General features: G+C 46.4%; 166 protein-coding genes, 3 rRNA genes, 4 pseudogenes and 3 riboswitches (1 of these 176 cut by a window edge). Of the genes and pseudogenes, 121 read left to right on the top strand and 52 right to left on the bottom strand.

The window, feature by feature from the left end:
• The 8 genes and pseudogenes from BDD39_RS15795 to rrf all read left to right on the top strand — a co-directional run.
• Window positions 1-421, top strand: a pseudogene (locus BDD39_RS15795) (DUF58 domain-containing protein); the annotation flags it as partial.
• Window positions 421-2,595, top strand: coding sequence for a transglutaminase TgpA family protein (locus BDD39_RS15790; RefSeq protein WP_208404425.1), 2,175 nt, complete (start codon window positions 421-423; stop codon window positions 2,593-2,595). The pseudogene BDD39_RS15795 and the gene BDD39_RS15790, both read left to right, overlap by 1 nt.
• A gap of 43 nt (window positions 2,596-2,638) precedes the next feature.
• Window positions 2,639-2,740: riboswitch (purine riboswitch) on the top strand.
• Between the two features lie 63 nt (window positions 2,741-2,803).
• Window positions 2,804-4,336: a glutamine-hydrolyzing GMP synthase gene (gene guaA, locus BDD39_RS15785; RefSeq protein ID WP_166912173.1), complete on the top strand. Its 1,533-nt coding sequence runs from the start codon at window positions 2,804-2,806 to the stop codon at window positions 4,334-4,336.
• 95 nt (window positions 4,337-4,431) lie between these two features.
• A riboswitch (purine riboswitch) is annotated at window positions 4,432-4,533 on the top strand.
• A gap of 105 nt (window positions 4,534-4,638) precedes the next feature.
• A complete protein-coding gene (locus tag BDD39_RS15780) occupies window positions 4,639-5,964 on the top strand; it encodes a solute carrier family 23 protein (RefSeq protein ID WP_166912170.1) in 1,326 nt (441 codons plus the stop codon).
• An 86-nt stretch (window positions 5,965-6,050) separates the two neighbouring features.
• Window positions 6,051-6,593, top strand: coding sequence for a GNAT family N-acetyltransferase (locus tag BDD39_RS15775; RefSeq protein ID WP_166912168.1), 543 nt, complete (start codon window positions 6,051-6,053; stop codon window positions 6,591-6,593).
• 644 nt (window positions 6,594-7,237) lie between these two features.
• Window positions 7,238-8,794: ribosomal RNA gene (locus tag BDD39_RS15770) — 16S ribosomal RNA — on the top strand.
• Between the two features lie 268 nt (window positions 8,795-9,062).
• Window positions 9,063-11,993: ribosomal RNA gene (locus BDD39_RS15765) — 23S ribosomal RNA — on the top strand.
• Between the two features lie 387 nt (window positions 11,994-12,380).
• Window positions 12,381-12,497: ribosomal RNA gene (gene rrf, locus BDD39_RS15760) — 5S ribosomal RNA — on the top strand.
• Together the 16S, 23S and 5S rRNA genes form the textbook arrangement of a ribosomal RNA operon.
• 205 nt (window positions 12,498-12,702) lie before the next feature.
• Here the strand turns inward: rrf and BDD39_RS15755 are convergent.
• Window positions 12,703-13,146, bottom strand: coding sequence for an Hsp20 family protein (locus BDD39_RS15755; RefSeq protein ID WP_166912455.1), 444 nt, complete (start codon window positions 13,144-13,146; stop codon window positions 12,703-12,705).
• Between the two features lie 140 nt (window positions 13,147-13,286).
• Window positions 13,287-13,388, top strand: a riboswitch (purine riboswitch).
• Window positions 13,389-13,500: 112 nt separating this feature from the next.
• Here BDD39_RS15755 and purE point away from each other — a divergent pair.
• From purE to purD, 12 genes are all read left to right on the top strand, one after another.
• Window positions 13,501-13,989: a 5-(carboxyamino)imidazole ribonucleotide mutase gene (gene purE / locus BDD39_RS15750; RefSeq protein ID WP_166912166.1), complete on the top strand. Its 489-nt coding sequence runs from the start codon at window positions 13,501-13,503 to the stop codon at window positions 13,987-13,989.
• Window positions 13,973-15,127, top strand: a complete 1,155-nt coding sequence (gene purK, locus BDD39_RS15745; RefSeq protein ID WP_166912164.1) for a 5-(carboxyamino)imidazole ribonucleotide synthase — start codon at window positions 13,973-13,975, stop codon at window positions 15,125-15,127. The genes purE and purK overlap by 17 nt, the downstream gene beginning before the upstream one ends.
• A complete protein-coding gene (purB, locus tag BDD39_RS15740; RefSeq protein WP_166912162.1) occupies window positions 15,124-16,419 on the top strand; it encodes an adenylosuccinate lyase in 1,296 nt (431 codons plus the stop codon). Before purK ends, purB begins: the two co-directional genes overlap by 4 nt.
• Before the next feature lie 79 nt (window positions 16,420-16,498).
• A complete protein-coding gene (purC, locus tag BDD39_RS15735; RefSeq protein ID WP_341801500.1) occupies window positions 16,499-17,224 on the top strand; it encodes a phosphoribosylaminoimidazolesuccinocarboxamide synthase in 726 nt (241 codons plus the stop codon).
• The gene (purS, locus tag BDD39_RS15730; protein ID WP_166912158.1) at window positions 17,212-17,466 is read left to right on the top strand and encodes a phosphoribosylformylglycinamidine synthase subunit PurS; all 255 of its coding nucleotides are present in this window, start codon (window positions 17,212-17,214) and stop codon (window positions 17,464-17,466) included. Before purC ends, purS begins: the two co-directional genes overlap by 13 nt.
• The gene (purQ, locus tag BDD39_RS15725; RefSeq protein WP_166912156.1) at window positions 17,463-18,149 is read left to right on the top strand and encodes a phosphoribosylformylglycinamidine synthase subunit PurQ; all 687 of its coding nucleotides are present in this window, start codon (window positions 17,463-17,465) and stop codon (window positions 18,147-18,149) included. Before purS ends, purQ begins: the two co-directional genes overlap by 4 nt.
• The gene (gene purL, locus BDD39_RS15720; protein ID WP_166912154.1) at window positions 18,133-20,361 is read left to right on the top strand and encodes a phosphoribosylformylglycinamidine synthase subunit PurL; all 2,229 of its coding nucleotides are present in this window, start codon (window positions 18,133-18,135) and stop codon (window positions 20,359-20,361) included. The genes purQ and purL overlap by 17 nt, the downstream gene beginning before the upstream one ends.
• Window positions 20,337-21,749, top strand: a complete 1,413-nt coding sequence (purF, locus tag BDD39_RS15715; RefSeq protein WP_166912152.1) for an amidophosphoribosyltransferase — start codon at window positions 20,337-20,339, stop codon at window positions 21,747-21,749. The genes purL and purF overlap by 25 nt, the downstream gene beginning before the upstream one ends.
• 15 nt (window positions 21,750-21,764) lie before the next feature.
• Entirely contained in the window at window positions 21,765-22,805 is a 1,041-nt protein-coding gene (gene purM / locus BDD39_RS15710) for a phosphoribosylformylglycinamidine cyclo-ligase (RefSeq protein WP_166912150.1), read from the top strand.
• Window positions 22,802-23,371, top strand: coding sequence for a phosphoribosylglycinamide formyltransferase (gene purN / locus BDD39_RS15705; protein ID WP_166912148.1), 570 nt, complete (start codon window positions 22,802-22,804; stop codon window positions 23,369-23,371). Before purM ends, purN begins: the two co-directional genes overlap by 4 nt.
• Before the next feature lie 15 nt (window positions 23,372-23,386).
• Entirely contained in the window at window positions 23,387-24,925 is a 1,539-nt protein-coding gene (gene purH, locus BDD39_RS15700) for a bifunctional phosphoribosylaminoimidazolecarboxamide formyltransferase/IMP cyclohydrolase (protein ID WP_166912146.1), read from the top strand.
• A gap of 15 nt (window positions 24,926-24,940) precedes the next feature.
• Window positions 24,941-26,233 (top strand): phosphoribosylamine--glycine ligase, encoded by a 1,293-nt coding sequence (gene purD, locus BDD39_RS15695; RefSeq protein ID WP_166912144.1) that lies wholly within the window; start codon window positions 24,941-24,943, stop codon window positions 26,231-26,233.
• Here purD and BDD39_RS16700 read toward each other — a convergent pair.
• Both BDD39_RS16700 and BDD39_RS15690 read right to left on the bottom strand, forming a co-directional pair.
• The gene (locus BDD39_RS16700) at window positions 26,187-26,291 is read right to left on the bottom strand and encodes an EYxxD motif small membrane protein (RefSeq protein WP_323755019.1); all 105 of its coding nucleotides are present in this window, start codon (window positions 26,289-26,291) and stop codon (window positions 26,187-26,189) included. The two genes, purD and BDD39_RS16700, sit on opposite strands and share 47 nt — an antisense overlap.
• A 52-nt stretch (window positions 26,292-26,343) precedes the next feature.
• Window positions 26,344-26,589 carry a YgaP family membrane protein gene (locus tag BDD39_RS15690; RefSeq protein WP_166912142.1) on the bottom strand — a complete coding sequence of 82 codons (246 nt, stop codon included), beginning with the start codon at window positions 26,587-26,589 and terminating at the stop codon, window positions 26,344-26,346.
• 94 nt (window positions 26,590-26,683) lie between these two features.
• On the opposite strand from BDD39_RS15690, the gene BDD39_RS15685 reads away from it, so the two are divergent.
• The 16 genes from BDD39_RS15685 to BDD39_RS16695 all read left to right on the top strand — a co-directional run bounded on the left by BDD39_RS15685 (window position 26,684) and on the right by BDD39_RS16695 (window position 46,832).
• Window positions 26,684-28,429 carry an adenine deaminase C-terminal domain-containing protein gene (locus BDD39_RS15685; RefSeq protein WP_166912140.1) on the top strand — a complete coding sequence of 582 codons (1,746 nt, stop codon included), beginning with the start codon at window positions 26,684-26,686 and terminating at the stop codon, window positions 28,427-28,429.
• Between the two features lie 72 nt (window positions 28,430-28,501).
• A complete protein-coding gene (locus BDD39_RS15680; protein WP_166912453.1) occupies window positions 28,502-29,467 on the top strand; it encodes a DUF3048 domain-containing protein in 966 nt (321 codons plus the stop codon).
• Between the two features lie 16 nt (window positions 29,468-29,483).
• On the top strand, window positions 29,484-29,810 hold the full coding sequence (locus BDD39_RS15675; protein ID WP_166912138.1) for a YerC/YecD family TrpR-related protein: 327 nt from the start codon (window positions 29,484-29,486) through the stop codon (window positions 29,808-29,810).
• Window positions 29,811-29,909: 99 nt separating this feature from the next.
• Complete coding sequence (gene pcrB, locus BDD39_RS15670) at window positions 29,910-30,596, top strand: heptaprenylglyceryl phosphate synthase (RefSeq protein WP_166912136.1); 687 nt, start codon at window positions 29,910-29,912, stop codon at window positions 30,594-30,596.
• Window positions 30,597-30,656: 60 nt separating this feature from the next.
• Window positions 30,657-32,855, top strand: coding sequence for a DNA helicase PcrA (pcrA, locus tag BDD39_RS15665; RefSeq protein WP_166912134.1), 2,199 nt, complete (start codon window positions 30,657-30,659; stop codon window positions 32,853-32,855).
• 16 nt (window positions 32,856-32,871) lie between these two features.
• Window positions 32,872-34,884 (top strand): NAD-dependent DNA ligase LigA, encoded by a 2,013-nt coding sequence (ligA, locus tag BDD39_RS15660; protein WP_166912132.1) that lies wholly within the window; start codon window positions 32,872-32,874, stop codon window positions 34,882-34,884.
• 9 nt (window positions 34,885-34,893) lie between these two features.
• On the top strand, window positions 34,894-36,057 hold the full coding sequence (locus BDD39_RS15655) for a CamS family sex pheromone protein (RefSeq protein ID WP_166912130.1): 1,164 nt from the start codon (window positions 34,894-34,896) through the stop codon (window positions 36,055-36,057).
• 158 nt (window positions 36,058-36,215) lie between these two features.
• Window positions 36,216-37,874: an IS1634 family transposase gene (locus BDD39_RS15650; RefSeq protein WP_015863777.1), complete on the top strand. Its 1,659-nt coding sequence runs from the start codon at window positions 36,216-36,218 to the stop codon at window positions 37,872-37,874.
• Between the two features lie 183 nt (window positions 37,875-38,057).
• A complete protein-coding gene (gene pruA, locus BDD39_RS15645; protein ID WP_166912128.1) occupies window positions 38,058-39,605 on the top strand; it encodes an L-glutamate gamma-semialdehyde dehydrogenase in 1,548 nt (515 codons plus the stop codon).
• Window positions 39,606-39,869: 264 nt separating this feature from the next.
• Complete coding sequence (locus BDD39_RS15640; protein WP_166912126.1) at window positions 39,870-40,784, top strand: polyprenyl synthetase family protein; 915 nt, start codon at window positions 39,870-39,872, stop codon at window positions 40,782-40,784.
• Between the two features lie 19 nt (window positions 40,785-40,803).
• The gene (gene comX / locus BDD39_RS15635) at window positions 40,804-40,959 is read left to right on the top strand and encodes a competence pheromone ComX (RefSeq protein WP_166912124.1); all 156 of its coding nucleotides are present in this window, start codon (window positions 40,804-40,806) and stop codon (window positions 40,957-40,959) included.
• 6 nt (window positions 40,960-40,965) lie between these two features.
• Window positions 40,966-43,494, top strand: coding sequence for a CPBP family intramembrane glutamic endopeptidase (locus tag BDD39_RS15630; protein ID WP_166912122.1), 2,529 nt, complete (start codon window positions 40,966-40,968; stop codon window positions 43,492-43,494).
• A 9-nt stretch (window positions 43,495-43,503) separates the two neighbouring features.
• A complete protein-coding gene (locus BDD39_RS15625) occupies window positions 43,504-44,229 on the top strand; it encodes an ABC transporter ATP-binding protein (RefSeq protein WP_166912120.1) in 726 nt (241 codons plus the stop codon).
• Window positions 44,222-45,109 carry a hypothetical protein gene (locus BDD39_RS15620; RefSeq protein WP_166912118.1) on the top strand — a complete coding sequence of 296 codons (888 nt, stop codon included), beginning with the start codon at window positions 44,222-44,224 and terminating at the stop codon, window positions 45,107-45,109. The genes BDD39_RS15625 and BDD39_RS15620 overlap by 8 nt, the downstream gene beginning before the upstream one ends.
• 26 nt (window positions 45,110-45,135) lie before the next feature.
• Complete coding sequence (locus BDD39_RS15615) at window positions 45,136-46,260, top strand: hypothetical protein (RefSeq protein ID WP_166912116.1); 1,125 nt, start codon at window positions 45,136-45,138, stop codon at window positions 46,258-46,260.
• Between the two features lie 164 nt (window positions 46,261-46,424).
• On the top strand, window positions 46,425-46,832 hold the full coding sequence (locus BDD39_RS16695) for a HEAT repeat domain-containing protein (RefSeq protein WP_341801499.1): 408 nt from the start codon (window positions 46,425-46,427) through the stop codon (window positions 46,830-46,832).
• A 30-nt stretch (window positions 46,833-46,862) separates the two neighbouring features.
• On the opposite strand, the gene BDD39_RS15605 is transcribed toward BDD39_RS16695, so the two are convergent.
• The 5 genes from BDD39_RS15605 to BDD39_RS15590 all read right to left on the bottom strand — a co-directional run bounded on the left by BDD39_RS15605 (window position 46,863) and on the right by BDD39_RS15590 (window position 50,709).
• Window positions 46,863-47,741, bottom strand: a complete 879-nt coding sequence (locus BDD39_RS15605) for an IS982-like element ISGth1 family transposase (RefSeq protein WP_166912113.1) — start codon at window positions 47,739-47,741, stop codon at window positions 46,863-46,865.
• Window positions 47,742-48,498: 757 nt separating this feature from the next.
• Window positions 48,499-48,681, bottom strand: a complete 183-nt coding sequence (locus BDD39_RS16805; RefSeq protein ID WP_425057547.1) for a zinc ribbon domain-containing protein — start codon at window positions 48,679-48,681, stop codon at window positions 48,499-48,501.
• 308 nt (window positions 48,682-48,989) lie between these two features.
• Entirely contained in the window at window positions 48,990-49,199 is a 210-nt protein-coding gene (locus BDD39_RS16510; RefSeq protein WP_243846045.1) for a hypothetical protein, read from the bottom strand.
• Between the two features lie 71 nt (window positions 49,200-49,270).
• Complete coding sequence (locus BDD39_RS15595; RefSeq protein ID WP_166912111.1) at window positions 49,271-50,068, bottom strand: VOC family protein; 798 nt, start codon at window positions 50,066-50,068, stop codon at window positions 49,271-49,273.
• A gap of 59 nt (window positions 50,069-50,127) precedes the next feature.
• On the bottom strand, window positions 50,128-50,709 hold the full coding sequence (locus BDD39_RS15590) for a hypothetical protein (protein ID WP_166912110.1): 582 nt from the start codon (window positions 50,707-50,709) through the stop codon (window positions 50,128-50,130).
• A gap of 194 nt (window positions 50,710-50,903) precedes the next feature.
• Between BDD39_RS15590 and gatC the strand changes: the two genes are divergently transcribed.
• Genes gatC through gatB form a run of 3 tightly spaced genes read left to right on the top strand, consistent with a single transcriptional unit; the run spans window position 50,904 to window position 54,111 of the window.
• Window positions 50,904-51,194 carry an Asp-tRNA(Asn)/Glu-tRNA(Gln) amidotransferase subunit GatC gene (gene gatC / locus BDD39_RS15585; protein ID WP_166912108.1) on the top strand — a complete coding sequence of 97 codons (291 nt, stop codon included), beginning with the start codon at window positions 50,904-50,906 and terminating at the stop codon, window positions 51,192-51,194.
• Between the two features lie 13 nt (window positions 51,195-51,207).
• Entirely contained in the window at window positions 51,208-52,668 is a 1,461-nt protein-coding gene (gene gatA / locus BDD39_RS15580) for an Asp-tRNA(Asn)/Glu-tRNA(Gln) amidotransferase subunit GatA (protein WP_166912106.1), read from the top strand.
• Between the two features lie 12 nt (window positions 52,669-52,680).
• Window positions 52,681-54,111 carry an Asp-tRNA(Asn)/Glu-tRNA(Gln) amidotransferase subunit GatB gene (gatB, locus tag BDD39_RS15575; RefSeq protein ID WP_166912104.1) on the top strand — a complete coding sequence of 477 codons (1,431 nt, stop codon included), beginning with the start codon at window positions 52,681-52,683 and terminating at the stop codon, window positions 54,109-54,111.
• 266 nt (window positions 54,112-54,377) lie between these two features.
• Here the strand turns inward: gatB and BDD39_RS16505 are convergent, their stop codons facing one another.
• On the bottom strand, window positions 54,378-54,698 hold the full coding sequence (locus BDD39_RS16505) for a hypothetical protein (RefSeq protein ID WP_243846044.1): 321 nt from the start codon (window positions 54,696-54,698) through the stop codon (window positions 54,378-54,380).
• A 142-nt stretch (window positions 54,699-54,840) separates the two neighbouring features.
• Here BDD39_RS16505 and BDD39_RS15565 point away from each other — a divergent pair, with 142 nt between their 5' ends.
• The 9 genes from BDD39_RS15565 to BDD39_RS15525 all read left to right on the top strand — a co-directional run bounded on the left by BDD39_RS15565 (window position 54,841) and on the right by BDD39_RS15525 (window position 67,709).
• Window positions 54,841-56,358, top strand: a complete 1,518-nt coding sequence (locus BDD39_RS15565; protein WP_166912102.1) for a TIGR02677 family protein — start codon at window positions 54,841-54,843, stop codon at window positions 56,356-56,358.
• On the top strand, window positions 56,342-57,508 hold the full coding sequence (locus tag BDD39_RS15560) for a TIGR02678 family protein (RefSeq protein ID WP_166912100.1): 1,167 nt from the start codon (window positions 56,342-56,344) through the stop codon (window positions 57,506-57,508). Before BDD39_RS15565 ends, BDD39_RS15560 begins: the two co-directional genes overlap by 17 nt.
• Window positions 57,498-61,628, top strand: a complete 4,131-nt coding sequence (locus BDD39_RS15555) for a TIGR02680 family protein (protein ID WP_166912098.1) — start codon at window positions 57,498-57,500, stop codon at window positions 61,626-61,628. Before BDD39_RS15560 ends, BDD39_RS15555 begins: the two co-directional genes overlap by 11 nt.
• Window positions 61,625-62,902 carry a TIGR02679 family protein gene (locus BDD39_RS15550; RefSeq protein ID WP_166912097.1) on the top strand — a complete coding sequence of 426 codons (1,278 nt, stop codon included), beginning with the start codon at window positions 61,625-61,627 and terminating at the stop codon, window positions 62,900-62,902. The genes BDD39_RS15555 and BDD39_RS15550 overlap by 4 nt, the downstream gene beginning before the upstream one ends.
• An 811-nt stretch (window positions 62,903-63,713) precedes the next feature.
• Window positions 63,714-64,787 carry an ABC transporter ATP-binding protein gene (locus tag BDD39_RS15545; RefSeq protein ID WP_166912095.1) on the top strand — a complete coding sequence of 358 codons (1,074 nt, stop codon included), beginning with the start codon at window positions 63,714-63,716 and terminating at the stop codon, window positions 64,785-64,787.
• Window positions 64,777-65,574 carry an ABC transporter permease gene (locus BDD39_RS15540; protein WP_166912093.1) on the top strand — a complete coding sequence of 266 codons (798 nt, stop codon included), beginning with the start codon at window positions 64,777-64,779 and terminating at the stop codon, window positions 65,572-65,574. Before BDD39_RS15545 ends, BDD39_RS15540 begins: the two co-directional genes overlap by 11 nt.
• Before the next feature lie 4 nt (window positions 65,575-65,578).
• The gene (locus BDD39_RS15535; protein WP_166912091.1) at window positions 65,579-66,382 is read left to right on the top strand and encodes an ABC transporter permease; all 804 of its coding nucleotides are present in this window, start codon (window positions 65,579-65,581) and stop codon (window positions 66,380-66,382) included.
• Window positions 66,379-67,452 carry an ABC transporter substrate-binding protein gene (locus tag BDD39_RS15530; protein WP_166912089.1) on the top strand — a complete coding sequence of 358 codons (1,074 nt, stop codon included), beginning with the start codon at window positions 66,379-66,381 and terminating at the stop codon, window positions 67,450-67,452. Before BDD39_RS15535 ends, BDD39_RS15530 begins: the two co-directional genes overlap by 4 nt.
• A 20-nt stretch (window positions 67,453-67,472) precedes the next feature.
• On the top strand, window positions 67,473-67,709 hold the full coding sequence (locus tag BDD39_RS15525; protein ID WP_166907063.1) for a hypothetical protein: 237 nt from the start codon (window positions 67,473-67,475) through the stop codon (window positions 67,707-67,709).
• Window positions 67,710-67,767: 58 nt separating this feature from the next.
• Here the strand turns inward: BDD39_RS15525 and BDD39_RS15520 are convergent, their stop codons facing one another.
• The 4 genes from BDD39_RS15520 to BDD39_RS15505 all read right to left on the bottom strand — a co-directional run bounded on the left by BDD39_RS15520 (window position 67,768) and on the right by BDD39_RS15505 (window position 71,205).
• Window positions 67,768-68,424 (bottom strand): PspA/IM30 family protein, encoded by a 657-nt coding sequence (locus BDD39_RS15520; protein WP_166912088.1) that lies wholly within the window; start codon window positions 68,422-68,424, stop codon window positions 67,768-67,770.
• 1 nt (window position 68,425) lies between these two features.
• Entirely contained in the window at window positions 68,426-68,950 is a 525-nt protein-coding gene (locus tag BDD39_RS15515) for a hypothetical protein (RefSeq protein WP_166912086.1), read from the bottom strand.
• 226 nt (window positions 68,951-69,176) lie between these two features.
• A complete protein-coding gene (locus tag BDD39_RS15510; RefSeq protein ID WP_166912084.1) occupies window positions 69,177-70,553 on the bottom strand; it encodes a sensor histidine kinase in 1,377 nt (458 codons plus the stop codon).
• Window positions 70,543-71,205, bottom strand: coding sequence for a response regulator transcription factor (locus tag BDD39_RS15505; protein WP_166912082.1), 663 nt, complete (start codon window positions 71,203-71,205; stop codon window positions 70,543-70,545). The genes BDD39_RS15510 and BDD39_RS15505 overlap by 11 nt, the downstream gene beginning before the upstream one ends.
• 293 nt (window positions 71,206-71,498) lie before the next feature.
• Between BDD39_RS15505 and BDD39_RS15500 the strand changes: the two genes are divergently transcribed.
• From BDD39_RS15500 to mutT, 6 genes are all read left to right on the top strand, one after another.
• Entirely contained in the window at window positions 71,499-72,710 is a 1,212-nt protein-coding gene (locus tag BDD39_RS15500; protein ID WP_166912451.1) for a S1C family serine protease, read from the top strand.
• A 595-nt stretch (window positions 72,711-73,305) separates the two neighbouring features.
• Window positions 73,306-73,866 (top strand): NfeD family membrane protein, encoded by a 561-nt coding sequence (locus tag BDD39_RS15495; protein WP_166912080.1) that lies wholly within the window; start codon window positions 73,306-73,308, stop codon window positions 73,864-73,866.
• Complete coding sequence (locus tag BDD39_RS15490) at window positions 73,863-75,386, top strand: flotillin family protein (RefSeq protein ID WP_166912078.1); 1,524 nt, start codon at window positions 73,863-73,865, stop codon at window positions 75,384-75,386. Before BDD39_RS15495 ends, BDD39_RS15490 begins: the two co-directional genes overlap by 4 nt.
• 123 nt (window positions 75,387-75,509) lie before the next feature.
• Window positions 75,510-76,430: a diacylglycerol kinase gene (locus BDD39_RS15485; RefSeq protein WP_166912076.1), complete on the top strand. Its 921-nt coding sequence runs from the start codon at window positions 75,510-75,512 to the stop codon at window positions 76,428-76,430.
• Window positions 76,431-76,619: 189 nt separating this feature from the next.
• Window positions 76,620-78,011, top strand: coding sequence for a 23S rRNA (uracil(1939)-C(5))-methyltransferase RlmD (gene rlmD / locus BDD39_RS15480; RefSeq protein ID WP_166912074.1), 1,392 nt, complete (start codon window positions 76,620-76,622; stop codon window positions 78,009-78,011).
• Between the two features lie 332 nt (window positions 78,012-78,343).
• Window positions 78,344-78,754, top strand: coding sequence for an 8-oxo-dGTP diphosphatase MutT (gene mutT, locus BDD39_RS15475; RefSeq protein WP_166912071.1), 411 nt, complete (start codon window positions 78,344-78,346; stop codon window positions 78,752-78,754).
• Window positions 78,755-78,786: 32 nt separating this feature from the next.
• On the opposite strand, the gene BDD39_RS15470 is transcribed toward mutT, so the two are convergent.
• Window positions 78,787-79,533 (bottom strand): DUF3427 domain-containing protein, encoded by a 747-nt coding sequence (locus BDD39_RS15470; protein ID WP_380630402.1) that lies wholly within the window; start codon window positions 79,531-79,533, stop codon window positions 78,787-78,789.
• Between the two features lie 112 nt (window positions 79,534-79,645).
• On the opposite strand from BDD39_RS15470, the gene BDD39_RS15465 reads away from it, so the two are divergent.
• The 6 genes from BDD39_RS15465 (at window position 79,646) to BDD39_RS15440 (ending at window position 88,063) form a co-directional block, all read left to right on the top strand.
• Window positions 79,646-80,524 carry an IS982 family transposase gene (locus tag BDD39_RS15465; protein ID WP_166907142.1) on the top strand — a complete coding sequence of 293 codons (879 nt, stop codon included), beginning with the start codon at window positions 79,646-79,648 and terminating at the stop codon, window positions 80,522-80,524.
• Window positions 80,525-80,736: 212 nt separating this feature from the next.
• Window positions 80,737-82,194: an NAD-dependent succinate-semialdehyde dehydrogenase gene (locus tag BDD39_RS15460; RefSeq protein ID WP_166912069.1), complete on the top strand. Its 1,458-nt coding sequence runs from the start codon at window positions 80,737-80,739 to the stop codon at window positions 82,192-82,194.
• Window positions 82,195-82,488: 294 nt separating this feature from the next.
• The gene (locus tag BDD39_RS15455; RefSeq protein ID WP_166912067.1) at window positions 82,489-83,658 is read left to right on the top strand and encodes an aminotransferase class I/II-fold pyridoxal phosphate-dependent enzyme; all 1,170 of its coding nucleotides are present in this window, start codon (window positions 82,489-82,491) and stop codon (window positions 83,656-83,658) included.
• Window positions 83,659-83,663: 5 nt separating this feature from the next.
• Window positions 83,664-85,322, top strand: a complete 1,659-nt coding sequence (locus BDD39_RS15450; protein ID WP_166912065.1) for a thiamine pyrophosphate-dependent enzyme — start codon at window positions 83,664-83,666, stop codon at window positions 85,320-85,322.
• Between the two features lie 75 nt (window positions 85,323-85,397).
• Window positions 85,398-86,879, top strand: coding sequence for an aldehyde dehydrogenase family protein (locus BDD39_RS15445; protein WP_166912062.1), 1,482 nt, complete (start codon window positions 85,398-85,400; stop codon window positions 86,877-86,879).
• A 26-nt stretch (window positions 86,880-86,905) separates the two neighbouring features.
• On the top strand, window positions 86,906-88,063 hold the full coding sequence (locus BDD39_RS15440) for a saccharopine dehydrogenase family protein (RefSeq protein WP_166912060.1): 1,158 nt from the start codon (window positions 86,906-86,908) through the stop codon (window positions 88,061-88,063).
• Between the two features lie 45 nt (window positions 88,064-88,108).
• Here the strand turns inward: BDD39_RS15440 and BDD39_RS15435 are convergent, their stop codons facing one another.
• The 8 genes from BDD39_RS15435 to BDD39_RS15400 all read right to left on the bottom strand — a co-directional run bounded on the left by BDD39_RS15435 (window position 88,109) and on the right by BDD39_RS15400 (window position 96,396).
• Entirely contained in the window at window positions 88,109-89,266 is a 1,158-nt protein-coding gene (locus BDD39_RS15435; RefSeq protein ID WP_166912058.1) for an MFS transporter, read from the bottom strand.
• The gene (locus BDD39_RS15430; RefSeq protein WP_166912056.1) at window positions 89,266-89,697 is read right to left on the bottom strand and encodes a MerR family transcriptional regulator; all 432 of its coding nucleotides are present in this window, start codon (window positions 89,695-89,697) and stop codon (window positions 89,266-89,268) included. Before BDD39_RS15430 ends, BDD39_RS15435 begins: the two co-directional genes overlap by 1 nt.
• A gap of 213 nt (window positions 89,698-89,910) precedes the next feature.
• The gene (locus BDD39_RS15425) at window positions 89,911-90,387 is read right to left on the bottom strand and encodes a (2Fe-2S)-binding protein (protein WP_166912053.1); all 477 of its coding nucleotides are present in this window, start codon (window positions 90,385-90,387) and stop codon (window positions 89,911-89,913) included.
• A gap of 3 nt (window positions 90,388-90,390) precedes the next feature.
• Complete coding sequence (locus BDD39_RS15420) at window positions 90,391-91,224, bottom strand: FAD binding domain-containing protein (RefSeq protein WP_166912051.1); 834 nt, start codon at window positions 91,222-91,224, stop codon at window positions 90,391-90,393.
• Entirely contained in the window at window positions 91,211-93,538 is a 2,328-nt protein-coding gene (locus BDD39_RS15415) for a xanthine dehydrogenase family protein molybdopterin-binding subunit (protein ID WP_166912049.1), read from the bottom strand. Before BDD39_RS15415 ends, BDD39_RS15420 begins: the two co-directional genes overlap by 14 nt.
• Before the next feature lie 272 nt (window positions 93,539-93,810).
• Entirely contained in the window at window positions 93,811-93,999 is a 189-nt protein-coding gene (locus BDD39_RS15410) for a type II toxin-antitoxin system antitoxin (protein WP_166912047.1), read from the bottom strand.
• 15 nt (window positions 94,000-94,014) lie between these two features.
• A complete protein-coding gene (locus tag BDD39_RS15405; protein ID WP_166912045.1) occupies window positions 94,015-94,860 on the bottom strand; it encodes an SPFH domain-containing protein in 846 nt (281 codons plus the stop codon).
• A gap of 360 nt (window positions 94,861-95,220) precedes the next feature.
• Window positions 95,221-96,396, bottom strand: coding sequence for an RNA-guided endonuclease InsQ/TnpB family protein (locus BDD39_RS15400; RefSeq protein ID WP_166912043.1), 1,176 nt, complete (start codon window positions 96,394-96,396; stop codon window positions 95,221-95,223).
• Window positions 96,397-96,554: 158 nt separating this feature from the next.
• On the opposite strand from BDD39_RS15400, the gene hutP reads away from it, so the two are divergent.
• The 4 genes from hutP to BDD39_RS15380 all read left to right on the top strand — a co-directional run bounded on the left by hutP (window position 96,555) and on the right by BDD39_RS15380 (window position 100,490).
• A complete protein-coding gene (gene hutP / locus BDD39_RS15395; RefSeq protein ID WP_166912041.1) occupies window positions 96,555-97,004 on the top strand; it encodes a hut operon transcriptional regulator HutP in 450 nt (149 codons plus the stop codon).
• 102 nt (window positions 97,005-97,106) lie between these two features.
• Window positions 97,107-98,633 carry a histidine ammonia-lyase gene (gene hutH / locus BDD39_RS15390; RefSeq protein WP_166912039.1) on the top strand — a complete coding sequence of 509 codons (1,527 nt, stop codon included), beginning with the start codon at window positions 97,107-97,109 and terminating at the stop codon, window positions 98,631-98,633.
• A gap of 184 nt (window positions 98,634-98,817) precedes the next feature.
• Complete coding sequence (locus BDD39_RS15385) at window positions 98,818-99,504, top strand: TerC family protein (protein ID WP_166912037.1); 687 nt, start codon at window positions 98,818-98,820, stop codon at window positions 99,502-99,504.
• Between the two features lie 53 nt (window positions 99,505-99,557).
• On the top strand, window positions 99,558-100,490 hold the full coding sequence (locus BDD39_RS15380; RefSeq protein ID WP_166912035.1) for a D-2-hydroxyacid dehydrogenase: 933 nt from the start codon (window positions 99,558-99,560) through the stop codon (window positions 100,488-100,490).
• Window positions 100,491-100,542: 52 nt separating this feature from the next.
• On the opposite strand, the gene BDD39_RS15375 is transcribed toward BDD39_RS15380, so the two are convergent.
• From BDD39_RS15375 to BDD39_RS15360, 4 genes are all read right to left on the bottom strand, one after another.
• Complete coding sequence (locus tag BDD39_RS15375; RefSeq protein WP_166912033.1) at window positions 100,543-101,265, bottom strand: LutC/YkgG family protein; 723 nt, start codon at window positions 101,263-101,265, stop codon at window positions 100,543-100,545.
• A complete protein-coding gene (locus BDD39_RS15370) occupies window positions 101,243-102,691 on the bottom strand; it encodes a LutB/LldF family L-lactate oxidation iron-sulfur protein (RefSeq protein ID WP_166912031.1) in 1,449 nt (482 codons plus the stop codon). Before BDD39_RS15370 ends, BDD39_RS15375 begins: the two co-directional genes overlap by 23 nt.
• 17 nt (window positions 102,692-102,708) lie before the next feature.
• The gene (locus BDD39_RS15365; protein ID WP_166912029.1) at window positions 102,709-103,425 is read right to left on the bottom strand and encodes a (Fe-S)-binding protein; all 717 of its coding nucleotides are present in this window, start codon (window positions 103,423-103,425) and stop codon (window positions 102,709-102,711) included.
• A gap of 131 nt (window positions 103,426-103,556) precedes the next feature.
• A complete protein-coding gene (locus tag BDD39_RS15360) occupies window positions 103,557-104,291 on the bottom strand; it encodes a FadR/GntR family transcriptional regulator (RefSeq protein WP_166912027.1) in 735 nt (244 codons plus the stop codon).
• Window positions 104,292-104,617: 326 nt separating this feature from the next.
• On the opposite strand from BDD39_RS15360, the gene BDD39_RS15355 reads away from it, so the two are divergent.
• Complete coding sequence (locus tag BDD39_RS15355; protein ID WP_166912025.1) at window positions 104,618-106,294, top strand: L-lactate permease; 1,677 nt, start codon at window positions 104,618-104,620, stop codon at window positions 106,292-106,294.
• A 125-nt stretch (window positions 106,295-106,419) separates the two neighbouring features.
• On the opposite strand, the gene mreBH is transcribed toward BDD39_RS15355, so the two are convergent.
• Window positions 106,420-107,427, bottom strand: coding sequence for a rod-share determining protein MreBH (gene mreBH / locus BDD39_RS15350; RefSeq protein ID WP_166912023.1), 1,008 nt, complete (start codon window positions 107,425-107,427; stop codon window positions 106,420-106,422).
• Between the two features lie 407 nt (window positions 107,428-107,834).
• Complete coding sequence (locus BDD39_RS15345) at window positions 107,835-108,287, bottom strand: C40 family peptidase (protein ID WP_166912021.1); 453 nt, start codon at window positions 108,285-108,287, stop codon at window positions 107,835-107,837.
• Window positions 108,288-108,643: 356 nt separating this feature from the next.
• Here BDD39_RS15345 and BDD39_RS15340 point away from each other — a divergent pair, with 356 nt between their 5' ends.
• The 6 genes from BDD39_RS15340 to BDD39_RS15315 all read left to right on the top strand — a co-directional run bounded on the left by BDD39_RS15340 (window position 108,644) and on the right by BDD39_RS15315 (window position 112,507).
• Window positions 108,644-110,431 carry a putative bifunctional diguanylate cyclase/phosphodiesterase gene (locus BDD39_RS15340; protein WP_166912019.1) on the top strand — a complete coding sequence of 596 codons (1,788 nt, stop codon included), beginning with the start codon at window positions 108,644-108,646 and terminating at the stop codon, window positions 110,429-110,431.
• Entirely contained in the window at window positions 110,431-110,802 is a 372-nt protein-coding gene (locus BDD39_RS15335) for a DnaJ family domain-containing protein (protein WP_166912016.1), read from the top strand. The genes BDD39_RS15340 and BDD39_RS15335 overlap by 1 nt, the downstream gene beginning before the upstream one ends.
• Before the next feature lie 69 nt (window positions 110,803-110,871).
• Window positions 110,872-111,039, top strand: a complete 168-nt coding sequence (locus tag BDD39_RS15330; protein WP_166912014.1) for a hypothetical protein — start codon at window positions 110,872-110,874, stop codon at window positions 111,037-111,039.
• Window positions 111,040-111,044: 5 nt separating this feature from the next.
• Window positions 111,045-111,647: a hypothetical protein gene (locus BDD39_RS15325; protein WP_166912012.1), complete on the top strand. Its 603-nt coding sequence runs from the start codon at window positions 111,045-111,047 to the stop codon at window positions 111,645-111,647.
• A gap of 61 nt (window positions 111,648-111,708) precedes the next feature.
• On the top strand, window positions 111,709-112,326 hold the full coding sequence (locus BDD39_RS15320) for an NAD(P)-binding protein (RefSeq protein ID WP_208404421.1): 618 nt from the start codon (window positions 111,709-111,711) through the stop codon (window positions 112,324-112,326).
• A 22-nt stretch (window positions 112,327-112,348) separates the two neighbouring features.
• A complete protein-coding gene (locus BDD39_RS15315; RefSeq protein ID WP_166912008.1) occupies window positions 112,349-112,507 on the top strand; it encodes a PhzF family phenazine biosynthesis protein in 159 nt (52 codons plus the stop codon).
• Between the two features lie 130 nt (window positions 112,508-112,637).
• Here BDD39_RS15315 and bshB2 read toward each other — a convergent pair.
• A pseudogene (gene bshB2, locus BDD39_RS15310) lies at window positions 112,638-113,078 on the bottom strand (bacillithiol biosynthesis deacetylase BshB2); the annotation flags it as partial.
• A 107-nt stretch (window positions 113,079-113,185) separates the two neighbouring features.
• On the opposite strand from bshB2, the gene BDD39_RS15305 reads away from it, so the two are divergent.
• The 7 genes from BDD39_RS15305 (at window position 113,186) to BDD39_RS15275 (ending at window position 118,925) form a co-directional block, all read left to right on the top strand.
• Window positions 113,186-114,844, top strand: coding sequence for an IS1634 family transposase (locus BDD39_RS15305; RefSeq protein ID WP_015863777.1), 1,659 nt, complete (start codon window positions 113,186-113,188; stop codon window positions 114,842-114,844).
• 123 nt (window positions 114,845-114,967) lie between these two features.
• A complete protein-coding gene (locus BDD39_RS15300; protein WP_166912006.1) occupies window positions 114,968-115,666 on the top strand; it encodes a hypothetical protein in 699 nt (232 codons plus the stop codon).
• A gap of 153 nt (window positions 115,667-115,819) precedes the next feature.
• Window positions 115,820-116,185, top strand: a complete 366-nt coding sequence (gene flaG / locus BDD39_RS15295) for a flagellar protein FlaG (RefSeq protein WP_166912004.1) — start codon at window positions 115,820-115,822, stop codon at window positions 116,183-116,185.
• Between the two features lie 15 nt (window positions 116,186-116,200).
• The gene (locus BDD39_RS15290; RefSeq protein WP_166912002.1) at window positions 116,201-117,751 is read left to right on the top strand and encodes a flagellar hook-associated protein 2; all 1,551 of its coding nucleotides are present in this window, start codon (window positions 116,201-116,203) and stop codon (window positions 117,749-117,751) included.
• A gap of 20 nt (window positions 117,752-117,771) precedes the next feature.
• The gene (fliS, locus tag BDD39_RS15285) at window positions 117,772-118,173 is read left to right on the top strand and encodes a flagellar export chaperone FliS (protein WP_166912000.1); all 402 of its coding nucleotides are present in this window, start codon (window positions 117,772-117,774) and stop codon (window positions 118,171-118,173) included.
• Window positions 118,173-118,526, top strand: coding sequence for a flagellar protein FliT (gene fliT, locus BDD39_RS15280; protein ID WP_166911998.1), 354 nt, complete (start codon window positions 118,173-118,175; stop codon window positions 118,524-118,526). The genes fliS and fliT overlap by 1 nt, the downstream gene beginning before the upstream one ends.
• Before the next feature lie 12 nt (window positions 118,527-118,538).
• Entirely contained in the window at window positions 118,539-118,925 is a 387-nt protein-coding gene (locus BDD39_RS15275) for a DUF8042 domain-containing protein (RefSeq protein WP_166911996.1), read from the top strand.
• Window positions 118,926-118,961: 36 nt separating this feature from the next.
• On the opposite strand, the pseudogene BDD39_RS15270 reads toward BDD39_RS15275, so the two are convergent.
• Together BDD39_RS15270 and BDD39_RS15265 are read right to left on the bottom strand one after the other, a co-directional pair.
• A pseudogene (locus BDD39_RS15270) lies at window positions 118,962-119,755 on the bottom strand (HD-GYP domain-containing protein).
• Between the two features lie 221 nt (window positions 119,756-119,976).
• Window positions 119,977-121,143: an IS256 family transposase gene (locus BDD39_RS15265; RefSeq protein WP_166907797.1), complete on the bottom strand. Its 1,167-nt coding sequence runs from the start codon at window positions 121,141-121,143 to the stop codon at window positions 119,977-119,979.
• Window positions 121,144-121,381: 238 nt separating this feature from the next.
• On the opposite strand from BDD39_RS15265, the gene hpf reads away from it, so the two are divergent.
• The 11 genes from hpf to BDD39_RS15210 all read left to right on the top strand — a co-directional run bounded on the left by hpf (window position 121,382) and on the right by BDD39_RS15210 (window position 133,353).
• A complete protein-coding gene (gene hpf / locus BDD39_RS15260) occupies window positions 121,382-121,942 on the top strand; it encodes a ribosome hibernation-promoting factor, HPF/YfiA family (RefSeq protein WP_166911994.1) in 561 nt (186 codons plus the stop codon).
• Between the two features lie 223 nt (window positions 121,943-122,165).
• A complete protein-coding gene (gene secA, locus BDD39_RS15255) occupies window positions 122,166-124,679 on the top strand; it encodes a preprotein translocase subunit SecA (RefSeq protein ID WP_166911991.1) in 2,514 nt (837 codons plus the stop codon).
• 119 nt (window positions 124,680-124,798) lie between these two features.
• A protein-coding gene (gene prfB, locus BDD39_RS15250) for a peptide chain release factor 2 (protein ID WP_166912449.1) occupies window positions 124,799-125,900 on the top strand; the annotation gives its coding sequence in 2 pieces (ribosomal slippage) (window positions 124,799-124,870 and window positions 124,872-125,900; 1,101 coding nt in all).
• A 139-nt stretch (window positions 125,901-126,039) separates the two neighbouring features.
• Entirely contained in the window at window positions 126,040-126,900 is an 861-nt protein-coding gene (locus BDD39_RS15245) for a YitT family protein (protein ID WP_166911989.1), read from the top strand.
• A 59-nt stretch (window positions 126,901-126,959) separates the two neighbouring features.
• A complete protein-coding gene (gene cccB, locus BDD39_RS15240; protein ID WP_166911987.1) occupies window positions 126,960-127,289 on the top strand; it encodes a cytochrome c551 in 330 nt (109 codons plus the stop codon).
• Window positions 127,290-127,489: 200 nt separating this feature from the next.
• Window positions 127,490-128,176 carry a cell division ATP-binding protein FtsE gene (gene ftsE, locus BDD39_RS15235; RefSeq protein WP_166911985.1) on the top strand — a complete coding sequence of 229 codons (687 nt, stop codon included), beginning with the start codon at window positions 127,490-127,492 and terminating at the stop codon, window positions 128,174-128,176.
• On the top strand, window positions 128,166-129,059 hold the full coding sequence (gene ftsX, locus BDD39_RS15230; RefSeq protein ID WP_166911983.1) for a permease-like cell division protein FtsX: 894 nt from the start codon (window positions 128,166-128,168) through the stop codon (window positions 129,057-129,059). The genes ftsE and ftsX overlap by 11 nt, the downstream gene beginning before the upstream one ends.
• Before the next feature lie 29 nt (window positions 129,060-129,088).
• The gene (locus BDD39_RS15225) at window positions 129,089-130,423 is read left to right on the top strand and encodes a murein hydrolase activator EnvC family protein (RefSeq protein ID WP_166911981.1); all 1,335 of its coding nucleotides are present in this window, start codon (window positions 129,089-129,091) and stop codon (window positions 130,421-130,423) included.
• 135 nt (window positions 130,424-130,558) lie between these two features.
• Complete coding sequence (locus BDD39_RS15220; protein ID WP_166912446.1) at window positions 130,559-130,960, top strand: DoxX family protein; 402 nt, start codon at window positions 130,559-130,561, stop codon at window positions 130,958-130,960.
• A 28-nt stretch (window positions 130,961-130,988) separates the two neighbouring features.
• A complete protein-coding gene (locus BDD39_RS15215) occupies window positions 130,989-131,693 on the top strand; it encodes a pirin family protein (protein WP_166911979.1) in 705 nt (234 codons plus the stop codon).
• Window positions 131,694-131,910: 217 nt separating this feature from the next.
• A complete protein-coding gene (locus tag BDD39_RS15210; protein WP_166911977.1) occupies window positions 131,911-133,353 on the top strand; it encodes a S41 family peptidase in 1,443 nt (480 codons plus the stop codon).
• A gap of 89 nt (window positions 133,354-133,442) precedes the next feature.
• Here the strand turns inward: BDD39_RS15210 and BDD39_RS15205 are convergent, their stop codons facing one another.
• The 3 genes from BDD39_RS15205 to BDD39_RS15195 form a co-directional block, all read right to left on the bottom strand.
• Window positions 133,443-134,435: a glycosyltransferase family 2 protein gene (locus tag BDD39_RS15205; protein WP_166911975.1), complete on the bottom strand. Its 993-nt coding sequence runs from the start codon at window positions 134,433-134,435 to the stop codon at window positions 133,443-133,445.
• A gap of 14 nt (window positions 134,436-134,449) precedes the next feature.
• Window positions 134,450-136,120, bottom strand: a complete 1,671-nt coding sequence (locus BDD39_RS15200) for a DUF6044 family protein (protein WP_166911973.1) — start codon at window positions 136,118-136,120, stop codon at window positions 134,450-134,452.
• A gap of 319 nt (window positions 136,121-136,439) precedes the next feature.
• Window positions 136,440-136,958: a MerR family transcriptional regulator gene (locus tag BDD39_RS15195; protein WP_166911970.1), complete on the bottom strand. Its 519-nt coding sequence runs from the start codon at window positions 136,956-136,958 to the stop codon at window positions 136,440-136,442.
• A 234-nt stretch (window positions 136,959-137,192) separates the two neighbouring features.
• Between BDD39_RS15195 and BDD39_RS15190 the strand changes: the two genes are divergently transcribed.
• The 12 genes from BDD39_RS15190 (at window position 137,193) to BDD39_RS15135 (ending at window position 149,534) form a co-directional block, all read left to right on the top strand.
• Window positions 137,193-138,368 (top strand): PDZ domain-containing protein, encoded by a 1,176-nt coding sequence (locus BDD39_RS15190; protein WP_166911968.1) that lies wholly within the window; start codon window positions 137,193-137,195, stop codon window positions 138,366-138,368.
• Window positions 138,369-138,384: 16 nt separating this feature from the next.
• Window positions 138,385-138,606, top strand: a complete 222-nt coding sequence (locus tag BDD39_RS15185; protein WP_166911965.1) for a CsbA family protein — start codon at window positions 138,385-138,387, stop codon at window positions 138,604-138,606.
• A gap of 158 nt (window positions 138,607-138,764) precedes the next feature.
• Complete coding sequence (gene uvrB / locus BDD39_RS15180; RefSeq protein ID WP_166911963.1) at window positions 138,765-140,744, top strand: excinuclease ABC subunit UvrB; 1,980 nt, start codon at window positions 138,765-138,767, stop codon at window positions 140,742-140,744.
• A gap of 10 nt (window positions 140,745-140,754) precedes the next feature.
• The gene (uvrA, locus tag BDD39_RS15175; RefSeq protein ID WP_166911961.1) at window positions 140,755-143,619 is read left to right on the top strand and encodes an excinuclease ABC subunit UvrA; all 2,865 of its coding nucleotides are present in this window, start codon (window positions 140,755-140,757) and stop codon (window positions 143,617-143,619) included.
• Window positions 143,620-143,716: 97 nt separating this feature from the next.
• Complete coding sequence (locus BDD39_RS15170) at window positions 143,717-144,043, top strand: magnetosome magnetite crystal formation protein family (protein WP_166911959.1); 327 nt, start codon at window positions 143,717-143,719, stop codon at window positions 144,041-144,043.
• A gap of 21 nt (window positions 144,044-144,064) precedes the next feature.
• Window positions 144,065-145,144: a DUF4097 family beta strand repeat-containing protein gene (locus BDD39_RS15165; protein WP_166911956.1), complete on the top strand. Its 1,080-nt coding sequence runs from the start codon at window positions 144,065-144,067 to the stop codon at window positions 145,142-145,144.
• 33 nt (window positions 145,145-145,177) lie between these two features.
• Window positions 145,178-145,537 carry a phage holin family protein gene (locus BDD39_RS15160; RefSeq protein ID WP_166911954.1) on the top strand — a complete coding sequence of 120 codons (360 nt, stop codon included), beginning with the start codon at window positions 145,178-145,180 and terminating at the stop codon, window positions 145,535-145,537.
• 118 nt (window positions 145,538-145,655) lie between these two features.
• Window positions 145,656-146,591, top strand: coding sequence for an HPr(Ser) kinase/phosphatase (hprK, locus tag BDD39_RS15155; protein WP_166911952.1), 936 nt, complete (start codon window positions 145,656-145,658; stop codon window positions 146,589-146,591).
• A gap of 18 nt (window positions 146,592-146,609) precedes the next feature.
• Window positions 146,610-147,419 (top strand): prolipoprotein diacylglyceryl transferase, encoded by an 810-nt coding sequence (gene lgt / locus BDD39_RS15150; protein WP_166911950.1) that lies wholly within the window; start codon window positions 146,610-146,612, stop codon window positions 147,417-147,419.
• 16 nt (window positions 147,420-147,435) lie between these two features.
• Window positions 147,436-148,371: a nucleoside recognition domain-containing protein gene (locus BDD39_RS15145; protein ID WP_166911948.1), complete on the top strand. Its 936-nt coding sequence runs from the start codon at window positions 147,436-147,438 to the stop codon at window positions 148,369-148,371.
• Window positions 148,371-149,012, top strand: coding sequence for a pyrophosphatase PpaX (gene ppaX / locus BDD39_RS15140; protein WP_166911945.1), 642 nt, complete (start codon window positions 148,371-148,373; stop codon window positions 149,010-149,012). The genes BDD39_RS15145 and ppaX overlap by 1 nt, the downstream gene beginning before the upstream one ends.
• A gap of 3 nt (window positions 149,013-149,015) precedes the next feature.
• Window positions 149,016-149,534, top strand: a complete 519-nt coding sequence (locus BDD39_RS15135; protein WP_166911943.1) for a DapH/DapD/GlmU-related protein — start codon at window positions 149,016-149,018, stop codon at window positions 149,532-149,534.
• 200 nt (window positions 149,535-149,734) lie between these two features.
• Here the strand turns inward: BDD39_RS15135 and BDD39_RS15130 are convergent, their stop codons facing one another.
• Window positions 149,735-150,190, bottom strand: coding sequence for a MarR family winged helix-turn-helix transcriptional regulator (locus BDD39_RS15130; protein WP_166911941.1), 456 nt, complete (start codon window positions 150,188-150,190; stop codon window positions 149,735-149,737).
• A 289-nt stretch (window positions 150,191-150,479) separates the two neighbouring features.
• Between BDD39_RS15130 and BDD39_RS15125 the strand changes: the two genes are divergently transcribed.
• On the top strand, window positions 150,480-151,649 hold the full coding sequence (locus tag BDD39_RS15125; protein WP_166907073.1) for an IS256 family transposase: 1,170 nt from the start codon (window positions 150,480-150,482) through the stop codon (window positions 151,647-151,649).
• Window positions 151,650-152,317: 668 nt separating this feature from the next.
• Here BDD39_RS15125 and BDD39_RS15120 read toward each other — a convergent pair.
• Window positions 152,318-153,508 (bottom strand): ISL3 family transposase, encoded by a 1,191-nt coding sequence (locus tag BDD39_RS15120; protein ID WP_166907890.1) that lies wholly within the window; start codon window positions 153,506-153,508, stop codon window positions 152,318-152,320.
• A 16-nt stretch (window positions 153,509-153,524) separates the two neighbouring features.
• On the opposite strand from BDD39_RS15120, the gene BDD39_RS15115 reads away from it, so the two are divergent.
• The 3 genes from BDD39_RS15115 to BDD39_RS15105 all read left to right on the top strand — a co-directional run bounded on the left by BDD39_RS15115 (window position 153,525) and on the right by BDD39_RS15105 (window position 155,377).
• A complete protein-coding gene (locus tag BDD39_RS15115; protein WP_243846043.1) occupies window positions 153,525-154,082 on the top strand; it encodes an energy-coupling factor transporter transmembrane component T family protein in 558 nt (185 codons plus the stop codon).
• Window positions 154,083-154,841 carry an energy-coupling factor ABC transporter ATP-binding protein gene (locus BDD39_RS15110; protein WP_166911939.1) on the top strand — a complete coding sequence of 253 codons (759 nt, stop codon included), beginning with the start codon at window positions 154,083-154,085 and terminating at the stop codon, window positions 154,839-154,841.
• 347 nt (window positions 154,842-155,188) lie between these two features.
• Window positions 155,189-155,377 carry a hypothetical protein gene (locus tag BDD39_RS15105; protein WP_166911937.1) on the top strand — a complete coding sequence of 63 codons (189 nt, stop codon included), beginning with the start codon at window positions 155,189-155,191 and terminating at the stop codon, window positions 155,375-155,377.
• Between the two features lie 379 nt (window positions 155,378-155,756).
• On the opposite strand, the gene BDD39_RS15100 is transcribed toward BDD39_RS15105, so the two are convergent.
• Complete coding sequence (locus BDD39_RS15100; RefSeq protein ID WP_166911934.1) at window positions 155,757-157,277, bottom strand: acetyl-CoA hydrolase/transferase family protein; 1,521 nt, start codon at window positions 157,275-157,277, stop codon at window positions 155,757-155,759.
• A 341-nt stretch (window positions 157,278-157,618) separates the two neighbouring features.
• A complete protein-coding gene (locus tag BDD39_RS15095; protein WP_166911932.1) occupies window positions 157,619-158,266 on the bottom strand; it encodes a LytTR family DNA-binding domain-containing protein in 648 nt (215 codons plus the stop codon).
• A 302-nt stretch (window positions 158,267-158,568) separates the two neighbouring features.
• Between BDD39_RS15095 and BDD39_RS15090 the strand changes: the two genes are divergently transcribed.
• Window positions 158,569-158,886, top strand: a complete 318-nt coding sequence (locus tag BDD39_RS15090) for a DUF3870 domain-containing protein (protein ID WP_166911930.1) — start codon at window positions 158,569-158,571, stop codon at window positions 158,884-158,886.
• 33 nt (window positions 158,887-158,919) lie between these two features.
• On the opposite strand, the gene BDD39_RS15085 is transcribed toward BDD39_RS15090, so the two are convergent.
• From BDD39_RS15085 to BDD39_RS15075, 3 genes are all read right to left on the bottom strand, one after another.
• Complete coding sequence (locus BDD39_RS15085; protein WP_166911928.1) at window positions 158,920-160,119, bottom strand: acyl-CoA dehydrogenase family protein; 1,200 nt, start codon at window positions 160,117-160,119, stop codon at window positions 158,920-158,922.
• A complete protein-coding gene (locus BDD39_RS15080) occupies window positions 160,116-161,282 on the bottom strand; it encodes a CaiB/BaiF CoA transferase family protein (protein WP_166911926.1) in 1,167 nt (388 codons plus the stop codon). Before BDD39_RS15080 ends, BDD39_RS15085 begins: the two co-directional genes overlap by 4 nt.
• A 304-nt stretch (window positions 161,283-161,586) precedes the next feature.
• Window positions 161,587-163,614, bottom strand: a complete 2,028-nt coding sequence (locus tag BDD39_RS15075; RefSeq protein ID WP_166911924.1) for a penicillin-binding transpeptidase domain-containing protein — start codon at window positions 163,612-163,614, stop codon at window positions 161,587-161,589.
• A gap of 502 nt (window positions 163,615-164,116) precedes the next feature.
• On the opposite strand from BDD39_RS15075, the gene BDD39_RS15070 reads away from it, so the two are divergent.
• The 3 genes from BDD39_RS15070 (at window position 164,117) to BDD39_RS15060 (ending at window position 167,009) form a co-directional block, all read left to right on the top strand.
• A complete protein-coding gene (locus BDD39_RS15070) occupies window positions 164,117-165,553 on the top strand; it encodes an NADP-dependent isocitrate dehydrogenase (RefSeq protein WP_166911922.1) in 1,437 nt (478 codons plus the stop codon).
• Window positions 165,554-165,652: 99 nt separating this feature from the next.
• Window positions 165,653-165,910: a hypothetical protein gene (locus BDD39_RS15065; RefSeq protein ID WP_166911920.1), complete on the top strand. Its 258-nt coding sequence runs from the start codon at window positions 165,653-165,655 to the stop codon at window positions 165,908-165,910.
• Between the two features lie 271 nt (window positions 165,911-166,181).
• Entirely contained in the window at window positions 166,182-167,009 is an 828-nt protein-coding gene (locus BDD39_RS15060) for a glycosyltransferase family 8 protein (protein WP_166911918.1), read from the top strand.
• Window positions 167,010-167,043: 34 nt separating this feature from the next.
• On the opposite strand, the gene BDD39_RS15055 is transcribed toward BDD39_RS15060, so the two are convergent.
• From BDD39_RS15055 to BDD39_RS15040, 4 genes are all read right to left on the bottom strand, one after another.
• Window positions 167,044-167,232 (bottom strand): YfhD family protein, encoded by a 189-nt coding sequence (locus tag BDD39_RS15055; RefSeq protein WP_166911916.1) that lies wholly within the window; start codon window positions 167,230-167,232, stop codon window positions 167,044-167,046.
• Window positions 167,233-167,320: 88 nt separating this feature from the next.
• The gene (locus BDD39_RS15050) at window positions 167,321-167,449 is read right to left on the bottom strand and encodes a YfhE family protein (protein WP_166911914.1); all 129 of its coding nucleotides are present in this window, start codon (window positions 167,447-167,449) and stop codon (window positions 167,321-167,323) included.
• A 75-nt stretch (window positions 167,450-167,524) separates the two neighbouring features.
• The gene (locus tag BDD39_RS15045) at window positions 167,525-168,076 is read right to left on the bottom strand and encodes a GNAT family N-acetyltransferase (protein WP_166911912.1); all 552 of its coding nucleotides are present in this window, start codon (window positions 168,074-168,076) and stop codon (window positions 167,525-167,527) included.
• Between the two features lie 284 nt (window positions 168,077-168,360).
• Window positions 168,361-169,263, bottom strand: a complete 903-nt coding sequence (locus tag BDD39_RS15040; protein WP_166911910.1) for a TIGR01777 family oxidoreductase — start codon at window positions 169,261-169,263, stop codon at window positions 168,361-168,363.
• A gap of 97 nt (window positions 169,264-169,360) precedes the next feature.
• On the opposite strand from BDD39_RS15040, the gene recX reads away from it, so the two are divergent.
• Complete coding sequence (gene recX / locus BDD39_RS15035; RefSeq protein WP_166911908.1) at window positions 169,361-170,176, top strand: recombination regulator RecX; 816 nt, start codon at window positions 169,361-169,363, stop codon at window positions 170,174-170,176.
• Here the strand turns inward: recX and BDD39_RS15030 are convergent.
• Entirely contained in the window at window positions 170,173-170,841 is a 669-nt protein-coding gene (locus tag BDD39_RS15030; RefSeq protein ID WP_166911906.1) for an SDR family NAD(P)-dependent oxidoreductase, read from the bottom strand. The two genes, recX and BDD39_RS15030, sit on opposite strands and share 4 nt — an antisense overlap.
• Window positions 170,842-170,909: 68 nt before the next feature.
• On the opposite strand from BDD39_RS15030, the gene BDD39_RS15025 reads away from it, so the two are divergent.
• Window positions 170,910-171,245 carry a YfhH family protein gene (locus tag BDD39_RS15025; protein ID WP_166911904.1) on the top strand — a complete coding sequence of 112 codons (336 nt, stop codon included), beginning with the start codon at window positions 170,910-170,912 and terminating at the stop codon, window positions 171,243-171,245.
• 41 nt (window positions 171,246-171,286) lie between these two features.
• Here BDD39_RS15025 and BDD39_RS15020 read toward each other — a convergent pair whose 3' ends face one another.
• Both BDD39_RS15020 and BDD39_RS15015 read right to left on the bottom strand, forming a co-directional pair.
• Entirely contained in the window at window positions 171,287-171,448 is a 162-nt protein-coding gene (locus BDD39_RS15020) for a YpzG family protein (protein WP_166911902.1), read from the bottom strand.
• Window positions 171,449-171,480: 32 nt separating this feature from the next.
• Window positions 171,481-171,642 (bottom strand): small, acid-soluble spore protein K, encoded by a 162-nt coding sequence (locus BDD39_RS15015; protein WP_166911900.1) that lies wholly within the window; start codon window positions 171,640-171,642, stop codon window positions 171,481-171,483.
• A 111-nt stretch (window positions 171,643-171,753) separates the two neighbouring features.
• Here BDD39_RS15015 and BDD39_RS15010 point away from each other — a divergent pair, with 111 nt between their 5' ends.
• Entirely contained in the window at window positions 171,754-172,029 is a 276-nt protein-coding gene (locus tag BDD39_RS15010) for a YfhJ family protein (RefSeq protein ID WP_243846042.1), read from the top strand.
• Between the two features lie 331 nt (window positions 172,030-172,360).
• On the opposite strand, the gene BDD39_RS15005 is transcribed toward BDD39_RS15010, so the two are convergent.
• The 3 genes from BDD39_RS15005 to fdhF form a co-directional block, all read right to left on the bottom strand.
• A complete protein-coding gene (locus BDD39_RS15005) occupies window positions 172,361-173,341 on the bottom strand; it encodes a metal-dependent hydrolase (RefSeq protein WP_166911898.1) in 981 nt (326 codons plus the stop codon).
• Window positions 173,342-173,532: 191 nt separating this feature from the next.
• Complete coding sequence (locus tag BDD39_RS15000; protein ID WP_166911896.1) at window positions 173,533-174,024, bottom strand: DUF1641 domain-containing protein; 492 nt, start codon at window positions 174,022-174,024, stop codon at window positions 173,533-173,535.
• Window positions 174,017-176,980, bottom strand: coding sequence for a formate dehydrogenase subunit alpha (fdhF, locus tag BDD39_RS14995; RefSeq protein WP_166911894.1), 2,964 nt, complete (start codon window positions 176,978-176,980; stop codon window positions 174,017-174,019). Before fdhF ends, BDD39_RS15000 begins: the two co-directional genes overlap by 8 nt.
• Window positions 176,981-177,246: 266 nt before the next feature.
• Between fdhF and BDD39_RS14990 the strand changes: the two are divergent.
• The 4 genes and pseudogenes from BDD39_RS14990 to mutY all read left to right on the top strand — a co-directional run bounded on the left by BDD39_RS14990 (window position 177,247) and on the right by mutY (window position 180,748).
• Window positions 177,247-177,594 (top strand): annotated as a pseudogene (locus tag BDD39_RS14990) (Na-translocating system protein MpsC family protein).
• A gap of 277 nt (window positions 177,595-177,871) precedes the next feature.
• Complete coding sequence (gene fdhD, locus BDD39_RS14985) at window positions 177,872-178,690, top strand: formate dehydrogenase accessory sulfurtransferase FdhD (protein ID WP_166911892.1); 819 nt, start codon at window positions 177,872-177,874, stop codon at window positions 178,688-178,690.
• Window positions 178,691-178,717: 27 nt separating this feature from the next.
• Window positions 178,718-179,536, top strand: coding sequence for a formate/nitrite transporter family protein (locus BDD39_RS14980; RefSeq protein ID WP_166911890.1), 819 nt, complete (start codon window positions 178,718-178,720; stop codon window positions 179,534-179,536).
• A gap of 99 nt (window positions 179,537-179,635) precedes the next feature.
• Window positions 179,636-180,748, top strand: coding sequence for an A/G-specific adenine glycosylase (mutY, locus tag BDD39_RS14975; RefSeq protein ID WP_166911888.1), 1,113 nt, complete (start codon window positions 179,636-179,638; stop codon window positions 180,746-180,748).
• Here mutY and BDD39_RS14970 read toward each other — a convergent pair.
• Window positions 180,745-180,969 (bottom strand): cytosolic protein, encoded by a 225-nt coding sequence (locus BDD39_RS14970; protein WP_166911886.1) that lies wholly within the window; start codon window positions 180,967-180,969, stop codon window positions 180,745-180,747. The genes mutY and BDD39_RS14970 overlap by 4 nt on opposite strands.
• A gap of 69 nt (window positions 180,970-181,038) precedes the next feature.
• Between BDD39_RS14970 and fabL the strand changes: the two genes are divergently transcribed.
• From fabL to BDD39_RS14945, 5 genes are all read left to right on the top strand, one after another.
• On the top strand, window positions 181,039-181,788 hold the full coding sequence (fabL, locus tag BDD39_RS14965; RefSeq protein ID WP_166911884.1) for an enoyl-[acyl-carrier-protein] reductase FabL: 750 nt from the start codon (window positions 181,039-181,041) through the stop codon (window positions 181,786-181,788).
• 59 nt (window positions 181,789-181,847) lie between these two features.
• Entirely contained in the window at window positions 181,848-182,030 is a 183-nt protein-coding gene (locus tag BDD39_RS14960; RefSeq protein ID WP_166911882.1) for a gamma-type small acid-soluble spore protein, read from the top strand.
• A 481-nt stretch (window positions 182,031-182,511) separates the two neighbouring features.
• Window positions 182,512-182,784 (top strand): YgaB family protein, encoded by a 273-nt coding sequence (locus tag BDD39_RS14955; RefSeq protein WP_166911880.1) that lies wholly within the window; start codon window positions 182,512-182,514, stop codon window positions 182,782-182,784.
• An 82-nt stretch (window positions 182,785-182,866) separates the two neighbouring features.
• The gene (ntdP, locus tag BDD39_RS14950) at window positions 182,867-183,400 is read left to right on the top strand and encodes a nucleoside tri-diphosphate phosphatase (RefSeq protein ID WP_166911878.1); all 534 of its coding nucleotides are present in this window, start codon (window positions 182,867-182,869) and stop codon (window positions 183,398-183,400) included.
• 72 nt (window positions 183,401-183,472) lie between these two features.
• On the top strand, window positions 183,473-185,180 hold the 5' portion of the coding sequence (locus tag BDD39_RS14945; RefSeq protein WP_166911876.1) for an ABC transporter transmembrane domain-containing protein. 41 nt of this gene lie beyond the right edge of the window; the window shows 1,708 of its 1,749 coding nt (coding positions 1-1,708); its start codon is at window positions 183,473-183,475; its stop codon lies off the right edge, out of view.

The following is a 185,180-nucleotide window of genomic DNA, read 5'->3' as shown; positions in this document are numbered from 1 at the left end:
TACCGCTTCGCTATTGCGGGCGGCGATTCACGCAGGAGTGCGGACGGGGCTTGTCTCTGTCGGTCATGACCGCTATGTTTTTCCTCCTCGCAATAGTGAGGAGCACTTGCAGCAGTTATTTTCGCATTTAGCACGGGTGAACTGCGACAGCCGCGAGCCGTTTGCCCGCGTCATTGCCAATGAAAAAAGGAGCTGGACGGCCTCGGCCACCCTTTGTTACGTCACGTCGTCTTTGCAGGAGGAAAACGTTTTTCTGCTTCGGGAGATGGCGATGCGGCGTCGAGGGATGTTGTTTTTACTTAAAGAGGAGATGAAAAAAGAAGACCACCGTTTCGTGGATATGCTGCGTCAAAGCGGTATCAGCGTGTCGATCCTATCCCCGCACACGATGCGGGCGACTTTGCAAGGCAGGGGTGAGTGATGAAGAAAATAGAACAGATCGCCATAAAGGTGCTTATATACGGACTAGCCTGCTGGCTGCTGATCGAATGGCTACTGCCGCTCGAAACGATATCCGATACCTCGAATGTGGAAGTGTTTGTCTGGTTTGTTGCGCTCTGCTTTCTGCTTTATTTTTTGCGTCTTCCTTTTTGGCTATCCGCTTTTGTGAAAAGTGCCTACATGTTATGGTCGCTGAACGATTGGTTCTATCATGCTTCCATTTTTTCCGCGCCAACGCGGATATGGCAAGAGATTGTCGACCATGCCGCTATCTTATTTACGTCCCGTCTGATAGAGCTTAGTGATTCTTTGCGCAGTTTCCTGTTTTTTGGTTTATTGTGGTTGGTTGCTTATGTTTGGCACCATTGGATCGTTGTGCGAAAACGGTTGTTTTTCTTTTACGTGCTGACGGTGATATATGTTACCGTGCTCGATACATTTACGATGTTCCGCGGAAACGGCGCCATCGTTCGCTTAGTCGCTTTTGGCTTTTTCTTTTTAAGCCTGCTTCATATCGAGCGGCTTCGCGAACAGTCGCCAATGACAGCGGGAATGAGAAGATGGTGGGGAGCTTGTCTATCTTTTATCGCACTGGCTGTATTAGTGGGCTATTTTAGTCCGAAGCTTCCGCCGCAATGGCCGGACCCGGTCGCGTTTGTGAAAAGCTACGCCGCCGCGCCGGAAAAAAAACGGGTAGATCCTGCCGCTGCCAAGGTCAAAAAAGTCGGCTATGGGCAAAATGACTCCCGTCTTGGCGGTCCGTTTATCGCTGATGATACCGTTGTGTTTACGGCAGAAGATGAGAGCCGCCATTATTGGCGGGTCGAAACGAAAGACATTTATACAGGAAAAGGATGGGAAAATTTCCAAAGCGAACAGCTATTATCATTTGGAAATGATATGGATATTCGTTATTCCTGGTGGTCCCCGTCGGTGAAAAAACGGCAAGTGGCAGCTAGTGTTTATATGAGGGAGTCATCTTTTCACCTTGTTTACCCGCTTGGATTAAAAAAAGTGAAGGCGAAGGAAAATGTCGTGTATCGTATGGAGGCGGCGACGGAAAAAATTTATACGACAGACCGTTCCGCCTATACGCTGCCGTTAACGTCCTATCATTTCGTTTATGAATATCCAACCTTTTCGATTGAGGCGTTAAAAGCAGCTCCGCCTGTCAAGGATGAAAAATTGCTCGAACGTTATACGCAGCTTCCGGAAAGTTTGCCAAAACGAGTGCGCGACTTGGCCAAGAAGATTGCAAGCGGGAAGCAAACACAATATGAACAGGTAAAAGCAATAGAACAATATTTCCATACGAGCGACTATATGTATGAAACGAAGGACGTAGCCGTTCCTGGCAAAAATGAGGATTATGTCGACCAATTTTTATTTGAAACAAAAAAAGGGTATTGTGACAACTTTTCTACTTCCATGGTTGTTATGCTTCGTTCGCTCGGCATACCGGCGCGCTGGGTAAAAGGTTATACATCAGGACGGCTGATTGAAGAAAAGGATGGAAAAAACATCTATGAAATTACGAACAATGATGCTCACTCATGGGTAGAAGTATACTTTTCCGGAATCGGCTGGGTTCCATTTGAACCGACGCAAGGATTCGCGAATCCTTACGTATTTACTGCTTCTTCGCCGGATTCAGAGACAGCGCCGCTTTCAGAGCATCGTACGCCGGAACAAAACCGCGTTCCTTTAGACAGGATAAGGGAACAGCCGTATTCTTCGCCAGCGCAAGGGCATGGTGAGCAAAACCGCTTTTTACCGTCATGGTCATGGAAACGTATCGCTATCGCTCTAGCTGTATTTCTCGTCTTTATATGGACGGCATATAAGGTAAGAAGAAAATGGTGGCCGTATGTGACGATTTTGCGCTTTCAATATAAGCGGAAAAAAGGAGATAACCCGTTTGCGGCAGCGTACTTGTCCCTGCTTCGCCATTTAGACGATTATGGCTTAAAACGGAAACCGCATCAAACGCTGCGGCAATATGCGGCATATGTCGACGACTGGTTTGAAACAAAGGAAATGACGAAGCTGACGGTGTTATATGAAAAGTCTGTTTATCTATCAAAAAATAACCCCATTGATTGGGATGAAGTGAGAGAATTATGGGAAAATTTAATTAAAAAGACAGTGTCTTGACCGCTTGGCGGTGAAGTTGATAGAATGGACTAAAATTTGCATAGTATTAATTAGTTATTCCCTTCATATATGCTTGGAAATATGGTCCAAGTGTCTCTACCGGGTCGCCGTAAACGACCTGACTATGAAGGCAGAATAAGCTAGAATTCTGCCTTTATAGTCGTTTTTAAGGCGATTCTAGTTTTTTATTTTTTAATGAGGTGATGACATGAAGCAGGAAATGATTGTCGTACTGGACTTTGGCAGCCAATATAATCAATTAATTACCCGCCGCATTCGCGAGTTTGGCGTATACAGCGAACTGCATCCACACACGATTACGGCGGAACAAATTCGCGAAATGAACGTCAAAGGCATCATTTTTTCTGGCGGTCCAAACAGTGTTTATGACGACAATGCGTTTACATGCGACCCACAAATTTTTGAACTCGGTTTGCCGATTTTGGGAATTTGCTATGGCATGCAGCTGATGACCCATCACTTAGGCGGCAAAGTGGAAAAAGCGACCCACCGCGAGTACGGAAAAGCGATGATTCAAGTAAAAAACGCTTCGCCGCTTTTCAAGCAGCTTTCGGATGAACAAGTCGTTTGGATGAGCCATGGCGATTTAGTGACCGCTCCTCCAGTAGGATTTACGGTCGACGCGACGAGCGTCTCCTGTCCGATTGCGGCAATGAGTGATGAAGTGCGGAAGTTTTATGCGGTTCAGTTTCACCCGGAAGTGCGTCATTCCGTTTACGGAAATGATATCTTAAAACGTTTCGTCTTTGATGTGTGCGGATGCAAAGGCGATTGGACGATGGAAAACTTTATTGACAATGAAGTGCGCAAAATTCGCGAGTTAGTTGGAAACAAAAAAGTACTTTGCGCGTTAAGCGGCGGCGTTGATTCTTCGGTCGCGGCCGTGCTTGTCCACCGTGCAATCGGCGATCAGCTCACCTGCATTTTTGTTGATCACGGCCTCCTGCGCAAAGGTGAGGCAGAAAGCGTCATGAAAACGTTCCGCGAAGGATTCCATATGAATGTGATTAAAGTCGATGCGCAAGAACGTTTTCTGTCGAAATTAAAAGGGGTCACGGACCCAGAGCAAAAGCGGAAAATCATCGGCAACGAATTTATTTATGTGTTTGATGATGAAGCGGCCAAATTAGAAGGAATCGAATTTTTAGTGCAAGGTACGCTGTATACCGATATTATCGAAAGCGGCACAGCAACCGCACAGACGATTAAATCCCACCATAACGTCGGCGGCCTGCCGGAAGATATGAAATTTAAATTGATTGAACCGCTCAATACGTTATTTAAAGATGAAGTGCGTGCGCTCGGTACAGAATTGGGTCTCCCGGATGAAATCGTTTGGCGTCAGCCGTTCCCAGGCCCAGGTTTAGGCATCCGCGTACTAGGTGAAGTGACAAGGGAAAAACTGGAAATTGTTCGTGAGTCGGATGCGATTTTACGCGAAGAAATCAAAAACGCGGGATTAGACCGTGAAATCTGGCAATACTTTACCGTACTTCCAGACATCCGCAGCGTCGGTGTCATGGGGGATGCCCGCACCTATGACTATACGGTTGCCATTCGCGCTGTAACATCTGTCGATGGCATGACCGCCGATTGGGCCCGCATTCCATGGGAAGTACTCGAGAAAATTTCCACACGCATCGTTAACGAGGTGCCGCATGTGAACCGGGTCGTTTATGACATTACGAGCAAACCGCCGGCAACAATTGAATGGGAATAATTTTTATAAAACGAACAAAAGACGGACATTTAACTCAAAATGTTCGTCTTTTTTATTGACATAAAGCTATGGTGCTGATACAATGTACCTAGATCACGAATATTGTCAAAATACGTCGTATAATCCCGGGAATATGGCTCGGGAGTTTCTACCAAGCTACCGTAAATAGCTTGACTACGAGGTATAATGGGATAGAGAGCGTGTTTTGGTTTGCGCGTCCTCTCTATGTTCATTATTCCTTCTTAGTCAACGCTTCTGGTAGCTTACTAGAAGCGTTTTTATTTTAATAGGGGGGACAAGAAGTGAAGAAATATTTTCAATTTGAAGAGCTCGGTACGAATTACCGTACAGAGATCATCGCCGGGCTGACGACCTTTTTGTCGATGGCGTACATTTTATTCGTCAACCCGTTCACCCTTTCTTTAGGAGCGGTAAAAGATTTTCCAAACGAACTGCGGATTGACCAAGGCGCAGTGTTTGTGGCGACGGCGCTCGCTGCCGCGTATGGCTGTATTTTAATGGGAGTGTTGGCCCGTTACCCGATTGCGCTCGCTCCGGGAATGGGGCTAAACGCGTTTTTTGCGTTTACCGTTGTGCTGCACATGCATATTCCATGGCAAACGGCTTTAGCGGGGGTATTTGTATCCGGAGTGATTTTTACGATTTTGTCGTTAACAGGCGTCCGCGAAAAAATCATTGACGCGATCCCAGTTGAATTGAAATATGCGGTCGGTTCAGGGATCGGGCTGTTTATTACATTTATCGGCCTGCAAAACGCGAAAATTATTGTCGATAACCCGGCGACATTAGTAGGATTAAGCGATTTGAAAGATGGCAACACGCTATTGGCGATTTTCGGTTTGTTCGTGACCGTCTTTTTAATGGTAAGAAGAGTCAGTGGAGCCGTGTTTTACGGCATGGTCATCACGGCCATCGCCGGCATGATTTTTGGCTTAATCGACGTGCCGCATAAAATCGTCGGCGCTATTCCTGACATTTCGCCAACGTTTGGCGTTGCGATTAAACATTTGCCAGACATTCTCTCGCTAAAAATGCTCGGTGTTGTCTTAACTTTCTTCATTGTCGACTTTTTTGACGCCACCGGTACGCTGCTTGCGGTGGCCAACCAGGCGGGGTTGTTAAAAGATAACAAACTGCCGCGCGCGGGAAAAGCGTTGCTTGTCGATGCGACAGCGGTCATGGTCGGCGCTGTGCTTGGAACATCGACGACGACTTCGTATATCGAATCATCAGCAGGTGTCGCAGCTGGTGGACGTTCCGGCTTCTCTGCGGTCGTGACAGGAATTTTGTTTTTGCTGTCGTTATTTTTCTCGCCGCTGTTAAGTGTGATTACTGCGCCTGTCACCGCGCCAGCGCTCATTATCGTCGGCGTGCTGATGGTGTCGTCGATCGGTGAAATCGATTGGAAAAAATTCGAGGTGGCGGTTCCAGCGTTTTTCACGCTGATTACGATGCCGCTTTCCTACAGCATCGCCACAGGCATCGCGGTTGGATTCATCTTTTACCCAATTACGATGGTTTTAAAAGGACGAGGCAAAGAAGTTCATCCGATTTTATATGCGTTATTTATCATCTTTATCTTATACTTTGCCTTTTTAAGAGAATAGAAAAAGTCCGCCGAAAACGGCGGGCTTTTTTTGTTGGAATTTGCTATAATAGTAGGAAAAATTTACAGAGCAGGGAGAGGATTGCTATGTTTATCCATCACTTGGATGACGAATCATGGCTAAAGCTGCTCACAGGTGAAGATGCGGAACAGTTATTTATGTTAGTCGATTCGTGCCGTCCGCATTTGCGCAAATGGCTTCCGTGGGTGGACTCGACAAAAACAGTAGAGGATTCGAAAGCGTTCATCGCCGGAGGATTGCAGAAATTTGCCGCCGGAAACGGCTTTGAAGCAGGAATTTGGCATAAAGGACAGCTGGCCGGTGTAATCGGGATTCATTATATCGATCGAGCCAATAGAAAAACGAGCATCGGCTACTGGCTCGGAGAGCAGTTTCAAGGGTTGGGGTTGATGACGAAGGCGTGTAAAGCGTGTATCGATTATTTGTTCCATGAACAGCATTTGCATCGAGTCGAAATCCGCTGCGCGGTGGAAAATAAACGAAGCAGGGCGATTCCTGAACGATTAGGATTTACAAACGAAGGGACAATCCGTGAGGCGGAATGGCTTTACGATCATTTCGTTGACCATGTTGTTTACGGTATGCTGGCGAGAGAATGGAAACGTTAAAGTAAACTAGAGGGTGCCGCACGAATGATCTTTTGTGGCATCTTTCTTTTTGTTTATACCAGGATTTGACGGCTAAATATATTGCAAACACAAAGCAAAAGTTATTTACCTATATAGTGTTAGGTTGAAGTTGTAAATGAAGGTATCGCCGCTAATATTGTACTTGACGGTATATATAAAGATAAAACGTATGGGAGGCTTTGTTTGGCTGTATGTGTGAATGGTGGTGAATGTAGGGGGAAGAAAGAGGTGTTTGGATGGATAAAAATACCTATGATAAATGGTTGACATTTAATAAGCGATGATGTTATATTAGTAAAGCCGCTTTGATGCGGTGAAAAAAGTTTAAAAAACATATTGACATGTTAAATTGAAAGTGATATATTGTAAGAGTCGCTTTTAGAGAGCGAAACAAATGTTCCTTGAAAACTGAACAAAACGAAGCGTCCACATAGAAAAGCTGAAGCGCCGCGATCAGCTCTCGAAGCCAAATGTTCTTCACCCGCAGAAGTGCTTGCACTTCGAGGGGGGAAGGTTATTTGGCACAAGAGAGCTAGGCGCTGAAGCTAGACAGTATGAAACCGAAGGCGCAGGGCACCTTACGGTGCAGACGCTGAAGCTTATGAAAATAAGCCAATCAACTTTCTATGGAGAGTTTGATCCTGGCTCAGGACGAACGCTGGCGGCGTGCCTAATACATGCAAGTCGAGCGGACCGAATAGGAGCTTGCTCTTGTTCGGTTAGCGGCGGACGGGTGAGTAACACGTGGGCAACCTACCCGTAAGACCGGGATAACTCCGGGAAACCGGAGCTAATACCGGATAACACCGAAGACCGCATGGTCTTCGGTTGAAAGGCGGCTTCGGCTGTCACTTACGGATGGGCCCGCGGCGCATTAGCTAGTTGGTGAGGTAACGGCTCACCAAGGCGACGATGCGTAGCCGGCCTGAGAGGGTGACCGGCCACACTGGGACTGAGACACGGCCCAGACTCCTACGGGAGGCAGCAGTAGGGAATCTTCCGCAATGGACGAAAGTCTGACGGAGCGACGCCGCGTGAGCGAAGAAGGTCTTCGGATCGTAAAGCTCTGTTGTTAGGGAAGAAGAAGTACCGTTCGAATAGGGCGGTACGGTGACGGTACCTAACGAGAAAGCCCCGGCTAACTACGTGCCAGCAGCCGCGGTAATACGTAGGGGGCGAGCGTTGTCCGGAATTATTGGGCGTAAAGCGCGCGCAGGCGGTCCCTTAAGTCTGATGTGAAAGCCCACGGCTCAACCGTGGAGGGTCATTGGAAACTGGGGGACTTGAGTGCAGAAGAGGAGAGCGGAATTCCACGTGTAGCGGTGAAATGCGTAGAGATGTGGAGGAACACCAGTGGCGAAGGCGGCTCTCTGGTCTGCAACTGACGCTGAGGCGCGAAAGCGTGGGGAGCAAACAGGATTAGATACCCTGGTAGTCCACGCCGTAAACGATGAGTGCTAAGTGTTAGAGGGGTCAAACCCTTTAGTGCTGCAGCTAACGCGTTAAGCACTCCGCCTGGGGAGTACGGCCGCAAGGCTGAAACTCAAAGGAATTGACGGGGGCCCGCACAAGCGGTGGAGCATGTGGTTTAATTCGAAGCAACGCGAAGAACCTTACCAGGTCTTGACATCCCCTGACAACCCTAGAGATAGGGCGTTCCCCCTTCGGGGGGACAGGGTGACAGGTGGTGCATGGTTGTCGTCAGCTCGTGTCGTGAGATGTTGGGTTAAGTCCCGCAACGAGCGCAACCCTCGACCTTAGTTGCCAGCATTCAGTTGGGCACTCTAAGGTGACTGCCGGTGACAAACCGGAGGAAGGTGGGGATGACGTCAAATCATCATGCCCCTTATGACCTGGGCTACACACGTGCTACAATGGGCGGTACAAAGGGCTGCGAACCCGCGAGGGGGAGCCAATCCCAAAAAGCCGCTCTCAGTTCGGATTGCAGGCTGCAACTCGCCTGCATGAAGCCGGAATCGCTAGTAATCGCGGATCAGCATGCCGCGGTGAATACGTTCCCGGGCCTTGTACACACCGCCCGTCACACCACGAGAGCTTGCAACACCCGAAGTCGGTGAGGTAACCCTTTTGGGAGCCAGCCGCCGAAGGTGGGGCAAGTGATTGGGGTGAAGTCGTAACAAGGTAGCCGTACCGGAAGGTGCGGCTGGATCACCTCCTTTCTAAGGATGATATGTGTGTGAAATAAGAGGGACGCTTACGTTTTGTTCGGTTTTGAGGGAACATATTTATGTTCTCTTCAATTAATCCGTTTTGCGTCTGCGTCTTCTAGTGAATTCAGAGAAGCTGGATTCCTCGACGCAAAGCTGCAAAGAAGCGAATGCAATGAAGCAGCTTCGTTCCTTGAAAACTAGATAACCGAAAAGAAAAGCGGAGGCGCCGCGGTTAGGCGCCGAAGTTAGACAAAGGAAGAAGCCGAGAAGCGCTAATGGTTAAGTTAGAAAGGGCGCACGGTGGATGCCTTGGCACTAGGAGCCGATGAAGGACGGGGCAAACGCCGAAACGCTTCGGGGAGCTGTAAGCAAGCGTTGATCCGGAGATGTCCGAATGGGGGAACCCACTGTCCGTAATGGGACAGTATCCATACCTGAATCCATAGGGTATGGAGGGCACACCCGGGGAACTGAAACATCTTAGTACCCGGAGGAGAAGAAAGCAATAGCGATTCCCTGAGTAGCGGCGAGCGAAACGGGAACAGCCCAAACCAAGAGGCTTGCCTCTTGGGGTTGTAGGACCACTCATATGGGAGTGACAAAGGAACGGGGTAGACGAAGCGGTCTGGAAAGGCCCGCCAGAGAAGGTGACAGCCCTGTAGTCGAAACTTCGTTCCCTCCCGAGTGGCTCCTGAGTACGGCGGGACACGGGGAATCCCGTCGGAAGCAGGGAGGACCATCTCCCAAGGCTAAATACTCCCTAGTGACCGATAGTGAACCAGTACCGTGAGGGAAAGGTGAAAAGCACCCCGGAAGGGGAGTGAAAGAGAACCTGAAACCGTGTGCCTACAAGTAGTCAGAGCCCGTTGATGGGTGATGGCGTGCCTTTTGTAGAATGAACCGGCGAGTTACGATGACGTGCGAGGTTAAGTCGAAGAGACGGAGCCGCAGCGAAAGCGAGTCTGAATAGGGCGTTCAGTACGTCGTCGTAGACCCGAAACCAGGTGATCTACCCATGTCCAGGGTGAAGGTAGGGTAACACCTACTGGAGGCCCGAACCCACGCACGTTGAAAAGTGCGGGGATGAGGTGTGGGTAGGGGTGAAATGCCAATCGAACTTGGAGATAGCTGGTTCTCCCCGAAATAGCTTTAGGGCTAGCCTCAAGGGAAGAGTCTTGGAGGTAGAGCACTGATTGAGCTAGGGGCCCTCATCGGGTTACCGAACTCAGTCAAACTCCGAATGCCAATGACTTATCCTTGGGAGTCAGACTACGAGTGATAAGATCCGTGGTCGAGAGGGAAACAGCCCAGATCACCAGCTAAGGTCCCTAAGTGCACGTTAAGTGGAAAAGGATGTGGAGTTGCCCAGACAACCAGGATGTTGGCTTAGAAGCAGCCATCATTTAAAGAGTGCGTAATAGCTCACTGGTCGAGTGACTCTGCGCCGAAAATGTACCGGGGCTAAACGTGCCACCGAAGCTGTGGGATGACCGTTGGTCATCGGTAGGGGAGCGTTCTAAGGGCGTCGAAGCGAGACCGGAAGGACTCGTGGAGCGCTTAGAAGTGAGAATGCCGGTATGAGTAGCGAAAACAGAGGTGAGAATCCTCTGCACCGAAAGCCTAAGGGTTCCTGAGGAAGGTTCGTCCGCTCAGGGTTAGTCGGGACCTAAGCCGAGGCCGAAAGGCGTAGGTGATGGGCAACAGGTAGAGATTCCTGTACCACCTCCTCACCGTTTGAGCGATGGGGGGACGCAGGAAGGTAGGGCGAGCAGGCTGCTGGAATAGCCTGTCCAAGCGGTTAGGCTGCCAGATAGGCAAATCCGTCTGGCGCAAAGGCGGAGCCGTGATGGCGAAGGGACCATCGGTCCCGAAGTCCCCGATCCTACACTGCCAAGAAAAGCCTCTAGCGAGGTGAGAGGTGCCCGTACCGCAAACCGACACAGGTAGGCGAGGAGAGAATCCTAAGGTGCGCGGGAGAACTCTCGTTAAGGAACTCGGCAAAATGACCCCGTAACTTCGGGAGAAGGGGTGCTCTCTTGGGTGAATAGCCCGAGGGAGCCGCAGTGAAAAGGCCCAAGCGACTGTTTATCAAAAACACAGGTCTCTGCGAAGCCGAAAGGCGAAGTATAGGGGCTGACACCTGCCCGGTGCTGGAAGGTTAAGGGGAGCGCTTAGCGCAAGCGAAGGTGCGAACCGAAGCCCCAGTAAACGGCGGCCGTAACTATAACGGTCCTAAGGTAGCGAAATTCCTTGTCGGGTAAGTTCCGACCCGCACGAAAGGTGTAACGACTTGGGCACTGTCTCAACGAGAGACCCGGTGAAATTATACTACCTGTGAAGATGCAGGTTACCCGCGACAGGACGGAAAGACCCCGTGGAGCTTTACTGCAGCCTGATATGGAATTTTGGTATCGCTTGTACAGGATAGGTGGGAGCCTGGGAAGCCGGAGCGCCAGCTTCGGTGGAGGCGCCGGTGGGATACCACCCTGGCGGTATTGAAATTCTAACCCGCACCCCTGATCGGGGTGGGAGACAGTGTCAGGTGGGCAGTTTGACTGGGGCGGTCGCCTCCCAAAAGGTAACGGAGGCGCCCAAAGGTTCCCTCAGAATGGTTGGAAATCATTCGTAGAGTGCAAAGGCACAAGGGAGCTTGACTGCGAGACGGACAGGTCGAGCAGGGACGAAAGTCGGGCTTAGTGATCCGGTGGTTCCGTATGGAAGGGCCATCGCTCAACGGATAAAAGCTACCCCGGGGATAACAGGCTGATCTCCCCCAAGAGTCCACATCGACGGGGAGGTTTGGCACCTCGATGTCGGCTCATCGCATCCTGGGGCTGTAGTCGGTCCCAAGGGTTGGGCTGTTCGCCCATTAAAGCGGTACGCGAGCTGGGTTCAGAACGTCGTGAGACAGTTCGGTCCCTATCCGTCGCGGGCGCAGGAAATTTGAGAGGAGCTGTCCTTAGTACGAGAGGACCGGGATGGACGCACCGCTGGTGTACCAGTTGTCCCGCCAGGGGCACCGCTGGGTAGCTATGTGCGGAAGGGATAAGCGCTGAAAGCATCTAAGCGTGAAGCCCCCCTCAAGATGAGATTTCCCATCGCGTCAAGCGAGTAAGATCCCTCGAAGATGACGAGGTCGATAGGTCCGAGGTGGAAGCGTGGCGACACGTGCAGCTGACGGATACTAATCGATCGAGGACTTAACCACACGAAAAGCGGAGGTGCCGCGCTTAGCTCTCGAAGCCAAATGTTCTTCGCCCGCTGAGGTGCTTGCACCTCAAGGGAGAAGGTTATTTGGCGCAAGAGAGCTAGGCACCGGAGCTAGACATCATGAAAAGCGTAGGTACCTCCGGAGCTAGACACCACGAAAAGCGGAGGACGCCCGCCTATCGGCGACACGCGCTGGAGGGCCCGTGAGGAGGCTGTTGCCGCCGCAACGGGACCGAAGCGTCGCGAGCCGATGGCGTCCGGAGCTAGACAGCAAAGGCTCCCGGCTTCTTCCAAACAGACGGTTATCTAGTTTTGAAGGAATGAACTCCTTCTTGACAACATCGATTAGATGGATATAATAATACATGTCCAATTGAAATACTTGCCTAGTGACTATAGCGGAGAGGAAACACCCGTTCCCATCCCGAACACGGAAGTTAAGCTCTCCAGCGCCGATGGTAGTTGGGGCCAGCGCCCCTGCAAGAGTAGGTCGTCGCTAGGCAGGCAAAAATTAGAGAGCTGAATGAGTTCTCTAATTTTTTTGCCTATCTCTGTTTAGGTCATTGAAGTTTTAATGACGCCATTTAAATCCTCTCCCCCAAAACTAGAAGCGTTATCATCGTTTCCTAGACCCCCTTTTTGATTTAGTATAGGAAACGGAACATTGGAACAGGGTGTCCCATTGGGACACCCTCTTTTTTCATCGCTTATTCCCCTTTTTTAATTTCGATTTTCTTTTTTGGCTCATCCGGAATCAGACGGTGCAGATGAATGAATAGTAAACCGTTATGGTACGTTGCTTCAATGCGATCTTCCTTTATTGCAAATGGAAGGGGAATCGTTTTTTCCCATGTACCTTGAAAGATCCCTTCCTCCACTAATTCGAATCCTTTAAAGTTTAAGTTAATATTAGCCTTGATTTCTAACGTTTTATAGTATATATAAAGTTCAGCGTCTTCCACTTTTTCTAATCCGGGCAAACTGACAACGATCAGTAATTCGTTGTCTTTTTTATATATATTAATGCCAGATTGTTGTTTATTTGTCGCTGGCAAAAATGATTGGAAATTCCCCCAAAAGTCTCCTTGGAAAAATTGCTGCCAATGTTTTGTCCAATCGGAAAACGGATCAAATGGGTTCCCTTTCACAATGTCTCCCTCCTCCGCTATTTCATCATATGTTTACTCCATCGTTTGGTGAGGAAGAAAACACGAACATTTAGATTATATATAAATTAAATGTTCGATTTTTATTGACAGCTCATGAAAAAGATTGATAAGATAATAGTAGCTTCATAGCGTGGATGATCCCTCATATAATTTTGGGAATATGGCCCAAAAGTCTCTACCCAATAACCGTAAATTATTGGACTATGAGGGAAAGGATCGGTTTGGCTTTTTTACGACAAGGTGGTCGGAGTATGCCCAGAGCGATACTTTCCCTTATAAACAATAGGGAACGTACGTTCTGGGTTTTGTTATAAATGATGAAGGAGTGAATATCATATGCCGCCGCTTGTTGGAGTAATTATGGGCAGCCATTCAGACTGGGAAACGATGAAGCATGCATGCGATATATTAGAGGAACTGCAAATTCCATATGAGAAAAAGGTCGTTTCGGCCCATCGAACGCCTGATTACATGTTTGAATATGCCGAAACAGCGGAGGAAAGAGGTATTAAGGTGATTATAGCTGGGGCGGGAGGAGCGGCTCATTTGCCGGGAATGATAGCGGCGAAAACGACCATCCCTGTTATTGGCGTACCAGTGCAGTCAAAAGCGTTGAACGGGTTAGATTCCCTCTTATCGATTGTGCAAATGCCTGGCGGAGTGCCAGTCGCCACCGTTGCCATCGGAAAGGCGGGAGCGACAAACGCGGGGCTTTTAGCGGCCGCCATACTAGGTATTCATGAGCCGCAGTATATGGACGCATTAAAGAATCGGAGAGAACAAGTGCGAAAACAAGTGATGGAAAGTAGTGATCAACTTGGATAAGCGGCAAATCCTTCCCGGACAGACGATCGGAATTATCGGCGGCGGACAGCTTGGACGAATGATAGCGCTTGCCGCAAGAGAAATGGGATTTCGCGTCGCCGTGCTCGACCCAACACCTGATTCCCCTTGTGGTCAGGTGGCTGATATCGAAATTACTGCCGAATATAGCGACCGCGAAGCGATTGCAGAACTGGCGAAAGTCAGTGATGTGATTACGTATGAATTTGAAAATATTGATGCCGATGCTTTACATTGGCTCGTTGAACACGCCTATGTGCCGCAAGGAAGCGAGTTGCTCGCCGTCACGCAAGATCGCGCGACCGAGAAACAGGCGATCGTCGCTGCAGGTCTTCCAGTCGCTCCATATGTGGAAGTACAGACGAAAGAAGAGCTTGCTTTTGCAGTTGAAAAAATCGGCATTCCGTGTGTGCTAAAAACGCGCCGCGGCGGCTACGACGGGAAGGGGCAACACGTGATTCGCTGCCAAGAAGATGTGGAAGCGGCGCTTCCTTTGTTAGAAGTTGGTCCTTGCGTATTAGAAAGCTGGATTGCATTTGACAAAGAAATTTCCGTGATCGTCGCAAGAAACGGATCCGGTGAGATGGCGGCATTTCCGGTTGCAGAAAACATTCATATCGATAATATTTTGCATCAGACCATCGCCCCGGCGCGCATTGCTGCGGATGTCGCCCAAAAGGCGATGCGCTATGCGGAAACGCTCGCCGATTACTTTTCTTTAGTCGGAACGCTGGCCGTCGAAATGTTTTTGACAAAAGAAGGGGATATTTATATTAATGAGCTTGCCCCTAGACCGCACAACTCAGGTCATTATACAATTAATGCTTGTGCGACGTCCCAATTCGAGCAGCATGTCCGCGCCATCTGCAATTGGCCGTTAGGCAGCACCGCCTTGCTAAAGCCGGCGGTCATGGTCAATATTTTAGGGGAGCATGTCGAGCCGATACGGCAAAACATTGGAAAACTTGGTGCGGCTCATTTGCACCTGTATGGCAAAAAAGAGGCAAAGCCGAAGCGAAAAATGGGGCACGTCACGGTGCTTGCAGAGCGTGTGGATGATGCGCTGGAAATGGTGGATTCGTGGCAAATTTGGAAGGATCGGAGGCAAGAATACGTATGATCGAACGTTACACGAGACCGGAAATGGGAGCGATTTGGACGGAAGAAAACCGCTTTAAAGCATGGCTGGAAGTGGAAATTTTAGCTTGCGAGGCGTGGGCCGAGCTTGGCGTTATTCCGAAAGAAGATGTCGCGCGCATCCGCCAAAACGCTTCATTTGATATCGCGCGCATTAAAGAAATTGAAGAAGAAACGCGCCATGACGTCGTGGCGTTTACGCGCGCTGTTTCAGAAACGTTAGGCGAAGAACGAAAGTGGGTGCATTACGGGCTAACCTCGACCGACGTCGTGGACACCGCCTTGGCTTATTTACTAAAACAAGCGAACGAAATTTTATTAAGAGATTTAGAAAATTTCATTCAAGTATTGAAAGAGAAAGCGTTGGAGCATAAATATACGGTCATGATGGGACGCACGCACGGCGTTCATGCGGAACCGACAACATTTGGCCTGAAAATGGCGTTATGGTATGCGGAAATGCAACGCAATTTAGAACGGTTTAAACAAGCGGCGGAAACGGTGCGCGTCGGCAAAATTTCCGGCGCGGTCGGGACGTATGCGAACATTGATCCGTTTGTGGAGCAATACGTCTGCGAAAAATTAGGATTGAAACCAGCGCCGATTTCCACACAAACGCTTCAGCGCGACCGCCATGCTTATTATATGGCGACGTTGGCACTAATTGCGACATCGATTGAAAAATTTGCCGTTGAAATTCGTGGATTGCAAAAAAGCGAAGTACGGGAAGTGGAAGAGTTTTTTGCGAAAGGACAAAAAGGTTCGTCGGCGATGCCGCACAAACGCAATCCGATTGGTTCGGAAAACATGACGGGAATGGCGCGTGTCATTCGCGGGTATATGCTGACGGCGTATGAAAATGTTCCGCTTTGGCATGAACGCGATATTTCCCATTCTTCTGCCGAACGCATTATTTTGCCGGATGCAACGATCGCCCTGAACTATATGCTCAACCGCTTTGCCAACATTGTTAAGAACTTGAAAGTCTACCCGGAAAACATGAAGAAAAACATGGACCGTACGTTAGGGCTGATTTATTCACAACGCGTTCTGCTCTCTTTGATTGACACAGGAATGACACGGGAAGAAGCGTACGATTTAGTGCAGCCGAAAGCGATGGAAGCATGGGAAAAACAAGTGCCGTTCCGTTCCTTGATTGAAGCGGACGAGCGGATTACAAGCCGTTTGACAAAAGAACAAATCGACGATTGCTTCGATTATCGCTACCACTTAAAGCATGTCGATACGATTTTTGCACGGTTAGGGTTAGCGTAACGGCAGATCGGCAAGTAGCTTCTTGCCGATCTGCACTCAAGAAAATTGCTAATATTCTGTATCGGGGGCTTTGGAAATGGTGAAAAAATTAGGATTGCTGTATGAAGGAAAGGCAAAAAAAGTGTATGCGACGGATGAGGCGAATACGTTATGGGTGGAATATAAAGACAGCGCGACGGCGTTCAACGGAGAGAAAAAAGCGACGATTGCCGGCAAAGGACGTTTAAATAACGAAATTACTAGTTTGCTATTTTCTAAGCTTAGCGAGGCAGGAATTCCGAATCATTTTCTGCAAAAGATATCCGCTACCGAGCAGCTTGTCAAAAAGGTAACGATCATTCCGCTTGAAGTGGTTGTCCGCAACGTTGTCGCCGGGAGCCTGGCAAAACGGCTTGGCATCGATGAAGGCACTCCTTTGGAAACGCCTCTTATCGAATTTTATTACAAAAATGATGACCTTGGTGACCCTCTCTTGTTAGAAGACCACATCGCTATATTAAAGCTCGCCACTTCCGAGCAAATTGCCGTTTTGAAGGAACTGGCTTTCAAGGTCAATGACGTATTAACGCAGCACTTTGCCATGCGAGGGGTTCGATTGGTTGACTTTAAACTGGAATTTGGCATCGATGCAAAAGGAGAAATATTGCTTGCCGATGAGATTTCGCCGGATACGTGTCGTCTGTGGGATATGGAAACGAACGAAAAGCTGGATAAAGACGTGTTCCGCCGCGATTTAGGAAGCTTAACGGATGCATACGAAGCGATTTTACAACGATTAGGGGGAGAATCAGCATGTATAAAGTAAAAGTATATGTAACATTGCGTGAAAGTGTGCTTGACCCGCAAGGAACGGCGGTCAAAGGCGCGCTTCACAGCTTATCGTATACGGAAGTGCAGGATGTGCGGATCGGAAAATTTATGGAGCTTGTCATCGAGAAAAGCGACCGCGATATCAACGAACTGGTGCGGGAGATGTGTGAAAAGCTGTTGGCCAATACGGTTATTGAAGACTACCGTTATGAAATTGAGGAGGTAGTCGTCCAGTGAAATTTGCTGTGATCGTGTTTCCAGGGTCCAATTGTGACGTTGATATGTATCATGCGATTGCCGACGAGTTGCAAGAAGAAGTCGAATACGTATGGCATGATGAGGAAAACCTTGACCGTTTTGACGCGATTTTGCTACCGGGAGGATTTTCATATGGCGATTACCTTCGCTCCGGAGCGATCGCCCGCTTCTCCAACGTCATGAAAGCGGTCCAAAAAGCGGCGGAAGAAGGAAAGCCGATATTAGGCGTATGCAACGGGTTTCAAATTTTGCTAGAGGCAGGGCTGCTTCCGGGGGCAATGCGCCGCAATAACAGTTTGAAATTTATTTGCCGCCCGGTGTCGTTAAAAGTAGAAAACAACGAAACGATGTTTACGTCTTCGTACGAACAAGGTGAAATCATTACGATTCCGATCGCCCATGGCGAAGGCAATTATTATTGTGACGAGCCAACGCTAAAGCGGCTGATCGAAAATCGGCAAATCGTTTTTCGCTATCACGGAGAAAATCCAAATGGTAGCTTAGCCGATATTGCCGGAATTGTCAATGAAAAAGGCAATGTGCTTGGCATGATGCCGCATCCGGAGCGGGCGGTGGATGTGCTGCTTGGCAGCGCTGACGGGTTAAAGCTGTTCCAATCGATCGTGAAATACTGGAGGGAAACACATGTCATTACTGCTTGAGCCAAGTCCAACAGTGATTAAAGACGAAAAATTATATCGGGAAATGGGACTGACGGACGAAGAATTTGCGATGATTGAAAAGATTTTGGGCCGCTTGCCGAACTACACGGAAACAGGAATTTTTTCTGTCATGTGGTCCGAGCATTGCAGCTACAAAAACTCGAAGCCGGTGTTAAAAAAGTTTCCGACGGAAGGAAAGCATGTGCTCCAAGGCCCGGGCGAAGGAGCGGGTATTGTGGATATCGGCGACGGCTTGGCGGTGGCATTTAAAATCGAAAGCCATAACCACCCGTCGGCCATTGAGCCGTATCAAGGGGCGGCGACCGGTGTCGGCGGTATCATCCGCGACGTCTTTTCGATGGGGGCGCGCCCGATTGCGCTATTAAATTCGCTTCGCTTCGGGGAGTTAACGTCCCCGCGTGTCAAGTATCTATTTGAAAATGTAGTGGCCGGGATCGCTGGTTACGGCAATTGCGTCGGCATACCGACTGTCGGCGGCGAGGTGCAGTTTGATCCTGCTTATGAAGGCAATCCGCTTGTCAATGCGATGTGTGTCGGTATTATTCGCCATGAAGACATTCAACGCGGCGTGGCAACCGGGGTAGGAAACACCGTCATGTATGTAGGGGCGAAAACAGGACGTGACGGCATCCATGGCGCGACGTTTGCTTCGGAGGAGTTGACGGAGCAATCGGAGGCGAAACGTCCAGCCGTTCAAGTTGGCGATCCGTTTATGGAAAAATTATTGCTCGAAGCCTGCTTGGAAGTAGTAAAATCCGATGCGCTTGTCGGCATTCAAGATATGGGTGCGGCCGGGTTAACGAGCTCTTCGGCAGAGATGGCAAGCAAAGGCGGGTTTGGCATTGAAATGAATTTGGATCTGGTGCCGCAGCGTGAGGCGGGCATGACGCCGTATGAAATGATGCTCTCGGAATCACAGGAGCGGATGCTGCTTGTCGTCAAACAAGGACGAGAGCAAGAAATTTATGATTTATTCGCCAAATATGGCTTGGAAGCAAAAGCGATCGGCAAAGTGACAGATGATAAAATGCTTCGTCTCTACTTCCGCGGCGAGGTCGTCGCGGAAATTCCGGTAGACGCTTTGGCAAAGGATGCGCCGGTCTATCATAAACCAGCCAAAGAACCAGCTTATTATCGCGAGTTCCAAGCGATGGAGCCATACGTTCCTGTCGTCACCGACTATGAAAAAACGTTGCTGGCGTTACTGGCGCAGCCGACGATCGCCAGCAAAGAATGGGTATATGATCAATACGATTATATGGTGCGAACCAACACGGTAGTTGCGCCAGGATCGGATGCGGCAGTCGTGCGCATTCGCGGCACGAATAAGGCGCTGGCGATGACAACGGACTGCAACTCGCGCTACCTTTATTTAGATCCGGAAACCGGCGGGAAAATTGCTGTAGCCGAGGCGGCGAGAAATTTGGTTTGTTCCGGTGCCAAACCGTTGGCACTGACGGACTGCTTAAATTTCGGGAATCCAGAAAAACCGGAAATCTTCTGGCAGCTCGAAAAAGCGGTTGATGGAATGAGCGCCGCTTGCCGTGCGTTGGAAACTCCAGTCATCAGCGGGAACGTTTCCTTATATAACGAAACGAACGGAGAAGCGATTTATCCAACTCCGGTTGTCGGAATGGTCGGCCTTATTGAAGACATTCGTTATATCACCACGCAATCATTTAAACGTGCGGGCGATCTCATTTATGTCATCGGCGAAGCGCAGCCGGAGTTTGGCGGAAGCGAGCTGCAAAAATGGCTCGAAGGCCGCATTTTTGGCCAAGCGCCAGCCATTGATTTAACGGTGGAAGCGAAGCGGCAAAAACAACTGTTAACGGCGATCCAAGCAGGGGTGATCGCATCGGCGCATGATATCGCGGAAGGCGGCTTTGCCGTTGCCTTGGCTGAATGTTTAATGGGCGCGGATGGACTTGGCGCGAAAGTCACGATCGCTGGGGATACGATTAGCGAGCTATTTAGCGAAACGCAATCACGGTTTATTGTTTCCGTGAAAAAAGAACATCGCGAAACGTTTGAGCAATTGGTGGAAGCAAAGCAAATCGGTGAGGTAACCGACGACAATACGCTTCTTATTGAGGGCGAAAACGGAGAAACGATTATCCAACTTTCTGTCGCAGAAATGAGAAGCGTGTGGAAAGGGGCTATTCCATGCTTGCTGAAATCAAAGGATTAAATGAAGAGTGCGGCATTTTCGGTATTTGGGGACATGAAAACGCGGCGCAGCTCACGTATTACGGCTTACATAGCCTTCAGCACCGCGGCCAGGAAGGAGCGGGAATCGTCGTTGCCCATCAAGGAACGCTGCAAGGCCATAAAGGGTTAGGGCTTGTCACCGAAGTGTTTCATAACGAGACGCTTCAAGCGTTAAACGGTGCGGCAGCGATCGGCCACGTCCGCTACTCAACGGCAGGGGGAGGCGGCTATGAAAACGTCCAGCCGCTTCTGTTCCGCTCGCAAACGGGAAGCATTGCCCTTGCTCATAACGGCAATCTCACGAATGCGATTGATTTAAAACTGCAGCTTGAGGCGCAGGGAAGCATTTTCCAAACGACTTCCGATACGGAAGTGCTGGCCCATCTTATTCGCCGCAGCCAGGCGCCAACGTTCAAAGAGCAGGTAAAAGAGGCGCTCACCTATGTGGAAGGAGCGTTTGCGTTCCTGCTATTGACGGAAAAGGAGCTATACATCGCCCTTGATCCACACGGATTTCGTCCGCTTTCGATCGGAAGGCTTGGCGACGCCTATGTCGTTGCTTCCGAGACGTGTGCCTTTGATGTGATCGGCGCCACGTACAAAAGGGAAGTCGAGCCGGGAGAATTAATTATCATTAGCGGCGAAGGAATGCGTTCGGAACGGTTCGCCCCGATGCGGCCACGTTCGATTTGCAGCATGGAATATATTTATTTCGCCCGTCCAGACAGCAATGTGGATGGCATTAACATTCATACGGCAAGAAAAAATTTAGGAAAACGACTGGCGCTAGAGGCGCCGGCGGAAGCGGATATTGTCACCGGCGTGCCCGATTCCAGCATTTCTGTTGCGATCGGCTATGCGGAGGAGACCGGCATTCCATATGAGCTTGGGCTGATTAAAAACCGCTATGTCGGACGTACGTTTATTCAGCCGTCCCAGTCCTTGCGGGAGCAAGGAGTGAAAATGAAACTATCGCCGGTGCGCGGCGTGGTCGCCGGAAAACGCGTCGTGATGGTCGATGATTCGATTGTGCGCGGCACGACAAGCAGACGGATTGTGGCGATGCTTCGTGAAGCGGGTGCGACGGAAGTGCACGTCCGAATTAGCGCGCCGCCGATTACGCATCCATGTTTTTACGGAATTGATACATCGACGCGCGAAGAGTTGATTGCATCCAAGTATACGGTTGAGGAAATCCGCCAAATCATTGGCGCCGATTCGTTAGCATTTTTAAGTCAAGAAGGGCTGTTAGAGGCGATTGGTCGGCCGGATCATCTGCCATTACGCGGGCAATGCCTGGCCTGTTTTACCGGAAACTACCCGACCAATATCAGCCGAGCGCGTTTGCCGTTTACGGCGGTGAAATAAAAAGGGGGACTTGACGTGGCAAAAGCATATAAACAAGCGGGCGTGGACATTGAAGCAGGATATCGTGCTGTCTCTTTGATGAAGCCCCACGTGCAAAGAACGATGCGTCCGGAAGTGCTTGGCGGGTTAGGTGGATTTGGCGGCATGTTTGATTTATCGAAGCTTGGATATAAGGAGCCGGTGCTTGTTTCCGGGACGGATGGCGTGGGGACAAAGCTTAAGATTGCGTTTATGATGGACCGGCATGATACAATTGGAATAGATTGTGTGGCGATGTGCGTCAATGATATTGTCGTCCAAGGAGCAGAACCGCTCTTTTTTCTTGACTATATCGCATGCGGCAAAGCGGTGCCGGAAAAAATCGCGCACATTGTCAAAGGAATTGCCGATGGCTGCGCTGAAGCAGGATGCGCGCTGATCGGCGGAGAAACAGCGGAAATGCCGGGAATGTATGAAGAAGAGGAATATGATGTCGCTGGGTTTGCCGTTGGGATTGCGGAAAAGTCAAAGCTTGTGACGGGGAGCCATATTCAAGAAGGGGACGTGCTGATCGGACTTGCTTCCAACGGCCTTCACAGCAACGGCTATTCTCTCGTGCGCCGCATCGTGTTCGAGCAGGCGAAACTGGAGCTGGACCGCATCTATGAGCCTCTGGATGTTTCGCTCGGTGAAGAGCTATTAAAGCCGACGCGCATTTACGTCAAGCCGCTTCTTCAAGTGATGAAACAATTGGACATTAAAGGGATGGCGCATATTACGGGCGGCGGTTTTATTGAAAACATCCCGCGCATGCTTCCGGAAGGGCTGGGCGCGGAAATTGACGACGGTTCGTGGCCGGTGCCTCCGATTTTTGATCTGCTCCAGGAAAAAGGGAAACTAGAGCGCGGTGAAATGTTTTCTATTTTCAATATGGGAATTGGCATGGTGCTGGCAGTAGACCGCGGAGTGGTAGATCGTGTATCCGCTCTTTTCAAAGAGCTGGGAGAAAAAGCGTATGTCATTGGCCGCGTGAAACGAGGAGAAGGCGTTTCTTTTGTTGGAGGGATGATGGCATGAAACAACTTGCTGTTTTTGCCTCCGGCAGCGGCACGAATTTTCAGGCGATTGTCGATGCGGCCAAAAAAGGGATGTTGCCGGCGCACGTGGCCTTGTTAGTATGCGATAAGCCGGGAGCGAAAGTCATTGAGCGGGCGGAGCGCGAGCATATTCCCGCGTTCATTTTTTCGCCGAAAGACTATGCTGCTAAAGCAGAATTTGAACAGGCGATTTTAGCCCAACTGCGAAAATATCATATTGATTTCATCGCGCTTGCCGGCTATATGCGTCTCGTTGGTCCAACGCTGCTTGATGCCTATGAAGGAAAAATCGTCAATATCCATCCATCGCTGTTGCCGGCGTTTCCAGGCAAAGACGCGATTGGGCAGGCGTACCGGGCGGGAGTAAAAGTAACCGGCGTAACGATTCATTATGTCGATGAAGGAATGGATACCGGACCGATCATCGCACAGCGTGCTGTACCGATTCACGACGGAGAGCCGCTAGAACAGCTCGAGACGCGGATTCACGAAGTGGAACATGAGCTATATCCTGCTGTATTAAAAACATTACTCGAACATCAATAGAAAGGATCGAGAATCATGGCAGTGAAACGGGCATTGCTAAGTGTATCGAACAAGGAAGGAATTGTATCGCTGGCGAAACAATTGGTGAAACTAGGTGTGGAAATTATCTCCACAGGCGGAACGAAAAAAACATTGGAAGAAGCGGGAGTTCCCGTCATTGGCATTTCCAAAGTGACAGGGTTTCCGGAAATTTTAGACGGGCGCGTCAAAACATTGCATCCGATGATTCATGGCGGGTTGCTCGCGATCCGCGACAATGAGCGCCATCAAGCTGAACTTCATGAGCATCACATTACTCCGATTGATTTAGTGGTCGTCAATTTATATCCGTTTCAACAAACGATTGCCAAAAGCGATGTGACGTTTGCCGAGGCGATCGAAAATATTGATATCGGTGGACCGACGATGCTTAGAGCGGCGGCGAAAAATCATGCCTATGTAACGGTCGTCGTGGATCCGGCCGACTATGACACGGTCATACAGGAGCTAAAAGAACATGGCGATGTATCCGCAGAAACGAAACGGAAACTAGCGGCGAAAGTATTCCGCCATACGGCCGCATACGACGCGCTGATTGCCGAATATTTAACCAACAAGACAGGAGAAGAATATCCGGAAACATTAACGGTCACTTTCGTGAAAAAACAAGCATTGCGCTATGGGGAAAATCCGCATCAAACAGCGGCGTTTTATAAAAAACCGCTCGGTGTCTCTTTCTCGATTGCGCAAGCAACGCAGCTGCACGGAAAGGAATTATCGTACAACAATATTAATGATGCGAACGCCGCACTACAATTAGTAAAAGAGTTTACCGAGCCGGTGGCAGTGGCGGTGAAGCATATGAATCCGTGCGGCGTCGGCACGGGCGCGACGATTTATGAAGCGTTCTTAAAAGCGTACGAGGCCGATCCGACTTCGATTTTTGGCGGTATTATCGCTTTAAACCGCGAAGTGGATAAAGCGACGGCCGAAAAAATGCACGAAATCTTTCTAGAAATTGTCATCGCTCCATCGTTTAGCGATGAGGCGCTCGCGATTTTGACGCAAAAGAAAAACATTCGCCTCTTGACCGTGGATTTCACCGCACCAAAGACGAAAGAAAAAATGCTTGTTTCCGTGCAAGGCGGTCTGCTTATACAAGAAGCGGACACTCACACGCTTGATGATGCCGAGCTGAAAGTCGTGACGAAGCGTGAACCGACAGAAGAAGAATGGAAACAATTGCAATTCGCGTGGAAGGTGGTCAAACACGTCAAATCGAACGCAATCGTGCTGGCGAGAGACGGAATGACGATCGGCGTCGGCGCCGGTCAAATGAATCGTGTCGGTGCGGCGAAAATCGCCATTGAACAGGCGGGAGAGAAAGCAAACGGGGCGGTGCTTGCCTCCGATGCGTTTTTCCCGATGGACGATACCGTCGAAGCGGCGGCCAAAGCTGGTATTACCGCCATCATCCAGCCGGGCGGTTCGATTCGTGACGCCGATTCGATTCGCAAAGCAGATGAATACGGAATTGCCATGGTCTTTACTGGAATCCGCCATTTTAAACATTAGGTTGGGGGGAGCGTCATGAAAGTATTGATTGTCGGCCGCGGCGGCAGGGAGCATGCGATTGCTTGGAAGGCCGCGCAAAGCCCGCTTGTTACTAAGCTATACGCCGCCCCGGGCAATCCGGGCATCGCACAAGTCGCGGAGCTTGTTCCGATTGAGGAACACGACATCGACGCGCTTGTTCGCTTTGCCAAAAAGGAAGGCATCGATCTTACGATTGTCGGTCCGGAAGCGCCGTTGCTTGCCGGTATTGTCGACCGTTTTGAAGAGGAAGGATTGCGCATTTTCGGTCCGCGTAAAAATGCGGCGTTAATTGAAGGAAGCAAAGCGTTTGCCAAAGAGCTGATGAAAAAATATGGCATTCCAACGGCCGAACATGCGACGTTTACTTCGTATGAGGAAGCAAAAGCGTATGTCGAGAAAAAAGGCGCGCCGATTGTCATAAAAGCGGACGGATTGGCAGCAGGAAAAGGAGTGATTGTCGCTGCGACGCTTTCTGAGGCTATCCAGGCGCTAGATGCGATGATGATCGAAAATCAGTTTGGCGATGCAAGCAAAAAAGTGGTCGTGGAAGAATACTTAGAAGGCGAAGAGTTTTCGTTCATGGCATTTGTCCATGGCGAACAGGTTTATCCACTCGCGATTGCCCAGGACCATAAGCGGGCATATGACAATGATAAAGGACCAAATACGGGCGGAATGGGGGCATATTCTCCAGTGCCGCAAATTTTCGATCAAACGGTGGAGACTGCGCTGTCCACGATCCTTCAGCCGATGGCAAAAGCATTGGCGGCGGAAGGACGACCGTTTACCGGAGTATTGTACGCGGGATTAATGGAAACAAGCCAAGGCCCAAAAGTGATCGAGTTTAACGCCCGCTTTGGCGATCCGGAGGCGCAGGTGGTGCTGCCGCGGTTAGAAAACGACCTTATTGAAGTGATCACCGCCGTAATGGAAGGGCAAAACATCGAACTGCGTTGGTCGGATGAGACGGTCATCGGCGTGGTGCTAGCAACGAAAGGCTATCCAGGGGCATATGAACGTGGAGCGGTGATTAGCGGCTGGGATCAGCTAGGGGAAAAAACCCTAGTATTTCACGCAGGAACGAAGATGGAAAATAATACTTTATATACAAACGGTGGCCGCGTGCTGCTTGTGGCGGAGAAAGGCGAGACGCTCGAGCAGGCAAGGAAGACGGTATATGCGCAAATTGCCCATATCGATTGTGATCAGCTATTTTACCGCCGTGACATCGGCAAAAGGGCTATCGAACGCGCTTCCGGCGCACATACACAAACGCAAGGGCGATAATGCCGCCAATAAGAGAAGCGAGTACAAACGACATATCTGTCATGTATTCGAGTAGCATGTTTATTCACTCCTTTTGAACGGACTGGCGTTATGCAAACGCCAGTCTTTGTTTACGTAGGATTGATTGTGGCGTCCTCTTTTATGCGAATTGCCTGCTCGCGGCGGCAATTTTCCAATAAAGCAGTCATTGGACAAAAACGGGTGATTCCTTCCCCTACTTTCATGGCAGCGAGCAAGGCGATAATGAGATAAGAGGCGCACCAGGGCCGTCTTGTCATTTTTGCCGTTGCCCATGCAAGCATGGTCAAGCCAAAAGTAATACGAATGAGCGCATTGACGATACCAATATTAGACATAATAATCTTTTTCCTCCTTTTTTCATTGTGAAAATGACTTTAATGCGTTAAAATGATTATATGGCATGATTAGGAAAAAAGGGACGGGGTGTATATGAGCGAACAACGTTATCATTGGAAAAGTCACGAATTACGTGAACATGTTGCGATTATTGATGGAAAAAAATCACCGGCAAAAGTATTAACGAATGCGACTTATTTACATTCGTATTTTCGTGAATGGCTAAAAGGGAATATTTGGATATACAATGATCGAATTGTGTACGTCGGGGAACGGTTTCCCGATCGTGTCGATGATTCATGCGAAATCGTTGATTGCAGCGGTTATGTGTTAGTTCCTGGCTATATTGAACCGCATGCGCATCCATTTCAATTATATAATCCCCATACGTTTGCGCACTATGCATCGAAATATGGAACGACAACAATGATTAACGATAATTTATTCTTTATTTTGCAATTGTCAGATGATAAGGCGTTTTCTTTATTAGAGAAAATGAATGCGCTTCCATCGTCAATGTACTGGTGGTGCCGATTTGATGGGCAGACGGAGCTGGAGAGAGAAGAAGAACTGTTATCCAACGCCAGAGTAAAGAGGTGGCTGGAACAAGAAACGGTATTGCAAGGCGGGGAGTTGACGGGATGGCCGAAGCTTCTTGCTGGAGACGATCTTATGCTTCATTGGATTCAAGAGGCAAAGCGGATGAAACGAAAAATTGAAGGCCATTTTCCTGGCGCTTCAGAGAAAACGCTTACAAAAATGATGCTTCTTGGGGCTGATTGCGATCATGAGGCGATGACGGGTAAAGAAGTATATACGCGGCTTTTGCATGGATATACCGTGTCATTGCGTCATTCGTCCATTCGTCCGGATTTGCCGAAGCTTCTTCGAGAAATAAAGGAACTTGGCATTCATCAGTATGATAAGTTGATTCTCACGACGGACGGTTCGCCGCCATCGTTTTATGAAGAAGGTGTTACCGACCGCTTGATTCTCATTGCGTTGGAGCATGACGTTCCTGTTATTGACGCCTACAATATGGCGACGGTGAACGTCGCGCGCCATTACGGAATCGAGCACCTTCACGGCAGCATTGCGACAGGAAGAATAGCAAACATTAACTTTTTACGTTCGAGAGAAGACCCGACTCCTGTACAAGTGCTTGCAAAAGGCCAATGGGTCAAACGGGAGGGAGATGACTCGATTACATGGCCATCGATGACGTGGAGCGACTATGGAATGGAGCCGCTTCGCTTATCTTGGCATTTAACAATGGATGATTTACAGTTTTCGATGCCAATGGGAATATATATGGAAAACACGGTGATTATGAAGCCATATTCTATTTTGATCGATACTTCTCGTGACGAACTGTCCACCGATCATGATGAAAGCTTTTTAGCACTGATGGATCGCCATGGAAAATGGCGTGTCAATACGATATTGAAAGGATTTGCTACGAATGTCCGCGGGCTTGCTAGCTCCTATTCGACCACAGGAGATATTATTTTGATCGGAAAAAGCAAGCGAGATATGTTTCTTGCTTTCCAACGAATGCGTGAAATCGGCGGCGGAATTGTGTTAGTGGAAAATGGTGAAATCATTCATGAAATTCCGCTATCTCTCCATGGCATGATGTCGACACAAAGCGTAGAAGAGTTGATCGATGAGGAGAAAAAGTTCGTTGAATTATTAAAACAGCGCGGATATCGTTTTGTGGATCCAATTTATTCAATATTCTTTTTACAATCGACACATTTGCCGTATGTACGTATTACACAGCGAGGAATTTATGACGTAATGAATAAAACAGTACTCTTTCCGGCGATAATGCGTTAAAATAGAAAAGAAAAGGTTGTGTGACTGTTGAGAAAACGTTGGCTTGCTTTGTTTAGTGTGCTGTACCTTTTCATGGGCGGCTGTGTGCATGAAGAAAAACAACAAGCCTCTCAGCCGAAGCCGGCACCCGTCGAAACACCAAAACAACAGGATAGTTCCAAACAGCAGGTGTTTCCGCTAACCGGGCTGCCAGCAGAAGGGTCGGTGAATCATCGCGTTATTGCGGTAATGGTAAATAATCATCCAAAAGCGCGGCCGCAGTCAGGACTGCAAAAAGCGGATATCGTTTATGAAGTGCTGGCAGAAGGGGATGTTACACGGCTTTTAGCGTTGTATCAAAGCGAATTTCCAGAAAAAGTCGGTCCAGTACGCAGCGCCCGCGACTATTATATTAAGTTGAGCAATGGTTATCATGCGCTTTATGTTTGCCATGGCTGGAGTCCGGAGGCAAAAGCGATGCTGGAAGCAGGGGCGGCCGATTATTTAAATGGTTTGTTTTATGACGGAACGTTGTTTCGGCGCGCTTCGTTCCGCAAAGCGCCGCATAATTCCTATATTACATTTGCCAATATTGAAAAAGGGGCAATCCAAAACGGCTATGCGCTGCAAGACGATGTCAAGCCGCTTCCATTTCGCCAGGATGCCGCAACAGGGGAAAAGGCGGGAACCATTACTATTACGTATTCACGTCACAGCTATGCGCAAGTGCAGTACAAGTATGTCCCAAATCAAAAAAGCTATTATCGCTATAGCGCGGGAGAACAGACGGTCGATTATGATACACATGACCCGATCGTCATGCAAAATATCATGGTCATTGCCGCCAAACACCAGGTGATTGATGCGGCGGGGCGGCGCAGCATTGACCTCGATTCTGGGGGAGACGGATATTTATTCCAAAACGGCGTGGTACAAAAAATACAATGGAAAAATATCGACGGCCGCATTTTGCCGTTTCGCAATGGGAACCCGATTGGCTTTGTACCGGGAAAAACATGGATCAATGTCGTTCCTGATTTAAATATAGTAAAGTGGTAAAGGAGGATCGCCGTTTATGCAAATCGATAAATTGCGTGGCAGAGAAGTGGATCAGCTGTTTAAAGCGATTCTTTCTTTGCGCGATTTAGAGGAGTGCTACCGCTTTTTTGACGACTTATGCACGGTCAACGAAATTCAGTCGTTAGCGCAGCGTCTCGAAGTAGCACGCATGCTTCGCGAAGGCTATACGTACCATAAAATCGAAACGGAAACAGGAGCGAGCACCGCGACGATTTCACGTGTGAAACGTTGTTTAAACTATGGAAACGACGCTTATGCGATGGCGTTAGACCGTATTAAAGAAGAATCAAAGCAACCTTCCGAAGAAGCCCATAACGCATAATCGAAGCAAGGAGATTCCTTCCCATGAAAAGGAACTCCTTTTCTTTTTGCCGATTTGTTATAATGAAGAAATGGATAAATTAATGGAGGGTTTTATCATATGTATGATATTCGCGAGTGGCGCCATGTATTTAAGCTAGACCCGAACAAAGAAATTAGCGATGAACATCTCGAACGCGTTTGTGAATCAGGGACCGACGCCATTATTGTCGGCGGAACGGATGGCGTTACATTAGAAAATGTATTAGAGCTGTTAGGGCGCATCCGCCGCTTTTCCGTTCCATGTGTTTTGGAAATCTCCAATCTAGAGTCTATCACCCCTGGTTTTGATTTTTATTTTATCCCAATGGTACTGAACAGCCGCGAAACAAAATGGATCATCGATCTGCATCATGACGCGGTGAAACAGTTTGGCGACGTCATGAATTGGGATGAAATAAGGATGGAAGGGTATTGCATTTTACATAAACATTGTAAAGCGGCTACGCTTACCGCGGCGAACACGGAGCTTGGGGAAGAAGATGTGGTCGCGTATGCGCTTATAGCTGAGCATATGTACCGCCTGCCGATTTTTTATTTGGAATATAGCGGTGCTTACGGAGATCCTCAGCTTGTGCGGCGCGTCAAACAAGTATTAACGAAAACACAGCTGTTTTACGGCGGCGGGATTAAAACGGCAAAACAAGCGAAAGAAATGGCGCAATACGCTGATACGGTCGTCGTGGGCAACATCGTTTACGAAGACATTGACCAGGCGCTGGCCACGGTCAAAGCGGTGAAGCAGTAAGCTGGTCAAGGCGCGAAAAGTGGTGTAAAATAGAACATATGTTTCTTGGTGGTGATAAAAGTGAATTTTTTGTCGGAAAAATTACTGGCTAATTTAAATAAGGAGCAGCAAGCCGCTGTGAAAACGACGGAAGGGCCGCTTCTCATTATGGCAGGGGCGGGAAGCGGCAAAACGCGTGTATTAACACACCGCATTGCCTATTTAATGGCAGAAAAGCATGTGGCTCCATGGAATATTTTAGCGATTACGTTTACGAATAAAGCGGCGCGGGAGATGAAAGAACGCGTGCAGGCGCTGTTAGGCGGCGCGGCGGAAGAGGTGTGGATTTCCACGTTCCATTCGATGTGCGTTCGCATTTTACGCCGCGATATTGACCGCATCGGCATCAACCGCAATTTTTCCATTCTCGATACGACCGATCAACTCTCGGTGATTAAAAATATTTTAAAAGAAAAAAATATCGATCCAAAAAAGTTTGAGCCGCGCGCGATACTCGGCACGATCAGCAGCGCGAAAAACGAGCTGCTGACTCCAGAGAAATTTGCCAAACGGGCAAGCAGCTATTATGAAAAAATCGTCAGTGATGTGTATGACGAATATCAACAGCGCCTTTTGCGCAACCATTCGCTCGATTTTGACGACTTAATTATGACGACGATTCAGCTGTTTGAACGTGTGCCGGAAGTATTGGAGTACTATCAATATAAATTTCAATATATCCACATTGATGAGTACCAAGACACTAACCGTGCGCAGTATACGCTTGTCAAAATGCTGGCGGCGCGCTTTCAAAATATATGTGTTGTCGGCGATGCGGATCAATCGATTTACCGCTGGCGCGGCGCGGACATTCAAAACATCTTATCGTTTGAACGAGATTATCCGAACGCAAAAGTGATTTTGCTCGAGCAAAACTATCGCTCCACAAAACGGATTTTGCAAGCGGCAAACGAAGTCATCGAAAACAATATCAACCGGAAACCGAAAAGGCTGTGGACGGAAAATCCGGAAGGTCAAAAAATCGTATATTACGAAGCGATGAACGAAGCGGATGAAGCGCAGTTTGTCGCCGGTAAAATAAAAGAATATGTTGACAGCGGAAAACGCCGTTATTCTGATTTTGCCATTTTATATCGCACAAACGCCCAGTCACGGATCATAGAAGAAGTATTCCTCAAGTCCAATATTCCGTATCAAATTGTCGGCGGTTTGAAGTTCTACGACCGCAAAGAAATTAAAGATATTTTGGCTTATTTGCGCGTGATTGCCAATCCGAATGACGACATTAGCCTGCTTCGCATCATTAATGTGCCAAAGCGCGGCATTGGTGCTTCTTCGCTTGATAAAATCGTAAGCTATGCTTCCGAAAACGGATTATCGGTATTTGAAGCGCTCGGCGAACTGGAGCATATTGGGCTCTCTGCCCGGATTGCCGCTTCCTTGCTGGAATTTCGCCGCCAGCTCGAACAATGGGCACAGCTGCAGGAATACGTTTCCGTTACCGAGCTGGTCGAAGAAGTGCTGGACAAGTCCGGCTACCGCGAGATGCTGAAGGCGGAAAATACGCTGGAAGCGCAAAGCCGCTTGGAAAACATCGACGAGTTTTTATCGGTCACCAAGCATTTTGAAAATGTGAGTGAAGACAAATCGCTTATTGCGTTTTTAACGGATTTGGCGTTAATTTCTGACATTGATCAGCTGAATGAGACGAATGGCAATAGCGAAGATTCGGTCGTGCTAATGACGCTTCATTCCGCAAAAGGCTTGGAGTTCCCGGTTGTCTTTCTGATCGGAATGGAAGAAGGAATTTTTCCGCATAACCGTTCGCTTGACGATGAGGACGAGATGGAAGAGGAACGCCGTCTCGCGTATGTCGGCATTACCCGCGCGGAAGAAGAGTTGTTTTTAACAAGCGCGCAAATGCGCACATTGTTTGGAAATATCCATATGAATCCGGTATCGCGTTTTATTGGTGAAATTCCGGAAGAATTAATCGAATCGGTCAATCGCCGGACATTGTATGCCGCTGCTTCTTCGGCCAAACAAACCGGCTTCCGTACGGCGACGGCGTCAGGATCGGCTGGCGGCGGGGCGACGGTGTGGAAGGTTGGCGATAAAGCAGACCATAAAAAATGGGGAATCGGCACCGTGGTCAGCGTGCGCGGGGAAGGGGAAGACCAAGAATTGGACATTGCTTTCCCAAGCCCGATTGGCATTAAACGGCTGCTTGCCAAATTCGCTCCGATTACAAAAGTGTAAAGAAAGGAGAACGGATATGGACCGACAAGCTGCGCAAACGCGCATAGAAGAGCTGCGCGAACTATTAAATAAATACAATTATGAGTACTATGTCCTTGACCGTCCGTCCGTGCCTGACGCGGAATATGACCGGCTTATGCAAGAGCTGATCGCGCTCGAAGAACAATATCCGGAATTCAAAACGAAAGATTCTCCTTCGCAGCGGGTCGGCGGCCAACCGCTAGATGCGTTTCAAAAAGTGGAGCACCGCATTCCGATGCTAAGTCTCGCCAATGCGTTTAACGAAGGCGATTTACGCGACTTCGATCGCCGCGTGCGCCAGGAAGTCGGCGATGATGTCACCTATGTGTGCGAGTTGAAAATCGACGGGCTCGCCGTTTCTGTCCGCTACGAAGACGGCTATTTCGTCCAAGGGGCGACGCGCGGCGACGGGGTGACCGGCGAGGATATTACGGAAAACTTAAAAACGATCCGCTCTTTGCCGCTTCGCCTGAAGGAAGCCGTGACGCTTGAAGCGCGCGGCGAAGCGTATATGCCGAAAGCGTCGTTTGAGCGGCTGAATGAACAGCGAAAGCAGCGCGGCGAGGAGCTGTTTGCCAATCCGCGCAATGCCGCGGCCGGATCACTGCGTCAGTTGGATCCAAAAATCGCAGCGTCCCGTCATCTCGATTTATTCGTCTATGGTCTTGCCAATGCCGAGGAACTAGGGATCGATTCGCACAGCGCCGCCCTTGATTATTTACAAGCGATCGGATTTAAAGTAAATCCAGAACGGCGGAGATGCGCCAATATCGATGAAGTCATTCGCTTTGTCAACGAATGGCATGAAAAACGCCCGCAACTCCCGTACGAAATCGATGGCATTGTCATTAAAGTCGATTCATTTGAACAGCAGGAACAGCTGGGCGCAACCGCAAAAAGCCCGCGCTGGGCGATCGCGTATAAATTTCCGGCTGAGGAAGTTGTCACGAAACTGATTGGCATTGAATTAAATGTCGGGCGCACGGGGGTTGTAACGCCGACCGCGATTTTAGAGCCGGTCCGTGTCGCAGGAACGACGGTGCAGCGCGCCACTCTTCATAACGAAGATTTCATTCGTGAAAAAGACATCCGCATCGGCGATTCGGTCGTGATTAAAAAAGCGGGCGATATTATTCCGGAAGTGGTCAACGTCGTGTTTGACCGGCGGACGGGAGAAGAGGTGCCGTTTGTCATGCCGACGCATTGCCCGGAGTGCGGCAGTGAATTAGTCCGGCTCGAAGGTGAAGTAGCGCTCCGCTGCATTAATCCGAAATGTCCGGCGCAAATCCGCGAGGGACTCATTCATTTTGTTTCGCGTCAGGCGATGAACATTGAAGGGCTTGGCGAAAAGGTCATCTCCCAGCTGTTCCGTGAAGGACTCATCCATGATGTTGCCGATATTTATCGTTTGACAAAAGAACAGTTAATTAACTTGGAACGGATGGGGGAAAAGTCGGCAACTAATTTGCTTAACGCCATTGAAGCGTCGAAACAAAATTCGTTAGAGCGCCTTCTGTTCGGCTTAGGCATTCGCCATGTCGGCGCCAAAGCGGCAAAAGTGCTGGCGGAACATTTTGAAACGATGGACCGCCTGCAAAGCGCAACAAAAGAAGAGTTGATGGCGATTCACGAAATCGGCGAGAAAATGGCTGATTCGATTGTTACGTATTTTGCAAAACCGGAAGTAAAAGAGTTGTTAAATGAACTGCGTGCTTATGGCGTCAACATGGAATACAAAGGTCCAAAAACGCCAAAGGCTGGTGATGTTGATTCTTACTTTGCCGGCAAAACGGTGGTGTTAACCGGGAAGCTTGAATCGTTGTCGCGCAACGAAGCAAAAGAAAAAATCGAGCAGCTTGGCGGCAAAGTCACCGGCAGCGTCAGCAAAAATACTGATTTGGTCATTGCTGGAGCGGATGCCGGTTCGAAACTGGCAAAAGCCGAGCAGCTAAATATCGAAATTTGGGATGAAACAAGATTTCTACAAGAAATTGAGCGAAATAAGTAGGGGTGAACCATGAAAAAACAGTTCATAATATGGGTGGCTATGCTTTTGCTTCTTTCTGCCTGCGCGCCAAAATTCGGCCAAGAAGAAGTAGTGCAGAACAAAAATAATAAAGAGCAAAAAGCTGTCATTCCAAAGTATAATATATCCGATTCTTATTATCGCGTCGTGCTGCCGTTTAAAGTATCGGGAGCGCGCGGCGAAACGGTGGAAGATTTAAATACTCGTTTAGATGTCGATGAATTTGAAACCGGACTGATGCGCATCGCGCAAGAACGCTTTTCTCCGGACGATTACTTATTTCAAGAAGGACAATATTTAGATAAAGATACGGTGAAGCGGTGGCTGCAAAGAAAGCTCACGCCCGAACAGCTGAAAGAGAACAAGATGAAGCCATCAGAAAACGTTGGCTTAAACCCGCCGATTAGCGACAAAGGAACGAATGAAGAGAAAAACAAAAAAAGCCCGATTTATTTGGCGAGCATTTTAGAACATGATTATTTAACGAAAGTAAGCGATAATAAAGTGAAGCTAGGGGGAGTTGTCATCGGGCTGGCGTTGAACTCGGTTCATTACTATTCAACGGAACAAGGCTACCCACGGGAAGTAGATATCAAAGACAATGTCATCGAACGGGAAGGAAAACGCATTGCTGCGGAAGTGCTCTCCCGTCTTCGCCATATGAAAGGGCTGAAGGAAGTTCCAATTACGATTGCTTTATATAAACAGGCACCAAAATCTTCAGTCGTTCCAGGTCACTTTTTTGCCGTAACCAATGTCGATGCGGGAAGCAGCACGATCGATGATTGGAAAGCCATCCATGAGGAATATTATTTATTTCCGTCAGATGAAGCCGAAAACAATCACCGCGATGACTCGTTAAAATTTAACGACTTTAAATCGGATATTGAAGCATTTTTCCCGAATTATACTGGTGTCGTTGGAAAAGGGCTATACATCAATGATCAGCTGCAGCAATTAACGATCAACATTACGTTGCCTTTTTATGGGAAGGCGGAAGTGATCGGATTTACACAATATGTCACCGGGCTAGTGATGGAAAAGTTTCCAGATTATATTAATGTAAATGTTTATATTTCGTCCACAGGCGGTCCGGAAAGTATTATCGTCCGCCAAGCGAAGGCGGATCAGCCGTTTGTTCATATTTATCAATAGTTTTTTCGTTTTTTTGAAAAAATTGAATCATATTGATTTATCCGTTAGAATGGTAGGTCTCACATTTCGCACCCTCTCGACGAAAATCGGGAGGATTTTTTCGTTCCGATGTCGAATGAATCCTTGACACACAAGGAACGTAAAGGAGTTTTTCACTTATGAACGTTCAAGTCAAAAAGGTCTATCGCAATTCTTATTTGAATATAATAAGTGCCCTATTCAAGAAACTGGGTCTGCCTCAATTGATTGACCATCTCGTGCCCGTCGATCCGCAGTGCCAAACGCGAGTCAGCGATGCCGTTCAGGCCATCCTCTACAATGTGTTTGACGGCCGGCAAGCCCTTGTTCACTTGGAACATTGGGCTCAGGAGGTCGATTGTGAGAAACTCATCCGTCCCGATCTCCATCCTTCCTGGTTGAACGACGATGCGTTGGCCCGTCATCTCGATCGCCTGTATGAGGCTGGCATTCACAACGTCATCAGCACTTGCTTGATTCATATTTATCGAAAAGAAGGCCTTTCCCTCCGAGCCTTCCACGCCGATACGACGGACAAGACCGTTTACGGCGCGTATGAATCGGCCTCGTTAGAGGCCTTACAAATCACACATGGCTACAACCGCCATCATCGTTGGCAAAAACAGATCGGTTTCGGACTGGTCGGCAACGAGGACGGCATCCCGTTTTACGGCGATGTGCACGATGGCAACCTGCCCGATAAAACATGGAATCCCGAGGTGCTGTCTCGTGTCCATGAACAGCTGAAGCAGGCCAAAATCGAAGACGAATGGATTTACGTGGCCGATTCCGCCGCGATGACGAAAGAGACCCTGGCGCAAACCAAAGCGGCCAACGCCTTTTTGATCACCAGAGGCCCTTCGTCGCTCCGGATCGTGAAAACCGCGCTGGCCGAAGCGGATGCTGAGGACACGACGTGGAGCGATCCCTTTACGTTGGCGGAGAGAAACGGCGCCACGTACCGGGTATGGGAAACGGCCTCGACGTATGAAGGCCACCCCGTTCGGCTGATCGTTGTTGAATCGAGCGCGCTCGACCAGCGAAAAGGAAAGACGCTTGAAAAAGAACGAACCAAAGAAGCGGAGCTTCTTCGCGAGGAACAAGCCCGTTGGGAGCGTCACCCCTTCTCCTGCCGGGAAGATGCCGAACAAGCCTTGGCGTCCCTCAAGGCGTCCCTTCGCCCCCGGTTTCATCGGGTTGAGGCCGCGGTCGAAGAGATCGTACGCCTGAAAAAACGGCGCGGACGGCCGAAAAAAGGGGCGGAACCCGAGGTGGAGACGCTGTATTTCTTGCACCTTGACGTCGAATTCGACCAAGACGCGTGGGAACAGGCGAGACGGAAAGCGTCCCGGTTTGTCCTTGTCACGACCGTTCCGAAGGAATGGAAGGGCCAACCCATGGATGCCCAAGAGATCTTGAAGCTGTATAAAGGGCAGATCTCGGTGGAAATGAACTTCGCTTTTTTGAAAGATCCGTTTTTCACGGATGAGATTTACGTCAAAAAACCAGAACGGGTCGCAGTATTAGGCTATTTGTTTCTGTTGGCCTTGGCTATTTACCGCGTTTTTCAGCGCCGAGTGCGTCAGTTTATTACTCCAGAACACCCGTTGAAGGGTCCTGGAGGCCGCAAGCTGACCCGGCCGACGGGACAGGCGATTTTTCAGCTGTTTCAATATGTGAACGTCGTCCTGTTCAAGCTGCCGGATGGGCGCATCCAACGCTCACTGGATCGCTCCCTTACCCCTGATCAGCGAAGGATTCTGCAGGGATTGGGCATGGATGAGAGCATCTACGTGTAACGTGATACGGAACGACCAGCGATGGTAAAAAAAGGATTGCCATCGCTCGTTGTGTTGGTCAAAAAGTTATTCTGAAAAACTAAATAAAAAATCCTTTGTTTTGACCTTGTTAGGGTGCGAAATGTGAGGTAGGTGGAGGTTGTAAACGCTTTTTTGCAAATTTCGTAAAGGGGGAAATCAAGGATGGTACAACCTTATAAACATGAACCGCTCACAGATTTTACGGTTGAAGCGAATCGAAAAGCGTTTGAAGAGGCGCTGAAAAAAGTCGAAGCGGAGCTTGGCCAAGACTATCCTCTCATTATTGGCGGTGAACGGGTTACAACCGACGAGAAAATCGTTTCGATTAACCCTGCGAATAAGACGGAAGTAATCGGCCGCGTGTCGAAAGCGAATAAAGAACTTGCCGAAAAAGCAATGAAAGTTGCCGATGAAGCGTTTAAATGGTGGAGCAAAACAAAACCAGAAGCGCGTGCTGACATTCTGTTCCGCGCCGCTGCGATTGTGCGCCGCCGCAAACATGAGTTTTCGGCATTGCTGGTAAAAGAGGCAGGAAAACCGTGGAAAGAAGCGGATGCGGATACGGCAGAAGCGATTGACTTTATGGAATATTACGCGCGGCAAATGCTGAAATTAAAAGACGGCATTCCAGTTGAAAGCCGCCCTGGTGAAACGAACCGGTTCTTCTACATTCCGCTTGGCGTCGGCGTCGTTATTTCGCCATGGAACTTCCCGTTTGCGATTATGGCAGGAACAACGGTTGCGGCGCTTGTGACAGGCAACACGGTTCTATTGAAGCCAGCGAGCGCAACACCTGTAGTTGCTTACAAATTCGCGGAAGTGTTAGAAGAAGCTGGCCTTCCGGCGGGAGTATTAAACTACATTCCGGGAAGCGGTGCGGAAGTAGGGGACTACCTCGTTGACCACCCACGCACCCGTTTTATCAGCTTCACTGGTTCGCGCGATGTCGGCATCCGCATTTATGAACGCGCGGCGAAAGTGCATCCAGGCCAAATCTGGCTCAAGCGCGTTATTGCCGAGATGGGCGGGAAAGACGCCATTGTTGTCGACAAAGAAGCGGACTTAGAATTAGCAGCACAATCGATCGTCGCATCGGCGTTCGGTTTCTCTGGGCAAAAATGCTCGGCATGCTCGCGCGCGATTGTCGTCGAAGATGTGTATGATCAAGTATTAAACCGCGTTGTTGAGCTGACAAAACAATTAAAAGTTGGCGATCCGGCAGAACAAAGCACATTTATGGGCCCGGTCATTGACCAATCGGCATACAACAAAATTATGGAATATATCGAAATCGGCAAACAAGAAGGCCGTCTCATGACCGGAGGCGAAGGAGACGACTCCAAAGGCTTCTTCATTCAGCCGACCGTATTTGCTGATCTTGACCCGAACGCTCGCATCATGCAAGAAGAAATCTTCGGACCGGTTGTGGCGTTTGCGAAAGCAAAAGATTTCGATCATGCGCTCGAAATCGCCAACAACACGGAATATGGCTTAACCGGCGCCGTCATCTCCCGCAACCGCGCCAACCTCGAAAAAGCGCGGGAAGAATTCCATGTTGGCAATCTTTACTTCAACCGCGGCTGCACGGGCGCGATCGTCGGCTATCAGCCATTCGGCGGCTTCAACATGTCCGGCACCGACTCGAAAGCGGGCGGCCCTGACTACTTAATTCTTCATATGCAAGCAAAAACGGTATCGGAAATGTTCTAATGAAAAACCCTCTCTGCGCAGGCAGGGAGGGTTTTAGCTTTATGAAAACAGATATAAATTCATTTTTAACCTCTGGCACATCTAAAACTATTACTGTTCTCTTTGAAATACTGCTCCTAATAGTTAAATCTTGAATTTGAAAGGCCTCTTTGCAAATGGCAAAGAGGTTTTGTTTTAGAATTTTTTTATCGATATGGAGAAGGAATTTTACAAATTTTGTCGTAATTTATCTATTTAGGAAATATTATATAAGATGTTGGTGAAATGATGGAAAAAGAGACAGTTAAGATTAAAATGAGAGAGATCGTCGAAGCATCTTTTTCTGCGCCATCTTTAAAAGAAGCGGTATTGACATTGATAGAAGAGCAAGCAAAACGAAGCGACTTTTTGTTTGGTCGCTTAGCTAGTGTGCATTATCAGATGTTTTCCGAAAACATCAAGGAAGCCGAACAAATCGCAACGGCTGTAGAACTGATGATGTTAGCGGGGGATCTACTCGATGACCTCGTTGATCAGGACGGCTTGGAAACTTCGTGGAGCAATGCACCTCTTGCCATCTTCCTTCATATCGTTATCGGGTTATTGCTCCTAGGACAAAAAGCAATTGCAGATTTACCCATCGATGATCATAAAAAAGTAAAGGCACAGTCATATATTTTATCTCGATTGTTTCAAAGTTTAAATGGGCAACATATGAATCTCACACATGATATACAAACAGAAGCTGAGTATTTAGAAGTGATGAAGAAAAAATCGGGTTCTCTAGTAGCAATGGCTTGTTTAGTCGGAACTGCATTAGCAGGTGCTGAAAGGAACACTGTCATCATTGAAAAGTATGCCAATGATATAGGAATCGCTGCGCAAATCGACAATGATATCGATGCGTTGTATCGTTGGGATGAGAAGAACGACATCAAAGCAAAGAAGAAGTCGCTTCCGGTATTGTACATGCTGGCAAGTAAACGGGATAACTTATTGAAACAGTATTTTAGCAATCATATTGATTACAATGAGCTTTATGCCCAAAAAGAAAAAGTGATTCAGCAAATGGAACAGGAAGGAGCGTTTTATTATGCTAAAGTGATGAGCCAGATTTACAAGGAAAAGGCTTTGCAAGAAATCGAGAAACTGGATGTAGACGATAGGTACAAATCCGCACTGAAAACAATTATTTTGTAATGTTGGAGGGGGATCTGCGATGCAAGAAATCATTCGCTTTTTAGTAGAACATCCAGAAGTCATCGAAAAATTACAAAATGGTACGGTGAGCTTGATAGGTTTAAGTGAGTTAGAGGTAAAAGCGATTGTAGAGGTATTTGGTGAATCAATTAAGCCACTCGAATATTGGGTGTAGAGAAAAATGAATCGAACAACTATAATAGCCTTTATTGTTGCGTCTGTTCTTGTTTTATACCTCACCATTTTAAATTTGCAATACCCATTAATCGGAATCAATGTAGTTGAAAAGAATGGGGAAACCTTTGTAAAAGAAATTTATGAGTTTGGTTGGGCAAAAAATCATAATATTCAAGTACATGATCGAGTGCTTAAAGTGGATGGAAAGCCCCCTTTGTCCCATTTTACTGTTCGGGAATACGGTGCAATTGAGCAAGCAAAAACCGTTACCATTCAGAGAGGAAATCAAATCCAAGTATTCACAATATCGTATGAACCAAATTTAATCAGTCAATTCATGTACTACCTCATTTTGCCGATAAGTTTTTTTATTTTCGTTGCTAGTTTAAGTGTCTTTTTACTTCGCTTGCGGACACATGATAAACCATCTACAGTGCTTATTTATTTTTTATTATTGGCGGGTCTTTGCTATATAAGTGCTAGCTTATCAGCGAAATATGAAACGATTGGAAGACAAATATTTATTGGCACATTTTTGTTTCTACCTGTTATATTTTTGCATTTTCTTTATGATTATTTTGAAAAAGAGAAGAAAGTGTGGTTTACGAAAAAAATTGTTTTTCTTCTTTATAGAGTTAATTTAATCGAGTTTGTTGGTTTAAAACTTCATTGGATAAGTGAGAAAAAATTTCTATTAGGTGCATTGCTGCTTAACGTTGCTACGATCTTGGCCTTGTTAGGAAAAGGATTAGTTTATCTTAAAAAAGATGAACAGCAACATACGGTCAGAGGTTTGCTTTTAGCCATTGGACTATCTGCCGCACCATTTGTTTTATTTTATAGTCTCCCGGTTCTAATCATTGGAAAATGGGTACTACCAGCCGAATTAACCGTTACTTCGCTTTTTGTGTTGCCATCCGTCTTTCTTTATTTAATTGGTATGGATCGGCTGTTTCGATTACAGTTTTCCATCAATCACTTTGTGTACTATGCTTTTTTATCATTACTTCCGTCTTTTCTTGTTACATTGCTTTATGCCAAATTTGTCAATAAAGCGGGGAGACTTGCTGAACTCGTTTTGTTGTTTTTACTGATTTATGTAATAAATATCCTTGCTCTCTATTTAAAAGGATATTTCGATCGAACATTAAGAGCGAAGTTATATGTACAAAAAAACTTTTATCAAGAAAGTATATATCGAATCAGTGAAACATTAAAAAAACAGAAAAACATGCGAGAAGTGATACAATTCCTAGAAAAAGAGGTGAGAGAAGTATTAGATATAGAGAATCTGGCTTTTGTACAATTAGCGATCAGAGATATGCAAGCACCTTTTCATTGCGATGAAAAAGAGTGGACGAAGTTAACCAAAAAGATGGATAGACAACCACTTTCGATTGGAAAAATTATTGAAAATAAGCGTTTGTTTGCGGTTTTTGTAGGCTCGTTCCGGCAAAGTCCTTTACTATTAATAGGAAAAAAGAAACATCCTATTCCATTTCGGTCAGAACAAAAAGATTGGTTATCAACCATTGTCTATTATGCCAGCGTCACGATTGAAAATATGTTAAAAGTAGAGGATGTCATAAAAGAGTTAGGTAGCTTAAAGGAGGGTATTGTCTGGCAAGTTCATATGGAGCCAGAGATTTTTGCTCCCACTCTCAGCCAGGTGGTGCAACGTGAGTTTTTGGATAAAGTGCTGAACCTTTCGGGTGTGCTGGGATCTTTTATTGCAGCTGTGATCGGACTTCTGATTATCACCATAGAAGGCGGTAAATTGAATTGGAATTTTGGTGGAGTGTTGGCCGCAATCATCTTATTCGCTGTTGTACTTGTAACCAACGATGGATTTGAATTTTCTATGATTAACTCGTATGATGTGCGGGTCAATCAACGCGCTATTCGTATGCTAACACTTGTAATGTCACTGTTTCAAGCGATCGCAACGATGTGCGTGGTGTTAATCAGTACGTCGGTCGGCCTATTTTTGACAGAGCAGATCGGCATCTCCGCGTTTGAACATCCGGTCAATCAGATAATTGTTGGAGTAACAGCCGGTATTGCTTGTCTTGGTGGAATGACATGGCTCAATGCTATGTTGCAATCGACAGGAAAAGTTCGCATTGCGCCAGAGCTGTCTGACTATACGATGTTTGTTTCAGGATACAACTGGAAAGGTGCCCTAAGCATGAGCTTGCAAAGTTCGATCGGAGAAGAAGCGATCTATCGGTTAATGGGAATTCCTGTTATAGTGTGGTTGACCCATCAGCCTTGGTTAGCTGTGTTGGTTACGTCATTGCTTTGGGCTATTATTCATACAGGGACTGGTACGCATCCACGCATCATCCGATGGAGCGAGATCGTTGCATTGGGTTTCGTCATGGGAGAGTTGTACCTACAGTATGGCTTTATTGCTGCATTGGTTGCACATTTCATTCACAATTTCATTTTGATGTTTGCACCGATTGCTCTAACCAAATCGAAGATAAATCGTAAAGCTTTGCCAATCAACAACGCAGTGACTAAAGGATAGGTGGGAAGAATGAATAATATTCTGACTGTTAAGAATATAACCAAACGATACCGCAATGGTTCAGGAATTCATAATGTTCATTTTACCGTGAATCAAGGAGAAATTGTGGGACTACTAGGAGCGAATGGAGCAGGAAAAACCACTACCATTCGCTGTTGTCTTGGTCTGTTAGGTCCGAATACGGGCAGCGTGACAGTTGGTGAATTACCAGCTGGGTCACCTGAAGCTTTGAAATCCATTGCCTTTATTCCCGATAATCCGAATCTGTATCCGCTCTTGACAGTCGAAGAGCACCTCTATTTCCGAGCAAAGGCATTTGATCTTAAAGGAGATATTAAGATGCTTGTAGAAGCGGCTTTGCAAGAAGTAGGGCTTTTTGAATTTGCAACTCGTATGGGTGGCGAGTTGTCTCGTGGGCAGCGTCAACGGGTAATTTTGGCAGGAGCGGTTTTACAAAATGCCTCTCTTTATGTTTTGGATGAACCGACAGCTGGCCTAGATCCCGTCTCGATCCAATGGCTAATCGATTGGCTGAAAGTCAAAGCTCAACAGGGAGCGGGTGTGCTGGTTTCTACGCATAACCTTGATTTTCTCTGTAAAGTCGCAACGCGTGTTGTCGTGCTCTCTCAGGGGCAAGTGATTAGAGAAGATATGGTTCCGACGGAGGAAGAGAAATTTCAACACTGGCAAGAGCAGATTGTCAATCTGCTTAAGGGGGAGAAAAAGGATGATTAGGATCCTACACCTTTTGGCGCTTAACAGCATCCGTCAACTTCGCACCGGGATGGGAGTCCGTGGAATGCTGTTGGTTTCGAGTGTTTTTTTCGCTCTTTCGTTTGCCGCTCAATACTTGGTTTTGTCCCATTTGAATGATATGCAATCAAGTGCCACTACCATTGGATGGGGTCTTATTGGAATGCTTTTGTTTTTTTCATTGATAGGGCCTACTTCCACTCAATTGCCAAGTAAAATGGAAGATGTATTTTGGATATATACGACCCCTTATTCAATTCGAAAGGTTGCTCTTGCCGTTGCCGTCTGGAGAGGATTGCTTCGATTTGGTATTTGGCTGTTGTCAGCTCTGATGGCAAACTTGGCAAATCTATTGTTGAAGGGCATTTCAAATTTCGATTTTCTTAGTGTGCTGTACGGTTTACCCGTCCTTTTTGCCCTTTCCTTGTGGCAGGTAGGAGCTTCCTGCACCCGTGGACATAAACTCCTTTCTAAATTGCTCTTTTGGTTTTCGTTGATTGGTGGTTTGCTTATCCTAAGTTTGGTCGTGATGCTGTTAAAGGACGGAAAAATTGTTCATGGTTTGTTGGCTGGCTCATTGTTCGTACTTGCCCAAGGTATGGGAGGAGTTATGATTGGATTGACTAATTCTTTGGGATTTTTGGAGATTGGTCTTATCATCCTGGTTGGGTTGATCTTTTTGTTCGTTCCCTCGCAGAGCAAAATCAAAGAGAATGCTGTGATGGACGCCATTTATTGGGCAGACATAGCAAGCCGGAACAACATGCCGATGTCAACAACTAAGTATAAGAAAGGCGCCACTTCTTGGCGGGGGGGGGCGCAAAGTATCGCAAAGAGTGGGCTTTTCTATGGATGGAGTTAGCAGTGTTACGCAGAAGGCGGCTACGAATGACTTTTCAATTTCTGTTGTCGGTTGCGGTTGTAGCTTTGGTGGCTCGCAAGTACTCCTTGCTGCTCTATTTTTTGCCGATACTAGTTGCCTTTTCTACTCTGTTCAGCGGCTATTACTCGGGTACGATGCGTCATCTGCAGACGGGAGACTTGATGCTTTTGCCTGGTAAACTAAGCAAGAAAGTGATCGGTTCTGAGATACCCTATCTGTTATTTGCGCTGTTTAACCTGTTGATGTATTTGGTCGTGGGTGGTTTCGCTGCCCAGTGGAAGATCGATCGAATTATTGATCTTTTTGCCATTTGTATCGGAGTGGTGGTAATTACATATAGTATTCGCATTATGAGCATTGCTCGGGCCAATTTCCAAGACGGTCGAGTGACTCCTGTCTCGTATTTTTATAATGTCTTTCGTTTATTTTTCGTGGCTATTCTGCTTAACTTTCTTCTGATGGAAGTGACTGTTCGGTTAGACGGCAATCCTGCACCAGTGTTGTTGGTGAGTGATCTTCTGGCTGGATGGTTGACTTGGATAGCGGCCCTACGGTTTCTCAAAAGCAGCACGCTAAAGGGAGGACAGGCGGGGATGGCCAAAAAATGGGATTACACGTCCTCCATTTTGGCAATCTCTATTTGTGCAGTTCTTGCCTTTACAGGATATCTTATTTATAACCGAACTCATCTTGAACCACAACCGGCTATCGCTGGCATCAAATGCGATATGATGGAGCAAGACCGCTATCACATCCATGTGCATCTCGATATTTATGTCGATGGAAAGCACCAAACACTACCAAAATTTATCGGAATCTCGGAAAAGGGTGGTTGTATGTATTGGCTACATACTCATGATGATTCCGGTATTATTCATGTAGAGTCGCCAGTGAAAAAGGATTATACGCTAGGCGAATTTTTTCTAATCTGGCACAAACCATTGTCGAAAAAGCAGGTTGCTGATTGGGTGGCACCAAGTGGTACGGAAGTGAAAGCCTATGTCAATGGCAAGGAATATACAGGCGACCCGTCGAATATAATCTTAGATGCTCATGAGGAAATTGTCTTGCAAATTGGCCCTTCCTGGGTAACACCTCCTAGTTCTTATAAGTTTCCACCAAACTTATAAGAAGCTAGATGAAAATGATTAAAAAGAAAGGAATGTGAAAATAATATGGATCCAAAAGATTTGATGAAGAAAGAAACAAACGCTCTCACCTCTTACGTGCAAGCGTTGGGAAAAAGGGAGTCGATGTGGGAGGCCGCTAAAACGCTAATCAAACAGGGAGATGCATCAGTGCCTGCATTAGTCGAAGGGTTAAGGGATCCTCTGATCACAATGTACGGTCAATTTCTGCTGTTGTGCTCGGGGAGCTTGGACCTGTTGCGTCGCAAGCGGTCCCTGAACTTATTCAGTTCTTGAAAGATGGCAATCAGGAGGCACGCATGTCTGCTGCCTTGTCCCTGATGAGAATCGGTCCCGCTGCAGAGGAAGCGCTTGAACAGTGTCTAAAAAATGAGGATAAGGAGGTACAGTTTTGGGCAGCTTGGGCGTTAGTCATGAACAATCCGACCAAGCTACATGCTCTCCCGATCTTGCAAGAAGGATGGAACAACAGCAACGACAAATATAAACATCTGGCGGCGGCGGAAGCTTTGTTCAAAGCGATGAATCGCAAGATCGACGAACTGAAAGAATAAGTTTAGTATACCCGTGGTGCTAGTTGAGTTTTAACACTCAACTAGCCCAAGAACAACAAGGGAGTAAGCCAGTAAAATACCATCCAGTGCCGTTTCAAATCCAGAAACCGAGTTCGCTCGAATCTCGGTGATCCGATACGAATCGACTAAAATCGAAAACACGGTTTCAATCACTTTGCGTTTTCGTTTCATCCACTGTTTCCATGCGTCGGATTGGAGAATTCGCTGATTTTTTCGAACGGGCGTCCAAAAAGCGACTCGATGCTCTTCGTACAGCTTCTTTTGTAGTTTTTGGCTGATGTACCCTTTGTCACCTGGGTTATATGGATGTGGAATTTGCGTCATGACGGTTTCAGCGGCCACCCGATCGTGACAAGACGCTTCAGTGACGACATATCCCATCGGAAGCCCTTGGTCGGTGACCTGCAGATGAAGTTTCAACCCATAGAAAGCGATCTTTTTCGAAGCACAATAGCCAATATCCGCAATTCCACGAAACCGTTTGGCACGATACATTCGGGATGAATGACACAGCTCGATCGGCAAACTGTCCACGACCGCATACGCATGGTGTTGTCCACGCTTGGCCAGCTGGTGCCGCATCCACTTGATCGCAAAGCCAAGCGCTCGGCAGCGACGGTTGTATCGAGAACGTTCAGGGAACAAGTCCTTGGAAAACAAATTCCCGATCACAAACCGGTGCCAAGCCCGTTCGGAAGTGAAGCCTAACAACTTTCCAAGGATATGGACGGCGATGATGACCTCGTCCTTCTGTTTCAACAAATGAAGATTTCGACGTTGAAGATGAATCTGGATACTCGATAGTTGAGCTGATACAAAACACAAAATCGATACATATTGTTTTTGAAGTTTGGCTCGATCTGTTGTAAAATGAAAGTGCTCTTGCATGTGAATTCTCCTTTTAAATGTTTGGTCGCACTTTCATTTTAAGGAGATCCTCATGCAAGGGCTATTTTTATGCTTGTCTGATTTTATCTAGCACCACGGGTGTTTAGTATAAAAAGTGGAATTTACTATATAACCTGAATCCGTGATAGACAAATTCAAGTTTTTTAAAAGGAGATCAATCACAAAAATATATTTATGGCTCTTCACCACAAAATGTACTTGACGATCAAGTCTTTTGGTACGTAAGGATACAAAAAAGCGAAATTTCCTGTATGGTAAAGGTGAGCAAATCATCAACCATGGAGGAATTTCCGCTTACCATCTTCGTTTATCAAAGATAAGAAAAAGAAGAAGACGATAAGCGTATGCTTTACCGAAAAATAATATTTCTTCTCAAATCGATTGGCTAAAAGATCATACACACAGTATATAATTGCATGAATTAGATGATCATTCCGATGTGCGAAAATATCTCCTCCAAAGTACATCAATCTAAAATGAACCTCTCCCACCTTCATTCCATAAAGAGGTGGGAGTTTCTTACTATCTCCGTCGAAGAAGCTTCTGCGCAGAAGAACGCGGTCTCCTTCTACTCGATGAATTCATCGGAAGCCTTCCCGATGGATTCCGTAAGCAACATCGGCACCACACCGATGGGGCGGTCCAACCCTTCTACTACTTCTTGCTTGTGCAATCCGTAGATACGTTATCTTCGTTTGTATGCTCCAGTGTTTGAAGGTGCCGAGCGGTGCTTTGCTTAAGATATTTCTCGTTCCATGAACGTCACGATGTTCCTCATACCCACACCGGCACACAAACAGGCAGGAAGACACTTTTTTCTCTTTTGACAGACAGGACATGTTTGTCTGGTATATGACTCTTCGATTGCATGCAAGTGAATGCCATGCTGAGTCAGCTTATAAGGGAAATACTTCTTCACTTTCCCAAATGACCAATTCGGGAGTTTTGCGCTTGTTTGCGGCTTGCCCGCTTTTTCTTTCTCGTGTTCCGCTGCACTACTTCGACGTTTCCGATATACACATCAGAGGCGGCCTGCTTTATTTAAACACCAGTCGACAAACTGTTTCGTTATTTTATGTAGCGCATCTCGCAACTGTCTTTCAGATTTTGATAACAAATATTGTTTTGCCCGTTCATACTTTTTCCATTGACGCGATCCTTTTTGACATTTAGATTGGCACAACTGAATTTCCGTCAGTTTTTTATTCCCCAACTGGTGAAGGGAGCTTATTTTTCTTCCAGTGATGAGAAGGGCTTGACCGTTTTCGCAAAACGCTCCAATGGTATACACTTTCCCAAGATCGACTCGACGGATGAACCGAGTTCATACGCTTTGACCTCTTGCCCATCTTCATACGTCACGGTCAAATAAAGACCGTGATCAAAGCAGCATTCGATTTCTTTGATCGCTCCCTTTGGCAGACGCGACGCATACACGACGATCGGCTTTTCCCGTGATGAATGCCCATCGACAGTTCAATTTTTCCGTTTTCATACGCTTTGAAACGTTACGTGGAAAAATGATAAATCCCATTTTTTATATGGACAACTTTATTTTCCAGCATTCCGGTGATTCCACATAAAAACGGACGGTTGATGAGAGCGCTGTCGATGGTGATAGTGAGGCTTTTTGTCTCATACAAGCGTATCGCTATGTTTCCAATCGGAAGTTCGGAATAGGTGCCAAATTCATCGCTGCTTTCCGTTACGGACTGGCGAGGTACATCAAATAAGCGGCAATATTTTTGCAACGACTTGTCAAGATGGCTTACATTCACTCCGATATACGAAAGGGATGGGGTTCCGATGCTGTGCTGCATGAGAGAGGCCATTTCGTTAGCGCGGACCTCTTCGGGTTCGCCCCATTGGATAAAAAACGGATAGCGGCATGTGTCATCTTGTTCGTCGTTAATGAATAGCATCGACCAGCTTAATACTTTGCCATCCTCACGTTTTCGGCTTCCGGAAAAGGGGCCTATCGGCTTTAGTCCTTTTGCCTGGATATGGGCGATGGCAGCATCGATATCGTCCGTGCGGAATGCCAATTGCGAAAAGCCTTCTCCTTTGGAGGAGTCCGCGACGATTTGCTGGATCAATACGTTGTCGGAAGTTTTCGCTTTATCAAAGTCCATAAAGCCAATCCATTCAATGTACCGCAGTCCTGTAAAGTAGTTCAGGCAGTTATACGTTCCCCAAGAAGGGTGATTTCCTCCGTTTATAGCATGAAATCCGATAAGCTGAAACGCGGTTTTCGCTTCTTTGGGATTTTTTGTAAAATGGACGAGATGGTCAAACGTGATATCCATGCTGGCTGCTCTCCTTTTTGTAAAAGTAAGAGGGGCGAGAACTGTTTGGTAATAAATGCCTAAAAGAGCCTGCTTTTCATTTTATATATCTCTCGCTCGTTCTCTGTCGTTTTATGGACGGCAAAATCGACATCAAGCTGAATATTGTCTAGCCGTTCGTTCAGTTGCTCGTAATGGGAATCTGCTTTTTCCTCGAGTTCGTGAAGGCCTTGTTTGAGAGAAGTGATTTCACCGTGGATGTTGTGTACGTCCGTTGCGAGGGCTTCGAGTTTGGCATCTGTTTCATCTTGCCGGTGAAGAAGTGCCGTCATTAGTTCGTTCAGTTCCTTTAGTCCGGATTTCAAATAAGTTTGTTCTTCTTCTAATCGCTTTTGACCTTGGAGCAGTATTTGTTGTTCTTGTCGGATCGTTTGCTGCTCCTGCCGGATGGATTCCTGCTCTTTTCGGATGGCTTCTTGTTCTTTTCGAATAACTTCTTGTTCTTTTCGAATGGCCTCTTGCTCTTTTCGAATAGTTTCTTGCTCTTTTCGGATAGCCAGCTGTTCTTCCTCTAACCGTTTTTGCCCTTCGACAAGATCGTGCAATGTGCCTTCGATATTGCCAAGCCTGTCAAGCACTTGCAGGAGAACCGCTTCATTCATAAAAAATCCCCCATTTCACGCCTGCCTTGGCTATTTGAAGCTATTATAGCACATATGTTCGTTTCTATCAAGAATATAGTTGAAAGCCGCTTTTGTATTCTTGTACAGAACGCGCGGCAAATGTTGCTTCATTCGTTGAAAGTTTGGTATCATCATAGTATTGTGATAGGTCGAACTCATTGGAGGTGAAAAAGATGTCGAGAATTTCCATCGAACAAGTCAAACACGTGGCACATTTGGCGCGTTTGGCGATTACCGATGAAGAAGCGGAAATGTTTGCGAAGCAGTTGGACGCGATTATTACGTTTGCTGAGCAATTAAATGAACTCGATACAGAGAACGTTCCGCCAACCTCGCACGTGCTTGATATGAAAAACGTGATGCGCGAAGATGTGCCGACACCGGGGCTTCCGCTTGAAGAAGTGTTGAAAAACGCGCCGGACCATCAAGACGGCCAGTTTCGCGTACCGGCGATTTTAGAGTAAGGAGGGGGAAGCAATGTCATTATTTGACCATAAAATTTCCGAATTACATAGCCTTTTACAAAAAAAAGAAATTTCGGTATCTGATTTAGTCGATGAGTCGTTCCGCCGCATTGGCGAAGTGGAAGAACAAGTGCAAGCGTTTTTAACACTAAATGAAGAAAACGCGCGCGCGAAAGCGAAAGAGTTAGATGACAAGCTAGCGAAAGAAGGAAACGATTTTGGCGTGCTTTTTGGCATGCCGATTGGCATTAAAGATAATATTGTAACAAAAGGATTGCGTACAACATGTGCCAGCAAAATTTTATATAACTTTGACCCAATTTATGACGCAACGGTTATGGAGCGCTTAAACGAAGCCGGTGCGATTACGATTGGAAAATTAAACATGGACGAGTTTGCCATGGGGTCTTCTACGGAAAACTCCGGTTTTCAGCTCACGCGCAACCCGTGGGATTTAGAGCGCGTACCAGGCGGCTCCAGCGGCGGTTCCGCTGCGGCAGTAGCGGCAGGCGAAGTACCGTTTGCTTTAGGTTCGGATACGGGCGGTTCGATTCGCCAGCCGGCGGCATTTTGTGGAGTTGTCGGGCTGAAACCTACATACGGCCGTGTATCGCGCTTCGGGCTTGTCGCGTTTGCCTCTTCGCTTGACCAAATCGGCCCGATTACACGAACGGTCGAGGATAACGCCTACTTATTGCAAGTCATCGCTGGTTTAGATCCAATGGATTCGACATCGGCAAATGTGGAAGTGCCAAACTATGTAGAGGCGCTTACCGGCGACATTAAAGGCTTAAAAATCGCCGTGCCAAAAGAATATTTAGGCGAAGGCGTTGCGGAAGAAGTGCGTCAGTCGGTGCTCGATGCGCTGAAAGTGCTCGAGAAATTAGGAGCGACATGGGAAGAAGTATCGCTGCCGCACTCCAAATACGCGCTAGCGACGTACTACCTGCTTGCGTCTTCGGAAGCATCGGCGAACTTGGCCCGCTTTGACGGCGTCCGTTACGGCTATCGCACGGATAATGCGAAAAACTTAATTGATATGTATAAACAAACGCGCAGCGAAGGCTTCGGCAACGAAGTAAAACGCCGCATCATGCTCGGTACGTTCGCGTTAAGTTCCGGCTATTATGACGCGTATTACAAAAAAGCGCAAAAAGTGCGTACATTAATCAAACAAGATTTCGAAAAGGTATTTGAAAAATACGACGTCATTATCGGACCAACGACGCCGACACCAGCGTTTAAAATCGGCGAAAAAACGAACGACCCGTTAACAATGTACGCGAACGACATTTTAACGATTCCAGTAAACCTTGCCGGTGTTCCTGGCATTTCTGTACCGTGCGGCTTTGTGAACGGCTTGCCGGTCGGATTGCAAATCATTGGCAAACATTTTGATGAAAGCACGATTTATCGTGTCGCTCATGCGTTCGAGCAAGCGACTGACTATCATAAACAAAAACCAGTGTTATAAGGGGGGAACATGATGAACTTTGAAACGGTCATTGGTCTTGAAGTTCACGTCGAGCTAAAGACAAAATCGAAAATTTTCTCGAGCAGCCCAAACGCGTTCGGAGCGCCCCCAAACACGCAAACGAACGTGATCGATTTAGGCTATCCAGGGGTTCTTCCGGTCTTGAATAGACAAGCGGTAGAATTTGCGATGAAAGCGGCGATGGCGCTCAACTGCGAAATCGCGACGGAAACGAAATTTGACCGCAAAAACTACTTTTATCCGGACAACCCGAAAGCATACCAAATTTCGCAATATGACCAGCCGCTTGGCAAAAACGGCTGGATTGAAATCGAAGTGAACGGCAAAAAGAAAAAAATCGGCATCACGCGCATTCATTTGGAAGAAGACGCTGGAAAACTAACGCACACCGGCGATGGCTATTCACTGGTCGATTTTAACCGCCAGGGTACGCCGCTCATTGAAATCGTGTCAGAACCGGACATCCGCTCGCCAGAAGAAGCGTATGCCTACTTGGAAAAATTAAAGTCGATTATCCAATATACAGGCGTATCCGATTGCAAAATGGAAGAAGGTTCGCTTCGCTGCGACGCCAATATTTCATTGCGTCCGATCGGCTCGGACAAGTTCGGCACGAAGACGGAGCTGAAAAACTTAAACTCGTTTAACTTCGTGCGCATGGGGCTCGAGTACGAAGCAAAACGCCAGGAGAAAATTTTGCTTTCCGGCGGCGTCATCCAGCAGGAAACGCGGCGCTTTGACGAAGCGACAAAAACAACGGTGCTCATGCGCGTGAAAGAAGGTTCGGAAGACTACCGCTACTTCCCAGAGCCGGACCTTGTCATGCTGTATATTGACGATGAATGGAAAGAACGCGTTCGTGCGTCGATTCCAGAGCTTCCGGATGCCCGTAAAAAACGCTACATCGAAGAACTTGGGCTGCCGGAATACGACGCGAAAGTGCTGACGCTAACGAAAGAAATGGCCGATTTCTTCGAAGCGACGGTCGCAAACGGAGCCGATCCGAAATTGGCATCCAACTGGCTCATGGTCGAAGTGTCCGGCTATTTAAACGCCGAACAAAAAGAGCTGCATGATATTGCTTTAACACCAGAAAGCTTAGCGGGTTTGATTAAGCTGATTCAAAACGGCACAATTTCTTCGAAAATCGCGAAAAAAGTATTTAAAGAGCTCGTTGAAAAAGGCGGGGACCCAGAAAAAATCGTCAAAGAAAAAGGACTTGTGCAAATTTCTGATGAGGCGACATTGCGCAAAATCGTTCTCGAAGTGCTGGATGCCAATCCACAGTCGATCGAAGACTATAAAAACGGTAAAGACCGCGCGCTTGGCTTCTTAGTCGGACAAGTGATGAAAGCGACAAAAGGACAAGCCAACCCGCCGCTTGTCAACAAACTATTGATCGAAGAAATGCAAAAACGATAAATGGAGAAAGCTGGCTGCATATGCAGCCGGCTTTTGCTTTGTTTACGGATTGACTAATCGTTGCAACGTACTCTCCACTTTAAAAACACGGTTGTTAAGAACTTGCATGCCGGATTCATGGTCATGGAGGAGAGGGAGAACTTTGTCTTCGAGCACGTTGGTGAGGTGGATGGCTTTTCTTTTCAGCTCGTGGACATCAAGAGAGAGTGCGTCATACTTTGCGGTGAGGACTTCTTGACCATGACGGACAGCTTCGCTGATTGCTTTTATTTCGTTGATTTTTTGTCGAGAACAACGATGGAGTTTTCTACGTTTGTTAAGCGTTCCTTCACGCTGGTCATGTCTTCTTCCAAGGCGGACAATCGTTCTTCAACGGTAGATACCCGCCCTTCAACTGCGGTCAATCGTTCTTCAACAGCAGACACTCGCTCTTCAACAGCAGTCAACCGTTCTTCAACGGCGGTCAGCCTTTCTTCGACATGACTCATCCGCTTTTCCAATTTGTCGACACGATTGCTTAACGTTTGGATGTCGTTGCGCGTGAGTTTTACCTCTTGGAGAATTTCTTGCAACAGCGCCTCTACCATGTACTCACCTCTTTTATCCCCCATTATCCATCAAGCATTCCGACAAATGTCATGTCGAATGGAATAGATTTTTAGTAGAGTAATTGTTCGATATTTACTACAATGGAGATAGATGATCTGAAGAACGATAAGGAGAATGGACATGGATGCTTCCTGGCTAAAGCCGATTTCGGAGGTAAAGTATTTAGCGGTGGATAATGCGTATCGCTATCGCGCGATTTTGCGCTATTTTTACACACAGCACGAACGGATGCGGCAATATTTGTTTCCAGAAGAAGTGTATGCGTTTTTAAAACAGCACGACGAATTTCGGGATTATACGGAAGACGATCTGCAGCAAGACTTGGATCAACTCGTCAAATGGAAAAACTTGATTGCGAGACAAGAAACAACGCACATTCGTACGATTGAAGAGTTTAAAAAGAAACGGTTTCGCTATCAATGCAGCCCGTACACGGTCGAAATCGAGCGCATGATCCGCGCGCTCGAGCAGCTTGGCGATTCGTTTGGCGGGTCATTGGAAAAAACACGATTTGACCGCCTGTATACCTCGCTTGTCCGCATTGAAACAATTATCAAAAATGGATTTACGGAAAAACGAGATGAGATGAACCAAGTATGGGAAGAAACATTTGACTATTTCAAAAAAATCATCCAAAATTCCGCCGACTATATCGCTTATTTAAACAGCGAAAACATGGAAGAGCAAATGATGTCAGATGCGTTTCTCGTATACAAGGAAAAGTTCACGACGTATTTACGAGATTTTATCGTGGCGTTGCAAAAAACATCGATGCAGATCGAAAAGTTGTTGGAAGACTTGCAAGAAGAAGAAGTACGCCAGTTTGTTCATCATGTCGTCGACTACCAAATGACGATTCCGCGCTGGAAAGATCTTTCGCTTACAAGAGAGCAGATGGTGGAAGAACGGATGGAAACGTGGCGCAGCTTAAAAGAATGGTTTTTAGGCCGGAACGGTCATGAAAGCGAACTGGCGTTTTTGCAGAAACAAACGAACGAGGCGATCCGCCGCATTACAAGGGTCGTGCAGCGGCTTGGCGAGCGGCACCATCATTTTCGCAGCCGAAAAAAAGATTATTTATATTTGGCACAATGGTTTTCTAAACTCGATTCGCTAGAAGATGCGCATAAATTGTCAGCGGTTGTGTTTGGCTGTTTTCACACAAAACATGTGGTGACAGACAATGATGCGACGGAAGACATGTATCGCGACATTTGGGACGAAGCACCGAGTGAATGGACGGTGAAGCCGCGCGTCCGCCATTACCAGGAAAAGAAAAAGCCGCAGGCAATCGTAGACAATGAAAATAAAAAGAAACAAACAATGGTGGAGTTTTTGCAGCAAAAACAGCGTGAAGAAGAAGAGCTCAAACAGTTGGTTCAAGACGGCAAAATTATTTTACGCGAGTTGCCGGTTGTCGCTCCCCATGTTCGCAAAACGTTATTAAGCTGGATTGCCAAGGCGATGTCGCGCGAAGACCGCATTGTCAAAACGGAAATGGGCTGGAAGGTGAAAATTGTGCAAAAGGATGAGGAATTCATTGAATTACATTCGGAGGATGGAATGATGATCATGCCAAATTATGAAATTCATTTTTTAGAAAACAGGGAGGTGCCAGCCGGTGGAGCGCGGCTTTGATGAAAAAGCGAAAGCGGCGCTAATTTCGTTATTCGAGCGCTTTTGGATTACCCGCGAACATGATCCAGAATTGTTTCAGCTCATTCGTGAACGGGAAAACGTAATTAAGCGTTATGTGCAAGATAAATTCGGCTATCGTCTCATCGTTCACCGGTATTTCGCCAAATTAGAAAAAATACCGGCCGAGCCAGAAGTGTGGATGGGTATTGAGTCGTTTCAAGAACCGCTTGATTACGCGTTGTTTTGTTGTTTGATGGCATATTTAGAAGGAAAGGAAGTGGAAGAAAAATTTTTGCTGTCGGATGTCTGTGAGGAAATAAAAGCGATGTATCCAGGGGACGTTCCGCTTGATTGGACGAACTACCAGCAGCGGCGCGCGCTGATCCGTGTGTTAAAAACCGCTGAAGAACTTGGTGTCGTGAAGCGAGTGGACGGCGAAATCGAAGGATTTGCCCAGCGGGAAGACCATGAAGCGCTATATGAAGTTCCCGTGCTTTCCCGCTATTTTATGCGCTCCTATCCGAAAGATTTGACGCAGTACAAAACGGTGGAAGAATTGTTAGAAGAAGAGTGGAAAACCGCCCCACAAGATTATCGGCGCCACCGCATTTATCGGCAGCTGTTTTTATCCCCAGTTGTTTACCGGAAACAAAAAGACGATCCTGACTTTTATTACTTGCGCAATTTTCGCCATCGATTGCGCGAAGATATTGAAGCACATAGCGATTTTCGCTACGAACTGTATAAAAACGCCGCTTTGCTCACCCTTCTGGAACGGGAAAACGTATATACACTGTTTCCGGACCAAAAAGGAACGTCGGATATTATTCTTCATTTCGCTTCTATTGTCCGTGAACATCTTCTAGATTATCCACCAGATGAATACGGGAACATCAGAATGACACAAGCCGATTTTCAGCGGCTGCTTACGGTATGCAAGGAGCGCTATGGAGAAGGATGGGGAAAAACGTATCGCGACATGACACCAGCGCAGCTAACATCGGTGCTGTTAGAGGAATTAAAACAGTGGAAAATGGCGGATGTGGAAAAAGAAACGGGAATGATCATGCTATATCCACTACTCGGACGGATAGTTGGCCATTACCCTCCCGATTTTATGAAGAAAGGAACGGATGATGATGACGAATAAATGGGTGCTCCATCGTGCAGGACTATTAAATTTTTGGTATTACGATGAAGAGTATTTCCATTTCGCTGACGGCAGGCTGTTTCTCCGCGGCAGCAACGGCTCAGGAAAATCGGTAACGATGCAAAGCTTGATTCCCGTTTTGCTGGACGGAAAGAAAACCCCTGATCGACTTGATCCTTTTGGATCACGAGCGCGCCGTATGGAAGATTATTTGCTTGGGGAAAAGGAATTAGTCGAGCGTGATGAACGGACAGGCTATTTATTTTTAGAATATAAACGAAAGCATAGCGATCATTATATCACAACCGGAATCGGTTTAAGGGCGAAACGGCAGAAAGGAATGGATTTTTGGGGATTTGTCATTTTTGATAACCGCCGCATCGGCAAAGATATTGCGTTGTACAAAAAGGAAAAAACGGGGGAAAAAATCCCGTTAACAAAACGAGAATTAATCACGGTGCTTGGCGACGGCGGAACGGTCGTTGATACGCAAAAAGAGTACATGGAGCTTGTCAATAAATATATTTTCCGTTTCGAGTCGCTCGAAGCGTTTCAAGAACTGATCGAATTGCTTATTCAGCTTCGCAGTCCGAAATTGTCGAAAGATTTCAAGCCGACGGTCATCTACGAAATTCTCGAAAGCTCGCTTCCGGCGTTAACCGATGACGAATTGCGCCATTTATCGGAAACGATTGAAAACATGGACCAAGCAAAGCAGCAGCTGGAACAGCTAGAAAGAGACGAAAAATCATTGCGGCGTCTTTGCCAGCAATATCAACAATACAATGAATATATGATATTCGAAAAAGCGAACGAATGGCTCAAAGCAGTAAAACAAGAGGAAAAATTAACGGAAGAGCGCGAACAGTGTCTCCGCGATGAGGAGCGGTATGCAGCACGAAAAGAAGAGCTGGCAACGGAAATTCAAGACTTACAAAATGAGCAAGCGGCGCTTCGCAAACGGGAGTTAGATTTAGCGAGCCACGAAGTGGTTCAGGCAGAAGAAAAATATCGGGAAAAGAAACAGCGTCTTTCGAACGTGCAAGATCAAATAGTAAAAAGAGAACGTTATCTTGATGATAAACAACAACAAGAACGAAAGCTGAAGCAAGAAATCGATGACAACTTAGATCAACTTCATCAATCAGGACAGAAAATCGACGAACAACTGGAAGAATTGCGCTATGCCGCGCTTGAAAGTGCATTTGCGGCACACGAACTAAATGAAGAAGACTTTCAGCGACATCGAAACGAGCCGTTTGACTTTACGCTTTGGCGGAAAGAAACGGAAGCGCATGAGAAACGGTTAGAGGAAATATTGTCGCTTTGGACGAGCCATGATGACCTCAAGCGCCGATATGAAGACGCATACCATGAGCTTGGAGAACACCAACGTTTACTAGATGATCTTCATAATGACGCGAAAAAATGGCACGAGCTATTGGAAATGGAAAAATCGCGTCTGCAAGAAGCAGTGTTTGCTTGGAAAGAAGCACACCCTGATATTCCTGTCGATGAAGAAACAATCCAATCATTTTTGCGTTATTTAAACGAGCTATATGAACGCTATCATTTTGAAGATGTAAAAAAACCGTTTGCCGACCGATATTATGAAGCGTTGGATCAGAAAAAAGCGGAAAAAGTGAAATGGGAGCACGAAATCGAGCTAGTCAAACGAGAAATTGCGGAAACAGAAGAAGAACTGCGCCGCTGGAAAGAACAAAAAGACCCTGAATTAGAGCATGACGAACAAACCGCACAAGCGCGCGCGGCTTTGCAAGCACAAGGGGTTGCTTACGTGCCGTTTTATGCAAGCGTCGAGTTTTACGACCACGTGCCAGAAGCGTTGCGCGAACGAATCGAGTCATCGTTATACCATGCAGGGTTATTGGACGCATTAGTGACCGAAACAGACGTTTCCATCGTCCATGACCGTATTCTCAAGCCAAATCCTGTGGAAATGGCGCATACGCTTGCCGAATATTTGCGTCCTGATGTGGATGAAGATCTCGGTGTTTCCGCCGATCGCATTGAATCTGTTCTTCGCAGCATTCTAATTTCCGATGAAACACAAGAAGGATACTTTACCATTAACGAATCGGGCCGATATTCGTTCGGTCTCCTTGAAGGCCATGCGCCGAAACGAGAACAAGCGATCTTTATTGGCCGCAACGCCCGAAAGCGTTGGCGCCTTGCCCAAATCACGCAAATCGAGGAAAAGCTTCAACAACTAGATGAACTTCTTCAGCAAAAAAAGGAACAACTTGCGCATGTGGAAGCAACAATCGCCTCCATCCACGAAGCGTTTCAAGCATTCCCGTCCGACCACGATGTTCGCGCGGCCTTTGATGAATGGGACCGCACAAAACGCGCCATCACAAGCAAACAACAAGAAGTGGAGCGAAAAAGCGAAAAATTAAATAACATCGCCCGCGACTGGCAACAAGTAAAACAAACGCTTCGCGAGAAAACGGAAGGGCTTGATCTTGAATTTACAAAAGAGCGGTATGAAGAGGCGCGGCAATGGATGAAATCGTATGCGCGCCATTTAACGGAACTGGTGTTGGAACACCGTTCGTTTCTCCATCAATTGCAAGTCGGCCGCTATCATCAAGACCAGCTTGAAACCGTCCAAGCGGAAATCGATGAAACAAAAGGCGAAATCAATACATTAGCCAGCGAGCAACAACGCCTCCTCTTAGAAATACAACATATGGAACAAACGTTAAAACAGATGGGAGCCGATGACATTCACGCGGAAATCTCCCGCGTGCGCGACCGCCTGGAATGGGTAAACAAAGCGTTGCCGGAAAAGATAAACGAACAAGCTTACATCGAGCAAACGATCAAATCCACTCGTCGTCAACTAGAAGAGTTAGAGCGAAAACTTCAATTTGCCAGCACGCTTTCGGCAGTATGGAAGCGATCGTTTATCGCAGAAGTGGAACGCGGTCTTGTCGAAGTAGCGGAGAATGTAGATTTGCATGAACAAGCAAAAGACGTTGTTCGCCGATACGGATCAATCGGTAAAGAACAAACCCGCTCATCCGTGATTGCTAAATTGAATAACGCATTCTTCCAAGAAAGCGCAAATTTAGTGGAATACCGCCTATCTCAAGAACCTGTCGTATTAGAAGAGGAAAATCCGTTCACTCATATCGATATAGATGAACAAATGGAAGTAAAAGTGAACGACTGGAAAGAAAAACGGGATCGTGTGTTGCTTTTACTTGATTATAAAGGGCAGCGCGTCACTCCATTTTATTTATTAAAGGAAATGGAAAAAGACATTCTCCTTCAGCGGGAATACATTAATGAACAAGACCGTGAGTTGTACGAAGATATTATTTTAAAAACGATCGGCCGCATTTTGCGCAGCCGCATTCAGCGTGCCGAACGCTGGGTGAAAGACATGAACGCGCTCATGCAACGGCGCGATGCTTCTTCCGGATTATTGCTGTCCATTCAATGGAAACCGAAAACAGCAGAAACAGAAGAAGAAATGGATACGAAAGAGCTTGTTGAATTGCTGCGGATGAATTCGCGATTGTTAAAAGAAGAAGATTTGCAGCGGGTCACGATGCACTTCCGGTCCAAAATTAACCGCGCCCGTGAAATGTTAGAGGAGAAAGGACAAGGGAACACGCTCCATCAAGTCATTAAAGAAGTGCTCGATTATCGGAAATGGTTCACGTTTACGCTCTATTATCAAAAAACAAATGAGCCAAAACGGGAATTAACGAACCAGCGATTTTATCAGTTTAGCGGCGGGGAAAAAGCAATGGCGATGTACATTCCGCTCTTTGCGGCCGCGTACGCTCGCTATCAAGAAGCAAGTGAGGAGGCACCGTACATCATTTCTCTTGATGAAGCGTTCGCCGGTGTGGATGAAAATAATATTCGCGATATGTTCGATCTTGTTGAATCGCTCGGGTTCAACTATATTATGAACTCACAGGCGCTTTGGGGAGATTACGACACGGTGCCGGCTCTTTCGATTTGCGAGCTTGTGCGCCCGAAAAACGCTTCGCACGTCACCGTGATCCGCTATTATTGGAACGGAACGACGAAGCGGCTTGTGACGGATTGGAACGAGCAAGAAATGGTGGTGAAACAATGAAAACATTGCCGGAAATGGCGGCAGAAGCGGCGCAATTTTTCCGCGGTGAAGCTGGATTTCACCGCCTTTTTTGCGAAATGAAAAAGAAGTACGAATCACTCGGCCGCATTGGCGGCACCATTTCCCTTACGAATTTTACGAAAGAAGAAAAAGAAGCAATCGCGGCGTTTTTTGGGAAGGAAATGACGCGCGTTTCACTGCAGGCGTTTGCTAAACAACTTGATAAGACGCGATTTGCGGGTGTTTCACTGGAAGAGCTGTTAGTCCATTATTTTGGAGAACCACTCGTGGCAAACAAAGAAAGGCGTGAAGCGGAACAGCAGGAAAAAGCGGAGTTTTTTCATCGGTTTATCGCCGCTTACCCTAGCGGAGCGGAATGGCTTACAGCAGCGCTGGAGCACCCGAGCGAATACCGTCTTCTTCACCAAGCGTACGCCCAGCAACGTGATGAACTGTATGCGTCCCTTTGCGTGGTTTGCGAAGCGCTTCGCCAGCTTCCGAAGCAAGGAACGTACGAACGCCTGCCGCTATTCGCGCAAAAAGTAACCGGAGACCCGCACGCGTTTGATTTACACACATTTCAAGGAAAACTGTTTCTATCCGCGTTGGAATTTTACTCCCGGAAAAAATATCAGCTTTCGTCCGTAGAAGAAGTCAATGAACTGCTGCAATCGTTCGGCATCTTGCGCGAAGACATCCTCAATTTCGTGACGTGCGCGGGAATTTTGGCAGAAACAGAAGATGGCATTCATCCCGTATTTTCCGCCGCGTGTGAAACGAATACGGCGCTGAACGTGCCGCTGAGAGAGATTGTCGGGTTGAAACGAGCATATCCTTCCAAAGGCACCATCGTCTTTGTCGTAGAAAACGCCGGTGTTTTTTCTGAACTACTAAGCGAAGCGATGCCGCTTGTCAGCACAAACGGCCAGCTAAATCTAGCGACGATGTTACTCCTTGATTTACTTGTCGAGTCGGGCGCTCGTCTTTATTATTCGGGCGACTTTGACCCAGAAGGGTTGAAAATGGCGGATCGGCTTGTCGGGCGATATGGCGAGAATCTTTCACTCTGGCATTTCACGCGTGAAGACTACTTTGCCTCGATGCCGAACGTGTCGCTTTCTGAGGAACGGCTGGCAAAACTGCAGTCCGTATTATCTGAAGTGCTACAACCTGTCAAGCTTGAGATGGAGCAATTAAAAAAAGCGGGATATCAGGAGGCAATTTTGCCGATGCTTCGGAAAGATATCGAGAGAGAAAAGACGGAGTTAAGTTAATCACTCCGTCTTCCTTTGCAAAGAAAGTTTACGGGCATTAAAAATAGGAACAAGAAATCAAGAATTTCTCATATAGCTTTTAGGATGCTTAGTAACCTATAATAGAGATACAGACGGATAACCATATGCGATCGTATATAAACTATCATTCATGGTTAAAAATGTCGTCGACCTCCAATCGTGCAAAAAGTGCGGGGGATCGACGACACTTTCTTATTTAGCTCTCTTCTTACGGCTATCAGTATTCTCGTTTATTGGCGTAATTTTCGAAATGAATTATACTGATCGTAGGTCATTTTTAAAAATGTTGATTTATCAATGATTTTTTGGGTTTTTATCTTAACTATGAGGAATTGAAACTACAGTTCTTGAGCATATTGTCCTGTACCGTTTGTTGGTTTGTATCTTAACTATAAGGAATTGAAATCAAAAAGTGATTACTTTTCCTTTATGTGGACCCTCAGTGGTTTGCATCTTAACTATTAAGGAATTAAACCATCGTCTGGTGTGGTAACTATTTGTTTTTACCGTGCCTACGAGACACAATAGAAATGCCATTTGCTCTCATATCATGTTTGTGTTCCGGCAGTCTTCCCTGTACAATGTCCATATCACGTTTTGGCCTATATGCGCATTCTCGTTTCTCTCTAGCGTGATGCTAGGAGAGAAACGAGTTTTTTATTTGGAAAAATTTCATTGCACTTTTCCCGTACGCGTGTTCTAATTAATGATAGATAGAAAATTACGAATAGTTCGGTTCCTGGAAATAATGGAAAAGGAAATTTTTATTTTGCGATGGGGGAGTGCGCGGATGGCAAAAGATACGATCATCCGCTTTGAGCGGGTGACGAAAATATATGACGGCCAAGTAGTGTTAGATGACATCAGCTTTGATATTGAACGAGGCAAATTTTATACGCTGCTTGGGCCGTCGGGATGCGGAAAAACGACGATTTTGCGCTTAATCGCAGGGTTTGCCGAACCAACAGAGGGGGCGATTTATTTTCATGGGAAACCGGTGAATCATGTGCCGGCGAATAAACGGCAAGTGAACACGGTGTTTCAAGATTATGCGCTGTTTCCGCATTTGAACGTGTTTGAAAATGTGGCGTTTGGATTGCGGATCAAAAAGAAAAAACAAGCGGAGATCCGAGAAAAAGTGATAGAAGCGCTTCGCTTTGTCAATTTGGAAGGATATGAGAATCGCCGCATTCAAGAAATGTCTGGCGGACAGCGGCAGCGGGTGGCGATTGCGCGCGCGATTGTCAACGAGCCGGAGGTGCTTTTGCTCGATGAGCCGCTGTCGGCGCTTGATTTGAAGCTGCGCACGGAAATGCAGTATGAACTGCGCGAGCTGCAGCGCCGCTTAGGAATTACGTTTATTTTTGTCACTCATGACCAAGAAGAGGCGCTGGCGATGTCTGATCAAATTTTTGTCCTGAACAAAGGGAAGATTCAGCAGAGCGGCACGCCGAAAGAAATTTATGATGAACCAGTCAATCGCTTTGTCGCTGATTTTATCGGGGAGTCCAACATTTTGCGCGGAGTTATGCTGGAAGACTATCTCGTCGAATTTGCCGGTAAGCGGTTTATGTGCGTGGATAAAGGATTTCGGCCGAATGAGCCGGTCGATGTCGTCATCCGTCCGGAAGATTTGCAAATAACGACGCGCGGCCAAGGAAAGCTGCAAGTGCGCGTTGATTCGCAACTGTTCCGCGGCGTGCATTACGAGCTGTGCTGCTATGACGAGGATGGCAATGAGTGGCTTGTCCATTCGACGAAAAAAGCGGAAGTCGGCGAAGAAATCGGCCTCTATTTTGATCCGGAGGCGATTCACGTCATGCGCATCAGTGAGGATGATGGGGAGAAATCTGATGAAAACTAACGTACGCAACGTCTATTTATTGCCGTATGTCGTTTGGATGGGGATGTTTGTCGTCGCGCCGATTCTATTGATTATCTATTATTCTTTTTTTGATATTGAAGGAAAGTGGACGCTTTCCAATTATCAAACGTTTTTTACACCGATTTATTTAAAAATGGCGGCGAACTCCATTTGGTATGCGTTTTTAGTGACGCTGTTTTCCTTGCTTATTGCCTATCCGGCCGCGTATGCGCTGACGAAAACAAAACATAAACAGCTTTGGCTGCTTCTTCTGATTTTGCCGACATGGGTGAATTTATTGTTAAAAGTGTATGCATTTCTCGGCATTTTCGGGACGTACGGACTGGCGAACGCGGTGCTTGCGGCGGTTGGCATCGGCACCAAGCAAATTTTGTTTACCGATTTTAGCTTTGTATTTGTATCGGTGTATATTTTTATTCCATTTATGCTTTTGCCCATTTTTAATGCGCTTGAGGAATTGAACCCGTCTTTGATCGATGCGGCGCGCGATCTTGGTGCTTCGGCATGGATGACGTTTCGCCGCGTTGTGTTTCCGTTGACGCTGGATGGCGTAAAAGCGGGATGCCAAGCGGTGTTTATTCCGGCGTTGTCTTTGTTTATGATCACAAGGCTTATTGCCGGAAATCGCGTAATTACGCTTGGCACGGCGATTGAAGAACATTTTCTCGTCACGCAAAACTGGGGAATGGGATCGACGATTGCGGTATTTTTAATTATCACCATGGCGGTCGTGGTAGCCGTGACGGGAAATCGAAAGCGAGGATGAAGCGATGCAAAGCAGCCATAAATGGGGAAAAGCCTATTTGGCAGTCGTGTTCGTCATTTTGTACTTGCCGATTGGCTATTTAATTTACTATTCGTTTAACAAGGGCGGCACGATGCATGATTTTTCGGGAGTGACGCTCGACTGGTATAAAGAAGTCTTGCATGATACACGGCTATGGATTATTGTATTGAATACCATTACCATCGCCCTGTTGTCGGCGGCCATTTCCACCATTCTTGGAGTGATTGGGGCACTGGCGATTTACTATGTGAAAAGCCAGCAAGTGAAGCAAATATTGTTGACGCTAAACAACGTATTGATCGTCAGCCCTGATGTCATCATCGGAGCCTCGTTTTTAATCTTGTTTACGATGATCGGCATTCAGCTTGGTTTTACTTCCGTCTTATTATCCCACATCGCATTTAGTGTGCCGATTGTCGTGCTGATGGTGCTTCCGAAGCTGCAGGAAATGAGCCCGACGTTGATCGATGCGGCGCGCGATTTAGGAGCGAATCAATGGGATGTGCTGACGAAAGTCATATTGCCGTATATTACCCCAGGGATTTTCGCAGGGTTTTTTATGGCGTTGACGTATTCGCTCGATGATTTTGCCGTCACCTTTTTCGTAACGGGTAACGATTTTTCCACGTTATCGGTGGAAATTTACTCGCGGGCGCGCCAAGGCATTTCGCTGTCGATTAACGCGCTGTCGGCACTATTATTTATCTTGACATTGGCGCTTGTGACCGGCTATTACTTCATCAGCCGAAGAAGCGGCATGTTAGGAGTGGGGGGACGGCGTCGATGAAAAAACTCGCGATCTTTTTTATTGCCGTATTTTGCGCCGCTCTTGTTTTTTATTATACCGCTTTTGCGCTCAATCGGACGGAAGGCTATGCGGGGAAAAATACGTTAACCGTTTATAACTGGGGCGATTATATTGATCCCGCGCTTATTAAAAAATTTGAAAAACAAACAGGCATAAAAGTGATTTACCAAACGTTTGACTCGAACGAGGCGATGATGGCGAAAATCGCTCAGGGAGGGACAACGTTTGATGTCGCGGTGCCATCGGAATATGCGGTTAGCAAAATGAAAGAAGACGGACTGCTTATTCCGCTCGATCATGCGAAACTGCCAAACTTAAAATATATCAATCCCCGTTTTTTAAATTTGTCGTTTGACCCTGGTAACCGTTATTCCGTTCCGTATTTTTGGGGAACGGTCGGCATTGTCTATAATCCGAGCATGCTTGGCGGCAAAAAGATCACCAGTTGGAATGACTTGTGGGATCCGGATTTGCGCAATCAAATTTTATTGGTAGATGGCGCGCGCGAAGTAATTGGCATGGGACTGAACAGCTTGCATTATTCGCTGAATGACACGAACAAGCAGCATTTGCGGCAAGCAAAGGAAAAATTGGACCGTCTCGTGCCGAATGTCAAAGCGATTGTCGGTGATGAAATCAAGATGCTTTTGGCGAATGAAGAGGCAGCCATTGGTGTCGTCTGGTCGGGGGACGCGGCGGAAATCATCTCGGAAAATGATAAGCTGGATTACGTTGTGCCGAAAGAAGGATCGAACTTATGGTTCGATAATATGGTGATTCCGAAAACGGCGAAAAACATTGAAGGGGCGCACAAATTTATTAATTTTATGCTTGATCCGAAAAATGCGGCGCAAAACGCCGAATATGTCGGCTATTCGACGCCAAATGAAAAAGCGCTTGATTATATGCCAAAGGAGATTACCGAAGATAAACGGTTTTATCCTGATTTTGACTCCATCGGGAATTTGGAAGTGTACAAGAATTTAGGAAAACGGATGCTCGCATATTATAACGAGCTGTTTTTGGAGTTTAAAATGCATCGGAAATAAAGAAAAAGGGGATTAGGGTTTTGAAACAAGTAAAAAAGGCTTGGCTGGCGTTTCTTTCGGCGTTGTTGTTTCTGGCGGGAAAACTGAAGTGGGTATTAGCGTTGTTGAAGTTTCTCAAACTTAGTTCGCTTTTGTCCTTATTCCTTTCCATCGGCGCCTATGCGCTTGTATACGGCTGGAAATTTGCCGTTGTGCTTGCATTGTTAACGGCGTATGGGCAGGCGATAATGGGGGTATATCGCTCAGTGCTCTCCTAAATATATTCATCCCCCTTGCCGAAAACGGCAAGGGGGTAATCTATATTAAAAGGGGGGGTTACACGTTTTGCTTATGCGCTTCTTTCCATTTGGCAAGTTCGTTTTCTACCTCTTCTTCCAAAGAGGAAGGAATCGAGTGTTTAGACGCCAAACATTGGCGAGCAGCCGTTGCTTCCGCTTCTAAAGCAAGGATGCGTTCTTCCATGCGCGCGAATCCGCGAAGCGCGTGATCGGGTTGGAAGGAGGCGAGGGTGGCATCCATCTGTTTCAGCGCTTTGGCGGCGTTGGCGCGCGCGATTAATTCTAATTGTTTTGCCGAAAGCTCTTCATATTTTTCTTGTAGCTGTTTTAATTGTTCTTTCACGTGTGCGGTTTTTTCTTTCACCGTCTCGTATTGTTGCTCATAGGCGGATAATTTTTTCTCGTACAATAGTTTTTCCCGCAACGCGAGCTTCGCTATCGCTTCTTCGTTCCGTTCGAGCGCCAATTTTGCTTGACGAGCCCGTTTTTCGATGATCGCTTTCGTTTGCGCGATCAACGTTTCATAGCGCTGTTCGGCGAGTATTTGCTGGGTGAGGGCTTGATGGCCTTGATGAATATGTTCCTCGATTTCACGCAAGTATTGCTTCGACATGGCGATCGGGTCTTCCCATTGATCGATCAGCTTATGCAAATCGGCAAGTATCATCGTTTTGACACGACGAAATAATCCCATGTTACGAATCCTCCTTTTTTATGCTTTTTTCCCATTCATCTAAAATATGCGCCGCTTGACTGGACGGCGTTGACCATGATTCAATGGAGATTGTCTGGTGCTGTTGGCGTTTTTCTAAAAGATAAGCAGCGGCAAACACCAACAGAATCAACGCCCATTTCGGCAGCAAGCCGATGAGTCCCCATACCATCAGCGCCAATCCTAGCCATTTAAAAGGCCTTGCCGTTTTCCACCATATCCAACCGATGGCAAGCAACAATAGGTGAAAAAGAAAAGCAAGGACTCCAAGCATCATCCAGACATGGGGAACCATCATCATACCCATTGGCTCTTGGTAGAAGACAAAATGGTGATGCTCGACAAACGGCTCGCCGCCCTGGTAGAAGGCAAAATGATGATGCTCGGCAAACGGTTCGTCGTAATGAGGCTTGTCCAAGTGGCTTCCAAACCAAAACGGCATCATATGCATCACCCCGTATCCCACGAGAAATAAAACGGCAAGCAGAACGGCCGCTCTTTTTTTCATGCACGCTGTCACCTCCTTTTTCCATATTGTGTGGGCAGTGTTGCGGTGCTCGGCTTGTCCGCGAATAAAATCAGCGTATTGAAAAGATCGCGGACATGGACGCCGAGGGGAATGTTTTTCTCCCTTGTACAGTTTGCATTGTAAAAAAGAAAAGAGAAAATTAGGTGAAAAAAACGAGGATAAAAAATTTTTCATAAAAAAAGCGTCTTCCATGATCGGAAGACGCTTAACACGGAATTTTGACGATAAACTCGCTTCCTTTGTCGACTTCGCTTTGCACGTCAATCGTGCCGCCATGCGCCTCAACAATCCATTTGGCGATCGACAGGCCGAGTCCGTGGCCGCCTTGCTGGCGCGAGCGCGCTTTGTCGACGCGGTAGAAGCGGTCAAAAATACGGCCGATTGCTTCTGGAGGAATGCCGATTCCCGTATCTTTTACGGAAATCGTCAGCCGTTTCTGCTGTTTCCAAGGTTCCAGGCGAAGAGATAAAGCGACTTCGCCGTGATCGGGAGTATATTTGATTGCGTTGTCAAGCAATATATATAAAAGTTGTGTTAGTTTGTCCGCATCGGCGGTAATGACGATCGATTCGGGAGCGTGAAGGTGCATTTGAATTTGTTTTTTCGCCGCTAATTCGGATAATAGCTGGAGCGTGCGTTCGGCGTACGGACGGAAATCAAACGTTTCTTTGACTAACTGCAAGGAGGCGTGTTTGGCATCCGCGCGCGCTAACGTCAATAAGTCATTGATGAGCTTTGTCATCCGTTTGAGTTCTTCACGAAGCCGGATTAACAGCTTTTGCGCAAATTCGTGTTTCGTGACTTCTTCTTCCATTGCAAGCGCTTCGACAGAGGAAAAAATGACGCTAAGCGGCGTCCGCAGCTCGTGCGACGCGTCGGCGACAAACTGCCGCTGGCGGTCGTACGCCTCTTGAATCGGAATGAGCGCCCGTTTGGACATAAAATAACTTAATACAATGGCGACGCCGATAAATAAAATAGCTAGACTGATCAATACGACTAATAGCCAACGAAAGATGTGGAAAAAGGATGTGACATCCACGCCGACATACAAGGTGCCAATGACATCTCCATGCAGAACAACGGGACGTGCGGCAGTCAACAGCCGCAATTCATGGGAATGAAGGCGGGTAAATGCGGCCAACTGTTCCGGAATATTCACGGTTACATAGGTTGGTACATGTTCATTCAACCTTGATTCTTGCAACGCTTTTAATAAAAACGGCCTCATATATTTGTTGACCTCATCTCCCGCGATCAGCTGCCCATCCGTGCCTACGACATAAAAAAAGAATTGATCCTCGTTTAACAATACGACGCTTTCCTCGTCAAAGAAATCAAAATCGCTTTGTTTCAGCAGAAACTGTTCGATCGCTTTTTGTTCTTGATTGACCAGGCTGGTGATGCGCCGTTCTTGGTCATTGGTGGCAACCAAATAAAAAAGAAAAGCAGCAATCGCAATGAATAAAGTGAGAAACACCATCAAAATACCGCTGTATAATGCGGTCAGGCGCCATTGTGTACGGCGAAACAGGTCGCTGTTTTCGATTTTCCGAAGCCAATCCTTCCATTTATTTATCAATTTTATATCCCACCCCGCGCACCGTTTGAATGACCTCGCCTTTTAGTTTTTTCCGTAATAGTTTAATGGTGGCGTCAATCGTTTTCATCGACACATCGGCATCTAGCCCCCATACGCGGTCCAAGATCGTTTCGCGCGGCACAACATGCCCCCTGTTTTGTAAAAGGAGATCCAATACTTGAAATTCGCGTGGGGTTAATAATATTTCTTCCTTGCCGTAGTGAAGGGTATGGCTTGTTCGATTTAACACGAAGCCATGGAAATGCACGATATCTTCTTGGAGAGGAACGAATGTGCGACGCGCCAGCGCCTTGAGGCGGGCCATTAATTCATCAACCTCAAACGGTTTGACCAAATAATCATCGGCGCCTGCCTCTAAGCCTTCCACGCGGTCTTGTACCGCATCTTTTGCCGTTAGTATCAGAATAGCGCCAGTGTAGCCGTTTTTCCGTAGCCGTCTGCAAATTTCCACGCCGTCTCCGTTTGGCAGCATCCAGTCAAGCACCAATACGTCATAAAACGTACTGGTCGCGTAATCATATGCCTCTTCCCCTTCTTGCACCCAGTCGATGTGCTCGACTCCCTTTTTCTTTAACAGATGAACGATTAATTCTCCTAAATATAAGTCATCTTCGGCGAGAAGAATTTTCATCCCGTTTCCTTCCTTCCCTAGTCTGATTCCCGTTTTTTTCTATAAATAATCATAACAAATGTTAGTGAAAAATCGATGAAAACGTGAAACGGCGTGACAAAAATCAATTTTTCACCATATTTTCACTTTTTTTGCTTACACTGTTTTTCGACGAGGCTAAAGGAGGGGTCGTGTAGTGAAACGAATGAGCACAGCGCCATTGCGAAAGAAAATGGCCATTGCCTGTCGCGACGGAATAAAACAGATATAGCATGGAATAAAACAGATATAGAAAGGAGAAAGGAACGATGGATATGAATATGATGCCATATGAACCACAAACCGTTCGACCACCAAAAAGGGGCCGTTTCTTTTCTTGGCTCGCCGCTTCGGTTGCAGGGGCGGTGCTTGGCAGTGCGATTACGTTATACGCTGCGCCGAAGGTGGGCATCTCTTCCCCTTCGACATCTGCAGGAGAAACGAAACAGGCCAACACTTCTACATCTACAGAGACGCTCCCGCTGCAACCGACAAGAAGCGTGTCCACTAACATGGTGACCGCGATTCAAAACGTCACGGATGCCGTTGTCGGTGTCGTGAACATTCAAAAACAGGAAGATTTCTTTTCTGATAGTACAGTAGATCAGGAAGCGGGAACTGGTTCGGGAGTCATTTTCAAAAAGGATGGAAATACCGCGTATATTGTCACGAATAACCACGTGATTGAAGGTGCGAACAAAGTGGAAGTATCGCTGGCCGATGGCAAAAAGGTGAAAGCGGAGATTGTAGGCGCCGATCCGCTAACGGATTTAGCCGTATTAAAAATTGACGGCAGCCACGTCACCAAAGTAGCAAGCTTCGGCGACTCGTCCAAATTGCGGATCGGGGAACCAGTTGCGGCGATCGGCAATCCGCTTGGCCTCGATTTATCGCGGACGGTGACGGAAGGGATTGTGAGCGGAAAACGCACCATTCCTGTTTCCACTTCTGCTGGCGAATGGGAGTTAAACGTGATTCAAACAGACGCTGCGATTAATCCGGGTAACAGCGGAGGCGCGCTCATTAATAGCGCGGGGCAAGTGATTGGAATTAACAGTTTAAAAATTTCCGAAACGGGAGTGGAAGGATTAGGATTTGCCATTCCAAGCGAAGATGTCAAGCCGATTGTGGAACAGCTGATGCAATACGGGAAAATCAAACGCCCGTATCTTGGCGTGCAGCTGGTAGATGTCGCCGATCTTTCTGATGAGGTACGAAAAGGACAGCTGCAATTGCCAGACAGTGTAACGGCAGGAGCGGCGGTGACAGCGGTAGAACCGTTCTCTCCAGCTGCGGATGCGGGGCTTCAATCGAAAGATGTCATCGTCGAAATAAATGGGCAAAAGGTAGACAGCGTCAACGCGTTGCGAAAATATTTATATACGAAAACGAAAATTGGTGAGAAAGTGACGGTTGTCTTTTATCGCAACGGTGAAAAGAAAACGGCTTCTATTACATTGCGGGCGAGAGGGGACAGCGAATCATAATCATATCTACTTATGCCTGTTCGCATTGGGCGGACAGGCTCTTTTTTTAGAAACAACCGTACATCATATTACATTGGCTTGCAGGAATCGCATACATATATATTCTGCTGCGCGAATATTATGTAAATATAGAACAAATAGCTTAATTTTCCGTCTTTTGAGTGATTAAAATAAAAAAGTTTTGACATAGGAATGGAAATGAAAAAGCGCTGGCGGATTACTTCTTTGTCATCGCTGTGTGGGAAGAAATACATCGCCTCTAGGGAAGCGTGGCCATGGGGAACGCTTGTATTTTTTGCTTCCATCGCCTTTATTGGATTGCTTTCATTGCCGCACGCAAAAAGATGTAATCGCTGCTGATATTAGTCGAGCATGCATCCCGGGTAAAGAAACGTCTGATGTTCATATAGCTAAGGGAGGCGAAAATGAAAAGAGCAGGTACCGTTTTATTTGCAGCGAACGGTGCTTTTCTTTTTGTAAAAAAAGAGGAAATATGAGGAAAGTTGTCGAAAAAATGTTATGTATGAAAAACAATGAAACTAAAGCAAGGTGCCTTTCGTATGATAAGGTAATGATAAGGAAGGAGGAAGCGCGGGTGTTCGGCTATCCGTTAGAAACGGTGTATCTCGCTATCCTGATTGTAAGCGGGAGCTTGACGCTCTTATATATTTTCTTCAGCGATGTGATTGATGGCGTTTTCGAGCTGCCCGATCATCCGCTATTTAGCCCGCAACTCGTGTTATCATTTTTCACCGTTGGCAGCGCATCCGGTTTTTTGCTAGAAAGATATACGGAGCTGCCTGCCTGGCTGATTGCGGCGATGAGCGGGGGAATTGCACTCATTATTGTATTGCTTTTGCATTTTTTCGTCTTTATTCCGCTTCGGTCGGCAGAAACATCGTTAAACTATTCCGATGCGGATTTGGAAGGGGCGCTTGCTAAAGTGATCGTCACCGTTCCGCGCGATGGATTTGGCGAAATTTTATTGCAGCGCAAAAGCGGCGCGATTTCGAAAGCGGCCAAAAGCATGAACAACGAAGAAATTGCTTTCGGCACGGAAGTGATCATTGTGAAAATGGAAAACGGCGTCGCCGTGGTGGCGAAGCACGATCCATATGATATTTCATCATTACATAAAGGGGGATATATGGAATGACGCCATTGTTAGTGGTCATTGGAGTGGTTGTGCTGCTCCTTGTCGGATTAATCGCTATTTTTGTCACCCGTTACCGTACGGTTGGACCGGATGAAGCGCTCATTGTGACAGGCAGTTATTTAGGAAACAAAAATGTGCATGTCGATGAATCCGGCAATAAAATTAAAATTGTCCGCGGCGGCGGCACGTTTGTCCTGCCAATTTTCCAGCAGGCCGAACCGCTTAGCTTGCTTTCTATTAAACTAGACGTGCAAACGCCGGAAGTGTATACGGAACAAGGTGTTCCTGTCATGGCGGACGGCGTCGCCATCATTAAAGTCGGCAGTTCGATTAGCGAGATTGCCACAGCAGCAGAGCAATTTTTAGGGAAAACACGCCAGGATATGGAAAATGAAGCGAAAGAAGTGCTGGAAGGTCATCTTCGCTCCATTCTCGGTTCGATGACGGTCGAAGAAATTTACAAAAACCGTGATAAATTTTCGCAAGAAGTGCAGCGCGTCGCCTCGCACGACTTGGCGAAAATGGGGCTGGTCATCGTTTCGTTTACGATTAAAGATGTGCGTGATAAAAACGGTTATTTAGACGCGCTCGGAAAACCGCGCATCGCCCAAGTGAAGCGCGATGCCGATATCGCGACGGCGGAAGCGGAGAAAGAAACGCGCATTAAACGCGCCGAAGCCGATAAAGAAGCGCGCAAGGCGGAGCTCGAGCGCCTGACGGAAATCGCGGAGGCGGAAAAAATCAATCAGTTGAAGCTCGCCGAATTCCGTCGCGAACAAGATATCGCCAAAGCCCGCGCCGACCAGGCGTACCATTTGGAAGAAGCAAAAGCGAAACAAGAAGTGACCGAGCAGCAAATGCAAATTAAAATTATCGAGCGGCAAAAGCAAATCGAGCTCGAAGAAAAAGAAATTTTGCGCCGCGAACGGCAATATGATTCGGAAGTGAAGAAAAAAGCGGACGCCGAACGCTACGCGATCGAACAGGCGGCAGCGGCGGAAAAAGCGAAGTTAATGGCGGAAGCGGACGCGCAAAAATACCGGATCGAAGCGATGGCGAAAGCGGAAGCGGAGCGCATCCGCCTCGATGGGTTGGCAAAAGCGGAAGCAGAAAAAGCAAAAGGGGAAGCCGAAGCAGAAATTATCCGCCTGAAAGGTTTGGCGGAAGCGGAAGCAAAACAAAAAATCGCCGAAGCGTTCGAACGTTATGGTCAAGCGGCGATTCTCGACATGATCATCAAAATGCTTCCAGAATACGCGAAACAAGTGGCGAGCCCGCTTGCCAATATCGATAAAATTACGATTGTTGATACGGGCTCTAACAGCACAAACGGCGGCGCGAACCGCATTACTGGCTATGCGACCAACTTAATGGCCAGCCTGCAGGAGACATTGAAAGCTTCCACGGGGATCGATGTGAAACAATTGCTAGAAAACTTCGCGGTGAAAGGAAATGTGGAACCGCCAAGCGCCCAAGCGAGTGAAGAAGTGGCGGAGCAACGGAAAACAGCAGGGCAGTAATCGAAAAGGGCTGAGATGAGCAGCCCTTTCTTGATGGAAAGATGTCATCATTGCAACTGCTGGGCAATTCGGCTATTATGTTAAATAGTCAAATTGACATTAATAAAGTAGGATGATGAAACGATGAAGCGTGCAAGGATCATTTACAATCCAACATCAGGCCGGGAAATATTTAAACGGCATTTGCCGGAAGTATTAGTGCAATTGGAAAAAGCGGGATATGAAACATCCTGCCATGCGACGACAGGGGCAGGGGATGCGACCGAAGCGGCCCGCAAAGCGGTCGAGCGTGAATTTGACTTAGTGGTGGCTGCCGGCGGAGACGGAACGATTAACGAAGTCGTCAACGGGATTGCCGATCAAGATTATCGTCCAAAGCTTGGTATTATTCCGGTCGGGACGACGAACGATTTTGCCCGCGCGATCGGAGTGCCGCGTTCGATTGAAGGGGCGTGCGAGGTTATTGCCAATGGGGAAGCCGTTCCGATCGATATCGGCTGCGCCATGAATGAAGGAAAAACCCGCTATTTTATTAATATTGCCGGCGGCGGCCGTTTAACCGAACTGACCTATGAAGTGCCAAGCAAATTGAAAACAATGCTCGGCCAGCTTGCCTACTATTTAAAAGGAATCGAGATGCTACCGTCCATTAACGCGACAGAAGCGCGCATTGAATATGACGGCAAAGTGTTTGAAGGCGAAATTATGCTATTTTTAGTGTCGCTGACGAACTCGGTCGGCGGCTTTGAAAAGCTGGTGCCGGATTCTTCTTTAAATGACGGCATGTTTGATTTAATTATTTTAAAGAAAACGAATTTGGCCGAGTTTATCCGGCTTGTCACACTCGCGGCGCGCGGCGAACATATTAATGATCCAAATCTCATTTACACGAAAGCAAACCGCATTAAAGTGATGTCGCCGATGCAGTTAAATTTAGACGGAGAATTTGGCGGCATGCTTCCAGGGGAATTCGTCAATTTGTACCGGCACTTGGAAGTATTTGTATCTAAAGAAAAGGCAGAGCAAATGAGGACAGGGTACTAACCTGTTCTTTTTTTGTGTTGCACAGAATTGTGTGCTACAATCGTGGCAGCACTGTGTGGACGACGGATACTGATTACACTTAATATTTAATATGTCTATATAAGACTTCTGATGGATAAAAAGCTCAAAAGACGAAATATCAAGTTATATTTTTTATAGCAGAGTTAGTTCCTCGAAAGGTGAAGAACAATGGCAAACATCGAAGCACCAGTAATGAAAAACGAATATTATGATGTGACATTTGAAGATTTGACGCATGATGGATTAGGTGTTGCGAAAATCAATGGATTTCCGGTTTTTGTCAAAAACGGATTGCCGGGCGAAAAGGCGAAAATCAAAGTCATCAAAGTGAAAAAAGGCTATGGCTACGGACGCCTTATGGAGTTGTACGAGCAAAGCCCAGACCGCGTCGCATCCCTTTGCCCGATTTACAAGCAGTGCGGCGGCTGCCAGCTGCAGCACTTAAGCTACGAAGGTCAACTGCGTGCCAAACAGAAACATGTCAAAGAAGTAATGGCGCGCATCGGCAAATTGGAAAATGTCATCGTGCATCCTGTCATCGGCATGAAAGACCCGTGGCGCTACCGCAACAAGGCGCAAGTGCCTGTCGGCGAGCGAGAAGGAGGGCTGGTCGCGGGTTTTTACCAAGAGCGCAGCCACGAAATTATCGATATGGATGCCTGTCTCATCCAGCAGGAAATGAACGATGTCGTCGTACAGACCGTGAAAAAGATTTGTGAAAAATATAAGGTGCCTGCCTATAACGAAGTGACGCATAAAGGAGTTCTCCGCCATATTATGGCGCGTTACGGGGCAGTGACAAAAGAAGTGATGGTCGTCCTCATTACGCGCACGGAAGATTTGCCGCATAAAAGGAAAATTGTGCAAGAAATTATTGACTCCGTGCCAAATGTAAAATCGATTATCCAAAACATTAACCCAAAAAAGACGAATGTGATTATGGGTGACGAGACGAAAGTGTTGTGGGGAGCCGAATGCATTTACGATTACATCGGTGACATTAAATTCGCGATCTCGGCTCGCTCTTTCTATCAAGTCAACCCGGAACAAACAAAAGTGCTATATGAAAAAGCGCTTGAGTATGCGGAATTAACGGGAGAGGAAACAGTCATTGACGCTTACTGCGGCATCGGCACGATTTCTTTGTTTTTAGCGAAAAAAGCGAAAAAAGTATACGGGGTGGAAGTAGTGCCGGAAGCGATTAAAGACGCCAAGCGCAACGCTGAATTAAACGGCATCACCAACGCCGAATTTGCCGTCGGCGAGGCGGAAGCGGTCATTCCTCAATGGTACGAACAAGGCATCCGAGCGGATTGCATCGTCGTCGACCCGCCGCGCAAAGGCTGCGATGAAACGCTTTTGCAAACCATCATCGCCATGAAGCCGAAGCGTGTGGTGTATGTGTCCTGCAATCCGGCGACATTGGCAAGAGATTTACGAATCCTCGAAGACGGCGGATATAAAACATTAGAAGTGCAGCCGGTGGATATGTTCCCGCATACCGCGCATGTGGAGTGTGTGGCGAAGCTTGTTTTGAAGGAAGATGCAGCCTCTGGATAAAAGGCTATGTCTTGATTTTGTTTGAATTCATAGTAGTACATGATCAACTTCTTCTTAAAATTCAGTTTGAATTTCGGACATGGTTTCACCAATATTCTCTTGTGTATAGTGCTCCTAAACAAGTAACATATGTCGATAGATCAAATGAATTTTATCTCATTAGCTCTCTAATAAACTTGGGCAGGAGAGAAGATGTGTCATTGATGCTTCTGTCACTACCCGGTTTTTGTAAAAAAACATCCGGGTGTTGACAGGCTTTTTTTTCATTTTGCATCATCCAATTGTTTGCTAAAATAAACTAGAAAGTGCCAATGGAAAAGGAGCGGGTTGTCGTGAAGAAAACAGTTCGTGTGGTTGGTGCGGTCATTTATAATGAACAAAATGAAATTTTGTGCGCGCTGCGCTCTCCGGAAATGTCGCTTCCGAATCTGTGGGAGTTTCCAGGCGGAAAAATGGAAGAGGGGGAAAATCCCAAAGAAACGTTAGTGAGAGAAATTCAAGAAGAATTAGGATGCACGATTGAAGTGTATGAAAAAGTTGAAGAAGTGCATCATGAATATCCGAGTGTGATTGTTAATTTGCTTACATACAAAGCGAAAATCGTTGAAGGGGAGCCGAAAGCAAAAGAGCATGCGGAATTAAAATGGATGCCGCTTCGAGAATTGCGCTCTCTTGAATGGGCGCCTGCCGATATTCCAACTGTAGAGGCGTTATTAAAAGAAATCTGTCCCCCATCGCTTTAATGTTTTAGCGCAACGGGGGACAGACCCTATGTTTAGCGGATCAGGTCGATGTATAAGTCTTCTGGTACGGGGTGGTGCAGCCGCCATTTAATGTTCATTGGTTTATCGCCATAACTGGATACATAGTCCACCTCGCCAAGATACATAAATGGCAAGGTCATCCCGTGCATTTGATCAAACTTGCGCACAAACAAATGAATATGGATGCCTCTTTCTTTGTGATAAATATAATTTTGTCCGACAGAAGACTCGTGGGATGTTTGATTTTGACTTTGCCAGTGGAAATGGCGTTGATCGATAAAGTAATCTTTATATTGCAAGTGCTCTTCTACTTTTTCTGATTTGTTCAAGTTGACGAACAAGAAATAATGATTGCCTGCTCGGCTTACCCCTTCTCTCCAAGAGCCTTCTTTTACCCCTGCTTCAAATAAGAAAATTAGGTCATTTCTCGTGTAATTTTGATAAAGAACAAGCTTTTCTCCTTTTGCGAGAAATCTTTCTGGATGATACGTTCGTCTAAACTCAATAATTCCATAATCAATGCGATCTTTTAAATATTGATAAAACTCGGTATTTTGCGTTATTTCAAGAATGTCATCATTCAACACAAATTGATCGCCAACGACTTTGCCAAATGACCATTTTTGTTTTTTATATGGGTTTGCTAGGCGGGACATTGACTGTCCAATGAGCGTTTTATGTTTTTCTAAGTCAATTTTTGTCGCAAATCTCTTTTCTAACTGTTTGGCGACATCTGTATACGAAACATTTTTTTGCAAAAAGGCCAATTACCCGTGGTGCTAGATAAAATCAGACAAGCATAAAAATAGCCCTTGCATGAGGATCTCCTTAAAATGAAAGTGCAACCAAACATCAAAAGGAGAAGTTCCCATGCAAGAGCACTTTCATTTTACAACAGATCGTGTCAAACTTCAAAAACAATATGCATCGATTTTGCTTTTTGTATCGGCTCAACTATCGAGTATCCAGATTCATCTTCAACGTCGAAATCGTCATTTGTTGAAACAGAAAGACGAAGTCATCATCACCATCCATGTCCTTGGAAAGTTGTTGGGCTTCACTTCCGAACGGGCTTGGCACCGGTTTGTGATTGGGAATTTGTTTCCCAAGGCCTTGTTCCCTGAGCGTTCTCGGTACAACCGTCGCTGCCGAGCGCTTAGCTTTGCGATCAAGTGGATTCGACACCAGTTGGCCAAGCGCGGGCAACACCATGCGTATGCGGTCGTGGACAGCTTGCCGATCGAGCTGTGTCATTCAGCTCGAATGCATCGCGTCAAACGATTCCGTGGAATTGCCGATATTGGCTATTGTGCTTCCAAAAGGATCACTTTCTATGGGTTGAAACTTCACCTGCAGGTCACCGACCAAGGGCTTCCGATGGGATATGTTGTCACCGAAGCGTCTTGTCACGACCGGGTGGCCGCTGAAACCGTCATGACGCAAATTCCACATCCGTATAACCTCGGTGACAAAGGGTATATCAGCCAAAAGCTGCAAAAGAAGCTGTACGAAGAGCACCGGGTCGCTTTTTGGACGCCCGTTCGAAAAAATCAGCGAATTCGCCAATCGGACGCATGGAAACAGTGGATGAAGCGAAAACGTAAAGTGGTGGAAACCGTGTTTTCGATTTTAGTCGATTCGTATCGGATCACCGAGATTCGAGCGAACTCGGTTTCTGGATTTGAAACGGCGCTGGATGGTATTTTACTGGCTTACTCCCTTGTTGTTCTTGGGCTAGTTGAGTGTTAAAACTCAACTAGCACCACGGGTTTTATATTATTGAAAAAATGCGAGAGAATGTCTCCCTCATTCCTGCTCCTTTCGCGAAGGCGGGGATGGGGGAGTTTTTTCATTTTATACTTCTGTCATTTTTCCTTCCCGTTTTTTATATAGTTTCATTGAGGTGTTTATGATTTATCGGCAAACCCGGTTTGAATTAGTTTTGTGGGAGGAATATAAATATGGCTATTTTTTCGCGTTACACGCAAACGATTTTTATTGATGGAACGTGGCAGGACGCCAAAAGCGGAAAAACGCTTCCAGTACAAAATCCCGCAACATTGGAAGCGATTACGGAAGTTCCTCATGGGGATGAAAGAGACGCGGAACAAGCAGTACGTGCGGCTCGTCAGGCGTTTCCGCATTGGTCAGGGAAAACAGCTAGAGAACGATCCCATCTATTATATGCAGCCTATGAAAAAATGAAGGAACAAAAAGAAGAACTTGCTGCTATCTTAACAACGGAACAGGGAAAACCGCTCAAAGAAGCAAGAGCGGAGATTGATTCCGCCGCCAGCTATTTCCTTTGGTATGCCGAAGAAGCAAACCGTCTCTATGGGGAAATTATCCCTTCCTCGAACAAGCATAAACGGCTGATGGTCATTCCGCAGCCGATTGGCGTTGTCGCCGCAATCACCCCGTGGAATTTTCCGGCTTCGATGATTACACGAAAGCTCGCGCCGGCTCTTGCCGCCGGGTGCACGGTTGTGTTAAAGCCGGCGCCGGAGACGCCGCTGACCGCGTATCGAATCGTGAAGATCCTCGAAGAAGTAGGGATTCCTCCCGGTGTGGTCAATCTTGTCACCGGCGGTGCCGTTTCGATCGGAAAGTGTTGGATGAGTCATCCAGACGTGCGTCTGATTACGTTTACCGGTTCGACGGAAGTCGGGCGTCTGTTGATGAAAGGAAGTGCGGATCAAGTAAAAAAACTGTCGCTGGAACTGGGCGGTCATGCGCCGGTCATCGTATTTGAAGACGCCGATTTGGACTTGGCGGCGGAATTGACGCTGGCGAGTAAGTTTCGCAACTGCGGGCAAACGTGTATTTGCGCCAACCGTGTCTATGTGCAGCAGACGGTCTGGGACGCTTTTGTGGAAAAACTAACAGCGAAGGTACAACAGCTTTCCATTGGCAGCGGGTTGGATGAAGCAACGGATATCGGGCCATTGATTAATGAGGAAGCGGTAAGGAAAGTGCAAGACCATTTGGACGATGCCGTGCAAAAAGGGGCTTCCGTTCTTTATGGTGGAAAACGATGGAAAGATTCGTATCCAGGATATTTCTTTGAGCCAACGGTGTTGGCGAACGTAACGAAAGAGATGAAAGTGATGAACGAGGAAACGTTCGGCCCGCTTCTGCCGCTGCAGTCATTTTCCGAGGAGGCGGAAGTAATTCGCGAAGCGAATGATACGCCGTATGGGTTGGCGGCCTATATTTTTACCGACTCGCTTCACCGCGCGTATCGCGTAATGGAGAAGCTGGAATACGGCATCGTCGGCATTAATGATGTATTCCCGGCCGTGGCCGAAGCGCCGTTTGGCGGCGTGAAGCAATCGGGCTTGGGGAAAGAAGGCGGCAAAGAAGGGATTTTCGAATTCGTCGAATTGAAGTACGTATCGATGGGGATCCAATCCTTGTAGCATGACGTAAAGAGCAGCGATATAAAAAATCTTCATGACTGATCTCTTCGTTGCATAAGTATGATAGTGAAAAAACTGCGTAGTCTATCGTGGCGCCTTTGCCGGCGATCTGCATGCGTAGACAGCGGCCAGTTTCATCATTGCGCGATGATACTGACCGCTTATTTTTATTTGGATGAGACGGCTTCTGTTAATTTGGTTCCAGGTTCGCCGACTTAGGATGACGTGAGCTAAATAGGCGAGCAAAAGCATAGATTAAGAGGGAAGGTATTTATTTTATGCGAGGGGATAGGAATGAATGTGTTTTCCGATATCGTTGAAACGATGCCTCCTTATTTATTTTCACAGTTTCAAAAGAAAAAAGAAGAGTTGATCAAGAAGGGGGTCGATGTCATTGATTTAGGAATCGGTGCTCCTGACTTGCCGCCGCCGTCTTTTGTGGTGGCAAAGTTAAAAGAACAGTTAGATGATCCAAATAATTATACGTATTCGCCGTATGCGGGATGCAAAGAATATCGGGAAGCGGTGGCGCTTTTTTACGAGCGGGAATATGGAGTAAAGTTGGATCCCGATGCCGAGGTTTTAGCGTTAATTGGGTCAAAGGAAGGAATTGTTCATTTATTGCAGGCTATGCTTAATCCGGGAGACATGGTGTTGATTCCCGATCCTGGATATCCGGTTTACCGCACGGCCGTGCATTTCGCGCGGGGGAGAAGCGTTTATTTGCCGCTTGATGCGGAAAATGGCTATGTTCCTCTTTTTTCCAAGCTGCCTTCGACCATTTATGAAGAAGCCAAAATCATGTTTTTAAATTATCCGAGCAATCCAACGACAGCCACTGTCGGCATGGATACATTCGCCGCAGCGGTTTCACTGGCAAAAAAGCACCGCATCTTCATCGCCCATGATTCTGCGTATTCGTTTGTGACTTTCCAAGGATTTAAAGCGCCGAGCATTCTACAAGTAAACGGGGCAAAGGAAGTGGCGGTCGAATTCGGTTCCTTATCGAAAAGCTACAACATGGCTGGCTGCCGCATCGGTTATATCGTCGGAAATAAAGATATGATTAAAGCGCTTTCGATTATTAAAAGCAACACCGATACGTGCCAATTTCTCCCGATTCAAAAAGCAGCGGCGGCAGCGCTGACGAGCGACCATCAGTCCGTGCAAGAAAATAACCGAATCTATGAGCAACGAATGAATATGATGGTCAGGGAGCTGCAGGGGCTGGGCATGCAAGTGCAACGTCCGAAAGCAACTTTTTTTCTATGGATTCCTGTTTTCAAAGAGTATTCCTCCGAACAATTTGCCGCAAAGCTGCTCGAAGAAGCGGGTGTGATTGTAACACCGGGAACGGCATTTGGTCCTTCAGGGGAAGGATATGTTCGATTATCCTTATCGGCACCAATAGAGAGATTACAGCAAGCGATGGAACGATGGAAACAAATTGATTGGGAGGCGTAGAAACGGTGAAACAGACGATCCGGAGCACCACCGCGGCGAAAGCAATCGTTCATTGCTTAAAACGAGAAGGCATTTCCCATGTGTTTTGCGTGCCGGGAGAAAGCTATTTGCCGCTAATGGATGCCATTTTCGATGAACCTTCGCTTCAACTGATTTCGGCCCGCCATGAAGGAGGTGCTTCGTTTATGGCGGAAGGTTATGCAAAAGTGTCGGGAAAACCCGGAGTCGTGCTGGCGACGCGGGGAGTCGGCGGGGCTAACTTAGCGATTGGTGTCCATACGGCGAGGCAAGATTCCACGCCGATGGTTGTATTTTTAGGGCAGGTACACAGCCATTTCCGCGGCAGGGAAGGATTTCAGGAAGTCGATTTAGACCGGTTTTTCCAGCCGATTGCAAAATGGACGGTGGAAATTCGCGAGGCGGAGCGAATACCGGAGCTGGTGCAGCGGGCGTTTCGCATCGCCAAAACGGGCAGGCCAGGCCCTGTCGTCATCTCGCTTCCAGAAGATATATTTCTTCAAGATATTGCCGAAGCGGTCGTTTCGGATGTAGATGTACCAAGACCTGCTCCAAGCGCAGAGGATGTGCGGAGCGTGCAGGAAATATTGCAAAGGGCGAAACGGCCGGTTGTCATCGCCGGTGGAGGAGTAAAGCTAGCTAAAGCGGAACGGCTATTGCGGTTATTTGCTGAAAAATACTCCATTCCTGTGGCGGCTGCTTTCCGCCGCCATGATGTGTTCCCAAACGACCATCCGCTTTATATCGGCCATCTTGGATTAGGGACGCCGAAATCCATTATCGAAACAGTGAAGCAGGCCGATGTCGTGATCGCGCTCGGGACGAGATTATCGGAAGTGACGACACAAGATTATCGCTTGCTGTCTCCGGATCAGACGCTCATTCATATCGATATCGACAGCGATGTATTAGGAAAAGTATATCCACCGGAAATTTCCATCCTAGCAGATTGCAAAGAAACGCTCTTAAAATTGCTAGAAATCGCCGTGCAGCCGTCTTGGCACGATTGGGCGGCAGCAAGGAGGAAACAATATGAGCAAGTATCGACGCTTCCGGCGGAAAAACGGAACTTAAATGAAGCGATTATCGCCAGCTTGCAACAACATTTGCCAAACGATGCCATCATTACGAATGATGCTGGCAATTTCGCCGGCTGGCTCCATGCTTTTTTCCAGTTTAGCGAGGAACATACGTATATCGGTCCTACTTCCGGCGCGATGGGATATGGCATGCCTGCGGCGATTGGCGCCAAGCTTGCTTTCCCGGAGCGCGTCGTCGTTTCTCTATCAGGAGACGGTGGCTTTATGATGACGATGCAAGAACTGGAGACGGCTGTCAGATATCATATTCCGATTATTAGTATCGTCTTTAACAATAGCATGTATGGAACCATCCGCATGCATCAAGAACTTCACTTTCCGAGACGGGTCATCGGGACGGATTTAGGGAATGTATCGTTTGCCGAATTAGCGAAATGTTTAAACGCCAACGGCATTCGAGTGGAAACAGAAGACCAATTTACTAGAGCGCTCCTTCAAGCCTTTAACGAAACAAAACCAACGGTGATCGAAGTCATGACAGATCCAAACCAAATTTCCGTGACCGCGACGATCGACGAGTTGCGAAAGCGCTCGAATTCTCGGTAAACATTTGCATAATAGCCATGATAGTAGATGCATAAATTTTTTATAGAAAACAAATGACAAGGAGGAAGCTGGATTGTGAAAGCATTGAATTTTATTAATGGGGAATGGAAAGCATCGATTAGCAAGCAATTTGCTCCGGTGATTAATCCGGCAAACGGAGAAGCGATTGGAGAAGTGACGGTTTCGATCGAAGCGGATGTTGATGAAGCGGTAAAAGCGGCGAAGGCCGCGCAAAAACGGTGGGCGCTTGTACCAGCGCCAAAGCGGGCGGAAGTGTTATATAAAGTCGGCTATTTATTAAAAGAAAGAAAAGAACAGCTCGCTAGGCTGTTAACCAAAGAAATGGGAAAAGTGATCGAGGAAGCACGCGGGGAAGTGCAAGAAGGAATTGACATGGCGTTTTATATGGCCGGAGAAGGAAGACGGTTATTTGGCGACACGACTCCTTCGGAATTAAAAGATAAATTTGCGATGAGCGTTCGCGTGCCAGTTGGAGTTGTTGGCATCATCACTCCATGGAATTTTCCGATTGCGATTGCGACATGGAAATCGTTCCCGGCCATTGTTGCCGGCAATGCGGTTGTATGGAAGCCGGCGTTAGAAACACCATTTATGGCACAGGAGCTGGCCAAAATATTCGAAGAAGCAGGATTGCCAAAAGGGGTGTTCAACGTCGTTCACGGCGATGGCCCAACGACAGGAAATGCGTTGGTAGAGCATCCAGACGTGCAAGTTATTTCCTTTACCGGGTCAAACGAAGTCGGGCGAATGATTGCCGAAAAATGCGGACGCCACTTGAAAAAAGTGTCGCTAGAAATGGGCGGAAAAAATGCGGTCATTGTCATGGATGACGCCGATTTATCGTTAGCGGTAGAAGGCATTTTGTGGAGCGCGTTTGGTACGTCAGGACAAAGATGTACGGCATGCAGCCGCGTCATTGTTCATGAAAAGGTGAAGGAAGAATTAGAAAATAGATTGCTAGAAGCAATGAAGACATTAACGATTGGAAACGGATTGGACGAAAACGTCAAAGTCGGACCGGTCATTAATGAAGAAGCGTTGCAAAAAATTGACCGTTATGTGCGAATCGGCAAGGAAGAAGGTGCAAAGCTATTAACCGGGGGTTATATTTTGCGGGATGGAGAGCATCAAAAAGGCTATTATTATGCTCCGACTCTCTTTACGGATGTCCAGCCAACGATGCGCATTGCGCGGGAAGAAATTTTCGGTCCGGTTGTTTCGATTATTTCGGTAAGCAGTTTAGAAGAAGCAATCGCTGTCAACAACAGCGTCGATTATGGATTATCTAGTTCTATTTTTACAAGAGACGTGAACAAAGTGTTTCAAGCGATGCGCGATTTAGATACGGGCATTGTCTATGTCAATGCCGGCACGACCGGGGCGGAAATTCATCTGCCGTTTGGCGGCACAAAAGGAACGGGGAACGGCCATCGCGACTCTGGCGTCGCGGCGCTCGATGTGTTTACCGAATGGAGAAGCGTTTATATTGATTTCAGCGGCAAATTGCAACGGGCGCAAATCGATGTCGAGGAATAACATAAAAGAACAAGGAGGGAGATACGATGAAAGCGTTGGTGCTTGGAGCTGGACTGATGGGAAAAGAGGCGGCGCGCGATTTAGTGCAAAGCGAGGCGGTTTCCGCCGTCACTTTAGCCGATGTCGATCGCAAAAAGGCGGAGAAAGCTTGTCAACAATTGTATTCTAGCAAAATAGAAGCAAAGCAAGTGGATGCGGCGAATGAAAAAGAGTTGGCCGCGCTGATGCGCGAGCATGATGTGGTCGTTAACGCGTTATTTTATCGTTTTAATGAAATCGTAGCGAAAACGGCGATCGAAGTCGGTGTGCATTCCGTTGATTTAGGGGGGCATATCGATCATATTACCGACAGGGTATTACAATTAAATGAAAACGCCAAACAAGCCGGTGTTACGATCATTCCGGATTTAGGAGTCGCACCGGGAATGATCAATATTTTGTCAGGGTACGGAGCGAGCAAATTAGATGAGTTAAAATCGATCAAACTATATGTCGGCGGAATTCCTGTACGCCCGGAACCGCCACTCGAATACAACCATGTATTTTCGCTAGAGGGGCTGCTTGATCATTATACCGATCCGTCTCTCATTATTCGCGATGGGAAAAAGCAAGAAGTCGCGTCGTTATCGGAAGTAGAAACGATTTATTTTGATCAATTTGGCCCGTTGGAGGCGTTTCATACATCAGGAGGAACGTCCACCTTGTCCCACTCTTATCCGCAATTGGAATGCCTGGAATATAAAACGATCCGCTACCCTGGGCACGCGGAAAAATTTAAACTGCTCGTCGATTTGAATTTGACAAGAAACGATTACGAGGTGGAAGTAAAAGGACAAAAAGTGAAGCCGCGCGACGTGCTTTTAGCGGTTTTATCGCCGCTCTTGGATTTAAAAGATAAAGAGGATGTCGTGCTATTGCGGGTCATTGTTGGTGGAGTCAAAAACGGCAAAGAAACGGTTTTGGAATATGAAACGGCAACGTTTAAAGACCGTAAAAACAACGTAACAGCGATGGCGCGGACCACCGCCAATACGATTTCGGTCGTCGCGCAAATGATCGGGAGAGGAGTCATTCAAAAACGTGGAGTTTATCCGCCGGAGCAAATCGTTCCAGGAGACATTTACATCAAGGAAATGGAAAAGCGAGGAGTAGTGATTAAAGAAAAACAATATGTAAAAGAATGAACAGAAGGCTGATTTTAGGTGGAAAGTTTCCACCTAAAATCAGTCTTAATTTGTTTGGGTAACGGACGGTTGTTGTTTACGCAAGCTGAGAAAGGCAAAGGCAATTAACGCTAGCACCATCGCCACCATAAATGGCGCTTTGGCGGAAATGGAGTGGCCGATCACCCCCGATAGCACAGGGGCAATCGCAGCGCCCATCCAGCGGACGAAGTTGTACATTCCAGACGTCATTCCACGTTCGTACGGAGAAACGTCCATGACATAGCTGGTGAACAAGGCGTTATTTAAACCAGAAACAAGGCCAGATAAAATAATAAGAACGATCATCAACCAGGTGCTTTGCGTTATAAATAGCAGAAGCAAAAATACAGCGAACAGCAATAAACTATAAGGCAAAATTTGCTTTGGTGTATACTTTTCTTCTAAACGATGTGCAAGAATCGCAGAACCATAGGCAAGGCAAAGCCCCCAGCCGAAAAAGACAAAGCCGATTTGAATCGCTGAAAGCCCGATGATTAACGGCGAATACGCAAGCACGACGAAAAAACCATAGTAATACAGCATTGCGCCGATTGCGCCTTTCAAAAAAGGCGGGAATGTTAATAAATGCCGCATTTCTTTCATGCCGACTACTTTTCTCGGCTTTCCTTTATTCGGATCATAGACAAAAAAGACGACAAGAAGAAGTGCGATAAAAATGAAAATGCTCGTTCCAATAAATGGGTATCGCCATGAGTGCTGACCGAGAAGACCGCCGACAAGCGGGCCGCCTGCCATCCCAAGGCCGATGGCTGCTTCGTAAAGGCCTACGGCAGTGTTTGCTTGTGGCGTTAACGCAATTAATAACGTCATCGCGGTAGCAAAAAACATCGAGTTGCCAAGCCCCCATCCAGCCCGGAAAATGGATAATTGCGGAATCGTATTGGATAAGCCGCACAATAAGGAAACAACGGTAACGATACTAAGCCCGATTGCCATCATCCGTTTGTCTCCTATACGGCTAACCATCATTCCAGATGGAATCATCATGATTGCCATCGTAAAAATGTATGCAGTAAACAGCATTTCCACTTGCCAATGAGTCGCTCCGATGCTTTCGGCAATCACCGGCAAAATCGGGTCGACAATCCCGATTCCCATAAACGCTAAAAATGTCGCAAATACGGTAATCCATCGTGCCCGTGTCTGTCTTCCTTCCTCCATTATGATCCTCTCCTTTCTTCGTTTAAAATCGCTTGAATTCGTTGTTCCATTTGTTCCAGCTCTTTTTTGAACTGGGTCATTTTTTTCATTTTCTCTTCAAGCATATCGATTTGCTTGCGAAGGTTGGCAGCAACATGTTCGAGCTCTTGCCTTTTTTCCTCCTGTTCGCTAGCGTTGCGGTATTCAAAACGATGGGATTCGATCTTTTCTTTCAGCGTTAAAAAATGCTGCAGCTCTTGCAGGGAAAACCCTAATACTTCACGGGCCGCAATCACTCTTTTTAATTGCTCAATATCTTCTTCTGTATACAGGCGCGTTCCTTTCTCGCTGCGTTCAGGAGGTTTAATTAAGCCGATTTCTTCATAGTAGCGGATCGCCCGCTTTGTTAATCCTGTTTCTTTGGCGACGTCGTCAATTTTGAATCGCTTCATCCTTGGTCCTCTCACTTTACTTATTTATGGTAATAAAGGTTGCTACCGTAAATATAACATTAACGTTAACGTTAGATTTTGTCAATAAGCAATAGGATGTATTTGGAAAAATATAGTCAAGAAGACAAAGAACAACGATATTGCAATGGACGTAAAAAAGCGACTGTCCCTTCCAACGATAAAGGGAAAGTCGCTTTTCGAGGCTAGAAAAAACTATTCGGTTGTCCGGTTTTGCTTTAACACCTCCTTCACCGCCGCTTCGATTTCCTGATAACTGGTGCAGCGGCAAATATTTGATTCGAGCCATTCTTGAATGGTGGCGTCATCGGCGTCGGGTTTTGTTTCCGTCAAGGCATGGGCATTCATAATAAAGCCGGGAGTACAGTAGCCGCATTGGAAGGCAAAATGTTCGACAAACGCCCGCTGAATTGGGGTGTTATGAAGCCCTTCGATCGTAGTAATCTCTTTTCCAACCGTTTCGATGGCAAGCATCATGCACGATTTGATTGGCGTTCCGTCGACCAATACGGTGCAGGCGCCGCAATCGCCGTTTAAGCAGCCAGGCTTTGCCCCGGTGAGGCCGAGTTCGTTACGGAGAACAAATAGCAATGTATCGCCTTGGCGGGCGATGACGGACCTCGTTTCCCCGTTTACTAGCAATTTCATTTCACATTTGGTTGAGGCCTCCATGATTTACTCCCCTCCCAGCTCGTCGATCATATCGAAAAGCATTTGTTTGAGCACAAACAGACGGTACGCTGCCGATCCTTCAATATCGTCTAGAATGGGACGCGGAAGTGCTTCGATCGCTCCCTCGATGCGGTCATGCACGGAGAGATGGCGCGCGTTTAACCGCTCTTCCACCTCTTTGGAACGGAACGGAAACGGGCACACGCCGCTGAGTGCCACGCAGATTTGCCCGTCTTTTTTGATGGCGGCGGCGGTGACAAGCGGGTATCCGACTTCGCCTTGCTTGCGGCGCTTGCGATGGAAATAGGGCAGTGATGCGAAGGAACGGTCCACTTTCCATTGTACGAGAAATTGTCCGGGTTTTAACTGAATGTGCTGCTGAAAGACATCGTGAATGCTGCACTGTTTTACGCCGTCTTTTCCGGCAATGACTGCTTGACTGTCAGCAAGCAGAAGCGGCAATACCGTTTCGCGGTAAAAAATTTGCCCGCAAATGTTGCCGCCGAGGGTGATTTGGTTGCGTGCCGTCCGGTCGGCGACTTCGCTCGCCGCTTTCGTCAAGAGTGGAAATGGATTGGCCTCTTCTAATGTGGTTAGCGACAATGCCGCCCCGAGCACAAGTTCGTGCTCGGTTGCTTCCAGTGCGCGGCATTCAGGAATATGTTTAATATCAATGACCGCATCAGTGGTGACAAGATGGAGGCGGGAGAGCGTAATAATTTCTGTTCCCCCGCCGTAATACAGCGGCTTTTTGCCTTGCTGCTGCAAGGTGTCAAACAGCCGCACCGCTTCTTCAATGGAGCGAGGGCGATGATAAGTAATCTCAAATGGAGCCATGAACGTCACCTTTCTTTTTCCGCCAAATCAGCTCAGGGATCAGCGGCAGTTCATTGAGCGGCACTTCGGCGGCGAGCGACAAAGCGTTTGCCAATGCGGCCGGCATGCCGATCAGCCCGTGTTCGCCGGCGCCGCGGGCCCCGTATGGCGCATCGATTTGCGGTGTTTCGATAAACTCCACAATATATTCCGGGTGTTCGCCGAAGCGAATGGGTCGATAAGTGCGCAATTGCGGATTTAGCACACGTTCGTAGCGGTCAAATAAAAACGTTTCGCGGCTCGCAAAACTCAGTCCCATGCTCATTGCCCCCATCGCCTGCCCAAGTGCGGCTTTCGGGTTGAGCACTTTGCCGATATCAATGACGGCAAACGCTTTGAGGATTTTATACGTATAGTCGCGGCGGTTGAATTCAATTTCCACTCCTTCCGCGCCGACCGTCCATTCCGGTCCCGGTTTGCCCGCGCCCGTTTCTTTGTTGAGCGGGGTCAAGTGGCGCAAAATATAGTTTCCCCGTCCGATAATTTGCCCGCCGATCGCATTGCCGTTTGGATATTTGTAGCCGTAGGCGATGTCTTTAACCGGAATATAGATGCTAGGGTCATCGCGCAAAAATACTTTTCCGTAGCCAACTTCTAAATCTTCCACCGATGCGCGGAGCACGCAAGACGCGATCGCTTTTAGCTGGCGGATGGCATCGTCCGCCGCTTCGAGCGCCGCCCTTCCCGCCATAAAGGTTCCCCGGCTTGCGACCGTTTTCCAATGTTCAGGGGTCGTTTGCGTATCGATGTCCATTTTGACGTGGACATCGTTGACGTCCATTTTTAATTTCTCGGCAACGATTTGGGCGAGGATCGTTTTCGTTCCGGTTCCGATTTCAACGACGCCAGAGATGACATTGACGCTTCCGTCGGGATTAAATGTCAAAATGACACCGGAACTGGCATTGGGGTCAATCGTGGACGTTTTCCACGCGCAGCTGATGCCTTTCACCCGCACGGTATAAGCATCGATTTCGATGCGCTGCCATTCGTCCCATTCCATTAGCTCGCGCAAACGATCGAGGCAGGCTGGCAAATCGCCGATGTTGCTGCGGTTTAACGGCACTTGCGTCGGGGTAGTATGGCCAAGGCGAATCGCGTTTTTCCGCCGCAATTCCCATTTGTCCATGCCTAACTTTTCGGCAAGCAAGTCAATGGCCCGTTCGATAGCAAAAGCTTGTTCGCTATGGCCAAAGCCGCGAAATGGGGTGGCATACGGATGATTTGTATAGACGCATAACGAATCACACCAGACGTTTTCGATATGATACGGTCCGGTGCAGTCAACGGCAGCGGCGCGGCTGACATCGATCGCTTTATCAGAATAGGCGCCGCCATCAAATAAAAACAGAATTTCCGCCGCTTTGATATAGCCGTCTTTTGTGGCGCCGAGCTTGACGGTGGCTTCTAGGCCGATATGGACTGGGGAGGTGATCATATCTTCTTCCCTTGTATTCCAGATGCTGACCTTTCTTCCCCCCACCGCTTTTGATGCCAGATAGGCGAGAAGTTCCAGCTGCACAGGCGTTTTTCCGCCATACGCTCCGCCGACAAGCGGAGTGTGGACGATAATGTTGCCGACATCTTCGCCAAAGTAGGAATGAATGAGCTTTTTAATCATAAATGGCGACTGGGAGGAAGCGGAAATGATAATGTTGCCATCGGGGAGAATTTCTGCAGTAGCACATCTCGTTTCTATTGCCACGTGGTCAGAAGGAGAAAAGGCCACGCTTGTTTCTACAACGACGTCGCTTTCCGCCCAGCCTTGTTCTATATTGCCTTTGCGGATTTTGGTGCGATGAGCGATGTTTGTATTCGGTTCGGGATAGGTATGTTCGTTCTTTTGGTAGCTTCCTAGCTGTTCATGGATAAGGGGAGCTCCTTCTTTTAGCGCTTCGCTTGGCTTGCCGATGGCAGGGAGAGGCTCATAGACGACATGAACAAGGTTGGCCGCTTTTTCTGCCTGTACAATTGTATCGGCGACGACGACGGCAACGACTTCGCCATGATAGCGCACTTTATCAAAGGCGATAGGAGGACGGTCGCGCAAGTCTTCTCCTGTCAGCGGCAGCCCTTCGCCGGTGATGATCGCGCGCACGCCGGGAAAGGCGCGCGCTTTTTCGGTATCGATCGCGCGAATGCGAGCATGGGCGTACGGACTTGTAACGAGTTTGGCATGGAGCATGCCTTTTTCTTTGAAATCGTTCGTGTATTTGGCTCTTCCGGTCACTTTGTCCCATGCGTCTTTGCGAATAACGCTTTTACCGATAGCCATCCAATTCCCCCTTTTCGCTTTGCTTGATGGCATGTAGATAGTCTTCGTTCGTATATGTGATGAAGTTGGGTGTTTCATTTATGACGATATCCGTTCGCATCTTGGGCGAACGAATAAGTAGATTGCATTTTAGCTGTGCATATGATCATTAAGAAGACAGGAATTGTTTTATTCTTCATTTCACTGAGAAATAGGCTCTGTTATCATTGTATTCTTTTGGAAAATAGCCATGACTGAAAAATAAAGAAGCTAGCGTTCGAGATGCCGAAACGCTAGCTTCCTTCCACACCTGGATCATTTTTTCTTTTCCGCTTATTTAGCCGTCCGGCTTGTTTAGCGGCTTCGCGCAATAAAAATTCAATATGGGCGTTGACGCTGCGAAACTCGTCTTGCGCCCATTGTTCGATGACTTCATACAAAGCCGGGTCCATGCGAAGAGGGAAATTTTTCTTTTTTGCCATAGCACTCCACAACCATTAATATAGACTGCCGGTGTTAATGACCGGCTGGGTCGCCCGTTCGGAAACAATAGCGACCATTAAGTTGTTGACCATATTGGCTTTTCGTTCATCATCTAACTCCAAAATTCCCTCTTTGTCAAGTTGCTCGATCGCCATTTGCGCCATAGAGACCGCACCTTCGACGATTTTTTTCCGCGCTGCTAAAATAGCGGCCGCTTGTTGGCGCTGGAGCATGGCGCTAGCAATTTCCGGGGAGTAGGCAAGATGGGTAAGGCGTGCTTCCATCACTTCGACTCCCGCCACGCGCAGCCGCTCCTGCAGCTCGGCAGCGAGCACATTGGAAATGACATCGGCGTTTCCTCGTAGCGTAATTTCATCTTCATCGCCAAACGTATCGTATGGATATTTCGTCGCGACATGGCGGATCGCCGCCTCACTTTGAATTTCGACAAACTCTTCGTAACGATCGACATCAAACACGGCTTTAGCAGAATCAATGACGCGGAATACAATCACGGCGGCAATTTCAATCGGGTTTCCTTGTACATCGTTCACTTTTAATTTACTGCTGGTGAAGTTGCGCACGCGCAAGGAAACGTTTTGCCGGATGGTGAGCGGGACAGTGAGAAATAGCCCGCTGTCGCGAATCGTCCCTAAATAGCGTCCAAAGAAAATAACTACCTTTGCCTGGTTCGGCTGCACAATCGTAATGCCGGTAGCAAAAACGGCTGCGACGACAAGGAACAGTGCGGCAATAACGATTTGCTCGTGCAATGCGCTTAGCAGCGCTACGGCGGCAAGGATGGCGATGCATACAATCCCGATAAATCCATTCATATACCATGCTTTTGTTTCTTTCATTTACTTCGCTCCTTTAATATCGAATTTATATTAAAATGATATCACATTTTGAAATAAATATAAATTTTTTATTTCCTTTATTTTGATAATTTGTTAGCATATTAACTTGTTAAAATATGGTAAAAATAAATTGACAAGACAAGAAAATAAACGATACAATATTCTTAGAAAAATGAACCTCTCCCACCTTCATTCCATGAAAAGGTGGGAGTTTCTTACCATCTCCATCGAAGAAGCTTCTGCGCAGAAGAAGGCAGTCTCCTTCCACTCGATGAATGCATCGGAAGACTTCCCGATGGGTCCAGTAAGCAACATCGTACTACACCGATGGGGCGGTCCAACCCTTCTACTACTTCTTGCTTACGCAATCCGTAGATACATCAGCTTCGTTTGTACGTTCCAGTGTTTGAAGGTGCCATGCAGCGCTTTGCTTAAGATATTTCTCGCGCCGTGAACGTCACGATGCTCCTCATACCCACACCGGCACACAAACAGGCGGGAAGACACTTTTTTTCTCTTTTGGCAGACAGGACATGTCTGGCTTGTATACGACTCTTTGATTTCATGCAAGCGAATGCCATGTGGAGCCAGCTTATAAGTGAGATACTGCTTCACTTTCCCAAATGACCAATTTGAGAGCTTTTGCGCTTGTTTGCGGCTTAACCGCTTTTTCTTTCTCGTGTTTCGCTGCACTCCTTCGATGTTTCCGATGTACACATCGGAAACCGATTGGGCACGGCACCAGTCGACAAACTGTTTGGTCGTTTTATGGAGCGCATCCCGCAGCTGTCTTTCGGATTTCGACAACACGTATTGTTTCGCTCTCTCATACTTTTTCCATTGACGGGATCCTTTTTGACATTTCGATTGAAGTCGCTGGATCTCTGCCAGTTTTTTATTCCGCAGCCGGTGAAGGGAGCGTATTTTTCTTCCCGTGATGAGGAGGGCTTGCCCGGTTTCGCAAAACGCACCGATGGTGTGTACTTCTCCAAGATCGACTCCGACGGAGAAGTTCGGTTTGTACGCTGTTGCCTTTTGTCCATCTTCATACGTCACCGCAAGATAGAGACCATGATCAAAGCAGCATTCGATTTCTTTGATCGTTCCTTTTGGCAGATGCGACGCATACACGACGATCGGCTTTTCCCGTTTTCCGTGATGAATGCCCATGGAGAGTTCAATTTTTCCGTTTTCATACACTTTGAAACCGTCTTTCGCCCATTTCGTTGGGAAGTACTTCTTTTTCTTGTAAGGGTAGCGAGCAGGATATCCTTGCTGAATCGCGTGGTGAGAAGATTGTCTTGCGAAGAGGTATTTGTGGCAGACAGCTTGAATCGATTGGCTGTGAAGATGGAACTTTCTTTTCGTTTGTTTTTGCAGTTCGCTTTTGGTAATCCAACGGCCGTATTGGAGAAAATGTTCCTTCGCCAATCGAAGACATTCATTCCAAACACGGGCGGATTCGCGATTGCAGGCGTACAATCGGTCCAAATCCGCTTTCGATGCCCGGAAGAACACTTTTTGGCCCCGAAGCATGAGAATCCCTTCTTTCTTTGTTTGATGGATGGTTTGATTATAGCACATATGTTCGTTTTTGGGAATCAAAAACTTCCCGATTCCTCTCCCTCCTTCACTCCGTTTAGAGGAAGGGAGACTTCTCGGGAAAAATGTTAAAATAAAAGGTGTATGACCACATGCTAAAAGAGGCAAAAGCGCGAATCGGACGAAACGCCATATTGCTGGCGATGCTCGACGAGGAAGAAGAATTGGAGATCGCAAGGCTTTTGGATCACTTATCATGGCGTTATTGCAAAGGAAAAGTCGGCTCGATGGAGCTGCAAAAAATTGTTGCCGCGATTGAAACGGCGGCAAAGCGCAACCATATCGTCGACGGTGGGCTGTATCGGGAAATGCACGCGCTCTATCATGCGGTCGTCGAAGCGGTGCAAGGCGTAACGAGGGGACAAGTGGAGCTAGGAGATTTAATGAGAACGGTCGGCCTTCGTTTCGCTGTCGTCAGAGGGATGCCATATGAAAATGCGGCGGAAGGGGAGTGGATTGCTGTCGCTTTGTACGGGACGATTGGCGCGCCGATTCGCGGGTTGGAGCATGAGACGGTCGGATTAGGAATCAATCATATATAAAGCCTATAGCGATGAGTTTAGTAGGAGGCTGAATGCTGTGACATCCCATATTCACAGCGCCAGCCTCCTTTTTGATTTTTACGAAAAAGGAGCGGAGATAAAATGGTCGTATTAACCGGAAATACATTAACGATCGAAGAAGTGAAGAGAGTTCTTTATCATAGCGAACTCGTCATTGCTTCAGAAGAAAGCATGAAAGCGGTGGAACGGAGCCGGAAAGCAGTCGAGGACATCGTCGCGAAGCAACAAATCGTTTATGGAATTAATACCGGGTTTGGTAAGTTTAGCGATGTGCTGATTGGCGCCAATGACGTCGAACAGCTGCAAGTCAATTTAATTCATTCTCACGCGTGCGGAGTCGGTGAGCCGTTTCCGAAAGAGGTGTCGCGGGCGATGCTTTTGCTGCGGGCGAATGCCTTATTAAAAGGGTATTCGGGGGTTCGGCCGGTTGTGATCGAGCGGCTATTGGATTTGCTGAATGCGCATATTCATCCCGTCATTCCGCAGCAAGGTTCGCTCGGAGCCAGCGGGGATTTGGCGCCGCTTGCCCATTTAGCCCTCACGTTAATGGGAGAGGGGGAAGTGTTTTATCAAGGAAAGCGAATGCCAGCGTTGGAAGCGATGTCAAAAGAAGGAATCGCCCCAATTACGCTGAAAGCAAAAGAGGGGCTGGCGTTGATTAATGGGACGCAGGCGATGACGGCGATGGGTGTGGTGGCCTATATCGAAGCGGAGAAGCTGGCATATGAAAGCGAGCTGATTGCTGCGATGACGATGGAAGGGCTGCGCGGCATAATCGATGCGTTGGATGAGCGGATTCATGTTGCCCGCGGATTTCCGCAGCAAATCGATGTCGCTATGCGCATCCGTCGTTATTTGGCTGACAGCCAACTAACGACGAAACAAGGAGAATTGCGCGTGCAAGATGCGTATTCACTTCGATGCATTCCGCAAGTGCACGGGGCATCGTGGCAGGCGCTTGATTATGTCAAAGAAAAATTAGAAATCGAGATCAATGCGGCCACTGATAATCCGCTTATTTTTGACGATGGCGCCGACGTTATTTCAGGAGGAAACTTTCATGGCCAGCCGATTGCCTTGGCGATGGATTTTATGAAAATCGCCGTAGCGGAACTGGCCAACATATCGGAGCGGCGCATTGAGCGGCTTGTCAATCCGCAATTAAATGATTTACCGCCGTTTTTAAGCCCGCAGCCGGGCTTGCAGTCAGGTGCGATGATTATGCAGTATGTAGCGGCAGCGCTCGTCTCGGAAAACAAAACGCTCGCCCATCCGGCCAGCGTCGATTCGATTCCATCATCGGCCAATCAAGAAGACCATGTCAGCATGGGGACGATTGCGGCTCGTCACGCTTATGCGATTGTACAAAACGCAAGGCGGGTGTTGGCGATTGAACTGATTTGTGCATTGCAGGCGGCCGAGTATCACGGCGTGGAAAAAATGGCGACAAAGACGCGGCAGTTTTATGAAGAAGCGCGCAAAATCGTACCGTCCATTATCCATGACCGTGTATTTTCCAGCGACATCGAAGCTATAGCGCAATGGCTAAAGCAGATAGATGAGACGTTTTGGTGGAAGGCGAGCCAATATTCGTCAAAAGAGAAATAGAGAGATTCGCTTTTGCACCGCAAGCTTGCTAGATTTACTGGCAGCTTGCTTTTTATTTTTTATAGAGGTAAAGAAAGAACTGGCAAGTTGATGACTAGAAATATTTAGGGTAAGATGAAAGAAAGACAAGCTGTGAATGATGAGAAGATCAATAGCGGCGAAAGAAGAGAAGAGGTGCGTTTATTTGACAATTTCTTCGGAGGCGTTGCTGGCATTATTGAAAATTATTGCGATTGATATAATTTTATCCGGCGACAATGCCGTGGTCATCGCAATGGCAACCCGCAGGCTGCCGAAGCATCAGCAAAACAAAGCGATTTTTTGGGGGACAGGCGGCGCGGTTCTCTTGCGTATTTTATTTGCCGCTGTCATTGTCTTTTTGCTAAAAATACCATTCGTTCATTTAGCAGGCGGGCTATTGCTTCTGTGGATTGCCTATAAAGTGCTGATTGAACAGGAGGAAGAAGCGCATATTCAGTCATCCGACCGCTTGTTGAAAGCGATTATGACGATTATCGTCGCCGATGCGGTAATGAGTTTGGATAATGTTGTGGCGGTGGCGGGAGCGTCAGAAGGGCATATCGGCATGATTGCCTTCGGTGTGACCGTCAGTATTCCGATTATGATTTTCGGTTCGAAAGCCATTATGAAGGTAATGGAAAAATATCGCTGGATCACCTATGTCGGATCGGGAATTTTAGCATGGACGGGTGGAAAAATGGTGATGGAAGATGAAGGATTTATGCGTCTTCTTCATCTTCAGGAAGGGCCGCTCACTTACGCGATTACCGTAGGATTAACCATTTTCGTATTAGCTGTGGGATATGTGGCCAATAAAAAAGCGGAAAGCAAGGAAGGAAGGATTGCCTAAGGAGGAAAATAATTCTTTCTCTATCCGCGGATGGGAGGGAAAGAAAAACAGCAATGAAGATCGGCAATATTTTGGTGACCGGAAGGCTGTATGCGGAGATGGCAAAATTGCTGCAACAAAAGCGACCGGATAAAAACTTCCGATTTGTCACGGAAGAAGCGGTTTGCCGTGATGATTTTTTTTGGGCGGATGCGTATGTCGGCTTTCGGCCGGTTCCATCCTTTGAATTTGGCAATATTCGCTGGGTTCACTCACTTGGCGCCGGGGTCGATGCGTTTTTATGGAACCGGGAGTGGAAAGAAGATGTGGTCCTGACGCGGACGATCGGCTCGTTTGGCGAACAAATTAGCGAATATTGCCTTAGCTATATGCTGCGGGATTTACAATGCCATGATGTATATGGATGGTATCAATCCCAGCGGCAATGGAAGCCGGTCGCGCCAACGTTGCTGCGGACGCAGCGTGTTGTCATTTATGGAACGGGCGAGATTGGACAGCAGATTGCCCGCCACCTGCGCCTGTTTGGCGTTGCGCCAATCGGTATTTCATTAAGTGGACGGCAAAAGCCTCACTTTTCCAAAGTGTTTTCCGTCACGCAGGCGGAAGAGGTACTGCCAAAAGCAGATTGGATTATTGCCGCACTTCCGCTGACAAAACAAACGTATCATCTGTTTGACGAAAGGTTTTTTTCACTTTTAAATAATGTTTGCTTCATCAATGTCGGCAGAGGGGCAACGGTAGACGAAGTGGCGTTATGGAGCGCACTGGAAAACCGCCATATTCGTCTTGCTATTTTAGATGTGGTGGAAGAGGAGCCATTGCCGCCGACATCGCCGTTATGGCAACATCCAAACGTCATTATTACGCCGCATATCGCCGCGCTGACATCGGTGGAGGAAGCGGTGGACTGCTTTTTGCAAACGTTGCGGCGAATCGAGAATAATGAGCCGCTTTTCAATCGAGTAGATATCGAAAAAGGATATTAAAAACGGGCGTGTTCCTATCGGACATGCCCGTTTTCGTATTGGGAACGATATGTTAACGGTCGGTAACGACCACATAAGTCGCTTTCATCGGTCCATGAACCCCGACGACTAAATTCATTTCAATATCGGCCGAGTTGCTTGGGCCTGTAATAAAGTTGACGCACGAAGGGACGAGCTGCCCTTTTTCAATTTGTTCATGGATGTAAGCAGCGGCCTGGGTCATGCGCGGCACAACCGTGCTTTTGGCGACGATGGCGATATATGTTTTTGGCAAAAAGCTGACGGTGCGTCCTTTTCCGTTCCCGCTAAACAGTACGACCGTTCCTGATTCAGCCAGCGTAATGTCGCTAAATGTAATGCCGACGTTTGCTTTTTCGGCAAAATCGATATTTTTTCTGCCTAGCTTAGTGTCCCAGATGTGAACCTCCACGTTTTCGTTTGGCCATTCGCGGCGCAGCAAGCTAGTTAATCCGTATTCGTCAAAGCGCGGGTCATCCCACGTGACAACCGGACCGCCCCCGTATTGGGCAACGATTTGCTTTACCGTTTCCACTAGCTCGTCGCATGTTGTTTCCACGTACTGTGTGTGAATGAGTGCGCATTGTTCTTTTAACACGGCCAATAAATCGTCTTGGCTGTAGCCTTCAAACACCGTCCATTGCGGCTGATGCTTCCAGTGCGGACGGGATATGCCTGATACACGGCGCGGCCGCCCGAGCCGGTCGGCAATCGTTTGTAAAAAAGCGTCGCGGTTATAAATCGCTCCGGTTTTCATTGCTGTTGCCTCCTTTTTGATGTTCACGGAACCAGTCGCGGAATCGTTCTTTATTCGGCGCCGGGAATTCCCGGACTTCTGTCCATGCCTTCAGCGGACCAGGACCTTTAGAAATGCGGTCATCGCTCGTAAATGGTGCCAAGACGCCTGGCGCGACTTTCGAGCCGAATCGATAGAGAAACGGTGAAGAGGTTCCTAACCGAAACGCCCTCATGGCCAGTTTTTCCGCTACCGGCGCTTTTCCTTCCCGCTCGACAATAACTTGGCGGTGCTTTAGCAGTAATTCATGAAGCGGAATTTTAACCGGGCAAACTTCCGTACAGGCTGCGCAAAGGGAGGAGGCGTACGGCAGCTCTTTATAATCGTCATATCCGCCTAACAACGGTGATAGGACAGCTCCAATCGGTCCAGAATAAATGGAGCCGTAGGAATGCCCGCCAATGTGACGGTACACTGGGCAGACGTTGACACAAGCTGCGCAGCGGATACATTGCAATACGGGTTGAAATTCCGTGCCAAGGATGGCGGAACGGCCATTATCGACAATCACAAGATGAAATTCTTCCGGACCGTCGACGTCTCCTTCATCGCGAGGGCCGGTTAATACGGTAATATAGCTCGTTAATTTTTGCCCGACCGCGCTGCGCGTCAACATGCTGACAAGCACTTCCATTTCCTCAAACGTTGGCACGATGCGCTCCATTCCCATGACGGTAATCTGTGTTTTTGGCAGCGACGTCACTAAATCGGCATTTCCTTCATTTGTCACCAATGTAATCGATCCGGACTCGGCGATGGCAAAATTGCAGCCGGTAATGCCGATATCGGCGGTAAGGTATTCGCGGCGCAGCGTTTCCCGGGCATGAAGCGCCAGCTCCTCCGGTTTTTCTGATTTTTGGTAGCCGAGTTTGCGGCGGAAAACGTCACGAATTTGTTCTTTATTTTTATGAAGGGCAGGACCAACGATGTGTGATGGAGGATCATGATCATCCATTTGCAAAATGTATTCGCCAAGGTCTGTTTCAATCACTTCACAGCCGATTGCTTCTAGCACAGGATTTAAGTTAATTTCCTCCGTTACCATCGATTTCGATTTCACGATTTTTTTCGCCCCTTTGTGGATGGCGACATTGCGGATGTACTCGTTTGCTTCTTCCGCCGTTTGCGCGAAAAAGACATAGCCCCCGCGTTTGGCAACGTTTTCACTCAGCTGCATTAAATAATAGTCCAAATTTTCTAGGGTATGCTGGCGAATTTCCTCGCCGAGAGAGCGCCATTCTTCCCAGTTTCCGAGCTCTTTCGTAACTCCGATCCGTCTTTCGTACCCACGGTCCTGCATACCGGCTACCGCACCGCGCATAAATTGGTTATGAAGGTTTGTCTCTACTCGCTCCCAGAATCCTTGATTTCCTATTTTCATTGGCATATGCCAATTCCCTCCTTTTATCGGCTGTTTAACACTTCAGCAATGTGCATGACTTTAATCGGCTTTCCTTGCCGCTCGATGCGCCCACCGATATTCATTAAACATCCGCAATCGGCACCGATTAGATAATCTGCTTGCGTCTCTTCAATATGCTTAATTTTTTCATCCACCATCTGTTCGGAAATCGGCCCCATTTTCACGGAAAATGTTCCGCCAAATCCGCAGCATTGGTGGGCATTCGGCAATGGAACGAGTTCGAGCCCTTTTACGTTTTTTAATAATCGGAAAGGCGCTTCTTTGACGCCAAGCAGACGTGTCATATGGCATGACGTATGGTAAGCGGCGCGCCCTTCGAGCTTAGCTTCGACGTCTTCTACCTTCAGCACGTCAACAAGAAATTGCGTAAGTTCATACGTTTTCGCAGCCAGTGCTTTCGCTTTTGGCTCCCATTCGCGATCGCCGCGGAAAATATGCGGGTATTCCTTAAACATAGCCGCACAGGAACCAGAAGGAGTAACTATGTAGTCCGCGTGTTCAAATGTGCGAATCATATGTTTCATCGCTTCTTTTGCCTCTTTCACATAACCGCTATTGTAAGCGGGTTGTCCGCAGCATGTTTGCGCTTCGGGAAAATCAACTTCGCAGCCCAACCGTTCCAACAGTTCTACCGTTGCTTTTCCCGCGTTCGTATAGAACAAATCGATGAGACAGGTGACGAACAAGGAAACTTTCATCGTAAATCCCCTTTCACATCATGGTGTATACCGAGGTAAGCAGGTCATCTGATGACCTTTGTATTAATTATATACTATTTTCAGAGAATAGAAGTAGATTTTGATGCAATTTTTGTCAATAAAAAAAGCACTCAGTTGTTTTGCTGAGTACTTATCGGGAATATATATTTTTGTAGGATGTTTTCTACGTTGGTCAGGTGCTGGAGCATTCGCTCTCGGGCGGCCTCGGCGTTTTTCTCTTGGATTGCTTCGAAGATGTTGGTATGTTCCTGAAGAAGTTTCTCCGTCGTTGTCTGCTTCGAAAACAGCCAAATCCGCCGTGTTTCCCGCATCGTTTCAATCAGCATTTCCGATACGCTATTCATCAAGCTGACTAAAATCGGATTATGGGAAGCGGCTGCGACGGCCATATGAAAAGCAAGATCTGCTTTTTCGCCAAGCTCGTCGTTGCCGATGCCTTCCTGCATCTCGTGAAGCGCTTGTTCCATCGCATTTAAATCTTGTTCCGTCCGTTTGTGCGCGGCTAAAGAAGCGGCACCGGCTTCGAGAAGCTTGCGAACTTCAAGCAAATGCCAAACATCTTCTTTGTTCATCAATACTGCTACCGAGAGCGGGAAGGTAAGCACTGTCGGGTCAAATTCACGCACATAAGTGCCTTCTCCGTGTTTTAATTCGATCAATCCCATTGCTTTTAACGCGGTCAATGCCTCACGGATCGCGGCCCGTCCCACTTGAAACTTTTCGGCAAGCTGCTGGACAGAATCCAATTTATCTCCCGGTTTTAATGCGCCGGTTTTAATCATATCAAAAATCGCTTCTGCTACTTCTTCATAAATTTTTTTTGTCTTAATGCGTTTAAAATTCAATGTATTCACCTCGATACGCGCAAACTAGATATTTTTGCACTCTTTCTTAACTATTGATAAATTTGCCAGCATATTTTTTATTTGTACGTTTCATATCGTTTATATTATACATCGAATGCGGAGGAAACAAGTGCTTTTCTGTGCCATAGGAATTTTTGATTAAAACATAGAAATTTCAAAAAATTGAAAAATGACTATTGTCTTTTTCGATTACTCTCACTATAATTTGACTCAGATAACTATATTATCCGGTCATCTGATGACTATGGAAACGTTATAGGGTGGGAGACATTGATTAAATTCTTAAACAAAGGGGAGAATGGTTTATGCAGTGGAAACAAGATTTTACGCCAATTGCCGATCATCTATGGCTATCTGCCATCGTTGCACTCATTCCAATCGTGTATTTCTTCTGGGCTCTCGCTGTTAAACGAATGAAGGGGCACATCGCCGGGCTTACGACATTAATTGTTGCGTTAGTTATTTCTGTAATCGCTTACAAAATGCCAGTGGGAATGGCTGTCATGTCCGTGACGCAAGGGGCGGTTTATGGGCTGTTGCCGATTGGATGGATTATTATTACTTCTGTCTTTTTATACAAACTGACCGTGAAATCAGGATATTTTGATGTGATCCGTAATTCGGTGACGTCGATCACCGAAGACCGCCGTCTGCAAGCACTGTTGATCGCATTCTCATTCGGAGCGTTTTTAGAGGGGGCTGCCGGATTCGGGGCGCCGGTAGCGATCTCCGCTGCGCTGCTTGTCGGATTAGGGTTTAATCCGCTGTATGCGGCGGGAATTTGTTTGATTGCCAATACTGCTCCAGTTGCCTTCGGGGCGATCGGAATCCCGATTATCTCGATGGAAGGGCCAACAGGGATTCCTGCGACGGAAATCTCCAAAATGGTAGGGCGGCAATTGCCTTTTCTATCCATATTTATTCCGTTCTACCTTGTGCTTATTATGGCTGGATGGAAAAGAACGGTGGAAGTTCTGCCGGCAATTATTGTCTCCGGTGTTTCATTCGCCCTTACACAATATCTCTCTTCTAACTTTTTAGGTCCTGAACTTCCGGACATTTTATCCGCCTTAATTTCGCTATTTGCCCTTGCCGTATTTTTAAAGTATTGGAAGCCGAAAAGTACCTACCGCTTTGCAACCGAATCGGAAGTGGCGGCCGCTTCGCAAGCGCATCGTGTTGCCTATGCGGGCGGGAAAGTATTTAAAGCATGGTCTCCGTTTTTAGTGCTGACGGTATTCATTTCTTTATGGGGAATTCCGCAAGTAAAAGCGGCGTTGACCGGGCATTATGAGGGAACAAATGGGCTGTTAAAGCTGGTCAACACAATTGGCTACCATCTGACATTTATGCCGGCAGTACCGGGATTGAATAATAGAATCATTAATGCAAGCGGCCAGCCAATTGCCGCGGTATATAAATTAGAATTGCTCGGCGCAGCCGGTACGGCGATCTTGTTGGCGGCGGTTGTAACGAAATTTATTGTCAACATGTCTTGGAAAGATTGGGGGCGTACATTTATTGAAACGTTGGTCGAATTAAGGTTCCCACTTATTACAATCGCTTCGGTGGTCGGCTTTGCCTATGTCACCAACGCTTCCGGCATGAGCACAACACTTGGGATGGCGCTGGCTAAAACAGGGTCGTTGTTCCCATTCTTCTCGCCGATTTTAGGATGGCTTGGCGTGTTTATTACCGGCTCCGATACGTCTTCGAACTTATTATTTGGCAACTTGCAAAAGGTAACGGCGACATCGATCGGCATGGATCCGGTTTTAGCATTGGCGGCAAACTCTTCCGGTGGAGTGGTTGGGAAAATGATTTCGCCGCAATCGATTGCGGTCGCTTGTGCGGCGGTTGGATTAACGGGCAAGGAATCCGATTTATTCCGATTTACAGTCAAACATAGTATTTTCTTAATTATTTTGATTGGCATCCTCGTATTTTTGCAGTCTCATGTTTTATCATGGATGGTTCCATAACGCTGTGAGAAGGACCGAACAGGGAGAATACATTCATAAAATTTCATAGCCATGAAACCAGCCCAAGCAACAAAAACCCCGCATTACATTTGCAGTAACGCGGGGTTTCTCCATAGAAAGATGTTTTATGGAGCGGCGCTTATTAGTTTTGGTACGGCCTGAAGGGCTTTTCCGGTGCCGATCGCCACCGCTTCAATAGGATTAGGAGCAGTATAAACGGGAACATGCAGCTCGGAACTGAGCCAATGTTCGATTCCGTGAAGAAGGGCGACGCCGCCGGTTAACACAATGCCATGGTCAATAATATCACCGCTCAGTTCCGCCGGACACTCTTCCAGTACCGTACAGATAGCGCCAAGAATTTGGAAAAGCGATTCTTCGATGGCTTTTTGCACTTCTGTAGAACGCAACGTCACCGCTTTTAGAAAACCGGTCACCAAGTCGCGGCCATGAATGACCATGGTTCGTTCTTCATGGATGCCAGGAGCATGGCCAATTTCGATTTTAATTTGTTCCGCTGTCTGCTCGCCAATTAACAAGTTATAATGTTGCCTTACATATTGGATAATATCATCATCTAGCTGATTACCACCGACACGAAGCGACTGGCAGGCAACGACTCCGCCAAACGAAATAATTGCCGCTTCCGTCTTACCAGCGCCTAGATTGACGACGACATTGGCCACCGGCTCATCGACCGGCAAGTCAGCGCCGATCGCCGCGGCAACTGGTTCTTCAATTAAGTGTACTTGCTTCGCGCCACAGTGCTTGGCGATTTCATAAAAAGAACGGCGTTCTACGGAAGTAGCGTGAAATGGGACGCTGATAACGACATTTGGTTTTTTGACCGAAAAACCGATCCGTTTGCCGGCAAGTTTCAACACTTGTTTGAGCATCGTTGCCGCTTTGTCAAAATCAGCAATCACCCCATTTTTTAATGGATAAATCGTTTCGACGTGATTTGGGGTTTTACCGATCATCACTTTTGCCTCGTTGCCAATCGCCAGCACTTCGTTCGTTTGAATATCATAAGCAATCACTGCTGGTTCGTTAAAAACAATGCCTTTATTTTTACTATATAGCTGTATATTCATCGTTCCTAAATCAATCCCAATTTCCGAAGAAGCAAACATGCTCAACACCTGCCTTTATCCAAGAATGGATTCAAACTTTATAGAGAGTGCAAGCAACAGTTTGAATCAGATAAACAGTCTTATTCCTACATATATAATTTTCGATATCATTGTTTCTTTTATGACGGTAAAAGACGAAAAAGGGGAAAATATGTCGATAGGTGGTGTTACTATGGGAACAAGAAAAATTTTTGAACGATTGAGAGGAAAAATTTTTTTCTTTCTATGTATAAAATAACAAAAAAGGGGAAATGAATAGTAGCGTAAAGTTTTCCAAGTATTCCCCCGATCCCCTATGAATATATAGATGCCCTCCTATGCTGGGAGGGCCGCTTTTTTTTAAATGAAAAAACTCCCTACATATTAAGCACGCTTACTTAATATGCTAGAGAGTTTTTCTTGTTTCCTTATAATCGTTTTGCTCCAACGTATCTTACCTTCCAATAAGGATTATTTAAACTGTCAATTTTTACTTCTTTGGAAACAGCATGGATCACTTGATTGTTTCCTATGTATATAGCCACGTGGGAGACGCCGCTTTTGCCTTTCGATGTATTAAAGAATACTAAATCGCCCGGCATTAAGTTTGATTTATATACGGTTCTTCCTTTTTGATACATCAATCTAGCAGAGTGGGGCAAGATGATCCCGATTTTTTTATGCGTATAGTAAACAAACCCAGAACAATCGAATCCTCTTGGTGTAGTTCCGCCATATCGGTATGGGGTGCCAATCAGTTTTTTCGCTTCAGCAATTAGCAATCGCTTGTTTCCTGCTGCTTCGGTATTGGAAGTGTTTACAAATAAGGAGGAAAATAGAACTAAAACGGATAGTGAAACCAATGCGACCATTTTTTTCATTTCCCTAAACCCCCGACAAAAAATTTTCCGATTCGACTCAATCTGACTCTAGTATAGCAAAGGAAATACCTCTTTTTTTTACAGTTGAATTAAATAATATTACAGAAAAGTTACAAATATATAGGCTAGTCCTAATTCCTCGTATAAATTTTGTTTTCATTTAGTGCTTTTGTATTAATAAAAAGAAAGAAATCCTATCATACAATTTACTCAAATAAAATATTTATGTAATAAAATGTATATATACTTTGTCGTAAACTGTCGAACGAATAGGAATGAGGTGGGGAAGAATGGCGGAAATAATCTTTCTATAATGTTCATAAAGAAGTCGAATCCATAGATGACGGTGATCATTTATGTCGAAAGAAATCGAATATATATTATGGATGAGTTTTCTCGTTTTTCTTGTCTTTGAAGGGATGTATTTGTTGGCGATATACGCCCGAGTAGAACGAAAATCGTTGGAAAAATATAAGCGGGAATTAGAAGCAAGCGAAAATCGATTTAAACGGTTAGTGGAAATGACCATGGAAGGAATTATTGTTCATGCGCACGGCAAAGTGATGGAGGCAAACCGCGCTGCCTGTCAGTTGCTTGGATATGTGGAAAGTGAGCTGATCCATTTGCCGATTGGCGATTTAATGGTCGCCGGTTCGTTAGAGAAAATGGAGCATGATGATGGGCAGGAAGAACGCTATGAAGTTCAACTGCGGAGGAAAGATGGTACCGTTTTTCCGGCGGAAATCGTGCAACACAAGTATGACTATGACGGCGGAAAGGTAAATGTCATAGTGATTTGCGATATTACAGAGCGGAAGAAAAGTGAAGAAAGAATGCGCTATATGGCCACACATGATGATTTAACCGGATTGCCCAATAAAGAAGCAATCCATCATGCCATTACGAAAAATATTAAGGAGGCATCTTCTCGCCATGAAGAAGTGGCCATTATGTTTCTTGAGATTAGCGGGATGAAGACGATTAACGATTTTTACGGATATGCCGTAGGTGATCAAGTGCTGCTGCAAATCGTAACGGAATGGAAAAAACGAAGCGACGAAAATGTGTTGTTAGGAAGATGGAGCGGCAATGAATTTATTGCGATTTTGTCCAAAAGCACGAAAGAAAAAGCGGAAATGGTTGCTAAACAGTTTAGTGAAATTGCTGATGAACCAATTGTGGTAGATGGCCTTGAATTATATGTTACAATAAAAATTGGCATTAGTTTATATCCGAAGGATGGAATGGACTCAAAAACATTAATTCGAAAAGCAGATATTGCGAGATATCGGTCTCGGAAAAAGGTAGTAAGCGAATTTTTGTTTTTTGAGGAACCAATGGCCCACGTGCTTCACGAAAAGATCGCTATGGAGAGAGAATTGAGACGCGCACTGGAAAAAGGGGAATTTGAACTTTATTACCAACCGCAAATTCGGCTAGATAGCGGTACCGTTACCGGCATGGAAGCGCTAATTCGTTGGAACCACCCGGAAAAAGGGATTATATCCCCCTATACATTTATCCCTGTCGCCGAACAAACAGGCATTATTATCCCGATTAACGAATGGGTGATTCGTACCGCTTGCCAGCAAACAAAACAATTATTGGAATACTTTCCTAACTTATCGGTATCCGTCAATTTATCTCCGTATGAGTTTGAAAACCGCCGTTTTGTCGATAAGCTGGCGAGGCTGCTTGAGGAGACGGGGCTGCCACCACATCATTTAGATTTGGAAATTACGGAGCGGATGGCGATGGATACAGAGCAGGCGATCGCGATTTTAACCAAACTGAAAGCGATCGGCGTTACGATCAGCATGGACGATTTTGGCACAGGCTATAGCTCGCTCAGTTATTTAACCGATTTGCCGATTGACCGCTTAAAAATTGACCGTTCGTTTGTTCGAAATATTCAAGGAAAAAAAGATGCGATTTTACCGGCGATTATTCGTCTCGGGCATAATATTGGCGTAAAGGTGCTCGCCGAAGGAGTAGAGACGAAAACGGAAGCGGCCTATTTAAGAGATAAACGCTGTGATGAGGCGCAAGGATATTATTTTGCCCCGCCGTTGCCGTATGAAGCGTTTCTCAACTTTCTGCGCAGGCAGCAGCGGAACGAATTGCGTATACAGGAGATGAAATGATGGATATTTTTTGGAGAATAGCGGAAGATAAAATTCGCGAAGCGATGAAAAACGGAGAGTTTGACAATCTTCCTGGATTTGGAAAACCGCTTGAACTCGAGGATTTGTCCCATATTCCCGAAGACTTGCGACTCGGTTATTTGATGTTAAAAAACGCCGGCTATGTCTCTGAGGAAGTCGAGTTAAAAAAAGAGTTGATGACATTGGAAGATTTATTGAGCTGCTGTGAAGATGAAAAGGAAAAAGAGAAATGGAAGAAGAAGCTAAATGAAAAATTGTTGCGCTGGAATGCGCTCATGAAAAAGCGCAATAAAACCAATTCCCAAGCATTGCGCGACTATCAACGGCGAATTGATGAGAAATTCCGATAATCGATGGCACCGCTTGCTGTGAAAGAACAGCAAGTTCTTTTTTTATTTATATGAAAGGAATATGGAAAATTGGGGAAAATAGAGGTGGAGCTGGTGAATGACATTCCTGCTCTGATGGGTGCAAAAGAAGCGGTGCGGCTGGAAAAAGGTTTTTCGATGAACAAAAATTGTCGTCGTATTAGCAGATGGAGCTTTTCAACGGTTAACGCTAAAACAAATGGAAAAAGGAGAGTGTGAGTAAGATGCGAAAAACATGGATTTCTTTCCTGACTGCTTTGATGCTGTCCATTCCGACAGGAGTATTGGCAGCCAATCAGGCTTCCGACTCGACGCAACAAGGCAGTGTTATCAAAGCGAACCACGCTATGGGGCATTCATTTTTTGAGCATATGTTCAAGCACGGAAAGCTCGACGAACAAAAATGGATGGAAATAGTTAAACAATATACGCCAGACCAAGTGGATGAATGGAAAAAAGTTCTGAATGAGCGCAAACAACTACGGGCAAAACTGCAAGATGAACAAGTGAAAAAAGCGTTAAAAGCAAAATGCCGAGAGATGAAGCAAAAGCGAGAACAAGCGCTCGATCGATTGATTGACCGCCTCGCAAACAAAGAAATAACGAAAGAACAATTTAAGCAAGAATTGAAGCAATTACATAAACGGAAAAAGTGGATGTCCAAAGAAGAAAAACAAAAACTACGCGAGCTTCATCATCAAACATATAAAGCGATGAAAGAAAATGATAAAGAGGCAATGGCTAGATTATTGCCGCAATGGCTCGATCATATGAAAAAAGAAAATGAACGGTTGGCAAAATGGATTCAAGAAGCGACGCAAAGATAATATAATGAAGAAAAAGGCCGTGGATTTCTACACGGCCGTTTTTTATAAAGGGGAAATTCGTATGGGATATCCGGTTATGTTAAATATCGCAAATCAACACGTTGTCGTCATCGGCGGCGGAAAGGTGGCGGAACGGAAAATTCATGGATTACTCGAAGCAAAGGCAAAAATTACAGTCGTGGCTCCCACGATTACAACGGGGATTCAACAGTTAGTAGCAATTGGAGAACTTATTTGGCGACAAAAAACGTTTTCTCCTGACGATATTGTCGGGGCGTTCATCGTCATTGCCGCCACAAACGATCGAGATGTCAATGAAGCTGTAGCGAACGCCGCACAGCCCTACCAGCTGCTTAATATCGTCGACGACCCAGAACGGTCCAATTTTCATGTTCCTGCGGTCGTAAGGCGCGGCAGATTGACGATTGCGATTTCGACAGGCGGGGCAAGCCCGACCATCGCGCAGCAAATCCGTCGCCATCTTGAGGGACTGTACGATGATGACTACGGACGGTATATCGATTTTCTTTACGAATGTCGGCAATGGATTTTACAAAATGTGCACGATGAACAAAAAAGAAAAAAATTATTTAAAACAATTGCTGATGAATCATTTCGGAAGAGGGGGAATTGGGAAGAGGAGTTTGAACAGCTGCTGGAGAATGTGATAAAAGAATAAATTAGGTGAAAGGAAGAGTAGGATGACGATCCCAATTTATGTTGTAGATGCGTTTACGAACGAGCGGTTCAGTGGAAACCCGGCTGCTGTTTGTCTTCTTTCTGCCCCAATGCCAGAAGAATGGATGCAAAAGGTAGCGGCGGAAATGAATTTTATCAGGCGTCGAAAAGAGGAGGAGTAGTCAAAGTAGAAGTCAATCATGATAGAGTGGGACTGTCTGGACAGCAGTAACCGTATGGAAAGGTGAATTAATAGACTGATAGAAATATGGAACAAGCAACCTTCCCGCTATGGAGAAAGTTGCTTGTTGTTCAATCATCCCATTTATACGTCCAAAACCGCTCGGTCTTCAGCCATTCTAACGCGTCGCCGCCGCGTTTTTTCGCCGCTTTCATCAATCCTTCGGTTTGCGAGCGGTGCGCTTGGATGGCAGCAAGTTTTTTCTCGATGAACGAACTGACGTCACGGATGACATCTGGCTTTCCTAAATCTTGTTCACAGTTTTTTGCAAACGCGACGCAATGAACGGTAGGACGCTTGTCTTTCGGAAGGCGCTTGAGGGCGCGAATAACAGCGGCACCACATGCGTCATGATCCGGGTGGACGCTATAGCCAGGGTAAAACGTAATGACAAGCGATGGATTTGTTTCCGCAACAATTTCTCCGATCCGGTCAGCAAGCAATTCTTCATCCTCAAATTCTACCGTTTTATCTCGGTAGCCGAGTAAGCGCAAATCGCCGATGCCGATTGCTTTACATCTCACATTTCGCACCCTCTCGACGAAAATCGGGAGGATTTTTTCGTTCCGATGTCGAATGAATCCTTGACACACAAGGAACGTAAAGGAGTTTTTCACTTATGAACGTTCAAGTCAAAAAGGTCTATCGCAATTCTTATTTGAATATAATAAGTGCCCTATTCAAGAAACTGGGTCTGCCTCAATTGATTGACCATCTCGTGCCCGTCGATCCGCAGTGCCAAACGCGAGTCAGCGATGCCGTTCAGGCCATCCTCTACAATGTGTTTGACGGCCGGCAAGCCCTTGTTCACTTGGAACATTGGGCTCAGGAGGTCGATTGTGAGAAACTCATCCGTCCCGATCTCCATCCTTCCTGGTTGAACGACGATGCGTTGGCCCGTCATCTCGATCGCCTGTATGAGGCTGGCATTCACAACGTCATCAGCACTTGCTTGATTCATATTTATCGAAAAGAAGGCCTTTCCCTCCGAGCCTTCCACGCCGATACGACGGACAAGACCGTTTACGGCGCGTATGAATCGGCCTCGTTAGAGGCCTTACAAATCACACATGGCTACAACCGCCATCATCGTTGGCAAAAACAGATCGGTTTCGGACTGGTCGGCAACGAGGACGGCATCCCGTTTTACGGCGATGTGCACGATGGCAACCTGCCCGATAAAACATGGAATCCCGAGGTGCTGTCTCGTGTCCATGAACAGCTGAAGCAGGCCAAAATCGAAGACGAATGGATTTACGTGGCCGATTCCGCCGCGATGACGAAAGAGACCCTGGCGCAAACCAAAGCGGCCAACGCCTTTTTGATCACCAGAGGCCCTTCGTCGCTCCGGATCGTGAAAACCGCGCTGGCCGAAGCGGATGCTGAGGACACGACGTGGAGCGATCCCTTTACGTTGGCGGAGAGAAACGGCGCCACGTACCGGGTATGGGAAACGGCCTCGACGTATGAAGGCCACCCCGTTCGGCTGATCGTTGTTGAATCGAGCGCGCTCGACCAGCGAAAAGGAAAGACGCTTGAAAAAGAACGAACCAAAGAAGCGGAGCTTCTTCGCGAGGAACAAGCCCGTTGGGAGCGTCACCCCTTCTCCTGCCGGGAAGATGCCGAACAAGCCTTGGCGTCCCTCAAGGCGTCCCTTCGCCCCCGGTTTCATCGGGTTGAGGCCGCGGTCGAAGAGATCGTACGCCTGAAAAAACGGCGCGGACGGCCGAAAAAAGGGGCGGAACCCGAGGTGGAGACGCTGTATTTCTTGCACCTTGACGTCGAATTCGACCAAGACGCGTGGGAACAGGCGAGACGGAAAGCGTCCCGGTTTGTCCTTGTCACGACCGTTCCGAAGGAATGGAAGGGCCAACCCATGGATGCCCAAGAGATCTTGAAGCTGTATAAAGGGCAGATCTCGGTGGAAATGAACTTCGCTTTTTTGAAAGATCCGTTTTTCACGGATGAGATTTACGTCAAAAAACCAGAACGGGTCGCAGTATTAGGCTATTTGTTTCTGTTGGCCTTGGCTATTTACCGCGTTTTTCAGCGCCGAGTGCGTCAGTTTATTACTCCAGAACACCCGTTGAAGGGTCCTGGAGGCCGCAAGCTGACCCGGCCGACGGGACAGGCGATTTTTCAGCTGTTTCAATATGTGAACGTCGTCCTGTTCAAGCTGCCGGATGGGCGCATCCAACGCTCACTGGATCGCTCCCTTACCCCTGATCAGCGAAGGATTCTGCAGGGATTGGGCATGGATGAGAGCATCTACGTGTAACGTGATACGGAACGACCAGCGATGGTAAAAAAAGGATTGCCATCGCTCGTTGTGTTGGTCAAAAAGTTATTCTGAAAAACTAAATAAAAAATCCTTTGTTTTGACCTTGTTAGGGTGCGAAATGTGAGATATAACGGTTCGCCAATCGAAATTGTTAACGCTGTTTTTCCGGGTAAATATGACATCACCGAGTTTCAGCGCGTACCAAATCAATATTGGCACTCTCAAGAGAATAGAGTACAAGCATTAAGAACTTTTTGTGAAAAGAGAAAGATTAGCAAAGAATCGTTACCTCTTTTAAATCGAGCATACTTTCGGAAGCATTTCCCGAGATTTATCAGTATGGTGGATCGGCATTATGATAGTAAATTTTATCGTTGGATTATGGAATCATTCCCCGAACATACATTTCAGCCTGAGGAATTTAATTTGCTAGTTGGGATTGACGGACAATTGTGTGATTCAAAAGAAGAGTTGGCGATCCATAATTTTTTAGTTCAGGCCATCATTTCGGCAAAAGTAGAGAGAGAAAGCCAGCGCTTTATGAACAATCGGTATGAGGAAGTATATATTCCTGATTGGGTTATCTATCAAAATCACCGGAAATTCGTAATAGAGTATTTTGGTTTGTATGGTTCGATTCGTTATAAAGCATATACCGAAAAAGCGGATAGAAAAATGGAATTTTTTCAGTCGTTGAAAGACTACAAGTTTATTGCCATTATGCCTGATGATTTTCGGGAAAAAGGGTTTCGCAGAATTGTGTCCCTTTTGATTAGTAAGGGGATGTGGATTAATGTTCATCGTTCTGATTGTTACTGAATTTGTCAAAAGGCTAGGAGGATAACAAAGGGGATATTCAAATTTTGAAATTACCTTCCTGATTTTTGTTATTTCCTTTTTCTCCCCCTTCACAATCCCCTACTACCATCCGATATAAAACATAGATAGTGTTCATGCAAAGGAGCGAGCGCAATGACGGTGGAGCGGGTTTCTTCCCATTCTCTTTCTTATTTGTATGAGAATGTTCACAAGGAAAAAGCCAGCAACATGATACCATCGCCAACACAGAATCAGAATGATACCAACACCTTCGGAACTCCGCAGCAAGAAATCCCGAAAGAAAAGCTGGAAGAAGTCGTCAAAGGCTTGAACGAATTTCTACAACCGAGCCATACAACGCTAAAGTTTAAGTTGCATGACGAGTTACAGGAATATTACGTACAAATTATTGACGAGCGGACAAATGAGGTCATTCGCGAAATTCCGCCGAAAAAGCTATTGGATATGTACGCGGCGATGATGGAATTTGTCGGCTTGATTGTTGATAAAAAAATTTAACGGTGGTGAGTGAACATGGCAAGTACGATGCATATTAGTGGTCTTGCGAGTGGAATGGACATTGACAAAATGGTCAGTGATTTAATGAAAGCGGAGCGGATGCCGCTCGATAAATTGTATCAAAAAAAGCAAATTTTAGAGTGGCAGCGCGATGATTACCGTTCAATGAATACGTTACTTCAAGATTTGGACAATTATATTTTCAACAATTTAACATTGCAAAGCAATATGTTAAAAAAGAAGGCCGAAAGCTCTGATGACAGCGTGGTAAGTGCAACAGCTAATGCTTCGGCTGCGAATATAAGTACAACGATAAACGTAACGCAAATTGCGACATCAGCGACTTGGATTTCCGCGGATCGTGTAGATAGTATAACCGTTGATACGGATACAACGTTGACTATCAATGTTACTAACGGCGATGGGAATCCCCCTGCCACCAATCCGGTGACGATTACGGTAAAAGCCGGTGCTACACTGGATTCTGTCATTTCTCAGTTAAATAATGATCCTAACTTAGGGGTTACAGTGTTCCGGGATACGCAGACAGGTAAAATTGTTATCACAAAGAAAGATACTGGGTCAAAAGCAAGCTTAGTTATTGGTGACGATATTACGGCTGCATTTTTTCAAAAGCTGGGCTTTACCAATGCTGCTAATGGACGTAAACTTGAGGATACCAACGGTGATGGGAATGTTAACGCACAAGATAGCTTCATTGCGGGAACTGATGCACAATTTACAATCAACGGTTTTACAACAAGTCGTTCTACGAATACATTTACGATCAACGGTGTCACGTATACGCTGAAAAACAAGGGAACGGCAACGATTACCACATCAACTGATACGGACGCGATGTTTAACGCAATTAAAGGATTTGTCGACAAATACAACGACACAATCGACAAAATCAACGCCAAGCTGAAAGAAGAACGCTATCGTGATTATCCGCCGCTTACCGATGAACAAAAACAAGCGATGACGGACAAGCAAATTGAGCTTTGGGAAGAAAAAGCGAAAAGCGGTCTGTTGCGCGGCGATTCGATTTTATCGAGCGGTCTAAGCAAGATGCGGATGGACCTTTACACAAAAGTGGAAGGTTCTAATATTGCCAGTGGATTTTCCCAACTTACAGAAATTGGTATTACTACTTCTCCTAACTACCTAGATGGTGGTAAGCTAATTATTGATGAGGCAAAGCTTCGCGGGAAAATCCAAGAAAATCCGGATGCAATTTACCAACTATTTAATAACTACAACACCAATGATAAGACAAAAACTAGTTACTCCGAAAAAGGGATCGCCCTCCGTTTACGTGATACAATCAAAGATACGATCGGCAAAATTGAACAAAAAGCCGGGAATACGCTTTGGACGAACCAGCAGTTTGCGATTGGCCGCGATTTAAATGATATTAACGACCAAATTAAACGTTTTGAAGACCATCTCAAAGACGTCGAAGACCGCTATTGGCGGGAGTTTACGGCGATGGAGGAAGCGATTAATAACGCGAATTCACAAGCCACGTACCTTATGAACGCCTTTGGCGGAGGCGCCCGATAATTGGTAAAGGAGTGAGATAAATGGCAACGAACAATCCGTATCAAAACTACCAAACGAACGCGGTGCAGACGGCGTCGCCAGGCGAGCTGACATTGATGTTATACAACGGCTGCTTAAAGTTTATTAAACTAGCGCGCAAAGCGATCGAAGAAAACAATATTTCCGCGCGAAACGAAAACTTGATCAAGGCGCAAAACATTATTCAAGAGCTGATGGTGACGCTGAATATGGAATATGACGTAGCGAAATCGATGATGCTCATGTACGATTACATTTACCGTCGGCTTGTCGAAGCGAACGTGAAAAACGACGCGGCAATTTTGGATGAAGTCGAAGGGTATGTGACCGAGTTTCGCGATACGTGGAAGCAAGTGATTCAAATTAATCGGCAGCGTCAATACGCGCAAGGCGGGCAGGCGTAATGAGCGTCGTGACCGAGTTATTTCATTTGACGAAAGAGCTGCGTGATCTCGTGTGCGCGCCTGTTCAGGCAGAAAAGCGCGGGGAGACGATTGAAACGATCAAGCGGCTGCTTGCCGAACGGGAGGAGCTGTTACGGGAGCTTCGTCCGCCGTATAGTGAGGAAGAACAGCGCCTTGGCAGACAAATCGTGCTTTGGAATCAAGAAATTGATGCGCAGTTGCGGGAGCTGAAGCGGCAAATTCAGCGCGATTTAACGATGATTCGCCAGAAGAAAATAGCGAATCATCATTACGTGAATCCGTATGGGCAGTCTTTAGCAATAGACGGAATGTTTTACGATAAAAAACGATAGGTTGGGATGCAAATGATTTCGTTAACGACTCCACAACTCGAAATGGTGCAAAAATACGTGGAGCTTTTGGATACGATTGAGGAAGGGTTTGCTTATGTTGAAGAAAGCTTTGTGAATTACGAGCGGACGCAAGGGGACGAGGTGCTGGCCGATATTTTTGCGGCGTTTGCCCAGATTGGTACGACAAACGTACATTTATGCCAGCTATTTGCCGAGGAAACGGACATCGTCCATCACTTGCGGCTCTTTTCCGATGTGCTCGAAGAGGCGTATCAATTAGATGGGAATTTTGGCGATACGAACTTGAAGCAACGTATTGTCGAGCAACATCTTTCCCCCGCGTTTCAAGCGTGGAAGATGACCATCACCCAACTGTTGAAGCGATATGTGGAGCAATGAAAACACCGAGTCCCGTGGCGTGGGGCTCGGTGTTTTTTACACGGCTTTGACGATTGTCACATTAATTTCTTTGCGCAAATCGATTTCGTACGGACTTTTCAGTTCTTCGCCGTACGGATCTTTAATGACGCGCACGACTGGCCGCAGCGGAAAGTCTGGGAATACTTGCGACACAACCCCAATGTACCCGGTGTTTAACACGACCGTAGTGGCGATTGGGTAAATGGCGATGTACGAGAGAAATAGTTTAATTAATTCATAGTCGAAAACGCCGCCGGCCGCGCATAAATATTCGGCCGCTTCATGCGGTGAATATTGTTTGCGATGGTAGCGCGCCGAGGTGAGCGCGTCAAACACGTCAGCGATGGCCACAATGCGCGAATATTCATGAATTTCTTCTCCCGCCAGCTGGCGCGGATAGCCGCTTCCGTCATAGCGCTCATGATGCTGGAGCGCGCAGTGGGCGGAAAATAGGGAAATGTTGCGCTGGCGCCGCAGAAGCTCGAAGCCGAAAAAAGTATGGCGGCGGAGAATATCTTTTTCCTCTTCGGTCAACGGCTTGCTAGTTTTGTTGCTCGACCAATGCCGCTATCGTTTCATACATTTTTTTCATTGTTTGTTGCTGGATCGTTGGACTGCGGATGCGGGACGATATCATCTGTCTGTTCGTCGTTAATGCAAATATATTGAATCCCTTTCATTTGCAGCGAGCGGATGTATTGGTTTGTTAGCGCCGCTCCTCTTGGTAGCAGAATCGCGCCGTTGACTCCGAAGATATCAGCGGCAAGAATGTCGCCGCTTTTTGCCTCAGAAATATGTATTTTTCGCATATTGCCGCACCTCGACCAATAAATTTGATTCAAATTCGTGAAAATAAGGATGTATTTTCTAGGTACCGTCAAGAATTTTGTGTAATATAATGGGGGTAGGGTTTCTCTGAAATGGATTTGGAATGAATAGGGAACTAGTTTCCTCCACACAGGAGACTGAATATTCAGTCTCCTGTGTGGAAAGGGAGAATCCCCCTATTTTGTTTATTTACAGTATTTGGTTAATGATAACGTTCTTCAAACATTCGCTCGAGGGCTTCCTGTGCTTCGGCAAATCCTCGCAACTTTCGCCCTGCCCATTTCTCATTAAAATCTTGAATGGTCAAATATACGATTTTTTCAGCGGCTTCTAAACTATTCAAACTGTTCATCGGCTTTAGACGTTTCCGAATCTCCTTGATCGTTCGTTCAATGGCATTCGTCGTGTAAATCACACTTCGAATACTGCTTGGATAATCCATAAATGTAAGGAGGACATCCAACTCATTGGCCCAAGATTGAACTTCTCTCGGATACTTGCTTGACCATTTCGACTCAAACTGTTGAAACATCTGTAACGCCATCTCCTTATTCGGCGCGCGATAAATCAGCCTGAGATCCTCGGCCACTTCAAATTGGTCTTTTTTCCGAACACGATGGAGCGTGTTACGGACTTTGTGAACGACACAACGCTGCACATCGGCTTTCGGATAAACCGCCTTAAAGGCTTCCTCCAACCCTGGTAGTCCATCGAATATGCCCAGAAGCACTTCCTTGGCGCCTCTTTGGTAGAGGTGTTGAAGAATTTCCTGCCATACATAGGCGCTTTCTTGTCCTCCCACAAAGAAATCAAGAATTTCGCGATATCCTTCTTCGTTCACCCCTAACACCACATAAATGACTTCTTTCTCCACGGTTTCGCGACGAAGTTTTACGTATAAACCATCCAAATATAAGACGGAATAACGCTTGTGCAGTGGACGAGTGTGCCATTTCTCGATGTCTTCCTTCACGACATCGGTAATACGGCTGATCGTCGCAGGAGAATAGGTGCTTCCTAGAATTCGTTCGATAAACTTGCCAATTTCCCGTGTACTCATGCCACTTTGGTACATCCTAATGATTGCTTCCTCCAGCCAGCCGGTGTGCCGTTGGTAAGGGGCAAACAACTGTGTTTGAAATTCTCCGTTTCGGTCTCTAGGGACCAAAAGACCTTCAATCCGGCCATATTGCGTATCTAGATTTCGTTGATAGTAGCCGTTTCTCATATTTGATGTTCCGGCCTGTTCTATTTCGAGGAAATTCTTGATTTCTTCCCGCATGATCAGTTCTAATTTTTCCTTTACAAACTGACGAATGACACTTTCCAGTTGATTTGCCCAGTCGACATTCGGTATACTTTTAGACATAGGTAGGGTTCTCCTTTCTCTGGAATGTTTGGGTTCAATCAGAGAATACCCTACCTTTTTTATTTTGATCTAGTAAAATGCTTTACACAAAATTTTATACATCATCATTTTCTACGTAGATATTATCACATTTTTTTACTCTTTCACAAAATCTTCAAAAACATTTTGCCGATTCAAGCAGGGTTTTCATGGGTATTGTAGAATATAGAATATAGTTTAATTAAAAGGGGGGTCAGCAATGATCTATAACGTTCGCGGGGAAAACATCGAAGTAACTCCAGCGTTGCGTGAGTATGTGGAGAAAAAAATCGGGAAATTGGAAAGATATTTTGATTACACGGAAGATGTTCATGTTCATGTGAATTTAAAAGTATATAACGATAAACAAGGAAAAATCGAAGTGACGATTCCAATGCCGCATTTGTTGCTTCGGGCGGAAGAACGCCATGATGATATGTATGCGGCCATTGATTTAGTTGCCGATAAATTAGAAAGACAAATCCGCAAGCATAAAACGAAAGTAAACCGCAAATTGCGTGATCGCAATAAAGAAAAAGAAGTAAAACAAGTACTTGTAGCGCAAAACAATGCTCCAGTAGTAGAGGAGAATGAGGAAGAAGAATTTGAAATTGTCCGTACGAAACATTTCAGCTTAAAACCGATGAACAGCGAAGAAGCGATTTTGCAAATGAATTTGCTTGGCCATAACTTTTTCATCTTTACCAACGCGGAAACGAACCGTACAAACATCGTCTACCGCCGCAAAGACGGGAAATACGGCTTAATTGAAGCGAACTGATCCTTCATCCCCTGCTGGCTTTCGGCAGGGGATGTTTTCCTGTCGGATAGGAGGGAGAACGAAAAAATGACATCGCAAGAATGAGGGGATCTCCGTTTTCCATTCATCTTTTTCTTTTCCACATTTTCCTCCTCTCCCGTTTCCGGCGTCTGAGTTGTCACCCATTCGTGTACATGATATGATGTAAATTAGTGATTCTATTGAAAAATAAGGAGCGTTTTCTATGCTTGGAGTATTGAAAAAGGTGTTTGATCCAAACAAACGCCACCTGAGTCGTTTAGAAAAGATCGCGGACCAAGTCGATGCGCTTGGACCAGAAATGGCAAAGTTATCGGATGAGCAGTTGCGACAAAAGACCGAGGAGTTTAAAGCCCGCTATCAACAAGGCGAATCGCTTGACGATCTTCTTGTTGAAGCGTTTGCCGTCGTGCGCGAAGGGGCAAAGCGCGTCCTTGGCTTATATCCATATAAAGTGCAAATTATGGGCGGTATCGTTCTGCATGAGGGCGATATCGCGGAAATGAAGACAGGGGAAGGAAAAACGCTGACGGCGACGATGCCGGTTTATTTGAATGCCTTGACGGGAAGAGGCGTGCATGTCGTGACGGTCAACGAATATTTGGCAACCCGCGACGCGACCGAGATGGGCAAGCTGTACGAGTTTTTAGGCTTGACCGTCGGTTTGAACTTAAGCGGCATGTCGCGCGAAGAAAAGCAAGCGGCGTATAATGCCGATATTACGTATGGCACGAACAACGAATTCGGCTTTGACTATTTGCGCGATAACATGGTGCTTTATAAAGAGCATATCGTGCAGCGCCCGCTTTACTACGCAGTTATTGACGAGGTCGACTCAATTTTAATTGATGAAGCGCGGACGCCGCTCATTATTTCCGGTACGGCGCAAAAATCGACAAAGCTGTATATCCAGGCGAATGCGTTTGTGCGCACGTTGAAAAAAGATGTCGACTATACGTACGATGAAAAGACAAAAAGCGTGCAGCTGACCGAAGAAGGGATTACGAAGGCGGAAAAAGCGTTTGGCATTGATAACTTATTCGACTTAAAGCATGTGACGCTCAACCATCATATTAACTTGGCGCTAAGAGCGCACGTGACGATGCAGCGGGATGTCGATTATGTCGTCGAAGACGGCAAAGTCGTCATCGTCGACCCGTTTACCGGGCGCTTAATGCATGGACGCCGTTACAGCGATGGATTGCATCAGGCGATCGAGGCGAAAGAAGGGCTCGAAATTCAAAACGAATCGATGACGCTCGCGACGATCACGTTCCAAAACTATTTCCGCATGTACGAAAAGCTGGCGGGAATGACGGGGACGGCAAAAACGGAAGAAGAAGAATTCCGCAATATTTATAACATGCGAGTCATTGTTATTCCGACGAACAAGCCGGTCATTCGCGAAGACCGTCCGGACTTGATTTTCCGGACGATGGAAGGAAAATTCCGCGCCGTAGTGGAAGATATCGCGCAACGTCATGCGAAAGGGCAGCCGGTGCTCGTTGGGACGGTGGCGATTGAAACGTCGGAATTGCTTTCGGATATGTTGAAAAAACGCGGCATTCCGCATAATGTGTTGAACGCGAAAAACCATGCGAAAGAAGCGGAAATTATCGCCCAAGCCGGTCAAAAAGGCGCGGTGACGATCGCGACGAACATGGCCGGGCGCGGTACCGACATTAAGCTCGGTGAAGGAGTGAAAGAGCTCGGCGGTTTGGCGGTTATTGGTACGGAGCGCCATGAAAGCCGGCGGATCGATAACCAGCTGCGCGGCCGTTCCGGACGCCAAGGCGATCCAGGGGTATCGCAGTTTTATCTGTCGCTCGAAGATGAACTCATGCGCCGCTTTGGTTCGGAAAGCTTAATGGCAATGATGGACCGCCTAGGTATGGACGATTCGCAGCCGATCCAAAGCAAAATGGTGACAAAAGCGGTGGAGTCGGCGCAAAAACGGGTCGAAGGCAACAACTTCGATGCGCGCAAACAGCTCCTTCAATACGATGACGTATTGCGCGAACAGCGTGAGATCATTTATCGCCAGCGCTATGAAGTGCTTGACTCCGACAACTTGCGCGGCATTATCGAAAAAATGATTCAATCGGTCATTGAGCGAGTGGTCAACGCGCATACGCCAAGAGAAGAGCTTCCGGAAGAATGGAATTTAAAAGGAATCATTGATTACGTCAATGCCAACCTGTTGCCGGAAGGCGATGTAACGATCAATGATTTGCGCGGCAAAGAGCCGGAAGAAATGATCGAGCTTATTTGGGAAAAAGTAAAAGCGCGCTATGATGAAAAAGAACAGCAAATTCCGCCGGAACAAATGCGCGAATTTGAACGCGTCATCGTTCTTCGTGCCGTCGATATGAAATGGATGGATCATATCGATGCGATGGAACAGCTGCGCCAAGGCATTCACTTGCGCGCATATGGACAAGTGGATCCGCTTCGCGAATACCAAATGGAAGGGTATGCGATGTTTGAAAACATGATCGCTTCCATTGAAGAAGAAGTGGCAAGATATATTATGAAAGCCGAAATTCATAGCAATCTCGAGCGCCAGGAAGTAGCGAAAGGCGAAGCGGTTCATCCGAAAGAAGGAGAAGGGGAGACGAAGCGGAAACCGTACCGCAAGGCGGTGCGCATCGGCCGCAACGACCCTTGCATTTGCGGCAGCGGCAAGAAGTATAAACATTGCTGCGGGAAAAACGCATAATGAAAACGGCAAAGTGGGGGGATTTCCTCTCACTTTGTTTTGCGCGAAAACGGGGCATGAGCCCATTGGCGAGAATGGAAAAGTTCAGTACAATAAAGTAACGAGGTGAAGGCATGATGATTGATTTAATTGAAATTAAACAGGAATTAGAAAAAATGGCTAAGCGATTAGCGGAAATAAGGGGGTCTCTTTGACCTCGAAGCGAAACAGGCGCGCATTCGTGAGTTAGAAGAACAAATGGCCGCGCCAAACTTTTGGGACGATCAAAAAGCAGCGCAGACGGTGATTGCGGAGTCCAATGCGCTGAAAGATTTAGTGAGCGAATTTGAAGCTTTGCAAGAGCGCTTTGAAAACTTAGAAGTCACGTACGAATTGATTAAAGAAGAGCCGGATGAAGATTTGCAGCAGGAGCTGGTCGCGGAAGCGAAAAAATTGACGAAAGACTTTAGCGAATTTGAACTTCAGCTCTTATTAAACGAGCCGTATGATAAAAACAACGCGATTTTAGAGCTGCATCCTGGCGCGGGCGGCACGGAATCGCAAGACTGGGCTTCGATGCTGCTAAGAATGTATACGCGCTGGGCGGAGAAAAAAGGGTTTAAGGTCGAAACGCTGGACTACTTGCCTGGGGAAGAAGCAGGTATTAAAAGCGTTACCCTTTTAATTAAAGGCCATAATGCCTACGGTTATTTAAAGGCGGAAAAAGGCGTGCACCGGCTTGTGCGGATTTCGCCGTTTGACGCGTCCGGCCGCCGTCATACGTCGTTCGTTTCTTGTGAAGTCGTGCCGGAGATGGATGATGATATTGAAATTGAAATCCGTCCGGAAGAGATTAAAGTTGACACGTACCGCTCGAGCGGCGCCGGAGGGCAGCACGTGAATACGACCGATTCGGCGGTGCGCATCACCCACCTTCCGACCGGCATTGTCGTCACATGTCAATCCGAGCGCTCGCAAATTAAAAACCGCGAAAAAGCGATGAACATGTTAAAAGCAAAGCTTTACCAAAAGAAACTGGAAGAACAGCAAGCCGAGCTTGCCGAAATTCGCGGCGAACAAAAAGAAATCGGCTGGGGAAACCAAATTCGTTCGTATGTATTCCATCCTTACTCGCTTGTCAAAGACCATCGCACGAATGTTGAGGTCGGAAACGTGCAAGCGGTGATGGATGGCGAGATCGATATCTTTATTGACGCTTATCTGCGTTCAAAACTAAAATAAAACGAAAAGGCATCTATTATCGCTCGTTCGATAGTAGATGCTTTTTTTGTGTAAACTAACTTTAACACGTTATCGCTTTATTCGGCTGTCATTTACTTGCGGGAATGGGCGTGCTATACTCACATGGGAGGTTTGGCAAATGGGAAGAAGAAGTCGGTCTAGACACCCAAAGATGGAACTTGTCATGGAATATGTGTACATATTGATTGGCTCTGCCATCGTCGCGGTAGCGTTTAACGTTTTCTTATTGCCAAACCGCGTCGCTTCTGGTGGGGTAAGCGGTATTAGCACGATCACCTATGCGTTGTTTGGATGGCAGCCGGCTTATGTCCAGTGGTCGCTGAACATTCCGTTATTTATTGCGGGAGTCGTGCTGCTTGGCCGGCAGTTTGGCATAAAAACGCTTGTCGGAACGGTGTTTTTGCCATTTGTCGTGTATGTAACGAAAGGAATTGAACCAGCCACTCATAATCCATTACTGGGCGCGCTGTTTGGCGGCATTGGCGTCGGCCTTGGGCTTGGCATCGTTTTTCGCGGCAAAGCGTCGACGGGCGGAACGGATTTAGCGGCGCAAATTATCCATAAATATACAGGGTTGTCGCTTGGGATGTGTGTCATTTTAATTGATGGGCTGATCGTCTTAACGGCGGCGTTTGTGTTTGATATTGAGCGGGCGCTATATGCGCTTATTGGCCTTTATGTGACAAGCAAAACGATCGATTTAGTCCAAGTCGGCCTCGGCTATTCGAAAATGGCGCTGATTATTACGAATGAAGAAGAAAAGGTGCGCCAGGCCATTTTGCACGAAATTGACCGCGGGGTTACCAAACTGCCGGCCTATGGCGGCTATACGGAGCACGAGCGCCCGGTGTTGATGTGTGTTGTGCAGCAATCGGAGTTCACAAAATTGAAACAATTGGTCAAAAACATTGATCCATCAGCGTTTGTCGTGGTGACGAACGCATCGGAAGTGCTCGGTGAAGGTTTCAAGCGTGCGTAATTTTTGGAGAAATCGGTTATAATAAACGTGGATTACTTTTCAATAGGGGGAGTTCACTGATGAAATGGAAACTTGCTACTGTATTTCTTGGTGCTTCGCTAGCGCTTGCAGCCTGTGGCGGCGGCAACAATGCAACGGATAACAACAATGCCAATAAGGGCGGAGGGGATACTGCAGCAGCAGAGCAAATTTTCCAACAAAACTGTGCTTCTTGCCACGGGAAAGATTTATCAGGCAATGTCGGGCCAAACTTACAAAAAGTCGGAAGCAAATATTCGAAAGATGAAATTAAAAAGATTATTGAAAATGGACGCGGCGGCATGCCAGCCGGTGTGATTAAAGGCGCAGATGTGGACAAAGTTGCAGAATGGCTTGCGTCCAAAAAATAAGGACTAAAGTCCGGTTAAAGTCCGGTTCCCTTGTCGGGGCCGGGCTTTTGTTTATGTAATGTATTTGAAATATAAATGTAAAATTACAACTTTCGAAATGATGTTATAATAAACGTTGCGGAATTTTGTATAATATGTTCGAAATGAGACGAAACAGCTCGAGGGATGACAACAAAGACAATGAGACTAGGTGATTAAAAATGATCGAAATGCAGGATGTATATAAGACATATCCGAATGGGGTTGTCGCGTTAAATGGCGTTAACGTTCGCATAAAACAGGGAGAATTTGTCTATGTCGTTGGGCCTAGCGGCGCGGGAAAATCGACGTTTGTGAAAATGATGTACCGTGAAGAAAAACCGACAAGCGGTACGATCATGGTGAACGGAGTAAATCTCGCAAAATTAAAAGACAGTAAAGTTCCATTGTTGCGCCGGAATATTGGCGTCGTATTTCAAGACTTCAAATTGCTTCCCAAGCTAACGGTATATGAAAATGTAGCGTTCGCTTTGGAAGTAATTGAGGAGTCACCGAAAGTCATTCGCAAAAAAGTGATGGAAGTACTGGAATTAGTCGGCTTAAAACATAAAGTCCGCTCCTATCCAAACGAGCTTTCCGGCGGGGAACAGCAGCGCGTTTCCATTGCGCGCTCGATCGTCAACTCTCCGAAAATTGTGATCGCCGATGAGCCGACAGGAAATTTAGACCCAGAAACATCATGGGGGATTATGGAAATATTTGAGAAAATTAATAACCGTGGCACGACGATCGTCATGGCGACGCACAACCGCGAAATTGTCAATACGATTCGCCGTCGTGTGATCGCCATCGAAAATGGAAAAATCGTCCGCGACGAGGCGAAGGGGGAATACGGCTATGAGGCTTAATACCCTGAAACGCCATGTACGGGAAAGCGTCAAAAGTCTTGGCCGCAACGGCTGGATGACGTTTGCTTCTATCAGCGCGGTGACGGTCACATTGCTATTAGTCGGCGTGTTCTTAGTGATCATGTTTAATATGAACCATTTTGCGCAAAAAGTTGAGGATGATGTCGAGATTCGCGTCCATATTGATTTAACGGCAACGGAGCAGGATAAACAGGCGTTGCGCGCAAAGATCGAGGCGATCCCTCAAGTAAAGCAAGTCCAATATTCCTCGAAGGATAAAGAATTGAAAAACTTAATTAAAAGTTTTGGTGAGGAAGGTTCCTCATTTCGCTTATTTGAACAGAACAATCCGTTAAGCGACGTATATGTGGTGAAAACGGCCAAGCCAGTCGATACGATCAAGGTAGCGAAGAAAATTGAGAAATTTCCGTTTGTCCATAAAGTGAATTACGGCCAAGGCCAAGTGGAAAAATTATTCAGCACGTTGAGGGTGGCGCGCAATATCGGGTTTGTGCTCATCATCGGGCTGTTGTTTACCGCGATGTTCCTCATTTCCAATACGATTAAAATCACGATTTTTGCGCGGCGGCGTGAAATTGAGATTATGAGATTAGTAGGCGCGACCAATGGTTTTATTCGCTGGCCGTTCTTTTTAGAAGGGCTGTGGCTTGGAGTCATCGGCGCGCTTTTCCCGATCGCCGCGATTTCTATCGTTTATTATAATATTTGGAAATTTTTTGAACCGAAAATTACGATTCCGTTTTTAGAGCTTCTTCCATTTCATCCGTTTATGTGGGAGATTAGCTTGCTGTTATTGCTTGTCGGGGCATGCATCGGCGTTTGGGGAAGCATGATGTCTGTCCGTAAATTTTTGAAAGTTTAATAGAAACAAGGGAGAGGGGAATGATTAGGATGAAAAAAAGGAAAGTGATGGCCGTTGTCACGGCGGCGGCGTTGAGTTTCGGCGCTTTTCCGCACTTCACAGGCGCGGTAAGCGACCGCGATATTCAAGCAAAGCGGGACGCGATTAACGACATTCGTGCGAAGCAGTCTACCGTTCAAGAGAAAATCAATAATGCCGATCAAGAGATTAAAAAGCTTCAATCCAAGCAAAAAGAGCTTTCCGAAGAAATTAAAAAACTGGATTTAGCAGTGGAAGAAACGAGCGGAAAAATTCGTGATTTAACAGCAGATATTGACCAAACGGAACAAGATATCGAGAAATTGAAACAAGAGATTGCCGAAGTACAAGCGCGTATTGAAAAACGAAATGAGATCTTAAGAGAACGCATTCGTTCTTTGCAAGAAAGCGGCGGAGTGATCAGCTATTTAGACGTATTGCTTGGGGCGCAAAGCTTCAGCGATTTTATTGACCGCATGAGTGCGGTGACAACGCTTTTCGAGGCCGACAAACAAATTATTCGCGAGCAGGAAGAAGATAAGGCGCTAAAGGAGAAAAAAGAAAGCGAACTGACGGAAAAAAGAAACCGACTGCAAGAAAATTTACAAGAGCTACAGCAGCTGCAACAACAATTAAATCAACAAATGGACGAGAAAAACCGTCTAATGGCTCAGTTGAAGCAAAAAGAGCAAGAACATGAAGATAAAAAAATGGCGCTCCAAGAAGAACAGGAATTGCTGAAAAAGCAGGAAGCAGCCGTAAAAATGCAGCTCCAGCAGCTAGAGGAGCAAAAACGTGCTGAGGAACAAGCGAGACAAAGAGCGGCTGTTCAACCACGACATGCATCTCAGCCGCAACATACATATTCTGCTCCTGCGTCTGTCGGAAGCACGCATGAGGATAGCGGCGATTCCGCTAGTTCGAACGTTCCGCCAGTTACCAGCGGCGTGTTTATGAGACCAGCGAACGGTCCGATTACATCCGGATTTGGTTATCGTAGTATGGATCACGAGTTCCATCCGGGAATCGATATCGGCAAGACCGCGCCTGTCGTCCCTGTGGTGGCAGCAGCGGACGGATATGTGTTCCGTTCCTATTTATCTAGCAGCTACGGAAATGTTATTTTCATCACGCATGTCATCAACGGCCAAGTATACACAACGGTATACGCGCACCTTGATGCGCGCCTTGTCGGCGAAGGACAGCGTGTTCATAAAGGACAGCTCATCGGCTATATGGGCAATACCGGTGAAACGACAGGACCTCACCTTCACTTCGAACTGCATCGCGGGGAGTGGAACCCTGCGAAAACGAACGCGGTCAATCCACTTGACTATATTAATTAATCTTTTAACCGTCAAACCGAGCGGCGAAACACCGCTCGGTTTTTTTTGTTGACAGTATATACATCTCTGTTTTATAATTATCTCGAATTCGAGAATTATTAAATAAAGATAAATTGGAAAGGGGTATGTATCATGATGGCTAGTATCGGATTATTATTAATCCGTTTCGTATTTGGATTGACGTTTGCCGGACACGGCGCACAAAAGTTGTTTGGCTGGTTCGGAGGACACGGGCTGCAAGGAACGGCAGGATGGATGGAGTCGATCGGATTAAAGCCAGGAAAGGTGATGGCCTTTGCGGCAGGGGCAGGCGAACTAGTCGGCGGTATTTTGTTTGCTCTTGGTTTATGGACTCCGCTTGCCGCTTTATTTATGGTCGTATCGATGATAGTGGCTATTGTGAAAGTGCATGGTCCAAACGGATATTGGATAACCCAAAATGGCTATGAGTATAATCTTGCCATTATTGTGGTGGCTATTGGCGTTGCGCTTATCGGTCCAGGACAATATGCGCTAGATACCATTCTTTTTCGGTAAATGATCCATGAAAGGAGAAATGGGAAGGATGATCAAGGTTTACCCTGCCGAATCCCGCTATCATGCTGATTACGGGTGGCTAAAAACGTATCATAGTTTTTCATTCGGCGACTATTATGATCCGAACAATGTTCAGTTTGGCCCGCTGCGCGTCTTAAACGATGACTTTGTCGCGCCACTGCGCGGCTTTGGCGCGCACCCCCATCGAGAAATGGAAATTGTTTCGATTGTCCTAAAAGGATATTTGAAACACGAGGACAGCGCAGGCCATACCGCGACGACGACGTTTGGCGGCGTGCAGCGGATGTCGGCCGGTACAGGCATTATTCATTCAGAAGTGAACCCGTCGGCGACAGAAGAGGTAAACTTTTTGCAGATTTGGTTTTTGCCAGAAGTCAACGGGTTAACGCCATCGTACGAACGGACGACGTTTGATGTAGAAAAAATGAAAAACGCGTTGCTTCCCATCGTGGCCAAACATCCTTCCTCGCCGGAAATTGCCCATATCCACCAAGATTTAACGATTTATCTTTCTGACTTGGAAGCAGGAAAAGAGCTTACGTTTACACAGCCGGAAGGGAGAAGAATTTTTCTATTTGTCATTGAAGGCGAGCTTACGCTGAATGGGGAAACAACGTTGCATAAGCGCGATTCCGCGCGTATTACTGAAACTCCTGTCCTTGACATTGCGTCTAAACAAGGAGCGCGTTTTATGCTGATTGATTTGCCATAATCAAACAGGCATCACTTGCCATTTGGCGGGTGGTGCTTGTTTTTTTTCCAACCCATATGAGTTGAGAAAATGGCGGTGAGCGTGTAAACTAATAATGCAGAGAACGCAAATGCAATCATATTAGGTACAAGCCGGTCATATGATGAAAATACAAGGCATCGCACGGCCTATGGTGTGGTGCCTTTCCTGTATGGCATAGGGTGAGGAGGAAACAATGGTGAAGAAACAAACAGTAGCAGTACTAATGGCTTTATCGATGTTAGTCGGTGCCGGTGGAACTTATGCGGGCATGCAGCTTGCAGCGCCTGATAGCAATCGGGATATAACGATGGTTGCGCCAGATCAAACTTTTACCAATGCGGATGAGAAAGAGTTGAAGAAAGTCGAGCAAGCGTATGAACTGATTAAAGATCGATATGTGGAGAAAGTAGATGATAAGAAACTGATCCAAGGCGCCATTCAAGGAATGATCAACACGCTGAATGACCCGTATTCTGTCTATATGGATGAAGAAACGACGAAACAATTTACTGAGTCGCTTGACTCTTCTTTTGAAGGAATCGGCGCCGAAGTCAGCATGATTGACGGAAAAGTCACGATTGTCGCTCCGATTAAAAATTCGCCGGCAGAAAAAGCGGGATTAAAGCCAAACGATCAAATTTTACGGGTGAATGGCCAAAGCTTAGAAGGGCTTGATTTATATGATGCTGTGTTGAAAATCCGCGGCAAAAAAGGAACGACCGTGCAATTGGATATTCTCCGTCCTGGCGTAAAAGACGTGATTAAAGTAAAGGTCGTCCGCGACGAAATTCCGATTGAAACGGTTTATGATTCTGTTAAAACGTACAACGGCAAAAAAGTCGGCTATTTGGAAATAACGTCGTTTTCCGAAAATACGGCGCAAGATTTTAAAAAGAAATTAGCGAAATTAGAAGCGGAGCATATCAACGGGCTAATCATTGATGTGCGCGGCAATCCAGGCGGCTATTTGCAAAGCGTCGAGGAAATTTTAAAACAGTTTATTCCGAAAGATAAACCGTATGTGCAAATCGAGGAGCGCAATGGCGATAAACAGCGGTTTTATTCTGATTTACCGAAGAAAAAACCGTATCCGATTGTCGTGTTAATTGATAAAGGCAGCGCCTCCGCCTCGGAAATTTTAGCTGGCGCCATGAAAGAAGCAGGGGGATATAAGCTTGTCGGTGAAACATCGTTCGGAAAAGGAACGGTACAGCAGGCAATTCCAATGGGAGATGGCAGCAACATTAAATTAACGCTGTATAAATGGCTGACGCCGGATGGCCACTGGATTCATAAAAAAGGAATTAAGCCGGACGTCGTAGTCAAGCAGCCTGATTACTTCCATGTCAGTCCGCTTCATATTGAAAAAACGCTGTCGTTTGATATGAACAATGAGCAAATCAAAAATGCCCAGCAAATGTTAAAAGGGCTTGGCTTTGATCCAGGCCGCACGGACGGCTACTTCAGCAAAGGAACAGAGGCGGCGGTCAAAGCGTTCCAAAAAGCAAATAAACTTCCGCAAACCGGAAAAATCGATAAAAACACCGCCGAAGTGCTGCAGTCCAAAATAATGGATGCCATTCGTGACAAGGATCATGATGTACAATTAAAAACGGCGATGAAAGTGTTATTTGAATAAAACAAAACGGGCAACGCCAAGGGGCGCTGCCCGTTTTGTTTTTCATTAAATACCGTATAAAATTCCCGCATTAAGCAACCGACACGTATTCATAGCCGCACTTTTTCTTTTTCCGATAGAGACGAAAGCGACGGGGAACGCAATACTTTTTCAATCGTAAACCGCGGTCGCCGCTTTACTTCTTGATAAATTTTGCCGATATACTCCCCGATGAGGCCGATTCCGATCAGCAGCAAGCCGCCGATAAACCACAAGGAAATCATCAGCGACGTCCAGCCCGATTCAGCATGGCCGAGCAACTTCACAATGAGTGCGTATATGCCGGCGACACTGCTGAGAAGGAAGGCGATAAAACCGATGAACGTGATCCAGCGAATCGGCGCGACGCTAAATGACGTAATGCCATCGAAAGCAAACGCCAGCATTTTTTTGAGTGGATATTTCGATTCACCCGCAAAACGTTCTTTACGATCATAAAGTACTTGCGTCGACCGAAAACCAAGCAGCGGCACCATTCCGCGCAGGAAAATATTGACTTCCGGATAGCGGCTTAATTCTTCGAGCGCCCGCTTGCTCATTAAGCGGAAATCGGCATGGTTGTATACTAGCTGGACGCCTAACTTTTGCATGAAACGATAAAACCATTGTGCGGTTGCCCGTTTAAACCATGTATCGGTATCCCGGCTGCGCCGCACACCGTAAACGATGTCATATCCTTCTTGGTATTTCACGACAAATTCGCGAATGACGGAAATATCATCTTGCAGATCGGCGTCGATGGAAATGACGCAGTCGGAATCTTGTTTTGCCGTTTCCAGTCCGGCGAGCAGCGCCTTTTGATGGCCAAAGTTGCGCGACAGCTTCACGCCGGTGACAAACGGATTCTGTTCGCTTTCTTGTTCAATCAACTCCCACGTACGGTCTCTGCTTCCGTCATCAACAAACATGATTTTGCTTCCGATTGCGATTAACCCGTCTTCCAATAAATTTTCCAGCACGTTTGTTAACTCTTTTGCCGTTTTCGGTAAGACTTCTTCTTCGTTATAACAAGGAACGACAATCGTCAAAATCGGCTTGTTCATCATTTTTCCTCCTCTCATTCCACTTCGTATAAATAAATTTTCCAAACGGATTCATGATCGCTAAACGTTTTTAACAAACGAAGATGAATTTGTTTCGCGTTCATGATTGGGACGGAAGAGAAAATATAGCGTCCTCCCATCTGCTTAAACACTTTCGTATTGATATCGAAATGATGAATTTTTTTATGAGATGTTTTGCGGAACATATAGTTTTTCCCGAGTTCCGCAGAAAACAGATAGACGCGGTTGCCCCAATGGTCAAAATAATCTTTCAGAACCGGGCTTTTATCAAGCTCCTTGGCGATGATTTTGCGAAATTGATGCTTGTATGATAACGGATAAAAATTGTTATACGTATCAAGCGTATAAAATCCATTATATTGCGCGATGGCTGGATGAAGCCCAACGCTTGCGACGCGATATGAACTTTGTGGTTTGCCGATATAGTTTTTGATTTCATTAAACAAGTGTTCGGCGTAAAATTCTTTAAATGACGGTGATCCAATAAGACGATAGCGAATCTCCTCATTAAAACCGCCAAGAATCAATAGCTGCAGCGCCAGGGCGACGGGGACCACGCGTTGCCACTTTATTCCCCGCTTCCAAAGAATTTGCAGCGCTAACGCAAAATCTAAATAGATCACCATTGGCCGCAAAAAGTGAAACCGGGCGAAATTAAACGTATTTAATAGTGAAAAACGCTCTTTTAGCGGCTGCCATCCTTTATAAAACCAAAACGCATACCATGTCGACAAGACAAAATTGAGCACGAATAGGAAAAGAAATCGTTTTTCCAGCGTTTCGTTTCGTTTAGCCAAAGCAAAAAAGAAAGCGATCCATAAGATAGGCAGAATGACATACGTATGAACGGTCATCACATGCGTATGGCCGAGCAAGTAGTTTTTGAACGTCAGCTGCACGCACTGGAAGAAACTAAGCTTCGAAGAGAGAAATTCGTTTCGGCTCGTTGGTTCTTCTCCAAATACGAGTGAATAAACGAGCCGATATTCAATCGCTAGAAACACGCTTGTCATCAATGCGATCGCGCCAAAAAACGGCCAGTTCCATTGTTTGCGGACGATGACGTCACGCAACCACAGCAGTGCCATGGCGGTAAGGAAAAAGAAAAAGCCAAGCACGAAACTCGCGTAAAACGGCAGGAGCACAAGGACGAGCCATTCTTTCCATGTCGCTTCGCCTTTTCGGATCGTTAAAAAGGACCATAGCGCCAGCGGCATGCCAAGGGTGCTTAACATGCCGGACGGCCAAAACGGAGTAAGCGCGAATGCCAATGATGCGCCGACGCGAATGAGATAGGACTCTTTCGCGGGCAGGAAATGGCGCTTTAACAATAAATACATGCCAATGAACGCAAAAACGCGGGTAATCGTCTGGCTAAGCGCATAAGCTACCATCGAAGGAAACAGCGCATGGAGCCAAACGATGCCGCTGAATTCGGTGCCGAACGCGTTGCGCGGAAGGCCATTAATCACTTGCGGAATCGTTGCGTTAATCGGGCCGAACAGCTCACCGCTCCGCGTCAGCACTTTATACCAAGCGATGTTCGAATCCATGTTGTCATGAACTCGAATATGCGCATTTTCCCCTAGTATATAAAGCGGAGAAAGGTAAATAGCTAAAAGAAGTATCGCAATTCCTATAGCAACTCGTTCGTTCCGCTCCATCGTTCTTTCGCTCCTTTTCATACGGCTTCAGTAAAACACCGTTTATTATAACAAATAACGAAAAAGAACGAAAACACGGTTCATTATAAATAACGATTATTAAAAAATGATAAAAAATAGGTGAAGAAGATGTGAAGGAAGTTTTTGTGAACCTCCCCTGACTAATCAAAGATTCTAGTCGGGGTATCCATGTCTTAAATACAGCCGTACCCATCCTACATGCTTCGCATTCTAGAAGGGAAACGCGTCGAGGTTTCGGTTCAAAAAAAGATCCTTCTCTCTTTTTAATTAGAAAAGGGAAAAGAGAGAAGGACGTTTATTATACAAATAGACCCATAATGTGGCGGAGACCGCGGCGCTTCGGTTTTTGTTTGCCTTTTTCTTCTGTGCTGGCTTGTTGGCTTTTATTCATCTTTTCTTCTAAATGGTCAATTCGCTGCTCGAGTGCGCGAAGATAGGAGGCCAGTTCTTCGAGTTCTTGGCGATGCTGGAGAAGCTGGACGGAAACGACTTCATCGGCTTTTTGATCGAGCTTGTGTTCGATCTGTTGGAGGCGGGAGGTAAACTGTTCAAGCTGCGGTTCAACATACGTTTGAAACAACGCGTCGGCGGAGAACGTATCTTGTGGTTTCTCTTTTTGTTCGCGGCGGGTATATGGTTCTACTGTGGCGCTTTGCTCAAATTTAATCTGTTCGAGCAAGGCGATGGCTTCGGCATCGAAGACGTAATGGCCGAATTCATTTTTGCGGCATGGGACGTTATATTTTTTTGCCCAGCGCTGAATCGTTTTTGGCGATACGCCAAGACGTTCCGCGACACTGCTTGTTTTTAATTCCATTTTCACGATTCCTCCTTATTTCGTTCTATTTTATATCATTTTCCATCTAAGAGAGAAATTCCTTTCTCCTTGACAAAACTAGTGTCGATTTGGCAAAGAAAGTGGTTATGCGGAAGAATCCGCCAGTGGTCGGCAAAAGATGTTGAAAAAAATATGCATGCCGGCATAGGATTTATTTAGGCGATTTGGTAGAATAGTAGATAAAGAATCGCGAACTAGCGAGGTGATGGCGGTATGTCAGTATGGGGATGGGAAGCGCTCCGTGGCATTGGGCGTCTATGGATGCAGCCATTGTTTTACTACGGGATCGCGCTGGCGCTTGTTGTCGGATGGCGTCGAGTAAGGCGGGAAAGAAGCCATTTTCATATTCGCGTCTATGACATGTTTCAGGAAAGCAAATTTTTTTGGCGAAACGGCCTCACCGCCGGAGCAGTTTTGTCATTGGTAGCGGTGATGGTCGGCATGGTGGTTCCGCGCGACACGATTTTGCTCATTGCGCTTGTGACGATCGCAATCGGCTTCACGATGCAAATGCGGTTGCTTTCCCCAGCGTATACGATCGGGCTTGCCTTTTTTATCATCAGCCTATTTGGCCATCGGCCCGCCCTGCAGCGATTTTTTCCGGGACTTAGCGGGACGAATATGACGGTGCTCGCTATTTTGCTTGCGTTATTGTTGTTTGTAGAGGCATGGCTCATTTTACGCAACGGCGCGGCGGAAACCTCGCCACAGCTGGCGACAAGCAAGCGCGGGTTAACGGTCGGCGAACATTGGTCCCAGCGGCTTTGGCTTGTTCCGGTGCTGCTTCCGGTAACCGGGGATCTTCCATCTCCGCTTTCCTGGTGGCCGTTGTTTCCGGCAGGAGATGGTGCTTATTCGTTGATGCTTGTTCCGTTTTTGCTTGGATTTTCCCAGCGTATGCAAGGGATGCTGCCGAATGTGTCGGTGCGCCTGGCCGGGCAGAGAGTGCTGCTTTTGGCAGCCGTTGTTAGTGTGTTGGCCATCGTTAGCTACTGGTATGTGCCGCTGGCGGTTGTAGCCGTTGCGCTGGCCTTCTTTGGCAGGGAATGGCTGGCGTTTTTCCAGCATCGCCAAGACCGCTCGCAGCCTCCTTATTTTGCGAAACGGGAACAAGGGCTGGTCATTTTAGGCGTTCTTCCACATTCGAAGGCTGAAAAAATGGCGCTGCAAATCGGTGACGTGATTGTGAAAGCAAACGGAATACCGGTAAAAACAGAAGCCGAGTTTTACGAAGCGTTGCAACGGAACCGTGCGTTTTGTAAATTAGAAGTAGTCGATGAAGAAGGAGAAGTTCGTTTCGTCCAAGGAGCGCTATATGAGGATGAACATCATGAACTTGGCTTGCTGTTTGTGAAAGAGCGAGAAAATTGGGCATCGGAAGCCGTCTAAATAAGGGGTTTTTCATATGTGGTTTATTTTGGCGTTAATCGTACCATGTTTGCTCGTCCTATTATTTACCCGTGTGACGTACAACCATTATGTTGGAACATTATTGACCGTCGCGTTGCTCGTTGCTTCCTATTTTAAAGGATATACGGATGAGCTGCATGAGATTTTAGCCGATATCGTTTCGACGACAGTTGGCTTTTTATACGCGGAGAAAATGGTAAAGCGGTTAAAGAAATAAGCAAGAGGAGATGGCGAATGGCGGAAAGTGCTGTTCGCCATTTTCCGTTGGAAACGACTTTCTCTTTTGGAACGAATATAAGTTCGCATTTTTTATGCATCTTTCTTAACAATGTGCTACAATGAAAAATAAGATGAAAAAAACAGGAGGGCCAATCGGTGAAAGACCGTTTTGAATTAGTATCGGCGTATCAGCCGCAAGGAGATCAGCCGAAGGCGATTGCCAAATTAGTCGAGGGAATTCGCAACGGCGTCAAACATCAAACACTGTTAGGTGCAACGGGAACGGGAAAGACGTTTACGATTTCGAACGTAATTAAAGAGGTAAACAAACCGACGCTTGTCATTGCCCATAATAAAACGCTGGCAGGGCAATTGTACAGCGAGTTAAAAGAGTTTTTCCCAAACAACGCTGTAGAATATTTTGTCAGCTATTATGACTATTATCAGCCGGAAGCGTATGTGCCGCAGACGGATACGTATATTGAAAAAGACGCGAAGATTAATGATGAAATTGATAAATTGCGGCACTCGGCCACATCGGCGCTGTTTGAACGACGCGACGTCATTATTGTCGCTAGTGTGTCGTGCATTTACGGCTTAGGTTCGCCGGAAGAATACCGTGAGCTCGTCGTATCGCTGCGCGTCGGAATGGAAATCGAACGGAATGCTTTGCTGCGCCGCTTAGTTGACATCCAATATGAACGAAACGACATTGACTTTCAGCGCGGAACGTTCCGTGTCCGCGGCGATGTCGTCGAGATTTTTCCAGCTTCACGGGACGAGCATTGCATCCGTGTCGAGTTTTTTGGCGATGAAATTGACCGCATTCGCGAGGTGGATGCCTTGACAGGCGAAGTGATCGCTGAGAGAGAGCATGTCGCGATTTTTCCGGCATCCCACTTCGTCACGCGGGAAGAAAAAATGCGCATTGCCATTGAAAACATTGAAAAAGAATTGGAAGAACGGCTGCGCGAATTGAGAGAGCAGGGAAAATTGCTGGAAGCGCAGCGGCTCGAGCAGCGGACGCGCTATGATTTAGAAATGATGCGGGAAATGGGCTTTTGCTCAGGAATTGAAAACTACTCCCGCCATTTGGCGCTCCGTCCGCCAGGTTCGACGCCGTATACGCTGCTCGATTACTTTCCGGATGATTTTTTGATTATCGTGGATGAGTCGCATGTGACCTTGCCGCAAATCCGCGGCATGTACAACGGGGACCGGGCGCGCAAGCAAGTGCTTGTCGATCACGGCTTTCGTCTGCCGTCTGCGCTCGATAACCGCCCGTTAACGTTTGAGGAGTTTGAACAAAAAATCAATCAAATTATTTATGTTTCCGCCACTCCTGGCCCATATGAGCTCGAACATAGCCCGGAAGTCGTCGAACAAATTATTCGCCCGACCGGGCTGTTGGATCCGACGATTGACGTCCGCCCGATTGAAGGGCAAATCGACGATTTAATTGGGGAAATTCAGGAACGTATCAAACGGAATGAACGCACGCTCGTGACAACGCTGACCAAAAAAATGGCCGAAGATTTAACGGATTACTTGAAAGAAGTCGGCATTAAAGTGGCGTATTTGCATTCGGAAATTAAAACGCTGGAGCGCATTGAAATCATTCGCGATTTGCGGCTCGGCAAATATGATGTGCTCGTTGGGATTAACTTGTTAAGGGAAGGATTGGATATTCCGGAAGTATCGCTTGTCGCCATTTTGGACGCAGATAAAGAAGGGTTTTTGCGCTCCGAACGTTCGCTGATCCAAACGATTGGCCGCGCAGCAAGAAACGCGAATGGCCATGTCATTATGTACGCGGATACGATTACGAAATCGATGGAAATTGCGATTAATGAAACAAAACGGCGCCGCGCGATTCAAGAGGCGTATAACCGTGAGCACGGCATCGTGCCGCAGACGGTGAAGAAAGAAATTCGCGATGTCATCCGCGCGACGTACGCCGCGGAAGAAAAAGAAACATACGACGCGAAACCGTCTTACGGCAAGATGACAAAGAAAGAACGGGAAAAGCTGATTGCCGATTTGGAAAAAGAAATGAAAGAGGCAGCCAAAGCGTTGGATTTCGAACGGGCTGCAGAGCTGCGCGACATTATTTTCGAGTTAAAAGCGGAAGGATGATTATCAGTCTATGGCAACCGATAAAATCATCGTCAAAGGAGCAAGAGCTCATAATTTAAAAAATATTGACGTCGAAATCCCCCGTGACAAGCTCGTCGTTTTGACGGGGCTTTCCGGCTCAGGAAAATCGTCGCTTGCTTTTGATACGATTTACGCGGAAGGCCAGCGGCGCTACGTCGAATCGCTGTCGGCGTACGCACGGCAATTTTTGGGGCAAATGGATAAGCCGGATGTGGATGCGATTGAAGGGCTATCGCCGGCGATTTCGATCGACCAGAAAACGACAAGCCGCAACCCGCGTTCGACCGTCGGAACGGTGACGGAAATTTACGATTATTTGCGTCTTTTGTTTGCCCGCATTGGCCGTCCGGTTTGTCCGGAACACGGCATTGAAATTACGTCGCAAACGATCGAGCAGATGGTCGACCGCCTTCTTGCCTATCCAGAGCGGACGAAAATGCAAATTCTCGCTCCGATCGTGTCCGGACGGAAAGGGACGCACGCCAAAACGCTTGAAGATATTCGCAAACAAGGATATGTACGCGTGCGCATTGATGGAGAAATGCGGGAGCTCACCGAAAACATTGAACTGGAAAAAAACAAAAAGCATTCGATTGAAGTGGTAGTGGACCGCATCGTGATGAAAGAAGGCATCGCTTCGCGGCTGGCCGATTCGTTGGAGACGGCGCTGAAGCTGGCTGATGGAAAGGTGCTGATTGATGTCATTGGGCAGGAGGAACTGCTATTTAGCGAAAAACATGCCTGCCCGTACTGTGGTTTTTCGATTGGCGAACTCGAGCCGCGCCTGTTTTCGTTTAACAGTCCGTACGGCGCCTGCCCGGACTGCGACGGGCTTGGCGCGAAGCTCGAAGTGGATTCGGATTTAGTCATCCCAAATGATGAACTGACGTTGCGCGAACATGCGATTGCGCCGTGGGAGCCGCAAAGCTCGCAATATTATCCGCAGCTGTTGGAAGCGGTGTGCAATCATTATGGCATTGACATGGATGTGCCGGTGAAAGATTTGCCGAAAGAGCAGCTCGATAAAATTTTGTACGGAAGCGGCGGTGAGAAAATTTACTTTCGCTATCAGAACGATTTCGGGCAAGTCCGCGAGCAATATATCGCTTTTGAAGGGGTTATTCCGAATGTGGAGCGCCGCTACCGTGAAACAAGCTCTGATTACATCCGCGAACAAATGGAAAAATATATGGCACAGCAGCCATGCCCGACTTGTAAAGGAAACCGCTTGAAAAAAGAAAGCCTTGCCGTTCTTGTCGGCGGCAAACATATCGGCGAAGTAACGGCGTTGTCAGTCACGGAGGCGCTCGAGTTCTTCGATCATTTGACGCTGAGCGAAAAAGAACAGAAAATCGCCCATCTCATTTTGCGCGAAATACGTGAACGGCTCGGCTTTTTAAAAAATGTCGGCCTCGATTACTTGACGCTGAATCGTTCCGCCGGGACGCTTTCCGGCGGGGAGGCGCAGCGCATTCGTCTGGCGACGCAGATCGGCTCGCGGCTAACAGGGGTGCTGTACGTTTTGGACGAGCCGTCGATCGGCCTGCATCAGCGCGACAACGACCGCCTGATCGCGACGCTCAAAAGCATGCGTGATCTCGGCAATACGCTGATCGTCGTCGAGCATGACGAAGATACGATGCTGGCTGCCGATTATTTAATTGATATCGGACCGGGTGCCGGTATTCACGGTGGGGAAGTTGTCGCCGCCGGGACGCCGCAAGAGGTGATGGACAATCCGAATTCGCTGACCGGACAATATTTGTCAGGGAAAAAGTTTATTCCGGTTCCGGCCGAACGGCGCAAGCCGGATGGACGATGGCTAGAGATTGTCGGCGCGAAAGAAAATAATTTGAAAAACGTGTCGGTGAAAATTCCGCTCGGCACGTTTGTCGCGGTCACCGGTGTATCCGGTTCGGGAAAAAGCACGCTCGTCAACGAAATTTTATATAAGGCGCTGGCGCAAAAACTGCAACGCGCCAAAGCAAAACCGGGCGAACATAAAGCGATCAAAGGACTGGAGCATTTAGAAAAAGTGATCGACATCGACCAGTCGCCGATCGGACGGACGCCGCGCTCGAACCCGGCGACCTATACCGGCGTGTTTGACGATATTCGCGAAGTGTTTGCCGCCACGAACGAAGCAAAAGTGCGCGGATACAAAAAAGGCCGGTTCAGCTTTAACGTGAAAGGCGGACGATGTGAAGCGTGCCATGGTGACGGGATTATTAAAATTGAAATGCACTTTTTGCCGGATGTGTACGTTCCGTGTGAAGTATGCCATGGCAAGCGGTACAACCGCGAAACGCTTGAAGTGACGTACAAAGGAAAAAATATTGCCGAAGTGCTGGAGATGACGGTGGAAGATGCGCTGGAGTTTTTCGAAAATATCCCGAAAATTAAACGGAAACTGCAGACGCTCTATGATGTCGGGCTCGGGTATATGAAGCTCGGGCAGCCGGCAACGACATTATCCGGCGGGGAAGCGCAGCGCGTTAAATTGGCGGCGGAGCTGCATCGCCGCTCGAACGGGCGAACGCTTTATATTTTGGACGAGCCGACGACCGGCCTTCACGTCGACGACATTGCCCGTTTATTGAAAGTATTGCAGCGCTTAGTCGATAACGGAGATACCGTTCTTGTCATTGAGCACAATCTCGATGTCATTAAAACAGCGGACTACATTATCGATCTTGGCCCAGAAGGCGGCGAACATGGCGGACAAATTGTGGCAACGGGGACGCCGGAAGAGGTGGCGGAAGCAGAAAACTCCTACACCGGCCGCTATTTAAAACCGATATTGGAACGCGACCGCGAGCGCATGCGGACACTGTATGAAACGGCAGGGGCATAAGCCTTTGCCGTTTTTTTTTTTCGACCGTATGTCCGGCGAAACTTTTCTGCATTGCCGCCGTATATAAATCATATAGAACAAAAGGAGGAATTTGTTGGTGAATTCCAATAAAGTGCTTGCGTCCTTATGCTACTTCAGCATTTTCTTTGCCGGGTTCATCTTTCCGATTGTTGTTTACTTTGTCACCGATCACCCGGAAGTGAAACACCATGCAAAAAAAGCGCTGCTTTCCCACTTGATTCCAGCCGCGACCATTTTGTTGTTTATCGTTACCGCTATTTTTACTGGATGGACAGGGGGAGGCAGCGACGTGTCAGTTTTGGTCGGCAGCGGCCTAGTATGGCTTGGTTTTATTGCAGCGGGGATCGTCAACTTGGTTGTGGTCATTTGGAATATTATTAAAGGCATCCAAGTGCTAAAATAAGGAATGGAAGGGGAGCTTTCCATGGAAGAGAAAAAGCGCATACTCAACATGGTCAAAGAAGGAAAGCTGACGGTGGAAGAAGCGTTGCTGCTGCTGGAGCAGTTAGATCAAAAAAAGAACGATAACGGCTTTTCCACATCGTCCTATACGTCCGGACCGTATGCGGACGCTAAGCATCATTCGATCAAAATGGCCTCTCTTAAAGAAAAACTCGTGGACTTTTTCGATATGGCCGTCAAAAAGGTAAAAGAATTTGATTTCCAATTTGCCAATGCGTTTGAAGTAAAGCATATTTTTCAACAAAGCGACGCCAAGCTACGGGAAATAGATGTATATATTGCCAATGGAAATATAAAGATGATACCATGGGACCAAGCAGAGGTCCGCGTTGAATGTGAAGCGAAAGTGTATCGTTCGGAATCGGCAGATGCAGCGCGCCGCGCTTTTATCGAAGAAGCGGTCTTTCTTGTGCGGGATGGGTGTTTACGCTTTTCCGTTTCCAAGCCGTTTATGAAGACGGATGTTATCATTTATATCCCGAAAACATCGATTCAAGACGCAAAATTTCGCTTGCTTAATGGCAATATAAATATAGAAGACGTTCACACCGATAAGCTGCACATTAAAAACGTGAATGGGAGTATGATGCTGTACCGCCTTGCCGGCAAGGAGGCGGAGTTGGAAACGGCCAATGGGGCGATCGTCCTTGAACGCAACACGTTCGAGGAAGTGGAAGCGGAAACGATTCATGGAGAAATTAAGCTCGATGGCCATTATCGTTATGCGCGGCTGCGGACGTTTAGCGGCGCAATTGCGTACGCGATGGAAAGGGAAGATGGAGTCGTGACGGGAAAAACGGTAACGGGAGACATTACGTTGCTGCTGCCGCGCGATATATGCTTGGAAGGAGAAATGAGAACGAACCTGGGCGGATTGGTGTGCCGCCATCCGAACGCATTTTTAGTGGAAGAAAAGCAAGAAACCGCGCAAAAAGCGATTCGTTTTCAATGTCAAAATAGTGCAAAGCCGCCATTTCATATTTATGCGGAATCCAAAGCAGGATCCGTTTCCCTGTATGCGGCTGGAGGCGGCGATCAGTAGCGGGAAGCGATGATAAAAAAAGATGGTGATAACATGCTTAATTGGTTAATTGGTGTATTTGTGAATACGGTGCTGTTAATAGCCATTGACGGATATTTTGATTCGATTCATTTTAGCGGCGTCGGTGCCGCTTTTATCGCCAGCATGATTTTAGCAATTTTAAATGCGGTAGTGCGTCCGATTTTAATTTTATTCACGCTGCCAGTGACGATTTTAACGATGGGATTATTTTTGTTCGTGATTAATGCCATTACGTTGAAGATGACCGCGGCGCTGATGGGCAGTGCATTTGAAATCAACGGGTTTGGCACCGCGCTGCTGGCTTCGATCGTGCTTTCCTTTTTCCATTTGCTTATTCAAAAAGCGATTATTGAGCCGTTGCGGCAAAAATAAATTAGGGGCGGAACAAAAAGAGGTTTCTGCCTCTTTTTGTTTGCGGCGATGTTTTCGTTCAATGCAAGCAAGAAAAGTGCTAAAATGGAAAAAGACAAAGAAAGGGGAGAATGCCGACATGCCGAAAGTGCGTACAAAAGACATTATCGAAAAATTTCAGTTAGAGTTAGTCAGCGGTGCGGAAGGCATTTACCGCCCGATTACGACAAGCGACTTGTCCCGCCCTGGCATTGAAATGGCAGGCTATTTTGCTTATTATCCGGCTGAACGCATTCAGTTATTAGGCAAAACAGAGCTGTCGTTTTATGAAACACTAAGTCTTGAAGAGAAAAAAGTAAGAATGGAGCGGCTTTGTACGGATATTACGCCGGGAATTATCATATCGCGCGGGCTGGAAGTTCCGCCGGAGCTGATTGAAGCTTCCGAGCGGCAGTCGGTGCCGGTGATGCGTTCAACAATGAAAACGACTCGTCTTTCCAGCCGGTTGACGAATTATCTGGAGAGCAAACTCGCCCCGACAACGGCGGTGCACGGCGTGTTGGTCGACGTTTACGGCGTCGGGGTATTAATTACTGGAAAAAGCGGGGTCGGCAAAAGTGAAACGGCTCTCGAACTAGTCAAGCGCGGCCATCGTCTTGTCGCGGACGACTGTGTCGAAATCCGCCAGGAAGATGAAGATACGTTAGTTGGCAGCGCGCCGGAATTAATTGAGCATTTGCTGGAGATTCGCGGGTTAGGCATTATTAACATGATGACATTATTTGGCGCCGGTGCGGTACGGACGCATAAACGCATTTCGCTAGTGATTGATCTAGAACTTTGGGATCCGAATAAACAATATGACCGTCTTGGCCTCGAAGAAGAAAAAGTAAAAATTTTGGATACGGAATTGCCGAAATTGACAATACCGGTTCGCCCGGGAAGAAACCTTGCCGTCATTGTCGAGGTCGCTGCGATGAATTTCCGTTTGAAGCGGATGGGAGTCAACGCCGCAGAAGAGTTTTCTGCGCGCTTGACCGATGCGATTGAAGATGGGGAACACGATTACGAATAATAGTTAGGAGGAGAATCGATGGATTCGACGATTCAGCCGTTAGACCGCGTTTTTTTACATCTCGGTCCGATTACGATTTATTGGTATGGAGTTATTATCGGAACAGGGGTATTGATCGGATTATGGCTAGCGACAAGAGAAGGGGTTCGGCGCGGGCTTGCGAAAGAAACGTTTGTTGACCTTGTCTTGTTCGCCGTGCCCATCGCGATTCTGTGCGCGCGCACCTATTACGTGATTTTTGAGTGGAATTATTATTCGAAACATATATCGGAAATTCCGAAAATTTGGGAAGGCGGCCTTGCCATTCACGGCGGATTGATCGGCGCGGTTGCTACCAGCATCGTGTTTGCGAAAAAAAGAGGTCTTTCCTTTTGGAAACTGGCGGATATCGCGGCGCCAAGCATTATTTTAGGGCAGGCGATCGGGCGCTGGGGCAATTTTATGAACCAAGAGGCGCATGGCGGTCCGGTAACGCGGCAGTTTCTTGAAAACTTGCATTTGCCGGATTTTATTATTAACCAAATGTATATTAACGGCCAATATTACCATCCGACGTTTTTATATGAGTCGCTGTGGGATTTTACTGGCTTTTTGTTGCTGCTGTGGCTGCGGCGCGTCAATTTGCGGCGCGGAGAATTGTTTCTCAGCTATTTGATTTGGTATTCGATCGGCCGGTTTTTTATCGAAGGAATGCGTACCGATAGTTTGATGTTGACAAGCCACCTTCGCATTGCGCAAGTCGTTTCGGTTGTGCTCATTGTCCTTTCGGTATGTTTATGGGCATTTCGCAGAATGACAGGATTAGCGAAGGAGCGGTATAACGATTAGCAAAGGAGAGGAAGAGATGGTTGGCATATTGCGGCGCGGGTTTTTCGTTGGCTTACAAACGGCGTGGACGCTTGGAAAAGTGATTTTTCCGATTACGTTGATCGTATCGGTTTTGCAGCACACACCGGTATTGCAATGGCTTATCCAGCTTGTTGCGCCGTTGATGAAATGGATTGGCTTGCCGGGGGATGCGGCGATTCCGCTTGTGCTCGGCAATTTATTGAACTTGTACGCTGGAATTGGCGCCATACTGACACTGCACTTAACGGTAAAAGAAGTGTTGATTTTGGCGGTCATGCTTTCTTTTTCTCATAACTTGCTCATCGAGTCGACCGTCGCGTCGCGAACCGGCATGAGTATTGTGCTAATGGTTATTGTTCGCATCGGGCTGGCGCTTTTGTCCGCTTTATTGATCCATCATCTTTGGCATGGGGGGAGCGAAACGGCGCAATACGGTTTTGTATCGAATTTGCCGGAGCAGCTGACAAGCTGGGGAGCGATCTTGTTTGCCGCCGTGAAAAAAGCGTGCCTTGGCATTGTGCAATTGGCGCTGATCGTTATTCCGCTGATGATGGCCATTCAAATATTGAAAGAGCGAAAGTGGATTCATGCGTTTTCTAAATGGCTGGCCCCGGTGACAAAAGCGCTCGGCATGAAGGAAAACACTTCATTGACATTGGCGGCCGGGCTTGTGTTCGGGCTCGCGTATGGCGCAGGCGTGATGATCCAGGCGGTGAGAGAAGACGGGGTATCGAAGCATGACCTTACGCTGGCCTTTATCTTTCTCGTCTCTTGCCATGCGGTCGTGGAAGACACACTTGTGTTTGTTCCACTTGGCATCCCGGTTTGGTCGCTGTTATGCATTCGCCTTGCTACCGCGATTGTGCTGACAATGTTTGTCGGTTTCATTTGGAATCGTGTCATAGAAATAAAAAGAAAGGAAGCCGCATAATGACAATTCGCACCATTTTATTTGATCTCGATGGAACATTAGTTGATACGAATGAACTGATTATTCAGTCGTTTTTGCATACGCTAGAAAAATATTATCCAGGCCAATATAAACGCGAGGACGTCTTGCCGTTTATTGGTCCTCCACTGTATGAAACGTTTCACGCGTTGGATCCGTCGCGCGCCCAAGAAATGGTTGATACATATCGCGCATTCAATCTTGCAAACCATGACGCGCTCATTCGCGAATTTGAATCGGTGTATGAAACGATCAAAACACTGCACCAGCACGGGTTCCGCCTTGGGGTCGTAACGACGAAAATCCATCAAACGGCGGTGATGGGACTGAAAAAAACACGCCTTGCGCCGTTTTTTGATTGCGTCATCGGTCTTGATGATGTCAAACATGCAAAACCGGACCCGGAGCCGATTTATAAAGCGCTGGACTTGCTGCAATCAACGCCGGATGAAGCGTTAATGGTCGGCGATAATTATCACGATATTTTGGCAGGAAAAAACGCTGGCACAAAAACAGCGGGAGTAGCGTGGACGATTAAAGGCCGGGAGTATTTGGAACAATATGAACCGGATTTTATGCTGGAAAAAATGAGCGATTTATTGACGATTGTAGGAGTGGAATAACGGGTGAGACGGACGACGAAATATCCGGTATCAGGAGCCAATTCTCTATGGCAAATTTATAAAACCGTGTCGTTTTGGAAAGTGTTCAAAAACGTGATCATCATTCAAATCGGGCGCTACACGCCGTTTTTAGCGGTAAAAAACTGGCTGTACCGCACGTTTTTGCGCATGAAAATCGGCGAAAAAACGGCGCTTGCCTTTATGGTCATGCCGGATATTATGTTTCCGGAAAAAATCCAAATCGGCCGCAATTGCATCATTGGCTACAATACGACGATTTTGGCGCATGAATACTTAATTGATGAATACCGTCTCGGAGATGTCATTATTGGCGACGAAGTGATGATCGGCGCGAACTCAACCGTGCTTCCCGGGGTGGTCATTGGCGACCGCGCCGTCGTCGCCGCCGGCACGATCGTCCATAAAGATGTGCCGGCCGGAGCGTTTGTCGCCGGCAATCCGATGCGAATTATTTACACGAAAGAAGAGATGGAGCGAAGAAAAGGCCGTTCCAATGAATAGATGGAGTCTCCCGCCTACATTTATGCAGAGGTGGGAGACCGGTTTCTCCTTCATCCAGCGAGCTGGACAGTTCCTAAGGTTCATTTGGCAGATTGTTAATAATCATTCCTTTCCCACTTTTTGTCTAATTAGGGTCTAATCATAGATTGTACGTTTTAGCTTCCACTGTTTCATGTACATACGCCGTTTGGAAATGAGACTCACTCGAGCTTATCCATAATGCGAATCATTTTGGTGATCGCATAGTCCAAGTCCATCAAGTCATCCTCGCTGAGTTTCCCTAACTTGTCACAAAATAGATGATAAATTTCCTCCCAGCGCTTTTTTACGATGTCTTTCCCCTTTTCAGTCAGCATGAGTATAACAACTCGCCGATCAGTAGAATCTTGCATTTTTACCACATAATCTTTTTCCTCCAATTTTCGAATTAGAGGGGTCAACTGCTGTTTGGAAATTCTCAAGTGTTGGGCCAACTCCGTCATCGAGATCCCTGTCTTTGCATGGAACAAAGTTTCCAAAATGTGAAACTGCAAATGAGTTAAATCCGATTTTTTTTTCGGAATCGGGGTAGCCTGGATGATCGGTTTGAAAACTTTGTTATCAAACAGAGGAAGAAGTTGAGCAAAGCTTTCGGCGACTTTTTGAATCCGTGTCATTTGTATACATCCTTTCCTTTTTTCAAAAACGCATGACATTTAGTAAACAATTATTTAGATTTTAGTGAATAATTATATGTGTTTTGGCTATATGGTTGGAAATAAAAGTAAATATTAATTAAATATTTTTCAGGCTTATAAAAAATATTTATTTACTAAAGTTAGTTTATCGTGATGCGAATCAGATGATGTATAAAAGTTTGTGTAAAGCATTTTGCTAGAACAAAAGAAAAAAGGTAGGGTATTCTCTGATTGGACCAAAAATCTTAGAGAAAGGAGTACCCTACCTATGTCTAAAAGAAGTATACCGAATGTCGACTGGGCAAATCAACTGGAAAGTGTCATTCGTCAGTTTGTGAAGGAAAAATTAGAGCTGATTATGCGGGAAGAAATCAAACATTTCCTCGAAATCGAACAGGCTGGAACGCCGAATATGAGAAACGGCTACTATCAGCGAAATCTAGATACGCAATATGGCCGGATTGAGGGTCTTTTGGTTCCAAGAGACCGAAACGGGGAATTTCAAACACAGTTGTTTGCCCCTTATCAACGCCACACCGGCTGGCTGGAGGAAGCCATCATTAGGATGTATCAAAGTGGCATGAGTACACGGGAAATTGGCAAGTTTATCGAACGAATTCTAGGAAATGCTTATTCTCCAGCGACGATCAGCCGTATTACCGATGTCGTGAAAGAAGACATCGAGAAATGGCACCATCGTCCACTATCCAAACGTTATTCTGTCTTATATTTGGACGGCTTGTACGTGAAACTTCGCCGCGATACGGTAGAGAAAGAAGTCATTTATGTGGTGTTAGGAGTGAATGAAGAAGGGTATCGAGAAATTCTGGATTTCTTCGTGGGAGGACAAGAAAGCGCCTATGGATGGCAGGAAATTCTTCAACACCTCTACCAAAGAGGCGTCAAGGAAGTGCTTCTTGGCGTCTTCGATGGCCTTCCGGGGCTGGAGGAAGCCTTTAAGGCGGTGTATCCGAAAGCCGATGTGCAGCGCTGTGTCGTGCACAAAGTCCGCAACACCCTCAGCCGTGTTCGGAAAAAAGACCAATTCGAAGTGGCCGAGGATCTCAAGCTGATTTATCGCGCGCCGAATAAGGAGATGGCGTTACAAATGTTTCAACAGTTTGAGTCGAAATGGTCCAGCAAATATCCAAGAGAAGTTCAATCTTGGGCCAATGAGTTGGATGTCCTCCTTACATTTATGGATTATCCAAGCAGTATTCGAAGTGTGATTTACACGACGAATGTCATCGAACGAACGATCAAAGAGATTCGGAAACGTCTAAAGCCGATGAACAGTTTGAGCAGTTTAGAAGCCGCGGAAAAAGTCGTGTATTTGACCATCCAAGATTTTAATGAGAAATGGGCAGGGCGAAAGTTAAGAGGATTTGCCGAAGCGCAGGAAGCCCTTCAACGAATGTTTGAAGAACGTTATTGTTAACCAAATATTGTAAATAAACAAAATAAGGGGATTCTCCCTTTCCACACAAGAGACTGAATATTCAGTCTCCTGTGTGGAGAAAATCAGTCCCCTATCAATTCAAATCCATTTCAGAGAAACCCTACCCCATTTACATTACACAAAATTCTTGACGGTACCGCGAATCACAATGCAATTTCATTAGTTGCCAAGACAAGTTACAAAATATTAAAAACCTAACTTGTTGGTTGCATGACTTCTCAAAAATAAGGAAGAGAGGGTTTTATGATTTCGTCTGGTTTAATCTATTGATGATCTGTTCTATCCATTTGGTATTATGCGGGATGATTATACTCCGAAACCGGCGTTTTATACATTTCAGCGTTTAATATAGGAGTTGGGTATTTAATAAGAGGGTAGATAGAATCATCTATGGGGTTCTTTTTGCTGTATTCATCTCATTTTTTCAAGCTGGGTGAACTTCCAAAAAATATAAAATAGGGTCTTCACCATTTTCTGTGATTTCTACTCAATCCTAGAAACATGTTAGCTGGATGAAATAGGTTCATCAGTCAGTATCCTTCTTCCGCATACAGACCACGAAGTTGGTAGAATGGAAACAGTCAAGTGCTTTCCTTGACGGGTTCCATTCTACCAACTATCATACCGATAGCGGAAGAAGGGAGCGCTTAAGCAGCCTGACTACCTGTAGTGTTCCCTGTACACTCCAGAAATACACGCAAACGAAACCGTTCTAGATTTCGATAGCCATATGCCCGGCGTTTGATGTTTTTGATCTTGTGATTCGTCCCCTCGATCCGGGCATTTGTATATGGGCACAAAAAGTAGGAAAGAATAGGCTCCTTCCACCTTTCAAGCGTGTTGGCTGCTTCCTGAAAAGAAGCAAAAGGGCTCTGTTTGGCTAACTTAATCCATTCTTCCAAGCGTTCCTTTGCTTCGTTATATCCATCGGTTCGGTAAAAATCCCGAAACAACTCTTTCAGATAATAAGCAATGGAAAGTGCCGGATACTCCTCCAAGATATCGTCTAATCGAAGCCGTTGGTCCTTACGAAGCTTTTCACATCCTTTTAAGAGAAGATATCGAGCCTTTTTCAATGGAGAAAATTCCTTTCTTGCTTGATCCAAGGCTTGTGTCACTTTTTGAACCACATGGTACTTATCGATGACAATCGAAGCAGATGGAAACAGGGCACGAACCGCCTTATGATAAGGTTCCCACATGTCAAGAATCACCGTTTGGACCATTTCTTTCGACAGGACATTTTGGCTCAACAAGTTGATGGCGGAGTCACATTGGCGATCGGCATGCATTCCCATGACCGATCCGGCTTTGGCATCCATCAATACGGTTTCATACTGATGTCCCTTTTTTACCGCGATTTCATCTAAGCTAAGCACCATCCCTTCCTGAAAAGATGCCCCCTTTGCTGCTTGGCGCTCTTTTGCTTTTTTCGATGCGATGGAGTAATAGATGCGTTCCAATGTCGTATATGGGATGCGGTGCTTTCGGCTAACCTCTTGAATGGTGGAGCCTTCACAAAGTTCATACAAGTACTCACAAAATCGATTGGTGTAGTGTTGATTGGGTGGAATCGATTCCAAAGAGGCGGAAAACACTTGGGAACAATTCCAGCACCGATAGCGCTTTACCTTTACGAACAAGTACACCGGTTGATGGAAAATCGCCAAATCCCGTACTTTTCTTGTCCGTCTGTCGTGGACAGAGGAAGTGGCAAACCCACAATGAGGGCAACGTTCCTGTGTCTCTGTTTTCTCTACATGAATCGCATAACCATAGGAAAGAAGTTCTTGTTTAATAACTTTAAATTCTGGCAATCCTAGTGGTATAGAAAGCACTTACGAGACCTCCTTAATGTTTATTTCACCGCTAACATTATTGCCAGGATCTCGTCAGTGCTTTCTCTTTTTTGTCACTAAATCACAAAATTTGGTGATGAACCCTTTTTTATCCATTTTTATAAAATGTAGTTTAACAGTGACAGCCAGCATTTTACTCATTGCAACCACAGGTATGGATCGGTTGGCCGCAGCCTTGCGGATGCTCAAAATCCCTAAGATTTTTGTCTTACAGCTTTTATTAACATACCGATATATATCGGTGCTGATCGAAGAGGTTTCCAGGATGATGAGAGCGTATTCCCTTAGGGCGCCAGGACAAAAGGGAATAAAGTGGAGTGTTTGGGGTTCTTTTGCCGGACAAATATTGCTAAGGACTTTTGAGAGAGCAGAGCGGGTATATCAGGCAATGAGTTTAAGAGGCTTTACAGGAGAGTACCATACCGGAGATATTTCAAAACTAAGCTTTAAAGATCTTGCCTATTTCACTGCATGGAGTCTGTTTTTTGTTATTGCAAGAATTTACAATATACCTGTATTGATAGGGTCATTGTTTACAGGAGTGATTCGATAGATGAGTCATCATAAAATTGAAGTAAGAAATTTGCATTTTTCGTATCCGGATGGACATGAAGCAATTAAAAATATGTCTTTTTCCATTCATCATGGTGAATCTGTAGGAATCATTGGTGCGAATGGTGCTGGGAAGTCTACGCTGCTGATGCTATTGATGGGAGTTCTTTTTCCGGATGGTGGAGAAGTACTGGTAGGAGATGTTCGTGTAACAAAAAAAACATTACCGATGATACGTCAGAGATTGGGAATGGTTTTTCAGGACCCTGACGATCAATTGTTCATGACTACTGTTTATGATGACGTTGCCTTTGGGCCACGAAATTATAAGCTGGAGGAGGAAGATGTAGAGAGACGGGTGACGCAGGCATTGGAGATGGTTGGAATACCTCATTTGAAAGACCGGGCACCCTATAAACTATCAGGTGGGGAAAAGCGGTCTGCCGCAATTGCAACCGTTTTATCAATGCAACCCGATGTATTGATCATGGATGAACCAACTTCAGGTCTGGACCCAAAATCAAGACGGAGAGTAATTGATTTGTTAAAAAGCTTTGAACATACAAAGATAATTACTAGCCACGATTTGGACATGGTGTTTGAAACCTGTAAAAGAATTATTGTGATAAAAAAAGGTGAAATAGCTGCAGATGGAACCACAGAGGAGATTTTATCCAATGCGGAATTGCTGGATAGCTGTGGTTTGGAATTACCTCTTTCATTTCAGAATTGTCCTATCTGTGGAGCTTCAAAAAGATGACTCGGATATGCAAAGATGTCTATTGAACTTCACCGGTTTTTAAAAATTTGTTCCATAAATAGAGTATGTTTTCAAGAAAAGCGGGGAGAATAGGAAACCATGCGAATGAAAAGGAAGGATGGTGCTTCGTCTTCCATAGGTAATTCGCCAGTTTTTTTTTAATTCATGGCGGCATAAACAAGCATTGTCTGCGCTTAATTTTCAAAATTGCTTGGTTAACGTTCAATGTTCAGCTCCGGCCAGTTTCATTTACCATACATCAAGTCGCGCTTTCTTGTTATCCAATAGATGGGGTTGTTGTTAATAAGTGCTAAAATATAATAAAATAAAAGCAGGAGGTGAAAAAAATGGGATGGATTATATTAATCGTTGGACTGCTTCTCTTGGGGGGCATGATGGATTTTATCGCAAAAAAGAGAAATCTAAAAATAGACCCTGAAGAGGGAGCAAAAAATGTTTCAGCTTCTGAAAGAATTTATATAGAAACTTATATGCACAGTACTCAGCAGAATCAAGGCAACCTTCCTTTTTTATAATCTAACTCTCAAAAAGGACAAAATTCTTTCATCATCTGTATCGCTGAGAAGTGTGGAGCGGGTCGCTGATGGGAGCATTACTTCAATAAGCAGAAGTAATGCTTTTTTGTTGAAGGAAAGGGCAGGAGTATTTTAGTGAATTTGATGATCTTCATTGTGTTCACCTTTAGGGGAGAGAAAAACGTTTATCAAAATGATCGTTTCTGTATCTCTGAACGTATAGGAAAATATAAAGGCGAAGGATGTTATGATTCCCAAAATATGCCAGAAAAGTACCTCAACGCATCTCACAAATTCTATCGAAAGTTTTAATAGAGCACGTGTGGTTTGATGAAAGGGGTATCCCTGTGAAGGTTACCCCGTTCTTCCTATCTTATTCTTAAGTTTGCAATTGATATTTTGGTTCCATCATTGTTCCGTATTTCTCGTAATTGACATGCCAAGAGAACGCTTTCTCAAGCACGTGCGGTGTTTGGCCTCCGCGCTTAAGCGCTTCCTTGAAGTATTCACGCAACTGCGGACGGTAATCTGGATGTGCACAATTTTCAATGATAAGTGGTGCTCGTTCAATTGGCGCCAATCCGCGAAGATCAGCGTAACCATACTCCGTGATAATCACATCCACGTCATGTTCGGTATGGTCGACGTGTGATACGAATGGAACGATGCTTGAAATAGCCCCATTTTTTGCAACGGATTTTGTCACGAAGATGGTAAGGCGTGCATTGCGCGCAAAGTCGCCTGAACCGCCGATGCCGTTCATCATGTTTGTGCCGCGAACATGTGTAGAATTAACATTTCCGTATATATCTGCTTCCAAAGCTGTGTTGATGGAAATGAGTCCAAGACGGCGAACGATTTCCGGATGATTAGAAATTTCTTGAGGGCGAAGGATAAGCTTGTCTCGGTAAGCATCTAAATTGGAATATACTTGTTTCATTTTGTTTTGAGACAAAGTAATGGAGCAACCGGAAGCGAACCGGACTTTTCCAGCGTCAATGAGATCAAACACGGCATCTTGAAGAACTTCTGAATAAACTTCTAAATTGGAAAATTCCGAATTTAATAAACCGTAAAGGACAGCATTTGCAACCGAACCAATACCTGCTTGAAGCGGAGCTAAATTTTCAGAAAGCCGGCCTGCTGCCACTTCTTTTCGTAGAAAATGAATTAAATGATTTGCTATAACAGCTGTTTCCGCATCTGGAGGTACAATCGTGGACGGTGAATCAAGTTGGTTTGTCAAAACAATTCCCGCAATTTTATCTTCATCCACTGGAATGCCGATTGTTCCGATTCGATCGTCTACTTTGGTCAAAGGTATCGGTTCTCGTTCCCCTTGTTTGCCGACTTCGTAAATGTCATGAAGTCCTTTGAGTTCTTTTGGTTGAGCCATGTTTAATTCGACAATAACATGCCGGGCTTTTTTCGCGAAGATAGAAGAGTTTCCTACGGAAGTAGTCGGGATGATCATTCCGTCTTCAGTTATCGAAACCGCTTCCACAATTGCGAAATCAATAGGATTTAATACGTCTGAACGCACCAATTCCGCCGTATGGGACAAATGTTGATCAACAAACAAAATTTCTCCTTCATTAATTTTTTTCCGCATAACAGAATCAGCCTGGAACGGAAGACGTTTGTTGACAATTCCTGCTTCTGCCATCATTTTATCAATGTCCGAGCCTAGTGAAGCGCCTGTGTATACGTTTACTTTTAAGGGCTGTTGTTTCGCTTTCTCGATCAGCGCAAAAGGAACCGCCTTGGCATCGCCTGCACGGGTAAATCCGCTCAAACCAAGCGTCATGCCATCTTTTATCCATGAAGCAGCTGTTTCTGCCGTTACAATTCGGTCTCTTAAACGGGGATTGCCGATTAGCTCTGAAATATGTTTATCCAACGCGACATCACCTCTTCTGTTTTTTTTTAATATTCTAGCGATTTGGCTGTAAAAAATCATTCAAAATTGAATAAAAAGGTTTTCTTTGGGAATAAAAAAGAATTTTTGATACATAAAGAAGAAAAAATAAAAAAACAAATTCGAAAAAGAAAAGGATAAGCCAGAAAAAACATTACCTATAAAAGAAAATAAATACATAGATTGCAATGCATCAGTGAAATAGTTGCGGAAAATAATAAAGAGCCCACTTTCCATGGGCCCTTTAGAGATAAAGAGATTGGCAAAAGGAAGGAAAGCGTACCGTTTTGATAAGCAGGAACACCAGGGAAGATGCTATATTACTAAAAGCAGAGCAGTTTTCGAAAATAGCTTGCATATGTTTGGCTGACAGGTACTTTTGAGCCGTCTTTCATTATCAATAAGAAAGTTGAATGCGAATCTGGATGAATCTCTGCAATGTGATGAATGTTAACGATATAGGATCGATGGCACCGAACAAATATATCATCAGGAAGGGCAAATTCCAGTTCGGTTAAGTTATATTTATGATAGCCTTCCGCATAACTTGATTTTACAAACGTTTTCCGGTTTTGGGCTTCTAAATAGATGACCTTCTCGAAAGGAACAGGAAGCCAACGATCCGTCACTCGAATCGTTAAATACGGCATTGTAAGCATCGGCTTTCTCGGAAATATTGCGGTAACACAGCCTCTCGGGCTGCCGTCATCTAAAATTGGGACGGATATCCCGAAATAAGGCACGCCAAAAACGCGGCTATCTTTTTGTTCTGCAATTTTCCGTTGAACGACCAAGGCTTTGTAAGTGACCGATTCCGGTTTGATTTTGTCTCCGGGGCGAATTTTTAAATCGATCTGTTTGCTTGGTTGGTAATAAATATAGCGCTTATTATCAGAAATCACGAAAGACGCTTCTTTAGGAAATAATTCCTTCATCACTTTTGCGATAGAGGAGACAGTAAATGAATCCATGTTATCACCTCTAGTAAACGATCTGCCACTTTCCTTCGTTTAAAGCGAGGCTTCTGCCGACTTGTATGTTTTTGCTAAACGGTAGCGCCATACAAGCCCCCTTTACGCTTATCTTCCATCCGAAGGAGCCCGTTTGAGCATCATTATAGCATGATGCCGCGCATCCATAAAGGGAGGATAAGGGGCAACAGTGTAGGCAAATGGATGATAAAAATTGTTGATATACTTGAGAAAAATTATTGGTTGATCCTGTTTTTAATCTTATATTTATAGTAGACATCTTTACATAAGGGGAGAGGGAGATGAATACACAATTTATCGCCGGACACGCACGGCTGCCGGCGGGAATGGCGGCAAAAAGCGTATATGATACGCTGACGATCACAGCGGAGATTGATAAAAAATACGGGGTGATTGTCGATGCTTCGTGCACGCTGGCAACGGAGCACGGGCGCGATTATATCGCCCGCTTGCTTAAAGGCCATTCGCTAAGGGACGGGATTGATTCGATTTTAGAGCAGCTGAATGAGGGGTATTTAGGAAAGGCGAATTCGGCGTTATGTGCGGCGCTGAAAGATTTATACAAGCAATATTGCAAAATGCAGGAGGACAAAGAATAAATCCCCCGCTTCGGACGGGGGATTTTTTTACATTTACACCGACTCCGGATTCCAGGCCGGAAGCGTTTTACGCAGCGGTTTGTCCTGGCGGTAGCCAAGCACGTATTCCGCCTGCATAATCGTATGAATTTCCCGTGTTCCTTCGTAGATGACCGGCGCTTTTGAATTTCGGAGGTAGCGTTCGACTGGGTATTCGTTTGAGTAGCCGTACGCGCCGTGAATTTGAACGGCATCGTCGGCTGCCTGATTAGCGAAGTCGCACGCGATCCACTTTGCGAGTGATGCTTCTCTTGTCGTTCGTCGGCCTTGGTTTTTCAAAAAGCCTACTTTGTAGACGAGCAAGCGGCTGATTTGCAGCCCCGCTTCCATTCGGGCGATCATTTGCTGCACAAGCTGGTGTCTTCCGATTTCTTTGCCGAATGTTTTGCGCTCATGGCAATATTTTACGCTCGCTTCAAGGCAAGCCATAATCAGGCCGACTGCCTCGGCGGCAACCGTGAATCTTCCGTTGTCGAGGGCGGACATGGCGATTTTAAATCCTTCGCCCTCTTCGCCAAGCAGGTTTTCTTTCGGCACACGGACGTTGTCAAAGAACAACTCGCCTGTGTTGCCGGCACGGATGCCTAGTTTTCCTTTAATGGCTCTTGACGAAAAGCCTGGCATTGTCCGTTCGACAATAAAGGCGGAAATGCCGCGGTGTTTTTTTGATTTGTCCGTATAGGCGAATACGATAAAGTGATCGGCGGTGTCACAAAGTGAAATCCACGTTTTTTGCCCGTTTAAAATGTAGTAGTCCCCGTCGCGGACGGCGGTGGTGGTAATGGAGGCGACATCGGAACCGGCGTTTGGCTCTGTCAGGCCGAAGGCGCCGATTTTTTCCCCTTTTGCCTGTGGAACAAGGTATTTTTGTTTTTGTTCTTCCGTGCCCCATTGCAACAAGGTTAAGCTGTTTAAGCCGGTGTGCACGGAAACGGCGGTGCGAAACGCGGTGTCCCCGCGTTCTAGCTCCTCGCAGACGATGGCGAGCGAGTTGTAGTCCATGCCCATTCCGCCGTATTTTTCCGGAATGCATACGCCCATTAAGTTTAATTCCGCAAGCCGTTTGAAAATATTCGGATCAAAATATCCGCGTTCATCCCATTCTTTGATGTACGACATAATTTCTTTGTCGACAAATTTGCGCACGGTGCTGCGAAGCATTTCTTGTTCTGGAGTAAAATCGAAATTCATCATAATGAATCTTCCCCCGTTTCATTGATGATTTCTTTTATAATTTCGTCATTGTGCTCTCCGGCAAGCGGAGGCGGCAGGCGGTACGATACTTTTGTATCCGATAGTTTAATCGGACTTCCGACAAGCTTTAGCGGCCCGATCTTGTCATGATGCATCGTAATGACCATATTGCGGGCTAGCGTCTGCGGATGTTGAAACAATTGTTTAAGATTTTGCACTGGGCCACATGGTATTCCTTTTTCGGCAAGCAAGCGCTGCCACTCGGCCCGAGTCCGTTTTTTCACCTCTTCATTAATGCGTCTGTTGAGCTCCTCGCGGTGGGCGACGCGGCTCGGATTCGTTTGAAAGCGAGGGTCTTTTCCAATGGCCGGGTCTGACAGAAGTTCGCAAAACGATTGAAATTGCCGATCGTTTCCAATGGCGATCACGATCGGCCCGTCGCTTGCTTCATATGTCGAGTATGGAACGATATTCGGATGTTCGTTTCCTAACGGTGTCGGTATGTCACCCGACATTAAGTAGTTGGCGGCGACATTGACGAGCGTGCTGATGGCCGAATCAAATAAAGAAAGGTCAATTTTTTGTCCGCGCCCGGTCTTTTCGCGGGCAAACAGTGCGGCTTGAGTCGCGATCGCCGCGTATAATCCGGTAAATACATCGACAATGGCAACTCCGACTTTCAGCGGTCCGGATGAAGGGGTGCCGTTAATGCTCATCCATCCGCTCATCGCCTGGATAATGTAATCGTACCCAGGCAGGCGGGAGTAAGGGCCTGTTTCACCAAAGCCGGTAATGGAGCAATAAATAAGGCGCGGATTCAACAACGATAAATCGTCATAACCAAGCCCGAGCTTTTCCATCGTTCCCGTTTTAAAGTTGTGGATGACGACGTCGGCTGTTTTGGCAAGGCAACGGATGATTTTTCGGCCTTCTTCCGTTTTTAAGTTGACGGTAATGCTTCTCTTATTGCGGTTAATCGCCGTATAATAGGCGCTCATCCCGTTTTGAAACGGCGGTCCCCAAAATCTTGTATCATCTGATCCACCCGGTGCTTCCACTTTAATAACATCGGCGCCAAGATCGCCTAAAATCATCGTCGCATACGGCCCGGCAAGCACACGCGTCATATCGAGAATGCGGATGCCGTCTAACGCTCCTGGCATGGACTCACCTCCTTATGCGGGAAAATAAAAAGCCGGCTCCTTTTCTTTGCCAAGAAAGGAACCGGCTTTAACGACCTGAGGAAGCATTTCGGTTAGGAAATGCTGATCAGATCGTCACAGTTCTTGAGCTATGACGTTCATCATATAAAATTGTTGTTTTCCTGTTTTATGATGACCGCCTGGATGGCGTCAGCGACGAAACTGACGAGAGACGGCTTTGTTAAGTTTATTATAAATAATAGATTTATAATTGTAAATAGTCTAAAATTTTCGCTTAAAAAAGGGAGCTCAAGAATGAGCGCCGTTAATGCGATTTTATCGTTCGGAAAATGTTTTTCACGATATTTACAACGTATTTGCTGCCATGTTCATTTTGTGCATCTTCTATTAACATGGCAATGAGAACGTCAGGATGATTGGTATTGTAAGCAACAAAAAGCCCATTTTCTTTTCCTTTTTCACCTTTTTTATCTTTCAACTCAGCGGTCCCGGTTTTTCCTGCTAGTGGAATATCTTTCATATAAGCGCCGTGTGCGGTTCCGTTTGGATTGGCGACTACTTGTTTTAGCCCTTCTGCGACGATGTTTGCTGTTTTTGCCGAAATGATTTGTTGTTTCCAAACGGTTTTTTGCTGGCCTTTTTCTAAAATTGGCTGTAATAAATCACCATGGTTGATAAACGGTGTGTATGCGGCGGCAAGATGAAGCATGCTCATCTGCATTTCTCCTTGACCATAGGCGGTATCCGCCAGCTGCGGACCTGTCTTCAGCTCGCCTGTATTCGAAATTTGCGAGGCTGGAATCGGGTATGGAAACGGCAATTTGTCGCCAAATCCGAATGAGTGCAGCCCTTCTTTGAATTTATCCGGCCCGAGATCAAGACCGACCATGGCGAAATAAATATTATCGGAATAAATGAGCGCGTTTCGTAAATTCACTTGTTGCAGGCGGTCGCTTACCCTGGTGACAAAATAATTTCCCCACGATCCGTCCTTTGGCTGCCACTTTTTCCCGGTAATCGTTTTTGGTTGTTCAGGGGTAATTACGCCCTGTTCGAGACCGATTGCTGCTGTCACCGGCTTAATGGCCGATCCAGGTGCGTAGGTGGCGGCAAAACGGTTAATTAACGGTTTTAGCGGATTATTTTCTAACTTTTTGTATTCCTCTGATGAAATCCCGAGCACAAACTCGTTCGGATTGAATGAAGGGGAGCTGACTAGGGCGAGAATTTCACCAGTCAATGGATGAATGGCGGCGGCGGTTCCGGCTCTCCCTTTCATATTTTCATAAATTGTTTTTTGCAGTTTGGCATCGATCGTCAGCGTAATCGTTTCTCCGTTTTTTGGTTTGGACTCGGCGATCGTCACTGTTGAACCATCTTCTTTTTCGATATAGATTTTAGCGCCGTCTTGTCCTTTGAGGCGTTCTTCAAACAGCTCCTCGAGCCCGCGTTTTCCAATGCGGTCGGATGGAGAATATCCTTTGTTTTTTAATTTGCTTAGTTCTTCTTCCGTAATGTTGTCGATATATCCAATCAGATGGGCGGTAGCCTCAGCGAATGGATATTCCCTCTCCGCTACTTCTTTTACAGCCACAGCTTGGATGTTGCGGGCGCTTTGTAATAGCGCTGTTTCCGATTTTGCCACCTTTTGAATCGGGACAAAATAATCAGGCTGCACCCAAGCGGCATTTAATTTTTCATTAATGGATTCCACAGGGATATGGAGCAGCTCGGCAAGCTGTTTTTTAATGGCTTCCCCGTTTTCGCCCATTTTTCCAGGAACAATGCCGATTTCATAAGCGGTTCCATTGATGGCGAGCGGCAATCCGTTGCGGTCGTATATTTCGCCTCGCTTTCCAGGTGTAATGGCAATGCGGATTTTATCGTTTTTTTGCAATTGGGGGAAAAGATAGGTGGTATCCCATTGCACATGCCATTGTTCCTGATCCTGTTCTTTTTCTTTCACAAGCCGCGCTTCGTGGTTAAACTGGATGGGACCGGCAATTGTGTCCATTTTTACGGAAAAAGGAAGCTTTATTTGGTCTTTATCCCTATCTTCTTCTTTTTCTTTCACCGGCAATGGCGTCACCGATAAATTCGTTACTTCGATATCTTGATAAATTTTTTTGTAGCGCTTTACAAACTCTTCCTTGGATATGGTTTCTTTTGTCTTTTTTGACAGCATTGCGTACATATCTTCGAACCGCTCGTCAGTCCATAGTTTTGTAAATTTTTGCAGCGCGTCATGCGGGGATGGCGGTTTGCTGCAGGAAGATAATGCAATAGATAGAAATACCGCAACCAAAAATAACGTTATTCCTCTTTTTTTCATTAACTACACTCCTCCTACTTATGGTTAAGCATATTTCGGGCAGTTTCGTTGGTTATGTTAAAGTATATCATTGTAAAAGAATAAATAGACAATAAAAATGATAGAGAAGGGAAGGAGAATGAATATTTGGAAAACGAAGAAATTATATTAGTATTATTCATTCGTTGATCATATAGGATGATATCGATTAAGGTAACGCATGAAAAATAGCATATATTTTTATTATTATTAAAAATATTCGGTCTTTAAGTTAGCATCATCAATAATATAAAAAATTTATATATGAGAAAAAATGAAATTTTTTGAGGAAATTTTAACAATACTTTGTTATTATCTAAATGGGGAAATTTTGACATGGAACGTTTTTGGAATCAATAACACGTATAAAAGGACAATCAATGAGATGCAAGCGGTTGCTTTTTAGATGAAGAGTGGTCTTCCGCTGCTTGCGCGGCAGCGGATTGCCAATAGATCACATCATCATTGTCAAAGGAGGATTCAGATGAGCAAAACACCGATTACGGTTGCGTACGGAGATGGAATCGGCCCGGAAATTATGGATGCTACGTTAAATATTTTAGACGCTGCCGGTGCGCAACTAGATATTGAGACGATTGAGATTGGGGAAAAAGTGTATCTCCGCGGCGGCACGACGGGATTGGAAGAGAACGCGTGGGATTCGTTAAGAAGAACGAAAGTATTTTTAAAAGCACCGATTACGACACCGCAAGGAGGGGGCTATAAAAGTTTAAACGTTACGATTCGCAAGGCGCTTGGTCTTTACGCAAATGTTAGACCAGCTGTAGCGTATTATCCGTTTGTCGAAACGAAACATCCAAATATGGATGTCGTCATTATTCGCGAAAATGAAGAAGATTTGTACGCCGGCATCGAGCATCGCCAAACGGAACAAGTATATCAATGTTTGAAATTGATTACCCAGCCTGGTTCGGAAAAAGTGATCCGCTATGCGTTTGAATATGCGCGCAGCTACGGCCGCAAAAAAGTAACCTGTTTTGTGAAAGACAACATTATGAAGTTGACAGACGGCATTTTCCATCGCATGTTTGACGAAATCGGCAAAGAGTATCCAGATATTGAAAAAGAAACGTGGATTGTCGATATCGGCGCGGCAAAATTGGCCAATAGCCCAGAAGAATTTGATGTCATTGTCATGCCAAACTTATACGGCGATATTATGTCCGATATTGCGGCGCAGATTTCTGGTTCTGTCGGTCTTGGCGGTTCGGCGAATATCGGCGATCAATGCGCAATGTTTGAAGCGGTTCACGGATCGGCGCCGCCGCTTGCCGGAAAAAACCTTGCCAATCCATCCGGATTGCTTTTAGCAGCGGTGATGATGCTGCAGCATATCGGCCAGCCGGAAGTAGCGTCGCGCGTGCATAACGCTTGGCTAAAAACGATTGAAGACGGCATCCATACGTTTGACATTTACCGCGAAGGAATCAGCAAACAGCAAGTGGGAACAAAAGAGTTTGCAAAAGCGGTCATCGACCGTCTCGGCCAGCTTCCGGAAAAACTTTCGCCAGTTTCCTACAAAGAAGCGCCAAAATTGCATGCGGTGCTAAAGCCGCGGCAAAAACAAAAGAAAGAATTATTTGGCGTGGACATTTTCCTTGATTGGGATAAAGGCACGGCGGAAGAGCTCGGCAAAGCGTTGGAGCAATTTAAAGTTGGCAACCTCAAGCTTCGGGTTATTACGAACCGCGGAGTGAAGGTATATCCAGGAGGACTTCCGGAAACGTTCTGCACCGACCATTGGCGCTGCCGCTTCCATGCGGAACAAGGCGAAACGATCGAACATCGGCAAATTGCCGAATTATACAGCCAGCTTGTTGCGGCGGGATATGATTGCATTAAAACAGAAAATCTTTACTTATTTGACGGTGTACCGGGATTTGCAGCGGTTCACGGATGATCAAACAGCAGCGGAAGGCTGCTGTTTTTTTTTCTTTTTGGAAGAAAAATGAAACTTTTGAAGACAAACTTCGTAAGACGTAATGGAAGGAGGGATAGAATGAAAAAATATATTGTATTTTTGTTTAGTTTTCTGCTTATTTTTATGACGATTCAAATAGGCTCCGGAATCGTCCTGACGTGGCTGTATACGCCTGATCCGGCAAAACTATGGTCAGAAGCGGCACAGGCGCCAGCGGAAGTGCAATTTGTCAGGCCGAATTTTGGCATGTTGTTTATATCTGCCATGCTGGCTTCGATGACGTCTTTGTTGATCATGAAACTATTTCAACGATTTTCTCGTCCACGCCGTGGCTGATACAGGAAAAACGATATACTAGCTGGCAGCCTATGGGCTGTTTTTTATTTTCCATCCATAAGGAAATTGCTTCTTCGTTTGACAGCCGTGTTTTCAGCCTATGGAACGGTGTCTTGCTGATAGGAAGCAAAATTGCACGTTTCTTTGCGTCGTTGGGAAATTTGCCGGAAACCGTGAAAAAGGAGAAACATCCAATGATATTTATATATATAATTGTAAGGAGGGAATGGTCTATTTTTTACTGATGATATGGACAAGGAAGTGATGATGGATGTTTCATGTTCTCGTGACGCTAGACGCCAATTACCTTCCGCCGCTCAAAGTGCTGATGAATTCTTTGTTTCGCAATAACAACCGACCATTTACGTTTTATTTATTGTATTCCCGCATCCCTGATATAGAAATAGAATTATTAAAACAGTTTGTGGAGAGGCAAGGGCATCAGCTCGTGCCGATTTATGTAGATTCAGAGTTGTTTGCCGATGCGCCTGTATTTCGCCATTACACAGCAGAAATGTACTATCGGCTTGCCGCCCATCAGTTTTTACCGTTGCATTTAGATCGTGTTTTGTACCTTGACCCCGACATTGTCGCCATTAATCCAATCGATGAATTGTATGATATGGATTTTGAAGGAAATATGTTTATCGCCGCCGAGCATACCCACTCTACGAAAGTAACGAATCTATTTAATAAGCTGAGGCTGAAAACACCGAATGCAAAGGGATATTTTAATACTGGCGTCATGATGATGAACTTGGAGATGATGAGAAAAGAGGTTCGTATGGAAGATATTTATCAGTTCATCCGTGAAAATCGCTTTAAGCTCGTGCTCCCTGACCAAGATGTACTAAACGGATTGTATTGGGACAAAATTAAACCAGTAGATGGCTATCGTTATAATTATGATGCCCGCTATTACGATATGATTCAACTGTTGCCGAATCCAAAGCACGATTTGTATTGGATTTTGGAAAATACTATATTTATTCATTATTGCGGAAAAGATAAGCCGTGGAAAGAAAATTATAAAGGAGAGCTTGGTCTGTTCTATAAACGGTATAGCGATGTTTTGCAGCTCGAAGGGGAAACAACATAAAGGCAGCGTAAACCGCTGCCTTGCGAAAATAGGATTATTTTTTGCGCGCTTTGCTTTGGCGAATGCCTGCGGCTTGCGCGCGCGCTTGTGCTTCTAGATCTTCATAATCGGCAAATTCGCGGGAATATTCGACGTCTAGTCCGTCGGATTTCAGCTGTTTTGGAACTTGCGGCAAAGTAACTTTGTTTTTATCACGTGTTTTTTGTCCACGAGATCGACCCATCGTTTATGCCTCCTAAGCCATAATGTGAATCGTACGATTCACTACTTAGGATGGCGGTAGCGCTAAAAAGTATAAATAACAATGTTTTCTAATGTTTCGATCTTTTTGCCGTATAGCCGCCGGCTTGGTCGGCTAATTTAAAATCGCGGGAATACGCTATTTCTTGTGCTCTCGTTAACGTACTTTTTGTTTTTTCGACTCTTCGTTTTTCCGCCATGCTTTGCCCCTCACTCTTGTGAAAATTTGTTTATCTTTAGTTTGCCCGCTGTCGTTCTATTTTATGCATGTGAAATTACGCTTCTTTTCGTTGTTCTTCTTCGATGGTGGAAGGATGGCGGAGTGTATATAATGTGTAGTTATCTTTTGTGATTTCGTATAAATTGTACACATCCGCTCCAATTTGTTCGAGCAGGTTTTTTCTTGTCTCGTTTGCCGGCGTGACGTACGGCAGTTTTTCCGCCGCTTTAATGGAGCGGATGTTAACTTTGCGAATGCGCATAAATACCGTTTCGATGGAAAGTTCATAAAATAGTTCATGGAAAAACGCCTCTTTTGCACGGCGGTTATACCCTTGACCGTGATACGGCTTTCCCAGCCATGTGCCTAAAAATCCGGCGTTATCCTGTATATCGAATAAGCTGATTGTGCCAATCGGATTTCCCCATTCATCCAAAATCGTGCGAGAAATAAGTTCACCGCGCTCTTCTGCTTCGATCATTTGTTTCGTCATAAACAAAAATTCTTCGTACGAGCCCGCTTTTTGGCGCACGAAGGGGAAGACCTCCGGGTGCACCATCAGCTCGTAAAGTGCATGGCAATCTTGCAGGTCACGTTTTTTTAACATACTTTTCCCTCCTTATCGAGGGCAGTTTACCTGTGGACGAAACCACCCTCGAAATTTCTTAATATATATTCATCAAAAAATTTCGGGGTGGGAATCGAACCCACTAGAACCAGCGGGATCCGCTGGTGGCGCACCATTTGCCTTCCCCTTTGTCGCGTCGATATATGATTATAGGCAACGAGTCGATTAAGGCCTTCATCATCATACACGATGATAAAGAAAAAAGAAATAGGTTTTTTGTTAAATTTTTATGGATATTTTTTGGTTTTTTAACGGCGAAACAGTTATGTGGCTAATAAATCGGCTAAACTTTTTTCCAGTGTAGGGAAGGAAAAGATAAACCCAGCTTCCATCAGTTTTTTCGGAATTACTTGCTGTCCTTCGGTTACAAGCATGCTCATTTCACCAAGGAGGGCGCGCAGCATCGCATTTGGCACACGAAGCCAATGAGGGCGGTGGAGCAGGCGGGCGACTGTTTTTCCGAATTGCTCCATTCGGACAGGGGACGGAGCGGTAAGATTGATCGGTCCTGCGAGCCTGTCATGATCGATAATATAAGCAATGGCGCCGACAACATCGTCGATATGAATCCAAGAAAGCCATTGCTGTCCCGTGCCGATGGGGCCGCCGATATAAAAGCGATAAGGAAGAACCATTTTTGGAAGCGCGCCGCCGTTTTTGCCAAAAACGACGCCAAATCGGGCCATTACCGTACGAACGCCTAACCATTCCGCTTGTTTCGCTTCTTTTTCCCATTTCGCTACGGTTTGTGCCAGAAAATCGTTGCCAATAACTGAATGTTCTTCGGTAAAAGAAGCGGTAAGCGAAGTGCCGTAAATACCGATGGCGCTCGCGTTAATAAATACGCTAGGAGGGGATGGCAATGCTTTGATCAGTTCAATCATCCATTTGGTTGTGGAGACACGGCTATGGACAATGCGTTCTTTCTGCTCTTTTGTCCACCTTCTGCGGTTAATTGGCTCGCCGGCTAAATTAATGACAACATCAAAGGCAGGAAAATCTGTATTGGGGCGAGTATCAGGCGTCCATGCAAGATAGCGGATGGCTGCAGAGGAAGACGGTCTAGGGCGCCGGGTTAAGATATAAATCCGGTGTCCTTGCGCCGCAAAGTAATCAGCGAGCGCTTGCCCAATGAAACCTGTTCCGCCGGCAATGGCGATATGCATCCGCTTCCCTCCCTATTTTTTGGCATCATATAATTATTTCGTGTTTTATGTTCAACATTCCTTCTTATGATACGATAAAAGTGGAGGGAAAAAATCGATGGGGATCATTACGAATATAGCCGTTCAGCCAAACAGCCATGAACGCTTTCGCGTCACGATGCAAAAAGAAAATGGAGAAATAGATGTGATTACCGTTGATCAAGACGTGCTGCTTCAATTCCGCCTGAAAAAAGGAATGGAAATCGATGAGAATTTCTTACAAGAAATAGTATATGCGGATCAAGTTAAAAAATCGTATAATCAGGCTTTATATTTTTTATCGCACCGCATGCGGTCCGAACGCGAGGTGACCGATCACTTAAGAAAAAAAGGCGCGGCTGACGATGTGATTGCAAAGGTGCTGGATAAGCTGCGGGAGAACAAATACGTCGATGATCGTGAATTCGCTTTCGCCTATGTGCGTACACAAAAGCAAACGACAGCAAAAGGGCCGTATGTGATCCGTAAAGAATTGGAAAAGCTCGGGATTGCGGAAGAATGGATTGAACAAAGCCTTGCTCATTATTCGTTTGCCGAACAAGTGGAGATGGCTCGGTCGCTTTATGAAAAAGCAAAAAAACAACGGACGAAACAGTCGGCGCGGCAATGGAAATATCAGGTCGAGCAGCTTTTACAGCGAAAAGGATTTTCACGAGAAGTCATCGATGCGGTGTTTTCATCAGGAACGGATGAGAGGGAGGAGCAGGAGTGGGAAGCTTTGGACTATCAAGGAAGAAAAGCGCACCGCCGCTATGAAAAATACGAAAGCCCACTGTACGAACAAAAAATGAAACAGGCGCTGTACCGCAAGGGCTTCCCACTCGAGATGATCGAACAGTTTTTAAGCAAATTAAAGAACGAGCAGGAACGTTAAGATAAAATGATTTCTGTTTGACCGTCTTCGCAAGCAATAATTTGCTTTGCGATTTCCTTTGGCGGGCGCAGCCGCGAGCGGTCTTTTATATGATCGCTTCCGTCCCAAAACGGTGTGTCCATGCCGCCCATATATACGGCGGTGACGGAAACATTGGTTCCTTCCAGTTCTTTTACTAAGCTCTCGCTAAAACCGCGAATCGCAAATTTGGTCGCAGCGTAAACGGTTTCGTTTACTTTGCCGCGCAAACCGGCGGTGGAAATAATATTGATAATTTTTGCCTTTGGCATGGCGAGAAGATGCGGTAAAAATGCTTTTGTCATATAAATGGTACCGTTGACGTTCGTTTGAATCATCTCGTCAATTTGCTGCCGGGAAAGGGAAGGAAGCGGACCAAAATGGCCGATGCCGGCGTTATTCACAAGACACGTAACATGGTGATTTTTCGCGATCGTATCGACTGTGTTAACGACATCTTCGTAACGGCGGATATCAAGTGAATAGGCAAATGCTTTTCCGCCGAGATGTTCGATTTGTTGCACTACGTCTAAAAGAGGAGATATCCGTCTACCAAGAGCAACGACGGTATGTCCTTTTTGGGCGTATTGCAACGCTAATTCTCTTCCTAAACCTGTACCAGCCCCAGTAATAGCAATAACATCCATCATCTGTCTCTCCATTCTGTTGGGTTGTCGTTTTTATCATATAATAAAAATCAAAGGAGGAACAAACAATGAAAGCGCAAGGAGAACAAAAGCGTTACAGTGAAATGACGGAACAGGAATTACATCAAGAAATCGCGGTATTGACGGAAAAAGCACGCAAAGCGGAACAGATGGGAATGGTCAACGAATACGCCGTATACGAAAGAAAAATCGCCGTGGCCAAAGCCTATCTGCTTGACCCGAACGATTTCCAGCCAGGGGAGATATATGAAATTGAAGGCGATCCAGGAGAGTATTTTAAAGTGCGCTATTTAAAAGGTGTGTTTGCTTGGGGCTATCGTCTAAAAGGGGATGGAGAAGAAGAGGCGTTGCCGATTTCACTGCTGCGCAAGCCAAATATGTAAAAAAAACCTAGAGAATAAATGAATTCCCTAGGTTCCATCAGCTACGACTGTTTTCGCGTCTGACGTTCAAGAATAATTAAATCGAGCGCTTGCTGTGTTTCCCCGTTCACTTGCGAGTGGGCATGTTTTGGGTTTGCCCATGGCTGCTGAAAAGGGTTGGAGTAAAGATTATCATAAAATTTTTTGTGTGAATGGTGACCCATTATCGAACACCTCTCAAAACTAAGGAAGATTTTTAAAAATAATCTCCACGTTCGCCAGAAGCGCGCATACGTTCTTGCGGATGGGTGTTAGTTGTGCCGTCTGCCCGTTTGGAAGCGTACTCTGCTTTTGCTCGTGGTTCACCTTCGAATTTGTTATTGCTTTGGTTTGGGAAATTGTGCTTTTTATTCCGCATTGCACATTCCCTCCTTTTTTCTTGCTCGTGTTGATGGCCAACACGTATTCTTATTATGATGCAAGTGGATGTGGTTATGTGTGCAAATTGTTGGGACAAGAGGTGAAAAAAATGACGATGCACGAATATTTCGAACGGCTGACAAATTATTTGCTCGAGAAAAATCCGTCCCTTGCTTATGCGCAAGCGAGAACATGGGTCGAATTATTATGGGAAGATTTTGAAACGACGTACGCCCGCGCCGGACACGAGTACAGAGGAAAAGAGCTGACCGAAAAAGTCGTGCGGCAATGGATCGACCGCTACGGAGCAACGCTGCATGAGTTTCAAACAAACAATCCAAAATATAAACATTTATTAAATCGCAATGATTACCTAAAGCAATGAACCTCTCCCACCTACGTTTCATAGAGAGGTGGGAGTTTCTTACCATCTCTCACCAAAGAAGCTTCTGCGCGGAAGAAGGCGGCCTCCTTCCACTCGATGAATGCATCGGAAGCCTTCTGGATGGGTCCAGTAAGTAACATCGGCACTTAACCGTTGGGGCGGTCCAACCCTTCTACTACTTCTTGCTTACGCAATCCGTAGCTATGTTCGTTTTTGGGAATCAAAAACTTCCCGATTCCTCTCCCTCCTTCACTCCGTTTAGAGGAAGGGAGACTTCTCGGGAAAAAGTGTTAAAAATAGGCGGGTGCTTCTAAGCGTCCGCCTATTTTGCTTAGTTTGGCGCGAGATCCAGTTTTTTTCGCAGCTTTCCTTCGCTAAAAACCCATCCTGTGTAGGAACTGATAACATTTAAATTGCGATCCAATTGTGCTACGGCTACAAATGGGTAGTGGCCTTTGCTTCGGTAGCGCAAATCGGTAAAGCGCACTTCATAATAATCATCATATTCATGAAGCTCCCAGCGATAAACAGGGGAAAATGATAAAAAGGCGGCAACGTTTTCATCCCGCTTGGCCGCTTCGATGACGGGATCATCGGGAAGAGGGCATTTTTCAAATTGATCCAATATATAGATGCGCCCGTTTTTTGCCCGTCCGACATAAAAGTAATCTTTTGCCGTAATTGCTAAATGCCACTCGCGGAAGCGGAATGTCGGAACGGTAATAATCTGTTCGACATCGTTAATTTCGGCGCGGACGGCTTTTTTAATCGCTGCCTGCTGGCGGAATCGTATCATATAATAAACGGCGATGACACCGTAAATCGCTAAAAACGTATAACCAGGATGAACGTCAAGAAACAAAAGACCGATCCCGATGAGATGCAGGGCAAAAATGATTGGGTCGAATGTATTAATCACGCCGAGCGCAATCCACTTTTTTGTAAACGGACGCAGCGCCTGGGTGCCATAAGCGTTGAAAATGTCAACAAACACGTGAAACACGACAGCAATGAACGTCCATAGCCATAGGTGAAATAAGTTGACCGATGGATAAAGAAAAGCGATCATCGCGGTAATCAGGAGCGGCCATAATGATACGGCAGGGATGGAGTGGGTAATGCCGCGATGGTTACGAATATATTTGGCATTGTTGCGCAATTTCAGCACGGTATCGATATCCGGCGCTTGGGAGCCGGATAATGTTCCAATCAGTACAGCGTGAGACAAAAGAGGATCATGTGCGACAGCGGGGTCCAATGTGGCAATGCTGCCTAGCGCTACCCCCATCAAAATGTGCGTACCTGTATCCAAGCGAAGTAAGCCTCCTTTGTTAGTCTCGTCCATTAGTATACCCAGTCCGTTTCCGATCATTGGACAAGTGAGCGTATATGAAAAACGAATGATGTATTGCCAGTGTAACATATTTCATATTCATTGGCGAGGGATGGGAATACTAAAGCCATCTTTCCGGTCCAGGAAAGATGGCTGAAATAGGGGATTGTTTAGCTTTTGTCGTCATGCAGCCGTTTTCCAATTTCTTTTAAAGAGGAAAGAATAAAGCGGATGGCGCGGTTAATGTCAGGATCATTTATTGCTTTTAGCAGATCAAAAATGCCGATTTTTTTACCGCTTTCTTTTGTTTGTTTATAGGCTTCGGCAAAGCCGGAAGCGGTGCTTTCCAATAATTTAGAGGTTAATTGTGGATCGAGATTGGCGAGCAGCTGCGCAATCCCGATCACATGGTTAATCATCGTTGTCACTGGCTTGCGATTTGCTTGCCCAATGACGATTTTTGCGATGTCTTCTCTTGCTTTCAGCATCGCGTTGGCGGCTTCGAGGAGGCCGCTTTTGTGCAGTTCCTCTACGATGGAAAGCAGTTCGTGAACCGCTTTTTCCTTTTCCGTCAGGGAAACTTTAAGCTCCTCGATCGTTTTCTCCCGCTTTTCTTCCTCTGTTACTGTTTGTTTTTGAATCGTTGTAATTGGTTTAGCCACGCGGCTCTGCCTCCTTCCATTCGTCTGTTAGAGGAACGTAGTCAGGACGTTGCCATTTTCGTTCGACTTCGACGCCTTTACGCGGATTCCGCTTTTTAAAACGCGGATTGGTACGCGGAAGTGGAGATTCTCCGTCGACTTCCAACACTTGCATGCGCACTTTTGCTTGTTTAAACGCCGGTGTATTCGTGCGATGGTCAGTGGCAGGGCCAGTAAGTATGTTAATAGCGCTTTCGTTTGTTGCCGAGTGCATTGGTAAGAATAATTCTTTTCCTTTGACACGATCCGTGACAAGCACGCGCACTTTTACTTGGCCAAACGGCGATTCTAAACGAACGAGCGAACCATCTTTAATGCCGCGTTCTCTCGCTAATTCCGGCGATACTTCGACGAACACTTCTGGGAATTTTTTTTGAATGCCTTGCGATTTGTATGTTAAGTTTCCTTCATGGAAATGTTCGAGCAATCGCCCGTTATTGACAAGCAAATCATATTCTTCCGGATACTCTACCGGTTGTACCCAGTCGGCAAGCGCAAAGCGTGCTTTTCCGTCTGGGAAGTTGAAGCGTTCTTTATAAAGAATTGGCGTATGCGCACCGTCATGGCTACCCCAGCAGAGGCTGTTCCATCCTTCCAAGTTTTCGTATTGCGCCTGCGAGAATAGCGGTGCGAGGCTTGCAATTTCATCCATGATTTCTTTCGGACCAGAGTAGTTCCAATCAGCGCCCATCCGTTTCGCGATTTCTTGAATGATCCACCAGTCTGGTTTGGAGTCGCCCAGCGGCTCAAGCGCTTGGTAGAAACGTTGAATGCGCCGTTCCGTATTGGTAAATGTTCCTTCTTTTTCTAAGCTTGGCGTTGCCGGCAAAACGACATCAGCAAATTGCGCTGTTTTTGACAAGAAAATGTCTTGTACGACTAAGAAGTCTAATTCTGAAAGTACTTTTTGGACATGGTTGGCGTTGCAGTCGACAAACGCCATATCCTCACCAACGATATACATTGCTTTTAATTTTCCTTGTTCCGCAGCTTCAATCATTTGGATGTTGTCAAGCCCTGGCTTTCCATCAATGCGAACGCCGTATGCTTTTTCAAATTTTGCCCGCGCAACGTCATCCGTAATATGTTGATATCCTGGAAGCCATCCAGGCAGCGAGCCCATATCGCAAGCGCCTTGCACGTTGTTATGACCGCGCAGCGGGAACGCTCCAGCGCCTGGGCGTCCGTAGTTACCTGTTGCAAGCAATAAGTTCGAGATGGCTGCTGATGTATCGCTTCCTCCCGTGTTTTGCGTAACGCCCATTCCCCAGAGGACACACGTGCCATCCGCCTCATGGATCATTTCAGCGATGCGAATTAAGTCTTCTTTCGCAACGCCTGTTACTTCTTCCGCGTAATCGAGCGTATATTTTTCGAGTACTTCTTTGAATTCATCGAAGAAATGAACGCGTTCGCGAATGAATTCTTCATCATGCCAGCCTTGGTCGATGATATATTTCGTAACGGCCATCAACCATACTTGGTCAGTGCCTTGTTTTGGTCGGATAAATAGATCGGCGCGTTCCGCCATTTCATTTTTGCGCAAGTCGGCGACAATTAATTTTTGGCCGAATAGCTTATGTGCGCGTTTGACGCGAGTCGCCAAAACAGGGTGTCCTTCTGCCGGGTTAGCGCCGATAATAATCACTAATCCTGCGGATGCGATATCTTGAATCGTTCCGGAATCGCCGCCCATTCCTACCGTGCGGAACAGTCCGTCCGTTGCCGGCGACTGACAATAGCGTGAACAGTTATCGACGTTGTTCGTTTCAAACACTTGTCGAGCCAATTTTTGCATTAAATAGTTTTCTTCATTCGATGTTTTTGACGACGAAATAAAGCCGATGGCGTTGCCACCGTATTTCCGCTTAATTTCCCCAAGTTTTTCCGCAACGAGCGAAAGCGCTTCTTCCCATGTCGATTCTACGAACGCGTCGCCTTTGCGGATGAGCGGTTTGGTTAGGCGCTCTTCGCTGTTGACGAAATCCCAGCCAAATTTCCCTTTTACGCATGTGGAAATCGCGTTGACCGGAGCTTCGGAGACAGGTTGGATTTTTAAGATTTTCCGTCCTTTTGTCCATACTTCAAACGAACAACCAACACCGCAGAACGTGCAAACCGTTTTCGTCTTTTTAATGCGTTGTTCCCGCATCGCCGCTTCGATTTCCGAAATGGCAAAAATACTGCTGTAGCCAGGTTCGACTTCTTTTACAAAATCGATCATCGGATTTAAAATTTCTTTATCTAAACCGGTCATAAAGCCGGCCTCGCCTAACATCGATTTTTCCATTAATGCATTGCATGGGCAAACGGTAACGCATTGTCCGCAGCTAACACAGGAAGATTCATTAATCGGAACACCGTTATCCCAAATGACACGAGGACGTTCCGCTTCCCAGTCGATCGATAACGTTTCGTTCACTTGTAAGTTTTGACATACTTCCACGCATTGCCCACAAGCGATGCATTGGTTTGGATCATAGCGATAGAACGGATGGGACATGTCGACTTCCGATGGGTCTACTTTTGGGCGATATGGATACGATTGATGCTCAATTCCCATCATTTCCGCCGTATTGTGCAATTTGCAGTTTCCGTTATTGTTATCACAGACCGTACAATATAATAGGTGGTTTTCTAAAATACGGTCCATCGCTTCTTTTTGCGCTGCTTTCGCCCGCTCTGAAGAGAGTTCGACGTACATGCCATCTTTTACAGGTGTGGAACAGGCGCGCACTAATTTTCCGTCTACTTCAACAATACATGTGTCACATGTTTGAATGGCTCCCAGTTCAGGAGTATAGCAAACTTGCGGATGGGGAATATTGTTTTCATTAATGACCTGTAAAATGGTCATTCCTTGTTTGGCCTTGTAATCATTTCCGTTGATCGTAATCGTGACCCAAGGTTCGTTCATGGGTGATACCTCCTCCTGAAATAAAAACTCCACCATGAATGAAAGCTGTGCTCAGTCATGGTGGAGTAGTTTTTTAGCATGAATGATACTAAAAGAACCAATCCGCATCCTAAAAATAGACTAGTAGAAAAATAACAAGGACATCCTTATTATTTTTCCACTACGTATATGTTGTTTTATTGTAATTATAGTACTATATAGTTTATAAAACAACCGCTGATCTCAGTTTTTTGCAAATGAATCAGAGCTGGAAAGGGGGCTTTCCGATGTCGAAAAAAGAAGCAGCATTTAACGACTTGGTGCGAAAAGTTCGCAAACAGTTGTTTGGAAAAGGGCCGGAACGGATTAAAACTTATTTTGTTGATAATCTCGCTGTCACGATCTTGCAAGGAAATTTAACGCCGACAGAAAAATTTATTGCCCGGTCGCCGGAAGGAAAAGAGATGGTGCATACCGCCCGCACGCGGATGATCTAAGAGGTATATGCGCAAAAAGTCCCGGAAGGTCTCGAGGAGCTGGCCGGATCGAAGCTGTTGTATTTGTTCAATGATATTAAAGTCGAAGAAGATATTGCCGTTTCTGTGTTTGTATTTGAAAAACCAATTAAGCAATAACATATAACGATTTCTGTATTGTTTTTTAATGCGCTTTCATGTTATGCTAAAAATAGATTAATATGATGGATACGGTAGGAAGCTTGGCTATACAATGGCGAAAGGGCTATTGGTAGTTAAGTTTCCGTTTGTAGTGTGATGGGAGCGTTGGTTTTATCACAGAGTGCTGTGTGGAAACTACCGCCACTTTTCTATGGATAGAGAAGGATACGTATGCCTTCGTCATAGAAAAGATGGCGGTTTTCTTTTTGCAAAACTGGAAACGAGAGGGGATTGGATGGAAAACTTTGTTATGCGGCGGCAAAACATTATCAAGTATCGTAGCAATCATTTTGAAGAAGTCGATGATGAAATTGCCGTGGAATTTCCGCTTACGATTATCGTTGACGGACAAGAGTTTGCGACGATGGTCTGCACCCCGACGCATCTAGAGGAATTAGTGATTGGTTTTTTAGCTTCAGAAGGGGTTATTCGCTCCAGCAAGGAAATAAAAGCGATAGCTGTGGATGAACATCGCGGGTTTGCTTACGTGGAGCTGGTCACGAAACAGTCGATTCAAAAAGAGTTTTACGCTAAGCGTTTTATTGGTTCCTGCTGCGGAAAAAGCCGACAATTTTACTTTTATAATGACATGAAGACGGCGAAGACGATTGTCCACAGCACAAACATCCGGGTAGAGCAATGCATCCGCCTGATGCAGCTATTGCAGGAGCAATCAACGGATTTCCAGGCAACCGGCGGCATTCATAACGCGGCGCTTTGCACGTCAAATGAACTTCTTCTTATTCGCTCGGATATTGGCAGGCATAATGCGCTCGATAAAATTTATGGATATTGCCTGCAGCACGGGTTGCCATTGTCGGACAAAGTGATCGCCTTTAGCGGCAGAGTATCATCCGAGGTATTGCTAAAAGTTTCCAAAATGGGAATCGGCATTATTTTATCGAAATCGGCGCCGACGACGTTAGCGCTTGAACTGGCAAATGATTTAGGCATTACGGTTGTAGGATTTATTCGCGGTCATACGTTTAATGTATACACACATCCAAATAGAATAACAGGGTTAGAAGAAGAAACATTGCAATTTGATAACTAATCATGAAACTAAGTGGGGGATCAAACAATGGCTTACCGCAATCCGTCACAAATTGCGCAACTTGCCATTGAAGCGGGAACGCGGAAAGCGAATTTACCGTTATTATCACAAATCGTTCTTGGTTTTTTGGCAGGAGCGTTTATTGCGCTTGGATTTTTATTGGACATTCGCGTAATTGGCAACGTTCCGCCGCAATGGGGGAGCTTTGCCAATTTTTTAGGGGCGGCGGTGTTTCCGTTAGGGCTTGTGCTGGTGATTATTGCAGGTGGCGAGCTGCTGACGGGGAATATGATGTCAATGACTTTGGCGGCGTTAGCAAAAACGATTGCGTTTGGGAAGCTAATCAAAGGCTGGTTTTGGGTTACTGTAAGCAATTTCCTTGGTGCGGTCTTTGTCGCCTATTTGTTTGGCCATGTCGTCGGTTTAACGGCGGAAGGCCCGTTTTTAGCCAAGACGGTTGCCATTGCTGATGCGAAGCTTCACGATACATTTATGCAGGCGTTTATTTCGGGGATTGGCTGCAACTGGCTGGTGACATTAGCGGTTTGGCTGTCATACGGCGCGGAAGATATCGGCGGCAAAATACTTGCGATTTGGTTTCCGGTCATGGCGTTTGTCGCCATCGGTTTTCAGCACGTCGTCGCCAATATGTTCGTTATTCCCGCAGCGATTTTTGAAGGCCATGCGGCATGGGCGGACTGGTTCCGAAATTTCGTTCCTGTCTTCCTTGGCAACGCCGTTGGCGGAAGCGTCTTTGTCGCGTTATTATACTGGTTTGTGTATGTGAAAGACCATGCGAAACAAAACGTTGCTCATGTGAAAGTAGTCAAAAAAGAAGCAAGATAATAACAGCGAAAACACCTGATGCTGCGAAAGGCACAATCAGGTGTTTTTTGTTATAATAAACATGCAAAACGGACATAAGGGCATCATGGAGGAAATAAGGTGAAAGAACAAACATTGCTTGGCGGATTTGCCATCAAACAGTTTCAGCAAGATCTAATCGGCTGGTTTGAAAAAGAACAGCGTGACCTGCCGTGGCGCAAAGATAGCGATCCGTATAAAGTATGGGTGTCGGAAGTGATGCTGCAGCAGACAAAGGTCGATACGGTGATTCCGTATTTTCAAAAGTTTATCGAGCAGTTTCCGACACTTGAAGCGCTTGCCGAAGCGGATGAGGAAGAAGTGCTGAAAGCTTGGGAAGGGCTCGGCTACTATTCGCGCGTTCGCAATTTGCATGCGGCGGTAAAAGAAGTGACAGAGCAATACGGTGGAAAAGTTCCCGATAATCGCGAGCAGTTTGCGAAATTAAAAGGGGTCGGGCCGTATACGACAGGCGCGGTGCTAAGCATCGCCTACGGCATTCCTGAACCTGCGGTCGATGGCAATGTCATGCGCGTGCTGTCGCGCATTTTTCTTGTTTGGGAAGATATAGCGAAAGCGGGAACGAGAAAACTGTTTGAAGCCGTGGTGCGGCAAATTATTTCACACGAAAACCCTTCGTATTTTAATCAAGGATTAATGGAATTAGGAGCGCTTATTTGTACACCGCGCAATCCCGCCTGCCTGCTCTGCCCGGTGCAGGCGCATTGCCGCGCGTTTGCCGAAGGCGTGCAGGCGGAACTGCCGGTCAAAACCAAAAAAGCGAACGTGAAACAAGTGCCGATCATCGCTGCGGTGTTGAAAGACGAAAATGGAAAAGTATTGATTCGTAAGCGCGGCAGCGAAGGACTGCTCGCGAATTTGTGGGAATTTCCAAACTGTGAAGCGGCAGACGGACAAGCCGGTCCAGAAGAGCGGCTCGAAGCATTTTTAAAGGAACAATATGGGATCAAGGCACAGCTTGGACAACCGTTCACCGCACTAGAACATGCATTTTCCCACTTGATTTGGAAGATTACCGTTTACGATGGAAAAATAGCTGGCAAATTTACTGAAACGGAACAGCTGAAGCTGGTGGATGAAAAGGAGATCGAATCGTACGCGTTTCCTGTTTCCCACCAGCGCATTTGGCGCGAGTACAAACAAAAAACAGGTGGATTTTTCCACCCGTCTTAGTCATACACCTGTCTCGTGCCTTGTGTATACGTGGCTTCGCTGTTTTTTAGTCCGCCGCGCGCTTCGATTTCCTCGATGATTTCGCGGTGGATCGTCTGGCCTTCCACGTTTAAATATGGAGCGATTTGCTGGAAGGAATGATGGAAATAAGCGAGTTCGCTGTCCGTCCATTCCGATTTTGGAATCATGGACAGCTCTGTCATATCACGACCAACGTACATTAGAAAAGCCCCCTTTTTTTTCTAGTTTGAAAAAGTATTTATTGATTTATGCGTAAAGGAGAGAAAAACATGAGCGGAAAAGTAGCGGTAGTTACAGGAAGCAGCCGCGGAATCGGCAAGGCGATTGCCCTTCGCCTTGCGAAAGAAGGATATGATATTGTTGTGAACTACGCGCGCAGCAAAACGGCGGCACTAGAGACAGCAAAGGAAATCGAAGCGTTGGGAAGAAAGGCGCTTGTCGTGAAAGCGAACGTCGGTGATGTCGAAAAAATTAAAGCGATGTTTGCGCAAGTGGACGAAGCATTCGGCCGTGTCGACGTGCTGATTAATAACGCCGCTTCAGGAGTGCTGCGGCCGGCAATGGAGCTCGAGGAGTCGCATTGGAATTGGACGATGGACATTAACAGCAAAGCGCTTTTATTTTGCGCCCAAGAAGCAGCAAAACGAATGGAAAAAGTCGGCGGCGGCAAAATTGTCAGCATTAGCTCATTAGGAGCGATCCGCTATCTGGAGAATTATACGGCGGTCGGCGTTTCAAAAGCGGCGGTCGAATCGCTGACGCGCTATTTAGCGGTCGAATTGGCGCCGAAAAACATTTCCGTCAATGCCGTATCAGGCGGCGCCATTGATACCGATGCCTTAAAACACTTTCCAAACCGCGAGGAATTGTTGGCCGATGCGGCGGCGAAAACGCCTGCCGGCCGAATGGTGAAGCCAAAAGATATTGTTAACGCAGTAATGTTTTTGCTTTCCGATGAAGCAGAAATGATCCGCGGCCAAACGATTATCGTGGATGGTGGAAGATCTTTACTTTTGTAATTTAGATGGAATAGAATCATCACCTCCTGGGTACATTAAGTCACGTGGAGGTGATAACAATGGCAAAACAACAAAACAAAACAACTGCAGGCACTAACGTCCAAGAAGTAAGACAACAAAACGCGCAATCTGCACAAGCAGGCCAATTCGGCACTGAATTTGCTGCAGAAACTAATGCGCAACAAGTAAGACAACAAAACGCGCAAGCAGAAGCTGGCAAAGCGCAAAACTCTAGCAAGTAACTATAGAAAAGCGGAGGGCTCCGCAATTTCGCCTAAAGGCGGCCCACATCCTGTGGGCAACGGCGAAATGTCGCCATCCTGGCTCCGCGACACGCGCTGGAGGGCCCGCGAGGAGGCTCAGACCAAACAAACTTTGGTCTTGCGTGGGTTACTCAGAGAAGTTAACTCAATGTGTCGCCGCCACAGCGGGACCGAAGCGTCGCGAGCCGATGGAGCCCGAAGCTAGACAAGAAGAAAAGCGGAGGCAATAAAAGCCTCTGCTTCTTTCATTTTCCACGACTGCGAAGTCAACAAAGTAAAAAATCGATAAGGCGAAACATGATTCATTTAACGACAAAAGTTGCCATAACTTTACATATATAGTCAAAGGAATTTTGCATTCCTTCCCGAAATAATAAAACTATCGGTTGCACAGCAAAAGAAAGCGCCTATGGATGGTTATGTGCTTGCCCACGGCCATAAGGGAAGGGAGAAGGAAGGCATGGAGCTGTTTGAACGTTTAGTGAATGAGCAATTAAAAACAATGGAGCAGCTGTTGTTTTTACAGTCGGAAATCGAACGGTGCCAAGAAATTGAAAAACAGTTAATCGAGCTGCAGCAGGAAGCGAAGCTCCAATCGCTTCAAGAGGAAATCCGGCAGATGAAACAACAGTTGAAAGAAATTCAACAAACGTTTGAAAAACAAACGGAAGAAGTCATTCTTGCCTATCAAAACCAGCATCGCCGCATGTGCGAGCCATCTTCAGCGTGGTAAGATGGCTTTCTTTTGTTTCCATTTGTATGTTCAATCGTTATAATAAAAAGAGAAGTTCCCATAAAAGAAAGTGGGGAGAAAAATGTCGGGATATCCTATGGAAGGAGAAGTTATTCAAATACACAGTTATAAACATAATGGGATGATTCACCGTATATGGGAAGAATCGCTCGTGCTAAAAGGAGCTTCTACATATATTATCGGGGCGAATGATAAAACGCTGGTAACGGAAGCGGATGGACGAACATGGGTCACGCGTGAACCAGCCATCTGCTTTTTTCATGCCAAGCATTGGTTTAATATTATTGGGATGATTCGTGACGACGGGATTTATTATTATTGCAATTTAAGTTCGCCGTTTGTATGGGATGAGGAAGCGCTTAAATACATTGATTATGATTTAGATATTAAAGTATTTCCCGATATGACATATATTTTACTCGATGAAGACGAATATGAACGGCACCGCAAAGAGATGAATTATCCTGATGTGATTGACCGCATTTTAAAAAACAATGTAAAGAAGCTGATCAGCTGGATTCAGGAAAGAAAAGGTCCGTTTGCTCCTGATTTTATTGACAAGTGGTATGACAAGTTTCAATCATATCGAAAGTGAATAAAAGAAGAAAGCAAAAAGCCTGTTCGTTGCCGCAAACAGGTTTTTCTGCTTTTAAAGGGGGGATGTTTTGTGGAAAGTATTCGCCGCTATATGCGGTTTGTTCGCCCGTACAAGTGGCATATCATCGCCACGATGATCATCGGAATTATTAAATTTGCAATTCCGCTTCTCATTCCATTATTGCTGAAATATGTGGTCGACGACATTATCGGAAATAAGGCGCTACCGATGTCAGAGAAGACGTCCCGGCTTTGGTGGGCGCTGGCAGTGATGCTGATTATTTTTGTCCTCATTCGCCCCATTGTAGAATATTATCGCCAATATTTCGCGCAATGGACGGCAAGCAAAGTGCTGTATGACATCCGCAACCAATTGTTTACCCATATGCAAAAATTAAGTTTTACGTATTATTCGAATCATCGCACCGGCGAAATTATTTCGCGCGTCATTAACGATGTCGAGCAGACGAAAGATTTTATCATTACCGGATTAATGAATCTTTGGCTGGATATGGCGACGATTATCATTGCGCTTGTCATTATGATGAAGATGGATATAAAGCTGACGCTGATTTCCATTAGCACACTTCCGCTTTATGCGTTTTCCGTTAAATATTTTTTCGGCCGGCTGCGCCAGCGGACGAGAATGCGCTCCCAGGCGCTGGCGGAGCTTCAAGCGTACTTGCATGAGCGGGTGCAAGGAATGTCAGTCATTAAAAGTTTTGCCATCGAAGAAGCAGAGCAAAAGCGATTTTCTGCGCAAAACAACAATTTTTTAACGAAGGCGCTAATGCACACGAACTGGACTGCCAAATCGTTTTCCGTCGTCAACACCGTCACCGACATCGCCCCGATCATCGTGATTATTTATGCCGGCTACCAAGTGCTGCTCGGCCATATTACCGTTGGGACGATGGTCGCTTTCGTCGGATATATTGACCGACTGTACAGCCCGTTGCGCCGCCTTGTCAATTCGTCTACGACATTAACGCAGTCGTTCGCTTCGATGGACCGAATGTTCGAGTTTTTCGATGAACCGTATGATATCGTTGACGCGCCAAACGCCATCGATTGTAAAGAGGTGAAAGGCGACGTTGTGTTTGAGCGCGTCACCTTTGCCTATCATAAAAATGAACGGCCGGTGCTGCGCGATATTTCATTTTCTGTAAAAGCGGGCGAAACGATCGCCCTTGTCGGCATGAGCGGAGGCGGAAAATCTACGTTAGTAAGCTTAATCCCACGGTTTTATGACGTGACTTCGGGACGGATTTTATTGGATGGCATTGATATTCGTGATTTTCGTGTGCGCAGTTTGCGTGATCAAATTGGAATGGTATTTCAAGACAGCTTCTTATTTAGCGATTCAGTGAAGGAAAATATTTTGCTCGGAAAATCGGATGCGACGGATGAAGAGGTGATTGCCGCCGCAAAAGCCGCCAATGCCCATGATTTTATTATGAGTCTGCCGGATGGATATGACACAAAAGTCGGGGAGCGCGGCATAAAATTGTTCGGAGGGCAAAAACAGCGGATCGCTATAGCCCGCGTCTTTCTAAAAAATCCGCCTTTGCTTATTTTCGATGAAGCGACATCGGCGCTTGATCTCGAAAATGAGCATTACATTCAAGAAGCAATGGAGCGGCTCGCCAAAGATCGGACGACGTTTATCGTCGCCCATCGCCTGTCAACGATTACGCATGCGGACCGTATTTTTCTTATAGAAGATGGAGTGATTGTCGAAAGCGGCACCCATGAGGAATTAATGGCGAAACAAGGGA

It is taken from the genome of Saccharococcus thermophilus (genome assembly GCF_011761475.1).
Taxonomy (GTDB): domain Bacteria; phylum Bacillota; class Bacilli; order Bacillales; family Anoxybacillaceae; genus Saccharococcus; species Saccharococcus thermophilus.
This window is presented reverse-complemented; position numbering and strand designations above follow the sequence as displayed.

Excerpts from the sequence above, each read along its gene's own strand:
- BDD39_RS15550 (WP_166912097.1), top strand. The coding sequence starts at position 61,625 with ATGAAAACATTGCCGGAAATGGCGGCAGAAGCGGCGCAATTTTTCCGC.
- purN (WP_166912148.1), top strand. The coding sequence starts at position 22,802 with ATGAAACAACTTGCTGTTTTTGCCTCCGGCAGCGGCACGAATTTTCAG.
- BDD39_RS15435 (WP_166912058.1), bottom strand. The coding sequence starts at position 89,266 with ATGGAGGAAGGAAGACAGACACGGGCACGATGGATTACCGTATTTGCG.
- BDD39_RS15515 (WP_166912086.1), bottom strand. The coding sequence starts at position 68,950 with ATGAAAAAAAGAGCGGCCGTTCTGCTTGCCGTTTTATTTCTCGTGGGA.
- BDD39_RS15245 (WP_166911989.1), top strand. The coding sequence starts at position 126,040 with ATGGGAAGAAGAAGTCGGTCTAGACACCCAAAGATGGAACTTGTCATG.
- BDD39_RS15380 (WP_166912035.1), top strand. The coding sequence starts at position 99,558 with ATGAAGATCGGCAATATTTTGGTGACCGGAAGGCTGTATGCGGAGATG.
- BDD39_RS15505 (WP_166912082.1), bottom strand. The coding sequence starts at position 71,205 with ATGAAAATTCTTCTCGCCGAAGATGACTTATATTTAGGAGAATTAATC.
- BDD39_RS15105 (WP_166911937.1), top strand. The coding sequence starts at position 155,189 with ATGGGATGGATTATATTAATCGTTGGACTGCTTCTCTTGGGGGGCATG.
- BDD39_RS15440 (WP_166912060.1), top strand. The coding sequence starts at position 86,906 with ATGAAAGCGTTGGTGCTTGGAGCTGGACTGATGGGAAAAGAGGCGGCG.
- BDD39_RS15540 (WP_166912093.1), top strand. The coding sequence starts at position 64,777 with ATGAAAACTAACGTACGCAACGTCTATTTATTGCCGTATGTCGTTTGG.
- flaG (WP_166912004.1), top strand. The coding sequence starts at position 115,820 with ATGACGGTGGAGCGGGTTTCTTCCCATTCTCTTTCTTATTTGTATGAG.
- BDD39_RS15040 (WP_166911910.1), bottom strand. The coding sequence starts at position 169,263 with ATGCATATCGCCATTGCCGGCGGAACAGGTTTCATTGGGCAAGCGCTC.
- purD (WP_166912144.1), top strand. The coding sequence starts at position 24,941 with ATGAAAGTATTGATTGTCGGCCGCGGCGGCAGGGAGCATGCGATTGCT.
- BDD39_RS15085 (WP_166911928.1), bottom strand. The coding sequence starts at position 160,119 with ATGATGAATTTCGATTTTACTCCAGAACAAGAAATGCTTCGCAGCACC.
- BDD39_RS15460 (WP_166912069.1), top strand. The coding sequence starts at position 80,737 with ATGGCTATTTTTTCGCGTTACACGCAAACGATTTTTATTGATGGAACG.
- gatB (WP_166912104.1), top strand. The coding sequence starts at position 52,681 with ATGAACTTTGAAACGGTCATTGGTCTTGAAGTTCACGTCGAGCTAAAG.
- ppaX (WP_166911945.1), top strand. The coding sequence starts at position 148,371 with ATGACAATTCGCACCATTTTATTTGATCTCGATGGAACATTAGTTGAT.
- rlmD (WP_166912074.1), top strand. The coding sequence starts at position 76,620 with ATGGCAAACATCGAAGCACCAGTAATGAAAAACGAATATTATGATGTG.
- BDD39_RS15320 (WP_208404421.1), top strand. The coding sequence starts at position 111,709 with ATGGGATATCCGGTTATGTTAAATATCGCAAATCAACACGTTGTCGTC.
- gatC (WP_166912108.1), top strand. The coding sequence starts at position 50,904 with ATGTCGAGAATTTCCATCGAACAAGTCAAACACGTGGCACATTTGGCG.
- BDD39_RS15565 (WP_166912102.1), top strand. The coding sequence starts at position 54,841 with ATGGATGCTTCCTGGCTAAAGCCGATTTCGGAGGTAAAGTATTTAGCG.
- cccB (WP_166911987.1), top strand. The coding sequence starts at position 126,960 with ATGAAATGGAAACTTGCTACTGTATTTCTTGGTGCTTCGCTAGCGCTT.
- BDD39_RS15025 (WP_166911904.1), top strand. The coding sequence starts at position 170,910 with ATGAAAGCGCAAGGAGAACAAAAGCGTTACAGTGAAATGACGGAACAG.
- BDD39_RS15640 (WP_166912126.1), top strand. The coding sequence starts at position 39,870 with ATGATGGAAAAAGAGACAGTTAAGATTAAAATGAGAGAGATCGTCGAA.
- BDD39_RS16700 (WP_323755019.1), bottom strand. The coding sequence starts at position 26,291 with ATGCTACTCGAATACATGACAGATATGTCGTTTGTACTCGCTTCTCTT.
- BDD39_RS15425 (WP_166912053.1), bottom strand. The coding sequence starts at position 90,387 with ATGGAGGCCTCAACCAAATGTGAAATGAAATTGCTAGTAAACGGGGAA.
- BDD39_RS15290 (WP_166912002.1), top strand. The coding sequence starts at position 116,201 with ATGGCAAGTACGATGCATATTAGTGGTCTTGCGAGTGGAATGGACATT.
- secA (WP_166911991.1), top strand. The coding sequence starts at position 122,166 with ATGCTTGGAGTATTGAAAAAGGTGTTTGATCCAAACAAACGCCACCTG.
- fabL (WP_166911884.1), top strand. The coding sequence starts at position 181,039 with ATGAGCGGAAAAGTAGCGGTAGTTACAGGAAGCAGCCGCGGAATCGGC.
- guaA (WP_166912173.1), top strand. The coding sequence starts at position 2,804 with ATGAAGCAGGAAATGATTGTCGTACTGGACTTTGGCAGCCAATATAAT.
- BDD39_RS15625 (WP_166912120.1), top strand. The coding sequence starts at position 43,504 with ATGAATAATATTCTGACTGTTAAGAATATAACCAAACGATACCGCAAT.
- BDD39_RS15370 (WP_166912031.1), bottom strand. The coding sequence starts at position 102,691 with ATGCCAATGAAAATAGGAAATCAAGGATTCTGGGAGCGAGTAGAGACA.
- purB (WP_166912162.1), top strand. The coding sequence starts at position 15,124 with ATGATCGAACGTTACACGAGACCGGAAATGGGAGCGATTTGGACGGAA.
- BDD39_RS15070 (WP_166911922.1), top strand. The coding sequence starts at position 164,117 with ATGAGCAAAACACCGATTACGGTTGCGTACGGAGATGGAATCGGCCCG.
- BDD39_RS15355 (WP_166912025.1), top strand. The coding sequence starts at position 104,618 with ATGCAGTGGAAACAAGATTTTACGCCAATTGCCGATCATCTATGGCTA.
- BDD39_RS15555 (WP_166912098.1), top strand. The coding sequence starts at position 57,498 with ATGACGAATAAATGGGTGCTCCATCGTGCAGGACTATTAAATTTTTGG.
- fliS (WP_166912000.1), top strand. The coding sequence starts at position 117,772 with ATGGCAACGAACAATCCGTATCAAAACTACCAAACGAACGCGGTGCAG.
- fliT (WP_166911998.1), top strand. The coding sequence starts at position 118,173 with ATGAGCGTCGTGACCGAGTTATTTCATTTGACGAAAGAGCTGCGTGAT.
- BDD39_RS15620 (WP_166912118.1), top strand. The coding sequence starts at position 44,222 with ATGATTAGGATCCTACACCTTTTGGCGCTTAACAGCATCCGTCAACTT.
- BDD39_RS15650 (WP_015863777.1), top strand. The coding sequence starts at position 36,216 with ATGAACGTTCAAGTCAAAAAGGTCTATCGCAATTCTTATTTGAATATA.
- BDD39_RS15060 (WP_166911918.1), top strand. The coding sequence starts at position 166,182 with ATGTTTCATGTTCTCGTGACGCTAGACGCCAATTACCTTCCGCCGCTC.
- BDD39_RS15400 (WP_166912043.1), bottom strand. The coding sequence starts at position 96,396 with ATGCTTCGGGGCCAAAAAGTGTTCTTCCGGGCATCGAAAGCGGATTTG.
- BDD39_RS15185 (WP_166911965.1), top strand. The coding sequence starts at position 138,385 with ATGTGGTTTATTTTGGCGTTAATCGTACCATGTTTGCTCGTCCTATTA.
- BDD39_RS15220 (WP_166912446.1), top strand. The coding sequence starts at position 130,559 with ATGGCTAGTATCGGATTATTATTAATCCGTTTCGTATTTGGATTGACG.
- BDD39_RS14980 (WP_166911890.1), top strand. The coding sequence starts at position 178,718 with ATGGCTTACCGCAATCCGTCACAAATTGCGCAACTTGCCATTGAAGCG.
- purS (WP_166912158.1), top strand. The coding sequence starts at position 17,212 with ATGTATAAAGTAAAAGTATATGTAACATTGCGTGAAAGTGTGCTTGAC.
- BDD39_RS15375 (WP_166912033.1), bottom strand. The coding sequence starts at position 101,265 with ATGAAAACCGGAGCGATTTATAACCGCGACGCTTTTTTACAAACGATT.
- BDD39_RS15030 (WP_166911906.1), bottom strand. The coding sequence starts at position 170,841 with ATGGATGTTATTGCTATTACTGGGGCTGGTACAGGTTTAGGAAGAGAA.
- ntdP (WP_166911878.1), top strand. The coding sequence starts at position 182,867 with ATGTCGGGATATCCTATGGAAGGAGAAGTTATTCAAATACACAGTTAT.
- BDD39_RS15340 (WP_166912019.1), top strand. The coding sequence starts at position 108,644 with ATGTCGAAAGAAATCGAATATATATTATGGATGAGTTTTCTCGTTTTT.
- BDD39_RS15790 (WP_208404425.1), top strand. The coding sequence starts at position 421 with ATGAAGAAAATAGAACAGATCGCCATAAAGGTGCTTATATACGGACTA.
- BDD39_RS15335 (WP_166912016.1), top strand. The coding sequence starts at position 110,431 with ATGGATATTTTTTGGAGAATAGCGGAAGATAAAATTCGCGAAGCGATG.
- ftsE (WP_166911985.1), top strand. The coding sequence starts at position 127,490 with ATGATCGAAATGCAGGATGTATATAAGACATATCCGAATGGGGTTGTC.
- BDD39_RS15010 (WP_243846042.1), top strand. The coding sequence starts at position 171,754 with ATGACGATGCACGAATATTTCGAACGGCTGACAAATTATTTGCTCGAG.
- BDD39_RS15080 (WP_166911926.1), bottom strand. The coding sequence starts at position 161,282 with ATGCCAGGAGCGTTAGACGGCATCCGCATTCTCGATATGACGCGTGTG.
- recX (WP_166911908.1), top strand. The coding sequence starts at position 169,361 with ATGGGGATCATTACGAATATAGCCGTTCAGCCAAACAGCCATGAACGC.
- BDD39_RS15215 (WP_166911979.1), top strand. The coding sequence starts at position 130,989 with ATGATCAAGGTTTACCCTGCCGAATCCCGCTATCATGCTGATTACGGG.
- comX (WP_166912124.1), top strand. The coding sequence starts at position 40,804 with ATGCAAGAAATCATTCGCTTTTTAGTAGAACATCCAGAAGTCATCGAA.
- purH (WP_166912146.1), top strand. The coding sequence starts at position 23,387 with ATGGCAGTGAAACGGGCATTGCTAAGTGTATCGAACAAGGAAGGAATT.
- gatA (WP_166912106.1), top strand. The coding sequence starts at position 51,208 with ATGTCATTATTTGACCATAAAATTTCCGAATTACATAGCCTTTTACAA.
- BDD39_RS15685 (WP_166912140.1), top strand. The coding sequence starts at position 26,684 with ATGAGCGAACAACGTTATCATTGGAAAAGTCACGAATTACGTGAACAT.
- BDD39_RS15605 (WP_166912113.1), bottom strand. The coding sequence starts at position 47,741 with ATGCAAGAGCACTTTCATTTTACAACAGATCGAGCCAAACTTCAAAAA.
- BDD39_RS14960 (WP_166911882.1), top strand. The coding sequence starts at position 181,848 with ATGGCAAAACAACAAAACAAAACAACTGCAGGCACTAACGTCCAAGAA.
- BDD39_RS15110 (WP_166911939.1), top strand. The coding sequence starts at position 154,083 with ATGAGTCATCATAAAATTGAAGTAAGAAATTTGCATTTTTCGTATCCG.
- BDD39_RS15200 (WP_166911973.1), bottom strand. The coding sequence starts at position 136,120 with ATGGAGCGGAACGAACGAGTTGCTATAGGAATTGCGATACTTCTTTTA.
- BDD39_RS14970 (WP_166911886.1), bottom strand. The coding sequence starts at position 180,969 with ATGTACGTTGGTCGTGATATGACAGAGCTGTCCATGATTCCAAAATCG.
- ligA (WP_166912132.1), top strand. The coding sequence starts at position 32,872 with ATGGACCGACAAGCTGCGCAAACGCGCATAGAAGAGCTGCGCGAACTA.
- BDD39_RS16505 (WP_243846044.1), bottom strand. The coding sequence starts at position 54,698 with ATGGTAGAGGCGCTGTTGCAAGAAATTCTCCAAGAGGTAAAACTCACG.
- BDD39_RS15485 (WP_166912076.1), top strand. The coding sequence starts at position 75,510 with ATGAAGCGTGCAAGGATCATTTACAATCCAACATCAGGCCGGGAAATA.
- BDD39_RS15690 (WP_166912142.1), bottom strand. The coding sequence starts at position 26,589 with ATGTCTAATATTGGTATCGTCAATGCGCTCATTCGTATTACTTTTGGC.
- BDD39_RS15535 (WP_166912091.1), top strand. The coding sequence starts at position 65,579 with ATGCAAAGCAGCCATAAATGGGGAAAAGCCTATTTGGCAGTCGTGTTC.
- BDD39_RS15045 (WP_166911912.1), bottom strand. The coding sequence starts at position 168,076 with ATGTTAAAAAAACGTGACCTGCAAGATTGCCATGCACTTTACGAGCTG.
- BDD39_RS15315 (WP_166912008.1), top strand. The coding sequence starts at position 112,349 with ATGACGATCCCAATTTATGTTGTAGATGCGTTTACGAACGAGCGGTTC.
- BDD39_RS15275 (WP_166911996.1), top strand. The coding sequence starts at position 118,539 with ATGATTTCGTTAACGACTCCACAACTCGAAATGGTGCAAAAATACGTG.
- BDD39_RS15325 (WP_166912012.1), top strand. The coding sequence starts at position 111,045 with ATGCGAAAAACATGGATTTCTTTCCTGACTGCTTTGATGCTGTCCATT.
- BDD39_RS15520 (WP_166912088.1), bottom strand. The coding sequence starts at position 68,424 with ATGGGATTATTTCGTCGTGTCAAAACGATGATACTTGCCGATTTGCAT.
- BDD39_RS15465 (WP_166907142.1), top strand. The coding sequence starts at position 79,646 with ATGCAAGAGCACTTTCATTTTACAACAGATCGTGTCAAACTTCAAAAA.
- BDD39_RS15225 (WP_166911981.1), top strand. The coding sequence starts at position 129,089 with ATGAAAAAAAGGAAAGTGATGGCCGTTGTCACGGCGGCGGCGTTGAGT.
- BDD39_RS15095 (WP_166911932.1), bottom strand. The coding sequence starts at position 158,266 with ATGGATTCATTTACTGTCTCCTCTATCGCAAAAGTGATGAAGGAATTA.
- BDD39_RS15115 (WP_243846043.1), top strand. The coding sequence starts at position 153,525 with ATGTTTATTTCACCGCTAACATTATTGCCAGGATCTCGTCAGTGCTTT.
- BDD39_RS14955 (WP_166911880.1), top strand. The coding sequence starts at position 182,512 with ATGGAGCTGTTTGAACGTTTAGTGAATGAGCAATTAAAAACAATGGAG.
- pruA (WP_166912128.1), top strand. The coding sequence starts at position 38,058 with ATGGTACAACCTTATAAACATGAACCGCTCACAGATTTTACGGTTGAA.
- hutP (WP_166912041.1), top strand. The coding sequence starts at position 96,555 with ATGCTAAAAGAGGCAAAAGCGCGAATCGGACGAAACGCCATATTGCTG.
- uvrA (WP_166911961.1), top strand. The coding sequence starts at position 140,755 with ATGGCAACCGATAAAATCATCGTCAAAGGAGCAAGAGCTCATAATTTA.
- BDD39_RS15130 (WP_166911941.1), bottom strand. The coding sequence starts at position 150,190 with ATGACACGGATTCAAAAAGTCGCCGAAAGCTTTGCTCAACTTCTTCCT.
- BDD39_RS15050 (WP_166911914.1), bottom strand. The coding sequence starts at position 167,449 with ATGGCGGAAAAACGAAGAGTCGAAAAAACAAAAAGTACGTTAACGAGA.
- hpf (WP_166911994.1), top strand. The coding sequence starts at position 121,382 with ATGATCTATAACGTTCGCGGGGAAAACATCGAAGTAACTCCAGCGTTG.
- BDD39_RS15545 (WP_166912095.1), top strand. The coding sequence starts at position 63,714 with ATGGCAAAAGATACGATCATCCGCTTTGAGCGGGTGACGAAAATATAT.
- BDD39_RS15075 (WP_166911924.1), bottom strand. The coding sequence starts at position 163,614 with ATGAAAAAAAGAGGAATAACGTTATTTTTGGTTGCGGTATTTCTATCT.
- BDD39_RS15405 (WP_166912045.1), bottom strand. The coding sequence starts at position 94,860 with ATGAAAGAAACAAAAGCATGGTATATGAATGGATTTATCGGGATTGTA.
- BDD39_RS15090 (WP_166911930.1), top strand. The coding sequence starts at position 158,569 with ATGAATACACAATTTATCGCCGGACACGCACGGCTGCCGGCGGGAATG.
- hutH (WP_166912039.1), top strand. The coding sequence starts at position 97,107 with ATGGTCGTATTAACCGGAAATACATTAACGATCGAAGAAGTGAAGAGA.
- BDD39_RS15305 (WP_015863777.1), top strand. The coding sequence starts at position 113,186 with ATGAACGTTCAAGTCAAAAAGGTCTATCGCAATTCTTATTTGAATATA.
- BDD39_RS15590 (WP_166912110.1), bottom strand. The coding sequence starts at position 50,709 with ATGAATGAAGCGGTTCTCCTGCAAGTGCTTGACAGGCTTGGCAATATC.
- BDD39_RS15265 (WP_166907797.1), bottom strand. The coding sequence starts at position 121,143 with ATGTCTAAAAGTATACCGAATGTCGACTGGGCAAATCAACTGGAAAGT.
- purE (WP_166912166.1), top strand. The coding sequence starts at position 13,501 with ATGCCGCCGCTTGTTGGAGTAATTATGGGCAGCCATTCAGACTGGGAA.
- BDD39_RS15455 (WP_166912067.1), top strand. The coding sequence starts at position 82,489 with ATGAATGTGTTTTCCGATATCGTTGAAACGATGCCTCCTTATTTATTT.
- BDD39_RS15615 (WP_166912116.1), top strand. The coding sequence starts at position 45,136 with ATGACTTTTCAATTTCTGTTGTCGGTTGCGGTTGTAGCTTTGGTGGCT.
- ftsX (WP_166911983.1), top strand. The coding sequence starts at position 128,166 with ATGAGGCTTAATACCCTGAAACGCCATGTACGGGAAAGCGTCAAAAGT.
- hprK (WP_166911952.1), top strand. The coding sequence starts at position 145,656 with ATGCCGAAAGTGCGTACAAAAGACATTATCGAAAAATTTCAGTTAGAG.
- BDD39_RS15655 (WP_166912130.1), top strand. The coding sequence starts at position 34,894 with ATGAAAAAACAGTTCATAATATGGGTGGCTATGCTTTTGCTTCTTTCT.
- fdhF (WP_166911894.1), bottom strand. The coding sequence starts at position 176,980 with ATGAACGAACCTTGGGTCACGATTACGATCAACGGAAATGATTACAAG.
- BDD39_RS15015 (WP_166911900.1), bottom strand. The coding sequence starts at position 171,642 with ATGCGGAATAAAAAGCACAATTTCCCAAACCAAAGCAATAACAAATTC.
- BDD39_RS15420 (WP_166912051.1), bottom strand. The coding sequence starts at position 91,224 with ATGGCTCCATTTGAGATTACTTATCATCGCCCTCGCTCCATTGAAGAA.
- BDD39_RS15160 (WP_166911954.1), top strand. The coding sequence starts at position 145,178 with ATGCTTAATTGGTTAATTGGTGTATTTGTGAATACGGTGCTGTTAATA.
- BDD39_RS15365 (WP_166912029.1), bottom strand. The coding sequence starts at position 103,425 with ATGAAAGTTTCCTTGTTCGTCACCTGTCTCATCGATTTGTTCTATACG.
- BDD39_RS15415 (WP_166912049.1), bottom strand. The coding sequence starts at position 93,538 with ATGGCTATCGGTAAAAGCGTTATTCGCAAAGACGCATGGGACAAAGTG.
- BDD39_RS15500 (WP_166912451.1), top strand. The coding sequence starts at position 71,499 with ATGAATATGATGCCATATGAACCACAAACCGTTCGACCACCAAAAAGG.
- BDD39_RS15675 (WP_166912138.1), top strand. The coding sequence starts at position 29,484 with ATGCAAATCGATAAATTGCGTGGCAGAGAAGTGGATCAGCTGTTTAAA.
- BDD39_RS15205 (WP_166911975.1), bottom strand. The coding sequence starts at position 134,435 with ATGAACAAGCCGATTTTGACGATTGTCGTTCCTTGTTATAACGAAGAA.
- BDD39_RS15430 (WP_166912056.1), bottom strand. The coding sequence starts at position 89,697 with ATGAAGCGATTCAAAATTGACGACGTCGCCAAAGAAACAGGATTAACA.
- BDD39_RS15065 (WP_166911920.1), top strand. The coding sequence starts at position 165,653 with ATGAAAAAATATATTGTATTTTTGTTTAGTTTTCTGCTTATTTTTATG.
- BDD39_RS15145 (WP_166911948.1), top strand. The coding sequence starts at position 147,436 with ATGGTTGGCATATTGCGGCGCGGGTTTTTCGTTGGCTTACAAACGGCG.
- BDD39_RS15595 (WP_166912111.1), bottom strand. The coding sequence starts at position 50,068 with ATGGATATCACGTTTGACCATCTCGTCCATTTTACAAAAAATCCCAAA.
- BDD39_RS15055 (WP_166911916.1), bottom strand. The coding sequence starts at position 167,232 with ATGGGTCGATCTCGTGGACAAAAAACACGTGATAAAAACAAAGTTACT.
- BDD39_RS15410 (WP_166912047.1), bottom strand. The coding sequence starts at position 93,999 with ATGGCAAAAAAGAAAAATTTCCCTCTTCGCATGGACCCGGCTTTGTAT.
- BDD39_RS15190 (WP_166911968.1), top strand. The coding sequence starts at position 137,193 with ATGTCAGTATGGGGATGGGAAGCGCTCCGTGGCATTGGGCGTCTATGG.
- fdhD (WP_166911892.1), top strand. The coding sequence starts at position 177,872 with ATGGAAAACTTTGTTATGCGGCGGCAAAACATTATCAAGTATCGTAGC.
- BDD39_RS15630 (WP_166912122.1), top strand. The coding sequence starts at position 40,966 with ATGAATCGAACAACTATAATAGCCTTTATTGTTGCGTCTGTTCTTGTT.
- BDD39_RS15530 (WP_166912089.1), top strand. The coding sequence starts at position 66,379 with ATGAAAAAACTCGCGATCTTTTTTATTGCCGTATTTTGCGCCGCTCTT.
- BDD39_RS15345 (WP_166912021.1), bottom strand. The coding sequence starts at position 108,287 with ATGAAAAAAATGGTCGCATTGGTTTCACTATCCGTTTTAGTTCTATTT.
- lgt (WP_166911950.1), top strand. The coding sequence starts at position 146,610 with ATGGATTCGACGATTCAGCCGTTAGACCGCGTTTTTTTACATCTCGGT.
- BDD39_RS15680 (WP_166912453.1), top strand. The coding sequence starts at position 28,502 with ATGGGCGGCTGTGTGCATGAAGAAAAACAACAAGCCTCTCAGCCGAAG.
- BDD39_RS15020 (WP_166911902.1), bottom strand. The coding sequence starts at position 171,448 with ATGGGTCACCATTCACACAAAAAATTTTATGATAATCTTTACTCCAAC.
- BDD39_RS15165 (WP_166911956.1), top strand. The coding sequence starts at position 144,065 with ATGGAAGAGAAAAAGCGCATACTCAACATGGTCAAAGAAGGAAAGCTG.
- mreBH (WP_166912023.1), bottom strand. The coding sequence starts at position 107,427 with ATGTTTGCTTCTTCGGAAATTGGGATTGATTTAGGAACGATGAATATA.
- BDD39_RS15775 (WP_166912168.1), top strand. The coding sequence starts at position 6,051 with ATGTTTATCCATCACTTGGATGACGAATCATGGCTAAAGCTGCTCACA.
- purL (WP_166912154.1), top strand. The coding sequence starts at position 18,133 with ATGTCATTACTGCTTGAGCCAAGTCCAACAGTGATTAAAGACGAAAAA.
- BDD39_RS15125 (WP_166907073.1), top strand. The coding sequence starts at position 150,480 with ATGTCTAAAAGAAGTATACCGAATGTCGACTGGGCAAATCAACTGGAA.
- purF (WP_166912152.1), top strand. The coding sequence starts at position 20,337 with ATGCTTGCTGAAATCAAAGGATTAAATGAAGAGTGCGGCATTTTCGGT.
- pcrB (WP_166912136.1), top strand. The coding sequence starts at position 29,910 with ATGTATGATATTCGCGAGTGGCGCCATGTATTTAAGCTAGACCCGAAC.
- BDD39_RS15195 (WP_166911970.1), bottom strand. The coding sequence starts at position 136,958 with ATGGAATTAAAAACAAGCAGTGTCGCGGAACGTCTTGGCGTATCGCCA.
- BDD39_RS15490 (WP_166912078.1), top strand. The coding sequence starts at position 73,863 with ATGACGCCATTGTTAGTGGTCATTGGAGTGGTTGTGCTGCTCCTTGTC.